The organism is Geobacillus sp. Y412MC52 (genome assembly GCF_000174795.2).
Lineage (GTDB): Bacteria > Bacillota > Bacilli > Bacillales > Anoxybacillaceae > Geobacillus > Geobacillus thermoleovorans.
On record NC_014915.1, the window covers coordinates 733308 to 960021 of the forward strand.

General features: G+C 51.7%; 222 protein-coding genes, 1 tRNA gene, 15 pseudogenes, 5 riboswitches and 1 other annotated feature (2 of these 244 only partly in view). Of the genes and pseudogenes, 151 read left to right on the top strand and 87 right to left on the bottom strand.

What is annotated here, in order from left to right:
• Positions 1-74 carry the 3' portion of a molybdenum cofactor guanylyltransferase gene (locus GYMC52_RS03725; RefSeq protein ID WP_013523135.1) on the top strand. The gene continues 508 nt to the left of window position 1, outside the view, so the window shows 74 of its 582 coding nt (coding positions 509-582); the start codon falls outside the window, past its left edge; it ends in the stop codon at positions 72-74.
• 60 nt (positions 75-134) lie between these two features.
• Positions 135-362 carry a hypothetical protein gene (locus GYMC52_RS19175; protein WP_144319731.1) on the top strand — a complete coding sequence of 76 codons (228 nt, stop codon included), beginning with the start codon at positions 135-137 and terminating at the stop codon, positions 360-362.
• Here the strand turns inward: GYMC52_RS19175 and GYMC52_RS03730 are convergent.
• Positions 344-607, bottom strand: a pseudogene (locus GYMC52_RS03730) (transcriptional regulator); the annotation flags it as partial. The gene GYMC52_RS19175 and the pseudogene GYMC52_RS03730 overlap by 19 nt on opposite strands.
• Positions 608-616: 9 nt before the next feature.
• On the bottom strand, positions 617-1219 hold the full coding sequence (locus GYMC52_RS03735; protein WP_013523136.1) for a response regulator transcription factor: 603 nt from the start codon (positions 1217-1219) through the stop codon (positions 617-619).
• Positions 1220-1527: 308 nt separating this feature from the next.
• Here GYMC52_RS03735 and GYMC52_RS03740 point away from each other — a divergent pair, with 308 nt between their 5' ends.
• The 10 genes and pseudogenes from GYMC52_RS03740 to GYMC52_RS03775 all read left to right on the top strand — a co-directional run bounded on the left by GYMC52_RS03740 (position 1528) and on the right by GYMC52_RS03775 (position 8656).
• Entirely contained in the window at positions 1528-1905 is a 378-nt protein-coding gene (locus GYMC52_RS03740) for a hypothetical protein (protein ID WP_013146116.1), read from the top strand.
• 81 nt (positions 1906-1986) lie between these two features.
• Positions 1987-2766 (top strand): ABC transporter permease, encoded by a 780-nt coding sequence (locus tag GYMC52_RS03745; protein WP_013523137.1) that lies wholly within the window; start codon positions 1987-1989, stop codon positions 2764-2766.
• A complete protein-coding gene (locus GYMC52_RS03750; RefSeq protein WP_013523138.1) occupies positions 2759-4252 on the top strand; it encodes a hypothetical protein in 1494 nt (497 codons plus the stop codon). The genes GYMC52_RS03745 and GYMC52_RS03750 overlap by 8 nt, the downstream gene beginning before the upstream one ends.
• A 15-nt stretch (positions 4253-4267) precedes the next feature.
• Positions 4268-4909 (top strand): ABC transporter ATP-binding protein, encoded by a 642-nt coding sequence (locus tag GYMC52_RS03755; RefSeq protein ID WP_013523139.1) that lies wholly within the window; start codon positions 4268-4270, stop codon positions 4907-4909.
• A 43-nt stretch (positions 4910-4952) separates the two neighbouring features.
• Positions 4953-5144 (top strand): annotated as a pseudogene (locus tag GYMC52_RS18405) (lactococcin 972 family bacteriocin); the annotation flags it as partial.
• 98 nt (positions 5145-5242) lie between these two features.
• Positions 5243-6118 carry a hypothetical protein gene (locus tag GYMC52_RS03760; RefSeq protein WP_230982740.1) on the top strand — a complete coding sequence of 292 codons (876 nt, stop codon included), beginning with the start codon at positions 5243-5245 and terminating at the stop codon, positions 6116-6118.
• A gap of 10 nt (positions 6119-6128) precedes the next feature.
• Positions 6129-6383: a hypothetical protein gene (locus GYMC52_RS19925; protein ID WP_230982741.1), complete on the top strand. Its 255-nt coding sequence runs from the start codon at positions 6129-6131 to the stop codon at positions 6381-6383.
• A gap of 25 nt (positions 6384-6408) precedes the next feature.
• Positions 6409-7062, top strand: a complete 654-nt coding sequence (locus GYMC52_RS03765; RefSeq protein WP_041469364.1) for an ABC transporter ATP-binding protein — start codon at positions 6409-6411, stop codon at positions 7060-7062.
• 21 nt (positions 7063-7083) lie between these two features.
• Positions 7084-7452 (top strand): hypothetical protein, encoded by a 369-nt coding sequence (locus tag GYMC52_RS03770; protein WP_013146110.1) that lies wholly within the window; start codon positions 7084-7086, stop codon positions 7450-7452.
• Positions 7453-7537: 85 nt separating this feature from the next.
• Positions 7538-8656, top strand: a complete 1119-nt coding sequence (locus GYMC52_RS03775) for a TIGR04053 family radical SAM/SPASM domain-containing protein (protein WP_013523141.1) — start codon at positions 7538-7540, stop codon at positions 8654-8656.
• Between the two features lie 419 nt (positions 8657-9075).
• Here GYMC52_RS03775 and GYMC52_RS03780 read toward each other — a convergent pair whose 3' ends face one another.
• Together GYMC52_RS03780 and GYMC52_RS03785 are read right to left on the bottom strand one after the other, a co-directional pair.
• The gene (locus tag GYMC52_RS03780) at positions 9076-9825 is read right to left on the bottom strand and encodes an anti-sigma factor (protein ID WP_173346433.1); all 750 of its coding nucleotides are present in this window, start codon (positions 9823-9825) and stop codon (positions 9076-9078) included.
• Positions 9815-10396 carry a sigma-70 family RNA polymerase sigma factor gene (locus GYMC52_RS03785; protein ID WP_013146107.1) on the bottom strand — a complete coding sequence of 194 codons (582 nt, stop codon included), beginning with the start codon at positions 10394-10396 and terminating at the stop codon, positions 9815-9817. Before GYMC52_RS03785 ends, GYMC52_RS03780 begins: the two co-directional genes overlap by 11 nt.
• Before the next feature lie 134 nt (positions 10397-10530).
• On the opposite strand from GYMC52_RS03785, the gene GYMC52_RS03790 reads away from it, so the two are divergent.
• From GYMC52_RS03790 to GYMC52_RS03800, 3 genes are read left to right on the top strand one after another with little or no spacing between them, the layout of a single operon-like run.
• A complete protein-coding gene (locus tag GYMC52_RS03790) occupies positions 10531-11697 on the top strand; it encodes an NEW3 domain-containing protein (RefSeq protein WP_013146106.1) in 1167 nt (388 codons plus the stop codon).
• 2 nt (positions 11698-11699) lie between these two features.
• The gene (locus GYMC52_RS03795; RefSeq protein ID WP_013146105.1) at positions 11700-12656 is read left to right on the top strand and encodes an ABC transporter ATP-binding protein; all 957 of its coding nucleotides are present in this window, start codon (positions 11700-11702) and stop codon (positions 12654-12656) included.
• On the top strand, positions 12643-13722 hold the full coding sequence (locus GYMC52_RS03800; protein ID WP_013523143.1) for an ABC transporter permease: 1080 nt from the start codon (positions 12643-12645) through the stop codon (positions 13720-13722). The genes GYMC52_RS03795 and GYMC52_RS03800 overlap by 14 nt, the downstream gene beginning before the upstream one ends.
• A 271-nt stretch (positions 13723-13993) precedes the next feature.
• On the opposite strand, the pseudogene GYMC52_RS03805 reads toward GYMC52_RS03800, so the two are convergent.
• Positions 13994-14419 (bottom strand): annotated as a pseudogene (locus GYMC52_RS03805) (Crp/Fnr family transcriptional regulator); the annotation flags it as partial.
• Positions 14420-14708: 289 nt separating this feature from the next.
• On the opposite strand from GYMC52_RS03805, the gene modB reads away from it, so the two are divergent.
• Together modB and moaA are read left to right on the top strand one after the other, a co-directional pair.
• The gene (gene modB / locus GYMC52_RS03810; protein ID WP_013523145.1) at positions 14709-15371 is read left to right on the top strand and encodes a molybdate ABC transporter permease subunit; all 663 of its coding nucleotides are present in this window, start codon (positions 14709-14711) and stop codon (positions 15369-15371) included.
• A 53-nt stretch (positions 15372-15424) separates the two neighbouring features.
• Entirely contained in the window at positions 15425-16450 is a 1026-nt protein-coding gene (moaA, locus tag GYMC52_RS03815) for a GTP 3',8-cyclase MoaA (RefSeq protein ID WP_013523146.1), read from the top strand.
• Between the two features lie 101 nt (positions 16451-16551).
• On the opposite strand, the gene ric is transcribed toward moaA, so the two are convergent.
• Positions 16552-17259, bottom strand: a complete 708-nt coding sequence (gene ric, locus GYMC52_RS03820; RefSeq protein ID WP_013523147.1) for an iron-sulfur cluster repair di-iron protein — start codon at positions 17257-17259, stop codon at positions 16552-16554.
• Between the two features lie 284 nt (positions 17260-17543).
• Between ric and GYMC52_RS03825 the strand changes: the two genes are divergently transcribed.
• The 9 genes from GYMC52_RS03825 (at position 17544) to GYMC52_RS03855 (ending at position 23491) form a co-directional block, all read left to right on the top strand.
• Entirely contained in the window at positions 17544-18500 is a 957-nt protein-coding gene (locus GYMC52_RS03825; RefSeq protein ID WP_013523148.1) for a methyl-accepting chemotaxis protein, read from the top strand.
• A gap of 49 nt (positions 18501-18549) precedes the next feature.
• Positions 18550-19809: a gephyrin-like molybdotransferase Glp gene (gene glp / locus GYMC52_RS03830; RefSeq protein ID WP_013523149.1), complete on the top strand. Its 1260-nt coding sequence runs from the start codon at positions 18550-18552 to the stop codon at positions 19807-19809.
• Positions 19806-20306, top strand: coding sequence for a molybdopterin-guanine dinucleotide biosynthesis protein B (gene mobB / locus GYMC52_RS03835; protein ID WP_013523150.1), 501 nt, complete (start codon positions 19806-19808; stop codon positions 20304-20306). Before glp ends, mobB begins: the two co-directional genes overlap by 4 nt.
• Positions 20303-20767: a molybdenum cofactor biosynthesis protein MoaE gene (locus GYMC52_RS03840; protein WP_013523151.1), complete on the top strand. Its 465-nt coding sequence runs from the start codon at positions 20303-20305 to the stop codon at positions 20765-20767. Before mobB ends, GYMC52_RS03840 begins: the two co-directional genes overlap by 4 nt.
• Positions 20767-20997, top strand: a complete 231-nt coding sequence (moaD, locus tag GYMC52_RS03845) for a molybdopterin converting factor subunit 1 (RefSeq protein ID WP_041469367.1) — start codon at positions 20767-20769, stop codon at positions 20995-20997. The genes GYMC52_RS03840 and moaD overlap by 1 nt, the downstream gene beginning before the upstream one ends.
• A 5-nt stretch (positions 20998-21002) precedes the next feature.
• Positions 21003-21731 carry a YwiC-like family protein gene (locus GYMC52_RS03850; RefSeq protein ID WP_013523153.1) on the top strand — a complete coding sequence of 243 codons (729 nt, stop codon included), beginning with the start codon at positions 21003-21005 and terminating at the stop codon, positions 21729-21731.
• Between the two features lie 656 nt (positions 21732-22387).
• Positions 22388-22621 carry a hypothetical protein gene (locus GYMC52_RS19930; RefSeq protein ID WP_013523154.1) on the top strand — a complete coding sequence of 78 codons (234 nt, stop codon included), beginning with the start codon at positions 22388-22390 and terminating at the stop codon, positions 22619-22621.
• A 103-nt stretch (positions 22622-22724) separates the two neighbouring features.
• Positions 22725-23123: a DUF6426 family protein gene (locus GYMC52_RS19935; RefSeq protein WP_230982742.1), complete on the top strand. Its 399-nt coding sequence runs from the start codon at positions 22725-22727 to the stop codon at positions 23121-23123.
• A 113-nt stretch (positions 23124-23236) separates the two neighbouring features.
• Positions 23237-23491 (top strand): hypothetical protein, encoded by a 255-nt coding sequence (locus GYMC52_RS03855; protein ID WP_013146091.1) that lies wholly within the window; start codon positions 23237-23239, stop codon positions 23489-23491.
• Positions 23492-23836: 345 nt separating this feature from the next.
• Here the strand turns inward: GYMC52_RS03855 and GYMC52_RS03860 are convergent, their stop codons facing one another.
• Positions 23837-24523 carry a Crp/Fnr family transcriptional regulator gene (locus GYMC52_RS03860; protein WP_013523155.1) on the bottom strand — a complete coding sequence of 229 codons (687 nt, stop codon included), beginning with the start codon at positions 24521-24523 and terminating at the stop codon, positions 23837-23839.
• A 323-nt stretch (positions 24524-24846) separates the two neighbouring features.
• On the opposite strand from GYMC52_RS03860, the gene argC reads away from it, so the two are divergent.
• From argC to clpB, 9 genes are all read left to right on the top strand, one after another.
• A complete protein-coding gene (gene argC, locus GYMC52_RS03865) occupies positions 24847-25881 on the top strand; it encodes an N-acetyl-gamma-glutamyl-phosphate reductase (RefSeq protein ID WP_013523156.1) in 1035 nt (344 codons plus the stop codon).
• 17 nt (positions 25882-25898) lie between these two features.
• On the top strand, positions 25899-27131 hold the full coding sequence (argJ, locus tag GYMC52_RS03870; protein WP_013146088.1) for a bifunctional ornithine acetyltransferase/N-acetylglutamate synthase: 1233 nt from the start codon (positions 25899-25901) through the stop codon (positions 27129-27131).
• A 12-nt stretch (positions 27132-27143) separates the two neighbouring features.
• A complete protein-coding gene (argB, locus tag GYMC52_RS03875; RefSeq protein WP_013523157.1) occupies positions 27144-27920 on the top strand; it encodes an acetylglutamate kinase in 777 nt (258 codons plus the stop codon).
• On the top strand, positions 27917-29077 hold the full coding sequence (locus GYMC52_RS03880) for an acetylornithine transaminase (protein WP_013523158.1): 1161 nt from the start codon (positions 27917-27919) through the stop codon (positions 29075-29077). The genes argB and GYMC52_RS03880 overlap by 4 nt, the downstream gene beginning before the upstream one ends.
• 88 nt (positions 29078-29165) lie before the next feature.
• Complete coding sequence (locus GYMC52_RS03885) at positions 29166-30230, top strand: carbamoyl phosphate synthase small subunit (RefSeq protein WP_013523159.1); 1065 nt, start codon at positions 29166-29168, stop codon at positions 30228-30230.
• Positions 30223-33351: a carbamoyl phosphate synthase large subunit gene (locus GYMC52_RS03890; RefSeq protein ID WP_013523160.1), complete on the top strand. Its 3129-nt coding sequence runs from the start codon at positions 30223-30225 to the stop codon at positions 33349-33351. The genes GYMC52_RS03885 and GYMC52_RS03890 overlap by 8 nt, the downstream gene beginning before the upstream one ends.
• On the top strand, positions 33348-34286 hold the full coding sequence (argF, locus tag GYMC52_RS03895; protein ID WP_013146083.1) for an ornithine carbamoyltransferase: 939 nt from the start codon (positions 33348-33350) through the stop codon (positions 34284-34286). Before GYMC52_RS03890 ends, argF begins: the two co-directional genes overlap by 4 nt.
• 193 nt (positions 34287-34479) lie before the next feature.
• On the top strand, positions 34480-34659 hold the full coding sequence (locus tag GYMC52_RS03900) for a YjzC family protein (protein WP_011230299.1): 180 nt from the start codon (positions 34480-34482) through the stop codon (positions 34657-34659).
• A 107-nt stretch (positions 34660-34766) separates the two neighbouring features.
• Positions 34767-37361, top strand: a complete 2595-nt coding sequence (gene clpB / locus GYMC52_RS03905) for an ATP-dependent chaperone ClpB (protein WP_013523161.1) — start codon at positions 34767-34769, stop codon at positions 37359-37361.
• A gap of 459 nt (positions 37362-37820) precedes the next feature.
• Here clpB and GYMC52_RS03910 read toward each other — a convergent pair whose 3' ends face one another.
• Positions 37821-38009 carry a YjzD family protein gene (locus tag GYMC52_RS03910; RefSeq protein WP_011230302.1) on the bottom strand — a complete coding sequence of 63 codons (189 nt, stop codon included), beginning with the start codon at positions 38007-38009 and terminating at the stop codon, positions 37821-37823.
• Between the two features lie 133 nt (positions 38010-38142).
• Here GYMC52_RS03910 and GYMC52_RS03915 point away from each other — a divergent pair, with 133 nt between their 5' ends.
• Positions 38143-38883 carry an alpha/beta hydrolase gene (locus GYMC52_RS03915; protein WP_013523162.1) on the top strand — a complete coding sequence of 247 codons (741 nt, stop codon included), beginning with the start codon at positions 38143-38145 and terminating at the stop codon, positions 38881-38883.
• A gap of 167 nt (positions 38884-39050) precedes the next feature.
• Here GYMC52_RS03915 and GYMC52_RS03920 read toward each other — a convergent pair whose 3' ends face one another.
• Complete coding sequence (locus tag GYMC52_RS03920; RefSeq protein ID WP_013523163.1) at positions 39051-39302, bottom strand: hypothetical protein; 252 nt, start codon at positions 39300-39302, stop codon at positions 39051-39053.
• 258 nt (positions 39303-39560) lie between these two features.
• On the opposite strand from GYMC52_RS03920, the gene GYMC52_RS03925 reads away from it, so the two are divergent.
• The 5 genes from GYMC52_RS03925 (at position 39561) to GYMC52_RS03945 (ending at position 43889) form a co-directional block, all read left to right on the top strand.
• Entirely contained in the window at positions 39561-40493 is a 933-nt protein-coding gene (locus tag GYMC52_RS03925) for a beta-ketoacyl-ACP synthase III (RefSeq protein ID WP_013523164.1), read from the top strand.
• A gap of 40 nt (positions 40494-40533) precedes the next feature.
• Positions 40534-41772, top strand: coding sequence for a beta-ketoacyl-ACP synthase II (fabF, locus tag GYMC52_RS03930; protein ID WP_013146078.1), 1239 nt, complete (start codon positions 40534-40536; stop codon positions 41770-41772).
• Between the two features lie 144 nt (positions 41773-41916).
• Entirely contained in the window at positions 41917-42720 is an 804-nt protein-coding gene (locus GYMC52_RS03935) for a DUF2268 domain-containing protein (RefSeq protein WP_013523165.1), read from the top strand.
• 136 nt (positions 42721-42856) lie between these two features.
• The gene (locus GYMC52_RS03940; RefSeq protein ID WP_013523166.1) at positions 42857-43063 is read left to right on the top strand and encodes a hypothetical protein; all 207 of its coding nucleotides are present in this window, start codon (positions 42857-42859) and stop codon (positions 43061-43063) included.
• A gap of 85 nt (positions 43064-43148) precedes the next feature.
• Positions 43149-43889: a YjbA family protein gene (locus tag GYMC52_RS03945; RefSeq protein WP_011230309.1), complete on the top strand. Its 741-nt coding sequence runs from the start codon at positions 43149-43151 to the stop codon at positions 43887-43889.
• A gap of 61 nt (positions 43890-43950) precedes the next feature.
• On the opposite strand, the gene trpS is transcribed toward GYMC52_RS03945, so the two are convergent.
• The gene (trpS, locus tag GYMC52_RS03950) at positions 43951-44937 is read right to left on the bottom strand and encodes a tryptophan--tRNA ligase (protein WP_013146076.1); all 987 of its coding nucleotides are present in this window, start codon (positions 44935-44937) and stop codon (positions 43951-43953) included.
• A gap of 49 nt (positions 44938-44986) precedes the next feature.
• Positions 44987-45221: a binding site (T-box leader), on the bottom strand.
• Between the two features lie 50 nt (positions 45222-45271).
• Positions 45272-45646, bottom strand: a complete 375-nt coding sequence (locus GYMC52_RS03955) for a DUF3899 domain-containing protein (protein WP_013523167.1) — start codon at positions 45644-45646, stop codon at positions 45272-45274.
• A gap of 425 nt (positions 45647-46071) precedes the next feature.
• On the opposite strand from GYMC52_RS03955, the gene GYMC52_RS03960 reads away from it, so the two are divergent.
• The 5 genes from GYMC52_RS03960 (at position 46072) to GYMC52_RS03980 (ending at position 51802) form a co-directional block, all read left to right on the top strand.
• Complete coding sequence (locus tag GYMC52_RS03960) at positions 46072-47721, top strand: peptide ABC transporter substrate-binding protein (RefSeq protein ID WP_013523168.1); 1650 nt, start codon at positions 46072-46074, stop codon at positions 47719-47721.
• A 121-nt stretch (positions 47722-47842) separates the two neighbouring features.
• Positions 47843-48772, top strand: a complete 930-nt coding sequence (gene opp3b / locus GYMC52_RS03965; RefSeq protein ID WP_011230313.1) for an oligopeptide ABC transporter permease — start codon at positions 47843-47845, stop codon at positions 48770-48772.
• Complete coding sequence (opp3C, locus tag GYMC52_RS03970; RefSeq protein ID WP_013146073.1) at positions 48769-49791, top strand: oligopeptide ABC transporter permease; 1023 nt, start codon at positions 48769-48771, stop codon at positions 49789-49791. Before opp3b ends, opp3C begins: the two co-directional genes overlap by 4 nt.
• 21 nt (positions 49792-49812) lie before the next feature.
• Entirely contained in the window at positions 49813-50874 is a 1062-nt protein-coding gene (locus GYMC52_RS03975) for an ABC transporter ATP-binding protein (protein ID WP_013146072.1), read from the top strand.
• Complete coding sequence (locus GYMC52_RS03980) at positions 50867-51802, top strand: ABC transporter ATP-binding protein (RefSeq protein ID WP_013523169.1); 936 nt, start codon at positions 50867-50869, stop codon at positions 51800-51802. Before GYMC52_RS03975 ends, GYMC52_RS03980 begins: the two co-directional genes overlap by 8 nt.
• Before the next feature lie 88 nt (positions 51803-51890).
• On the opposite strand, the gene GYMC52_RS03985 is transcribed toward GYMC52_RS03980, so the two are convergent.
• Entirely contained in the window at positions 51891-52073 is a 183-nt protein-coding gene (locus GYMC52_RS03985; protein WP_011230317.1) for a hypothetical protein, read from the bottom strand.
• Positions 52074-52375: 302 nt separating this feature from the next.
• Between GYMC52_RS03985 and spxA the strand changes: the two genes are divergently transcribed.
• On the top strand, positions 52376-52774 hold the full coding sequence (spxA, locus tag GYMC52_RS03990) for a transcriptional regulator SpxA (protein ID WP_011230318.1): 399 nt from the start codon (positions 52376-52378) through the stop codon (positions 52772-52774).
• 50 nt (positions 52775-52824) lie between these two features.
• Here spxA and GYMC52_RS03995 read toward each other — a convergent pair whose 3' ends face one another.
• On the bottom strand, positions 52825-53484 hold the full coding sequence (locus tag GYMC52_RS03995) for a TerC family protein (protein WP_013523170.1): 660 nt from the start codon (positions 53482-53484) through the stop codon (positions 52825-52827).
• A 210-nt stretch (positions 53485-53694) separates the two neighbouring features.
• Here GYMC52_RS03995 and mecA point away from each other — a divergent pair, with 210 nt between their 5' ends.
• From mecA to pepF, 4 genes are all read left to right on the top strand, one after another.
• Entirely contained in the window at positions 53695-54375 is a 681-nt protein-coding gene (mecA, locus tag GYMC52_RS04000; RefSeq protein WP_013523171.1) for an adaptor protein MecA, read from the top strand.
• Between the two features lie 96 nt (positions 54376-54471).
• Complete coding sequence (gene cls, locus GYMC52_RS04005; protein ID WP_013523172.1) at positions 54472-55980, top strand: cardiolipin synthase; 1509 nt, start codon at positions 54472-54474, stop codon at positions 55978-55980.
• 187 nt (positions 55981-56167) lie between these two features.
• The gene (locus GYMC52_RS04010; RefSeq protein WP_013523173.1) at positions 56168-57496 is read left to right on the top strand and encodes a competence protein CoiA; all 1329 of its coding nucleotides are present in this window, start codon (positions 56168-56170) and stop codon (positions 57494-57496) included.
• A complete protein-coding gene (gene pepF / locus GYMC52_RS04015) occupies positions 57496-59319 on the top strand; it encodes an oligoendopeptidase F (RefSeq protein ID WP_013523174.1) in 1824 nt (607 codons plus the stop codon). Before GYMC52_RS04010 ends, pepF begins: the two co-directional genes overlap by 1 nt.
• A 13-nt stretch (positions 59320-59332) precedes the next feature.
• Here pepF and GYMC52_RS04020 read toward each other — a convergent pair whose 3' ends face one another.
• From GYMC52_RS04020 to GYMC52_RS04040, 5 genes are all read right to left on the bottom strand, one after another.
• On the bottom strand, positions 59333-59530 hold the full coding sequence (locus GYMC52_RS04020; RefSeq protein WP_013523175.1) for a hypothetical protein: 198 nt from the start codon (positions 59528-59530) through the stop codon (positions 59333-59335).
• Positions 59531-59955: 425 nt separating this feature from the next.
• Positions 59956-60849, bottom strand: a complete 894-nt coding sequence (spxH, locus tag GYMC52_RS04025; RefSeq protein WP_011230325.1) for a ClpXP adapter protein SpxH — start codon at positions 60847-60849, stop codon at positions 59956-59958.
• Positions 60842-61255, bottom strand: a complete 414-nt coding sequence (locus GYMC52_RS04030) for a hypothetical protein (protein WP_011230326.1) — start codon at positions 61253-61255, stop codon at positions 60842-60844. The genes spxH and GYMC52_RS04030 overlap by 8 nt, the downstream gene beginning before the upstream one ends.
• 102 nt (positions 61256-61357) lie before the next feature.
• A complete protein-coding gene (locus tag GYMC52_RS04035) occupies positions 61358-61981 on the bottom strand; it encodes a lytic transglycosylase domain-containing protein (RefSeq protein ID WP_011230327.1) in 624 nt (207 codons plus the stop codon).
• Positions 61978-62571 (bottom strand): CYTH domain-containing protein, encoded by a 594-nt coding sequence (locus tag GYMC52_RS04040; protein WP_011230328.1) that lies wholly within the window; start codon positions 62569-62571, stop codon positions 61978-61980. Before GYMC52_RS04040 ends, GYMC52_RS04035 begins: the two co-directional genes overlap by 4 nt.
• 135 nt (positions 62572-62706) lie before the next feature.
• Here GYMC52_RS04040 and GYMC52_RS04045 point away from each other — a divergent pair, with 135 nt between their 5' ends.
• The 4 genes from GYMC52_RS04045 (at position 62707) to GYMC52_RS04060 (ending at position 65733) form a co-directional block, all read left to right on the top strand.
• Positions 62707-63084 (top strand): hypothetical protein, encoded by a 378-nt coding sequence (locus tag GYMC52_RS04045; RefSeq protein ID WP_013523176.1) that lies wholly within the window; start codon positions 62707-62709, stop codon positions 63082-63084.
• 127 nt (positions 63085-63211) lie between these two features.
• Positions 63212-63850, top strand: coding sequence for a GTP pyrophosphokinase (locus tag GYMC52_RS04050; RefSeq protein ID WP_011230330.1), 639 nt, complete (start codon positions 63212-63214; stop codon positions 63848-63850).
• The gene (locus tag GYMC52_RS04055; RefSeq protein WP_011230331.1) at positions 63847-64662 is read left to right on the top strand and encodes an NAD kinase; all 816 of its coding nucleotides are present in this window, start codon (positions 63847-63849) and stop codon (positions 64660-64662) included. Before GYMC52_RS04050 ends, GYMC52_RS04055 begins: the two co-directional genes overlap by 4 nt.
• 156 nt (positions 64663-64818) lie before the next feature.
• Positions 64819-65733 carry an RluA family pseudouridine synthase gene (locus tag GYMC52_RS04060; RefSeq protein WP_013523177.1) on the top strand — a complete coding sequence of 305 codons (915 nt, stop codon included), beginning with the start codon at positions 64819-64821 and terminating at the stop codon, positions 65731-65733.
• On the opposite strand, the gene prpE is transcribed toward GYMC52_RS04060, so the two are convergent.
• Together prpE and GYMC52_RS04070 are read right to left on the bottom strand one after the other, a co-directional pair.
• Positions 65730-66467, bottom strand: coding sequence for a bis(5'-nucleosyl)-tetraphosphatase PrpE (gene prpE / locus GYMC52_RS04065; protein WP_013523178.1), 738 nt, complete (start codon positions 66465-66467; stop codon positions 65730-65732). The genes GYMC52_RS04060 and prpE overlap by 4 nt on opposite strands.
• 214 nt (positions 66468-66681) lie before the next feature.
• Positions 66682-67857 carry an FtsW/RodA/SpoVE family cell cycle protein gene (locus GYMC52_RS04070; RefSeq protein WP_013146061.1) on the bottom strand — a complete coding sequence of 392 codons (1176 nt, stop codon included), beginning with the start codon at positions 67855-67857 and terminating at the stop codon, positions 66682-66684.
• A gap of 242 nt (positions 67858-68099) precedes the next feature.
• Between GYMC52_RS04070 and GYMC52_RS04075 the strand changes: the two genes are divergently transcribed.
• The 3 genes from GYMC52_RS04075 to GYMC52_RS04085 all read left to right on the top strand — a co-directional run bounded on the left by GYMC52_RS04075 (position 68100) and on the right by GYMC52_RS04085 (position 70698).
• Positions 68100-69155 carry an RNA-guided endonuclease TnpB family protein gene (locus tag GYMC52_RS04075; RefSeq protein ID WP_013523179.1) on the top strand — a complete coding sequence of 352 codons (1056 nt, stop codon included), beginning with the start codon at positions 68100-68102 and terminating at the stop codon, positions 69153-69155.
• A 237-nt stretch (positions 69156-69392) separates the two neighbouring features.
• Positions 69393-70169, top strand: a complete 777-nt coding sequence (gene fabI / locus GYMC52_RS04080) for an enoyl-ACP reductase FabI (RefSeq protein WP_011230335.1) — start codon at positions 69393-69395, stop codon at positions 70167-70169.
• 118 nt (positions 70170-70287) lie between these two features.
• Positions 70288-70698, top strand: a complete 411-nt coding sequence (locus tag GYMC52_RS04085) for a CotO family spore coat protein (protein WP_013146059.1) — start codon at positions 70288-70290, stop codon at positions 70696-70698.
• Positions 70699-70857: 159 nt separating this feature from the next.
• Here GYMC52_RS04085 and GYMC52_RS04090 read toward each other — a convergent pair whose 3' ends face one another.
• The 8 genes from GYMC52_RS04090 to GYMC52_RS04125 form a co-directional block, all read right to left on the bottom strand.
• Positions 70858-72429, bottom strand: a complete 1572-nt coding sequence (locus GYMC52_RS04090; protein ID WP_041469371.1) for a glycosyltransferase family 4 protein — start codon at positions 72427-72429, stop codon at positions 70858-70860.
• A 2-nt stretch (positions 72430-72431) separates the two neighbouring features.
• On the bottom strand, positions 72432-73526 hold the full coding sequence (locus GYMC52_RS04095; RefSeq protein WP_013523181.1) for a CotS family spore coat protein: 1095 nt from the start codon (positions 73524-73526) through the stop codon (positions 72432-72434).
• A gap of 256 nt (positions 73527-73782) precedes the next feature.
• Complete coding sequence (locus tag GYMC52_RS04100; RefSeq protein WP_013523182.1) at positions 73783-74937, bottom strand: glycosyltransferase family 4 protein; 1155 nt, start codon at positions 74935-74937, stop codon at positions 73783-73785.
• Positions 74934-75890: an NAD-dependent epimerase/dehydratase family protein gene (locus GYMC52_RS04105; protein WP_013523183.1), complete on the bottom strand. Its 957-nt coding sequence runs from the start codon at positions 75888-75890 to the stop codon at positions 74934-74936. The genes GYMC52_RS04100 and GYMC52_RS04105 overlap by 4 nt, the downstream gene beginning before the upstream one ends.
• Entirely contained in the window at positions 75887-77170 is a 1284-nt protein-coding gene (locus GYMC52_RS04110) for a UDP-glucose dehydrogenase family protein (protein ID WP_013523184.1), read from the bottom strand. The genes GYMC52_RS04105 and GYMC52_RS04110 overlap by 4 nt, the downstream gene beginning before the upstream one ends.
• Positions 77171-77446: 276 nt before the next feature.
• On the bottom strand, positions 77447-78526 hold the full coding sequence (locus GYMC52_RS04115) for a glycosyltransferase (RefSeq protein WP_013146053.1): 1080 nt from the start codon (positions 78524-78526) through the stop codon (positions 77447-77449).
• A 6-nt stretch (positions 78527-78532) separates the two neighbouring features.
• A complete protein-coding gene (locus GYMC52_RS04120) occupies positions 78533-79528 on the bottom strand; it encodes an aminoglycoside phosphotransferase family protein (protein ID WP_013523185.1) in 996 nt (331 codons plus the stop codon).
• Positions 79529-79689: 161 nt separating this feature from the next.
• Positions 79690-79992, bottom strand: coding sequence for a hypothetical protein (locus GYMC52_RS04125; protein WP_013146051.1), 303 nt, complete (start codon positions 79990-79992; stop codon positions 79690-79692).
• A gap of 178 nt (positions 79993-80170) precedes the next feature.
• Between GYMC52_RS04125 and GYMC52_RS04130 the strand changes: the two genes are divergently transcribed.
• Positions 80171-80521 (top strand): DUF1360 domain-containing protein, encoded by a 351-nt coding sequence (locus GYMC52_RS04130; RefSeq protein WP_013523186.1) that lies wholly within the window; start codon positions 80171-80173, stop codon positions 80519-80521.
• A 321-nt stretch (positions 80522-80842) separates the two neighbouring features.
• Here the strand turns inward: GYMC52_RS04130 and GYMC52_RS04135 are convergent, their stop codons facing one another.
• Positions 80843-81607 carry a hypothetical protein gene (locus GYMC52_RS04135; RefSeq protein ID WP_013146049.1) on the bottom strand — a complete coding sequence of 255 codons (765 nt, stop codon included), beginning with the start codon at positions 81605-81607 and terminating at the stop codon, positions 80843-80845.
• 101 nt (positions 81608-81708) lie between these two features.
• Entirely contained in the window at positions 81709-82428 is a 720-nt protein-coding gene (locus tag GYMC52_RS04140; RefSeq protein WP_013523188.1) for a hypothetical protein, read from the bottom strand.
• A 154-nt stretch (positions 82429-82582) separates the two neighbouring features.
• Here GYMC52_RS04140 and GYMC52_RS04145 point away from each other — a divergent pair, with 154 nt between their 5' ends.
• The 11 genes from GYMC52_RS04145 to GYMC52_RS19705 all read left to right on the top strand — a co-directional run bounded on the left by GYMC52_RS04145 (position 82583) and on the right by GYMC52_RS19705 (position 87822).
• Positions 82583-82918 (top strand): spore coat protein, encoded by a 336-nt coding sequence (locus GYMC52_RS04145; RefSeq protein ID WP_013523189.1) that lies wholly within the window; start codon positions 82583-82585, stop codon positions 82916-82918.
• 357 nt (positions 82919-83275) lie between these two features.
• The gene (locus GYMC52_RS04150) at positions 83276-83506 is read left to right on the top strand and encodes a hypothetical protein (RefSeq protein ID WP_011230350.1); all 231 of its coding nucleotides are present in this window, start codon (positions 83276-83278) and stop codon (positions 83504-83506) included.
• 27 nt (positions 83507-83533) lie between these two features.
• Positions 83534-83737 (top strand): hypothetical protein, encoded by a 204-nt coding sequence (locus GYMC52_RS04155; RefSeq protein ID WP_013523190.1) that lies wholly within the window; start codon positions 83534-83536, stop codon positions 83735-83737.
• A 159-nt stretch (positions 83738-83896) separates the two neighbouring features.
• Positions 83897-84103: a DUF1657 domain-containing protein gene (locus GYMC52_RS04160; RefSeq protein WP_011230352.1), complete on the top strand. Its 207-nt coding sequence runs from the start codon at positions 83897-83899 to the stop codon at positions 84101-84103.
• Between the two features lie 97 nt (positions 84104-84200).
• Positions 84201-84677 carry a YhcN/YlaJ family sporulation lipoprotein gene (locus GYMC52_RS04165; protein WP_011230353.1) on the top strand — a complete coding sequence of 159 codons (477 nt, stop codon included), beginning with the start codon at positions 84201-84203 and terminating at the stop codon, positions 84675-84677.
• Between the two features lie 11 nt (positions 84678-84688).
• Positions 84689-85168: a stage V sporulation protein AC gene (gene spoVAC, locus GYMC52_RS04170; protein WP_013146044.1), complete on the top strand. Its 480-nt coding sequence runs from the start codon at positions 84689-84691 to the stop codon at positions 85166-85168.
• On the top strand, positions 85168-86181 hold the full coding sequence (spoVAD, locus tag GYMC52_RS04175; RefSeq protein WP_013523192.1) for a stage V sporulation protein AD: 1014 nt from the start codon (positions 85168-85170) through the stop codon (positions 86179-86181). Before spoVAC ends, spoVAD begins: the two co-directional genes overlap by 1 nt.
• Position 86182: 1 nt before the next feature.
• On the top strand, positions 86183-86539 hold the full coding sequence (gene spoVAE, locus GYMC52_RS04180) for a stage V sporulation protein AE (protein ID WP_013146042.1): 357 nt from the start codon (positions 86183-86185) through the stop codon (positions 86537-86539).
• A gap of 12 nt (positions 86540-86551) precedes the next feature.
• On the top strand, positions 86552-86758 hold the full coding sequence (locus GYMC52_RS04185) for a DUF1657 domain-containing protein (protein WP_011230357.1): 207 nt from the start codon (positions 86552-86554) through the stop codon (positions 86756-86758).
• 12 nt (positions 86759-86770) lie between these two features.
• Positions 86771-87631: a DUF421 domain-containing protein gene (locus GYMC52_RS04190; protein ID WP_013523193.1), complete on the top strand. Its 861-nt coding sequence runs from the start codon at positions 86771-86773 to the stop codon at positions 87629-87631.
• A 20-nt stretch (positions 87632-87651) separates the two neighbouring features.
• The gene (locus GYMC52_RS19705) at positions 87652-87822 is read left to right on the top strand and encodes a hypothetical protein (protein WP_013146040.1); all 171 of its coding nucleotides are present in this window, start codon (positions 87652-87654) and stop codon (positions 87820-87822) included.
• Between the two features lie 139 nt (positions 87823-87961).
• Here the strand turns inward: GYMC52_RS19705 and GYMC52_RS04195 are convergent.
• Positions 87962-88294 (bottom strand): annotated as a pseudogene (locus GYMC52_RS04195) (thioredoxin family protein); the annotation flags it as partial.
• A 116-nt stretch (positions 88295-88410) separates the two neighbouring features.
• On the opposite strand from GYMC52_RS04195, the gene GYMC52_RS04200 reads away from it, so the two are divergent.
• The 3 genes from GYMC52_RS04200 (at position 88411) to GYMC52_RS04205 (ending at position 89237) form a co-directional block, all read left to right on the top strand.
• On the top strand, positions 88411-88647 hold the full coding sequence (locus GYMC52_RS04200) for a hypothetical protein (RefSeq protein ID WP_011230361.1): 237 nt from the start codon (positions 88411-88413) through the stop codon (positions 88645-88647).
• Positions 88648-88723: 76 nt separating this feature from the next.
• Positions 88724-88852, top strand: a complete 129-nt coding sequence (locus GYMC52_RS18420) for a YjcZ family sporulation protein (protein ID WP_013146038.1) — start codon at positions 88724-88726, stop codon at positions 88850-88852.
• Positions 88853-88979: 127 nt separating this feature from the next.
• A complete protein-coding gene (locus GYMC52_RS04205; protein WP_013523195.1) occupies positions 88980-89237 on the top strand; it encodes a stage VI sporulation protein F in 258 nt (85 codons plus the stop codon).
• A gap of 253 nt (positions 89238-89490) precedes the next feature.
• Here GYMC52_RS04205 and GYMC52_RS04210 read toward each other — a convergent pair whose 3' ends face one another.
• The 3 genes and pseudogenes from GYMC52_RS04210 to GYMC52_RS04220 all read right to left on the bottom strand — a co-directional run bounded on the left by GYMC52_RS04210 (position 89491) and on the right by GYMC52_RS04220 (position 91276).
• Positions 89491-89925: a GNAT family N-acetyltransferase gene (locus tag GYMC52_RS04210; protein WP_013146036.1), complete on the bottom strand. Its 435-nt coding sequence runs from the start codon at positions 89923-89925 to the stop codon at positions 89491-89493.
• A gap of 1 nt (position 89926) precedes the next feature.
• Positions 89927-90449, bottom strand: a pseudogene (locus GYMC52_RS04215) (YjcG family protein).
• Positions 90450-90547: 98 nt separating this feature from the next.
• Positions 90548-91276 (bottom strand): alpha/beta hydrolase, encoded by a 729-nt coding sequence (locus GYMC52_RS04220; RefSeq protein WP_013523196.1) that lies wholly within the window; start codon positions 91274-91276, stop codon positions 90548-90550.
• A 187-nt stretch (positions 91277-91463) separates the two neighbouring features.
• Positions 91464-91574, top strand: a riboswitch (SAM riboswitch).
• Between the two features lie 201 nt (positions 91575-91775).
• Here GYMC52_RS04220 and GYMC52_RS04225 point away from each other — a divergent pair.
• Positions 91776-92879 carry a methionine biosynthesis PLP-dependent protein gene (locus GYMC52_RS04225; RefSeq protein WP_013523197.1) on the top strand — a complete coding sequence of 368 codons (1104 nt, stop codon included), beginning with the start codon at positions 91776-91778 and terminating at the stop codon, positions 92877-92879.
• A 3-nt stretch (positions 92880-92882) separates the two neighbouring features.
• Positions 92883-94061, top strand: a complete 1179-nt coding sequence (gene metC / locus GYMC52_RS04230) for a cystathionine beta-lyase (protein WP_013523198.1) — start codon at positions 92883-92885, stop codon at positions 94059-94061.
• A gap of 38 nt (positions 94062-94099) precedes the next feature.
• Here the strand turns inward: metC and GYMC52_RS04235 are convergent, their stop codons facing one another.
• Positions 94100-95599: an HD-GYP domain-containing protein gene (locus GYMC52_RS04235; protein ID WP_013523199.1), complete on the bottom strand. Its 1500-nt coding sequence runs from the start codon at positions 95597-95599 to the stop codon at positions 94100-94102.
• A gap of 376 nt (positions 95600-95975) precedes the next feature.
• Between GYMC52_RS04235 and GYMC52_RS04240 the strand changes: the two genes are divergently transcribed.
• Positions 95976-96047 (top strand) — tRNA-Val (locus GYMC52_RS04240).
• A gap of 232 nt (positions 96048-96279) precedes the next feature.
• Here GYMC52_RS04240 and GYMC52_RS04245 read toward each other — a convergent pair.
• The gene (locus tag GYMC52_RS04245; protein WP_013523200.1) at positions 96280-97404 is read right to left on the bottom strand and encodes an IS701 family transposase; all 1125 of its coding nucleotides are present in this window, start codon (positions 97402-97404) and stop codon (positions 96280-96282) included.
• Positions 97405-98006: 602 nt separating this feature from the next.
• On the opposite strand from GYMC52_RS04245, the gene GYMC52_RS04250 reads away from it, so the two are divergent.
• From GYMC52_RS04250 to GYMC52_RS04265, 4 genes are all read left to right on the top strand, one after another.
• Positions 98007-98552 carry an AAA family ATPase gene (locus GYMC52_RS04250; protein WP_013523201.1) on the top strand — a complete coding sequence of 182 codons (546 nt, stop codon included), beginning with the start codon at positions 98007-98009 and terminating at the stop codon, positions 98550-98552.
• 184 nt (positions 98553-98736) lie between these two features.
• A complete protein-coding gene (gene hsdR / locus GYMC52_RS04255) occupies positions 98737-101979 on the top strand; it encodes a type I restriction-modification system endonuclease (protein ID WP_013523202.1) in 3243 nt (1080 codons plus the stop codon).
• Between the two features lie 2 nt (positions 101980-101981).
• Positions 101982-103463 carry a type I restriction-modification system subunit M gene (locus GYMC52_RS04260; protein ID WP_013523203.1) on the top strand — a complete coding sequence of 494 codons (1482 nt, stop codon included), beginning with the start codon at positions 101982-101984 and terminating at the stop codon, positions 103461-103463.
• On the top strand, positions 103460-104893 hold the full coding sequence (locus GYMC52_RS04265; protein WP_013523204.1) for a restriction endonuclease subunit S: 1434 nt from the start codon (positions 103460-103462) through the stop codon (positions 104891-104893). Before GYMC52_RS04260 ends, GYMC52_RS04265 begins: the two co-directional genes overlap by 4 nt.
• Positions 104894-105218: 325 nt before the next feature.
• Here the strand turns inward: GYMC52_RS04265 and GYMC52_RS04270 are convergent, their stop codons facing one another.
• The 3 genes from GYMC52_RS04270 to GYMC52_RS04280 form a co-directional block, all read right to left on the bottom strand.
• A complete protein-coding gene (locus tag GYMC52_RS04270) occupies positions 105219-106937 on the bottom strand; it encodes a methyl-accepting chemotaxis protein (protein WP_013523205.1) in 1719 nt (572 codons plus the stop codon).
• 226 nt (positions 106938-107163) lie between these two features.
• Positions 107164-107418 (bottom strand): GlsB/YeaQ/YmgE family stress response membrane protein, encoded by a 255-nt coding sequence (locus GYMC52_RS04275; protein ID WP_013523206.1) that lies wholly within the window; start codon positions 107416-107418, stop codon positions 107164-107166.
• Positions 107419-107740: 322 nt separating this feature from the next.
• On the bottom strand, positions 107741-108154 hold the full coding sequence (locus GYMC52_RS04280; RefSeq protein ID WP_013523207.1) for a hypothetical protein: 414 nt from the start codon (positions 108152-108154) through the stop codon (positions 107741-107743).
• A 341-nt stretch (positions 108155-108495) separates the two neighbouring features.
• Here GYMC52_RS04280 and GYMC52_RS04285 point away from each other — a divergent pair, with 341 nt between their 5' ends.
• The gene (locus tag GYMC52_RS04285) at positions 108496-109518 is read left to right on the top strand and encodes a YeiH family protein (RefSeq protein WP_013523208.1); all 1023 of its coding nucleotides are present in this window, start codon (positions 108496-108498) and stop codon (positions 109516-109518) included.
• Between the two features lie 47 nt (positions 109519-109565).
• Here GYMC52_RS04285 and GYMC52_RS04290 read toward each other — a convergent pair whose 3' ends face one another.
• Complete coding sequence (locus GYMC52_RS04290) at positions 109566-110480, bottom strand: LysR family transcriptional regulator (protein WP_013523209.1); 915 nt, start codon at positions 110478-110480, stop codon at positions 109566-109568.
• 17 nt (positions 110481-110497) lie between these two features.
• On the opposite strand from GYMC52_RS04290, the gene GYMC52_RS20140 reads away from it, so the two are divergent.
• Positions 110498-110629 carry a hypothetical protein gene (locus tag GYMC52_RS20140; RefSeq protein WP_255347947.1) on the top strand — a complete coding sequence of 44 codons (132 nt, stop codon included), beginning with the start codon at positions 110498-110500 and terminating at the stop codon, positions 110627-110629.
• A 134-nt stretch (positions 110630-110763) separates the two neighbouring features.
• On the opposite strand, the gene GYMC52_RS04295 is transcribed toward GYMC52_RS20140, so the two are convergent.
• The 4 genes and pseudogenes from GYMC52_RS04295 to GYMC52_RS04310 all read right to left on the bottom strand — a co-directional run bounded on the left by GYMC52_RS04295 (position 110764) and on the right by GYMC52_RS04310 (position 114658).
• Complete coding sequence (locus GYMC52_RS04295) at positions 110764-111717, bottom strand: multicopper oxidase family protein (RefSeq protein ID WP_013523210.1); 954 nt, start codon at positions 111715-111717, stop codon at positions 110764-110766.
• Between the two features lie 195 nt (positions 111718-111912).
• The gene (locus GYMC52_RS04300; protein WP_013523211.1) at positions 111913-112713 is read right to left on the bottom strand and encodes an ExeA family protein; all 801 of its coding nucleotides are present in this window, start codon (positions 112711-112713) and stop codon (positions 111913-111915) included.
• Positions 112706-113954 (bottom strand): annotated as a pseudogene (locus GYMC52_RS04305) (IS481 family transposase). Before GYMC52_RS04305 ends, GYMC52_RS04300 begins: the two are co-directional and overlap by 8 nt.
• A 141-nt stretch (positions 113955-114095) precedes the next feature.
• Positions 114096-114658 (bottom strand): annotated as a pseudogene (locus GYMC52_RS04310) (DUF6431 domain-containing protein).
• A 527-nt stretch (positions 114659-115185) separates the two neighbouring features.
• On the opposite strand from GYMC52_RS04310, the gene GYMC52_RS04320 reads away from it, so the two are divergent.
• From GYMC52_RS04320 to GYMC52_RS04325, 3 genes are all read left to right on the top strand, one after another.
• Positions 115186-116373, top strand: coding sequence for an IS701 family transposase (locus tag GYMC52_RS04320; RefSeq protein ID WP_012820547.1), 1188 nt, complete (start codon positions 115186-115188; stop codon positions 116371-116373).
• A 304-nt stretch (positions 116374-116677) separates the two neighbouring features.
• Positions 116678-116806, top strand: coding sequence for a hypothetical protein (locus GYMC52_RS20145; RefSeq protein ID WP_011230394.1), 129 nt, complete (start codon positions 116678-116680; stop codon positions 116804-116806).
• A gap of 226 nt (positions 116807-117032) precedes the next feature.
• Positions 117033-117353: a ubiquinol-cytochrome c reductase iron-sulfur subunit gene (locus tag GYMC52_RS04325; protein WP_230982743.1), complete on the top strand. Its 321-nt coding sequence runs from the start codon at positions 117033-117035 to the stop codon at positions 117351-117353.
• Positions 117354-117412: 59 nt separating this feature from the next.
• Here the strand turns inward: GYMC52_RS04325 and GYMC52_RS04330 are convergent, their stop codons facing one another.
• A complete protein-coding gene (locus GYMC52_RS04330; protein ID WP_041469378.1) occupies positions 117413-117667 on the bottom strand; it encodes a YncE family protein in 255 nt (84 codons plus the stop codon).
• A gap of 57 nt (positions 117668-117724) precedes the next feature.
• Between GYMC52_RS04330 and GYMC52_RS04335 the strand changes: the two genes are divergently transcribed.
• The 4 genes from GYMC52_RS04335 to GYMC52_RS04350 all read left to right on the top strand — a co-directional run bounded on the left by GYMC52_RS04335 (position 117725) and on the right by GYMC52_RS04350 (position 121156).
• Positions 117725-118036 carry a metal-sensing transcriptional repressor gene (locus tag GYMC52_RS04335; RefSeq protein ID WP_013523213.1) on the top strand — a complete coding sequence of 104 codons (312 nt, stop codon included), beginning with the start codon at positions 117725-117727 and terminating at the stop codon, positions 118034-118036.
• Positions 118037-118051: 15 nt separating this feature from the next.
• Positions 118052-120448: a heavy metal translocating P-type ATPase gene (locus GYMC52_RS04340; protein WP_013523214.1), complete on the top strand. Its 2397-nt coding sequence runs from the start codon at positions 118052-118054 to the stop codon at positions 120446-120448.
• A gap of 21 nt (positions 120449-120469) precedes the next feature.
• Complete coding sequence (gene copZ, locus GYMC52_RS04345) at positions 120470-120673, top strand: copper chaperone CopZ (protein ID WP_011230404.1); 204 nt, start codon at positions 120470-120472, stop codon at positions 120671-120673.
• Positions 120674-120850: 177 nt separating this feature from the next.
• Entirely contained in the window at positions 120851-121156 is a 306-nt protein-coding gene (locus tag GYMC52_RS04350; RefSeq protein WP_013523215.1) for a nucleotidyltransferase family protein, read from the top strand.
• A gap of 193 nt (positions 121157-121349) precedes the next feature.
• Here GYMC52_RS04350 and GYMC52_RS04355 read toward each other — a convergent pair.
• Positions 121350-121979, bottom strand: a pseudogene (locus GYMC52_RS04355) (multicopper oxidase domain-containing protein); the annotation flags it as partial.
• Positions 121980-122190: 211 nt separating this feature from the next.
• The gene (locus tag GYMC52_RS04360) at positions 122191-123081 is read right to left on the bottom strand and encodes a C39 family peptidase (RefSeq protein WP_013523217.1); all 891 of its coding nucleotides are present in this window, start codon (positions 123079-123081) and stop codon (positions 122191-122193) included.
• 286 nt (positions 123082-123367) lie between these two features.
• Between GYMC52_RS04360 and asnB the strand changes: the two genes are divergently transcribed.
• A complete protein-coding gene (gene asnB, locus GYMC52_RS04365; RefSeq protein WP_013523218.1) occupies positions 123368-125275 on the top strand; it encodes an asparagine synthase (glutamine-hydrolyzing) in 1908 nt (635 codons plus the stop codon).
• Positions 125276-125626: 351 nt separating this feature from the next.
• On the opposite strand, the gene GYMC52_RS04370 is transcribed toward asnB, so the two are convergent.
• The 4 genes from GYMC52_RS04370 to GYMC52_RS04385 form a co-directional block, all read right to left on the bottom strand.
• Complete coding sequence (locus tag GYMC52_RS04370; RefSeq protein WP_013523219.1) at positions 125627-126691, bottom strand: sensor histidine kinase; 1065 nt, start codon at positions 126689-126691, stop codon at positions 125627-125629.
• Positions 126688-127362 carry a response regulator transcription factor gene (locus GYMC52_RS04375; protein ID WP_013523220.1) on the bottom strand — a complete coding sequence of 225 codons (675 nt, stop codon included), beginning with the start codon at positions 127360-127362 and terminating at the stop codon, positions 126688-126690. The genes GYMC52_RS04370 and GYMC52_RS04375 overlap by 4 nt, the downstream gene beginning before the upstream one ends.
• A gap of 180 nt (positions 127363-127542) precedes the next feature.
• Entirely contained in the window at positions 127543-128358 is an 816-nt protein-coding gene (locus tag GYMC52_RS04380) for an ABC transporter permease (protein WP_013523221.1), read from the bottom strand.
• Positions 128355-129371: an ATP-binding cassette domain-containing protein gene (locus GYMC52_RS04385; protein WP_013523222.1), complete on the bottom strand. Its 1017-nt coding sequence runs from the start codon at positions 129369-129371 to the stop codon at positions 128355-128357. Before GYMC52_RS04385 ends, GYMC52_RS04380 begins: the two co-directional genes overlap by 4 nt.
• 202 nt (positions 129372-129573) lie before the next feature.
• Positions 129574-129769: riboswitch (cobalamin riboswitch) on the top strand.
• A gap of 55 nt (positions 129770-129824) precedes the next feature.
• On the opposite strand from GYMC52_RS04385, the gene GYMC52_RS04390 reads away from it, so the two are divergent.
• The 3 genes from GYMC52_RS04390 (at position 129825) to GYMC52_RS18430 (ending at position 134652) form a co-directional block, all read left to right on the top strand.
• The gene (locus GYMC52_RS04390) at positions 129825-132182 is read left to right on the top strand and encodes a ribonucleoside-diphosphate reductase subunit alpha (RefSeq protein WP_013523223.1); all 2358 of its coding nucleotides are present in this window, start codon (positions 129825-129827) and stop codon (positions 132180-132182) included.
• 113 nt (positions 132183-132295) lie between these two features.
• Positions 132296-133336, top strand: coding sequence for a ribonucleotide-diphosphate reductase subunit beta (locus tag GYMC52_RS04395; protein WP_013523224.1), 1041 nt, complete (start codon positions 132296-132298; stop codon positions 133334-133336).
• A gap of 200 nt (positions 133337-133536) precedes the next feature.
• Positions 133537-134652 carry a gamma-glutamylcyclotransferase gene (locus tag GYMC52_RS18430; RefSeq protein ID WP_013523225.1) on the top strand — a complete coding sequence of 372 codons (1116 nt, stop codon included), beginning with the start codon at positions 133537-133539 and terminating at the stop codon, positions 134650-134652.
• A 286-nt stretch (positions 134653-134938) separates the two neighbouring features.
• Here the strand turns inward: GYMC52_RS18430 and GYMC52_RS04405 are convergent, their stop codons facing one another.
• Positions 134939-135475 (bottom strand): HD domain-containing protein, encoded by a 537-nt coding sequence (locus tag GYMC52_RS04405; protein WP_013146000.1) that lies wholly within the window; start codon positions 135473-135475, stop codon positions 134939-134941.
• A gap of 129 nt (positions 135476-135604) precedes the next feature.
• Positions 135605-135958, bottom strand: coding sequence for a 2Fe-2S iron-sulfur cluster-binding protein (locus GYMC52_RS04410; RefSeq protein ID WP_013523226.1), 354 nt, complete (start codon positions 135956-135958; stop codon positions 135605-135607).
• Between the two features lie 136 nt (positions 135959-136094).
• Here GYMC52_RS04410 and GYMC52_RS04415 point away from each other — a divergent pair, with 136 nt between their 5' ends.
• Positions 136095-136559, top strand: coding sequence for a hypothetical protein (locus GYMC52_RS04415; RefSeq protein WP_011230416.1), 465 nt, complete (start codon positions 136095-136097; stop codon positions 136557-136559).
• Positions 136560-136728: 169 nt separating this feature from the next.
• On the opposite strand, the gene GYMC52_RS04420 is transcribed toward GYMC52_RS04415, so the two are convergent.
• Both GYMC52_RS04420 and GYMC52_RS04425 read right to left on the bottom strand, forming a co-directional pair.
• Positions 136729-137583, bottom strand: a complete 855-nt coding sequence (locus GYMC52_RS04420) for a family 1 encapsulin nanocompartment shell protein (protein ID WP_013523227.1) — start codon at positions 137581-137583, stop codon at positions 136729-136731.
• 15 nt (positions 137584-137598) lie between these two features.
• Positions 137599-138198 (bottom strand): IMEF encapsulin system ferritin-like cargo protein, encoded by a 600-nt coding sequence (locus GYMC52_RS04425; RefSeq protein ID WP_013523228.1) that lies wholly within the window; start codon positions 138196-138198, stop codon positions 137599-137601.
• Between the two features lie 324 nt (positions 138199-138522).
• On the opposite strand from GYMC52_RS04425, the gene GYMC52_RS04430 reads away from it, so the two are divergent.
• The 10 genes and pseudogenes from GYMC52_RS04430 to GYMC52_RS18435 all read left to right on the top strand — a co-directional run bounded on the left by GYMC52_RS04430 (position 138523) and on the right by GYMC52_RS18435 (position 148518).
• On the top strand, positions 138523-139815 hold the full coding sequence (locus GYMC52_RS04430; protein ID WP_013523229.1) for an MFS transporter: 1293 nt from the start codon (positions 138523-138525) through the stop codon (positions 139813-139815).
• A 35-nt stretch (positions 139816-139850) separates the two neighbouring features.
• Entirely contained in the window at positions 139851-140834 is a 984-nt protein-coding gene (locus GYMC52_RS04435; protein ID WP_013523230.1) for an ornithine cyclodeaminase family protein, read from the top strand.
• Between the two features lie 249 nt (positions 140835-141083).
• On the top strand, positions 141084-141998 hold the full coding sequence (gene murB, locus GYMC52_RS04440) for a UDP-N-acetylmuramate dehydrogenase (protein WP_013145998.1): 915 nt from the start codon (positions 141084-141086) through the stop codon (positions 141996-141998).
• Between the two features lie 111 nt (positions 141999-142109).
• Positions 142110-143048 carry a diacylglycerol/lipid kinase family protein gene (locus tag GYMC52_RS04445; protein ID WP_013523231.1) on the top strand — a complete coding sequence of 313 codons (939 nt, stop codon included), beginning with the start codon at positions 142110-142112 and terminating at the stop codon, positions 143046-143048.
• Positions 143049-143592: 544 nt separating this feature from the next.
• The gene (locus GYMC52_RS04450) at positions 143593-144336 is read left to right on the top strand and encodes a threonine/serine exporter family protein (RefSeq protein ID WP_013523232.1); all 744 of its coding nucleotides are present in this window, start codon (positions 143593-143595) and stop codon (positions 144334-144336) included.
• Positions 144337-144351: 15 nt separating this feature from the next.
• Complete coding sequence (locus GYMC52_RS04455) at positions 144352-144774, top strand: threonine/serine exporter family protein (protein WP_013145995.1); 423 nt, start codon at positions 144352-144354, stop codon at positions 144772-144774.
• Between the two features lie 115 nt (positions 144775-144889).
• Positions 144890-146059, top strand: a complete 1170-nt coding sequence (locus GYMC52_RS04460; protein WP_013523233.1) for a M20 peptidase aminoacylase family protein — start codon at positions 144890-144892, stop codon at positions 146057-146059.
• Positions 146034-146921 (top strand): GNAT family N-acetyltransferase, encoded by an 888-nt coding sequence (locus tag GYMC52_RS04465; protein WP_013145993.1) that lies wholly within the window; start codon positions 146034-146036, stop codon positions 146919-146921. The genes GYMC52_RS04460 and GYMC52_RS04465 overlap by 26 nt, the downstream gene beginning before the upstream one ends.
• The gene (gene menC / locus GYMC52_RS04470) at positions 146870-147997 is read left to right on the top strand and encodes an o-succinylbenzoate synthase (RefSeq protein WP_013523234.1); all 1128 of its coding nucleotides are present in this window, start codon (positions 146870-146872) and stop codon (positions 147995-147997) included. Before GYMC52_RS04465 ends, menC begins: the two co-directional genes overlap by 52 nt.
• A 26-nt stretch (positions 147998-148023) precedes the next feature.
• Positions 148024-148518, top strand: a pseudogene (locus tag GYMC52_RS18435) (GNAT family N-acetyltransferase).
• Positions 148519-148578: 60 nt separating this feature from the next.
• Here the strand turns inward: GYMC52_RS18435 and GYMC52_RS04490 are convergent.
• Together GYMC52_RS04490 and GYMC52_RS04495 are read right to left on the bottom strand one after the other, a co-directional pair.
• Positions 148579-150114 carry a solute symporter family protein gene (locus GYMC52_RS04490; protein WP_013145990.1) on the bottom strand — a complete coding sequence of 512 codons (1536 nt, stop codon included), beginning with the start codon at positions 150112-150114 and terminating at the stop codon, positions 148579-148581.
• Complete coding sequence (locus GYMC52_RS04495; RefSeq protein WP_013523235.1) at positions 150114-150455, bottom strand: DUF485 domain-containing protein; 342 nt, start codon at positions 150453-150455, stop codon at positions 150114-150116. The genes GYMC52_RS04490 and GYMC52_RS04495 overlap by 1 nt, the downstream gene beginning before the upstream one ends.
• A 320-nt stretch (positions 150456-150775) precedes the next feature.
• Between GYMC52_RS04495 and GYMC52_RS04500 the strand changes: the two genes are divergently transcribed.
• Entirely contained in the window at positions 150776-152191 is a 1416-nt protein-coding gene (locus GYMC52_RS04500; RefSeq protein WP_013523236.1) for an amino acid permease, read from the top strand.
• A 97-nt stretch (positions 152192-152288) separates the two neighbouring features.
• A pseudogene (locus tag GYMC52_RS19940) lies at positions 152289-152546 on the top strand (RNA polymerase subunit sigma); the annotation flags it as partial.
• A gap of 95 nt (positions 152547-152641) precedes the next feature.
• On the opposite strand, the gene tnpB reads toward GYMC52_RS19940, so the two are convergent.
• Positions 152642-153754, bottom strand: a complete 1113-nt coding sequence (gene tnpB / locus GYMC52_RS04505; protein WP_013523237.1) for an IS200/IS605 family element RNA-guided endonuclease TnpB — start codon at positions 153752-153754, stop codon at positions 152642-152644.
• A 172-nt stretch (positions 153755-153926) separates the two neighbouring features.
• Between tnpB and GYMC52_RS20405 the strand changes: the two genes are divergently transcribed.
• On the top strand, positions 153927-154148 hold the full coding sequence (locus GYMC52_RS20405; protein WP_041469386.1) for an anti-sigma factor domain-containing protein: 222 nt from the start codon (positions 153927-153929) through the stop codon (positions 154146-154148).
• Here GYMC52_RS20405 and GYMC52_RS04515 read toward each other — a convergent pair.
• Complete coding sequence (locus GYMC52_RS04515) at positions 154102-154302, bottom strand: alpha/beta-type small acid-soluble spore protein (RefSeq protein ID WP_011230435.1); 201 nt, start codon at positions 154300-154302, stop codon at positions 154102-154104. The two genes, GYMC52_RS20405 and GYMC52_RS04515, sit on opposite strands and share 47 nt — an antisense overlap.
• 178 nt (positions 154303-154480) lie before the next feature.
• Here GYMC52_RS04515 and GYMC52_RS04520 point away from each other — a divergent pair, with 178 nt between their 5' ends.
• From GYMC52_RS04520 to GYMC52_RS19715, 9 genes are all read left to right on the top strand, one after another.
• Positions 154481-155497, top strand: a complete 1017-nt coding sequence (locus GYMC52_RS04520) for a LacI family DNA-binding transcriptional regulator (protein WP_013523239.1) — start codon at positions 154481-154483, stop codon at positions 155495-155497.
• A gap of 194 nt (positions 155498-155691) precedes the next feature.
• Positions 155692-157788, top strand: a complete 2097-nt coding sequence (locus GYMC52_RS04525; RefSeq protein ID WP_013523240.1) for an amylo-alpha-1,6-glucosidase — start codon at positions 155692-155694, stop codon at positions 157786-157788.
• Positions 157789-157849: 61 nt separating this feature from the next.
• Complete coding sequence (locus tag GYMC52_RS04530) at positions 157850-159118, top strand: ABC transporter substrate-binding protein (protein ID WP_013523241.1); 1269 nt, start codon at positions 157850-157852, stop codon at positions 159116-159118.
• A 134-nt stretch (positions 159119-159252) separates the two neighbouring features.
• Positions 159253-160152: a carbohydrate ABC transporter permease gene (locus tag GYMC52_RS04535; protein WP_013523242.1), complete on the top strand. Its 900-nt coding sequence runs from the start codon at positions 159253-159255 to the stop codon at positions 160150-160152.
• 14 nt (positions 160153-160166) lie between these two features.
• Positions 160167-160994 carry a carbohydrate ABC transporter permease gene (locus GYMC52_RS04540; RefSeq protein WP_013523243.1) on the top strand — a complete coding sequence of 276 codons (828 nt, stop codon included), beginning with the start codon at positions 160167-160169 and terminating at the stop codon, positions 160992-160994.
• A gap of 171 nt (positions 160995-161165) precedes the next feature.
• Positions 161166-162413 carry an MFS transporter gene (locus GYMC52_RS04545; RefSeq protein WP_013523244.1) on the top strand — a complete coding sequence of 416 codons (1248 nt, stop codon included), beginning with the start codon at positions 161166-161168 and terminating at the stop codon, positions 162411-162413.
• Positions 162414-162629: 216 nt separating this feature from the next.
• Positions 162630-162785 (top strand): hypothetical protein, encoded by a 156-nt coding sequence (locus GYMC52_RS19710; RefSeq protein ID WP_013523245.1) that lies wholly within the window; start codon positions 162630-162632, stop codon positions 162783-162785.
• Entirely contained in the window at positions 162782-162949 is a 168-nt protein-coding gene (locus GYMC52_RS19575; RefSeq protein ID WP_011230441.1) for a hypothetical protein, read from the top strand. The genes GYMC52_RS19710 and GYMC52_RS19575 overlap by 4 nt, the downstream gene beginning before the upstream one ends.
• Positions 162942-163094 (top strand): hypothetical protein, encoded by a 153-nt coding sequence (locus GYMC52_RS19715; protein WP_013523246.1) that lies wholly within the window; start codon positions 162942-162944, stop codon positions 163092-163094. Before GYMC52_RS19575 ends, GYMC52_RS19715 begins: the two co-directional genes overlap by 8 nt.
• A 79-nt stretch (positions 163095-163173) precedes the next feature.
• Here the strand turns inward: GYMC52_RS19715 and GYMC52_RS04560 are convergent, their stop codons facing one another.
• Positions 163174-164946, bottom strand: a complete 1773-nt coding sequence (locus GYMC52_RS04560; protein WP_013523247.1) for a B12-binding domain-containing radical SAM protein — start codon at positions 164944-164946, stop codon at positions 163174-163176.
• A 264-nt stretch (positions 164947-165210) separates the two neighbouring features.
• Between GYMC52_RS04560 and GYMC52_RS04565 the strand changes: the two genes are divergently transcribed.
• Both GYMC52_RS04565 and GYMC52_RS04570 read left to right on the top strand, forming a co-directional pair.
• Positions 165211-167427 (top strand): PAS domain-containing sensor histidine kinase, encoded by a 2217-nt coding sequence (locus tag GYMC52_RS04565; protein ID WP_011230445.1) that lies wholly within the window; start codon positions 165211-165213, stop codon positions 167425-167427.
• Entirely contained in the window at positions 167417-167911 is a 495-nt protein-coding gene (locus tag GYMC52_RS04570; RefSeq protein ID WP_013523248.1) for a methylated-DNA--[protein]-cysteine S-methyltransferase, read from the top strand. Before GYMC52_RS04565 ends, GYMC52_RS04570 begins: the two co-directional genes overlap by 11 nt.
• A 147-nt stretch (positions 167912-168058) precedes the next feature.
• Here GYMC52_RS04570 and GYMC52_RS04575 read toward each other — a convergent pair whose 3' ends face one another.
• The 6 genes and pseudogenes from GYMC52_RS04575 to GYMC52_RS04600 form a co-directional block, all read right to left on the bottom strand.
• Positions 168059-169072: an ABC transporter permease gene (locus GYMC52_RS04575; RefSeq protein WP_013145975.1), complete on the bottom strand. Its 1014-nt coding sequence runs from the start codon at positions 169070-169072 to the stop codon at positions 168059-168061.
• Positions 169014-170564, bottom strand: coding sequence for a sugar ABC transporter ATP-binding protein (locus tag GYMC52_RS04580; protein WP_013523249.1), 1551 nt, complete (start codon positions 170562-170564; stop codon positions 169014-169016). Before GYMC52_RS04580 ends, GYMC52_RS04575 begins: the two co-directional genes overlap by 59 nt.
• Positions 170561-171722 (bottom strand): annotated as a pseudogene (locus GYMC52_RS04585) (sugar ABC transporter substrate-binding protein). Before GYMC52_RS04585 ends, GYMC52_RS04580 begins: the two are co-directional and overlap by 4 nt.
• Positions 171709-172776 (bottom strand): S-methyl-5-thioribose-1-phosphate isomerase, encoded by a 1068-nt coding sequence (gene mtnA / locus GYMC52_RS04590; protein ID WP_013523251.1) that lies wholly within the window; start codon positions 172774-172776, stop codon positions 171709-171711. The pseudogene GYMC52_RS04585 and the gene mtnA overlap by 14 nt, the downstream one beginning before the upstream one ends.
• A gap of 82 nt (positions 172777-172858) precedes the next feature.
• On the bottom strand, positions 172859-174049 hold the full coding sequence (mtnK, locus tag GYMC52_RS04595; RefSeq protein WP_013145972.1) for an S-methyl-5-thioribose kinase: 1191 nt from the start codon (positions 174047-174049) through the stop codon (positions 172859-172861).
• Between the two features lie 138 nt (positions 174050-174187).
• A riboswitch (SAM riboswitch) is annotated at positions 174188-174356 on the bottom strand.
• A 94-nt stretch (positions 174357-174450) separates the two neighbouring features.
• Entirely contained in the window at positions 174451-175263 is an 813-nt protein-coding gene (locus GYMC52_RS04600; RefSeq protein ID WP_013523252.1) for a carbon-nitrogen family hydrolase, read from the bottom strand.
• A gap of 97 nt (positions 175264-175360) precedes the next feature.
• On the opposite strand from GYMC52_RS04600, the gene GYMC52_RS04605 reads away from it, so the two are divergent.
• From GYMC52_RS04605 to GYMC52_RS04625, 5 genes are all read left to right on the top strand, one after another.
• Complete coding sequence (locus GYMC52_RS04605; RefSeq protein ID WP_013523253.1) at positions 175361-176548, top strand: pyridoxal phosphate-dependent aminotransferase; 1188 nt, start codon at positions 175361-175363, stop codon at positions 176546-176548.
• A gap of 84 nt (positions 176549-176632) precedes the next feature.
• Positions 176633-176741, top strand: a riboswitch (SAM riboswitch).
• 71 nt (positions 176742-176812) lie between these two features.
• Positions 176813-178054: a 2,3-diketo-5-methylthiopentyl-1-phosphate enolase gene (mtnW, locus tag GYMC52_RS04610; protein WP_013523254.1), complete on the top strand. Its 1242-nt coding sequence runs from the start codon at positions 176813-176815 to the stop codon at positions 178052-178054.
• Complete coding sequence (gene mtnX, locus GYMC52_RS04615; protein ID WP_013523255.1) at positions 178051-178713, top strand: 2-hydroxy-3-keto-5-methylthiopentenyl-1-phosphate phosphatase; 663 nt, start codon at positions 178051-178053, stop codon at positions 178711-178713. The genes mtnW and mtnX overlap by 4 nt, the downstream gene beginning before the upstream one ends.
• Positions 178710-179342: a methylthioribulose 1-phosphate dehydratase gene (locus tag GYMC52_RS04620; protein ID WP_013145967.1), complete on the top strand. Its 633-nt coding sequence runs from the start codon at positions 178710-178712 to the stop codon at positions 179340-179342. Before mtnX ends, GYMC52_RS04620 begins: the two co-directional genes overlap by 4 nt.
• A gap of 34 nt (positions 179343-179376) precedes the next feature.
• A complete protein-coding gene (locus GYMC52_RS04625) occupies positions 179377-179919 on the top strand; it encodes a 1,2-dihydroxy-3-keto-5-methylthiopentene dioxygenase (RefSeq protein WP_013145966.1) in 543 nt (180 codons plus the stop codon).
• Positions 179920-179965: 46 nt separating this feature from the next.
• On the opposite strand, the gene GYMC52_RS04630 is transcribed toward GYMC52_RS04625, so the two are convergent.
• Complete coding sequence (locus GYMC52_RS04630; RefSeq protein ID WP_013523256.1) at positions 179966-180700, bottom strand: ZIP family metal transporter; 735 nt, start codon at positions 180698-180700, stop codon at positions 179966-179968.
• Positions 180701-180921: 221 nt separating this feature from the next.
• Here GYMC52_RS04630 and GYMC52_RS04635 point away from each other — a divergent pair, with 221 nt between their 5' ends.
• Complete coding sequence (locus tag GYMC52_RS04635; RefSeq protein ID WP_013145964.1) at positions 180922-181371, top strand: MarR family winged helix-turn-helix transcriptional regulator; 450 nt, start codon at positions 180922-180924, stop codon at positions 181369-181371.
• A gap of 87 nt (positions 181372-181458) precedes the next feature.
• Positions 181459-182025: a phosphate propanoyltransferase gene (locus tag GYMC52_RS04640; protein WP_013523257.1), complete on the top strand. Its 567-nt coding sequence runs from the start codon at positions 181459-181461 to the stop codon at positions 182023-182025.
• A gap of 61 nt (positions 182026-182086) precedes the next feature.
• Here GYMC52_RS04640 and GYMC52_RS04645 read toward each other — a convergent pair whose 3' ends face one another.
• The 3 genes from GYMC52_RS04645 to GYMC52_RS04655 form a co-directional block, all read right to left on the bottom strand.
• Complete coding sequence (locus GYMC52_RS04645) at positions 182087-182635, bottom strand: short-chain dehydrogenase (protein WP_013523258.1); 549 nt, start codon at positions 182633-182635, stop codon at positions 182087-182089.
• A 5-nt stretch (positions 182636-182640) separates the two neighbouring features.
• Entirely contained in the window at positions 182641-184662 is a 2022-nt protein-coding gene (locus GYMC52_RS04650) for a S9 family peptidase (RefSeq protein ID WP_013523259.1), read from the bottom strand.
• 125 nt (positions 184663-184787) lie between these two features.
• A complete protein-coding gene (locus GYMC52_RS04655) occupies positions 184788-186212 on the bottom strand; it encodes an amino acid permease (RefSeq protein ID WP_015731669.1) in 1425 nt (474 codons plus the stop codon).
• Positions 186213-186303: 91 nt separating this feature from the next.
• A riboswitch (Lysine riboswitch) is annotated at positions 186304-186485 on the bottom strand.
• Positions 186486-186789: 304 nt separating this feature from the next.
• Here GYMC52_RS04655 and GYMC52_RS04660 point away from each other — a divergent pair.
• The 5 genes from GYMC52_RS04660 (at position 186790) to GYMC52_RS04680 (ending at position 191777) form a co-directional block, all read left to right on the top strand.
• On the top strand, positions 186790-188484 hold the full coding sequence (locus GYMC52_RS04660) for a M3 family oligoendopeptidase (RefSeq protein WP_013523261.1): 1695 nt from the start codon (positions 186790-186792) through the stop codon (positions 188482-188484).
• Between the two features lie 229 nt (positions 188485-188713).
• Positions 188714-189232: a GNAT family N-acetyltransferase gene (locus GYMC52_RS04665; RefSeq protein ID WP_013523262.1), complete on the top strand. Its 519-nt coding sequence runs from the start codon at positions 188714-188716 to the stop codon at positions 189230-189232.
• Between the two features lie 129 nt (positions 189233-189361).
• Positions 189362-190090, top strand: coding sequence for an ABC transporter ATP-binding protein (locus GYMC52_RS04670; protein ID WP_013523263.1), 729 nt, complete (start codon positions 189362-189364; stop codon positions 190088-190090).
• Positions 190087-191112 (top strand): ABC transporter permease, encoded by a 1026-nt coding sequence (locus tag GYMC52_RS04675; RefSeq protein WP_013523264.1) that lies wholly within the window; start codon positions 190087-190089, stop codon positions 191110-191112. Before GYMC52_RS04670 ends, GYMC52_RS04675 begins: the two co-directional genes overlap by 4 nt.
• Before the next feature lie 11 nt (positions 191113-191123).
• A complete protein-coding gene (locus GYMC52_RS04680; RefSeq protein WP_013523265.1) occupies positions 191124-191777 on the top strand; it encodes a TetR/AcrR family transcriptional regulator in 654 nt (217 codons plus the stop codon).
• Between the two features lie 132 nt (positions 191778-191909).
• Here GYMC52_RS04680 and mntA read toward each other — a convergent pair whose 3' ends face one another.
• The 4 genes from mntA to GYMC52_RS04700 all read right to left on the bottom strand — a co-directional run bounded on the left by mntA (position 191910) and on the right by GYMC52_RS04700 (position 196149).
• Positions 191910-192317, bottom strand: a complete 408-nt coding sequence (gene mntA / locus GYMC52_RS04685; RefSeq protein ID WP_013523266.1) for a type VII toxin-antitoxin system MntA family adenylyltransferase antitoxin — start codon at positions 192315-192317, stop codon at positions 191910-191912.
• A gap of 183 nt (positions 192318-192500) precedes the next feature.
• Positions 192501-193100, bottom strand: a complete 600-nt coding sequence (locus GYMC52_RS04690; protein ID WP_013523267.1) for a hypothetical protein — start codon at positions 193098-193100, stop codon at positions 192501-192503.
• A gap of 184 nt (positions 193101-193284) precedes the next feature.
• Complete coding sequence (locus GYMC52_RS04695; protein ID WP_015731670.1) at positions 193285-193635, bottom strand: hypothetical protein; 351 nt, start codon at positions 193633-193635, stop codon at positions 193285-193287.
• A gap of 375 nt (positions 193636-194010) precedes the next feature.
• Positions 194011-196149, bottom strand: coding sequence for an ATP-dependent Clp protease ATP-binding subunit (locus GYMC52_RS04700; protein WP_013523268.1), 2139 nt, complete (start codon positions 196147-196149; stop codon positions 194011-194013).
• Between the two features lie 267 nt (positions 196150-196416).
• Here GYMC52_RS04700 and GYMC52_RS04705 point away from each other — a divergent pair, with 267 nt between their 5' ends.
• Both GYMC52_RS04705 and GYMC52_RS04710 read left to right on the top strand, forming a co-directional pair.
• The gene (locus GYMC52_RS04705; protein ID WP_013523269.1) at positions 196417-197163 is read left to right on the top strand and encodes a FixH family protein; all 747 of its coding nucleotides are present in this window, start codon (positions 196417-196419) and stop codon (positions 197161-197163) included.
• 107 nt (positions 197164-197270) lie between these two features.
• The gene (locus GYMC52_RS04710) at positions 197271-198311 is read left to right on the top strand and encodes a membrane protein (protein WP_013145950.1); all 1041 of its coding nucleotides are present in this window, start codon (positions 197271-197273) and stop codon (positions 198309-198311) included.
• A 59-nt stretch (positions 198312-198370) separates the two neighbouring features.
• Here GYMC52_RS04710 and GYMC52_RS04715 read toward each other — a convergent pair whose 3' ends face one another.
• On the bottom strand, positions 198371-199981 hold the full coding sequence (locus GYMC52_RS04715; RefSeq protein WP_013523270.1) for a methyl-accepting chemotaxis protein: 1611 nt from the start codon (positions 199979-199981) through the stop codon (positions 198371-198373).
• Between the two features lie 140 nt (positions 199982-200121).
• On the opposite strand from GYMC52_RS04715, the gene GYMC52_RS04720 reads away from it, so the two are divergent.
• The 8 genes from GYMC52_RS04720 to GYMC52_RS04755 all read left to right on the top strand — a co-directional run bounded on the left by GYMC52_RS04720 (position 200122) and on the right by GYMC52_RS04755 (position 207173).
• Complete coding sequence (locus GYMC52_RS04720) at positions 200122-201636, top strand: spore germination protein (RefSeq protein WP_013523271.1); 1515 nt, start codon at positions 200122-200124, stop codon at positions 201634-201636.
• Positions 201637-201647: 11 nt separating this feature from the next.
• Entirely contained in the window at positions 201648-202733 is a 1086-nt protein-coding gene (locus GYMC52_RS04725) for a Ger(x)C family spore germination protein (RefSeq protein WP_013523272.1), read from the top strand.
• A gap of 27 nt (positions 202734-202760) precedes the next feature.
• Positions 202761-203873 (top strand): GerAB/ArcD/ProY family transporter, encoded by a 1113-nt coding sequence (locus GYMC52_RS04730; protein ID WP_013523273.1) that lies wholly within the window; start codon positions 202761-202763, stop codon positions 203871-203873.
• A 179-nt stretch (positions 203874-204052) separates the two neighbouring features.
• Positions 204053-204718 carry a 7-cyano-7-deazaguanine synthase QueC gene (queC, locus tag GYMC52_RS04735; protein WP_173346446.1) on the top strand — a complete coding sequence of 222 codons (666 nt, stop codon included), beginning with the start codon at positions 204053-204055 and terminating at the stop codon, positions 204716-204718.
• Entirely contained in the window at positions 204715-205152 is a 438-nt protein-coding gene (queD, locus tag GYMC52_RS04740) for a 6-carboxytetrahydropterin synthase QueD (protein WP_011230477.1), read from the top strand. Before queC ends, queD begins: the two co-directional genes overlap by 4 nt.
• Positions 205152-205886 carry a 7-carboxy-7-deazaguanine synthase QueE gene (gene queE / locus GYMC52_RS04745; RefSeq protein ID WP_013523275.1) on the top strand — a complete coding sequence of 245 codons (735 nt, stop codon included), beginning with the start codon at positions 205152-205154 and terminating at the stop codon, positions 205884-205886. Before queD ends, queE begins: the two co-directional genes overlap by 1 nt.
• Positions 205887-205938: 52 nt before the next feature.
• Positions 205939-206436 (top strand): preQ(1) synthase, encoded by a 498-nt coding sequence (gene queF, locus GYMC52_RS04750; protein ID WP_013523276.1) that lies wholly within the window; start codon positions 205939-205941, stop codon positions 206434-206436.
• A gap of 53 nt (positions 206437-206489) precedes the next feature.
• Positions 206490-207173 carry an NAD(P)H-binding protein gene (locus GYMC52_RS04755; RefSeq protein WP_013523277.1) on the top strand — a complete coding sequence of 228 codons (684 nt, stop codon included), beginning with the start codon at positions 206490-206492 and terminating at the stop codon, positions 207171-207173.
• 31 nt (positions 207174-207204) lie between these two features.
• Here the strand turns inward: GYMC52_RS04755 and GYMC52_RS04760 are convergent, their stop codons facing one another.
• The 3 genes from GYMC52_RS04760 to GYMC52_RS04770 all read right to left on the bottom strand — a co-directional run bounded on the left by GYMC52_RS04760 (position 207205) and on the right by GYMC52_RS04770 (position 208665).
• Positions 207205-207384, bottom strand: coding sequence for a YkvS family protein (locus GYMC52_RS04760; RefSeq protein WP_013523278.1), 180 nt, complete (start codon positions 207382-207384; stop codon positions 207205-207207).
• Between the two features lie 301 nt (positions 207385-207685).
• Positions 207686-208270: a cell wall hydrolase gene (locus GYMC52_RS04765; protein ID WP_013145941.1), complete on the bottom strand. Its 585-nt coding sequence runs from the start codon at positions 208268-208270 to the stop codon at positions 207686-207688.
• A 200-nt stretch (positions 208271-208470) separates the two neighbouring features.
• A complete protein-coding gene (locus tag GYMC52_RS04770; RefSeq protein ID WP_011230483.1) occupies positions 208471-208665 on the bottom strand; it encodes a hypothetical protein in 195 nt (64 codons plus the stop codon).
• Between the two features lie 171 nt (positions 208666-208836).
• On the opposite strand from GYMC52_RS04770, the gene GYMC52_RS04775 reads away from it, so the two are divergent.
• From GYMC52_RS04775 to GYMC52_RS04795, 5 genes are all read left to right on the top strand, one after another.
• On the top strand, positions 208837-209505 hold the full coding sequence (locus GYMC52_RS04775; RefSeq protein ID WP_013523279.1) for a hypothetical protein: 669 nt from the start codon (positions 208837-208839) through the stop codon (positions 209503-209505).
• Positions 209506-209774: 269 nt separating this feature from the next.
• Positions 209775-210524, top strand: coding sequence for an SDR family NAD(P)-dependent oxidoreductase (locus tag GYMC52_RS04780; RefSeq protein WP_013523280.1), 750 nt, complete (start codon positions 209775-209777; stop codon positions 210522-210524).
• A 65-nt stretch (positions 210525-210589) separates the two neighbouring features.
• Positions 210590-210835, top strand: a complete 246-nt coding sequence (locus tag GYMC52_RS04785; protein ID WP_011230486.1) for a YueH family protein — start codon at positions 210590-210592, stop codon at positions 210833-210835.
• A gap of 56 nt (positions 210836-210891) precedes the next feature.
• Positions 210892-212184 carry an ATP-binding protein gene (locus GYMC52_RS04790; protein WP_013523281.1) on the top strand — a complete coding sequence of 431 codons (1293 nt, stop codon included), beginning with the start codon at positions 210892-210894 and terminating at the stop codon, positions 212182-212184.
• A gap of 301 nt (positions 212185-212485) precedes the next feature.
• Positions 212486-213655: a cation:proton antiporter gene (locus GYMC52_RS04795; RefSeq protein WP_013523282.1), complete on the top strand. Its 1170-nt coding sequence runs from the start codon at positions 212486-212488 to the stop codon at positions 213653-213655.
• Between the two features lie 90 nt (positions 213656-213745).
• Here GYMC52_RS04795 and GYMC52_RS20150 read toward each other — a convergent pair whose 3' ends face one another.
• Positions 213746-213874, bottom strand: coding sequence for a hypothetical protein (locus GYMC52_RS20150; RefSeq protein WP_013145936.1), 129 nt, complete (start codon positions 213872-213874; stop codon positions 213746-213748).
• A gap of 201 nt (positions 213875-214075) precedes the next feature.
• Here GYMC52_RS20150 and glcT point away from each other — a divergent pair, with 201 nt between their 5' ends.
• From glcT to ptsP, 4 genes are all read left to right on the top strand, one after another.
• Positions 214076-214933 carry a glucose PTS transporter transcription antiterminator GlcT gene (glcT, locus tag GYMC52_RS04800; RefSeq protein WP_011230491.1) on the top strand — a complete coding sequence of 286 codons (858 nt, stop codon included), beginning with the start codon at positions 214076-214078 and terminating at the stop codon, positions 214931-214933.
• A 232-nt stretch (positions 214934-215165) separates the two neighbouring features.
• Positions 215166-217184: a glucose-specific PTS transporter subunit IIBC gene (gene ptsG, locus GYMC52_RS04805; RefSeq protein ID WP_013523283.1), complete on the top strand. Its 2019-nt coding sequence runs from the start codon at positions 215166-215168 to the stop codon at positions 217182-217184.
• A gap of 106 nt (positions 217185-217290) precedes the next feature.
• Entirely contained in the window at positions 217291-217557 is a 267-nt protein-coding gene (locus GYMC52_RS04810) for a phosphocarrier protein HPr (protein ID WP_011230496.1), read from the top strand.
• A complete protein-coding gene (gene ptsP, locus GYMC52_RS04815; RefSeq protein ID WP_013145933.1) occupies positions 217557-219278 on the top strand; it encodes a phosphoenolpyruvate--protein phosphotransferase in 1722 nt (573 codons plus the stop codon). The genes GYMC52_RS04810 and ptsP overlap by 1 nt, the downstream gene beginning before the upstream one ends.
• Positions 219279-219362: 84 nt before the next feature.
• Here the strand turns inward: ptsP and GYMC52_RS18450 are convergent.
• The 8 genes and pseudogenes from GYMC52_RS18450 to GYMC52_RS04845 form a co-directional block, all read right to left on the bottom strand.
• Positions 219363-219506, bottom strand: a pseudogene (locus tag GYMC52_RS18450) (spore protease YyaC); the annotation flags it as partial.
• A gap of 83 nt (positions 219507-219589) precedes the next feature.
• Positions 219590-220765: pseudogene (locus tag GYMC52_RS04820) on the bottom strand (ISL3 family transposase).
• A gap of 330 nt (positions 220766-221095) precedes the next feature.
• Positions 221096-221653: a DUF4367 domain-containing protein gene (locus GYMC52_RS04825; RefSeq protein ID WP_013145932.1), complete on the bottom strand. Its 558-nt coding sequence runs from the start codon at positions 221651-221653 to the stop codon at positions 221096-221098.
• Between the two features lie 11 nt (positions 221654-221664).
• Positions 221665-222171: a peptidoglycan-binding domain-containing protein gene (locus GYMC52_RS04830; RefSeq protein ID WP_013145931.1), complete on the bottom strand. Its 507-nt coding sequence runs from the start codon at positions 222169-222171 to the stop codon at positions 221665-221667.
• 218 nt (positions 222172-222389) lie between these two features.
• Positions 222390-222578 (bottom strand): annotated as a pseudogene (locus tag GYMC52_RS19190) (ISLre2 family transposase); the annotation flags it as partial.
• 251 nt (positions 222579-222829) lie between these two features.
• A pseudogene (locus GYMC52_RS04835) lies at positions 222830-222988 on the bottom strand (AAA family ATPase); the annotation flags it as partial.
• 329 nt (positions 222989-223317) lie between these two features.
• Positions 223318-223998 carry a GNAT family N-acetyltransferase gene (locus tag GYMC52_RS04840; RefSeq protein WP_013523285.1) on the bottom strand — a complete coding sequence of 227 codons (681 nt, stop codon included), beginning with the start codon at positions 223996-223998 and terminating at the stop codon, positions 223318-223320.
• A gap of 72 nt (positions 223999-224070) precedes the next feature.
• Positions 224071-224271, bottom strand: coding sequence for a YbxH family protein (locus GYMC52_RS04845; protein WP_041469393.1), 201 nt, complete (start codon positions 224269-224271; stop codon positions 224071-224073).
• 150 nt (positions 224272-224421) lie between these two features.
• On the opposite strand from GYMC52_RS04845, the gene GYMC52_RS04850 reads away from it, so the two are divergent.
• Together GYMC52_RS04850 and GYMC52_RS04855 are read left to right on the top strand one after the other, a co-directional pair.
• The gene (locus GYMC52_RS04850) at positions 224422-226398 is read left to right on the top strand and encodes a methyl-accepting chemotaxis protein (protein ID WP_013523287.1); all 1977 of its coding nucleotides are present in this window, start codon (positions 224422-224424) and stop codon (positions 226396-226398) included.
• Positions 226399-226656: 258 nt separating this feature from the next.
• Positions 226657-226714: the 5' end (the start) of a 2-oxoglutarate dehydrogenase E1 component gene (locus tag GYMC52_RS04855; RefSeq protein WP_013523288.1), read on the top strand. 2795 nt of this gene lie beyond the right edge of the window; the window shows 58 of its 2853 coding nt (coding positions 1-58); it begins with the start codon at positions 226657-226659; the stop codon falls past the right edge of the window.

Below are 226714 nucleotides of genomic sequence, written 5' to 3' on the forward strand. Positions count from 1 at the left end.
GGGTGGATGCCGAGCAGCTTGCCGCGGATGGAGACGTATGGCGCAATGTCAATACGGAGGAAGAGTACCGGTGAAGGGGGGATTGTGGCCGAAGCAGACACAGCATACACTTTTTTCAATCAGAAGAGCCATCCTTGACCACGAAATGGTTCTTTTTCCCGGCTTTTCACCACAAAATGCACTTGATGCAGGAAGACGCTCATGATACGCAAGTGAAAAATGATTTCGCCTGTACAATAACTGTCAATAAAAGGTCAAGTGCACCTTTTGATGATGACCTTGAATTTTATGAAACGGCAACAGTGCGAAGAAAAAAGAACCGCACGGCCTCGGCTCTTTTGCGTTATTGGACTGGAGGTTGATTTTGGTCCATTTCCTTCGCCAGGTCCGCTACTTCGGCGACGGTCAGCCCCGTTCGTTTCGCGACTTCGTGAATAGGCAGAACGTCAAGCAAGTTTTTCGCGATTTCGATGGCTTTTTGTTTTTCGGCTTGTTTGACCGCCTTCTCTTTTTCCTGTTCTAGATCTTCTACGAGCAAACGAAAGACTTTATTCGTTTTCATCCACTCCTTTACTTTTTGGGCGTATGGCGGGTCAATAAACTTGTCCAAACGTGGTTACTCAAGCAATCCGAGCCTAAACGCTTTTCCGACTGCTCCCGCCCGCGATTTGACGTGAAGTTTTCGCAAAATGGAAGACACGTGGTGTTCCACCGTTCGTTTGCTGATGTTCAGTTGTTCGCCGATTTCGCGATTTGTTTTGTCTCTAGCAATGAGATCGAGAACGGCCAACTCCATTTCGGTCAGAGGCGAGCCATCATGGAAAGCAAGATCAGTCGGGAACGATTTCACTCCGCGATAGCTTTCCCGAATGGCGTGAATCAGTGTTTCGGCAGAATCGCATTTGGATACAAAAGCATAGGCGCCTGCCTCATGGACGGCCTGTACATATTCTGCGCTGGCATCCCCCGATAACATGACCACTTTGCTTGCAGGGAATCGTGATGAGATGTTCTTTGTCCAAATGAGGTAGTTTTCTCTTTGGCTCGGAGCATCGATGACAATGATATCAGGCTGGAAGTGAGCGATCTCCTTCTCTAGTTCGGCTGGAGAGAAGACGGCTCCCACTACTTCCAAGTCGGGCTCGCGTTCCAAAAGCTGACGGATGCCATCCATGACAAGGCCATGATCCCCTATGATCAAAATGTTGATTTTCACCATTGTCTCTCCCCCTCCCCCCGTAAAACGCAGCGAGTAGCAACGCATTTGGTTGGAACACACGTTGCGGTGAAACATGGAGTTTTACAGGGGATGAGTGATGTGCTGTTTTGATCCATGAGGCCATTTCTCTCAACTTCATTCGTTAAAATTTTACAATATCGATCAATCTCTGTAAACGAAATTTCAAAAAATAGGTATTTTCCGCAATGAAATTTGCGGAAAATACGGATGTTTTTTCAATGTTATTTTGGTACAGTAAGGGTGAAGCCGGCCGGTGATCTCTGAAATAATGAGGAGGATGATGCTCAATGAAGAAGAAATTTGCCGTGCTTGCTTTAGCAACGGGGCTTCTTGCTGTAGGAGGCGTAGCTCAGGCAGGAACGACGTATGATGATTATGACGTGATTGTCCCAGGTTTCAATGATAATGCGTTTACTCCTCAACAAACGAAGTCGACTACCGGCGCGTCAGCAGATTTGAAAGTATCGATACTGGGAAAAGCACTGGATGCAAGAGTGTATTCTTATAGCGGAGGAACTGGACCTTGGGTCCGTATCGCAACGGTTGGGGGCCCATTCAAACTGCCTAATTCGATCAAAGCAGGCAAGGATGCGAGAGTTGAGTTTAGTTCGGATCTTACTCAATTGGTAGATGTAAGAGTAAAAGGGGAGTGGAGAAGCAATTGATTTATAATGAGCATGAACCAAATCGTTTGGATGGTCCATGCTCTTCAAACGTGAAAACAAGCTTGGAAAAGGTGGGGGAACATGTTGAAGCATCAAGTGAAAGTGGAATTTATGAGAGTCTTTACGTGGCGTCAATGCATCGTTTGGGCTGCATTGGTGTTGGTTCTGCCTGTCATCCAATTTGTGTTAATCAAGGATGGCTACGTTTACTATAGGCAATTGGATCTTTTTCTCCGCTTGAATTCGAATTTTGTGCCGCTGCTGTTTCCCATCATCATGGTTCTTGTGTATTCTATTTCTTTTCCAAGTGAACAAAAAAACCATTTTATTCCATATGTGCGTATCCGCATCCCTTTGACGACTTACTTCTTTAGCAAATTGATCGTCAATGCGATCCTGTCTTTTTTGATCGCCTTTTTGATCGTATTCGTCCCTTTTGTATTTTCTATGTATATTGAACCTTATTTAGGAATTGTTCGTTTCTATCCAATCAATGGGAATTCTATCCCTTATACAACGTTTGAGCAGTTGCTTGCCCTTGGCACGCTGCCATATGGAGTTCTTTACTCACTATGGGTAGGGCTGAATGGAATGATGTATGCGACAATGGGATTGTTGCTCGTCATGATTTTAGAGAAGCCTTTTATAGCGCTTTCCATTCCATTTGTTTATTACTTGTTGGGAAACTTTATTACCCAAGTTTTGGGGTATGACCAATTTTCCCCTACTTATACGATTTTTCCTTTTAGTATATCGCAGCAACCTTTATGGACAGTATTCGTGCCGTTCCTCTTCTTATGTTTTGTGGTGATGGTATTGATGTTCTATTTAAAGGAAAGGTTGCATAAGCACCATGACTAGGGTAGTAAACAAATGGAAGGATTTTGTGGATGAACTATTGACATTCAAATGGATTCTCTTTGGAGTGGTTATTTACATATATGGATTAAGGGCTAAAGAGCACATGTATGTTGCTTCGTTGCAAACAAAATTATTGTTGAATAAATGGGATTTGTTGCATAAGTTTTTTGGTGATATTTACCTTATTTTGTATTTTATCTTGCCGGTCTTTCTATACCGTTCTATTTCAATTATGATGTCTGATTTTGATTATACGGTTTTGATACGATTTGGTTCTTATCGAAGTTGGGTGTATGCGACACTAGTTCGATTTATTCAAAGTGCCAGCATATCCATAATCGTTTGGGGAGCAGTGAGCCTAGTTTTGTCAATCGGTGCTCCTTCTTTTGTTGGCTGGAGTCCGTTTAGTAGGCTGAATGCTTCTCTAAGCGAAACGCAAATATTGCAAAAATTCATAAACAGTCCCATTTTAGCATTGTTGTTGCATTTGGCTTTGCTTGTTTTCAGTGTCAGCTGTATTCACCTTGTTTTGGCCATCCTTTATGTAAAGTGGAAAAACAAGGGCATTGTCGTGTTTGTCGCGGTGTTCATATGGGTGTATGGCGTAGTGTCATTTAAACTTCTTTCCCCCCATTCCTTGTTTAATTTGTGCCATTACTTGATTTTGCATTCGGGGGCTGCTCAGTTCAGCAATATATGGGGATCTTTTGCGATGGTTATAGGATGGATGATCCTGCTCATATTGATTGTCAATCGACTGGATCTGAATGTGAAAGGATACAGTTGGAAATATGCCGCTTTTATTGTCTTGGTTGTCCTAGCATTATGGTCCGGAATGCGAGAAAACGTGGGACAAACTGTTTGGGACCAGTTTCTTTTCATGTTTATAGGCGGTTCCAGACAAGCGCTTTATTTCAAGTCGTTTTTATGTTATTGGGTTCTTTATTTTGGGGTCATCTATTTGGTCCAATTGCATTTGCAGAAGGAATTGTCAGAAATGGGGTATTACAAGCTAGTGCGTTATCAGTCTATCAGTCGATGGTTTTGGGCATGGTATCATAAGATCATGCTATACATTGGATTATATTTATTCGCTTTAGCATTGCTCGCTTTATTCATTTCTTCGTTGAAACGTTTTTCCTTTGATTTCCATGTTTCTATTGATCGTTCAGTTACATTGCTTGATGTGTTTTATCATTTTTTGGTCAACGGCTACCTTCAAGTTTCGTTTTATGTACTATTTGTGTTTCTTATCTCTTGGCTGAGCAAAGAAACGTTTTATAGTTTCGTAGGGCTCGCTATACTTTCATTCTTTATGTTTCCGGGTCTTAATAACTGGGGAATTATTCCATCTGGATTGAATAGCATGGCGTATTTATTTACAAATGATTCGATTTACCGCATCAGCATCGTTCTATTCTTATGGAATGTTTTCGCCATTGTTTTCTTGCTGTATGTCTTTTCCAAACAAGATCTCGATTTCTAAAAAGGAGTGAGTAAGTTGCCGCATATCCTGTTAGATCAAGTCAGTAAATCATTTAAAGGAGCAACGATTTTTGAAAACGTGAATTTTGCAGTGGAAAAGGGGAAAATTTATGGAATTATTGGTCCTAACGGTTCAGGAAAGTCTGTCTTATTCAAACTAATATGTGGATTTCTATTCCCTGATCACGGTAGGGTGATCGTGGACGGGGAAGAGTTGGGGGTCAATAAACGATTTCCCAGTGATTTTGGAATTATCATTGATCGGCCTGGATATATAGCGGGAAAGACAGGGTTTGATAATCTAAAAGCATTGGCTCTCATTCGAAACAAAATCAGTGATGACAAAATAAAGCAAACGATGAGGTTGGTCGGTTTAAATCCAGAATCGACGCAAAAGGTCAAACATTACTCACTTGGAATGAAACAAAAGCTTGCTATTGCTCAAGCCATTATGGAAGATCAACAAACGCTTATTTTAGATGAACCATTCAATGCTTTAGATGCTGACAGCGTTGAAAATATCCGAAACTTGCTTCGGAAATTCAAGGAAGAAGGGAGGACGATTTTGCTCACTAGCCATAATCAAGAGGATATTGATGTTCTTTGCGATGAAGTGTACAGAATCAACCGTTTCAAACTTGAAAGAGTAAAAAAATAGAAGGCGATGTTATAAGCTAATATCCAAGTGAGGGGGATGGACATATGGCTTCTGGAATGCTATGGTTCGCTCCTATTACGATCATCCAACTTCGTGCCACGGTTCAACAGTTGTATACAATGGTGAGATGTTAAGAAGTGTCGATACCCCTGCAGGATTGACCTCTGCTGCTGAGAAAGGGGCTCTAAATTTCCCATGGTCTGATGACGCCTATTACTATAGAATTTGCAAATAATGAATCTGTTTGACTGGAAGCTTTTCTTTCACCCCTTCCCGAGCGGGATGGGGTCTTTCTCTTCCGGGGGATGATGGATTAGGGAAGGAATGAGGCTCATGCATAAAAAAATCGTGGTCGCTGTTTCCGCTGTGCAGTTTCTTCTCTTAGCTTTCGTAGCGATTGTTGTTTCGGATGTCCATGACCGCTTTTTTCCGGAACAGCTGGATGTGAAAGCGAAAGTGACATTGGATTTTAGCCATTCTGATTTGCGTCAGGAAGATGTGTTTCAACAGTTGGGGGAAATGAGCGATCGATGGGAATTAGGATTGATGAAAATCGCGCCAGATTTACGGGGGGATCAGTCGGGACAGATCTTTGTTCAAGTGGGGGAGAAAGGGGATTTTCCAAAGAGAATTCAGCGTTTTGGCCATGAGCCAGATGCGGAGATCCGCGATCGCCGCGCGTTGGCCCATTCGTTTGCCAATGGCGATTATTTGGTGACAGGGAAAACCGATCATATAGACGAGTTGAAACATTGGCTGGCGTCGCATCGGGTCGATCAGAAGTGGAACGAAGAGACTCTGTTGACCATTCTCCAATTTTTGATCGTGCAAAGCGATTTTGGTGTGGCGCTGTTGGCTGTTTCGGCGCTGATGGTGTCATTAGCTTTATACTGGCTGGCGGTCAAAGCGAAAGGGCGCGCGTTGCGTGTGTTGGCGGGAGTTCCGACGTCGCGCATCCAATGCGAGGATTTCAGCCACTTTTTGCTGGCTATGGTTTTGGCCGCCGCTATATTGGACGTCTTGGCCGCTCTTTATGTCGGCTTTGTCTATGGATTGGGATTCGTGCCTTACTATAGTAAAGTGTTGCTTTTGGCTGAGGCGATGGTGATCTCTTTGACAATGGCTTGCGCGTTGATTTTTTCTGTTGCCTCATGGAATTGGATCGATTGTTGGTCTTTTAGCGGCCTTGGCTATTGCCTCCGCCATTAGTGCGTTTATTATGGCTGTGTTAAAAGCAAAACGCGATTTTCCTCTTCGGCTTGCTGGGGCATCTTGGTGGGCGGTGTCGCGCGGGCGAATCGTGAAAGAGTGGGTGTTAGGGGGAATCGTGGTCATGCTGATTATGCTGTTGCAAGGAATAAACGGCTGGTTGCCGGTTTGTCTAACGGGGGCGCTTGTGCTGCTTGCTTTGCCGCTCGTACATATTGGTGCGGCAGCTTGGGTGTTTGCGAAAAACTCCCTGCGTCAGTTGTAGAAAGAAGGAGGAAGGCTTGACTGCCATGAGAATTGAGGCCGATCAAGTGACGATGATTATCAATGAGCGAACGATTATGGAGAACGAAAGTGTCGTATGCTCCCCTGGAGCCTTGACGGCGCTTGTTGGTCCAAGCGGAGCGGGCAAAACGACGCTTCTCCATGTGCTTGGATTGCTTTTGCGGCCGACAAACGGTCGTGTATTGATTGATGGTGTCGATACAACGAGTTGGGGAGCGAAGCAGCGGCGGCTGTTTTGGAAACACCATGCGGCATTCATTCTCCAAGATTACGGAATTATGGAGGAAGAATCAGTTGCGTTTAATATCACGATGACTTCGAGTTTGTTTCGTTCGAAAGTTGTCGGCGACAAGGAGCGGGTGCGCAAAGTGTTATCGGAAACAGGGTTGGATGGAAGAGAACGAGAACTGGCCGCCCGTCTAAGTGGAGGCGAAAAGCGACGCTTGGCGATCGCACGCGCTCTCTATAAAGACGCACAAGTCATTTTGGCGGATGAGCCGACGGCTTCTCTTGATGAGGCCAATGGCGATCGCGTCATTGAGCTGCTTCAATTATTGGCGAAGCAAGGGAGAACGGTTATTGTCGCGACCCACGATGAGAAAATGATGCGAGCCGCCCATGCTGAGCATGCGCTAAAGGGAATGCGGCATGGCAGATGAGAAGAAAGGGGGCGAATCAAGATGACGAAAAAACGATGGTGGGGCATTGGCGTTGCCATTGTGTTGGTCGGCGGACTTTTAGTAGCGGGAGGGGGGATTGGTTTGTCGCTTATCCCGTTCCCAGGCAAACAGGACGTTGCTCGTCCTGAATGCGGAAAACTGCCGAGCCGATCGGAAGTGAGAGAGGCGTTGAGTCAGCATCGGGATCTCGCAGCTCGCTTGGAGCGCGTAGGAAAGGGAGTAAGCGTGAAGGTGGAGGCGCCGTGCGGAGATCAAGCGGATGAAGCGCTCATCCGCATTGTTTATCATACAAAGGAGGAACGGGATGCAGTTTCCTCCATTTTGGCTGACCACAGTTTCGGAGTTCCAGTTGAGCTAATCGAAAGATAAGATGAGCGCTGAGGTCTAAATGTGATCCATATCACATAACGCGCCTGAATGTTGCGGTACAATGGAGGCCAAGGAGGGGGCCGCAATGCGCGATTTTAATGAAAATCCGTTTATTGTGATTTGGGAATTGACGAGAGCTTGTCAACTCAAGTGCCTTCATTGCCGCGCCGAAGCGCAATACCATCGCGATCCGCGCGAGTTGACGTTTGAGGAAGGGAAAAAACTGATCGATGAGATTTACGAGATGGATCAGCCGATGCTCGTCTTTACGGGCGGCGATCCGCTCATGCGCCCGGATGTGTACGATTTAGCGAAATATGCGATCGATAAAGGATTGCGCGTGTCAATGACGCCAAGCGCGACGCCGAACGTGACGAAAGAAGCGATCCGCAAAGCAAAAGAGGTCGGCTTGTCGCGCTGGGCGTTTAGCCTTGACGGGCCGAACGCCGAGATTCACGACCATTTCCGCGGCGTGAGCGGCTCGTTTGATTTGACGATCCGTGCGATTCAATACTTGCATGAGCTCGACATTCCCGTGCAAATCAACACCGTCATTTCGCGATACAACGTTCATGTGCTTAACGAGATGGCGGCGTTGGTGGAGAAGCTGAAATGCGTCCTTTGGAGCGTCTTTTTCCTTGTGCCGACAGGCAGGGGGAAGGAGGAGGATATGATTTCCCCCATCGAGCATGAGCGGGTGTTCCGCTGGTTGTATGAAACGAGCAAGCGCGTTCCGTTTGATATCAAAACGACGGCGGGCCAGCATTACCGCCGCGTCGTGCTGCAGGCGAAAATGCGCGAAGGAAAAACGGCAAAAGGCGGCATCCGTTACGAAGACGTGTTGAACAAAGGCTTAACCGGACAAGTCGACGGGCTCGGCCGCGCGCCGAAAGGGGTGAATGACGGCAACGACTTTGTTTTTATCTCCCATATCGGCGATGTCTACCCAAGCGGGCTGCTGCCGGTCAAAGCAGGGAACGTCCGGGAAACGCCGCTGGCGGACATTTACCGACACTCGCCGATTTTCCAAGACTTGCGCAATCCGGACAAATATAAAGGAAAATGCGGCGTCTGCGAGTTCCGATATGTGTGCGGCGGCTCACGCTCGCGGGCGTACGCGGTGACGGGAGACTATTTGGAAAGCGAGCCGTATTGTGTTTACATTCCAAAGGCGCTGCGGACAAAAGAGCGAAGCCAACGGTAAGAGGGCGGTGAAAAACGGCCGCTTAAAATGACGGCGCTACGGCGTTCGTGAGACGGTTGCCCGGGCGCATGCGGCGGATGTTGGATGTGTGTTCAAAACATACGGGGAAGGAGCAGGCGCCCTTCCCCGTTTTTATCATCCTGAACCGAGCTGGCGGCACTTGCTGTTGCGGAACCGCCTGAACCTTCCCCGTTTTCATCATCCTGAACCGAGTCCCCCACTTCCACGCGTGAGCGTAAGTGGGGGATGAATCGGGATTTGCCGTCATTCTTCCTCTTGCTTCCACAGAACAGAAGGTGTAAAGAACCGTGGGACGCACGGGGATGGCTTGGTGGACAGCCTGCTGTGGGGCGGGTGTTCCCAAGAATCTCCCACCTCAAAGCTCAAGCGTAGGTGGGAGAGCGTTCAATGTTGAAAGATCATTCGTGGTCCAACTCGACTATAAAGGTCTCCGGCCCGGTCGGCGCCGCGCTTCCTCCCTTTGGTTCGAGGCTCGCTTTAATTTGCTTGAACTGTTTGACATCCTCGCCGGTGATCAAGATGCGCGCCGCTCCGTGGCGGATCGTCAACAGTTCCCCTTTGACCTCGTTGTTGGTGTAAATGATCCACAATTGATAATCGCGAGTCGCAAACGGCGGCAACCCTTCAATTTCCATCAGCATTTCCTTCGTATCGTCATTGATCCAAATCGTGCCGTCCATCTGTTGAAAGAGCGCCGATGGTTCAATCGGAATTTGTTTCGTTTTGGGATTATGGATGATTCGCTCGATTGGAATGTCGGTATGTTGTTCGACAATCTGGTATCGATATGGCTCATCCGATCCGTCATGGGAAGCGGTCGGCCCGTCGTTCGAAGCGGAAAGGCGCAAGGCGAAAAGGAAGACGGCCAAAGCGGCGCCGATCCATCCCGAAGCGATGCGGACCTTTCGCTGCGCGCGCGCTGTTTGTCTTTGCGCTTCCGCTTGGGCCCAAATTCGCTCTTTGTGAGAAAGGGGCGGTGCTTCATATTGGGCTGCCTCTTTAAGCCCAATGTCTTTCCACGCTTCAAGCAGGCGTTGGCATTCAAGGCAGTGCTTAAGATGGTTGGACACGTCTTCTTTTTCTTGCTCTGGCAGCATGCCTAACAGCCAGTCCACGATTTTTGCTTCCGAAATATGGCTATGCTTCATGCTGTTCTTCACCTCTGCCAGCCTCCATCCAGTGGAACAGCTCTTTTTGTTTCCGCAAATTGCGCAAGCCGTAGCGGATGAGCGACTTGACGGAGCCTAACGGTTTGTTCATCGCGGCGGCGATTTCCCGCTGGGTTTCCCCGTGAAAGTAAAAGTGAATGATCGCTTGCCGCTGCTCCTCGGGGAGATGGGTTAACGCATCGAGGATGACTTGTTGTTCCAGTTGGCGGAGAAAGTAGAATTCCGCCCCCTTTTCTTTTAAAGCCGCTTCCTCAAGGCGGCTCACTAGCAAATCCCGTTTCTTGCGCAGGCGGTCGAGCGACCGGCTTTTCGTTTTCACGGCAAGAAAGGCTTGAACGCTTCCCCGCTTTGGATCAAATTGGTGCGGTTTTTGCAAGATTTCGAGAAACACATCGTGGCTGACATCTTCCGCCTCCACCTCGTTGCCGACGATTCGAAGAGCGATATGATAGACCATCGGAGCGTATTTTTCGTAAAAACGGTCAAAGGCGGCGCGCGAGCCTTCGGCGATCTTCTCGAGCAGTTCCATGTCTTCCCGTCGATCTTCCATCTTGCCCACCTCCCGACACATGCTTGATGGAATTGTTGCCCCTGCTGCATCTATTCTACAATTTCATTTTTCTCCTGCAAAACAAATCCATTGATCCATTTCTGGCGTATACGAAGTGAAAACAGAAGGAGGGAGTGAACGTCGTGCGAAGCAGGGTCATCATGATGTTCGCCATGATCTTGACACTCTTTTCGCTTCTTCTTCCGATCCGCCCGGCATCGGCGGCAAGCGGTGTTGTTCTTTTCACGCCATACACCGGGCTTTCCGTGACGCCGGGGGAAACAATCGACTATACGGTCAATGTCATCAACAACGGTTCCAACATTGAAAACGTCACCTTCTCGTTTGACCACCTGCCGAAAGGATGGGCGACTTCGATTACCGCTGAGGGGAGAACGATTGAGCAGCTGTCCGTCCGAGGCGGAAAAGAAGAAGAGGTCACGTTGGAAGTGACCGTGCCGCTGGATGCCGACAAAGGGGATTACCGCTTTTGGCTCGTCGCGAAAGGGGAGAGTGGTTCATCGAAATTGCCGCTGCTTGTCCGCGTGACGGAACAAGGATCGTTTAAAACGGAACTGACGTCGGAACAAACGAACCTCGAGGGGCACGCGGATTCGAGCTTCACGTATGATGTCACGCTGAAAAACCGAACCGCCAAGACGCAAAATTACGCGTTAAGTTCGGCGGCGGAAAAAGGTTGGCAAGTCACGTTCAAATCGGAAGGCAATTCCGTTACGTCGGTGAAACTCGAGCCGAATGAATCAAGAGACATTACCGTAGAGGTCAAACCGCCGGAAAATGTGAAAGCGGGCACGTACAAAATCCCGATCAAAGCGCAAACGAGCGATACGTCGGCTGAGCTGACGTTAGAAGCGGTCATTACGGGCACGTATGCGCTCAAACTGACGACGCCGTCAGGAAACTTAAGCACCGATGTGACGGCGGGGCATGAACGGGTGATCGATCTTGTCGTCAAAAACACCGGAAGCGCTCCGCTTTTGAACATCAATATGACGGCTGACGCTCCGCCTGATTGGGAAGTGGAATTCGATCAAAGCACGATCGCCCAGCTGAACCCGGGCGATTCCAAAACAGTCAAGGCGAAAGTGAAAGCGTCGGATGAAGCGATCGCTGGGGATTATGTCGTCAACTTCCAGGCGCAAACGGCGGAAACGTCGGCGGAGGCGGCGTTTCGCATCTCGGTCAAAACGTCGACCGTTTGGGGCGTGGTGGCGGTGTTGATCATTCTTGGGGTGGCCGGAGGGCTGTACTATTTGATCAAAACATACGGGAGGAGGTAAGCATGGCAGCACCCGCCGTCATCGAGCTTGACAACTTGTGCAAAACGTATGGGGACCATCGGGCGGTTGACCATTTGTCGCTTTCGATTCAAAAAGGGGAAATTTTTGGCCTCCTTGGCCCGAACGGGGCGGGAAAGACGACGACGATTTTGATGATGCTCGGGTTCACCGAACCGACGTCCGGTTCGGTGAGGGTATGCGGGATCGATCCGGTGCGAAACCCGATTGAGGTGAAACGGAAAGTCGGGTACTTGCCGGATGATGTCGGCTTTTACCATCACATGACAGGCTTGGAGAACTTGTTGTATACGGCAGCGTTAAACGGCATTCCCCGCGCCGAGGCGGAAAAGAGGGCGTGGGAGCTGCTCGAGAAGGTGAATTTGACTGATGCGGCCCATAAAAAAGCGGGGAAATACTCGCGGGGAATGAGGCAGCGGCTCGGCTTGGCTGATGTGTTGATGAAGCGCCCGGAAGTGATCATTTTGGATGAGCCGACGTTGGGCATCGACCCTGAGGGAGTGCGCGAGCTGCTTCGCCTGATCCGCAATTTGAGCCGCCATGAAGGCATCACCGTTCTATTGTCCTCGCACCAATTGCACCATGTGCAGCAAATTTGCGACCGAGTCGGCTTGTTCGTGGGCGGCCGGTTGTTGGCCGAAGGGAATATCGAGCGCCTGGCGCAACAGCTGTTTTTGCAGGATGCCTATGTCATCCATGTGGTCGCTTCACCGCTTGACGCTTCCTTACGGTCCAAAATCGAGGCGATTCCGGGCGTCAACAAAGTGGAGCAAACGGAAAATGGATGGGATGTGTATTGCCAAACGGATGTGAGCGCCGCCATCAGCCAGACGATCATCGAATCAGGATCTTCGCTGTTCCATCTCAGCCGGCGAGATTTTGGACTTGATGAGATTTATCACCGCTATTTTGAAGGGAGGGATGTACGTGAAGGCCAGTAAGGAAGAGCGATGGGCAAACGATGTCTTTTCATATGTGAAAAGATGGAGCGAACGGCTGAAGGCGGGTGCGCTTGATGAGAAGAAACGGGCAAGAGGGGCAAACAGCGCCTTTTCGGCCATTGTCAAAAAAGAACTGGCCGATTATTTGACGAGTTGGCGCATGATCATTTTAATCGCCCTCATCTTGCTCACTTGCTTCGGCTCGCTATATACGGCGATGACGACGATCCGGGACGCGTTGGATTCCTCGGAAGAGGCCAAGGAAATCGCGAAAGGCGCCTACTTGTTTCTAAAATTATTCACCGTCTCGGACGGAACGTTGCCTTCGTTTCTGACGTTTGTCAGCTTTCTCGGGCCGCTGCTCGGCATCGCTCTTGGATTTGACGCCATCAATTCGGAGCGGAATCGGGGGACGTTAAGCCGGCTCATGGCCCAGCCGATTCCGCGCGATTATGTGATCAATGGCAAGTTTGTCGCTGCGCTGTTGTTGAATGCTGTTTTGTTTCTTTCGCTCGGCCTGCTCGTGATGGCGTTGGGCATTTTGGTCTTGGGGATTCCGCCTACTTTCGAAGAGTTTGCCCGCATGGTCTGCTTTTTGTTGTTATGTCTTGTGTATATCGCCTTTTGGCTGAATCTCGGCATTTTGTTTTCTGTTGTCTTCCGCCAGGCTGCGACATCCGCGTTGTCGTCGATGGCCGTTTGGTTGTTTTTCAATCTTTTCTACTCGATGATCGTGGAAGTATTTGCGAAATCGTTTTTGCAGTCTGACGCCATTACGTCCGTCGAGCAGGCGGTCGGCCGTCAAGAGTTGGTGCTTGGTCTCATGAGATTGTCGCCGAGCTACTTGTTCAATGAATCAACAACCGCCTTGCTTTCGCCGGACGTCCGAACGCTAGGGATCGTCACGGTGGAGCAAACGGCCGGCGCTGTTGCGGCCCCCTTGCCATTCTCGCAAAGTTTGCTGCTCATTTGGCCGCAGGCGACCGCGCTCATTGCCGCCACTCTCATCTGCTTTGCGATCGCGTATTGGTTGTTTATGAGGCAGGAGATACGGGCGAGTGGGTGAGAAAACAAGTTGTTTGCCGCAGACGGGGCGGAAGAGATGTGTGCGCCCAACAGCGTTTCTTATCGTTCGTATGTGAAAAACGTTCTGCCAAATCGTGTCCGTTCCTTTTGGGGACGGGCTTTTTCTTTTTTTGGATGTGACAAAACCGTGACAACGCTTGTGGCAAAATGGTGACAACAGGAAAGGATGTGATCAGCTTCACAAATCTGTTTCCTTCTCTGGCGTATGATGGAAGTACAAACAAAGCCACATATTTTGAAAGTCAGGGAGGGATTATCAAGTTGCGAAACTTCGTCTGCGTCCGCCGGGTATGCTTGCTCATCCAGCGCATATATTCGAGGGTAAGGGTCGGATTGATCAGCAGCTGTTCCTCCAGTTCGGTTTTATTTACCACTGCTGCTTCACCGGGTTCGATCACTTTGGCCGTCAATAAATAACGCGGATCGTTCGTAAATAGTGTCAGCTCGCCGACGATTTCTCCGCTTCCGCAAATGCGAAAGCACATTTCTTTTCCGTCCGGGCAAATTTTGCTTACTTGCACCTTGCCGGAAAGGATTAAATATAGCTCATTAGCCGGCATGCCTTCTTGAAACAAAAACGAGTGCTTGCGAAGCGGAATCACTTTTTTCGACGACTGCAGCAACGAACGCAAGTGGGAGAAATCACGATTCATGGCAGTGCGGCTCTCACCGTTCATCGTCTTTGGCGAGGAGACCCCCACTTCAACGACCAAAGGGAGTAAGTGGGGGAGGAATCGCTTTTTTTGTCGACATCTCCATTTGTTCGACTACTTCTATTGTAAAAAACATCACAGCGGGAGAGAGTGAAAAAAATCACCGGTTGCCCCCCTTTTGTGCGGGTTGTCACAAATTTTTCTAAATCGGATTTCTGTGCATATATGATACAATCAATGTGAGCAGTATCACAGCATATGGCTGCTCATTTTCGTATAGTGAGATGGAGATGTAGCAGAGAAGGGTTGATTCATGGCGGAATTTTGGTCACCCGTTTGGTTATCGATAAACGTATCGCTTCTTGCCGGCGTGATTGTCGCGATCCTCGGGACAGCGGCGGCGAGACGGATGGCGCGCCGCCGGTTTCGCGGCAAGACAGTGGTGGAGACGGTGTTTATGCTGCCGCTTGTATTGCCGCCGTCGGTCGTCGGGTTTTTGCTTGTTGTTTTGTTTGGGCGTCATAGCCTAATCGGACAGCTGGTGGAAAGGTGGTTTCACACAACGATATTGTTTACGCCCGGCGCGGCGGTGATGGCGGCGGTTGTTGTGTCGTTTCCGCTCATGTACCAGGCGGCGAAAGCAGGGCTGGAAGCCGTCGACCCCGCCATTGAAGGAGCGGCGCGCATCGATGGGGCGAACGAGCGCCAAGTGTTTTGGCATATTTCACTGCCGTTGGCTAGAAACGCTTTGTTGTCCGGAGCGGTGCTGTCGTTTGCCAGAAGCCTTGGGGAGTTTGGCGCGACGCTCATGTTTGCCGGCAACATCCCAGGCAAAACGCAAACGATCCCGACCGCCGTCTATATGGCGATGGAGTCGGGGCGGATGGAGTTGGCGTGGGCATGGGTGGCGGTCACGATTGGATTGTCGTTTAGTTTATTGTCTTGTGCGGCGAAACTAGGCCGTTGGCAGCGATAAGGAGCAGGCCGTTGGAACATCACGCGGCCATGATATGGAAAGGAGGGAGCGCCATGGAAGAGCGCGACCGGGTGACGATCGCCGACCGCCTGTCCCGCCCGTTGCGCGATTTGCGGCTGTCGGTCATCGACCAATGCAATTTTCGCTGCGTCTACTGCATGCCGGCGGAGGTGTTCGGGCCGAATTTTCGCTTTCTGGCGGAAGACCAGCTGTTAACCGTTGACGAAATGGCGCTGTTGGCGGAATGCTTTGTCGAGCTTGGGGTGGAAAAAATCCGCCTGACCGGCGGCGAGCCGCTGCTTCGGCGCGATTTGGATGTGCTTATTGAGCGGTTGTCCATGATTCCCGGCTTGCGAGACGTTGCCCTTACGACAAACGGCATCCATTTGGTGAAATGGGCGAAACGGCTGAAAGCGGCTGGGTTGCAGCGCGTCAACGTCAGTTTGGATGCGTTGGACGATGACATTTTCCGCAACATGAACGGCATCGGCGTCGGCGCCGCTCCGGTGTTGAAAGGCATTGAAGCGGCGCGCGAGGCGGGGCTTGGCGTCAAAGTGAACATGGTCGTCAAAAAAGGATGGAACGACTCGCAAATCGTGCCGATGGCGGCTTACTTTAAAGACTTGGGCATTCCGCTCCGCTTTATTGAATTTATGGATGTCGGCACGACGAACGGCTGGGATTACTCCCATGTCGTGACGAAAAAAGAGATGTACGAGCAAATCAACGCCATGCACCCGCTCGAGCCGATCGAACACGAGTACTTCGGCGAGGTGGCGAGCCGCTACCGGTACGCGGGCACGAACGTCGAAGTCGGCTTTATCGCTTCAGTGACGGAAACGTTTTGCCAAAGCTGCACACGGGCGCGCATTTCCGCCGACGGCAAGCTGTATACGTGCCTCTTTGCCTCGAAAGGTGTGTCTTTGAAAGAAAAACTGCGCGCCGGGGCAGGGAAAGAGGAGCTGAAGGCGCTCATTACAGCCGTCTGGAACCGGCGGACGGATCGCTATTCGGAAGAACGGACAGCCGAAACGGCGAAACAACGGCCGAAAATTGAAATGTCGTATATTGGGGGATAACAAAGAAACGGGGCTGCTCTTTCCGTCGAAGAAGCAGCCCTGCTTTTTATCGCTCGATGCGCCTGCCTTTACCTTAGAAATGGGGGAATGGCTTCGCCTGCTTATGCCTTCACCGCCGCCAACACGCGCGGGAAGAGGATATTGTTTTCCAAATGGATGTGCGTAAATAAGTCGTCTTCAAGCGCCGCGAGCCGGCTGTAGACGAGCCGATACGTGCCGCACGCATCTTCCGGCGGGGTGAAGTCGTTGGTGATGTCGCGAATTTCTTTCATCAAATCGCCGGCTGCGTCATGTTCATTGACCAGTTCGCGGACGGCTCGCTCGACCGCTTCCCGGTTTTCCGGCGATGGGTTGTCGGCAAATTGCAAAATGAGCGGGAATGCGCCCGTTTCCTCTTTAATCAAGTGTTGCTCAAGCTCCGTTTTTAACTCATGGAACCGTTTATGCACTTGGGACAGATGCGGATGGTGCATGCCGTGCACGCGCAACACTTTCGTGACATATGGGCTGAGCTGCGGCAGTTCCTCGTTCAAATAGCGGTGATGCGTTCTTACAATATGATCGACGAGTTCGTCGAGCGGCGCTTCGTTCCAGTTTCCCGTCGGCTTGTTTTGCGCCTCCGCGTAAAGGGTGTTCAGCTCGCGAAGGAGCGCTTCGCCATCCAGTCCACGCTCTTCGATGGCCTCTTTTAACGGGCGCTGTCCGCCGCAGCAAAAATCGATACGCCGCGCTTTAAATAAGTCGGCTGCTTTCGGAAATTGCGTAACAACATCACCAATCAACGATTGTTCGGTAAAACGCTGTTCCATTTCGGATCCCTCCATCGTCAAATCGTTGCAGCTTCAGCATACCGTGTTTTTCGCGAAGGTGTTGTGACGGATCTCACATACGTAAAAAAAAGTAGACATCGATGCATGTGATAAACGTCACAACAGTACTTTTCCTCTTTATCGTACAATAAAAAAGCAGACTTCTGCTGACTCTTTGCGGAGGCGGTGTCTGCTTTCATGACTGAGAACGTACATGTTCAGCGGATAACATACAACGTGTTGACAACAGAAGCAAATCCAGAGAAGGAAAAGGGGAGACGGATATGTGGGCGTTGGTGAAGGGAAGGCAGTGGGAGGAGGAAAAAACAGAACTGGAGCGGCAACTCGCTGAGATGAAAGAAAAGCTTACGAGACAAAAGGAAGCGGTTCATGAGACGGTGGCCGGTTTGCTTGGGGAGTTGCAGGACATCGTTCACCAGCATGAAGTGGTCAACGGGCAACACCATGTATTAGGCCAACTCGTTGATCGAACGAAAGAAAAAGTCGATAATGTCAGTACGCTCAGCAAGTCATCATACGCGATCTCCGACCGTTTGTGCGAACAAGGGAACGCGTTGGTGGAGACGGCGGGTCAGATGGTCGCAGCAGCAAAAGAAGGCATCCGCATGTCGGGAGAAATGGAGCAGGCGATGGGGCGGCTTGGCAGTGAGATGGAAACGACATCGGCCGCGATGCATCGGTTGCGCGGCCGCTCGCAAGAAATTGAACAAATTGTGAAAGTGATTAAAGAAATTGCTGGACAGACGAATTTGATTGCGTTAAACTCCTCGATCGAAGCCGCCCGTGCCGGAGAGCATGGCAAAGGGTTTTCCGTCGTCGCCGCTGAAGTGAGGAAATTGGCTGAGCATACGGCGGACAGCACGGAAACGATTCATCAGTTAACCGATGCTGTGCAGCAGGAAATCGAGCGGTCGCTTGAGCAGACGGAGGCCATTTCGTCTTTGATCGAAACGGTTGTCCAAATGAGCATTCATACAGCGCGGAAATGGTCGGCGATGATGGAACTGATCGATCGAGTCGAAAATCGGGCCCAAGACGTGCTAAACTATATTCAGGAACAATACCGCTATGCGGATGAAGTGAGGCAAGAGCTCGAACAGTCCACCGCTTTGTTTGGCGAAACGCGGGAGATGATTTTGCAACACATCGCCGATGCGAGTGTCGTTGATGAAAAGTTGGCGGAAGGCATAAAACGGCTGCAACAATGGCAACAACGTTAAAAGGACGATATCGTTGCCGCCAGCCGTATGATCGAAAGGAGAGAGAGAGATGGTCGAAAGACGAACCCCCATTCCCGTAGCGGAAGCCATCACCCGGGTGATGCGTTACGCTGGGAGAGGAGAAGAGGAGATCGTGCCGCTAAGGCAGTCGTACGGCCGCTATTTGGCCGAAGATTTGCGTGCCGACCATGATGTGCCGCCGTTTGACCGCTCGCCGTATGACGGATTTGCCATTCGCGCCGCCGACTCGGAAGGAGCGGGACTTGACCATCCGGTCGAGTTTGAAGTCATTGAAACGATCGGCGCCGGGCAAGTGGCGAAGCAGCCCGTCGGCCCGTTTCAAGCGGTGCGCTTGATGACCGGGGCGCAAATTCCGGAGGGGTGCGATGCGGTCGTCATGCTCGAGCTCGCTAAACAGTACGAGCGGGATGGAAAAACGTATATGGCCATTAAACGCCCGTTCCGCCCTGGCGACAACATTTCGTTTCAAGGGGAAGATGCGAAAAAAGGGCAGCCGCTTGTCGAAAAAGGAACGCGCATCAATCCCGGGGTGGCGGCGCTCTTGGCGACGTTCGGCTACGCCGAAGTGAAGGTGGCGAAAAAGCCGCGGATTGGCATTTTTGCGACCGGCAGCGAACTGCTCGACGTCTCTGAACCGCTTGTGCCGGGAAAAATCCGCAACAGCAACGCCTACATGATCGAGGCGCAGGTGTTCAAAAGCGGCGCCGAGCCGATTTATTTGGGCCAGCTCGCCGACGACCTCGATGCTTGTTTTCACGCTGTGCGCCAGGCGCTCGATCAAGTGGACATGCTCATTACGACCGGCGGCGTCTCGGTCGGGGATTTCGATTATTTGCCCGCCATTTACAAGCGGCTCGGAGCGAACGTGTTGTTTAACAAAATCGCCATGCGCCCGGGGAGCGTGACGACCGTCGCCGAGATTGATGGCAAGCTGCTGTTCGGTCTATCCGGAAACCCGTCGGCGTGCTACGTCGGGTATGAGCTGTTCGTCCGCCCGGTCGTGCGCACGCGGCTGTTTTCGGCCAAGCCGTATTTGAAAAAAGCGAAAGCCACCCTTGGCGCCGATTTTCCGAAGCCGAACCCGTTCACCCGCTTCGTGCGCAGCCGGGTCGAGGCGGTTGACGGTCGGCTTGTCGTGAAGCCGGTCGGCATGGACAAGTCGAACATCGTCACCTCGCTTGCCTTTGCGAACGCCTTGATGGTGCTGCCGGGCGGAACGAGAGGGTTTGCGGTTGGCGATGAGGTCGAAGTGTGGCTTCTTGATGACGATGAGGGGTCAAGCGAATGAACGTCTGGCAAGTCGTCGGCTATAAACATAGCGGCAAAACGACGCTTATGGAAAAATGGGTGGCGGCCGCGGTCCGGGAAGGATGGCGCGTCGGGACGGTGAAGCACCACGGCCATGGCGGCGAGCCCGCGCGGCCGGAAGGCGTCGATTCCGTCCGCCATGAGCGGGCCGGGGCGGTGGCAACGGCGGTGGAAGGGGACGGGCTTTTGCAGCTTCATCTCCGCCGCCCGTTGTGGCGGTTGGATGATGTGTTGGCGCTTTATGCGCCGCTTCGGCTCGATCTCGTGTTGGTCGAAGGCTACAAACAAGAGCGGCACCCGAAAGTCGTGCTCGTCCGCACTTGGGAAGATTGGGCGTCGCTTCAGCACCTCGCCAACATCCGCGCCGTCATCGCCTGGGAGCCGCTCGAAGGGCCGCTAGCGCACCCGGTGTTTTCGCTGGCCGATGATGACGAATATATTCCATGGCTCATGAACGAGGTGAGAACACGAGCATGACAGAACCGTTGTTTGCCATTACCGATCGGCCGATTTCGGTCGAGGATGTGATGAAAAAAGTGATGCGTCCGGAAGCGGGGGCGGTCGCCGTCTTTGCCGGCACGGTGCGCGAATGGACGAACGGCAAGCGGACGCTCTTTTTGCAATATGAGGCGTACGTGTCGATGGCCGAGAAAATGCTCGCGCAAATCGGGGCGGAAATTGCGGAGAAATGGCCAGGGGCGAAAACCGCCATCACCCACCGGATCGGGCGGCTTAAGATCGGCGACATCGCCGTCGTCATCGCTGTTTCCTCGCCGCACCGCGCCGAAGCGTATGAGGCGAACCGCTATGCCATTGAGCGGATCAAGCAAATCGTGCCGATTTGGAAAAAAGAACAATGGGAAGATGGAAGTGAATGGATTGGAAACCAATTAGAAACGGAAGCATATCCGTTCGGAAAGCCGGAGGTGAATGAATGATGATCCGTCTTTTGTTTTTTGCCCATTTGGGCGAGCAAGTCGGCGAGCGGGAAGTGATGTGGCCGAATGTTCCGGAAACGGTGAAAAAACTGAAAGCCGAAGTGGAAGAGCGCTACGGCATCTCGCTCGGGCGCGTCATGACAGCGGTCAACGAGGAGTATGTCCGCGACGAAGCGCCGCTTCACGCCGGCGACACGGTCGCCTTTATTCCACCGGTAAGCGGAGGATGAGACGGATGGCGAACAAAAGCAAATGGGTGATGCCAAAACAACACGGCGCCTGGGCGATGCTCATCATCCCGTTTTGGCTCGGGGCGTACGCCGGTGGGCTTTCGTGGATTCACGCGCCGCTCTTTGTCGCCTGGCTTGCGCTCTATTTGGCGACGTATCCGCTCTTGATGGCGGTGAAAACGAAGCGGAAAGAGCCGTACGTGTCCGCTGCCGCCCGCTATGGCGCCATCGCCGCCGCGGCGCTTGCCGTCTCTCTTTGGCAACAGCCGGCGCTTTTCTACTTCGGGCTCGCCATGGTGCCGTTTTTCTTGGTGAACACGTACTACAGCAAGAAAAAGAATGAGCGCGCCTTTTGGAATGATGCAGCGGCCATCGCGGCGTTTTGCATCGGCGGCCTCGCCGCCTTTTACGCCGGACGCGGGGCGTTGACGATCGAAGCGTTTGAACTCGCCCTGTTTTCCTTCCTCTTTTTCATCGGCAGCACGTTTTACGTCAAAACGATGATTCGGGAAAAGAAAAACGAACGGTACAAATGGCTGTCATGGGGCTACCACGTCCTGTTGATCGTCGGCCTCATCGCCATTGACGAGCCGTTCGCCGTTTTGGCCTACGCCCCGAGCGTCACCCGCGCCGTCTATTTATACGGCAAGTCGCTGCCGATCATGAAACTCGGCATGCTGGAAATCGCCAACGCGGCGTACTTTTTCATCGCGATGATCGTGCTCTACTCTTGAGCGAACCCCAAACGGGAGGCATCCATGACCGTTTGGGGTTTTTTCTTTTGGTTAGGCGGTATTGCTTTTTCATTGCACAAGCATGATGTGAAATGGGCATGAATTCCTTGTAACGGTTTTGCAAAGGGTCGTTTCAAAAGCCTACCTCTTCTTCTATGCTCGTTCTCAAATAAATAAAAATTAGAACATGTCGATCCACTTCAAGTAGACATTCGCCAAGTGTTCGACTTCCCAGTGGTTCGCATGGAAGTCACTCAACATGAGTGGGAAATCAATCGTTTTCAATTCTAGCAATCCTAGTGGTATCGAAAGCCCTTACGAGACTTCCTTAATGTTGATTTCACCGCTAACATTATGGCCAGGATCTCGTCAGTACTTTCTCTTTTTTGTCACTAAATCACAAAATTTGGTGATGAGCCAAAAAACAACTCGATAAAGCTTAAAAATCTTACTTTATGTGACAAAAAAACAAACAATTCAAATTTTTTATTGACAATTTTAGTAAAGGCGAAATATAATCTAATTGTAAAATAAAGGTTAAAAAAAGGGGTGCGAATAGTTGCCGTCAAAATGTTTCGCGCTTAGAGATAGTGGGCAGATCGCGTTGCTTGGCTGCTTTTGGAGGACATAATTTTTGTAATTGGAGAGAGGTTATAATGATAAAAGATCTTCTCAAATCAATCCTTTCTTTTTCGTTAGTTTTCGGTCTGTTGCTGGGTGGCAGTATCATCGCTTCTGCCGAAGAAGGGACTTCAAATGCAGGATGTTCACTCAGTAGCAAGACGAATGTGACAGTAAATGGGTTTTTAGATAGAGCGAAAGAATCGAGTGTGGTCGTATCTCAAAGCGGGAACAAGGTGGTTGAAATAACAGACCTAGAATTTTCTTAAAAGATTAGAAACTTCTGTTCCTGGACCAAAAGGGAAAAAACTAGCTGGGGTTTCAATCGCATACACTCAAGCACAAGAGTCATCCCTTCCAGGGGATCGTCCTGTGGTGACTCCACAATTAGGAACGGGTTATTATCTAAAAAACATTACTACTAGTGAAGCATGTGGAACAGAAATAATAAGACAATCTACTTTTAAAGGACCATCAACAGCTACCATGTCTATAAAACAAGGGGTTTCTGCCACATGGTCATCGAACACAAATATAAGCGCTGAAACAGTTTCGGCAGCGTTGGGATTTAACGTAACAAAATCTTATGAAGTTACAGACACTTATCAAATTCAAGTTCCAGCAGGAAAAACCTATACCATAATAGCTAGACCGTATTACAAAGTTTATAACTTTGAAGTTTGGTACGACCCACTTATTGGATCGGATTCTAAAGTAGGGTATGGATATGCTGCTAAGCCTGTAGGGGTATGTTTTTATTACTATGAGTAATGTTCTGTGTTCCGTTATTTATAGAAATATTGAAGCAAGTTTCCTGATGGAACTTGCTTCTGTTTTTTGTGTTTCGTTTAAGCATAACGGATAGTTAAAAAGGGGGATGCAAAATGAATATTTTAAAAAGTCCAAACAAAATGAAGTTTGTTTCACTCGTTCTTTCTCTCATCGGATTGTGGTTGATGTTAAATAGTCCTGAATTAGGGAGTCGTTTTGCTTCATCCTGGGTTCGATCCATGGGGGGATCTGTGGATTCTCAAGAATATTTGCAAATGTTAAAAGAATATATAAGCACTTATAAAACGCTAGGGGGGATTTTTTTGTTTGTGGGCTTGTTTTCTTTTCTTAACGATCATCATCAGTAAACATCGTATTTGCCTACAGGGCAGCGAGAGGTGTGTATTTGCGCATTTTTTGTTATCTTTTTTAATGGAGACGATGGCCTTTAATGGAGACGATGGCCGTCTGAGTTGGATGGATCGCGATATAGTGAAGTAAGGTGCGGTGTGAATGATTGCTCCGAAAAGAGCAAAAGGGGCTGACTCAAAAGCCCCCTTTTTGGTGAAATTTAACCGAAGTATGTGAAAGAGACCACCTCTGAAACCCTTGGTTTTACCGGGTTTTTCGTGGTGGCCTGTTTTTCCATGTCGCCCTAAATAGGAACATTACCGCTCTTTTGGGTCAGCTCCTTTTTTTGCCGCACCCGCCCGTCAGTCAATGCGGCACAGCTCGGGCGGGCAGCCTTCGCAGGCGATTTCGTCACGCAAATATTGCAAGTTGTGGACGCAAATTTTTCCTTTTTGCACGGAGATGACGCCTTTTTTCCGCAAATCGCCGAGCATGCGGTTGACGACTTCGCGGGCGGTGCCGCAAAAGTTGGCGAGCTCTTGGTTCGTCAGCGGCACGTCGATCAAAATGCCGTCTTCTTTCATCACGCCGTAGCTGTTGCACAGACGGATGAGCGTTGAATAGAGCGCTCCTTTTTTGCCGTGTAAAATCAAGTCGCGGAATTTCGTCTGCGTTTTGCGGAAATGGACGCTCATCCATTTCATGAGCTCGATCGCCAGCGTCGGATGATTGGCGAGCTCTTGTTCGAGCCTTTCGCGCGGAATGGCGGAAACGACGCCGTCTTCAAGCGCTTTCGCCGTCAGCATGTAGCGGGCCCCAGGGCAAAACAGCGTCAGCTCGCCGATCAAATCGCCCTCGCTGCAAATGCGCAGCGCGAGCTCCCGTCCGTCCATGTCCATTTTGCTGATTTGGATTTTCCCCGATTGGATATAGTAAATATCGTCTGCTTTTTCCCCTTCTTGAAACAAGTACGTTCCCTTCTCAAGGCGAAGATCGCGCCCAAGCGGTGTAAGCCACTTCTGCCATTCACGAGATTCAATCTCGTTCATCCGATCACAACCTTACGTAAAATGTATCGCTATATAAAAGTGTACAGGAAAAAAGAGGGAAGTCAATATAAGGATAGTGGAAAGATTGAAAACTTGTTGAACATCGATGGAATCGTTTGTGAAAGTCTTTGCATCCCGAGAACATGAGGGCGATGGAGTCAAGGATGCACCTTGGCTGCCGGGACAAATCGGTATTCGTTTCCCATAGACGGAGGGAGGGGCAAGAAAAAAATCCTCGAAAATTATTAAATATACATTTGATTTTATTTTTATACAGTATTATAATGAGAACTACATGAGGCATACGGGTGAGGGGGAACATGATGAACGTAGCCATTATCGGGGCGACGGGGTACAGCGGCGCGGAGTTGTTCCGCTTGTTGCACGGGCATCCGCATGTGAGCCGTTGCGACGTTTTCTCGTCGTCGCAGGACGGGGTTCATGTATCGGAAAGTTTCCCGCACGTCGGTTCGGTCGATGGTGCGGTGTTGCATAAACTTGAAATCGAGGCGCTTTCCCGTTACGATGCGGTCTTTTTCGCCACGCCGCCCGGGGTGTCCGGGGAGTGGGCGCCGGCGCTCGTGGATCGGGGAGTGAAAGTGATCGATTTATCCGGGGATTTCCGTTTGAAAGACGGAGCGGTGTACGAACAATGGTACGGGCGGCAGACGGCGCCGGCGGAATATTTGCAAAAGGCGGTGTACGGGCTGACCGAGTGGAATCGGGAGGCGGTGCGCGAGGCCGTGCTCCTATCCAACCCGGGCTGTTATCCGACGGCGACGCTGCTTGGCTTGGCGCCGCTTGTCAAAGAAGGATTGATTAAGGAAGACTCGATCATCGTTGACGCCAAGTCCGGCGTATCGGGCGCGGGGCGGAAAGCAGGGCTTGGGACGCATTTTTCCGAAGTGAACGAAAACGTGAAAATTTATAAAGTGAACGTCCATCAGCACATTCCGGAAATTGAGCAAACGCTGCAAACGTGGAATGAAGCGATGGAGCCGATTACGTTCAGCACCCATTTGATTCCGATGACACGGGGCATTATGGCGACGATCTATGCGAAGGCGAAACAATCGATTTCGCCAAACGACTTGGTAGATTTATATAAAACAAGTTATGAAGGTTCACCGTTTGTCCGCATCCGTCAACTTGGACAGTTTCCAGCGACAAAAGAAGTGTACGGCTCAAATTATTGCGACATCGGCCTCGCCTATGATGAACGGACGGGACGGGTGACGGTCGTGTCGGTGATCGATAACTTGATGAAAGGCGCTGCCGGGCAGGCGGTGCAAAACTTCAATTTGATGATGGGCTGGGATGAGGCCGAGGGCCTCCAATCCTTGCCGATCTATCCGTGAGGGAAGGGGAACGAACAATGACAGCAACGAAACAAACGGCGCAAGTAACGGCGGTCGCCGATGGAACGGTCGTCACGCCGAAGGGATTTCAAGCGGCTGGGGTGCACGCCGGGCTGCGCTATTCGAAAAAAGATTTAGGGGTTATTCTATGCGACGTGCCGGCTTCGGCGGCGGCGGTGTATACGCAAAGCCATTTCCAGGCGGCGCCGCTCAAAGTGACGCAGGCGAGCCTCGCTGTAGAACAAAAATTGCAGGCGGTCATCGTCAACAGCGCATGCGCGAACGCCTGCACCGGCGAGCAGGGGCTCAAGGACGCCTATGAAATGCGCGAGCTGTGCGCGAAACAGTTTGGCCTGGCGCTGCACCATGTGGCTGTCGCTTCAACGGGCGTGATCGGGGAATATTTGCCGATGGAAAAAATTCGCGCGGGCATCGAAAAGCTTGTTCCAGGGGCGACGATGGCGGATGCTGAGGCGTTTCAAACGGCGATTTTAACGACGGATACGGTGATGAAGCGCGCCTGTTACCAAACGACCGTCGATGGGAAAACGGTCACCGTCGGCGGGGCGGCGAAAGGATCGGGGATGATCCATCCGAACATGGCGACGATGCTCGCGTTCATTACGACCGATGCCAACATCTCTTCGGCGGTGCTGCATGATGCGCTCCGGTCGATTACCGATGTATCGTTCAATCAAATTACGGTCGATGGCGATACGTCGACGAATGACATGGTTGTGGTGATGGCAAGCGGTCTTGCCGGAAATGACGAGCTGACGCCGAATCATCCGGATTGGGAACACTTTTACGAGGCGCTGCGGAAAACGTGCGAAGACTTGGCGAAGCAAATCGCCAGAGACGGCGAGGGGGCGACGAAGCTCATTGAAGTGCGCGTGCGCGGCGCGAAAACGGACGATGAGGCGAAAAAAGTCGCGAAGCAAATCGTTGGCTCCAACTTAGTGAAAACGGCCGTTTACGGCGCGGATGCCAACTGGGGGCGGATCATCGGCGCGATCGGCTATGCGGACGCTGACGTTGATCCGGACAATGTTGATGTCGCGATCGGGCCGATTGTGATGCTGAAAGGAAGCGAGCCGCAGCCGTTCTCGGAAGAAGAAGCGACGGCGTATTTGCAACAAGAGACGGTCGTCATTGAGGTGGATTTGCACTTGGGCGATGGCTTCGGCGTCGCGTGGGGCTGCGACTTGACGTACGATTATGTGAAAATCAACGCCAGCTATCGGACGTAAGGAGAGAGAACGATGGGGAAAACGGTCGTCATCAAATGCGGCGGCAGCGTGCTCGATGAGCTGTCTCCCGCCTTTTTTGCCAGCGTGAACATGATGCGGGAACAAGGGATGGATGTCGTCATCGTCCACGGCGGCGGGCCGGAAATCGGGCAAATGTTGAAAAAACTGGCGGTGCCGAGCGAGTTTGTCAACGGCTTGCGGAAAACGACGAAAGAGGTGCTGGCCGTTGTGGAAATGGTGCTCTCCGGCAAAGTGAACAAACAGCTTGTGGCGATGCTCAGGCAGAACGGCTTGCCGGCGGTCGGCGTTTCCGGCGTGGACGGGGGGCTGCTCGAAGCTGAACCGATTGACTTTGCTAAACTTGGCTATGTCGGCCGTGTGAAAACGGTTCGCTCCCGTCTTTTGCGCACGCTGCTTGAGGCGGGCTACATTCCGGTCGTTTCGCCGCTTGGCATCGACCAAAACGGGCAAACATACAACATTAACGCCGACACGGCGGCTGGGGCGGTCGCGGCCGCCATTGGCGCCAGCCAGCTCGCGTTTGTGACGAACGTGCCCGGCATTTTGAGAGACGGCGCGCTCGTGGCCGAGGCGACGGCGGAAACGATTGAACGACTGATCGAAGACCGCGTCATCACGGGCGGGATGATTCCGAAAGTGAAAGCGGCGCTGTCCGCCCTGTCCGATGCGCTGCCCGAGGTGATGATCGTCAGCGGCAAAACGACGTTTTACCAGAACGGAACATGGCACGGCACAACGATTCGCAAAGAAGTGGGGGTATATTTATGAGCGCGCTGTTTCCGACATACAACCGTTGGAAGATCGCCGTCCAAGCCGCGGAAGGGACGGTTGTGACCGATGTAAACGGAAAACAATATCTCGACTTTGTCTCCGGCATTGCCGTCTGCAATCTCGGCCATCGCCATCCGCACGTCCAAAAGGCGATTGAAAAGCAGCTGAATCAATATTGGCACGTATCGAACTTGTTTACGATTCCCATTCAAGAAGAGGTCGCGTCCTTGCTTGTCGCCCACAGCGCCGGCGACTGCGTCTTTTTCTGCAATAGCGGAGCCGAGGCGAACGAAGCGGCGCTGAAGCTGGCGCGCAAACATACCGGACGACACAAAGTGATCACGTTTTCCCAATCGTTTCACGGCCGGACGTTCGCGACGATGGCGGCGACCGGGCAGGAGAAAGTGCATAGCGGTTTTGGTCCGCTGCTTCCGGAATTCATTCACTTGCCGCTGAATGATGTCGACGCTCTCAAGCAGGCAATGAACGAAGAAGTGGCCGCGGTGATGCTTGAGGTCGTCCAAGGGGAAGGGGGCGTCCGCCCGGTTGACCCGGCGTTTTTGCAAATAGCGTCGGAGCTGTGTCAACAGCACGGGGCGCTTCTGATCATCGACGAAGTGCAAACCGGCATCGGCCGGACCGGAAAGCCGTTTGCTTACCAGCATTTCGGCGTGGAGCCCGACATCATCACCCTGGCGAAAGGACTTGGAAGCGGCATTCCGGTTGGTGCGATGATCGGCAAAGCGTTTTTGAAAGAGTCGTTTGGGCCTGGCGTGCACGGGTCGACGTTTGGCGGCAACCCGATCGCGATGGCCGCTGCCAAGGCGACGTTAGAAGTTGTGTTCGATCCGGTATTTTTGCAAGAAGTGCAGGAGAAAGGCAGCTATTTGCTTGAGCGCCTCCATGACGCGCTCGCCCCGCTTGACATCGTCAAGGACGTGCGCGGGCTCGGGCTGCTTGTCGGGGTCGAGTGCCAAACGGACGTCGCACCGCTGTTGCCATTGATTCATGAAAACGGCTTGCTTGTCCTCTCGGCGGGGCCGAAGGTGATCCGCCTGCTGCCGCCGCTTGTCGTGACGAAAGCGGAAATCGATGAAGCGGTGGACATTTTAACAAACGTGTTGAACAACGCCAACGCCTCAGCCGTCTTGTAAACGGACGGCCGACGGCTTAATTTTTATTCCTGTTCATGCATAAAAATTCTTGAACGGTTATAAAAACTCAAACGATGAGGTGGCGCCAATGAAAGCGTACTTGCATGTGGCGAGCGGAAAAACGTTCAGCGGCGAGCTCGCCGCTCCGCTTGAAGAAAAGGTGAGCGGGGAGATCGTTTTTTTCACCGGCATGACCGGTTATCAAGAAGTGTTGACCGACCCGTCGTATAAAAACCAAATCATCGTTTTTACGTACCCGCTGATCGGCAATTATGGCATTAATGAAGACGATTTTGAAAGCAAGCGGCCGCACGTCGAAGCGGTCGTCGTCTACGAAGCGAGCGGCACAGGATTTCATTACGGGGCGAAATACAGCTTGGCAGAATACTTGCAGCATTGGAACATTCCGCTTCTCACGCACGTGGACACGCGCGCCCTTGTGAAAGAAATCCGCACCGCTGGGACGATGATGGCGGAATTAAGTTTGTCGCCGATTCCAGCAGTTGCTGATGAGGAAGCGGCGTTTCCAGTGCGCGCGGTGTCAACGAAAACGATCGAAACATACGGCGAAGCCGGGCCGCATTTGGTGCTCATCGATTTCGGCTATAAAAAGTCGATTTTGCAGTCGCTCCTTGCACGCGGCTGCCGGGTGACGGTCGTGCCGCATGATACGGCGCCGGAAGCGATTGACGCGCTGAAACCGGACGGGCTTGTCCTCTCGAACGGCCCAGGCGATCCGAAACAGTTAAGCCATCAGCTTCCCGCTATCCGTCAGCTTATCGACCGGTATCCGACGCTTGCGATTTGCCTTGGCCATCAGCTTGTCGCCTTAGCGTACGGGGCGGATACGGAAAAACTCCGCTTCGGGCACCGCGGCGCCAATCAGCCGGTGTGGGACGCCGGGAAGCAAAAAGTAATGATGACATCGCAAAATCATAGTTACGTCGTCAAAGAGGAAAGCTTGGCGGGCAAGCCGTTTGACATCCGCTTCATCAACGTCAACGACGGCTCGATCGAAGGCATCGCCCATCGCCATAAACCGATTTTGTCGGTGCAATACCATCCGGAGGCGCATCCGGGGCCGCAAGATACCGGCTATATTTTCGACGAATTTTTGCAAACCGTGTTCAAGGGAGAGAACGTGTATGCCTAAAGATTCTTCGCTTCAGTCGATTCTCCTGATCGGGTCGGGGCCGATTGTCATCGGCCAGGCCGCCGAGTTTGATTATTCCGGCACACAAGCGTGCATCGCCTTAAAGGAAGAAGGATATCGCGTCATTTTAGTGAACAACAATCCGGCGACGATCATGACCGATGAAGTTCATGCCGATGCCGTGTATTTTGAACCGCTCACCGTCGATGTGCTCGAAGCGATTATTGCCAAAGAACGCCCGGACGGGCTGCTCGCCACGTTCGGCGGCCAGACAGGGCTCAACTTGGCGTTTCAGCTGCATGAAGCCGGCGTGCTTGAAAAGTATGGGGTGAGACTGCTCGGAACACCGATTGAAGCGATCAAGCGCGGGGAAGACCGCGAAGCGTTCCGCGCGTTAATGCATGAGCTTGGCGAACCGGTGCCGGAGAGCGAAATTGTCACAAGCGTCGAGGAAGCGGTCGCGTTTGCCGAACAAATCGGTTTTCCGATCATTATTCGTCCCGCGTATACGCTCGGCGGGACGGGCGGCGGCATTGCCGAAAACATGGAGCAGTTTCTCGCGCTCGTGGAAAAAGGGCTGGCCGAAAGCCCGATCCGCCAATGTTTGATCGAACGGAGCGTCGCTGGGTTTAAAGAAATTGAATACGAAGTGATGCGCGACCAGTCGAATACGTGCATCACGGTTTGCAATATGGAAAACGTCGATCCAGTCGGCATCCATACGGGCGATTCGATCGTCGTCGCACCGTCGCAGACGTTGACCGATGAGGAGTACCAAATGCTCCGTTCGTCGGCGGTGAAGATCATTTCCGCATTAGGGATCATCGGCGGCTGCAACATTCAGTTCGCCCTTGACCCGAACAGCAAACAATATTACTTAATCGAAGTCAACCCGCGCGTCAGCCGCTCGTCAGCGCTCGCCTCGAAAGCGACCGGCTACCCAATCGCCCGCATTGCGGCGAAGCTGGCGGTTGGCTATACGCTCGCGGAACTCGTCAATCCGGTGACGAAAACGACGTACGCCAGCTTCGAGCCGGCCTTGGACTACGTCGTCGTCAAGTTTCCGCGCTTGCCGTTTGACAAGTTCCCGCACGCGGATCGGAAGCTCGGTACGCAAATGAAAGCGACCGGGGAAGTGATGGCGATCGATCGCAATATGGAGCGGGCGTTCCAAAAAGCGGTGCAGTCGCTCGAAGGAAAAAACAACGGACTGTTTTTGCCGGAGCTTTCGGCGAAAACGGATGACGAGCTGAAACAACTGCTTGTTGACAAAGACGACCGCCGCTTTTTCGCCATTTTGGAACTGCTCCGCCGCGGGGTGGCGGTCGAAGCCATTCACGAATGGACGAAAATCGACCGCTTTTTCCTTGCTTCGTTCGAACGGCTCGTGGCGCTCGAAAAACAGGCGGCAGCCACCACGATCGATACGATCGATGAGCCGACGTTGCGCTTCTTGAAAGAAAAAGGGGCAAGCGACGCCTTTTTGGCCGAAACGTGGGGCGTGACGGAGCTTGATGTGCGCAACAAGCGGAAGGAACTTGGCATCGTGCCGTCATACAAAATGGTCGACACGTGCGCGGCCGAATTTCATTCGGAAACGGATTATTACTACTCGACCTATTTCGGCGAAGACGAGCGGAAGAAAGCGAGCGGCAAGGAGAAAGTGCTGATCATTGGAGCCGGACCTATTCGCATCGGCCAAGGCATTGAGTTTGACTACAGCTCCGTTCATAGCGTGTTCGCCTTGCAAAAAGAAGGCTATGAAACGGTGATGATCAACAACAATCCGGAAACAGTGAGCACCGACTTTGCCGTCGCCGACCGTCTGTACTTTGAACCGCTGACGCTTGAGAGCGTCCTCGATGTTATCGAAGCGGAACAAATCAAGCATGTCATCGTTCAATTTGGCGGACAGACGGCGATCAATTTGGTCAAAGGGCTTGAAGAAGCCGGCGTGTCGCTGTTGGGCGTCACGTACGATATGATTGACCAGCTCGAGGACCGCGATCGTTTTTACCAGTTGCTTGAGGAGCTTGACATCCCGCACGTACCGGGCTTGATGGCGAACAACGCCGAGGAGCTCGCCGCCAAAGCGGCTGAGATCGGCTGCCCGGTGCTGCTTCGTCCGTCGTATGTCATCGGGGGCCGCGGCATGTTTATCGTCCATAGCGAGGCGCAGCTCGCTGCTTTGATCGAGCAAGGCGAGTTGACCTATCCGATTTTGATTGATGCGTATTTGGACGGGAAAGAGGCAGAAGCGGACATCGTGACGGATGGAACAGACATCGTGCTGCCGGTCATCATTGAACACGTCGAAAAAGCCGGCGTCCACTCCGGTGACAGCTATGCTTGGCTGCCGGCGCAGACGCTCACAGACGAAGAAAAAGCGAAAATCATCGACTATGCGAGCCGGATTGCGAAAAAACTCGGCTTTAAAGGAATTATGAACATTCAATATGTCATTGCGGACGGCAATGTATATGTCCTGGAAGTGAACCCGCGCGCGAGCCGGACGGTGCCGATCGTCAGCAAAACGACCGGCGTGCCATTGGCGCAAATTGCGACAAAGTTATTGCTTGGGAAATCACTCGTCGACATCGTTGACGAAAAAGCTCGCGGATTGGAGGTCATGCCGTACGCCGTGTTAAAGTATCCGGTCTTTTCGACCCATAAGCTGCCGGGGGTTGACCCGATGGTTGGACCGGAGATGAAATCGACCGGTGAAGGCATCAGCATCGCCGCGACGAAGGAAGAAGCGGCGTACAAAGCGTTTTACGCGTACTTGCGAAAGAAAGCAAACGCCAATGAAATGTATGTGATTGGCGGCATCGATGAGACGATGGCCGCGGAAATCGAAGCGAAACAGCTTGTGATCGTGTCAGATGTCCCGTTTGCCGATTGGGTGAAGCGCGACACGGCGCTCGCGGTGATCAACTTGGGCAAAGAGGAAGACGAGGCAAACAAACGAATGACTGCGTTGTCCCGACAATTGCTCGTCTTCACGGAACGTGAGACATTGAAGCTCTTCTTGCAGGCGCTCGATGTGGATCATCTTGATGTGCAGCCGATCCACGGCTGGTTGGAAAAGAAAAAACAGGCAGAACAGGCGGTGATCGCATGAATGCAGTGATGTCATTAAAAGGGAGAGATTTTTTAACGCTGCTCGATTTTTCAACAGACGAAATTATGGACTTGTTGGCGCTAGCAGCCGATTTAAAAGCGAAACAAAAAGCCGGCGTGCCGTATGCGCCGCTTTCCGGCAAAACAATGGCGATGATTTTTGAAAAGCCCTCAACGCGCACGCGCGTGTCGTTTGAAGTCGGCATGATCCAGCTTGGCGGCCAGGCGATGTATTTAAACGGCAACGATTTGCAGCTTGGCCGCGGTGAAACGATTGCGGATACGGCGCGCGTCTTGTCGCAATACGTCGATGTCATGATGATTCGGACGTTTGCCCATCAAAAAGTCGAGGAATTGGCCGAGTATGCGTCCGTTCCGGTCATCAACGGCTTGACGGACGACGATCATCCGTGCCAGGCGCTGGCGGATTTGCTGACGATTTACGAAGCGAAGAAAACGTTCCAAGGCGTCAAACTCGCCTATGTCGGCGACGGCAACAACGTCGCCAACGCCTTGCTTGCGGCCGCAGCCAAAGTGGGAATGGATATTTTCATTGCCTGTCCGCCAGGCTATGAGCCGAAGGAGGAATACGTCGAGGCAGCGCGCCAGATCGGCGAGAAAACCGGAGCAACAGTTGTTGTGACGCACGACCCGCTTGAGGCAGTGGCCGGAGCGGATGCGATTTATACGGACGTATGGACGAGCATGGGCCAAGAAAGCGAAAGCGCCGAGCGGCTTCAAGTGTTTCAGCCGTACCAAGTGAATGAAGAGCTCGCCAAAGCGGCGAAGCCGGATTACCTCTTTTTGCATTGCCTGCCGGCCCATCGCGGCGAAGAAGTGACGGCCGGCGTCATGGACGGCCCGAACTCGGTCGTATTTGAGCAGGCCGGCAACCGGCTTCATGCCCAAAAAGCGATTTTAGTGTCGATCCTATAGGAAAAAGGAATTCCCGTTTCGGGAGTTCCTTTTTTCTTTTTTTGCAAGGAAAAGAATTTCCATGAGGAAGAAACGTTTTTATTGTGAACGGCTTGACGCTCCGTGTGCGGCGGCCCCATCATTTCCCTTCTTATGAACAGCGGCAAAACCGGGAATGCTAACAAATGCAATCGAAGCAAGGGGGATGAAACAAATGGGCCAACCGCGCCATTTCAAACCAGGGGATAAAGCGCCGAACAACGGCGTGTACATTGAAATCGGCGAAACGGGCGACAATGTAAAACACCCGAAAAAGCTGAAACTAAAAGCCGGCGATACGTTCCCGGAAACGTCGAACCATAATCGACATTGGACGTATTTGCGCAAACCGTGAAGTACAACAAAAGCCATTCCAAGTATGGAGTGGCTTTTGATTTGCCGTGTGCTTCGCGATCGGCTATAATGATTTATGGTCAAAGAAGGTCAAATGGAGGGAACGGCATGGACGCAAGCCGTTTGACGGAAAAACTGCAAGAGGCGCTGATGGCGGCGCAGTCGCTCGCCAAAGAACGACATCATCAACAGCTTGATGTCGAGCATCTCCTGATTGCGCTGCTCGAACAAGAAGGCGGCCTGGCGCCGCGGCTCGTGGAGCTTTCCGGCGCCGACAAGGAAAAGGTTGCGGACTGGCTTCGCAGCCAGCTTCGCCAAAAGCCTGAAGTGCATGGGGCGGACGAGCAGCTGTATGTTGCGCCCGCCTTAGCGCGGCTGCTTGAGGAGGCGGAAAACGAAGCGAAGCGAATGCAAGACGAGTACATATCGGTCGAACATGTGCTGCTCGCGTTGCCTCATGGCGCCGAGCCGGTCGCTCGGCAGCTGGCGTCGTTTGGACTGACGAAGGAAGCACTATTAGCGGCAGTGAGAAAAGTAAGGGGGAATCAACGCGTGACGAGTCCACATCCGGAAGCAACCTATGAAGCGTTGGCAAAATACGGGCGCGACCTTGTCGCGGAAGCGAAAGCGGGAAAAATCGACCCGGTCATCGGCCGCGACAGTGAAATTCGCCGCATCATCCGCATTTTGTCGCGGAAGACGAAAAACAACCCGGTGTTGATCGGCGAGCCGGGCGTCGGGAAGACCGCTATTGTCGAAGGGCTCGCTCAACGCATCGTGCGCAAAGACGTCCCGGAAGGGCTGAAAGACAAAACGATTTTCGCTCTTGATATGAGCGCGCTCGTCGCCGGAGCAAAGTTTCGCGGTGAATTTGAAGAACGGCTGAAAGCGGTGCTCAATGAAATCAAAAAAAGCGACGGCCGCATCATTTTATTTATTGACGAACTGCATACAATCGTCGGCGCCGGCAGAGCGGAAGGGGCGATTGACGCCGGCAATATGCTCAAGCCGATGCTTGCCCGCGGCGAGTTGCGCTGCATCGGGGCGACGACGCTTGATGAGTACCGGCAATACATCGAAAAAGACCCGGCGCTCGAGCGCCGCTTCCAACAAGTGCTTGTCCAAGAGCCGAGTGTCGAGGACACGATTTCGATTTTGCGCGGATTGAAAGAACGGTATGAAGTGCACCATGGAGTGAAAATCCACGATCGCGCGCTCGTCGCGGCCGCCGTTTTGTCCGACCGTTACATCTCTGACCGCTTTTTGCCTGACAAAGCGATCGATTTGGTCGATGAAGCGTGCGCGACGATCCGGACGGAAATGGAATCGATGCCGTCGGAGCTGGACGAAGTGATGCGCCGCGTCATGCAGCTTGAAATTGAAGAGGCGGCCTTAAGCAAAGAAACGGATGAAGCGAGCCGCGAGCGGCTTGTGGCATTGCAAAAAGAACTTGCCGATTTGCGTGAAAAGGCGAACGCCATGAAAGCGCAATGGCAAAAAGAAAAAGAGGCGCTTGACCGCGTCCGCCGTTTGCGCGAGGCGCTCGAGCGGGCAAAACGCGAACTGGAAGAGGCGGAAAACGAGTATGATTTAAACAAGGCGGCGGAGCTTCGCCATGGCCGCATTCCGCAGTTGGAAAAGCAACTCAAACAGCTCGAGCAAGAAATCAGTGAGCAAAGTGAAGGGAAATTGCTGCGCGAGGAAGTGACGGAAGAAGAGATTGCCGAAATCGTGTCACGCTGGACGGGCATTCCGCTCACCCGCCTCGTCGAGGGAGAGAGAGAAAAGCTGCTTCGCCTTCATGAATTGCTGCATAGACGGGTCATCGGTCAAGACGAAGCGGTCGAGCTTGTCGCTGACGCCGTCTTGCGGGCGCGGGCCGGCATGAAAGACCCGAACCGCCCGATCGGATCGTTTTTGTTCCTCGGACCGACCGGCGTCGGCAAAACGGAACTGGCCAAAGCGCTCGCCGAGGCGCTGTTTGACAGTGAGGAGCAGCTCATCCGTCTTGACATGTCCGAGTATATGGAAAAACACGCCGTCTCCCGCTTGATCGGAGCGCCGCCCGGCTATGTCGGCTATGAGGAAGGCGGCCAGCTGACCGAGGCGGTGCGGCGCAAGCCGTATTCCGTTCTGTTGTTCGATGAAATCGAAAAAGCTCATCCGGAAGTGTTCAACATCCTGCTGCAGCTGCTGGATGACGGACGGCTCACCGATTCGCAAGGGCGGACGGTCGACTTTAAAAACACGGTCGTCATTATGACATCGAACATCGGATCGCCGCTGTTGTTGGAAAACAAACAGGGCGACATCGATGAAGAAACGCACAAACAAGTGTTTGACCAACTGCGCGCCCATTTCCGCCCAGAATTTTTAAACCGGATCGACGATATCGTCTTGTTTAAGCCATTGTCGATGAATGAAGTGAAAGGCATCGTCGAAAAGTTCGCCCGCGAGCTGTCGGCCCGTTTGGCCGATCGGCATATCGAACTCGTGCTGACCGAAGCGGCGAAGCAATACATCGCCGAAGCGGGCTTCGACCCAGTATACGGCGCCCGCCCGCTCAAACGGTTTATGCAAAAGCAAATCGAAACGCCGCTTGCGAAAGAGCTGATCGCTGGGCGGGTGAAAGATTACAGCACCGTCACGGTCGATGTTGACAACGGGCAGATCGTCATTCGTCCGTCGGCGCAAACGAGCTGAAGGGGGCGCCGCCGACGCGGAGAGACGTGCTTCCTGTCTGCCGGGGTTGGTCGCATTGTTTGAGCATGGACGGAAAACACAAGTCTATATCAATAGGGATGGAATGCTCCTCCACTTACACCTATATAGATGCAACGAAAAAGTTTAACATATCCTTGATGGAAAAGTCGCTTGTCCATTTTTCGACTGTCGAAGGCAAGCCACAGGCTTGCCTCCGTCACGCCAAGGCGTGACGGAAGACCCGAACAACCACCCGCTTCACAGACCCATACATGGGTCTGAAAGCGGCGTTGTTCGGTCGCCCGACAGTCGATCAAATGCTCGGTAAAAGCTACAAATGTTAAAGCTTCAAATCGCATCTATATATAGGTGTTGAAGTGGGAGGATTCTCGGTTAAAGATGACAAAAAACAACGCCTTGGGACTTTCACCCCAAGGCGTTGTCTTATGAAGCGAATGATCAATGATGGTGATCCCCGGCCGGCTCGTCCGGAATCAGGGCTGCAATCACGAAGACTAAGATCGTCACGATGACGCCAAGCAAAGCACCGGTCGCGAAGTTATAGCCGATCCCTTGCATCGAGCCCATGACGTACGTTGCCATTTGCACGAGCAAAAACGTCCAAAAAAACGTCCAAAACAAGCGCATCTTTGTTCCTCCCATCTTCTCGTCATTCCTTTTCTTATCTTATCACAATTTGTCGCGTAGGCATATACCCGGACGTTTTTTTTGGCCGCGCATATCGTATACTGTACCATTATGCATTGCCAAACAAGGGTGAATGGAAACGATGGCAGGACAACGGCGGTTTTTTCAACTCGATGAGCAATGGTGCATCGTTCACGTGCCGGAGCGCCCAAATGGGTTTGCCCTTTTTTTAATGGGCGACGGCGACCATTTTGTGAACGAACAGACGAGTTTTTGGCTCGAGCATCCGGGGCGGCGCCAATGGCTGGAAGATTGGTTGGAACGTGGGTATACGGTCTTTTCGTCCCATTTGTACGGCCGGCATTGGGGAAGTCCGAAAGCGGTCCGGCTGGCGCGCCAACTCATTTACTCGGTGTTGAAAAGCGAAATTGTGAACCAGCGCATCTATATCGTTGCCGAAGGAATGGGCGCGCTCGTTGCCTTGCAACTGCTTGGCGCCATGCCAAGTCAAATCCGCGCCGTCGCCATGATCAACCCTTGCCTTGACGTACGCGCCCAGCTTGACTATGAACAGGAACATCCATTCGTGTACCGGCGGATGGTGAGGGAAATCGCGACTGCCTATGGCTTGAAAGAAGAGGAGGTGCCCGAGGCTGTTCCGTCCCTCTTTCTCAGTCCTCATGACGTTCCGGTGACGATTTGGCAGCTGGCCGGAGTGAGCCCGTATCCATCCGCCTTGCATAGCCGTAAATATGAACAATGGATGAAAACGACAAACAACCAGGTGCGCGTCGTTTACGAGCTGCCGGAGAAACGGCGCCAACTGGCTCGGCAAATCGGGCAATTTTTCTGCCAATACAATGAACTCCCGTAAACGACAAGGGCAGGAGCTGACTCAAAAGCTCCTTTTTGATGAAATTTAATCGAAGTATGTGAAAGAGACCACCTCTGAAACCCTTGGTTTTACCGGATTTTCGAGGTGGTCTATTTTTCCGTGTTGCCTCAGATAGGGGCATTGCCGCTCTTTTGGACCAGCCCCTGCTATTTTTTCAATAAGTCGACGAGCGAGTTGATCTTTTTCACGAGCGGTTTTAATTGTTGCAATGAGTCGGCTAGCGTATTGACGTTTTCAAACAGCTTCATGAAATCGATGTTCGGCAGTAAAGGCGGCTCTGCCCCGCTCCCTTGATCTTCGCGCTCACCGGTTGCGCGAGAAGGAAAAGATCCGAACATTAGGCGGGAAAAACGGTCTTGTCGTTCGCGATGTTGTTCTCGTGCTTCGCCGTTGGCCATGGGCGATCCTCCCTTTCATGCGATGGTTGCTCGTATTTGTATTGTATGGCAGAAAGGAAAAAGCGGTTTGGACAAATGCCTTAGGGGCACGGAAAGCGCTGGTTCAACTTTCGTTTTCTATTGCGCATCCACGCTCTTTCGGCTAAAATTAGTACCAAGTAATAATAATTGGTGATGTAGACTGATTGTACATTCAAGTTTGGTTGTCAGCGTGAGCGTTTTTTTGCCATTTTGGGAAAGAAAGAGGAGATGGATGATATGGGAGCAGGAATTATCGGGGTCGGCCGCTATGTGCCGGAAAAAGTGTTGACCAACTTTGATTTGGAAAAAATGATGGATACATCGGATGAATGGATCCGGACGCGCACAGGGATTGAGGAGCGCCGCATCGCTCCGGATGACATCGATACGTCCGATATGGCGTATTTTGCCGCAGAAAAGGCGCTTCAAGACGCTGGCATGGAGGCGAAGGACATTGATCTCATTTTAGTTGCCACCGTCACTCCGGACCGTCCGTTTCCGTCGGTCGCTTGCATGCTTCAAGAGCGGCTTGGCGCCGTCAACGCCGCTGCGCTTGATATTAGCGCTGCCTGCGCGGGGTTTATGTACGGGATGGTCACGGCCGCCCAATTTATTGACACAGGCGCCTACAAGTATATATTAGTAGTGGGGGCAGACAAACTATCGAAAATCACCGATTGGACCGACCGCAACACGGCGGTGCTGTTCGGCGACGGCGCCGGAGCGGTCGTCATGGGTCCGGTGTCGCCCGGGCGCGGGATTTTATCTTTCGAGTTGGGAGCTGACGGAACAGGAGGAAAACATTTATACAAAGACGAATATATCGTCATGAACGGCCGTGAAGTATTCAAGTTCGCCGTCCGGCAAATGGGAGAATCAAGCGTGCGTGTGCTTGAAAAAGCCGGGCTCACGAAAGACGATGTCGACTTTCTCATTCCGCATCAAGCGAACATTCGCATCGTCGAAGCGGCCAGACAGCGGCTCGAGCTGCCGGAAGAGAAAATATCGACAACCATCCGTCGATATGGCAACACGTCGGCCGCATCCATTCCGATTTCGCTTGTCGAAGAGTTGGAAGCGGGCAAAATCCATGACGATGATCTCATCATTATGGTCGGATTCGGCGGCGGGCTGACGTGGGGCGCGATCGCTTTGCGCTGGGGCCGTTAACGGCACGTATATTATCGAAATAAAAGGAGAGACGGAAACGATGGAAAAAAGACGAGTCGTCGTGACAGGCATAGGCGCCGTCACCCCGCTTGGGAATGACGCAGAAACGACGTGGAAAAACATTATCGCCGGCCAGTCCGGCATCGACATTGTCACCCGCGTCAATCCGGACGACTTTCCGGCGAAAGTGGCGGCGGAAGTGAAAGACTTCGATCCATCGCTGTTTATCGACCGCCGCGAGGCGCGGAAGATGGACCGATTTACCCAATTCGCCGTCGCTGCGGCGCTCATGGCGGTCAAAGATGCCAATCTCGACATTAATGAAAGCAACGCTGAACGGGTCGGTGTTTGGATTGGTTCTGGCATCGGCGGCATGGAGACGTTTGAACAGCAGTTTGAGATTTTCCAGCAGCGCGGTTATCGCCGAGTGAGCCCGTTTTTCGTGCCAATGATGATCCCGGATATGGCCGCTGGGCAAGTATCGATCATCCTCGGAGCGAAAGGGATCAATTCGTGCACGGTGACCGCTTGCGCGACCGGGGCGAACTCGATCGGTGATGCGTTTAAAGTCATTCAGCGCGGCGACGCCGATGTCATGATCACTGGCGGGACGGAAGCGCCGATTACGAAAATGTCGTTCGCCGGTTTTTGCGCCAATACGGCTCTTTCAACCAATCCAGATCCAAAAACGGCGAGCCGCCCATTTGACAAAAACCGCGACGGTTTCGTCATGGGTGAGGGAGCAGGCATCGTTGTTCTTGAGGAATTGGAGCACGCGTTGCGCCGCGGCGCGAAGATTTACGCAGAAATTGTCGGTTACGGTGCGACCGCCGATGCGTACCATATCACCGCGCCGGCGCCGGGCGGCGAAGGCGGCGTGCGGGCGATGCGCCAAGCGCTTCATGACGCTGGCCTGAAGCCGGAGGAGATCGATTACATCAACGCCCACGGCACGAGCACCGAGTACAATGATAAGTATGAGACGGCGGCGATCAAAGAAGTATTCGGCGATCATGCATATAAGCTCGCCGTCAGCTCGACGAAGTCGATGACCGGGCATTTGCTCGGGGCGACCGGCGCGGTGGAAGCGATTTTCTCCGTGCTGGCGATCCGCGACGGCATCATTCCGCCGACGATCAACTACGAAACACCGGATCCGGAATGCGACCTCGACTATGTGCCGAATGAAGCGCGCAAGCAAGACGTGCGTGCGGTCTTAAGCAACTCATTTGGATTTGGCGGCCATAATGCGACATTGATTTTTAAAAAATATGTGTAATGGATGAAAAGGAGAGCCTTGGTTGAGCAGAGCTGAAAACGCGTGACTAACGGCGGGTTCGGTTCAGCGTCAGGCTCTCTTTTTTGTTTTGTTTCACCGTCTTTTCCCTGCCGACATAACGTAAGAGAAAAGGAGGGAAAAGCGATGGGATTGCTTCCGACCGATCGATGGCTTGAAGAGGATGAAGGCGATCCGCTCCGGTTGTGCGCACGGTTGGCGCCGCTTTTTGGCAAGATGCCGGCGCGTGAGATTTACAGCTATTTACGGCTGTATGGCATGTACCGAAGCACTCGGCAGGCCGAGCGGCTTTTGCCGGAGATGAAAGAGCGCCGTCTTTGGGAACGTCTTGGCCGTTTGTATGAACGGCAACGGGGGATATGGAAGGGACCGGACGTTCCGGTATTTTTGCTGCCGGCCGATGACGAAAACCGGAAGCTTGTGCGCGAATTCCAAGGAAAAGGCGGGGTGGCGTTTGCTGATAAATTGTTTTTCTTCTTGCTGCCTGATCATTGCGACGAGGAGATCGCCGCGTTGGTGGCGCATGAATACAACCATGTATGCCGTCTCAAGCAGTTGCCGAACGAAGGTGAAGATGCGACGTTGCTGGATGCAGTCGTTATGGAAGGATTGGCGGAGCATGCCGTCGCCGAGACAGTCGGCGCCGAACAGTGTGCGGGATGGACGAAGTATTACACCGATCGGGAGATGGAACGGTTTTGGCGGCGCTATATAGTCCCGAATAAACATTTGCCCGTTTCGCATCCGCATACTTCCCGCATTTTGTACGGACTTGGATGGCATCCGAAAATGGGGGGCTATGCCGTTGGGTATGCCATCGTCCGTCGCTGCCTGGAAAGAGGATATTCGCTCACCCAATTGATGACGATGGAAACGAAAGACATCGCGGAGTTGGCGGGCTTTTCAGGCAAACAGCAAGGAGCGTCTTAGCTCGAAACCGCATGGCGACCGCCGCTGTCCGGTTATCACAAGAATCTTAGGGACATCGGGCGCAAACAGGCATGTTGTCCATGGCGCCGACATATATGTAGAACAAGGACGTGGACAAGAAGGAAGGGAAAGCCCGGTGATCCGCCTGTTTTTTTATTTGGTCGGTTTCGGTTTTTCGGTCGTCGGCGGCATGATGGTGATCACCTATTTGAACATCATCACTCCAGAGCGCGGTTTTAGCGAATACTTATCTTATATTTCGACAAGGTTGGAATGTTATTTATTCCCTATTGGCCTTCTTTTGATGTGGGGGAGCTTGACGTTTCCAAGCCGCAGCCCCTAGAGGGGAAAAGAGGACGAAATGGAATAAAATTCTGTCCCTCTGCCTATACTGATGGACAAACACGTCTGGAAGTGAGGGGTCTCGCATGCTTTATCTGCACGACATTTGGGTCAACTGGTTTGAAGGAGAAGAGAACGGATACAACGTCTGCCATTTCCATGAATGGCGCAAGGACGATCAAATCGAGCTGCTCGACCAAGTGCCGCTGTTAAAAGTATCCCCGGCCCTGTTTCATTACATTGAAAACAGCTTGTCCGATCTTCCAAAACCGCTGCTAGACGATGTGCATCAGAAGGCGTATGTCCGCAAAAACCATGAACGCATTCAGCTGGACTATTGTTTCGTTGTCACGGACGGCGCCGGCGTTTTGGCTGTCGATACAATCGGTTATCAAATCCCGATTCGCAAAAGCCGTCTCATTCCGCGTCAGGAACAACTCGTCTACGAAATGGCGGCCGAAGCGGAGGAACGGGACTATCCGCTGCCGAGGTATGAAAAAGAATACCATATTTTATCGCCGGCTCCGGAACTGATGTGCGGACTCACGCGCAAAGAGCGGCAGTTGAAACAGCTGTTGTTTATGGCGCTTGACCAGCTTTATTCGACAAAAAATACTGCCCAGATGCGCTATTGGTATACGGAATGGGCGCCGGAAAAATACGCCGCTATTCAAAAAATGTCTTTTGATGAAGCGTGGGAACAATTGTATAACGAGACGAAATACGGGTGGTCCGAACGGCATGAGCAGCTGTGCGAAAACTTGATCAAAGGGCAGCCATTTTTCGAAAAACTGTGGGAAATGGAGCAAGAACCAAAAGTCAATTAAAAAACGGGCCAAGGCGATAGGCGCCTGCCCGTTTTTGTATGGCTTCGCTCGATGCGGCTATTTACCGCCGCCGCCCGAGCCCCATGGCTTGCTCCATTTTGCGCACCATTTCCGATGCAACCCGATTTGCTTTTTCCGCCCCTTCATCCAACACGCGGTCAAGCTCCTCGCTTTCCATCCAATGGTGATACCGCTCTTGAATCGGTCGAAGCGTTTCAATGACGACTTGAGCGAGGTCGGCTTTGAAGACGCCGTATCCTTTTCCTTCGTATTGCCGCTCCAACTCCTCGATCGATTGACCGGATAGCGTCGAATAAATATTGAGCAAGTTCGAAATGCCTGGCTTCGCTTCTTTGTCGTAGCGAATCGTTCCTTCCGAGTCAGTGACCGCGCTTTTGATCTTCTTCTCGATCGTTTTCGCATCGTCAAGCAGTGTGATGTACGCTTTCGGGTTGGGGTCGGATTTGCTCATTTTTTTCGTCGGGTCGACAAGCGACATGATGCGGGCGCCGACTTTCGGAATGCGCGCCTCAGGGATCGTGAACAGCTCGCCATACCGTTTGTTGAAGCGCTCGGCCAGATCCCGCGTCAATTCGATATGCTGCTTTTGATCATCGCCGACCGGGACGATGTCGGTGTTATAAAGCAAAATGTCAGCGGCCATCAGCGGCGGGTACGTGAGCAGTCCGGCGCTGACCGCCTCTTTGCCGGCCGATTTTTCTTTAAATTGCGTCATCCGCTCAAGTTCGCCGATATAAACGATGCACTGCAGCATCCAAGCGGCTTGAGCGTGCGCCGGCACTTCTGACTGGATGAACAACGTCGCTTGCGTCGGGTCGATGCCGACTGCTAAATACAAAGCGGCGAGGCGGCGGATGTTTTGCCGCAGTTCGTGTGGGTCTTGCCAAACGGTAATGGCGTGTTGGTCAACGATGCAAAAATAGCAGTTGTATTCATGCTGCAGCTCGACAAACTGCCGCAGCGCCCCGATGTAGTTGCCAAGGGTGATGACGCCGCTTGGCTGAATGCCGGAAAAAATGGTTTTCATCGATCTTCACTCCCTCAAGCAAAAATAAAAAAGGCCCTGCCAGCCCTCTGATAGGGACGGTAGGACCGCGGTGCCACCCTACTTATTGCGCCGACAAGCGCAATCGCTCAGCCCATGCTTAGCGCATGGCCCCCTGTAACGCGGGGAAACGTCCTCGCCTACTGCGTCGCCGGTTCGGCGGGAAGCTCGAAAGCCCATTCCATATGGCTAGCCGCTTGTTCGCACCGTCCACAAGCTCTCTGAAGGCATCGCCAATATGTACTCTTCTTTCTCATCGCTCGGTTGATCCTAGATTTGCCTTATATTATACGGAAAACATTCAGCTGTTGCAACCTTATTGCATGGCATATCCGGCGGCAATCATCGCCAGAAACAGAAGCAGACCAGAAAAGAGAAGCGGATACGTGATGGCGAAACGCCGCGGACCGAGCAGCTCATCCGATTCATGTTCTGCTGCCGCTTCCTCAAGATACCGCTCCACCCTCGCGCTGCTTCTGCGCAATCGGCGAAACCCGTATGCGAATCCGCTGAAAAACCCGCGTTCATAAACAAACAAAAGCCCGCCGAGCGACAGAGGCAAAAGGGAGAGCAAAAACGAAACGTTAATAAAAGCCACTATACTCCATGCACCTTGTCCCACGACAATGAGTGAGCTTGCCGCCAGCATCGCAACGAAGAGCCATCCAGTCCGCACAGCCGTTTGTTTCATATCGTCTGTTCCCGCCTTTCCCTTCTCACTGCTTATTTTATCATAAATCGTGTGGGCGGGAAGATTGTCAAAATTATTAACAAAATTATATTAAAAAATATAGAAGAAATATGGAATTTAAGGAGGGATTTGCTTTGGAGCCAAGGGGAAGGGCAAAAAAATTATATTGTAAGCGTTTCCTTTTTTCTGTAGCAGAAATTTTTTGTTTACAATTGAGGAAAAAGTCATTACAATGCAAATGTAAATGAATCCGATCCCTATCTTGTTTTTAATTAGTTTGAAATTTTTTTATTTAAGGAAATAAAAAAATCCTTTTCAAATATACTAACACAGGATATAATAAGCGATGTAAGTGCAATCTTCTGAAATCAAATGGTTCAGAAGATTTGTAATACGCTACATAAATTTTTAAGGGGGGTTTTTTAGTGAAGAAGCGATTTTCTTTCTTCCTCGTCCTGCTTCTCGCGCTGTCAACGTTCCTCGCGGCTTGCGGCGGGGGCAAGGACAACAACGCTCAAGGCGGCCAGGGAGGCGAAAAGCCGGCGGAGAAAAAGGAGCAGGTGCTGAACTTGCTTGATTCTTCGGAAATCCCGTCGCTTGACTCGGCGCTCGCCACCGACCAAGTATCGTTTATCGTGTTGAACAACGTTATGGAAGGGCTGTACCGTTTAGGGAAAGACAACAAACCGGTGCCGGGGATCGCGGAAAGCTATGAAGTGAGCCAAGACGGCAAAACGTACACGTTCAAGCTTCGCAAAGACGCCAAATGGTCGAACGGCGACCCGGTGACGGCGCACGACTTCGTGTTTGCTTGGAAACGGGTGCTTGACCCGAAAACGAAAGCGGAGTATGCGTACATTATGTACGACATCAAAAACGCGGAAGAAGTCAACACCGGCAAACTGCCAGTTGACCAGCTGGGCGTCAAAGCGCTTGACGACTACACGCTCCAAGTCGAGCTGAAAAACCCGATTCCGTATTTCATCAGCCTGACGGTATTCGGCACGTTCATGCCGCAAAACGAGAAATTCGTGAAAGCGCAAGGCGACAAATACGGTCTCGAAGCTAATACGACGCTTTACAACGGCCCGTTCGTCTTAAGCGAATGGAAGCATGAACAAGGCTGGACATATGAGAAAAACCCGAATTACTGGGACAAAGATACAGTTAAGCTTGAAAAAATCAACGTCAAAGTTGTGAAAGACACGGCGACAGCGGTCAACTTGTATGAAACGAAACAGGCCGACCGCGTCGGTTTGACGGCCGAATTTGTTGATAAGTATAAAAATGATAAAAACTTCAAAACGGAATTGGATCCATCCCTCTACTGGCTGCGCATGAACACGAAAAAAGAACCGTTGAACAACGTCAACGCCCGCAAAGCGATTGCGATGGCAATCGACACGCAAGCGATGGTCGATACGCTCTTGAACAACGGTTCGATTCCGGCGAAGTTCACCGTTCCGAAAGACTTCGTCACCGGTCCGGATGGCAAAGACTTCCGCGATGTGAATGGCGATTTGGTCAATTACAATCCGGATGAAGCGAAAAAACTGTGGGAGCAAGCGAAAAAAGAGCTGGGCAAAGACAAATTTACGCTTGAACTGCTGAACTATGACAGCGACAGCGCGAAGAAAATCGGCGAGTATGTGAAAGCGCAGCTTGAACAAAACTTGCCGGGCTTGACGGTCAACATTAAACAACAACCGTTCGCACAAAAGCTCGAGCTTGAAAGCAAAATGCAATACGACCTGTCGTTCTCCGGCTGGGGTCCGGACTATCAAGACCCGATGACGTTCCTTGACTTGTGGACGACAACTAACCCGCACAACCAAACGGGTTGGTCGAACGCTGAATACGACAAATTGATTAAAGACGCGAAAACAACGTTGCTTGGCGATTTGCAAGCCCGTTGGGATGCGATGCTGAAAGCAGAAAAGATCGTCTTTGAAGAAATGCCGATTGCCCCGCTCTATCAGCGCGGTGTCGCCTACTTGCAACGCGAGTATGTCAAAGATATCGTTTCGCACCCGTTTGGCGGCGATTACAGCTACAAATGGGCATATATTGAGTAATCTGTTTTCTACAGCATGCCGAGGAGAGTATATGCGAGGGCATATACTCTCCTTTTGCCTGCCAAGGCGAAAAATGTCGAAAAACAACGAAGATTATAAGAAAAGCAGAGGAGGTGCGGTCATGGCGCGGTATACGCTTCAGCGGTTCGTTTATATGATCATCACGTTGTTTATCATTGCGACGTTGACGTTCTTTTTAATGAAGCTGTTGCCTGGTTCGCCGCTTCAGAACCAAGAGAAATTAACGCCGGAACAGAAGGCGCTTATTTTAAAAGAGTACGGATTGGATAAGCCCGTGCCGGTTCAATACATTCAATATTTAGGGAATTTGCTGAAAGGAGACTTGGGGGTATCGTTCCAATATGACAACCGCCCCGTGACAGAGCTCATCAGCGATCGAATCGGCCCGTCGGCCCAGCTCGGGTTTCAGGCGATTGTTTTTGGGACGATCGTTGGGTTGATTCTCGGAATTGTCGCGGCGATTCGACATAATCATTGGGAAGATTACACAGCTACGGTCATTGCGGTGTTGGGCGCCTCGATCCCGTCGTTTGTGTTAGGGGGGTTTTTGCAATATTTTATCGCTGTGAAACTGCAATGGCTTCCGGTCGCCTTTTGGGAAGGCTTCAAATATACGATTCTCCCGACATTGGCGCTGTCTGTCGGAGTCATCGCCAGCATCGCCCGCTTTATGCGCACGGAAATGCTTGAAGTGTTAAGCTCTGACTACATTTTGACGGCTCGGGCGAAAGGGATCAGCCAGGCGGGGGTTATCATCAAGCACGCCATCCGCAACTCGCTTATCCCCGTCATTACCATTTTAGGACCGATGACCGTCAATTTAATGACGGGAACGCTTGTCATTGAGAAACTGTTTGCTGTCCCTGGTCTTGGAGAGCAGTTTGTCCGTTCGATTGAACTGAACGATTACCCGGTTATTATGGGAACGACGTTGTTTTATTCCGCCTTGTTGATTTTGGCCGTCTTTATCGTTGATGTGTTGTACGGGGTTGTCGACCCACGCATCCGGTTAGCGGGAGGGAAAAAATGATGGCGAAACAACAATACGAACAACTTTCACCGGAATGGTTTCAGCCCGCCCCGCCGAACGTCGGTGAGCAGGAAAAAATCAATCGTCCGAGCTTGACGTTTTGGCAGGATGCTTGGCTTCGCCTTCGGGAAAACAAGGCAGCGATCGTGGGGCTCGTGATGATTATCATTTTGACGCTCATGGCGATCATCGCCCCGATGGCGAGCGACCGGACGTATAAAGATCAAAACTTGCGGCATGCGAAACTTCCGCCGAAAATCCCGGTGCTCGAGCATGTTCATTGGCTTCCGTTTGACGGCCGGGATGCGAACGGCGTTGATGTGTATAAACAGCGCGGCGTGAAAGAGTACTATTGGTTTGGCACGGATGACTTAGGACGCGACTTGTGGGTGAGAACGTGGTATGGCACGCGCATCTCACTTTACATTGGTTTGCTGGCGGCGTTGATCGACTTATTGATCGGGATTGCGTACGGCGGCATTTCCGGCTACTATGGCGGCCGCGTCGACAATGTGATGCAGCGGATCATCGAAATTTTAAACGGCATCCCGTATTTAATTATGGTCATTTTGTTCATTTTGATTTTTGAGCCTGGAATCATTTCCATCACGTTGGCGATGGTCATTACCGGTTGGACGACGATGGCGCGGATCGTGCGCGGACAAGTGTTGAAATTAAAGAACATGGAATACGTGTTGGCGGCAAGGACGCTCGGAGCGCCGACATCACGGCTCATTTTCAAACATTTGATCCCGAACGTCATCGGCCCGATCATTATTACGACGATGTTCACGATTCCATCGGCCATCTTCACTGAGGCGTTTTTGAGCTTTATCGGCCTTGGCATCCGTCCGCCGGAAGCGTCGCTTGGCTCGCTTGTCAATGATGGATACAAATCGATCCAAACATATCCGCATTTGATGATTATTCCGGCCGTTGTCATCAGCTTGCTCATTTTAAGCTTCAACTTGGTGGCAGACGGAATCCGCGATGCGCTTGACCCGAAAATGCGCAAATAACCGACGGAAGGGGTGAAACCGATGGAGAAAATTTTGCAGGTGAACGATTTGCACATTTCCTTTGACATCCACGCCGGTGAAGTGCAGGCGGTTCGCGGCGTCACGTTCGACTTGTATAAGGGAGAAACGCTGGCGATCGTCGGCGAGTCAGGGTCTGGGAAATCAGTGACTTCAAAAGCGTTGATGCGCCTGTTGCCGACACCGCCGAGCCGGATTAAGCAAGGGGAAATTTTATTTGAAGGAAAAGACTTGACCAAGCTGTCGGAGAAAGAAATGCAATCGATCCGCGGTGCGAAAATTTCAATGATTTTCCAAGATCCGATGACGTCGCTCAATCCGACGATGACGATTGGAAAACAAATTATGGAAGCGATTTTAAAGCATCAAAAGCTGTCGAAAGATGAAGCGCGCAAACGGGCGATTGAACTATTGCAGCTGGTCGGCATTAAAAACGCCGAGCTGCGCATGAAGCAATACCCGCACCAATTTTCCGGCGGGATGCGCCAGCGTGTTGTCATCGCCATCGCCTTGGCGTGCAATCCGAAAATTTTGATCGCCGATGAACCGACGACAGCGCTTGATGTGACGATTCAGGCGCAAATTTTGGAGTTGATGAAAGACATTCAGAAAAAGCTCGGCATGTCGATTATTTTCATCACCCATGATTTAGGGGTTGTCGCCAACATGGCCGACCGAGTGGCCGTGATGTATGCCGGGAAAATCGTGGAGATCGGCACGGTGGATGAAATTTTTTACAATCCGAAACATCCGTACACGTGGGGATTGCTGGCCTCGATGCCGAGCCTTGATCATAAAGATACGGAGCTGTATTCGATCCCGGGTTCGCCGCCGGATTTGTTAAATCCGCCAAAAGGCGATGCGTTTGCGCCGCGCAATCCGTATGCGCTCAAAATTGACTACGAGCTCGAGCCGCCGATGTTCCAAGTGTCTGATACGCACTATGCGGCGACATGGCTGTTGCATGAGATGGCGCCGAAAGTGGAACCGCCGGCTATCGTGCGCGAGCGGATGAAACGGTTTGCTGACATCGTCGCCCGGAAAGGAGGAAAACCGCGTGGCTAGACAAAAGCTGCTCGAGGTGAAAAACTTAAAACAATACTTCCCAGCCGGCCGCGGTGAGGTGGTGAAAGCGGTCGACGGCGTCACCTTTGACATTTATAAAGGTGAAACGTTCGGCCTTGTCGGCGAGTCGGGCTGCGGCAAGTCGACAACGGGGCGGACGATCATTCGGCTCTATGAGGCGACAGACGGGGAAGTGCTGTTTAACGGGGTCAATGTGCACGGCAAAAAATCAAAAAAAGAGCTGAAAGAGTTAAATCGGAAAATGCAGATGATTTTCCAAGATCCGTATGCGTCGTTGAATCCGCGGATGACGGTCGCGGATATTATCGCTGAGGGCATCGACATCCATGGGCTGGCGAAAACGAAAGAAGAACGGATGCAACGCGTGTATGAATTGCTTGAGACGGTTGGCTTGAACCGCGAGCATGCCAGCCGCTACCCGCATGAGTTTTCCGGCGGTCAGCGCCAGCGGATCGGCATCGCCCGGGCGCTTGCCGTCGAGCCGGAATTCATCATCGCCGATGAGCCGATTTCGGCGCTTGACGTTTCCATTCAGGCGCAAGTCGTCAACTTGCTGAAGCGCCTGCAGCGTGAAAAAGGGTTGACGTACTTGTTTATTGCCCATGACTTGTCGATGGTCAAATACATCAGCGACCGGATTGGCGTCATGTATTTCGGGAAAATGGTCGAGCTCGCTGAATCGGAAGAGCTGTACCGCAATCCGATCCACCCATACACGAAGGCGCTCTTGTCGGCCATTCCGCTTCCTGATCCGGAAACGGAGCGGACGCGCAAGCGGATCGTTTACGATCCGGCGCAACATGGCTACAAAGATGGAGAGGAACTTGAATTCCGTGAAATTACGCCTGGCCATTTTGTGCTTTGTTCGGAGGAAGAGTATAAGCGGTATCGGGCGATGTATGCCTAGCAGAATAGAAAAGGGCGCCGCTCCTTCATCGCCGCATGATGCGAACGGTGAAAGAGGCGGCGCCCACCTATGCGCCTGTCTTGGCGCGTTATTTTTTTCCCCCGACAACTTTCCATCCTTGTTGGATGCGGCGAGAGGCCTCGACATGCTTTCCACTTTTGTTTCGGCCGAACATCCGCTCTCCGATCGTGTTGCTGATGTTCCCCATCAATGCGGTGAGGACGACGATCAATGCCGAAGCAATGGCAAAGTCGATGAAATAGCCGGCCATCGGTTCTTCCTCCCTTTTCCTTTTCTACTTTGATTGTAGAGGATTTGCCTTCACTTTGGAAGAGGAAAGAAAGAAAATTGCATTTATCATCGAAAAACTATATCTTTCTTGGCCGATGTATTGTATAATATATCATGTTAAAGTCATTTCAATTTGCAAACGATTGGCAAAGCGGCTGATCGCCAGACTGGCGTCCAAGCCGTGTCGCTATGCTGTCAGACGTCAAACCGGCATAGCGGTGCACGTCTGTCGTCTGACGGACGAGGGAAGCAAGGGATTCCTTGTCAAAAGGAGTGATCGAAGTGGTCAAGCTATACACATCACCGAGCTGCACGTCATGCCGGAAGGCGAAGGCGTGGCTCGAGAAGCACAATATTCCTTATGTCGAGCGCAATATTTTCTCCGAGCCGCTCACGGTCGAGGAGATTAAAGAGATTTTGCGGATGACGGAAACGGGGACGGATGAGATCATTTCCACCCGTTCGAAAGTATTCCAGAAGCTGAACATTAACTTGGAAGCTCTGCCGCTGCAAGATTTGTACGAACTCATTCAAAAAAACCCAGGCATTTTGCGCCGGCCGATCATCATTGATGAAAAGCGGCTTCAAGTCGGCTACAACGAAGATGAAATCCGTCGCTTTCTGCCGCGCAAAGTGCGGGCGTATCAGCTTCGTGAAGCGCAGCGGCTGGTGAACGGGTAATAAAAAAACTTCTACATGGTCTGCCATGTAGAAGTTTTTTATCATTTGCTTTATGCGGCGCGCGACCGGCGGTGGGCCGCCAAGCCGAGCAAAACAGCAAGAACGGCCGCCGCCATTGGAAACAGCGCCTCCCCATTCGGGGGGTAAAACGGGCGCAACCGCTCTTCGGCAGCGATCATCTTTCCAGCGGTGTACGCCAAGAGGGCGCCGCCGGCATAAATGAGAATCGGGAACCGTTCCATGGCATAAAGGATGATTTTGCTGCCTAAAATGATGATAGGAACGGAACAGAGAAAACCGAACACAACAAGTCCGATATGGCCTTGAGCCGCTCCAGCGATGGCGATGACGTTGTCAAGACCCATGGCGACATCGGCGGCGACGATCGTCTGGATGGCTTTCCAAAGCGACGGTTCGGCTTTGATCATAGTCGGTTTTTCGTCTTTTTGCCCGATCAGTTTCAAGGCGATCCAAAAGAGGACGACGCCTCCAGCGAGCTGCAAGAACGGAATCGTCAACAGCCAAACGACGGCCACCGTCAAGACAATGCGAACAGCGATCGCCAGCGCGGTGCCGACAATGATGGCCATATTCCGCTTTTGTTCCGGCAAGTTGCGGCTTGCTAGCGCAATGACAACCGCATTGTCCCCGCCAAGAATGACATCAATGCCGATAATCAGCAAGATGGAAACGATGTATTCATCCACCATAGGCGTCCCTCATTCCGTCCGTGTTCATCATCATTATAGTAGGGCATGGCCGGTTTCATAACCAATTTTTAAAAATGCGTTTTTTTATTTCCCTTCTTTCGCTTTTTATCATAAAATAAAAGTACAAGATCATAAGTTTTGATTTAAATAGTTTCAGGGGCACAATCCCTTCCTTTTTTATTTCTCTGTTTTAGAAGGGAGAGTTGAGAAATGGAAATCGAACGCATCAATGAACATACGGTGAAGTTCTACATTTCCTATGTTGATATAGAGGAGCGCGGCTTTGACCGCGAGGAAATTTGGTACAATCGGGAACGAAGCGAAGAATTATTTTGGGAAATGATGGATGAAGTTCATGGGGAAAGCGATTTTTCGCTCGATGGCCCGCTTTGGATCCAAGTGCAGGCGCTCGAAAAAGGGCTTGAAGTCGTCGTGACGAAAGCGCAGTTGTCCAAAGACGGAAGCAAGCTCGAGCTGCCGCTTCCAGAAGAGAAATGGCGCGAGTTTTCGCTGTCAGCTGATGAAAAGGTGGAATCGCTGTTCGGCCACCATTTCCACTTTGGTCAAAACGGGGACGCCGAGGAGAGAGAAGAGCAAGATGTCCTTCAATTCATCCTTTCGTTCAAGGATATCGAGGATGTCATTTCCTTGGCCCATCGCGCTGACTTCTCTCGGTTGTCGAACCGCCTGTTCCAATTTGAAGGCCGCTATTACTTGTTCGTGGAGTTTGACGAGCGCTACACCGAGCAGGAAGTGGACAATATGCTCAGCCTTCTGTTGGAATACGGAAGCGATTCCCAGCTGACGATTTATCGACTTGAAGAATACGGGACTGAAATTATGGGCGACAATGCACTCGAAACGATCAAAACGTATTTTCCAGCCTCATAATGTTTCCATTCCGCCGATTTCGCCGCCAGAAATCGGCGTTTTCTACGTTAGCGGAAGAAAAACGGCCATCATGAAGAGCCGGGTGGAGGGGTTTTGTTGCGAAACACATCGAGAGTGGCGATTCTCGTCGTCATTGTCGGCGCGTTGCTGGCATTGACGAACGGGTTTTGGGAAGGGAAGCTGCTTGGTCTTTTCAGCGTATTGATGTCTTGTTCCGTCATCTTTATTGCGCTGGTCATTTCTCTTGAGAATCGAAAGCCGGCGCAGACGATCGCTTGGCTGGCGGTGCTGGGGAGCTTTCCGATTGTCGGCTTTTTGTTTTATTTATTGTTCGGACGCAACTATTGGCAACAACGGCGCTATAAAAAGAAAGCCGATTTTGATGAGGCGGTGCTGCTCAAGTTTCAAGAGCCGTCGCCGATTGCCGTCGAGCGGCTGCCGATGGCGCCCCATCAGCGTCCGCTTTTGCGCCTTGCTTATCGCATCGGCCAGCATCCGGTTTCACTCGCCTCGCAGACGGCAGTGTTGACGAACGGAGAGGAGACATTTTCTTCTATTTTTGCTGAACTGGAAAAAGCGGAACACCATATTCATTTAGAATATTATATCGTCCGTCATGATGAAATCGGCCAACAGTTGAAGCGCGTCTTGATGGAAAAGGCGCGCCAAGGGGTGCGCGTCCGTTTTTTGTACGACGCCGTTGGAAGTTGGAAGTTGTCAAACGCCTATATCGAGGAGCTGCGCGCGGCTGGAGTCGAGATGATCCCGTTTTCACCAGTGCGCCTCCCGTTTTTAAGCAACCAAATCAATTTCCGCAATCACCGAAAGATCATTGTCATCGATGGAGGCGTCGGCTTTGTCGGCGGGCTGAACATCGGAGATGAGTATTTAGGAAAAAACAAATATTTCGGATTTTGGCGCGATACGCACTTATTGATCCGCGGTGAAGCCGTCCGGACGCTCCAGCTCATTTTTTTGCAAGATTGGTATTACATGACGGGAGAACGCTTGTTGACGCCGGACTATTTGTCGCCGCCGCTCATCGTCGAGGAAGGGCAAGGCGGGGTGCAGCTCATTGCCGGCGGTCCGGACCAAAAGTGGGAAGTGATCAAACAGCTGTATTTTGCCATGATTACGTCGGCGAAACAATCGATTTGGGTTGCCTCGCCGTACTTTGTGCCGGATGAAGACATTTTGACGGCGCTCAAAGTGGCGGCGTTAAGCGGCATCGATGTTCGCCTGCTGGCGCCAAAGCGTCCGGATAAAAAAATTGTCTTTTACGCTTCGCGCTCGTATTTTCCCGAGCTGCTCGAGGCTGGGGTGAAAATTTACGAGTATGAGAAAGGGTTTTTGCACAGCAAAGTCATCGTCGTCGATGGCGAGCTCGCCTCGATCGGCACGGCGAACATGGATATGCGCAGTTTCCATTTAAACTTTGAAGTGAACGCCTTTTTGTATTATACCGACAGCATTCATAAACTCGTCCGCGACTTTTTGGAAGATTTTCGCCACGCTTCCATGATCGACTACGAACAGTTTCAACAGCGCCCGTTCCGGGTGCGTATCGCTGAATCGGTCTCCCGGCTGTTGTCGCCTCTGTTGTAACCAACCGCTTGTAAACGCCAGTCCGCCGAATCGGCGGACTTTTTTCGGCGCAGTTTGGCTTTGGGCAGGAAAACCGGCGATGGTCAACGAATAAAAGGGAAGAACCGGACGGTGAAGGGGGCAGCAGAGAACAATTCCAGCTGTTCCCGCTCACAGACAACTATTTTTTACTGGAAAGGAAGTGATCATGTTGTTTGTCGCTCTCTCAGCTGATGGCAGGACGGTTTCGCTTGCCGGGGCGGAAAGATGGGAACGAGAGGGGCTGATGCGCCTGAAACGACAGGAACCGTTTTTTTGTCCCGCGTGCCGTCAAGAAGTGGTGCTCCGGTCGGGCCGCTACCGTTTGCCGCATTTCGCCCATCGAAAAGGGGCGGCCTGCCCGGTCGAGCACGAACCGGAGTCGGAGCGTCACTTAACTGGGAAGCGAGACTTGTTCGCGTGGCTCATTCGCCAAGGCATGGAGGCGAAGCTCGAGCCGTATTTGCCCGCCATCAAGCAGCGTCCTGACATATTGTTCCGCCATGGCCCACACCTTTATGCCCTCGAATACCAATGTTCCACGATCGATGAATCGCTGTTTCGCGAACGCAATGACGGCTACCGTCTCCTTGGCATCCGCCCGTTGTGGGTGTTAGGAGCCCATCATTTGCGGCGTTCGCCAAAATATTCGGGGGAAGTGCAGCTCTCCCGGTTTCAATGGTTGTTTGCCCATCGCGCTCCACATTCAGTCGTTCCACATATATGGTACTACAGTCCAGAGACGAAACGCTTCATCCGCCTTTTTCGCCCGTTGCCGCTATCGGTGCAGCGAACATTGGCCGCGGTCGATTCGATTCCGCTTTCGTCGTTTTCGTTCCCCGATTGGATGGCCTCCTGCCCGCTGCCGCTTCCATCCGAGTTTTGGGAACGATGGCTCGAACGAAAAAAACAATGGCGGCGGACGTTTCCGCTTTATCCGAACCAAACCGTGCGCCGCATTTGTGCTGATTTTTACCAGGCGGGCATCGTTCCGTCACTGTTTCCGACCGAAGCAGGCTGGCCAGTGCCGCGCGGGTATTTATGGGAGACGGCGCCGTTCATTTGGCAAACGTATGTCCTTTTGTTTCTTCTTGGAAAGACTGGACGGCCGGCAACGGCAGTATCTTTATTTCAGTGGCTCGACGACAAAATCCGCACCGGCCGCCTCGTTCCGCGCCGGCTGCCGCTTGTCGGCCGGGATACGTATCGTGAGGCCGTCGGCGAGTATTTGCATTGGTTGAGCCTGCTCGGCTATCTCCGCCGCGAAGAGGGCGACCAGCTTCATTTGGTGAAGCCGCTGTCGTTTCCGTCGACCGTCGATCAGATGATTCATCAAGATGCTGCGCTTCTTGAGCAAATTCATCAAACGCCAGCACTTAGCCGCTATTGGGAGGCGCTTGAATTTCAAAACGCGGAGAAAATGAACAGAAAACAGGAAAAGATGAACGGAATGGTGAATAATAATTCGTGTATCGATTATTTGTATAAGGAGGAATGATGACGGTGGAGGAAAAGAAAGCGAAAAAGTCGCTGCCGCTGCGAAGCGAGATTCCGGTGGAAGAAACGTGGCGGCTTGAGGACATTTTTCCCACCGATGACGCCTGGGAAGAAGAGTTCAAACAAGTGAAGGCAATGATTCCAAAGCTTGGCGAATACAAAGGGCGGCTTGGCGAATCGCCGGAAGTGCTGTATGAAGCATTGCAATGCCAAGATGACGTATCGATGCGCCTCGGCAAGCTGTATACATACGCCCATATGCGCTATGATCAAGATACGACCAACTCGTTTTACCAAGGGCTTGACGCCCGGGCGAAAAGCTTGTACAGCGAAGCATCGAGCGCGATGGCGTTTATCGTGCCGGAAATTTTGGCGATCGATGAAGCGGTGCTGCGCTCGTTTTTGGAACAATACGAGCCGCTTCGCTTGTATGCGCACGCGTTAGACGAAATTACGCGCCAGCGCCCGCACGTGCTGTCGGCGGAAGAGGAGGCGATCTTGGCGCAGGCAGCCGAGGTGATGCAGGCGACATCCGACACGTTCAGCGCGTTGAACAACGCTGATTTGACGTTTCCGACGATCATCGATGAAAACGGCGAGGAAGTCGAAGTCACGCACGGCCGGTTCATCCGCTTTTTAGAAAGCACGGACCGCCGCGTCCGCCGCGATGCGTTTTACGCCGTATACCATACGTATGAGAAGTTTCAAAATACGTTCGCCAATACGCTTGCCGGCACGGTGAAAAAAGACAACTTTTTCGCCCGCATCCGCCGCTACCGTTCGGCGCGGGAAGCGGCGTTGGATGCGAACAACATTCCGGAGAGCGTCTATGACAACCTAATTGCTACGATTCATGAACATTTGCCATTGCTGCACCGGTATGTGCGGCTGCGCAAACGAGTGCTTGGGCTTGATGAGCTGCATATGTACGATTTGTACACGCCGCTTGTGCAAGAAGTGAAAATGGAAGTGACGTACGAGGAAGCGAAGCAATATATGCTTGAAGGGCTCGCGCCGCTTGGCGAGGAATATGTGGCGATCGTGAAAGAAGGTCTTGACAACCGTTGGGTCGATGTGCGCGAAAACAAAGGAAAGCGAAGCGGCGCCTATTCGTCGGGAGCGTACGGCACCCATCCGTACATTTTGCTCAACTGGCAGGACAATGTGAACAATTTGTTTACACTTGTGCATGAGTTTGGCCATTCGGTGCACAGCTACTATACGCGCAAAACGCAGCCGTATCCGTATGCGCATTATTCAATTTTCGTCGCCGAAGTGGCGTCGACGTGCAATGAGGCGCTGTTGAACGACTATTTGCTGAGAACGATCGATGATGAGAAAAAGCGGCTCTATTTGCTCAACCATTATCTTGAGGGGTTCCGCGGCACGGTTTTTCGCCAGACGATGTTCGCGGAGTTTGAGCATTTGATCCATTTGAAGGCGCAACAAGGCGAGGCATTGACGGCCGAGACGTTGACGTCCCTTTATTACGACTTAAATAAAACGTATTTTGGCGATGATATTGTCGTGGACAAAGAAATCGGCCTCGAGTGGGCGCGCATTCCGCATTTTTATTACAACTACTATGTGTACCAATACGCAACCGGCTTCAGCGCGGCGACTGCACTTAGTAAACAAATTTTGGAAGAAGGCGAACCGGCGGTGAGACGGTACATCGACTTTTTAAAAGCCGGCAGTTCTGATTACCCGATTGAAGTATTGAAAAAAGCCGGCGTCGACATGACGAGCGCCGAGCCGATCCGCCAAGCGTGCCAAGTGTTTGCGGAGAAGCTTGATGAGATGGAGCGGCTGCTTGAGAAATGAAACGAATGCGGCGCTACAGCCGCATTCGTTTGGAAGGAAATCCACGAAACTGATGGCGGCGGTTCCATGTCGCTGCCAATCCAAGCAAGGAGAGAAACAAAAGCGGCATGGTCGCCCAAAGCGGAAGGAGCTGCATGAGGCCCAACAAGTTCAGAATAAAGGCGGCAGCGGATGCCGCCGCCCAAAGGGATAAGACGATGCGCTGCTTCATGGCGATGGCCACCTCTTCCCATTTGCTTTAGTTGATGGCTCTTCACCACAACATGTACTTGACAAGCAATACGGTTTCCTGCACAAAGATGTGCAAAAATCACTGATTTGTTGATTTTCCCTCACAAGCGTAAATAGGGTATGTTCAGAAAAAATCAAGTACAACTTTTGGTGAAGAGCCTAGTTGATTATATGCTGTTTGTCTGCCTGATCATGACGCAGGGCGAATTATGACAATAATGTGAACAAACGAGCAAACGGGTTGCCAATTTGGTTGGACGTTTGGTAAGATAAAAACGTGAACGGAAGACAAAACCTGATACCCCTTTGTTTGACCGTGAACAATTTCTCCCATCCCCTTTGTTGTCTTGGCAACAAGAAAAAGCCCGGCGTAAGCCGGGCTTTTTCTTGCGCCCATCCCTGCTGCTAGGGACGGGAATCATCGATATAGCGCCAAAATGTTCCGTGTTTGACGGGCACCCGCTCCACTTTTTGCTTTAGCTGCAGCTTTTTCATTTCCGTTTCCGCTTCCTGGATCGTCCAGTTGTACACAACGGCAACTTCCTTTGTGGCGACGAATTTAAAATGGCTTAAAAATGATTCCAGCGGAGGAGGAGAGGACGGTTCAGGATGGAAGCCGAGCATTTCAGCGATCAATTCGACGTAGATGTCGTACGGATAGCATCCGGAAATTTTAATGCCTTCGTCTTCAATGTTTTCATTAAACAACACAAGCGTCGGAATTTCGTCGACGTCCATTTCCGAGGTGATTTTTAAATCGCATTGGAACGCTTTCGCCGCTCCCGGCGAGTGCATGTCGCGCAAAAATTCATCGACATCCAAGCCCGCTTTGACGGCGCATTCGGCGAGCACCGACAAATCGGCGACATTTTGTTTTTCGAGAAAGAGCTGTTCTTGCAGCTTGCGCAAAAAGCGAAGGCCAGCCCGCTTTCCTTGCATTTCCGCCGCTTTAATGGCGAGCGATGGGGCGAACGGGCTCGAAATCGGGTTTTCGAGCCAAACGCTGCCGTCGCATGACATGCCGGTGCGGTTCGCCGCCCACTCCCACGCTTTGGCCATTGCCTCCGGCTTCGTTCCTTTGCGCGCGCTCCATGTCGCCCATGTTCCGCTCAATATGTGCCTTAAGGTAAAAAAACGGCCGTATTCGATCGTCAGTTTTTTGATGACTGGTTCAAGCCCCCAGCATTCCGGGCATAAAGGATCGATAAACAAATACAGCTCGAGCGGTTTGTTCGTGTTGCCTAGCGGCTGGGAAGGGTAGCAAGTTGATGTCGTCTTCCCAGCAAACTTCTCACTCAAGGGTATGCTCCTTTCTGTCCAGATGATCTGGGGTATTGACCATATGATGGGCGGTGAGTACGAGCCGGTGATAAAACTGTTCGCGCGCCGGCCCGGACAAGCCGATTTCGTCCATGGCTGCCCGCATGCAGGCAAGCCACGCTTCCGCCCGCTTCGGCGTGATTTCAAAGCGGAGATGGCGCGCCCTCAGCATGGGGTGTCCATGCTCTGCCGTGTAAAGAGGGGGGCCGCCTAAATATTGTGTTAAAAACTGTTTTTGCTTGCGGGCGGTTTCCGTCAAATCGTCAGGGAAAATGGGCCGCAAGTCCGGATGCGCGGCCACGCGACGGTAAAATGCTTCGACAAGTTTCGCAACCGTCTCCTCTCCGCCGATCGCCTCATAAAGAGTTTGCCATTGTTCACCCATCGCGGATGCTCCTTTTGTTTGAAAATCATTCGTTGTCGTTTGATTGCTATTTTATCAACAGCACGCATGGATCTCAAACAAAGTGACTCGAGCACCGCTCGTTTATGTGCGGTAGCTTTTCAACACGCGTTCGACATACGCCCGCGTTTCGGCAAATGGGGGCACGCCCCCATAGCGGTCGACGTGCCCGGGCCCGGCGTTGTAGGCGGCTAAGGCGAGAGTGATATTGCCGCTGTACCGGTCAAGGAGCTGGCGCAAATATTTTACGCCGCCGTCGATGTTTTGCGCCGGATCAAGCGGGTTGTTGACGCCGAGCATTTTTGCCGTGCTTGGCATGAGCTGCATGAGTCCAAGCGCTCCAGCCGGGCTTTTCGCATCGGGACGGAAATTTGACTCATGGCGAATGACGGCGCGGATGAGCTGCGGGTCAACATCGTATTTTTCCGCTGCCGCCGCGATTAAAGCATCGATGGAAGAAGATGAGTTGGTTGCAGCACCCGCTTCATGTTCGAGCGGGGCGCTGCGATGGCCGGCGGGCGCCGGGGGCTGACCGCTTAGGGCAGCTTGAGGCGCCTCGGCAGAAGATTCCTCACCGCGGCTGAGAGATTCGGCAAGCAAGCTTGAAAACAAGGATGGCACCGGCGATGGCAACAGGCTGGAGCGTCCGGGTGAGAACGCATTGAGCGCCTGCCATTCGATGAGCAGCTTTAATGGCGAAACGGTCATCGTCTTTCCTCCATTTCTTTCATGCGGGCGTAAAAGCGGGCGATTTTGTTTGGCGCCGGGCGGCGCGGGATGCCGAGCGCCTCAAGCAGGCGCAAAAACCGCTTTTCACCCGCTTCCACGTGATCCACTTCATATTCAAGTTCGTAATCTTCGCTTTGCAAGTAACAGTTATGGTCAAGGCATAGCGTGCCGCCTTCATGCGGCCATTCGGCTCGGTCGGTGACAAGGGAGCCAAAGCAGCGCACCTCGTGTGGGTTGATGCCCAGTTCTGCAAGCAAATCGGCGATCGCCCCGCGCGGCGCCGCTATACCAGCAAGCAACGCTTCCGCTTCAGACAGCGAAAGCGGCTCATGGATTTCCAAAATGGTCCCGTCCGCCCGCGTTTGTTTCAGCGTCAAGGTCAGGCGTCCCTCTTTCGCCCGGATGCGCAGCGCTGCCGCTCGTTCTTTCAGGGCGAATGACGGGGTGTCAAAGTAATGGTTTTCCTGGCGGAAGAAAGCGCCATCATCAAGGCGGAAGGCGGCGCGGACGGCAGCAAACTCCGCTGCTGTTAACAAGTTTTTTAATTCGATTTCGATTTCTTGATGCATCGTGAATCCCCTTCAGACAGGATAGTCGTCTCCCTCTATTATCAGCTGTTTCCCGGCGAATATCAATTATTTCGCCTGTATAGGGTGAATATGGTAAAATAAAGGGCGGATGGTTGATGCGGAAGGAGAGAAAACATGAACGAAAAATGGATCGTCGAGCGGGCGGAGCGGGAAGGCGGCCGGCTTTGGCTGTATGTCAATGATGCTCCGGTTCCGCTTGCCCGCGTGACGCCGAAACGCCATATGCTTGTTGACTCGGATGCGTTGGCGTTTGCGTACATTTTGGAAACCGATGACCGCTTTCTATATGTCATGGTTCCGAAGCCGTGGTGGCTTGAGCTAAAGGCGGCGCTTGACGCCGAGGAGCCGGTCTGGCTTCGATGTGGAGAGAGGACGCTTGAGCTTGAACAGTTTCACGATGAACTGTCTTATTTGCTTGAAAATATTCGCGGCAACGCCAACTATGGCGAGGCGCTTGAACAGGCGGTGCAAGACGTGTTTTTTGAGCAATAAGCCGGGGGGTTCCCTTTCCGGCGCGTTAGGATAGGGAGCGGCCCGGTGAATTCGACAGATGAGCGGTCCATCGAGCAGCAAGAGACGTAAGCCGTGGGAGATCGAAAACATGTAGGCAGGTGGTACGATGGTCAACCATTGGGATTTGTTTTTAGCCCCGTATAAGCAGGCGGTTGAGGAGCTGAAAGTGAAGCTAAGGGGCATTCGCGCCCAATTCGAGATGATTGAAGCGCACTCGCCGATTGAGTTTGTCACCGGACGGGTGAAGCCAGTTGCCAGCATTTTGGATAAGGCGCAAAAGAAAAACATCCCGCTCGACCGTCTCGAGGAAGAGATGCAAGATATTGCGGGGCTGCGCATCATGTGCCAGTTTGTCGATGACATTAAGACCGTCGTCGAGCTATTGCGCCAGCGCAACGATTTTACGATTGTCGAAGAACGCGATTACATCACGCAAAAAAAAGAGAGCGGCTACCGCTCGTACCATGTCGTCATCCGCTATCCAGTGCAGACGATCCGCGGTGAAAAAAACATCTTGGCGGAGATTCAAATTCGAACGTTGGCGATGAACTTTTGGGCGACGATTGAGCATTCGTTGAACTATAAGTACAGCGGGCGTTTCCCCGAAGATATCAAAGTTCGGCTGCAGCGCGCCGCGGAGGCGGCCTATCGCCTCGATGAGGAGATGTCGAAAATCCGCTTTGAAATTCAAGAAGCGCAGGCTGCTTTTTCTCGAAAACAAGAAGCAAAAGGAGAAGGGCAATGAAACGGACGGACGCGCCGCTCGTGTTCGCCATCACGTCCAAAGGCGACGACATATCAAACGCTCTGGCGCAAAAAATGAAAACGTATTTGCTTGACTTTGACTTGCGTTACGATGAAGAGGAACCTGATCTCGTCATTTCGGTTGGCGGTGATGGAACGCTGTTGTATGCGTTCCATCGCTATTGCCATCGGTTGGACAAGACGGCGTTTGTCGGAGTCCATACTGGCCATCTCGGCTTTTACGCGGACTGGGTGCCGGAGGAACTCGAAAAGCTCGTCATCGCCATCGCCAAGACGCCGTACCAAGTGGTCGAATACCCGCTCCTTGAGGTGACGATCCGCTATCTCAACGGCGGAAGCGAGGCAAAGTATTTAGCGCTCAATGAATGCACAGTCAAGTGCGTCAGCGGGACGCTTGTGATGGATGTCGAGATTCGCGGCGACTTGTTTGAGCGGTTCCGCGGCGACGGGTTGTGCATTTCGACGCCGACCGGCAGCACGGCTTACAATAAAGCGCTCGGTGGCGCGATTTTGCATCCTTCGCTTGAGGCGATTCAAGTGACCGAGATGGCGTCGATCAACAACCGCGTGTTTCGGACAATCGGTTCGCCGCTCGTGTTGCCGGCGCACCATACGTGTTTACTCAAGCCGGTCAACCACGTCGATTTTCAAATTACGATCGACCATTTGTCACTGTTGCATAAAGAAGTGAAGTCGATTCAATGCCGGGTGGCCGATGAAAAGGTGCGTTTCGCCCGCTTTCGGCCGTTTCCGTTTTGGCGGCGGGTGCGCGACTCGTTTATCGCCGACTGAGGGAAAGCCCGCCTCCTTGGTTAGGCAACGCTTCCTGTTTGCGGCGAGGTGATGGTCTTTTGGCGCGGATGCCGATTCCGTTTTAGCGGCGCCAAAGAAAAGTGGATGGAACACGATGAGCAAGACGGAGATTTTTGATCAGAAAGGTGACGAACATTGCCGCCGTTTACCATGACCTTTTCCATCGATGAACAGCACGACGGAAAGCTGCTGCGCCAGTTTTTGCAAGAGAACGGCATTTCGCGGACGGCGCTTACCGATATTAAATTCCATGGCGGGGCGCTGTTGGTTGACGGTCGGCCCGTCACCGTCCGCCATGTGCTGCGCGCCGGCGAGACGCTGTCGGTTGTCTTTCCGCCGGAGCGGACAAGCGATTGGATGGACGCAGAAGCGATGCCGCTTGACATTCTGTATGAAGACGATTACGTCCTTGTTGTCAACAAACCAGCGGGATTGGCGACGATTCCGTCGCGCCACCATCCGGGCGGGACGCTCGCCAATGGCTTGCTTCACCATTATCGAAAGCAGCAGCTCGACTCGACCGTCCATATCGTCACCCGGCTTGACCGCGACACGTCCGGGCTCGTGCTCGTCGCCAAGCACCGCCACGTTCATCATTTGTTGTCGGCATTGCAGCAAAAAGGGCACGTTGTGCGCACGTATGAGGCCATTTGCCATGGCGTCATCGTCGAGGATGAAGGGACGATTGACGCCCCCATCGGCCGCCAAAGCGACAGCATCATTGCCCGCGAAGTGCGGGAAGACGGGAAGCCGGCTGTCACTCATTTTCGTGTACTTGAGCGGCTTTATGGCTATACATACGTTTCGCTCCGGCTGGAGACGGGGCGCACGCACCAAATCCGTGTCCATTTGGCTTATCTCGGCCACCCGCTCGCCGGCGATGAACTGTACGGCGGGAGCCGGGAGATGATCGGCCGCCAGGCGCTTCATAGCCGGCAGCTGTCGTTTTTTCACCCGTTTGCCGGGCGCTGGTATACATGTTCCGCCCCGCTTCCTGACGATATGGAGCTCCTCATCGAGGCAGCGCGCAGACGGTGCGCTGATGATTAGGAGAACGTGCGGAATTTTTCCGGAACGAACGGCATCGAGGAAGGAACGGAGACTGTTTCCATTTCCGGATAGCGCAAGGCGGTCAGCGCGCCGCCGAATACGCAGCCGGTGTCGATGTTGACCGTCCGCCCGACAAACCGCGGTTTTTCGACCGGCGTGTGGCCATATACAACCCATGCGCTGCCGTGATACCGTTTCGCCCAGTCGCGGCGCACCGGCGTCCCGTCCGGGTTCGTTTCGCCGGTGATGTCCCCATACAGGACGAACGTCTTGACTTTTTTGTCCGTCCGCCCGATATAGTCGTGACGGATGCCGGCGTGGGCGATGACAAGGCGCCCCTCATCGAGCACCGCATACAGCGGCGCCTGTTCATACAGGCGGATGAACTTGCGGCGGATCATCTCCTGTTCGCTTGGAGGCAAGGAGCGGTACTCGGCGACGGTCGTCTCAAGCCCGTGGGCGATTTGCACGTTTCGTCCTAAAAAAAAGCGGTACAGTTTATTGCAATGGTTGCCTGGCACGTAGTAAGCCAAATTTCGCTCAACAAGGGCGCAGACGATCTCGATCATGTTCAGCGATTCAGGACCGCGGTCGGTCAAATCGCCGACGAAGCCGAGCTTTCGTCCGTCGGGATGAATCGGCACCCCTTCGTCCCAATGGTAGCCGAGTGTTTCCGTCAATGCGGCGAATTCGCGGAAGCAGCCATGAATGTCGCCGATGATGTCCACCTGCATAGGATGAGCTCCTTTCTAGCCCGAATCGTTATACTACCAGTATGTCCGTTCGACAAAGAAAAGAAAAGATGAGGCAGCCTGCTCTATCCATCGAAGGCGTGCGAGCGGAGGCGCTGTCCAAGGAGCAGAGGCCACGGCGGAGAGTGGAACAAAGAAGGGGCCTTGGCCCGGGTGACGGCCAAAATAAAGCCGCCTGCGGACACAGCAAGCGGCTTTATTCATCGCTCGAGAACATAAACTTCCGCGTTCGCGAATGAACGTTTAAGACGAGGCCGATCGCCAGCATATAAGTAGCCAGCGAGCTTCCTCCATAGCTGATGAACGGAAGCGGCAACCCCGTGATCGGCAAAAGTCCAATCGTCATGCCAATGTTTTGGAACACTTGGAACGTAATCATGCCCGCGACGCCGGCGCATAAATAGCTGCCGTATAAATCGTTGCTCTCCAAGGCAATATGGATCATGCGATAAATGAGCAAGAAAAAGAGAGACACGACGATGCTTGAGCCGACAAATCCGAACTGTTCTGAGATGACGCCAAACACAAAGTCTGTGTGCGCCTCCGGCAAATAGACTTGTAAGTTGCCCAATCCTTTCCCATACAGTTCCCCTGACCCAATGGCCATGAGCGAACGGATGAGCTGGAAGCCTTGTTCGTTGGAATATTCATATGGAGCCAGCCAGCCGTAAAACCGGTTCAACTGATAATCTTCTTTAATAATGTATTTATGGAAGAAATCAGGAAAATAAAAGAAAATGAACACAACGACTGCCACCATTGTTACACCGGAAAAGACAATGCCGAAAATGATGCGCCAGCGGATGCCGGAAACGAGCACCAAGGTGGCGGTGATGGCCATAAACACCATCGACATGCCCATGTCCGGCTGCTTGGCGAGCAAAATGAGCGGCGGCAAGACGGTCAAAGCGATTTTGCCAAGCAATTTAAAATCATCGCTGATCGTCGGTTCGGGATATTTTTCCCGATGGTTGACGATGATGCGACTTAGGACGATGATCATAAAAATTTTCATCAGCTCGGATGGCTGAAAGTTGCCTCCAGGTAGATGGTACCAGCTCGTCGCCCCCTTAATGGTTACGGATCCTGGGACATTCAATTCCAGCCCAAGCAACAGCAACATCCCGAATCCATACAAATACCAAGCGATTTGAAACAGCCGATCATAGTCAATGATCATCGTCAAGGCGATCACGACAGCGCCGATGGCGTACCATTGCAGCTGTTTCGAAGCGAAGTTGACGTTTTGCAGTTTCTCCGGCAGCATCGGTTCTGCGCTATGGATGGCGATGGCGCTGATGACGGCCATCAAGAATAAAAGGAACAGCATATGGTAATCAAGCTTCGATTTGGAAAAACGATCATGATCCATGGAACGATCCTCTCCATTCAAATGTGCCATATACCATATTAGCGAATCGCGCCGGTTTTGCAAAGTGGGAAAAACCGCCGCCAGCATGAAGGAATCGGAAGGCAAAAGGGAAGCGTGCATTTACAGACCCGCGAGCGAGAAAGCCCACTCCTTTAGGGGTGGGATGAAAGCGAGTCGCTTTCTTCATATTGAATGATCCTGAAAAAAATGGTATCCTGTAATCGCCACAAGGAGGTGAATCCATGCCCACGATCACACTAAGGCTGGAGCTGCACAACCCAACGAAAATCAAACAAGACATGTACGAACGGATGACAGAAGTGAATACCGCGTTTGCGAATTGGCTGTTGAATCATCCCAAGCTGAATCAAGCAACGAGCAAAATTTTTAAGGAGTTTTCGCCGCAGCGGTTTCCTTCCGCCGTCGTGAATCAAACGATTCGAGAAGTGAAGTCCCAAAAGAAAAACCAGAAAACAAAGAAGTTTCGAACATTATGGTGTTGCTTTAACAATCAAAACGTGAAGGTGGAAAAGAAAGGATCGTTCTACACGGTTTCCTTCCCCACACTGGAGAAGCGAATTGGCGTGCCGGTCGTCACGCACCCCTATCAAGAAGCGTGGCTGAATCGGCTGCTCGATGGAACCGTCAAACAAGGGGCGGCCAAGCTCTACAAAAAGAGAACGAAATGGTACTTGGCGATCGCGATCACCTTTGAAGTCAAGCCGCGGCACGAAACAAAGGTGATGGGGGTTGACCTTGGGCTTCGCTATATCGCCGTGGCCAGCGTGGGAACGAAATCGTTGTTTTTCAAAGGGAGCCAATGCGCCTTCATTCGCCGACGATATGCGGCTTTGCGAAGGAGATTAGGAAAAGCCAAGAAGCTCCAGATGATTCGCAAAATCGGCCGCAAAGAGTCCCGCTGGATGAAGGACCAAAATCACAAAATCAGCCGTCAAATCGTGAATGTTGCTCTCGCCAACGGTGTTGGCGTGATTCGGATGGAAGCGTTGACAGGGATTCGCAAGCGGGCAACATCGGCCAAAGAAGCGGGGCGAAGCCTTCATTCCTGGTCGTTTCATCAATTGCAAACGATGATTGCCTATAAAGCCGAAATGGCAGGCATTCGAGTGGAGTGGGTGAAGCCGACCTACACAAGTCAAACATGCCGATGCGGGCATCGAGAGAAAGCGAACCGAAACGGCATCCGCTTCCGATGCCAAAGGTGTGGATACACTCTCCACGCCGACTTGAATGGCGCGATCAACATCGCCAAAGCGATTTCAGGCTTTGCCTCCTAACCTAGCGCACTGGTCACAGGTGCGCCGCCCATTGGGGTACATCGTAACCCGATGGGACGGGGTGATGACACACCCCTGAAGCTTTTGCGTTGTCTGAACCAGAAATGGATGAGGACGCGAACGACCCAAGAATCCCACGCCCTTTAGGCGTGTGGAGTGTCAAATCGCCCGCCGCATCGCCTATAATAGAATTAACACCTGATGCTAAGAATAAATGATAATTGGGAGGATGAACGAATGGTCTTATCGTTGGAAGGACGTACATATGTCGTGATGGGGGTGGCGAACAAACGAAGCATCGCCTGGGGCATTGCTCGTTCGCTTCACGCTGCCGGCGCTCGGTTGGTGTTTACGTATGCCGGAGAGCGGTTTGAAAAAGAGGTGCGGGCGCTTGTGGATACGCTTGGGGACGAACGTTCGCTTCTGCTGCCATGCGATGTGGCAAAAGACGAAGACATCGTTCAATGTTTCGCGCAAATCAAAGAACAAGTCGGTGTCATCCATGGCGTCGCTCATTGCATCGCCTATGCCAATAAAGAAGACTTGAGCGGTGAGTATATGAACGTAAGCCGCGAAGGCTTTTTGCTCGCCCACAATATCAGCGCATATTCGCTCACCGCGGTTGCGCGCGAGGCGAAAGAGCTGATGACGGAAGGCGGCAGCATCGTCACCCTCACGTACTTAGGCGGCGAGCGCGTCGTGCAAAACTACAACATTATGGGTGTGGCGAAAGCGTCGCTTGATGCGAGCGTGAAATATTTGGCGAACGATTTAGGCAAATACGGCATCCGCGTCAATGCCATTTCCGCTGGACCGATTCGCACACTGTCGGCCAAAGGGGTGAGCGATTTCAACTCGATTTTAAAGCAAATCGAAGAACGCGCTCCGCTCCGCCGGACGACGACCCAAGAAGAAGTCGGCGATGCGGCGCTGTTTTTGTTCAGCGACTTGTCGCGCGGCATCACCGGGGAAATTATTCACGTCGACTCGGGATACCACATTTTAGGATATTAAAAACGTGCGAGCAGCCGTTCCTGTTGATGGAGCGGCTGTTTTTTGCTTGACTTGGGCAATTATTGAGATCACGGGCATACATATATAAGGTAAGGCAAGCATGGAAAGGGGGATCGACGTGCGGAAACAAAACGTTGTGGAGACGGAGCCGTTGCTTTACATTGTGCAGCCAAAAGCGATGCGGGCGGCGGCGCATATGCAAGAAACGTTTATGTGGACTAGCCGAATGCAACAGGAAGAGGAAGGAAGTTCCAGCGATGAACGAGGCGGCGAGGAGGAACCGACTGAATTTTTTGCCAAAAAAGAATTCCAAGCGATGGCGCTCGACGAGCGGCTGGCCTTTTTGGCGGAGCTGCCCGGCCATTTGCCGCCGCTGAAATGCCAATTTGTCATGAAGGATAAGAGCTATGAAGGCATATTAAAGAAGTGCACGGCGACCGAGTTGACGATCGCCGATGAACAGGGAAACGAAACGGTCATCGGGCGCGCGCAGCTTCTCGCGGTGACGATGATCGGGTTTATGCAGTAATGCCTTCCCTTTCCTGTGAGGAAGCACATCTTTATCCGAATGCGTTGCGGCGCCAGGAAAGGATGATGAGGGTTTGTTTCCTTCATTTGCTGTGGGAGTGTATTCTCATTTTTATTTTGGATGTCCGTCATTTTCTTCGTTGGCGATTTTCGATTCGTGTTAGTGTGAGCTTGCAATCGTAAAATGTTTGGTGTCATGTTTCGCTTGAGCCAATTTGCGGTTCAAATGCGTTTTAGGCGGCGCGTCCAGCGTTTGTTGGTTGCCGCTTGCAATGGTAAAAGGTTTTATGTGGCGGCCGGTTTGGGGCTGTTTAGGAGCTGGGGCGCTTTTCGCGAGTTCAGTTCGCTCTGCCGCAGCTTCTTTTTGTTTGGCTGTTTGTTGATGGTCTTCCATTGATATGGCACGCTCTTTTTTGGCTTTTCCCTTTTTCGTTTTGTTGGATGACGCTGCCGCGTTCTTTTTCGAGTGGACTTTTTCTTTTGCATCCGCTTTAGGGGTTGGCCGGTTCAGTTGTTCTGTTGCATCTTCTTTCAGCGGTTCTATTGTCATGCCGGCTGCTTGTTCTTCACTCACTACAGCTTGTTCTGTTTTCTCCGCCTGCTCCCAAACTTCCAATAACTCGGAAGCGACTCGCTCCCAATGATAGATCGAAATCGCAAGCTGCCGGCCTTTTTCTCCCATTCTTCTCATCAATGATTGATCCGATAATATTTGGGCAATCTTGTTGGCAAAATCACTCGGGTCCTCCGGATTTTCTACGATAAGGCCGTTTTCATTGGCGAAAATGACTTCCGGATTGCCGCCTCTCGCGGTCGTTACGATCGGAAGGCCTGCTGCCATGGCCTCGTAGTGGACGCGCGCCAACGGTTCCTGCCATTGCGAGGTGCATACAAACAAATCAGCCGCCGCAAACCAATTTTGGATTTCATTCGGTGGGACAAAGCCTGTCGTGACAACGGGGACAGGCATTCGTTTCGCCAGTGCTCTTACATATGCGACATAATCAGTAATGTCATTTTCGCTAAACCAGTTGCTCCCGACAATCACCAGGGCTAAGTTTTTAAATTTTTTTGCCAGCTCCGGCAATGCTAGAATGAGTTTATCGACCCCTTTATTGCGCGACAGCCTTCCGGCGAACAAAATGACCGTTTTGTTTTCCAACCCATGTGCCCGCCGAATGTCGTTGCGTATTTTCTGCATTTTTGGATGATTTCCCGGCAAAAATCGTTCGCTGTCTACTCCAGAATAAATCGTGCGCAATTTTGGCGATGCCTGCGGATATAGACTGCGGATGACATTGCCAATATAATCGCTCACTGTTACGATGTAGGCCACTTCTGCGATGGCCGCCGTTGCTTCTTCTGGATCGATTTTTTCCGGTTGAAACATATCATTGTGCATACTTAACGTCATTTTGGCGTCGGGCGCTGCCTGCCGGATGGGCAGAACAAGGCGGGGGCGGTTAAAGATATGGATGAGATCGAACTTGTTCGCTTCCACATAACGAACAACGTTTTCCCGGTATATTTCAAATATTTTTCCCGGTACGCGCACGTAGTGAACGCCTTGGATGGTTTCTTGCTCGGGAAGCGACGAATCGCTGATGCCTAAAACGGTAATATCATGGAATTGGCTTACATGTGGAAGAATGCCGGAAATATACGTTTGAATGGCTCCGCCGAGTACAGGGGGAACGGGGAGTTTTTCTGTACAAACCATCAAAATCCTCATATTTATCCCATTCCTTTCCAGTCATTTTCGATTTCTGCCAATACAGGCCACTTTGACTGGTCAGTTTCGACAATCGTTTGAATGAGCTGTGCGGTTTGTTCATTGAGAAAGATTTCCGGTTCATAGACGACTTCTTTCATATTTTTATAAAATTCGTTTGGCATGGCCAAGTCAATCATCAAAAGCTCGTATAATTCAGGTGTGATTGGATTTGCTTCATGGTACGCTAGAATCATTTCCCGCACCCATGTTGCATCCCATTTGTATAAATCCGCCATTGTGCCGCTAATGAGTTTTCGTAAATCACGAATCGGAAGGTCAAAGGCAACTCCGTCGAGATCAATAATCCACATTCCGTCCGCGCCCATTTGGCCGTTGGACCAACCGTAGTCTTGGTGAACCAACCCCCAATGAGCCGTTCCTTGCTTGACGAATTCAACATAGCTGGATTGCAGGAATCGTTCCATGCCTTTTCGCGCCTGTTCTTCAAATCGGTCAACTACCTCTAATAACGGTGGGCTTGCCGGCATTTCAGGGTAGTATTTGGCAATGTTCCGAAACCAGCTCATTTTCGTAATCATTTTTTCATAGTTTTTTGGCCATTTGTGCAACCGCGAAGCCATTTCCGCCTGTTTTGGGGGGACATACCCTTTGCTTAGCCGATGGAATTCACCAAGGGCATAACAAAGCTTTCTTGCTCCTTCCAAATCCTTTGTAACTGGCGTCAACGGTTCAATCCATTCCGCCACAAACCATAGTTTTCCTCCTGCCTCGACATAACTTTTTCCATCCTTTGTTTTTACAATTGGCGGCACTCTTGCCTTGCGCACTTCCACTAAATATTCTTGTGCTCCTAGGCTGAATAGGCTCCTTGTCGGCCTCCGGTGCAGCAGCTTCAAACTTTTCGGGCCTGATTTCGTTTCGAGCTTCCAAATCGCTCCTCCCTTGTCCGGTTTTGTCGTAACGATTTGCATGTTTTGAACGGATAAATCGTAGTTTTTCAGCACTTCCTCTGCCAGCTGGATCATATACTCAGGGATAAAAAATTCATGGGTCGTTTCATCGACGAGCCATGGTTCAATAACGATGTCTTTCATGCTATCCCTCCTGTCAGGTATTTGGGAATGGATGAAGCGAAATATGTGTGATTGCTACTAGGATATGTATGGAGAACGAAATTGGACTGGGTAAGCTCATTAAATAGAGGATATTTCCCGAAGCCTCTGCAGTTTGACGAACTGGGGGGCGGCGAAAGTGTGACGAGTTGGGGATCGATGCACAAGGAGCGGCATGGTTGATTTCATCGGAGAAAGAGAAAAAGGCTGTCCCGAAAACATTTCTCTTAGACAGCCCTTATTGGTTTGGGGAAAGGGAGGAACATGCTTCGATATAAACCGTTTCAAACCGCTTGGCCACATGGTGGAATTGAAATTGCTGTTCAACGAGCCTTCTTGCCTTTTTCGCCATGGTTTCCGCTTCATGTTTGTTCACAAGCATGTAATCAATCGCTTTAAAAAAAGCGTGCGGGTTTTGGTAGTCATCGATGACAAAGCCGGTTTCGCCGTGGCGGACGATTTCGGCATTGCCGCCGCGGTTGGTTGTCACGACCGGAATGCCGGCGGCCATCGCTTCGTAATGAACGCGGGCGAGCGGCTCGTGCCATTGCGAGCTGCATACAAACACATCGGCCATTAAGAGCAGTTTGGGGATATGACTGTGCGGAACGTAATTCGTAAACAGAACGCGATCGGCCATCGGCGCCGCGAGTTCATGAAGCCAGTCGATGTATTCGCTTCGTCCGGTGTCGCCGAACCATTTTCCGCCGACGATGACAAGCGCTGCCTCGGGATGGCGGACCAAAAGGGATGGCAAGCATTGAATCAGCAAATGCGGTCCTTTTGCTTTGCTGAGTCGGCCTAGAAAGAGAACGACTTTTTTATCAGTGAGTCCGTACGCTTCGCGTTCTGCCTGGCGTATGCGCTTGCCCTCTTCTGTCCAGACGGGGATGTACTGGGCAAGGTCGACTCCGGAATAAATGACTTTGATTTTTTGCGGGTTCACCAAGTACCGTTCAGTCACCGTCCGTTTGATGTATTCACTGACGGCGGTCAGCAAGGTGCAGGCGTCTAGCGCCCGCTTCGCCTGTTCTGCTGTAATTTTCAGCGGGGAAAACATGTCGTTATGAAGACTTAGCACAAAGACGCTTTGCGGAGCCGCCGCTTGGTAATCGATGAGCGGAACAGGACGGTTGAAAACGTGGACGACATCAAATTTGTGCGCAGCCAGCGCACGTGCCACATCCGTTTCATACGTGGCTTTTGGAAAACGGATGTAGCGGATGTCTCCGTCTGTCTCTTCAGGCGGCAAAAGCGGATCAGCGATTGAAAAAATCGTCAGTTCGTGGCGACGGGCGATCAAGGGAGCAATCCCATCGATCATCATTTGAATGGCCCCGCCCCGCACTGCCGGGGCGGGCAGTTTTTCCGTGCAGACATAGGCGATTTTCATGAATGCTCACCCTCATACAGCGAACGGATGTATTCGATCTCTTTTTGTAGGCCGCCCTCAAGCGTTACAACCGGCTTGTACTCGAGCAGCCGCTCCGCTTTTGTCAAGTCGGCCCACGTTTGTTTCGGCTCTCCGCGGGCGGCGGGGGTATACTGAATGATCGCTTGTTTTCCCGTCAGCGTTTCCAGCAGACGGATCACCTCATTGACCGATGCTCGTTCTTTTCCGCCGATATTGATCGTTTCTCCAATGACGCCATCCCGCTCGAGCGCGGCGATCGTTCCATCAACGCAGTCAGAAATATAGGTGAAATCGCGCGATTGTGTTCCGTCGCCGAACACGGTGAGCGGTTGTCCAGCGAGCAGCTGGCGGATGAAGCGGTGAAACGACATGTCCGGGCGCTGGCGCGGGCCATAGACGGTGAAATAGCGCAAAATGACGATCGGTACGGCGAACTCGCGAAAATAAACGCGGCATAAATGTTCGCCGGTGAGCTTCGTAATGCCATATGGGGAGAGCGGGGCCGGTTCAAGCGTTTCCGACAACGGGCCGCTCCGCTCGCCGTAGACGGATGAGGTCGAAGCGTAGATGAACCGTTTGAGCGGCCGGCCTTTGCATGCCTCAAGCAACCGCTGGGTAGCGGAAATGTTGTGTGCAGCATAGGCGGCAAACTCTGTCCCCCAGCTCGTTCGCACACCGGGCATGCCGGCTAAGTGGTAGACCGCTTCGACGTTTTGCAGCAAGGACGGCAAATCGGCTGTCAACAAATCCAGTTCAAGAAAGGTAAACCGTGGATGAGACTGCAAATGGGCAATGTTCTTCGCTTTTAGCGGCGCCGGCGTCGGTCCGAGAAAGCCGTCGACGCCAATCACATGACGCTCATCGTTTTCGAGCAGTTTTTCGCATAAATGGGAGCCGATAAATCCGGCCGCCCCGGTGACGAGAATGTTCACGGGCGCCCCACCCCCATGTAGCGCAAACCGCTTTGTTCGACTGCATGGCGATCCAAACAGTTTCGACCGTCAAACACGAGCGTCCCATTCATCGCCGCTTTCACTTGCCCCCAGTCAAGCGTGCGGAATTCGTCCCAATCGGTGGCGATGACCAAGCCATCCGCCCCTTGGATCGCTTCGTGCACCGACTGGACTTGTGTGACACGGGCGAGCGGCTCCGAGAGCGTTGCCTTCGGGTCGTAGGCGGCAACCGTACAGCCGTTTTCACTCAATCGGCGGATGAGCGCTTCAGCGGGGGAAAAACGCGTATCGTCTGTATTCGGCTTGAAGGAGATGCCAAGCACGGCGATCTTTTTGTCCGTCAATGGGGCAAGTTGCTCATTGAGTTTTTGGAAGCAAACGTCAAGCTGGGTGGCGTTGACGGTCTGCACTGCCTTCAGCAAATGCGGCTCCACTTGGCGCGAGCGCGCCGCATGTTCGAGCGCTTTGACGTCCTTTGGAAAACAGGAGCCACCATAGCCGAGGCCGGCCCGCAAAAAGTGTGGGCCGATGCGCGGGTCGAGGCCGATCCCGCGGGCGATGTCATTGACATCGACGGCAAACGCGTCACAGATGCGCGCCATTTCGTTAATAAAGGAAATTTTGGTCGCCAAAAACGCGTTGGCGGCGTATTTGATCAGTTCCGCGCCGGTCAGGCTCGTTGTGAGGTAAGGGGCATTGATGCCGGCATACACCGCCTGCATGACGGCAAGCGATTGGTCATCATCCGGTTCGAGTCCGACGACGATTTTGTCTGGGTGAAACATATCGTAGACAGCCGACCCTTCCCGCAAAAACTCTGGGTTGGATACGATGCGGAACAACTGCGGTTTCACTCCTTTGCGGATGAGCTCGGCACGCATCCATTCATTCGTCCCCGGAGGGACGGTGCTTTTCGTGACGATCGTTTTGTACGATTTGATCGTCGTTGCCAAGCGGTCGAGCACCGCTTCAATATAGCGCAAATCGGTGCCGCCGTCGGGCCGCGGCGGGGTGCCGACACAAATGACAACGACGGCCGCCCGTTTGATATCATCCCAGCGGCCGCTGAACGTCAAATAATGATCATTTTTGGCAATCAATTCTTCGAGCCCTGGCTCATAAAACGGAACTTCCCCGTTATTGAGCAGGCGGATTTTCCGTTCATCATGATCAATGCAATGCACTTCATGCCCAAGTTCAGCAAGGACGGCAGCGGTGGTTAGTCCGACGTAGCCAGCGCCAATGATGCAGATGTTCATGCTAATAGGCCTCCTTCGTGAAATCTCCGGCTTTTATAGCGTATTAACAGACAAGCGTGGTTTGCTACATGGCAAGCGCCTAAAACGCTGGAAATGGTGCGGCCTATTTTCGTCGGACAACCTTTCTACTGTTTGGAAAGGAAAGGGGAAGAATTAAGCAACAAAGGGGGTGTCCCAAAAGGATCGGGACACCCTCTTTCGTCTCTATATATACATACTGACCGCTTCTTTCGCACTATATTTTGTGTCTATCCTGAAGGCAGACAGCCTTTTGGGTCAGCCCCTTTTGATGAACTCATCATACAACCGCTCCTGCACCTTGATTTGTTTCGTGATATCAAACCGCTGTTCAATCACTTTGCGCGCTTTTTTCGTGAAGGATGGAATTCGTTCCGGATGTTCCAGAAAAAAGCGAATGCCGTTCGCTAGCTCAAGATCGTCTCTTTCTGGTGCGAGATAGCCGGTGCGTTTGTGTTCGATCAATTCGGGGATGCCGGCGTGATTCGTTGAGACGACCGGGAGCCCGCTTGCCATCGCCTCTTTCAACACGTTGGGGATGCCTTCGATGTCTCCATCAGAAGCGGTCTCGCTCGCCAGGCAAAATAGATGGGCGCGTTCCATTTCGCGGGCGATTGAAGCGGCATCCATGGCACCCAGCAGGTCGACAAACGGATCGAGCTTCAGCTCGCTGACAAGCCGGCGGATGTTTTCTTCCTCTTTGCCGCTGCCGATGATGCGGAGGCGGCAGCGCGGATGAACCGCATGCACGCGCCAAAAGGCGCGCACGAGCGTTAAAAAGCCTTTTTTCTCGACGAGCCGGCCGATTGAGAGAATGATGATGTCTCCGTTCTCAGGAATCGTCCGCTCTCGGTACGGAAATAAATCGAGCTCGATGCCGCCGTAGAGAACTTGGATTTTTTCCGGCGGAAAGCCTAGTGTGGTCAGTTCATTGGCAAGGTAGCGGCAGACAGGAAGAAAGAGCGCCCCGTGCTGTTTGAGCAAATTGTACCGTTTTTGATTGCGCCGCAAGCTTTGATATTTCGCCGATCCATCGCGGCCGCGGATGCTGACGACAAGCGGAATGCGATGGGCGATGCAAAGCGGAAGAATTTCGACGGCATGCTTTCCATGGTGAGCGTGAATGGCGACAATATTTTGTTCTTTGGCGAAGCGGCCGAAATCGTCGATGTCGTTGAGGTGATAATAGTTGATGAGAGGAAACGGATGGCTGCCGTCATCGGCGAATGACCCGATCATGATCGGGCGGTATTTTTTTAAATGAACCATTTGATTGTAAATAAAACGTTGATTGATTTTCATTTTTTCATGAAGAAAGTGGGCGATCGTTTGTTTCATTTTTCTCTATCCCTCGCTTTTGAAAAAATCGGACAAGAATGCGAATTTTTTTGTTTCCTGTTCGGCGAGGCGGGTGAGCAAGTTCAAGGACGCTGGGCTGTTTACCGCCCGCTTTTGCTTTTCTTGGCCGACCGTTTCGCTGTAAAACACGTGCGGAAACATGGCATCAGCCAAATAGACACTTTTGTATGGAGCATACAGGGAACAAACGGAGAAATAAAGGTCAAATAGCAGCTCCGTTCGTTTTACCGCATCGTTTTTCGGGTTTTTCGTCAAAGAAATAAGCAAAAAGCGAAAATCATCAAGCGGAAGACCATAGTAGGCGAGGTCAAAGTCGATCATGATGACTTCGTGGTTTTCCGCCAATAAAAGGTTGTTGCTGTTGTAATCCCCGTGGCAAATGGCCTTTCGTTCTTTCGCTGTGCGGCAAAAATCAGCTAGATTGCTTTTTTCAAGCCATGCATAACTTTGATTAGCGATCCGGGCCATCTGTTCCATTATATGAGAAAGAGTGTCACCATGATCGATGGCCTTTGCCTGCTCCTCTAACTGTGCTGCTTTTTGCCGATGTGCGCTCAGCACGTCTTTCGGCTCCGGAAACGATGAAGGGCAGGGGCCGATCCAATCGGCAAACAGACTGTGAGCATGAAAGCGGGCGAGCCCTTCGATCCGTTGTTGGAAAGAGGGCTTCGTTCCGCTTGGGACGATGTAGTCCATCAAATAGTAGTAATGGCCTTTTCGGTGGATGTAATATTGGTCTGTTTTCGTTTGGAAGATTTTTGGGACATGAAATCCTTCTTGGTACAGCTTTGAATGAAGCAAAATCGGAAAATTCGTTTTGTCTTCGCTCAGCCGTTTCAGCACGTACCGTTCCCTCGTTTTTTTGTTTCGCACAAGCCATACTTTTTCTTTTTTCAGTTCCTTCATGATATCGACTTCAGTTCCAGTCAGGTCGTAACGGCTTAAAATGTCAAACAACAAGCGAGATCGTTTCGAAGCCAAGATCAGTTCCTCCTAGCATCCATTGTCGATTAGTAAAAGTGTATGTAATACGAGAAGAGAATGTATGGACAAGCGCACTAGTCAATGAGAAAACGGCGCCGCCAAAAAAATAAGCGCCGACCGCGCTGGTTGGCGTCAGCCGGCTGTGCTTTCTTTCTTGGTTATTCTTCCTCGTCATCCGAATCAGCGGATGAAGCCGGCCGCATGGAAACAGGGAGATCGATTGCGGTGATTGTGGTTGCATCGATCGCAAGGGAGCGCCCCCCGTCTTTATAAAAGCGGTCAACCAACAGTGAGACGTTGTTCGTCCGCGGCTCGAAGCCGAGAAAAAGCGCATTGTAATGCGTCTCGTTGGTGGTGTGCACGTTAACCTCAGTGTTGAGTGGAAGCGCGGCCAGCTGTTCGTAAAGAGCACGGGGAAGGCGGGGTCGGGTTGGGCGTCGGTTGAAAAAGACATGGTACATCGCGTCGCCTCCTTTCTTGTCCCTTGTGTTAAAAACCTATACTCCATCATATGATTGGCTTAGGAGAGCGTTTGGGCAAACGTCCGCGTCAAAGAGAATTCACTGGCTGCCAAGTTGGAACGACGGAGAGGTAATCGGTTTTTTAGCAGTCATGACCGACGGAAAGGGGGAGGGGAGCATGGACGATCCATTTTCATTTGTCCTTCTTTGTTTAGCCAGCTTTCGCCTGACACGGCTGATTGTATATGATGCGATCACCGCCTGGATTCGCCGTCCATTTCACGAATGGACGGAGCAGGAACTTCCAGACGGAAGCAAACAAGTATTTCTTTCTTTCAAGGGAGGCGGGCTGCGTCGCTGGTTTGGCGAACTGCTGAGCTGCTACTGGTGCACGGGGATCTGGTGTGCGGCGTTTTGTTATACTGGCCTAATGCTTTGGCCGAATGTTTTTGAGCCGCTCATTATGCTTCTAGCGATTGCCGGCGGGGCGGCGATCATGGAGACGATCGTCAGTAAATGGCTGTCGTAAGGAGAAAGGCGGCTATTGAGATCATGACACAGCCAATGAGGGATGCCGGCGGGCGTCGTTTTGGTCAAAAAATGGACAGCGAACCGCTGATGCTGGTTGGGCAACGTTCGCTGAAGGAATGGCCGGCGGTGTGGATGGAAGTCGTCAAGCCGTCGTCAGCCGGTGATGCAAAAACAGCCGCGCAGCTTGTCGGGATGACGTTGATGGAAGGAAACGTCCAACTCCTATTGTTTGAAATAGGAAATAGCGGAGCCGGCCCAAAACGGCCGGCCCAAACAGCAGGTGCGCCGCTGGTCGGCATGAAGGCGGAAAACGAGCGGGTCACCATTGAATGGCAATATGGTTGGCGGCAGGAACGCCCTTTGGCAGTTCTGCGCAATACACGAATCCATCAACCGTCAATGAGCGGGCATTGCTGGACGGGGGAACAGTGATTTCAAACTGGGAAAAGCGCCGCTCCTCGCCTGGTTCAAGCGGGGCGTCATAAAGCGGGGCAAGCCAGTATTCCCCGCTTTGCCGCACTTTTTCCCGCCAGTTTTCTTGGGTGAACGTCCAGCTTTCCGCGCTATTGGAGATCAGCGCTTCCTGCTCGGCCCGTCCGCTGTTTGGCAAAACAATTTTCCCGCTGAGCACCGCCGTTTTTGGAGGCGAAAGGCGGAGACAGACAATCAAATGGTGAAGCGGCGCTGTTCCGTGATTGCGAATGATGAAATCGCCGATGATGGTCAGCTCCTCCTCATCAAGATGCGTCGGAACGACGACAGAATAGTGAAACAACGCTGACACGGCAGCAGCTCGTTCAAACGCTGGTGTCTGTGTCTCTTTTGAGGTGTTATATCGCGTTTCTTCCAGTGCAATTTCACACAACAGAAGCTGGCGTTCCAAGGCGGCGATTTTTTTCTTGTACGTTTCAACGTTGGTTGTTTCTGCTTCACGCAGCTTCTCTTTCAAATAGGCGCTGCGCATTTTTTCCTTGGCCAACTCGGCCTCCAGCTGCTGCACTTGTTGCCGGCATGAGGCTGCTTCTGACCGGTAGTGGATGATTTGCTGCTGCAGACGGAGATGTTGGTCGTTTTTGTTTTTCATACGGTTTCCACCCCTTCCATTCTCATCTTATGTATCCATTGCGGGTGCATGCCATATAAAAAAGGCTGTTGTTGGAACAACAGCCTGAACGGTGCAGGACGCTACATGGCCGGGAATACGTCCGGGCATTGCGGCGGGAATTTGGTTGTCGGGCAAAGCACGGCTTCGGCCAATTCTTCGCGCGGTTGGCAGAAACGAGCTTCGACTTCGATTTTGACATCAGCTTCCACTTGGACTTCAAGGCATAAGGTGATGGAAACATCAAGTTGTGCAAAGTTGTCTGTGCAGACTAGGCTCGTGTCGCATTCGAAGAACGAAATATGGCAGTTGAGCTGCGTGCCTTCCGGGGCGCACAAGATGAACGTTTGTGCTGTAGCGAACGGAATTGGCTTCGATTGGCAAATGACCGTGCCGGCTGGGCTGACAATTTGCACGACGACATGCCCTTTGATGAGCGCTTTGACTTTTTGCAACGTCACCGTTTCCCCAGAAGGAAGGGTGACGTTTACGGACTGCCGGCCGTTTGGTTGCGTAATTTCCTGGCAAATCAATGCGTCCTGGTCAACGACCGAGTCGATCGGGTTTCCGTCGGCGTCTGTCAGGAAGCAGCGGATCGTCAAGTGTTGCGGGTTTGTATGTTGCGCTCCCAAAAAATCGCAAATCGTTCCTTCCCGATGGCAGTGATTCATCGGGAAAATTGCTTCCAAATCCTCGCCGCTGAAGCTTCGCAATGGCACATCGACTTGGCGCGTCACCCAGTCGTAAATTTTGCGCGTTCTGATGCATACTCTTTCTGTATCGCGACGGTGATGATGACCCATTTTCTTCGTTCCTCCTATCGTTCATTTGTTCCCCAACGCCTGGTGGTTTGGGACTACTGTATACTATGGAACGGCTTAGGTAAATGTGTTGGGACAGATGCGGATTTTTTGCTGGTGGGTGCAGACAACGATGAATCAAAGGGGGAGATGTCGAATGATGAAAGACAAACACGGGGCGATGAACGCAGAGAGAAGGGGGATGGGTGAACAGCGGCTCGCTGAGCGAATGGCTGAACTGGAGCGCCGGCTGAAAGAGGTGGAAGCCGAAAACATTGTGTTAAAGGAACTGGCTTACCAAAGCGCCAAGCGCTACGAGCAGCTCAAACAGCTGGCGAAGGAAAATGACGAGCTTCGCCGCCAGCTGCTGCAATCGCCATGGAGCGAAAAAACGGACAAGATGGATGAGGACGAACGGCCGGACAGCTGGTTTTTCCGCACACTGAGGCAAGAAAATGCCATCATGCCACACCCGGAGCGAAACGAAAAATGAGAGGCACCCTTGGCTCGCCAAGCCATACAATAGCAGTAGCCGCTCGCTTTTCCTCTCGCCGTTGAACTTTGTTTTATATTGCTCTGACTGGAGAAGAGTTTGCAAATAGTTGATCGGCGAGGGCTACACTTTTTCGGGATGGAGGGATGAGGAATGAAGAAGCCTACTCCGTCGAAACCGGTGACAAGGGTGCTTTCTTCGACAACGCAGCCTGTGCGGCGTCCGAGCGGATGCGGATGCGGTCGGCCAGCCGTCATCAAGAAGAAATAACGGAAATCTGTGAGAGATGCCTATACTTCGCTTCGCCTCCTTGCATAGTCTAACAGTGCAACTAGGCGAAAGGAAGGGGGGAAGGGCATGTCGGATCGGAAAAAAGCGAAAGTGATTCATGTCGATAAATTGATCATTCATGCCGATGACATCGTCATTATGCCGCGCGGCCGCATCCGCGATCCATGGTTGTTCCCGCACCGCGATGATACGGAAATGGAAGCCGTTGAAGATGTGCGGGACCGGGATAAGGAAGAACATGGTGAAGGAGGCCATGATCGAAACGAAGGAGAACGGAGACCGTTCTCGTGGATCTAGCCATAAAGCAAATGGGGGACGCAAACGGTGGAGCGTTTTAAAAATTACGGGCTTTGGCTGGCAATCGGATCGTTTGCCGTGATTGCGCTTGAGACATTCGGCGTCGACATTGATCTTGGCAAATATGAACAACTGTACCATGCCTTCTTAAGCATTTTGGTGATGGCCGGTATTTTAAACAACCCGTCGCTCGGCCGCGGTTATTCTGATAAAGTTGATAACAAGTCGTAAACCGTATGGGCGCCTGCAGAAGGCGCCCTTTTCGTGCCCGGAAAGGCTGGAAAGGCGGGAGAACGTTTTGCAGAAAATGACAATTATAATTTGGCGGCGAAAAACCACTCTAAACATTGTCACTACCAATTCTTACACCATATAAGGAGGACATGAATCATGACGGTTGCAACACAAGTGAAACAAACATTGGCGGGGTTAAAATCGGCTCAAGCGAGCTTCGAAACGTTTGCTTTGCAAACCGAAAACCAAGCCGCGAAACAGCTTTACCAACAAGCTGCCCAACAAACGCAGGCGGTCATTGATTTGGTGAACTCGCGCATGCAAGAAATTCAAAACGAAGAGCCACAATATAAACAACAATAACCTTCGCAGAAGCGAATGGGATGGTTCAGGCGGAAAGGTTGGCACAGCACGCCAACCTTTCCCGACTTGGCGGAAATACATAAAAACGAATGGGTTGATGAAGATGAAAAAATGGTGGTTGGCGGCCGTCGTTGCGATGATCGCGGTCGGCGGCTGCGCCAAAGAAGAAACGGAACAAAAACAATCGCTGCAAGGTGCAAACCTGCTGAGAACCCAAACGTCCGGGACGGCGAAACATGCGGAGCTGAACCAAGGTCCGGCCGAGCGGGCGGCCAGTTATTTGCGCGGGCGCGACGATGTTCGGGACGTGGTGGCGGTCAACAGCGGGGATCGGTTGCTCATTGCTTATCAAATTCCCCATATGAAGCGGTGGAGTCGAAAACAAATTGAGAAAGACATTGACCAAAAACTGCGCGACCTGTTTCCTGGCTATGACGTTGTTTCCTCGAGCGATTTGAAAATTTTTTGGAAGACGAAGGAATTAAAAGCCAACATGGACAATCGACGCTGGGATGAACGAAAAGTCAATCGGGAAATCAGGCGCATTGAAAAACTAAGCAAAGAGCAAACATAAGAGGTGTCATTATGGCGAATGAAAAACGGAAAAAGCTGACCCCGGTTCAGCAGGAATATCATTTATTCGAAAAAGAGCGGGAAACGAAGCGCCCTATCGTTCGCAACTGTGTTTGCGCGTTTCTCGTTGGCGGAATCATTTGCACGATCGGGCAGGCGGTCTCTTATTTCTATATGTACTTCTTTGATTTCACCGAGCAAACGGCAGGCAATCCGACGGTGGCGACGATGGTCTTTTTGTCGATGATTTTAACTGGGCTTGGCGTTTATGACCGGATCGCCCAATTCGCTGGGGCGGGAAGCGCCGTGCCGGTGACAGGGTTTGGCAACGCCGTCATCTCGGCGGCGATTGAGCACCGGACGGAAGGATTTGTGTTAGGCGTCGGCTCGAACATGTTCAAGCTCGCCGGATCGGTCATCTTGTTCGGTACGTTTGCCGCCTTTGTTATCGCCCTTGTCAAAACGATTGCGACCCAGTGGGGGGGATTGTAATGCTGAAAGGGCAGCGCACATGGGTGTTTGCGAACAAGCCGGCAATCATCGCAACAGCGGCGGTCGGCGGGCCGTTTGAGGCGAACGGCCGCCTCGCGGAAGACTTTGATCTTCTTCACGAAGATTTATGGCTCGGAGAGGAGTCGTACGAGAAGGCGCACCGCGTGCTCATGGAAGAAGCAGCGTTTCAGGCGATGGAAAAAGCCGGCCTGGAGAAAGAAAAAGTGCAATTTCTCATCGCCGGCGACTTGATCAACCAAATGACCCCGACAAGCTTTGCTGCCCGAACGCTCGGCATGCCGTATCTCGGTGTTTTTGGCGCCTGTTCCACTTCGATGGAAGGGCTGGCGCTAAGCGCTTTTATTACCAACTACGGCGGGGCAGATTATATATTAACCGGAGCCTCAAGCCACAATGCTGCCGTCGAAAAACAGTTTCGTTACCCGACGGAATACGGAGGGCAAAAGCCGCCGACGGCGCAGTGGACAGTAACGGGAGCTGGCGTGGCGATCGTCAGCCCGAAAGGGGACGGGCCGCGCGTGACCGCGGCGACGATCGGCCGCGTTGTGGATATGGGGCTTGCCGACCCATTCAACATGGGTGGAGCGATGGCGCCGGCGGCGGTCGATACGATTGAGGCGCATTTGCGCGACATGCAAATCGATGCATCGTATTACGATTTGATCGTCACCGGCGATCTAGGGCGAATCGGACGCCAAGTCTCCCTTGACTTGCTGCGTCAGCACGGCATTGACATCGATGAAGAGTGCTACCAAGATTGCGGGCTGCTCATTTACCGCGATGGGCAGCCGGTTTTGTCCGGCGCAAGTGGGGCGGCTTGTTCCGCCGTTGTCGTTTACGGGCATCTCATCAAACGGATGCGGCGCGGCGAGCTGAAGCGCATTTTGGCAGTCGCGACAGGAGCGCTATTGTCGCCGCTATCGTTCCAGCAAAACGAGACGATTCCATGCATCGCTCACGCGGTGGCGATCGAGTATGGAGGTGAGGCGTAGCGTGTTGGCTATGTTTTTTTGGGCGTTTGTCGTCGGCGGGCTGATTTGCGTGATCGGGCAAATTTTGATGGATGTGTTTAAACTGACACCTGCGCATACGTTGACGATTCTCGTCGTCGTCGGGGCGATTTTGGATGGATTCGGTTTGTATGAGCCACTCATTGATTTTGCCGGCGCCGGGGCGACGATTCCGATTACGAGCTTTGGAAACGCGCTCGTTCACGGCGCGATGCAAGAGGCGGAAAAACACGGCATTATCGGCGTATTGACCGGCATGTTTGAAGTGACGAGCGCCGGCATCTCCGCGGCGATCGTCTTTGGGTTTATCGGGGCGCTCTTGTTCCGCCCGAAAGGATAGGAGGGATCTTCCATGACCGTTGCTTCGCAGGTGAAACAAACGTTGGCGAGCTTAAAAGGCATTCACGCTGGGCTGCAACAGCTGGCGCTCACTTCCCAGGATGAAACGGCGCAGCGGACGTTTCATGAAGCGATGCTTGCGACAGAGGAGATCATCGCGGACATCAAAGACCGGATCGGCCGGCTCGAGTTCGAAGAGCCGCAATACCACGGAAAGTAAGGAGCATGATCAATGCCTATATGGTTAGAAACCGCCATTCGTTCGATTTGCATTTTAATCGGGTTGTTTGTGATCACCCGCATTCTCGGCAAAAAGCAATTATCAAAATTGTCGTTTTTTGAATACATCGTCGGCATTACCGTCGGCGATATCGCTGGAACGATGTCGGTCGATTTAGGAATTTCGTTGCAAGAAGGCATCACCAGCATTTTGATTTGGTCGCTGTTTCCAGTGGCTGTCGCTCGTCTCTCGCTGCGCAACAAGAAATTTCGCGATTTTGTCGAGGGCAATTCCACGGTTTTTATTAAAAACGGCAAAATTTTAGAGGAAAACTTGAAACGGGAGAAATATACGGTTGACGAGCTGCTCGAACAGCTGCGCAAAAAAGATGTGTTCCGCGTCGCCGACGTCGAGTTTGCGGTGCTTGAGCCAAACGGCGACTTGAACGTGTTGCTGAAGCGGGAAAAGCAGCCGCTCACCGTCGGAGATGTGTTCCCAAACCCGCCGCGGGAAAAAGAGCCGCAAACGGTCATTATGGACGGCATGATTTTGGATGAGCCGCTCGCTACGATGGGGCTTGGCCGCGGCTGGCTGAAGGAACAGCTTGACAAACAAGGAGTGGCGATTGAAAATGTGTTTCTCGCCCAAGTCGATTCATACGGACAGCTGACGATCGATTTGTACGATGATAAGATCCAAATTGCCGAGCCACAGGAGAAAAAGCTGCTCTTGGCCGCGATGAAAAAAGTGCAGGCTGATCTGGAGCTGTATGCGTTGCAGACGAATTCCGAAGAGGCGAAGGCGCTGTATGAACGAAACGCCGCAAAAATGGCAGAGCTTGTGCAAAAAGTCGAACCGCTCTTGCGAAACTGATGACACAGGAGGAAAAGACGATGGAAGACAAACGGACAAAAACGACGGATGAGGAAATTCAAATCCAATTGAAAACGAACGACCGCTCCGAGCGGATGCGGACGACCGATGAGGAGATTTCGATTGAATTGATGTTTGACAGCCCGCAGCTGACGCGCCAGCCGAAAGACTACGACGAAATCGAATATTGACGGCTTCCGTTTCCACAATCGGCGATCCATAAGGAACTGTCTGTTCATTCGCATAGCTGTCCGGGAAGGAAAACTTCCTTCTCGGACAGCCTCTTTTTGTTGCCCTTCTTCTCTGGCGACGCAAGGGCGCCGCCCCGCCTTACTCCGGCAGAGACTGCAAAAAGGCGCGCACCTCTTCCGGCGTTTTGGCGTCAGCGCTGTGCAGATGAGCAATTTTTTTTCCGTTGCGGAAGACAAGCAGGCTCGGGATGCCAAGTACCTGGTATTTCTCGCCAAGTTCCGGAAACTGGTCACGGTCGATTTCAAACCAATCATATTGTCCATAGTCGCGAACGATGTCATCGATGAACATATTGAGGCGCACGCAGTCTGGACACCAAGTCGCATAAAATTTGACGATGGCCGGTTTGCCGCCGGAAATGGCAGTTTGGAATTGTTCAGTCGTTTCAATGTTTTTCACGTTCGTTCCCTCCCTTTCATGTTGCCGTTCATCTTTACTTTATCATATAGCGAGGCAAAAAAAGAACGGGGATGTCTTCACCTCGGGCAGTCGTTTTTGCATACAACAGTAAGAAAGGGGGGGAAAGTGTGAGCAAAGAACTGGAAAAGGCGCTCGAAGGTTGGGTTGCGTCGCGCAAAGAAGGGCATGAAACGTTCATCCGCCTGTTTGAACAATGGGGAAAGGACTTTAACAAACAGCTGCAAGAAATCGAAAAATTGAACAATGGATTTTTAAAAAGTGTGCAAGGCAACTTAGACTACATCGAGCAATGGTTTGCGAAGAAGGAGCGGGAATTTGCCGAGCTGTTCCGCCGATTTGGATGACAAAATGGCCTTTGCGCCCATACGCCCCGCTAAGCCGGTGAATACGATACAGTAAACGGAGAAGGAGGTGCACATTATGATGGGCTTCTGCGGTTATGGTTATCCTTACGGCTACGGCTATGGCGGTGGCTATGGCGGTGGCTTTGTGCTGATTGTCGTGTTGTTCATTTTGTTGATTATTGTCGGCGCGGCATTTGTCGCCTAACGGAAAAAGCGAATGGGATACGGGCCGTTTCGGCGCCACGGAGCGGCTCGTATTTTTCTTTCCCTAGATTTGATGCACGCCGAGGCGGGAGCATCATACGATATAGCAGGGAGAAGGAGGCGGAACGATGGATCAGCAATTTTTTAAAAACATCGAAAAGAAAACAGGTGTCAATATGAAAGACGTTTTTGAGCTCGCCAACTCGCTGCAAAACGCCAATTTCAGCGATGAAAAAACGGTGCGCCAAGTGGTGAAGCGGGTGGCGCAAATTGCCAACCGGAAAGTGCCAAAAGAACTTGAGGATCAAATCGTCAAGGCGATCGTCCATAACGGCAAACAAATTGATTTCAATACGATCGCCAATATGCTGAACAGCAAAAAGTAAGCAAAAGGGAGCTTGCGTGCGCACAGCTCCCTTTTTTTATCCTCTTTGCTCATGCAAAAAAAAGGTGTCTAGGAGGCCGGTGATTTAAGGGGAAATACTGCTCTCCAACAGTGTTTCTCAAATTGAAAAACCTTGCAAGGTCATCACTTCATTCCTTGCGATTTCTCACAAATCGAGCGAATCTGTTGTTTTTCAACGGCCTTCTAGAAATCCCCAGCACTTGATGCAATGTAGGCGAGGAACGCTCAGCTGGTTATTCGAGCGATTTCACCATTGTCACATGTGGGATGCCGGCGTCCATAAAGACGCCGGAGACGGTCGTGTAGCCGAGCTTTTTGTAAAACGGTTCCGCGTGCGTCTGGGCGTTCAGTTTCGCCGTTTTCGCCCCTTTTGTTTTCGCCAGCTGTTCGATCGCTTCCATCACCATCCGTCCGGCGCCGCGGCCGCGGTAGGACGGCAGGACGCAAATGCGCTCGATTTTGCCGACGCCTTCGTCAATGAAACGGAGTCGCCCAGCACCGACCGGTGTTTGGCCATCATACAGGACGAGGTGGAACGAGTCGTCCTCGAATGCGTCGATTTCCTCGTCTTCCGGCACGTTTTGCTCCTCAATGAATACGAGCCGGCGGACGCGCAAGGCGTCTTCGTACAAAGCGCGATCTTGCGTTGTGCCAATCGCAATGTTCATCTCAGACCGTTTCCTTTCCTCCGACGATAAACGTTTCATAGACGGTCCACGAGCCGTTTTCCAGCTGATAGAGAAGATGGAAGCGGTCGACGGTCTCCTCGAAGTGCACATCTTGCAGCTTCAGCTGGCTGTAGACGTCCGCATATTCTGCGCCCGGCAAATCACGGCCGATCGTAATGTGAGGCACGAACACAAACTCCGGCTTTCCGGCGAACAAGCCGCTGTGCAGTTGTTCATGAAGGCGCTCGAGCACGTCGTTTGGTTCCACCTTCAAATAAATGATGTTGCTTGTCGGGTAAAACGAGCTGAATTTCGTCACTTTGATCGGAATGGGAGGTGTTTCCGCCGCAATGCGGCGCAACTCTTTCGCCATTTTTTTTTATTTGCTCCTCATCCGCTTCAAATGGGTATTTCAGCGTAATATGCGGCGGGATGAGGGCGTAATGGCTGTCGTACCGTTTCCGGTACGAGTTGGCGAAGTCTTGAATCCGTTTTGGCGGAAAGATCACAATGCCGTACTTCATTTTGTTTTCCCTCCTTGAACCAGTTCTTTTTCCACGCGCAGGAAACGCACGGAATGGATGCGGCGGCTTCGACATCTTTGAAGTTGCTCCGTTTTGTCCTATAACGATAAAACAGCGGCTACGGCCCGGGGTACATCCGGCTGCCAATACGTCCACGCATGACCGCCTTCGAACTCATGGTACGTATAAGCAAACCGTTTTTCCATAAACAAGTCCCGCGCCATTCGATTCGGGGTGATAAAATCGCGCACATGGCCATCCGTCGTTTTCACCGCTGTTTCCTCTGTGCCAACAGAATGGTAAAGCGAAAGGAGCGATGGATCGCGGAATGAGCGGATGCGCGCCAATACCGAGTCATCGATATAGGGGGACTGCATGGCGATTTTCCCAAATGTATGCGGATACAACAACCCGGCTAGAAGCGACACCGTTCCGCCGAGCGAATCGCCGATCAGCGCCCGGCCTTTGCCCATTTGGTATGTCGGCAGTTCGCGGTCCAAAAACGGGACGAGTTCATGGGCTAAAAAACGAAGGTATGCTTCGTGCTTTCGGCCTTCCGGGTGGTATTTCTCGTAGCGGTCGTTGACGTTCCGATACGGGATGCCGACGACGATCGTCCGGTCGATTGTTCCTTCTTCCATCAGCGTTTCGATGACGGTTTTCATTTTTCCATACATAAAATAATCTTTGCCGTCTTGCGCGATTAATAAAGAATATTTGTAAAGCGGCGAAAAATTGCTTGGCAAGTAGACGAGCAGTTCGATTTCTTCTTGCAGCTCTCCGCTGTACAGCTTGCAGTCGCGCATCGTTCCTGTTGCTGTCGCCATGACCATCCTCCATGAAAGCGTAAGTTCATCTGTTATTGTAACATATTTGCGCCAAAAGATGTTAACGAAGGGCTCGAATTTTTTGCGAATTTGCCGAATCGTGCCATTCACAAAAAAATGGCTTGCAAAAACGGGGGGAATGCGCTACATTTTTTATTAAAATTAGAAAAATTGAATACGCGTCTCATTCTTATCAAGAGAAGCGGAGGGAACTGGCCCAATGAAGCTTCAGCAACCAGCCGCCCGGCGGCCAGGTGCTAAATCCAGCGAATTGAGCGTTCAATTCGGCAGATAAGAAGAAGCATGACCATGTGCGTATGGAAAAGTCTTCTTCTTAGAAGACTTTTTTTATTTACTCAAGAGGCCGCTCCCATCAACCGCGAGGCGGTCTAGGACCAAGGCGCTCGGCCGCTGCCCGACAGACAGCGGCGCTTCGTTGGGCGTCAAGTGGTCGGCCGTTGATCCATGATGGAATTTTCAGCAGAAGGAGAGAGATGAGATGGAGAAACTGGAGACGTTGTTAGCGCAAATTGGCAACCGGAGCGAAACAGTGACGGGGACGGTCAACCCGCCGGTTTATTTTTCCACCGCCTACCGCCATGCCGGCATCGGAGAGTCGACCGGGTTTGACTACATCCGCACCGGCAACCCGACGCGCAAAATCGTCGAAGAAGCGATCGCGAGACTGGAAGGCGGCGACCAAGGCTATGCGTTCAGCTCCGGCATGGCCGCCATTCAGACGGTGCTCGCCTTGTTTGAGAGCGGAGACGAGTTTCTCGTATCGGCCGACCTTTACGGCGGCACGTACCGCCTGTTTGAGCGCGGCTGGCGCAAGTACGGTCTTGGATTCCATTACGTCGATTTTACTGATCTCGCTGCGGTGGAAGCGTGTATCACCGAAAAAACGAAAGCGATTTTCCTGGAAACACCGACGAACCCGCTTATGCATGAGACCGATATCCGCGCCGTCTCCGAGTTCGCCAAGCGGCATGGGCTTTTGTTGATCGTTGACAACACGTTTTATACACCGGTGCTTCAACGCCCGATCGAACAAGGCGCCGATATTGTCATCCACAGCGCCACGAAATATTTAGGCGGCCATAACGACGTGTTGGCTGGCCTTGTCGTCGCCAAGGGCGAGGAGCTCTGTCAGCGCCTGGCCGAGTATCAGAACGCCATCGGCGCGGTGTTGTCGCCGTTTGATTCGTGGCTGTTGATTCGCGGGATGAAAACGCTGGCGCTGCGGATGCGCCAGCATGAAGAAAACGCCAGGCGCATCAGCGGCTTTTTGCGCGAACATGAAGATGTCACCGATGTGTTGTATCCGGGGAGAGGCGGGATGCTGTCGTTCCGGATTGCCGATGAAAAGTGGGTGAACGGGTTTTTAAAAAGCTTGCGCCTCATTACGTTCGCGGAAAGCCTGGGCGGAGTCGAAAGCTTTATTACGTACCCGGCGACGCAGACGCATGCGGACATTCCTGAGGAAATCCGCATCCAAAACGGTGTTTGCAACCGGCTGATCCGTTTCTCGGTCGGCATTGAGCACGCTGACGATTTGATCGCCGATTTGGCGCAGGCATTGAAAAACATGAAAGAGGTGTAAGCGATGGAACAGGAATGGGCGTTTTCGACGAAACTGCTCCATAACGAATGGAAAGTCGACCGCGAAACGGGGGCGGTGAGCGTGCCGATCCAGCACGCCTCCACGTTCCATCAGTTCGATTTCGATTCATTCGGCAAATACGACTACAGCCGCTCCAGCAACCCGACGCGCGAGGCGCTTGAGGAAACGATCGCGGCGTTAGAAGGCGGAACGCGCGGGTTTGCGTTCGCCTCTGGTATGGCGGCTATTTCAACGGCGTTTTTGCTTCTCTCAAAAGGCGACCACGTGCTTGTGACCGAAGACGTCTATGGCGGCACGTACCGGATGGTTACGGAGGTGCTCGGCCGCTTTGGCATTGAATATACGTTTGTCGATATGACCGATTTAAACGCAGTGGCGGAAAACATCCGGGCGAACACGAAAGTCATTTATATGGAAACGCCGTCCAATCCATTGTTAAAAGTGACCGATATTCAAGGCGTCGTCAAGTTGGCGAAGGCGCATGGCTGTTTGACATTCTTGGATAATACGTTCATGACGCCGGCGCTGCAGCGGCCGCTTGATCTTGGAGTCGATGTCGTCCTTCACAGCGCCACGAAATTTTTAGCCGGCCATAGCGACGTCGTCGCAGGATTGGCGGTGGTGAAAGATGAAGAATTGGGAAAAGAATTGTACAAACTGCAAAACGCGTTTGGCGCTGTCCTTGGCGTCCAAGATGCGTGGCTTGTGCTGCGGGGATTAAAAACGCTCCACGTTCGGCTGAAGCAGTCGTCTGAATCAGCGGCCGCCATCGCCAAGTATTTGGCTTGTCATCCAAAGGTCGAAAAAGTGTATTATCCGGGGCTTTCGCACCACCCAGGCCATGACATCCAGCGCCATCAGGCGGCCGGGTTTGGCGCTGTGCTGTCGTTCCGCTTAGCCGATGAAGAAGCGGCTCGGACGTTCGTCCGAAACGTCCGCCTGCCGGTGTTTGCTGTCAGCCTTGGGGCGGTCGAGTCAATTTTATCGCATCCAGCGAAAATGTCGCATGCGGCGATGCCAAAAGAAGAGCGGCTCCGGCGCGGCATTACCGACGGCTTGCTGCGGCTGAGCGTCGGGCTTGAGGATGTGAACGATTTGATCCGCGATTTCGAGCAGGCGTTGTCGTTTGTGAAAGAGCGGCCGTCGGTTTCAACGACATAGCCATCAGCCCGCCAAGCCTTCCAAGCTCGGCGGGCGGTTCAAGATGCCGCTGAGGTTGACAACAGCTTCTCCTCTTGTAAGTGTTTCAAAAAAAGGTCGACGAGTTCGCTGTCCCACTGCGTTCCCTTTCCTTTTCTCAAGATGTCTGCCGCTTGATGAATATCCATCCCTTTACGGTACGGGCGGTCCGAAGTCATGGCGTCAAATGCATCGGCCACGGCGATGATTTTGCCAAACAACGGAATGTCGTCGCCTGCTAAGCCATCCGGATATCCCTTGCCATCGATGCGTTCGTGATGGGAGCGAATGCCGGGCAAAAGCGGTTCGATCGGTTCGATCGGCCTGACTTCTCGCAAAATGGCCTCCCCAAGGGCAGGGTGCTTTTTGATCCAGGCAAATTCGTCATCGCTTAATTTTCCGTCTTTCAGCAAAATGGCGTCTGGAATGCCGATCTTTCCAATGTCATGCAGCAGAGCGGAGCGATACAAGGCATCCAGCTGTTCATCCGGAAGGGAAAGCTTTTCCCCAATCGCGAGCGCGTAACGGGCCACGCGCAGCGAGTGTCCCGCTGTATAAGGATCGCGAGCGTCAAGCGCCGCTGTCAAGACGGTGATGAAACTGTTGAGCAGTTCTTTGTTCGTTCGATCACGCCGATGCACAGCATCGATCATATGATTGAATCCGCGAAGCAAATACGCAAATTCGTCCGTATAGACATTGTGAGCGATCAGCTCATACATTTCGTTTTCCGCCCGTTTCATATGAGTTAACAGCACGCTGACCGGCTCGTTGATTTCGTCAACCAACAGGCGAGTCAAGAAAACGGAAAATGCGATCGAAAACAGCAAAATCACGGCTGCCCACGGCCAGTATGACCAGTGGGATGCACTCGGTCCGGCGAGCGACCATTTGATTTCCGTCGCTAAGCTGAACAATAAAACAGGAAACATGCTGCTGAACAAGACCGTCAGCTGCAATTTTGTTTTGAGTGGCACCGGAAGCGGCGGATGCCTTTCATCGATCTTGCCAGCCTTCGTAAACAAATACGCCATCAGCGGCCGGCACGCCTTCGTTGTCAAGAAAAATTCAATCAGCGCATGGAGCGACGCGATCAAAATGGCGCCGATAAAGGCGTACAAGATGTATCGATACGGAAGGGATAGCACATGGTGTTGGATGCATAAAGCCGTCAGCCCCATGCCGGGGATTGACAATCCAAACAGATGCGGGCCTAAAATGCGGCGCACCGCCAATAACGGCAAGCGGCGCGTTTGTTCCAGGGCCTTTGCGGCCAACCTCTCGTCCGGCTGTTTGACGGCAAAAAAACGGCGAATCGGCGCCAAGTCACGGCGAAAAACGATCCACTCGGCCGCTCCCATGACCATGGCTGAGAACAACAAAATGCCAATCAGCCATTTCGCTTCTTCCCATGAGATGGCGAGCGTCGTCAACATTAACGTCGAGCCGACGCCCATCACCGCAATCGCTGAGCCGGTAACATAATGACGCAACAACTGGTGCACGAATGAACGATACATGGTTTTCCGCCTTTCTTTTAAGGCTATGGGCTTATTTCTAATATACTAATTCTCGCTTGATAGAACAATCAGAATGTAGAAAAAATGCGATGACTAAGTTGTTAGGTGTTTTCTTCCGTATTGGCTACTCGTCTGCCTAGGCGTCAATTGCTATATTCGACTTCGTTGCCAGACAGCCGTTTGAAACGAGCTTGCGCGAAACAAAAGCCCTAGACGAAGATTCCCCGTCCCCGTGTTCCACTCTTGCTTCAATCGTTCGAATGCATGATATTTGAAGAAGGATTCTCTTTTTTCATCATGAACAACGATTTTTAAAAAAGTTGTTGACAACCTGTATGCTCGTCTATATAATGAAAGATGTGTTCGATAGCGATACGACCTGTTAGCTCAGTGGGAGAGCACTTCCTTGACAGGGAAGGGGTCGGGGGTTCAAATCCCTCACAGGTCATTATCAAGCACCTCGAACTCATTTGAGTTCGAGGTGCTATTGTATGATATAAACGATGATGGAATGTAAAGGATTGAATAAGTGAATTAGTATAGAAACTATATGGGATAGGAAAGGCGCGCGATGAAGTGCGTCTTTTTATTTTTTTCTGAATTTTTGTTTACTTATTACTGTAGATGAGCATTTTTCATTACAATAATTTCCATGGTTAGCGAGATAAACAGGGTCCCCCTTACGCGATACGGAGCTGTTTTTTGATCACATCAATGGGAATTCCTTGCTTCGCGGCGTCATAAATGAACTCCACGACGCTGTGGTCTTTCCGCGACCGGAGAAGCTCCAGCCCGGCGGAGAGGGTTTGTCGGGATTCGGCGATGCTGTACACAGAGGCCAAGAGCACCACCGCCCAATACCGTTTCACCGCCCGAACGTGGCGGACCCGGTATCCATCCAGCTTCAGTTGATCTTTCTCCTGCCGGAAAAAGCATTCGATCGTCCAGCACTGGGCGTAGTAACGCAAGATGTCTTCGTCCCCGAGCCTCCGGTCAGTGCTCAAGACACAATGGAGATGTTCCGGCGCCATCGGCTGATCCGCCTTCCAAGCCAGCAGCACCACCGTGACGAGGCGGGTGTCTTTTGGCTCGATATAGCGGGCGAACTGCTTGGCTTGGATGGCGATGCCTTTCGGGTAGAGAATCCGGTTCGTCTTGAGCATGGCGATGACATGGAATCCCTGTTTCAAGCAGGCTTCAATGAGCTTTTTGGACGGATGCCAAGAGTCCATCAACACATACACCGGCTGAGCCCGCTTCACTTTGAGCGAAGAAAGCATCTCGATCGCCAGGTCGATTTTGCTTCTTCCGGCCTTCTTGTCATACAAGCGGAACGCAAACGGAAACGCTTGTGTCAAGGTGTGCACCATCAGCCAAACGAGCGAATGCCCCCAGACCGATTGATGATCTTTGTGAGAGAAATGCCAATCACACCCTTGAATGGCGTGCGTTGCCCGTGACGAAGGCTTCGTTTTTTGGCAAATCGTATCATCAATCGAGACAAAAAGAGGCTGATTCTTTCGCTCGACCAGGCGCTCGATTCGGCGGAGGATCCACTCTTGAAGCTTCCCAAGCAGCCTTTCCTCATCCCAAGGGCTTTTCGTGAAAAAGTGACTGAGCGTCGTTCGATGATTCGGATGAAAGCTCCAGTGATGAATATCGGTCAATGTTCCCGAGAATTCCTTGGTGGTCAAGGCATCGACGATATGAATGAGATGCTTGATGACCGGTTTGGAAAGCTGCAGCGTCAACCCCAAAGTGAAGAAAAACTTGTGGATTCCTTGGTGATGTGCTAATCTATTCATGAGACATGAACCTCCTTGTGTGAATGGGTTTTGAGCACATCTATTTTACCCAAGGAGTCCGGTTCATGTCTCCTTTTTTGTTTGATTGTCAATTTATGTTAGTGAATTTGCTCATCTACAGTCTCATTACTGATTTCAGGTCATCACTCATCGGTACGAACATGCCTCAATGAGCCTCACCTGCTTTGGGGAATGGGAAAAATCGTGGGAGACTTGGTTCTTGCGACGGCAATGTTAGATTGATTGCTGCATCATTTTATTATTTTCAACCTAAAGGAGGAAAATCATTGATTTTGAAAAAAGTTCCAATAAGAAATCAGAATGATCAATGAGGGCCTTCCGGGGAATTTTAAACTGGCGATTTTGGGGAAAAGTAATCGGCCTTGACACAAGACGCATTTTAATGCGATTTAACTCATTTTATGCATTTAACTCACTTGTTTTTCCCCTTTCTATTTTGACAGAGTGGAGGTCGCTGGTTCGAGCCCAGTCGGAATCATCGAGCGAAATCCCTTGAGCTGGAAGGCTCCAAGGGATTTTTTGTTTATGTTGTCGTTTTTATTGCCACGGGTAATAAAACTATATTGAGCAGGTAAAAAGGGATGCGTATGAAAAATCATCAAACAAGCGCAGTCTATGTCATATCAGGCCCCGCTGGGGTTGGCAAATCAACAATCTCAACAGCATTGGCGAACAAGTTGGAGCGTAGTGCGTATATTTCCGGCGATGACATCAGCCATATGCATATCAATGGACGGAAAAAACCGTGGGAAAGCAAAGAAGAGCTTTCATTAATTTGGGATAATATTCTAAGTCTTGTAAGAAATTTTGTAAAATACGGCAATGATGTGGTAGTGGATTATATTGCCTTTCCCCAAGAAGCGATATGGTTGTATGAAAATGTAAAGGATTTAAACGTAACGGTTATGTATGTTGTTTTGTGGGCAGATGGGAAAACGTTAAGTCAAAGGGATGAGATGAGGCCTCCCGAGCAACAAATGGGGGAACGCTGCCTCATTTTGCTGAATGAGTTCCATGCATCAGGATTCGATCGAAAGCATCTTTTGGATACTAGTGGGAAACGTAAGGATGACATAGATGAGATGATTGATGAAATCATGAGCAATCAAAGATTTCGAATTTGTTAAAAGATGTTTCATTGGCGCTGCTCTTTCCTTGCCATCGCAAGTTGATTCTCACATCAGCAATGACACTGCGAATTTTATTGCTCTGCCGGTGAACACAAACAGCCCGTTTTCAGCGGGCTTTTTTTCATGATATGATAATGGCAAAAGAAGAAAGTTGCAAAAGAGACGAAGATGAGGGATGGACGTGGCGCATAACTTTCAATTTCTAGAAGGAAAATGGGATGTGCTTGCCCGGGTAGGGGAGACGGCCGAGCGGCATGTGCATCAAAACCCAAACGTGGCGATCAGCGAGCTGCGCAAGTTGGCCGAGACGATGACGAAATACATATTGGCGTTCGAAGGCATTCGCGAAGAGCGCGGCACCGATCAGCAAGACCGCCTCAAGGTGCTGCTGTATGAACAAATCATCCCAAAAGAGATATATGACATCTTCACGATGATCCGCTTAAAAGGCAATCAAGCGGTGCATGATCCCAATTATGGGGACGTGCATGAGGCAAAGACGCTATTGCACATGGCGTTTCGCCTAGCTGTATGGTTTATGGAAGTGTACGGCGACTGGTCGTTCGAAGCTCCCCAGTATCGAGAGCCGCTGCCGTCATCGTCTGAATCGACGGATGAACTGAATCGGCTCATCGAATCGTATAAACAGCGGCTTGCCGACTTGGAAGCGGAGCTTTCGCACATCCGCGAGGCGGGGCTGTATACGAGTGCCGAGGAAAAACAAAAGCGGCGTGACTATTCGCGGCGGGCGGTGGCGAATTTCGAACTGACTGAGGCAGAGACGCGCCTCTTCATCGATGAACAGCTGCGGGCGGCTGGCTGGGAGGCTGATTCGGAAAAACTGCGCTTTGCCAAAGGCGCGCGGCCAGAGAAGGGGCGGAATTTGGCGATTGCCGAATGGCCGCTTCGGCACGGGGTTGCCGATTATGCTCTTTTTATCGGCTTGGAGCTGGTCGGCCTCATTGAAGCGAAACGCGCAAGCAAAGACATCCCCGCCGATATCGAACAGGCAAAACAATACGCCCGTCTCGTTGTGCGCCATGGGCAAGAAGTGATTCACGAGCCGTGGGGGGAGTATTTCGTTCCATTTTTGTTCGCCACCAACGGCCGTCCGTACGTGAAACAGCTTGAACAAAAGTCCGGCATTTGGTTTTTGGACGCCCGGAAATCGACGAACCATCCGCGCCCGCTGCAAGGCTGGTATACGCCGGACGGGTTGAAACAGCTGCTGGAACAAGACATTGAACGATCCGAACAGCGGCTGCGCGATGAGACGTTCGATTATTTGAAACTGCGGCCGTACCAAGTGCGGGCGATTCAGGCTGTTGAGCGGGCGCTTGAAGACAAGCGCCGGAGCGTGCTTGTCGCCATGGCGACGGGAACGGGAAAAACGCGCATGGCGATCGGCTTGATTTACCGCTTGCTCAAAGCGAAACGGTTTCGGCGCATTTTGTTTCTCGTTGACCGAAAAGCGCTCGCCGAACAAGCGGAAGCGGCGTTTAAAGAAAGCCGAATGGAGCACTTTCAGACGTTTGCCGAGATTTACGGTTTGCAGTCGCTGTACGACCAAAAGCCCGATCCGGAGACGAAAGTGCATATCGCCACCGTTCAAGGAATGTTGAAGCGCATTTTTTACAACGACCGTCCCGAAGACGTTCCGCCGATTGACCAGTATGACTGCATCATCGTCGACGAAGCCCACCGCGGCTATACGTTGGATAAAGAAATGAACGAAATCGAGCTGGAGTTTAAAGACCATCGCGATTATGTAAGCAAGTATCGGCAAGTGCTCGATTACTTCGATGCCGTCCGCATCGGTTTGACCGCGACGCCCGCCTTGCATACGACGGACATTTTCGGCCCGCCCGTGTTTACGTATTCGTATCGCGAGGCGGTCATCGACGGGTATTTGGTCGACCATGAGCCGCCGTATCAGTTTGATACGGTGCTGAAACGGGAAGGGATTACGTGGGCGAAAGGAGAGACGGTTGATGTCTACGACGCCGTATCCCATACGGTGTCGCAAGAGTATTTGGAGGATGAACTGAACATTGATGTTTCGCACTTTAACACGAAAGTCGTAACGGAAAGCTTTAACCGCGTCATCATTCGCGAGCTCGTCAACTATATCGCTCCGGATGATGAAGGGAAGACGCTCATTTTTGCCGCGACGGACGATCACGCTGATCTCGTCGTCCGACTGCTGAAAGAAGAATTTGCGCGCGTATACGGAGAGTTCGATGACAATGCGGTCATGAAAATCACCGGATCGATCAAAGACCCGTCAGGAGCGATCCGCAGGTTTAAAAACGAAAAATACCCGACAATCGCGGTGACGGTCGATTTGTTAACGACAGGGGTCGATGTGCCGGCGATTACGAACCTCGTCTTTTTGCGCCGCGTTCGCTCGCGCATTTTGTATGAACAAATGCTCGGCCGGGCGACAAGGCGGTGCGATGAGATTGGGAAAGACCATTTCAACATCTTTGACGCCGTCGGCATTTACGAAACGTTAAAGCCGTATACAAGCATGAAACCGGTCGTCGCCCGCCCGCAGGCGACGCTGACGGAGCTGTTCGATGAACTCGAACAGCTTGAACAGACCGCCCATCTGGAATACCAAAAAGAACAAATCATTGCGAAGATGCAACGGAAAAAGCGGACGTGGTCCGACAGGCAACACGAAGATTTCCGCGTGCTTTCCGGCGGAAAAACGGTCGATGAATTCATCGACTGGCTGAAATCGCTGCCGTCTGATGAACTGAAAGACGGGCTGAAAGAATATAAATCGATGTTCCGCTATTTGGACGAAAACCGGTACCGCGAGCGCAAGCAATACATTTCCCACCATGAAGACAAGCTGCTTGGCGTCAAACGAGGCTACGGCAATGCGGAAAAACCGGACGACTATTTAGAGGCGTTCGGTGAATTTATCCGCACGAACATGAATAAAATCCCGGCGCTGATGATTGTCTGCCAGCGGCCGTCCGAACTGACGAGGGAAGAGTTGAAACAACTGCGATTGGAACTTGACCGAAGAGGCTTTTCCGAGAAAAAACTGCAGGCGGCATGGCGGGAGGCGAAAAATGACGACATCGCCGCCGACATTATCGCCTTCATCCGCCAACAGGCGCTCGGCGACCCGCTCATCAGTCATGAAGAACGAATTCGCCGCGCCATGAACGCCATTTACCGGATGAAACCATGGCCGCCGCTGCAAAAGAAATGGCTTGAGCGGATCGAAAAACAGCTGCTGCAAGAATATGTCCTCCATCCCGACCCGGAAAAAGCGTTTGACTACGAACCGTTTAAAAGCCACGGCGGCTTTAAGCAGCTGAACAATATTTTCGGCGGTCAATTGCCGCAAATCGTGCGCGAAATTAATGAAAACTTGTACAACTACGCCAAGAAGGAGCAAGCCTAGAGATGAACAACCGAGAAATTGTCCAAAAGCTGTGGAACTTGTGCAACGTCTTGCGCGACGACGGCATCACGTACCACCAATATGTCACCGAGCTGACGTATTTGCTGTTTTTGAAAATGATGAAAGAAACCGGGCAAGAATACATCATCCCCGAGCCATACCGTTGGGACGTGCTCGCCAAAAAGGATGGAATCGAGCTGAAAACGTATTACCAACAGCTGCTCATGGCGCTTGGGCAGGAAGAGAACGAACTGTTAAGGCAAATTTACACCGACGCGACGTCCAACATCCGTGAGCCGAAAAACTTGGAAAAAATCATCCGCACCATCGACGCCCTTGACTGGTACAACGCGAAAGAAGAAGGGCTCGGCGCCTTGTACGAAGGGCTGCTCGAGAAAAACGCGAGCGAATTGAAATCAGGCGCGGGGCAATATTTCACCCCCCGCGTGCTGATTGACGTCATCGTCGAACTCGTTGACCCGAAGCCCGGCGAGCGCTGCCACGACCCGGCGGCGGGGATGTTCGGCTTTATGATCGCCGCCAGCCGCCACGTCCGGGCGAAAACGGACGACTATTTTGATTTATCGGAAGAAGAAATTCGGTTCCAGAAATATAAAGCGTTCTCCGGGGTCGAGCTCGTCCGCGACACGCACCGCCTCGCGGTCATGAACGCCCTCTTGCATGATGTGCACGGCGACATTTTGCTTGGCGACACGCTCTCTCCCCTTGGCGAACAGCTGAAAGGGTATGACGTCATTTTGACAAACCCGCCGTTTGGCACAAAAAAAGGCGGGGAACGGGCGACACGGACCGACTTTACGTTTATGACGTCAAACAAGCAGCTGAACTTCCTCCAGCACATTTATCGGGCGCTCAGACCAAACGGCAAGGCGCGCGCCGCGGTCGTTGTGCCCGACAACGTGCTGTTTGAAGGCGGCGTCGGCGCCGACATCCGCCGCGACTTGATGGACAAATGCAACGTCCATACGATCTTGCGCTTGCCGACCGGCATTTTCTACGCCCAAGGGGTGAAAACGAACGTCTTGTTCTTCACCCGCGGGGAAACAGACACGGGCAACACGAAAGAAGTATGGGTGTACGATCTTCGCACGAACATGCCGTCGTTTGGCAAGCGCAATCCGCTGACGAAAGACCATTTCGCCGGATTTATGAAAGCCTACACCGCCGAAGACCGCCATCAAGTCGACGATGAACGGTGGAACGTCTTCACCCGCGACGACATCGCCAAAAAAGGCGACAGCCTCGACATCGGTCTCATCGCCGACGAATCGCTGTCCGTGTACGACAACTTGCCCGACCCGATTGATTCAGCTGAGGAAGCGGTGGAGAAATTAGAGCTCGCCATCTCGCTGCTCAATGAAGTCATTGCCGAACTGAAAGCGGCCGAACACCCGCCCCGCTACGAACCGGCCAAAACCGAAATGCTCCACGTCGCTGAACGACTCGAGGTGTCAGAACGATGAGCAAGGCCAAACCAAAATCGATGGAACAGCTGCTCGAAGAAGCGCTCGTGCCCAAAGACGAGCAGCCGTACGAAGTGCCGGGGAATTGGGTGTGGGTTCGATCAGGCCATGTAGCAAAGTGGGGGTCAGGGGGGACCCCTTCAAGAAAGAGATTAGAATATTACGGTGGGGATATTCCTTGGATTAAAACGGGCGAATTAAATGATGGAATAATCACCGGCTCTGAAGAAACTATTACAGAAGAGGGACTCCAGAAGTCCAGTGCAAAAATATTTCCAAAAGGATCTATAGTCATTGCAATGTATGGTGCAACAATTGGAAGACTTGGCATACTTGGTATAGATGCTGCTACAAATCAGGCCTGTGCAGTCGGTCAACCGTATGAGTTTTTAGATTCAAAATATATGTTTTACTATTTTTTTGCACGAAGAAGTGATTTAGTAGCGTTAGGTAAAGGTGGAGCCCAACCGAATATCTCTCAAACGATAATCAAAGATTTTCCTTTTGCCTTGCCTCCCCTAAACGAACAAAAACGCATCGCCGATAAAATTGAGCGGCTGTTTGCGAAAATCGACGAAGCAAAGAGGCTGATTGAAGAAGTGAAGGAGTCGATCGAACAGCGGCGGGCGGTCATGTTGGAGAAGGCGTTTAAAGGGCAATTAGGGACAAATGACCCGAGCGAGAAAAGTATATTGGAAACATCCGATGATCTAAGTGAAAAAGACGTCATTCCGAAAGAACAATGGCCTTATGAGGTGCCGGGGAATTGGACTTGGATAAAGCTGAAATCATGTCTAAAAAGATTGCAATATGGATACACGGCAACATCATCGACTTTAACAGAAGGACCGAAGTATCTGCGTATCACAGATATACAAAATGACAATGTTGACTGGGAAACGGTTCCGTACTGTAAAATAGATGATAAATTATTAGAAAAATACAAATTGAATAAGGGAGATATCGTTATTGCAAGAACAGGGGCTACTACTGGTAAAAGCTTTTTGATTGATGATATGCCATTTTGTTCTGTTTTTGCTTCTTATTTAATTCGCTTAACGATGAATGAAAATTTGAATCCATACTACCTATGGAATTATTTAAAAAGCTCGATGTATTGGAAGCAAATCACTATTGTAAAAAAGGGCATTGCTCAACCGGGAGCCAATGCTCGGATTATTGGGGAACTCATTGTTCCATTGCCGCCTGTTCCAGAACAAAAACGCATCGCCGAGAAACTCGACAACTTATTAGAAAAATTAGAGAACGAAAAACAACTCGTTTTGGCAGTGGAGGAAAAGCTCGATTTATTAAAACAATCCGTTCTCCAGAAAGCCTTCCGCGGCGAGTTGGGGACGAATGACCCGAACGATGGACACGCGATGGAGTTGGTCAAAGAAGCGTTGCTCTCGTCAAGCGGACAGCGGTGACGCTGTTCGCTTGATCGAATCATGATTTTGCATTGTGGGGGATGACGATGAAAGCTGCAAAGGATTGTGGAAGCACGCAGAACGATTTCAGTTGCTCATGAACCAAACTGACGGTCAAATAAGCGCAGTGCTTTACAGATTTGGGGCTGAAACTTTCTTTCAACATAGCCATCTGAATCATCACGAGGCAGGCTGAAATGCCTCCCAACCTTTCTGTCTCAAAGGATGAGAGGCATTTTGTCTGCCCGGCTACTGTCGAACCCGGTTGAATCAGAATGATCAAATGATTAACAAGGTGGAATGTAAAACATATACATGTTTTGTTTTACCCGTTTGAATCAAGGGAGTGTTTTGGTGCAATCGTAAACTTTTGCACCATTTCTTGCAACGTTTCGGATACATTCGCCAATGAAGCGGCTCCTGACGCAATCTCTTCCATGGAAGCGAGTTGCTCTTCGGCGGAATGGGCCATTGTTTTGGACGTCTCCATTGTCTTTTCGGCTGCAGCGGCGAGTTCCGAAATGGCTGAATCCAGTTCTTGTATGCCGGCTGACAGCTGCTGTACGGATGCTGATACGTCTTCCAATTGGGCTGAGATGGTTTTCGAGTTTGCGAAAATCGTGTTGAATTTCGCTGCTGTTTCTTGGGAAGCATCGATGCCGTCTTGAACCTTTTGCATCACATCTTCCATGCTCGTTGATGTGTTCTCTACATCTTGATGGATGCTGGACAACAAATGGGTGATTTGTTTTGTCGCTGCTTGCGTTTGTTCGGCCAATTTTCTCACTTCATCGGCCACGACGGCAAATCCCGCCCCATGTTCTCCTGCTCTCGCCGCTTCTATGGCGGCGTTTAAGGAAAGGAGATTCGTCTGCTCCGCGATTTGATGAATCGTGTGGACGACCGCTTCGATTTCTTTTGACCGCTCCTGCAACGTGTGAATCAGTTGTTCTGACCGGAGCACGGCTTGATGAATGTCCTGCATCTGCTCGGCATTTTTTTCGACCGATGTTTTCCCGTCTTCGGCTAAGTTTGTCATATGGACGGACAAGTGGGCGATGGCTGTCGTGCGCTCCGCGATTTGAGAGACGCCCTGCGTCATTTGCTCCATGGCGGCGGCGATTTCATCAGTTTGGCTGCTTTGGCTGTCCGCTCTGCTGGCGACTTCTTGGATGCCGACAGAAACTTGTTCCGTTGACAAGGCTGTTTGCTCCGCGCTCGCTGTCAGTTCCTCTGCAGCCGCGGCGACTTGCTCTGATGCATCCGCGACTCGGGTCAGCATTTGAGAAAGATCGTCTTTCATTTTGTTATAGCTTTCGACAATTTGTCCAATTTCATCACGAGTTCTGTCGTTGATGGCAACAGTAAAGTCTCCATTCCCTGCTCGCTGGAGGGCGCTAGAGACGGCGGCCAATCGAGCATGGATGCGACGCGAGAACCATATTGCGGCTGCTGATGCAATCACGAATATGATGACTGCAGAAAGGACCAATGTTTTCAAAAGGGAAGACACGGCTGTGTCCACATATGTTTGGGGAATCCCAACATAAAACATCCCGATCATTTCTCCGCGATCGTTTTTGATCGGCATATATGCAGCTTGATACCATTGATGTAAAATATTCACTTCACGGAAGAAGGTGTTCCCTTTCTTTAACACTTGTTCCACGACTTCTGGCGGCGCGGTTGTGCCAACAGCCCGTCGATTGTTCACAATAATGTTGGTGGCAACCCGTGTTTCATTTTGAAAGATCGTTGCCGTTCCGCCCGTTAGGTTTCCGATTTCGTCAACGAGTTGATTGTTGCCATTGATTTTCTTGTTTCCTTTATAAAGCGCTCCGTCTTTGACAGCCCAACTCCCTTCATATTTTTCGTCAAGATAGCGATAGGCCAAGGAAAGACTGGATTTGACTCTTTCAAGCGTTTCTTTTTGGATTCCCTTTTTGATTTGGATGATGGCAGCAGCCGTCAAAACAGCGGTTAGTAGAACGATGATGCAAAAAAACAAAATATTGATCTTTGTTCCTAGCTTCAAGGTTTTCAATGAGTGCTCCTCCTCTCCATTCTTTGTCAAACATATCCATCATTATAGTAACAAAAGAGGAATTGATAAATAGTGTATTGTTCCTAATTGGGGTTCTATAGTGTATCCTAAATGTTTAAAAGCCGGGCCACTTCCGCCCGGCTTTTAGGTAGTAATGGTGAGAAACGAAACCTTTCACCTTTATCATATTCGAACGAAAAACGATCTGGTGGTTGATGCAGGAAAATCACTTGGCTTTATGCAACATACGAATGACAAAACTTGCAAGCAAAATGAGGATAACGGAACCGATCAGCGCGGGGATGATGTCAAATCCGCCGATGGTCGGCCCCCAGTTGCCAAAGAGCGCCGTTCCAAGCCAGGCTCCGATAAATCCGGCGATCACGTTGCCAATGATCCCTCCTGGAATATCGCGGCCCGTCAGAAGACCGGCCAGCCAACCGATGACGCCCCCGACAATCAAGCTCCACAAAAATGACATGGATGATTCCTCCCTCAAATCATGAAAAGGATTCTTTCGTATTTATATTGTGCGTCAAAAGGAGCAGCAATTATGCACGCAAAAGCCCCATCATACTTTATCGGCGCGCGTTCTCTGTTTTTGGCGTTTTGTCCGGGGACAGAGTTTTGGCTGCGTATTGGAAACCATTGTGTTTATGATGACGGATAAATCGTCAGCTTCTCTTCCGCCTTCGTGCGCGGCCGGGCAGGGGGGATTTGATCGGAGATCGAAGAAGTCGAGATGCAAAAAATCAAAGCCGCGCTTGACTCGCAGTCAAACGCGGCTTTCGGATGAAGGAAAACTAGCGAATGGATTCAAGCTGCTTGGCAAGATGGTGGAGTTTCTTCTCATGCTGGATGGTTTTGGACGCGAGGAAATGGACGGTTTCTTGCGTTTCGGTCAGCTCCACGCGCAAGCCAGCGAATTTTTGTTCGAGTCGGTCGAACCGCTCGTTCACCTCGGCGCGAAATTGCTGCATTTCCGCTCTCAGCTGGTTGGCCGTTTCTTGCATTTCCGCTCTCAGCTGGTTGGCCGTTTCTTGCATTTCCGCTCTCAACTGATTAGCGGTGTCTTGGATTTCTGCTCTTAGCTGATTAGCAGTGTCTTGGATTTCCGCCCTCAGCTGGCTTCCCATTTCGTCAATTTGGGTGCGGATGTCGCGGGAGAATATTTTCAGCGCCTCGACCACTTCTTTCACAACCGTGTCGCGTTCCATGCTTGTTCACCTCCTCTTTTTTGATTATACAACGTGGAGTGGGGAAAGAAAACTACGTTTTGAACAAGCTTTTTCTCCGTTTTCATTTGATTGATTGCAGCCTCGTGGGCGAAGTTGGAAAGTTCATGTCAATGATCATGGCGGCGTTTTGAGGGAACGGGAGGATCTGCCTCTTCGTTAATCAAAATATTAGTTTCTCGTTTATCACTTTTAGGGATTTATAATAAGTGATTTCTTATTATAAAAATAATAAACTATTATTTTACTTATTGATAGAAGGGACATATGATAAAAACAGTTATGTGATACCAATAGGGGGGATTAGAGTGGAGAAGCGAAAGATGGCTGTTTGGCCATATTCGACTGCCCATGAAAAAAGTAAACGTTTTTGGTTAGGAGGAGTAGCCTTTACGTTTTCGGTGGCCGCCACTGGAATGGCATTGGCCTCCATACCTGGACTGGATCATTTAGGTTCGCTCGCTTGCGCCATTTTGCTTGCTGTGATGTATCGGCAGCTGTTTGGTTATCCAGAAGCGATTCAACCGGGCATCCAATTTGTTTCAAAATATTTGTTGCGATTGGCCATTATGTTATTTGGTCTAAAGTTGAATATGGATGTTTTGATTCATCAAGGATGGGGGCTTGTCATTCGTGATGCAGCGGTCATTATATTGGCTATTTTCATGATGATTTGGCTTGGCAACATGTTGAAAGCAAGCCCTTCTTTATCTTTATTGTTGGGCATCGGGACGGGGGTATGCGGGGCGGCTGCGATTGCCGCTGTTTCTCCCATTTTGCAGTCGGACGACGACGAAACCGCCATCTCCATCGGAATGATTGCGCTTGTCGGAACGGTGTTTTCGATCGCGTATACACTGCTTCGACCTGTTTTGCCCATTTCGTCTTTACATTACGGGATTTGGAGCGGGATGAGTTTGCATGAAATTGCCCACGTCGCGTTAGCGAGCGCTCCAGCTGGGCAGGATGCATTGGCTATGGCGTTGCTGGCAAAGTTAGGAAGAGTGCTTTGGCTTGTGCCGCTCAGTTTTGCCCTCATTTATTGGAGAAGAAAAAAAGACGGTGGCCAAGAGAGAGGAGAAACGAAAGTAGAATTTCCTTGGTTTTTGCTTGGATTTATCATGATGAGTTTACTTGGTAGTTATGTGCTTGGAAACGCCATTCTTGTTTCTCAAAACGTCTTGAGCTATATCTCTTCCTTCACCTCATTTCTTTTGACGGCGGCGATGGTCGGCCTTGGATTGAATGTTGATTTACGAAAATTGCGGACAAACGGATTGCGTCCTCTTCTTGCCATGTGTATTGTGTCTCTTTTATTGTCTTTTTTATCTTTTTTTATCGCTTAACGTTCAAGGAAAAAGACGGCCCGCAAACGCTGCCGGTCGTCTTTTTATTAGGGAGATGGTGGTCGTGGTGAATGGCTGATTGAAGGTTGGTGAGTACGTACTATGGTTAAAAACAGTTCCATGGCTTTTGTATAAAACGGAGTTTTCGGTGTAACGAGAGAAAAGTGGCGAAAAAATGGTTCATCATTGATCGGGATGATTTTTAACGTACCAAATGAAAGTTCTTTTTTTATCGTCCAGAGAGAGAGAAAGGTCAGCCCCAAACCAGCTTCTACCGCTTCTTTAATGAGCTGTGTACTGCCGAATTCCATGATGGAAGACGGAAAGAAGTTGTGTTTGAGAAAAAATTCGTCCGTTGCTTTTCTTGTTCCAGATCCTGTTTCACGAACAATCCATGTGGCGTTGCGGAGGTCTTCCATCTGCACCGTCTCTTTTTGGGCATACGGATGATGAGCAGAAGCAACGACAACCATTTGATCTTGGGCAAATGGTTCAATATATACATTTTTCGGTTCGATATCCATTTCGATAATCCCCACATCCAGCTGATGGCCGCGCACCATTTCAACAATTTCATTCGAGTTCCCGATCGTGATGGTTGGTTTGATGAGTGGATAGTGTTGATGCAATTTTGCGATCATCTGTGGAAGAACATACTCGCCATACGTGTAGCTGGCCCCAATTGACAGCTCTCCGCTGGCTCGATTCATTAAATCATCAAGCAGTTGATTCATGCGTGTATACAGTCCGAGTATTTCTTTCGCATAGTGATAAACAATTTCGCCGGCTTTATTCAATTTGACGTACTTGTTTGTCCTGTACAGAAGTTTCGTATCGAATAATCGCTCTAGCGTTTGGATGTGCTGGCTGACAGCAGGCTGTGTCATATGCAGCTCCTCAGCTGCTTTCGTGAAGTTTCCTTTTTCCACTACTTTTACGAACACGTATAGCAACTGATCCAAGGTTGTCCCTCCAAACTTTGTTTGAATATACGCTTAGTTTATCATGCGTTTCGGTTAACGCCAATCGATTAGATACGGCAACCATCGACTTGTTGGATCAAGTGATCGAACAGTTTGTGCAATGGATTCATACGCATCGCGAACGGTGAGCGCGCCGTTCACTTTTTCTTTCGGGTGGCGGTGAGTCCGAGTAAGTTAAATAATTTGCTTGACTATCAAGCAGGTGCAAGAGAATCGAGAGAAGAAAAAACGGCAGCGATGCCGTTTTTTCTTGAATGCTCATCTATTTCGCATAGCGAACCATCGTAACTATGTCGCCCATGTCTTTCATCGAATGCATGTTGGTTGTATGGTGAGGTTTATGACAGTGAAAGACCCAATTTCCCGGGTTGTTGGCCAAAAATTCGATGTTCCATGTTTCTCCTGGCGCTACATTAATCGTGTTTCGTTTTAATCTTGCCATCATAGGAATCGGATTTCCGTCAACCGCGGTGACACTAAACTCATGCCCGTGAAAATGCATCGGATGAGAATCCATACTTAAATTGCCAAGGCGAATACGGACGCGCTCGCCATATCGGACAAATAAAGGAGCGGTATCAGGATAGGCTTTGCCGTTAATTGTGAAAAAATTAAACATCATTGACATTGGATCGATGTCATATATATTTGATGCCGATTGTTTGGAAGGGTGATCATTCATTGGATGGCTGCTAGTTTGCTGATGCATCTCCATCTGCACAGCCCACTCTTGAAGCAACAGAACATAATCGCGGTCCACGGGTTCTTCGTATATGCCGCGCGAAATAAGCATGCCTGCTAATCCCATTAACTCTTGTTTTGTATCATGGACATGGCTGTGGTACATAAACGTTCCTGACTGTTGGATGCGAAATTCATACGTAAAACTTTCTCCCGGTTGGATAATCGGGCTGCCCCCAGGGCCGGGTACGCCGTCCATTCGGTTGGAAACAATTAATCCGTGCCAATGGACGGATGTCGCTTCTGGCAAACGGTTTTCGACTGTAATTTGAACATAGTCCCCTTGATTGACAAGAATTGTCGGCCCGGGAATACTTCCGTTGTATCCATACCCGCGGATTTTAATTCCGTTTACCAACTCATGCACGACCGGTTCCGCCCGCAAGTGAAATTGTTTTACCCCGTTTTTGAGAACCCGAAATGGCGCATCTTTTACATTGGGCGTGATAATAGGCGTTTGAGTGTAAATTAGCACATTATTTCAGAATCCCTTTTTCAAATTATTTCAGATGGATTCTGAAATAATGTGCAAAATTTTTGCGGATTATTGCGGATTTTGCACATTCTTTCGGAACATTTGCACGCTCTTTCAGATGAAGAATTTCCAGCGCGCCTGATGGACCGATGAAAAAGAAAAAGCACAAAAGAGGCCGATTTGGCCCCTTTCGTGCTAATACCCCATTTCCTCTGCAGCCATGCGCACCACTTCTTCGTCAATGACGTCCTTTTTCAGCTGATGCCCGTACAGCAGGCAAGTCGTGGCCAACGTGTTGATGACACGGGGCCAACCACGTGATTGCAGGGCCATCGCCTCTAACGCCGATGGGGTGAAGATCGGATGCTTCGCCCCGGCCTGTTTCATTCGATGCTCGATGTAGCCCGCCACCTCTTCCTTCTCCATCGGCCCCATCCGGTATCGCATGATGATCCGCTGGTCGAGAGGGCGGTGCTGATTGAGCCGCAGCTTCCCCTGTAAATGAGGCAACCCGGCCAAAATCAAGACAAATGGGTTGGTTGAATCCATCTCAAAGTTGAACAAGATGGCGATGTCCTGTAAAAATGCATCCTTTGCTAAATGCATCTCGTCCAAAATGAACACCGATGTGATCCGTCGTTCATGATGCAATCGCTCGATCGCCTGCTGGATTTGGCGGAAGAGGTCCACCTTGCGGTATTTCGGTTCTTCCCCCAACCCAAGGGCCAGACCGCGGTAAAAATCCATCACGCCTCCGGTGGATAACGGAAAGTAGACGACATGATACAATGATGGATTCAATGACTCTTTCAGCGCCCGAAGGGCGAACGTCTTGCCCGCCCCCGGCTCTCCGATCAACAGCCCGATTCCCCGCGTTCGCTTCACGTACTCCAGCGCCCGCAGCGCTTCTTGAAACGCCGCCCCTTGATACGACTCGGACGGATCTGTTTCTTTCGCAAACGGCTCCCGCGAGAGGGAATAAAACGTTTTATACATCCTGTTCGCCCTCCTTCGCCGAAACCGCCGCAAACGGCGACCGGTGGCGCTTCACATAGGCATTGTCCTCCAAACGCACCCGAATGGCTTCCGCCACCCGTTTGCCCTCTTCGTACACATAGACGCCTCGTTCGTCATAGCGGAGCTCAATCGATTGCCCAATGAACCGAGGCGGCACTTCGTATAGCTGCTTATTCAGGGTGATCGTGCCATCGGCTTTCACCTTGCGGTGTTCCCGTTTCAGAAAAATCGCATCCAGCCAATCGATGTCTTCGATCCACACCACTCGTTCCACTTGGGACTGAAACACCTCATGCGGCGTTTTCCCATCCAGCGAGGCGTGAGGCTTTCGATGATACTCTTCTTCAAGCCACTTCCAAAAACGCTCGTTCAACTCGTCAAGCGATTTCGGCGGATTCAGCTCCAACAGTGGATAAAACCGTGTCTGTACGGTGCGGAAGAACCGTTCGATTTTTCCCTTGCTTTGCGGGTCATACGGCTGAGTGTGGATGAGTGTAATCCCCATCTCGGCGCACGCATACTGCAGCACCTCGGACCGATAAATTTTCTCGTTGTCCGAGTCAATGCGTTTTGGCTTCCCGCAACGAAGCACCGCTTCCTTTGTGACGATCCGCAGCCCGTCAAACTTCTCCGAAGGGAAACTATACATACGGCACCAACCGCGAGCAGTCATCGATATAAGCGATCAAAAACGTTTTCTGGGGTTTCCCATGGACGCGAATCGTGGGTCCATGGGATAAGTCCCCTTGCCATAGCTCATTGATCTGGTCATACGCAAAGCGTTTTCGCTCCGGCATCGGCAAGATTTCTTTTCCCACCAGGTTGTGTTTTTTCAACAGTCGGTATATAGTAAAGTATGAGAGGGTGGTGGGAATGTCCCCCTGCTTGGTGAGTTGTTCGTAGAATAGGGTCACGGGCATGGTGGGATGTTCCTTCCTCAATGCTAGAATATGATCCTCATCATCGGGGGACAGACGTCTGGAGCGGCCGCGGTCCGAACGGCGCTTCGGCTTCAAGACGTCGAAGCCCCCTTTTTTGTATCGGGCGCACCAATCCAGAATCGTCTTCGCCGCAATGGGCTTGTCCCCTTGATGAGGAATCGAATGCACTCGCCCGCCCACCTCATTCAAATACGCCTTGGGCTCCACCTGGCCATTCACCAACGGAGCGATCAGCCCGTACCGAAACAGCGCGATGTCGTGTCTCATCGATTCATCCATCCGGATCTCCTCCCTGTCTCCCTGTGATGTTGGACCGTTCCGGTCCCTCTGCCTCCTATCTTACGAAACGGCTCGAGATTCGTCGAGAGGAAGGGTTTGTGGGAACATCAACCATCTCCGTTTTTGGTGTTAAGTAGAAAATCAGGAAGCAATTTGATCCGCAAACGGATGCCACCTCTCGTTTGTCCACAGGTCTTGGATGATCGAGCCCACCCCCCGTCCCTCCAAGGTCTGCATCCACCAAACCGCCCGTTCTGTTCTTGCGTTCCCCACAGGGCCGATGATCCCCCACCTTCTCGCCGCCGCGTGATGCAAGCGGGAGAGATTCCGTAAAAATCGTCGGACATAAAATAAGATGACCTCCTTGGTGGGAAAACCAACCTGTTTGGTCTTCGCTCCTCGCCTTGGCGTTTCCAGCCACGTTTTGACCGCTTGCCAAATAACCGATCGTGTATATTGAACATACGGGAGGAGGAAAGAAGGCAACACACTCACGGTTTTACGGCACTCTCGCGAGCGTATCGTGCGATCCAAAGGCGATACTCCCCCTCTGCCGTCAACGCATAGCGTTGGTAGTATCCGTGACGATGCAAGGGGCGGCGGGATGGACAGTGGGGGCATTGGTTCACGTCGGGAAAATCGTTCCCTTTCCCACGATCCGTATACGTTTGAATGTCAATGCCAAAGTCGTGAAACTGGATCACACTTCCTCCCCCCTCTCCTTGAAACGAATGGAAATCTTTGTCCGAAACAATTCACAAAAAATTTAGCACATTCCTTCAGAAAAGGGGAGAGGGCTTTCTGAAAGAATGTGCAAAAAAATGGGCGTTTTGTGCTGAAATAAAATGATAATTTACAGTTCATGTTCATTCCTTGCCGGGGAAAACAGCCGAGGTGACGTTCATACCAATCGAACGCGGTGTGTTTCGATTTATTGTACGGTTCCAGGGCATAAAGAATCTGGTATGGTTGGATTTGCGAAAGTTTCATAAGATGATTGGCTGCCGAGATCTTCTCGGCATTTGTTTTGACCAATAGAAGGCGTGGCGACTAAAAGGGAAATGAACTTTTGTGAAAGCCTTGACAAATATTTGTAGGTTTTTATCAATACTGTAGATGAGCAAATTCACTAACATAAATTGACAACCAAACAAAAAAGGAGACATGAACCGGACTCCTTGGGTAAAATAGATGTGCTCAAAACCCATTCACACAAGGAGGTTCATGTCTCATGAATAGATTAGCACATCACCAAGGAATCCACAAGTTTTTCTTCACTTTGGGGTTGACGCTGCAGCTTTCCAAACCGGTCATCAAGCATCTCATTCATATCGTCGATGCCTTGACCACCAAGGGATTCTCGGGAACATTGACCGATATTCATCACTGGAGCTTTCATCCGAATCATCGAACGACGCTCAGTCACTTTTTCACGAAAAGCCCTTGGGATGAGGAAAGGCTGCTTGGGAAGCTTCAAGAGTGGATCCTCCGCCGAATCGAGCGCCTGGTCGAGCGAAAGAATCAGCCTCTTTTTGTCTCGATTGATGATACGATTTGCCAAAAAACGAAGCCTTCGTCACGGGCAACGCACGCCATTCAAGGGTGCGACTGGCACTACTCGCATAAAGATCATCAATCGGTTTGGGGGCATTCGCTCGTTTGGCTGATGGTGCACACCTTGACACAAGCGTTTCCGTTTGCGTTCCGCCTGTATGACAAGAAAGCGGGAAAAAGCAAGATCGACCTGGCCATCGAGATGCTTTCTTCGCTCAAAGTGAAGCGGGCTCAGCCGGTGTATGTGCTCATGGATTCGTGGTATCCGTCCAAAAAGCTCATTGAAGCCTGCTTGAAACAGGGATTCCATGTCATCGCCATGCTCAAGACGAACCGGATTCTCTACCCGAAAGGCATCGCCATCCAAGCCAAGCAGTTCGCCCGCTATGTCGAGTCCGAAGACACCCGCCTCGTCACGGTGGGGAAGGAGCGTTACCGCGTGTATCGCTATGAGGGGGCGATCCATGGCCTCGATGACGCGGTGGTGCTGCTGGCTTGGAAGGCGGATCAGCCGATGGCGCCGGAACATCTCCATGTCGTCTTGAGCACCGATCGGGAGCTGAGCGACGAAGACATCTTGCGTTACTATGCTCAGCGTTGGACGATCGAGTGCTTTTTCCGGCAGGCGAAAGATCAACTGAAGCTTGATGGATACCGCGTTCGCCACATTCGGGCGGTGAAACGGTATTGGGCGGTGGTGCTGTTGGCCTGCGTGTATAGCATCGCCGAATCCCGACAAAACCTCTCCGCCGGGCTGGAGCTTCTTCGGTCGCGGAAAGACCACAGCGTCGTCGAGTTCATTTATGACGCTGCGAAGCAAGATATTCCCATTGATGTGATCAAAAAACAGCTCCGTATCGCGTAAGGGGTACCCTGTTTGTCTCTCTAATCATGGAAATTATTGTAATGAAAAATGCTCATCTACAGTCAATATTTTCTCCACACTTTTTCTCTATTCTGAAAGTAAAGCAAAAGGGGAGAGGATGAAAACGTTGTGGATCAATTTTTGGCTGCATCAAGTGTGAATGGGAGTATTGACAAATGCTAAAGATGCGGAAAAGGGTGCTTGGAGTTCCAATTAGATTTTTCATTCAAGTCAGGCGAAATTATGACATAAATGGTTAGCGATAGGTGAGAATGATTTTTAGATCATGGAGGAGGTGATGAGGATGATGAGCGGGATGATGAGTGGCTGGGGGATGATGGGGTTTGGCATTCTCGGCTGGTTTCTTAATTTGCTTGCCATTGGATTGGTCGTGTATTTTGCAGTAAAACTCGCATTGCGCGATAAACGCTGATCGATTCGCCTCTTATTTCACGCACCTCCCTACTATTAGAGGAGGCAAGGAGGGGAAATCTTATGTTGAATCGACGAGAGTTTCTTAGCAGGTCGTTAAAGGGGGCGGCTGGACTGCTGGCTGTTTCGGTATTGCCTGCAGCAACGATAAGAAAACAGTCAATACAAGTTCAATGGCCAATCTCGGTCCTCTAAGCGAATTAGAAAAGGGAGAATTCCCTAAAAAGGTGCCGTATAAAGTCACCATAAAAGATGCATGGACCAAACAGGAAAGGGAAGGGTTTGTCTACATTAACAAAAATGAAGATGGTTCTTTACTCATTATGTCCCCGATTTGCACCCATCTAGGGTGTACCGTTGGAGATGCTGAGGAGAACATGCAGAAAACAGGCATCCGCTTTTTATGTCCGTGCCACGCAGGGCAATATGACGAATACGGTATCAATGTAGGGGGGCCACCGCCAAGACCGTTAGATACATTTGACGCTTATATTCAAGATGGCAATGTGTATATTGCCGTACTGAGCCCGAGGAAAAGGGAAAAATGAAAATCCGTTATTCCGCAGAAAAGCAGCAGGCTGGAACGTCCAACCTGCTGCTTTTTCCTTTACGGCATGATGCTGATCCCGTTGGGCATTTCGCCTACTTGAACCGTTTGGATTGCTTTATTTTGTTCTTGGTCAATGACGCTCACGGTGTTGTCGAACATACTTGTAACGAAAACATACTTGTCATCCGGGCTTGTGACGATCTCATGTGCTCCGTTTCCTGTTTCAATTGTGGCCACGCCTTGTTTTGTTTTTAAGTTTATCTTGCTTACAGAATGAGATGGTGCCTCTTTCGTCCCTTGAGTACAGGACATCCTTGTTGCACATTATACCCATTACCCGTATAATGTAATTAAAAGAGGTGATGTTTGATGAACCATTATGAAGATCATCATGTGGATAAAAAAATGGTTCCACGAACAGAACAGGAAATCGAACGCATTATCAAGCGCTTGAAGCGCATCGAAGGACAAGTGCGCGGTGTGCAAAAAATGGTGGAGGACAATCGGTATTGCATCGATATTTTAGTGCAAATTTCAGCGATCAGAGCGGCGTTGAACCAAGTCGGGCTGCAGCTGCTTGAACGCCACGTGAGCCATTGCGTGGCCAAAGCGATCCGTGAAGGGAGCGGAGACGAATCGATTCGCGAATTGATGGATGTGATGAAACAATTTTCGAAGTAAGGGAGGGAAAGGGAAATGGGAGAGCCGAAAACCGTGACGCTGAAGGTGACCGGCATGACATGCGCCGCGTGCGCCAATCGGATTGAGAAAGTATTGAATAAGATGGATGGCGTCAAAGCCCATGTCAATTTGGCCATGGAAAAAGCAACGATTCAATACGATCCATCGAAGCAAACGATCGCCGATATCGAAACGAAAATTGAGAATTTGGGGTATGGCGTTGCGACGGAAAAAGTGACGCTTGATATTGAAGGAATGACATGTGCGGCCTGTGCGACGCGGATTGAAAAAGGGTTGAATCGGATGGAAGGTGTGACAAGCGCTGCTGTCAACTTGGCGACAAACAGCGCGCTGGTTGAATACAAGGAGGGTGTTGCATCTGTCGAAGACATTTTAGAGAAAATCAAAAAGCTTGGGTACAGGGGGCAAATTCGAAACGAAGAACAAGACGATGCTGGCCGAAAAGAAGAGCGGCTGAAACAAAAACAACGGCAACTTGCCATTTCTATCATCTTATCGTTGCCGCTGCTTTATACGATGCTGGCTCATATGCCGTTTGCTATTGGCTTGCCGATGCCGCAGCTCTTGATGAATCCGTGGTTTCAGCTTCTTTTAGCTACACCTGTTCAGTTCTACATCGGCGGTCCTTTCTATGTCGGGGCGTACCGGGCGTTGCGAAACAAGAGCGCGAACATGGACGTCCTAGTGGCGCTTGGAACATCGGCCGCGTACGTTTACAGCTTGTACGAAGCTTTTCGGACACTTGGGAATCCTGACTATATGCCGAGACTGTATTTTGAAACAAGCGCCGTCTTGATTACGCTTGTGCTTGTCGGCAAATACTTTGAGGCTCTTGCGAAAGGGCGAACAACCGAAGCGATCTCGAAGCTAGTCAGCCTGCAGGCGAAGGAAGCGACCGTCATTCGGAATGGAGAAGAAATGAAAGTTCCGCTCGAGGAAGTGGTAATCGGCGATACGATCCTTGTCAAGCCAGGAGAAAAAATCCCGGTGGACGGTACAGTCATCTCCGGCGCCTCTTCCGTAGACGAATCGATGATTACCGGTGAATCGATTCCGGTTGATAAGAAGGAAGGCGACTATGTGATCGGAGCGACCATTAATACAAATGGGGTGCTGACCATTCGAGCAGAAAAAGTAGGAAAAGATACAGCACTTGCCAATATCATTAAAATCGTCGAAGAGGCGCAAAGTTCGAAAGCTCCGATTCAGCGGATGGCGGATGTCATTTCGGGTATTTTCGTACCGATTGTTGTCGGAATTGCGGTTGTTGCATTTATGATCTGGCACTTCTTTGCTGCGCCGGGTGATTTGGCGAAAGCGCTTGAGGCGGCCATCGCCGTTCTTGTCATCGCGTGCCCTTGTGCGCTCGGTTTGGCCACACCGACATCGATTATGGTCGGCACCGGCAAAGGGGCAGAACAGGGAATTCTCTTTAAAGGAGGTGAGTACCTAGAGAGAACGCATCAAATCAATGCCGTATTACTCGATAAAACAGGAACCGTGACAAAAGGAAAACCGGAAGTCACCGATGTGCTGGCCTTCCGCGAGGACATGCTCGATTATGCGGTTTCCGCCGAGAGCGCTTCGGAGCATCCGCTGGCTCATGCGATTGTTGAATACGGGAAGAAACAAGCGATTTCGATGAAGCCATTGGAGCACTTCTCCGCCATTACCGGCCACGGAATTGAAGCTGTCATTGACGGAAAAAGCATCCTTATTGGGACGCGAAAATTGATGAAGGAACGCTCTGTAGCGATTTCTGTGCATGAAGATAAAATGGTAGAGCTTGAAAAACAAGGGAAAACAGTGATGCTCGTTGCCATCGATGGACAGCTTGCCGGCATCATTGCTGTCGCGGATACGGTAAAAGAAAGCTCCAAAGAAGCAATTCAAACATTAAAACAAATGGGCATCGATGTCTATATGGCAACAGGGGACAATCAACGGACAGCGGAAGCGATCGCCAATGAAGTCGGCATTGAGCATGTGTACGCCGAGGTGCTCCCGGAAGACAAAGCGAACATCATCCAGGAATTGCAAAAGCAAGGAAAACGTGTGGCGATGGTCGGTGATGGAATTAATGACGCTCCAGCTCTGGCCAAAGCGGATATTGGGATGGCGATTGGCACGGGAGCTGATGTCGCCATCGAGACCGCGGACGTGACCTTGGTCGGCGGCGATTTACGCCATATCCCGAAAGCCATTGAGTTGAGCCGCCAAACGATGAAAAACATTCGGCAAAATCTGTTCTGGGCGTTGTTTTATAATACGATTGGCATTCCGGTCGCCGCTTTCGGATTATTGGAACCATGGATCGCGGGGGCAGCGATGGCATTTAGCTCTGTATCCGTTGTGACCAACGCGCTTCGTTTGAAACGCGTGAAAATATAAACATTTAAGGAGGAATGGATGATGACGATTACATTACAAGTACAAGGAATGACATGCGGACATTGCAAAGCGGCGGTGACCAATGCCCTTCAAGCGTTGGATGGCGTCAGCCGTGTAGAAGTGCATTTGCAAGAAGGAACTGTCGATGTGGAGTATGATGAAACAAAGGTCAGCGTAGAAAAACTGAAAGAAGCGATTGAAGAGCAAGGATATGATGTGAAATAACATACGGAAGGTGCCCCGAAGTGATGACGGGGCACTTTTTTATCCAGAGCGTAACGGGACATTGTCATCGCCTAAACGAGTTCTCGGCTGGGGAAAGTTTTTTCTCTTCTTGAAGAATATCGAGAAAGCGAGATGTTATAATGAAAATAACAGGCGCGGAAAAAGGGGGGGATTTATTTGCTATCACAACAAGACATCCTTAATGAAATGTCGAAATGTTTAGATTTGTGGAAGAAAAAGTATGGTGTGAAGCGAATCGGGTTATTTGGCTCGTACAGTCGGGGGGAACAAAGGGAATCAAGTGACATTGATGTGTTGGTAGAATTTATGGATAATGCGGTGACGTTTGATCATTATATGGAGTTGAAACTGAGTTTGGAAGATCATTTTCAAAAACCAGTGGATTTAGTGATTGTAGATGATATCAAACCAGGATTAAAGCCAACTATTTTAAGGAGTGTTAAGTATGCAGAGGGATCCTAGCGTCTTTTTGCAAGATATTTTGGCTGCTTCAGACAAATGGAAAAACGACTAGGATCAGCCAGCATTTTTCACTAAATCGTCAGCCCTCTAAGCGAAGCGTAGGTGGCGGGTGGTTCACACCTATACATGGTAATAAGGAAAGAGGAGCTGACCCAAAACGCATTTGTGTTTTGGGTCAGCCCCTTGAGCTTTTTTATTCACCTTTATTGGTTGTGTCATTCGGATCTGGAGTATAGTCCGATTTGTAGTCGGTATATTTGACTTCTGTCACCATTCCCGCTGAAGCATGGTGCAAGTCATGGCAATGGAACATCCAATTTCCCGGATTATCCGCTTTAAACGCGACGACATATTCTTCACCAGGGTTTACATTTAAGGAATCCTTTATCAATGGAGAGCCTGTGACCGGCTTGCCGTTTTTGCTTAACACTTGGAAGAAATGGCCGTGTAAATGCATCGGATGTACATCCATCGGCGAGTTGTTCACGATTTTTACTTTTACGAAATCTCCTGTCTTCACATGAATAGGCGCTGTGTCAGGATACGTTTTCCCATTAATCGTGAAAATCATGCCATTTTTGCCCATGGCCGTTCCTAAATCCATTGTATACTCTACATCATATTTTTGGTCTAACGTAAATGGACCTGTTTCATATTTTCCATATGTTGTCATATCCACGACAGGGAGGTTTTCTTTTGCATTTGCTTTGTCCGTATTGTTTGCTTGTCCTTCGTATTGAATTTTCACTTTCATGCCATCGGTGCCTTTCATATTGCCGTGGCATTCCAGCAGCCATTCACCCGGGTTATTGGCGATAAACTCCTTGCATGGAAGATGGATTTGAGCAAGCTGCGCCAATCGCTGCTACTCCTGCGAAAATGGCGCCAAGCAGCCATTTTTTCATGTCGTTTTCCCTCCTTAAGCTTGTAGTGGGAGATGCAATGATATGATAAAAAATAGATGTGCAAAATGTATGGAGAAAATCGTTCAACTGAAATGTAAAAAAAGGCAAGCGATTCGGATTCACCGATGTCTAACGGTGGTAGGTAATCGCCTGCCGTCCCATTTGAACCCAAGCGTCGATAAAGTCTTGTTTCGGCGCTTTTTGGTTTTTGACAGCGGTCAATGGATCATTGAAATAAATGTACTGCTCATCGTATCCCGTAATGAGCACCGCGTGTTCCCGGTACGTGATTTTGATCGGGCCTTGCGGGGTTTGCCATTCCCGAAAGGCAGAGGGAGGAAGAGGACGAAAGGTGGTGTTGGTGATCACCCAAACCGGTGTGCCTTTGGCCAAGTATGTATAGATGTTCTCAAACGATTGCCCTGTTAAGTCGATGATTTGGTTAGGCAAGTACCGCTCAGCCAACTGCTTGATCGGCTTATGGTACACGCCGTATCCAGGCTTCGATAACGTATACATATCGCCGACAAACCCTTCATTTGGGTGGCCGTAAAACACTTGGCCATTTCGCACTTGATACGGAGTAGGATTTTTCTTGATTTGTTTCGCCAACGTCATCTTATCGACGCGAATGCCGGCATGATTCAAGAGCATGGCCAAGCTGGTTACTTCGCATCCCCTCGGCAGTTCCGGAAGCTGAGACAAAAGGGGGGCGTCAATCAGGACGGATGTCCTTAGCGCTTGTTTCTTTGAAGAGGCAACTGATCGATTCGCCTCCTTTGCTTGATTGCTGGGGGACGGATTGGTTTCTCTGCTGTTTCTGTTCTGTATGAAGGCTTTGATGGCATCGCCTGTCTGGGCCGAACTTGCATAATAGGATAATGAGGCGGACAATAGCAAGAAACAGGAAATATACAATCCGAGCGACAGTTGATCCATCCTCCCGTTTAGAGGTCTTCTCAAGAGAACAAAACAAAGGGAAACGATGAGAAAAGTCAAAAAAAGGATAAACGCTAACAAGCCATTCTCAACTCCTTTATAACACGTGTGTGTTTTTATAGTAACAGATCGATGTGCAAAAATGGTGAAATTCACACTTTCTCCATACTTTATCGTTAATATTATGAGGAACTGAAAATCTTGCAAGCAGTTTTCCTGAAAAAATGGAAACAGATTGTTTTTGAAACTTGATGTTGTGTACGATAGAATGAAAGTGTCTTTGTATAAATCATTTTAGTTTTAAACAAAAAGGTTTTTGGTGTTGTTTTTGGATTCTTCTTAGCAAAGTGGGGGGACAATCATCGCCATGTGCGGTTTTATTGGCTGTATTCATGATCGCCCAAGAGCGATTGAGCAAACATGGAAAACAACGTTGGTAGAGATGAACCGCCTGATTACGCATCGCGGCCCCGACGATGAGGGGTATTTTTTTGATGACTACGTGAGTTTTGGTTTTCGGCGTTTGAGCATCATCGATCTGGAGGCGGGACATCAGCCGCTGTCTTATGAAAACGATCGATATTGGATCATTTTTAACGGGGAAATTTACAACTATATTGAATTGCGGGAAGAGCTGGCGGCGAAAGGATATTCGTTTGCGACGCATTCGGATACCGAGGTGATTGTTGCCCTTTACAGCGCGGAAAAAGAAAAAGCGGTCGAAAAGCTGCGCGGGATGTTTGCGTTTGTCATTTGGGACAAGCAAGAGAAAACGGTGTTTGCGGCGCGCGATCCGTTCGGCATTAAGCCGTTTTTTTATGCGGAGCAAGGAGACTGCACGTTTTTCGCTTCGGAAAAGAAAAGCATCTTGCTGGCCCTCAGACAGGAATCGCCAAACGGTGATTCCCTGCAGCATTATTTAACGTTCCAATATGTCCCTGAGCCGCTGACGATGTCGGCCGGCATTTACAAGCTGGAACCGGGGCATTATCTCAAGAAAAAAGTCGGGGAGCCGCTTATGATTCATCGTTATTGGAAGGCATCCTTCGAGCCCATTCGCCAATCGGAAGAGGAGCTTGTAAAGAAAATCCGCGATGCGCTGTTTGATTCGGTCAACGTCCATATGCGCAGCGATGTGCCGGTCGGTGCGTTTTTGTCGGGAGGCATTGATTCATCGTTCATCGTCGCCATCGCGAAACAATTCCATCCGAACCTGAAGACATTTTCCGTCGGGTTTGAGCGGGAAGGGTTCAGCGAAATCGATGTCGCAAAAGAAACCGCAGAGAAGCTTGGGGTAGACAACATTAGCTATGTCATCTCACCGCAGGAGTATATGGAAGAGCTGCCGAAAATTATGTGGCATATGGACGATCCGCTTGCCGATCCTGCGGCTGTGCCGCTGTATTTTGTCGCTCGTGAGGCGAGAAAGCATGTCACGGTTGTGCTTTCCGGCGAGGGGGCGGACGAGCTGTTTGGCGGCTACAACATTTACCGCGAACCAGAGTCGTTGCGGCTGTTTGCGCGCATGCCAAACATCGTAAAAGCGGTGTTGCGGGTGATCGCGAAGATGCTTCCGGACGGAATGAAAGGAAAAAGCTTTTTGGAGCGCGGAACGACGCCGCTTGAAGAACGGTATGTCGGCAATGCGAAAATCTATAGCGAAAAGGAAAAAGCGGCGTTGCTCAAAACGTACCAAGAGGGGCGCGAATATACGGCGGTGACGGCTCCTTTTTACCGCGAAACGCTTCATTACCCACCCGTCAACCGGATGCAGTATATTGATATTCATACATGGCTAAGGGGCGATATTTTAGTCAAAGCGGACAAAATGACGATGGCCCATTCGCTTGAGCTGCGCGTTCCCTTTTTAGACAAAAAGGTATTTGAGGTTGCTAGGCAAATCGCCCCTGACATGAAAACAGCCAACGGCACGACGAAATATATTTTGCGCAAAGCGGCTGAGGGCATCGTACCGGATCATGTGTTAAACCGGAAAAAATTAGGGTTTCCCGTGCCGATTCGCCACTGGCTGAAAAACGAAATGTATGACTGGGCGAGACAGCTCATCAACGAAAGCGAAACCGATCATCTGTTCCATAAGGACGTGCTCTATCGGCTGCTGGATGAACATGCCCGCCACAAGGCGGACCATAGCCGCAAGCTGTGGACGGTCTTGGCGTTTATGGTTTGGCATCAAGTCTATGTGGAAAAGAAGTACGATTTTGCTCCATCCGCACAAAGCGAGAAGCGGCCAGCGTCTGTTTTGGAGGCGTAGCAGGGAAACGAGCGATGAAGCGTCCCGGGACTCAGCCGGGACGCTTGCTATTCTCTTGATGGAAAAAGGATGATTTCCAAATGAAGGAATTCAGCCCGTTTTGATGTTCGAAACAGGAACCCACTGTTTTAGGGGGGTGAAAAACAATGATTCCCTTGGGCATTGTCTGTTTTTCTGTTCAGACAAAAAACGATTACATAAGGTTTCTTAATTTTAGAAATCCCCCTGCCCAACCAAGTTTTCTATTCCATCACCAGCTTTCTAGATGACGAGAGCGATGACGCGAAATTTGTGTTTCACCGAACGGAGAACATACTGCTCATTTGTTTTGGCCATAGGGAATGGAGAAGGCTAAGAAGATGGACCTTGAATGGGGAGTTCCACTATAAAGGTCGCTCCTTCTCCCGGCTGGCTCTGAACGGAGATGGTTCCATGATGGATATCGACAATCTTTTTGGCGATCGACAAGCCGAGCCCGCTGCCGCCTGCGGCGCGATGGCGGGATTTGTCGGCTTTATAAAACCGTTCAAAAATGCGGGGCTGGTCGTGTTCGCTAATTCCCGGTCCTGTGTCGGAGAAGGTGATGATGGCTTGTTCGCCGCGGCGCTGCAGCTGGATGGTGATCGTTCCTCCTTTCGGTGTAAATTTGATCGCATTATGGATCAAGTTCAGCCACACTTGACTGAGCAAATCCTCATAGGCCGTAATGACGACTTTTTCAAGCATGACACACATGTCCAATTCTTTTTCCGCCCACTGCGGCTCGCAGTGAAGAATGAGCGTTTGCAGCTGCGTGTCCAAGCGATAGGATGTGGGATGAAACGGGTGGCGATCGGAGTCTAACATCGCCAACCGCAACAAATTCTCGCTTAACTTCGACATCCGGACGCACTCCGTTTCAATAATGTCGAGATAATGCATCCGCTGCTCACGGCTTAGGTTCTCGTTTTTCAGCGCCCGGGCAAACCCGCGGATCGATGTGAGCGGAGAGCCGATTTCATGAGAAACGTTGGAAATAAATTCTTGCCGCATCTCTTCCATAGCTTGCAAATTTGCGGCCATGTCGTTAATGCGTGTCACGAGTTCGCCAAACCAATGATTTCGTTCCCCCCAGTCAACGCGGAGATTGACGCGAAAATCGCCTTTGGCGATTCGATTGAGGGCGTCCATCAAGTGCTGCCATAACATTTTTTCACGCTTTCGCAGAAAAGGACTGATCGCGCTCATGCTGATCCCAAATAAGAAGAAGCCGAAAATCGATGTAATGATTTGCCGGACGAGCGGCTGCGGCCGCCAAGCGAATCGGGTGTAGATCGCTTCCGTGATGAAATACGCCGCAGTCCAAAAAAGGCTGATGATGGTCATGACAGCGATGACTGTCAAGACGGATTTGAGCACAAATCGCAATCGTTTCATTGACATGCCTCCAGCCGATAGCCGAGTCCACGAATTGTGCGGATGGAAAATGGGGAATCCGGTTGGGCAAACCGTTCGCGCAGCCGTTTGATATGCACGTCCACCGTTCGTTCATCTCCTTCATAATCGTAGCCCCAGATCTGTTCAATCAACTCGTCGCGCGTAAACGTTTTGCCCGGATAGCTGGCCAACTTAAAAAGCAGTTCGAATTCTTTCGGCGGTAAGGTGATCTCTTGGTCTCCCAAACGGCATTCGTACGTCTTGCGGTTTAACGATAAATGGCCGATTTGCACGATTTGCGAGGTGGTGATTCGATACCGTTTGAGCAATGCTTTGACCCGGGCGACGAGTTCAAGCGGGTCGAACGGTTTGACGAGATAATCGTCCGCCCCAAGCTCGAATCCCTTCACTTTTTGTTTCGTTTCCCCTTTGGCCGTCAACATCAAAATCGGCACATCGTCATAGTCGCGCAGTTCGCGGCATAGCTCCCATCCGTCCATTTCCGGCATCATAATATCCATAATGACCAAATCCACTTTCACCGTTTCCAGCACATCAAGCGCCTCTTTTCCGTTAGCCGCCTCGTGGATTGTAAATCCTTCCAAGCTTAAAAAGTGGCTGACGAGTTCGCGAATATGAGCATCATCATCGACGACTAAAATTCGTGCCATTTCCATCCCCTTTCTTTTCCATTTGTTCTATTTTCATTGTGCCGCTTTCGCTCGGCCTCCGTCAATGCGGAAGCAAATCTGTTTATGATTTCGTCTTGACTGTGGATCGTGAACGAATCTATTTTGTTGGTTCTTGATGTTCATTAGAAGAACGGGGATGCCCATCGGACATCCTGAGTGTTATGCACGGCGCATATAGACACGAACCGTGATTGGCGCAAAGATCGCGACAATCGCTGCCGCGCCGAGCAAGGAGACGACGAAATCGGTGCCAATTGTTCCGTGATTCGTCAACTCGCGGACGGCCGCGATCATATGGGAAATGGGATTGACTTTGGCAACCCATTGCAACCAATCGGGCATCGTCTTGATCGGCACGAACGCATTCGAGACAAACATAAGCGGAAACAGCGCCATCATGGAGATCCCCTGTACGGCGGCCGCATGACGCGCAATGACGCCGCAGAAGGCAAAGATCCAGCTGACGGCCCACGCGCACCCGATGGCGAAAACGCCCGCAAACGCCATACTGGCGATGCCTCCTTCCGGGCGGTAGCCGATGAGAAATCCCATGGCGAACGTCAGCACGGTGGCGATGGCGTACCGGACTGTATCGGCCACCAACCCCCCTGCCAACGGAGCGATGCGGGCGATCGGCAGCGATTTAAAACGGTCGAATACGCCCTTGTCCATATCATCGCGAAGTTGAACCCCCGAGGCGACGGAAGCCCCGATCAACGTCTGGATCAGAATGCCGGGAACGATCATCGGCAAGTAGTCATGCACATTTCCCGCGATGGCTCCGCCAAAGATGTAGGTAAACATCAGAGTGAATAGGATCGGCTGGAAGGTGACGTCAAATAATTGTTCTGGCGTGCGCCGCACCTTCAGCAAACTGCGATAGGCCATCGTCAAGGAGTTGCTTACGGCTTGGGAAACGCTTGCCCGGTTTTTCAGTTGGCGATGGGCGGCTGATTGTGGAGACATGTGTTTCATCCCATCGTTCCCTCCCTTACAATGTTGGATTCCTCTGCGTTTTTTTCCACTCCATGGCCGGTAATGGTCAGAAAGACTTCATCAAGGGTCGGTTTTTGCACACTTAACTCGGCTAAGCGGATGCCCTCTTGACGCAAAGCGACAAGCAAGTCCGTCACATGGTCTGCATCGGCCATCGGCGCCGTGATGTTCCCGGTTTCCAAGGACACCGTCGACCGGACACGGAGAACGCGTTCAATGATGCGCCTTGCCGTTTCGATCTCCTCAGGATGCTGCAGCTTGACTTGCAATGACGACTGACCGACAGACGCCTTGAGTTCATCGGGTGTCCCTTCGGCGACGACCCGGCCATGATCAATCACAGCGATTCGGTCTGCCAATTCGTCCGCTTCTTGCAAATATTGGGTCGTCAACAGCACGGTTGTCCCCATGTTCACCAAGCGCCGGATCGTTTCCCACATTTGATTGCGCGTGCGCGGATCGAGCCCAGTGGTTGGTTCGTCAAGAAAAATGAGCGGCGGCTGGGCAATGAGGCTGGCGGCGAGATCCAGACGCCGGCGCATACCGCCGGAGAAATGTTTCAATGGGCGTTTAGCCGCTTCCGTCAAACCAAATTCCTCCAATAATTCGCTTGTTTTCCGCCGTGCTTCTGCCCGGCTCAGACCGAGAAGCCTAGAAAAGATCATTAGATTCTCTGTCGCGCTTAGCGTTTCGTCGACGGATGCGTATTGGCCGGTGACACCGATCAATTGCCGGACGATTTGCGGTTGTTTGACGACATCATACCCAAAAATTTTGGCGGAACCAGCGTCCGGGCGCAATAACGTTGCTAACATTCGGATCGTCGTTGTCTTGCCGGCTCCATTGGGGCCAAGCACGCCATAGATGGCGCCTGCGCGCACGTATAAATCGAGGCCGTCCACGGCCCGATGGTTACCGAATGTTTTTACCAATCCATGCGCTTCCACTGCCCACTCTTGATGGGCGGTTGAGATTGGGCGTTTGAATCCCATTTTGCGTCCCCTCCTTCATATGATTCGTACATGGTGAATCGTAGCAAGTTTTTATGAACGAAATATGAACAAGGAACGATTTTTAGTGGAAGAGAAAATTTGATTCGCTCACTCTTGCAATTTTCCCGGTTTTGGTATATGCTTGTTCCATCAGGATGCTAAATACTATATATTGGTTTTGAAGTCTTGTTGTACAACTACATATCGTTCTGCCAAGCAATGGTGTCCATCAGGACTTAATAGGGAATCCGGTGTGAATCCGGAACTGCCCCCGCAACTGTATGTGCGGACGAAATGGGATGGCCACTGGCGGCAAGAGCCATTCGGCGCGCCGCTGGGAAGGCCCCAAAGTAGGACGATGCACGAGTCAGGAGACCTGCCTTGCTTGGAACGTTTCATGTTCTTCGGGGTGTGAGAAGATGAAACGATAGGGGAAAAGAAAAAGGGTTTCGTATGCCTTTTTTCCGTCTGTCGTTTCATCCGCTCGCCTGCCCGAGCGGATTTTTTATTGAAGGAGTGGGGAAACGAATGACCGCATTGACGAAAATGATCATCATCGATGACCAAGGGAAGCCGGTTTCTTTTTCACGTGAAGAGTTTGCGTCGCTGATTGGGCAAGCCGCCGCTGGATTCGGCCGTCTGTCGCTTGATGAATACGTCGAGCGTGTTTGGCAGCTTCTCAGTCGAAAGGAGTCCGTCACGGTAGAACAGCTGCACCAAACGGCTATTTTGGAAGGACTTTCTTACATTGATGAAGATGAGCCGGACTGGACATTTGTGTGCGCCCGGCTGTATTTGCGGCAATTGTACCGTGAAGCGGCGCGGCAGCGTGGGTATGACGAGCGCGAGCGGTATGGCGATTTCTACTCGCTGCTTGTTGCGCTGACAGAACAAGGGGTGTACAGTCCGCTGCTGCTTGAACGTTATACGAAAGAAGAAATTGATGCCATCGGTGCGTTTCTTGATCCGGAGAAGGACAAGCTGTTTACGTACATCGGGCTGCGCACGCTCGCTGACCGGTATTTGGCCCGCGATTATGAGCGGCGGCTGTATGAATTGCCGCAGGAGAGGTTTTTGGTCATCGCCATGACGCTAATGGTGAATGAACCACCCAAGCGGCGCCTTGAGCTCGTGAAGGAAGCGTATTGGGCGTTAAGCAACTTATACATGACCGTGGCGACGCCGACGCTTGCCAATGCCGGGAAGTCATACGGCCAGCTGTCGAGCTGCTTTGTCGACACGGTCGATGACAGCTTGCAAGGGATTTATGACAGCAACACCGACATCGCCAATTTGTCGAAATCGGGCGGCGGCATCGGCGTCTATTTAGGCAAAATCCGTTCGCGCGGCAGCGACATCAAAGGGTTTAAAGGGGTCTCCTCCGGCGTCATCCCGTGGATGAAGCAGTTGAACAATACAGCGGTGAGCGTCGATCAGTTGGGACAGCGAAAAGGGGCCATTTCCGTCTATTTGGATGTATGGCATAAAGACATTTTTGCGTTTCTCGATGCGCGGCTCAACAACGGTGACGAACGGCTGCGGACGCATGATTTGTTCACCGGCGTTTGCATCCCTGATTTGTTCATGGAGCAAGTCGAACAGCGCGGCGACTGGTATTTGTTTGATCCGCATGAAGTGCGGAAGGTGATGGGGTTTAGCTTGGAAGATTTTTATGATGAGGAAAAAGGGTGCGGGAGTTTCCGCGAGAAATACTGGCAATGCGTCAACGAATCAAGGCTGTCGAAAGAAAAAGTGCCGGCGATCGAAGTGATGAAAAGCATCATGCGCAGCCAGCTCGAGTCGGGGACGCCGTTTATGTTTTACCGCGATGAAGTGAACCGGCAAAATCCGAATCGCCATCTCGGGATGATCTACTGCAGCAACCTTTGCACGGAAATCGCGCAAAACCAAAGCCCAACCGTGATGAAGCGGCAATATGTAAAAGACGGGATGATCATCATTGAAAAAATACCAGGCGATTTTGTCGTCTGCAATTTATCGTCGATCAACTTGGCGCGGGCGGTGACCGATGGGGTTTTGGCGCGGCTCATCCCGATTCAAATGCGGATGCTCGATAATGTCATTGATTTAAACAATATTCCGGTGCTGCAGGCCGGCCTGACGAACGAAAAATACCGCGCTGTCGGGCTTGGCACCTTTGGCTGGCATCATCTTTTGGCGTTAAAAGGCATTCGCTGGGAGTCGGAGGAAGCGGTCCGCTATGCCGACGAGCTGTATGAAACGATCGCGTATTTGGCGATTCAAGCGAGCATGGAGCTCGCCAAAGAGAAAGGGAGCTACCCGGCGTTTCCGGGATCGGACTGGCAGACGGGCGCTTATTTTGAGCGGCGCGGCTACGAAAGCCACGGTGAACTCGATTGGGATCGGCTGAAGCAAGATGTGGCCCGCTACGGGATGCGCAACGGCTATATCATGGCCATCGCCCCGAACGCATCGACGTCGATCATCGCTGGCAGCACGGCGAGCATTGATCCCATTTTCTTAAAAGTATACGCCGAGGAAAAGAAAGATTATAAGATTCCCGTTACGGTGCCGGATTTAAACGAACAGACGACATGGTATTACAAATCGGCGTACCATATCGACCAACGTTGGAGCATCAAGCAAAACGCCGCCCGCCAGCGCCATATCGACCAAGCCATCTCCTTTAACTTCTACGTCATGAACACGATTAAGGCAAAAGAGCTGCTCGATTTGCATTTGACGGCGTGGAAGTCGGGGTTGAAAACGACGTATTACGTGCGTTCGACATCGGGGACGATCGACGAGTGCGATTCTTGCGCGAGCTGACCATGGGGCGCAACAAACGCCTTTGGTCGGGCTTTCCCTTCCTTGTGCGGGAGGGGCGTCCGCGGTTGGTCGCGCATCACGATACTTGAAAGAGAAAGGAAGGAATCGACACAATGACGATCAGCTTAGTCAAACGGCCGATTATGGATCCAGAGGCGCCGAACCGTTCGACGGGCATCATCAACGGCCGTTGCTCGAATGTGTTGAACTGGGACGATATCGCCTACCCATGGGCGTATGCGAAATATAAGCGAATGCTCGCCAACTTTTGGACGCCGTTTGAAATCAATATGTCGCAAGATGTGAAGCAGTTTCCGCAGCTGACCGACCGCGAGCAGGATGCGTTTTTGAAAATCATCGGACTCTTGGCGCTGCTTGACAGCATCCAAACCGACTACGCTGGGCGCGTCGCTGATTACATTACGGACCCGAGCATCAATGCGCTCATGATCATGCTCGCCCAGCAGGAAGTCATTCACAACCATTCCTATTCGTACGTGCTCTCGAGCCTTGTGCCGAAAGCGAAGCAAGATGAAGTATTCGACTTTTGGCGGAACGAACCGACGCTGCGCAAGCGGAACGATTTTGTGACGAACGGCTACAAGGCGTTTGCCGAAGAGCCGAACGTGGAACATTTGCTGCGGTCGATCGTCTTTGACGTCATTTTAGAAGGATTGTTTTTCTACTCGGGGTTCGCCTTTTTCTACAACCTCGCGCGCCAGCAAAAAATGGTGGCGACGAGCACGATGATCAATTACATCAACCGCGACGAGCACATTCATGTTGATTTGTTTGCGAAAATTTTCAAAGAAGTGTTGAACGAATACCCGGAGTATCGGACGCCGGAGCTTTCCGATTTTGTCCGTGAAACGTTTACGAAAGCGGCTGAGCTGGAAATCGAATGGGCCGGGGAAATCATCGGGAATGACATCGATGGCATCGACTTGGCTGATTTGGAAGCGTACATTAAGTTTTACGCCAACGTCCGCGCTCATCAGCTCGGTTTTGACCGCCCGTTTGACGGCTATCGGACGAACCCGCTCCGCTGGATTAAAGCGTATGAAGAAGTCGACCTCGGCAAATCAGACTTCTTCGAGCAAAAACCGCGCCAATATACGAAAGTGCAAGTGGATAATGGGTTTGATGAGCTGTAAGGAAAACCGCGTTGGGGCATCGTCCAACGCGGTTTTTTACCGGAAAACATGATTAACGGAGGGATTCTCGCTGCATTATACAATGGGGAAGAGAAAAGGAAAAGAGATGTTGCGGCTTGTTGTCGGACGGTAGGCTTGGGCGCCTTACCTTGGTATAATGAGAAAAAACTTGCTTTTGAATGCGAAAGGGGACGGGAGAAGTGGGGAAAAAACAGGAAATCGAACGGCTGCGCGAGCAATTGAATCAGTGGCTCGTGGAAGAGGAGCACGACAATGACGAGGTATGGCTGAAGAGGGGGGAAGCGATTTTTCAACGTTTCGCTCAGCTGGAGCCGGAAAATACGAAGTTGAAGATATGGTTTGCGCAACTGTTGCGCGATTACGGCCGCGATATCAAGTTAAGGAAAGAAAATTATCGAAAGGCCCGGAAATTGTTTGAACAAGCTCTCCGGTTTGACCCGGGCGATCCGGTTTGCCGCTACCATTGGGGGCATCTCGAGCTGTATGACGGGCGTTGGAAGGAGGCGATTCGTCAATTCCAGATCGTTTTGCAGTCAACAAGCAAACACCTTGAACCGTACCATTATATTCGCGCGCTCTGTTCAAGCGCCATCGCCTACAACCAGCTCGGCGACCCGGAAACGGAGCTTGCCATACTTGACCAGCTTGAAGGGTATCACGGCCCGGGACAGCCTAACCATTATGAACGGATCACCGTGACCGCCATAGATGCTGATGGCGAGAAGTACACGTGTTACACGTACGTGTACCCATCAGAACGAAAAGAGTGGCTTGAGCAACACGCCGAACAAGTTTTTGGAGGTGATTGGATGGTGTTTCTCCATTCCAAAGATGAAGTGATGTACTTTGCCTATGGCTCTTGCATGAGCGAACGCGATTTTCGCCGCACTGTCCCGCATTTTGAGGTGATGGGCCGAGCGGTGCTTGACGATCACCGGTTGGCGTTCACCCGGTATTCCCGCGGTCGGCAAGGAGGGGTCGCAGATATCGTCCCTTCTCCGGGCGACCGGGTCGAAGGCGTGCTATACAAAATTCCGGCGCGCTATGTGACGGAACTTGATTGGCGCGAGGGCGTCCCAGCCGGCGTGTACCGTCGTGAATACGTCGATGTGCAGTGTAACGGACAGCTTGTTTCCGCCCTCACGTACATTGTCGTCGAGAAACAGTTGGATGAAATCGCGCCAAGCGAATCGTACGCTTCGATTATTCTTGATGAAGGGGCATCTCTTTTAAGCACGCATTACACCGAGCGGGTGCGGCGTCATATTGAACATTTACGGAGAAGAGAGCGGTAAGTGCAGGAAAACGGTGCGTTGCGGCGGTGCTCCAAGGCTTGCCGTTTTTTTTTTTTGGGAAGAACGGCAGCGGGCGTTTTGGCGGGACAGATGGTGCCAAGCAGTCTTAAAGCGTGAGTGGACGATGAGGATATAAGAGGGCATTCGATGGTGTGTATCGTTCTGTGTCGCTGGCGCGCGAGCAGCCCACCTGATGAAAGGGTGAGCTGTTTCCGTTCAGAGCATACATTGTTCGTGGCGATGTTTCGCGTCTGTTCAAGGGGAATGGCGACATCAAGGCAAGCGGTCAAACAATATCCCCGAGCCGCTCTTTTCCGTGCTGACGGCTGACGAGTTCGTCGAGCTGGCGGATTTTTTTCCACGCTAAGTCGTCGCTGATCGTTCGATAATGGTGGCGGCCGCCGGGCTCCTCGTCGGCTTCGTCGGCCCATTTGACGATGGCTTGAAGCGGCGTTCGTTTCCATTCTCCTTCTGGAAGGTAGGAATCGGTATGAAGCAAAATCGCCAGGGCAATTTCCTTAGCGTTTTGCGGATGTTCGCCAAGGCGGATCAGCAGCTTATGGGCGCGCTCGGCCCCTTTGATGGCATGGATGTCGTTTTGCCGGTATTGTTCGTAGTCCCAACGGCCGTTTTTGTACCATGTGTAATGGCCGATATCATGAAGCAGTGCCGCTTTTGTCGCCAAGTCGACGTTCACTCCGTGGCGGAGGGCAAGGTGGTAGGCATGGTACGCCGCGGTGATGGCGTGGGCGAGGCCGGATCGTTTTAAATATTTTTGCGCAATCGGATGGGCAAAGACGTCGGTTAAGGTGACCGTTCTCATAGGCATCCCCTCCGTTTTTTGTATTTCTCACCATCATACCATGGCGTAAAGAGTCAGGCAATGAGAGAAAGTAGGTGGGAGCGGTTGCATGGGAAAAAATAAGCCGATCGTGCTAAAATAGCGCTCAGCTTATTGGATTTGTGCTTGGCAGGCAAGCCGTTTGGCTGGTTGATCCGTTTTTTCGCGCTCGCGCCGCGTTTTCGGAGCGAGAAGGTGAGCGCCGGCCAGAACGGTGACCATGCAACGGCCACACGTTCCTTTTTTGCATTTGTGATCGAGCAGAACACCTTGTCCTAGGGCGGCGTCAAGAAGCGAAACGCCGGGGGCTGGCTGCACGGTGAACGTTTTCCCTTTTTGTTCGATTTGAATGACAGATGGCCGCACGGCGGACGGCCCATCGGGCTTAGGCGGCGCGGCAGAAATGGGGCGCTCCGATGACCGGACGGCATGCTTCAGTGAGCCGACCGTGAATGTTTTACCCATTTTTTTACACATCTCCTTTAAATTACATGGTTAGTTTGAAAATGAATCTCATTTACATCCGAGTGAATGATTGGTATCATAATAGTAAAAGGAATTGCGAAAACGCCATCTTGGCTAGGGACAAGGGGGAGACACCATGGGCATTCCGATGAACGGACTGCGCGATATGAAAGCGATTTTGGCCAACGAGCGAAAAGTCGGCGGCGCGGTGGAAGCGGCGCTTCTCCGCCTCCGTTCCGGCGAAGAATATCGAAACGTCTGCATCGTTCATATCGATCAACTAGGCGCCCAATACTATTCGGTCGGTTTTGTGACCGAACAAGGGGAACGGCTCATCGTCAACGTTCATGACATCAGCGTCATCTCTGCGCCTGAACATAAAAAAATTCGTGAGCTGAACAACGCCGCTTATAAACGGGAAGCCATCAACAACAAGCGGCGCTATTTAAAACGCCTCTTTGAGATTTATGAAGGCAGTTATACCGTTCATTTTTGGCGGGAAGCGAAAATGATTATCGATGACATCGGTGTTGAGGCGCTCAGCCCCGAATTGTCGCTGCTCGTCTCCAACGTTCAAGGACAAACGGCCCGCACCGCTTAATGGGAAAATCAAGAAACCGCCCGGCGATCTCCCCTATCGTCCGGGCGCGTCTTCGCTAAAGGGAATTTGCTGTGCCTCGTTTTCATGGCGCGGATCGCTGGCCATATGCCGTTCTTGCTGTTTGATGGCAAGGGAAGCCCGCGTGCCGCTTCTCCGGATCAGGCGCTGCTCATGCTGACTCGTTCGGATCCTCGAGCGTGCAGATGGCGCTTGGACGTTTGATGCGCGGTACGACGGACTCATAGACGCGGAATAGGTAGTTCATATTTTCTGTGTCTAAAAACGCAGTTTGCATGTCGGCCGCGACAGCGAGGTCGATGTTTTGCCGGCCGGTGTCAATGACGACGCCGCGTTTGCCTTTAATGACCGGAGTTTGGTAAATGCCGGCGGTCATCAGCTCGCGGATGTGCTCAATTTCAAGCACGTGCGTTCCTTCATGGACGCGGTGGATCAACGCATACAATTCCGGCGACAAGACGAGCGCGTATGGGCCGGTATGGCCGAGCTGAAGCAGCTTGTTGCGCGCTTCGACGACGTCAGTAAAGGCGTTGCCCGATTTCATCCAATCGCTGCGAATGTGGGCGATTTTTCCTTTGACGTTCATAATGCCCGGCACATCAAATTCAGTTGAACCATTGAAAATCAAATCGTCCTCGAGCAGCGCGCACTGCTGGGCGGCGTTGGCGGCGGCGGAAAAGTCGATCGGGCTGCCGAGCTGTTTCGCCTGTTCAATGTCACGCCAGTACAAAATAAAGTCTTTATACAAAAGCGGGATCGTTAAATGCACGCGGCGCGCCGGCTCGGAAAGGCTCAGCTCTTTGCCGTGGAAGCTCATGTCCCCCTGTTCCGGGTTCATATAAATATCGTTGGCGACCGACTGGACACCTTCGCCGAGCGGACCGTACAAATCGATAAATCGGCGGCCGACGAGCTGGCGCCGTGCCGTTTCAATGACCAGTTCGTCAAGCTCGCCCCATTGGCTGCTTGTGAGCGGGGCTTCTGGGTACAGTTTCGTTTTATCCATGTTTCCTCCCCTTTCTTATATGTTTATGTTTTTTAAGCTGCCGACCGTCAGTTGCCGCCGCGCTTCGGACGATGGGCTGAAGGATGACGACGCGGTGGGCAGGGCGGCATACTGAGCTAGTTTTAGGTGATCTTTTTGGTTCTCTTTTTCGTCTGTCGGCACCGCGGCCGCGAAGGAAAGCGGTGCGTCCAGCGCGCGATTGAGCGTTTCGAGAGCAGCTTTCATCCGCTGGTAGTCCGCAGCGGTCATGTCGCGCAGTGCCGTAATGGGTGGTTCATGTTCCGTCCCTTTATAGTGGAAGAGGGACAAATCGAGATGCTCCAAAAAGTTGTGCAAGCCGAATTTTTCAAGGCTGATGTCTTGCAACAGGCGCAAAAAGTCGCCGTTTTCCCGCGATAAGAATGCTTCGTCCGCCAATGCCTCCTCCAACTTTGGAAGCAAGGCGGTCAAACGGTCAAACCGGTGTTCCTCTTCTTCGTAAATATGATGCCAATACAGCCGTTCATGGTCGTCCGCGGCCTTTTCAATCGTCGGCTCTAAAATCGCTTGAAACTGGCTGAGCGCCTCTTTCGACCGGCCGAGAATGGCGCTGACTTCCGCTAACGTGTCGTACAATGGACTCCCTCCCATGAAATCGTTGTTACCATTCTTTCCATATGAATAGGATTGTAAACATCTTTGCTCTCATCCGCATTACATGTAGACAGCGTGTGGCCGACAGCACTTGCCGGCGGTCGGTACGTTGTCATGAGAAAAAGATCGTCCTGTTCTTGAAGAGCTATTTAAAGGGTGTGCAATGAGAAGGACGCTTCCCATAGGTGTTGAAAGTAAAGGAGCTAGAGGGATATATTAATTTGTTTAATATTTCTGTATTTACTGTCAATTATTATTTTGATATATTCAAAGTGATGAAAGATATCGCAACCTAGGGGGGAGACAATGGAAAAAGGGGTATCGAAGCGGGTTTTAGTCGCCAGCCTTGTCGGCAGTTCGATTGAGTGGTTTGACTACTTTCTGTATGGAACGGTCGCAGCGCTTGTGTTCAACCAACTGTTTTTTCCAAGCGAAGACCCGACTGTTGGCTTGCTCTTATCATACGCATCATTTGCCCTTTCGTTTTTCATTCGTCCGTTAGGCGGCATTGTTTTCAGCCATATTGGCGATAAAATCGGGCGGAAGAAGACGCTCGTAATGACATTAAGCCTCATGGGGATCGCGACAGCTGGAATGGGACTGTTGCCGACCTACGAAACCATCGGGATTTGGGCGCCTATCTTGCTCATTTTGCTTCGCCTTGTTCAAGGAATTGGCCTTGGGGGCGAATGGGGCGGGGCGTTGCTGTTGGCAGTGGAATACGCACCGAAAGAAAAGCGCGGGCTGTTCGGCAGCATCCCGCAAATGGGAGTGACAATCGGCCTGCTTCTTGGAACGTTTGTTATGTCGCTTATGACACTCATGCCGGACGAGACATTTATGTCATGGGGATGGCGCATTCCTTTTCTGTTAAGTGCGCTGCTTGTCGTTTTCGGGTTATGGGTGCGTCACGGCATTGATGAAACGCCCTCGTTTAAGAAGGTGCAAGCAACCGGGCGAGTGGCGAACGTACCGCTTGTTGAGACGTTGCGGACCCAATGGAAGGAAGTATTGATTGCAGTCGGCGGAAAAGTGGTTGAAACCGCGCCGTTTTACATTTTTGGAACGTTTATCGTTTCATACGCGACAACGAACTTAGGTTTCTCGAAAACAGCGGCATTGAATGCGGTCACCGTGGCGACAATCGTAACAACGATTCTGATTCCGTTGATGGGCAAGTGGTCGGATCGTTACGGCCGCAAACCACTTTATATAGCAGGAACGATCGGGATGATCATTTATGCCTTCCCATATTTTTGGCTTTTGCAGCAAAAATCAGTCGCCTTGTTGATAATAGCGACCGTCATTGGTCTCGGCATTATTTGGGCGCCGATTACGGCCGTGCTCGGCACGATGTTCTCGGAAATTTTCCCGTCCAATGTTCGATACACAGGGATTTCGCTCGGCTACCAAATTGGCGCTGCATTAGCGGGCGGAACAGCGCCTTTAATCGCTACAGCTTTGCTTGCGGCGTATGGGAACTCTTATGTCCCGGTTGCCTTGTACATTATATTCGTATCGTTGGTTTCGCTGATCGCGGTTTGGTCAGTGCGTGATCGCAAACAACAGGAACTTGATAAGGAAGACGGGATTGCGTAACGCGGTTTCGTTCCGTTCTAGTGGGGGGAGGAAGGATGCTCATTTTGTCGGAGCAAGAGATTCAGCGCCTGTATACGATGGAGGAAGCCATATCCGATGTAAAGGAAATCTTGCGCCAAAAACAGGCGGGGAATGTGAATACCCCAGAGCGCACAGTGCTTTCTTTTCCGCACTATGACGCTTCGATCTTGTATATGCCTTCCGTCAAGACGGGAGCGGCGGCGGTGAAAGTGGTGAGCATTTTTCCGCACAATCCACCGTTGGGAAAGCCGACAACCCAAGGGGTCATCATATTAACTGATACGAAAACAGGGGAGCATCGGATGCTTTGCAATGCCACTTATTTGACGCGGCTGCGAACAGGAGCGCTATCCGCGATTGCGGCTGATTATTTAGCGAAACGAGAGGCGTCGCGATTGGCTGTGATCGGAACAGGGGCGATGGCGAGGGAACAAGTGGCTGGCATGCTCGAGGTTAGGGAGATCGAACATATTTTCTTGTATAATCGGACGAGAAGCAAAGCGGAACGTTTTGCATTAGACATTCAGCGAATGAATCCTTTCTGGAAAGGAAAGGTGCACATTTTCGATAAGGCAGATGAGGCGGTCCGCCAGGCGGACATCGTTGTATGCAGCACGCGCTCGGAACAACCGGTATTCTCAAGCCGAGCGCTGCAGCCGGGCACGCACGTTAGCGCCATCGGTTCGTATATGCCGCATATGTGTGAATTGGATGTGGAAACAGTCGTCATGGCTGATCGCATTGTTGTTGACACAGTGGAAGGCGCCAAGCATGAGGCAGGGGAACTCATTCAGGCGGCCGAAAGTGGAAGATGGTCTTTTTCTCAAATTGATGCCGAAATCGGGGAACTCGTCACCGGAGAGAAAGCTGGGCGGCAACACGATCAGGAAATCACCTTATTTAAATCGGTCGGAGCGGCTTTCTATGATTTGGCTGTGGCGATTGGCGTCTATCAAAAAGCGAAGGAGCTCGGAGTAGGACAAGAAATAGAATTATAGGGGATGGGAATGAGGATATGCTGCTTTGTTTCTGCCATTTTGGCGAGAAACAGGAATCCATTTTCCGGACGGCTGCCCGTCCGGTTTTTTGTTCTTTTCCATCCGACGTCACCTTTTGGCCCAGTCCGGAATAAAACAGAATAAGGAACATTGCCCACTTGATATGCGACGCGATTCCAGCGATAATGGAAACGATGTGGAATGAATGCCGCCAAGCGGCACGGAAGAAGTAAAGAAGGTGACAGAACGATGGAACATGCGGAACAGATTTATCAAAGACTCGTAGAGATTTGTGGAGAACGAAATGTCCTTCGCGATGAGCCGATGAAAAACCATACATTGGTGCGGATCGGCGGCAAGGCCGATTTTCTCGTCTGGCCGGAGACGTACGAGCAGGTCATTGAGGTGTTGCGGTTGAAAGAAGAGTACGGCCTGCCGTTTACGCTTCTTGGCAACGGTTCGAACGTCATCATCCGCGATGGCGGGCTGCGCGGCATTGTCATGCAGCTTAGGCATTTAAACCGCATTTGGCGTGAAGGAAACAACGTGATCGCCCAAAGTGGGGCGGATATTAAAGCGGTGTCGCGGTTTGCGTTGGAACAGCACCTCACCGGGTTGGAGTTTGCCTGCGGCATTCCGGGATCGGTCGGCGGGGCGATTATGATGAACGCCGGAGCGTACGGCGGTGAAGTGAAAGATGTGCTTGACCATGTCAAAGTGGCGACGCTCTCCGGTGAGTTGAAAACGCTGAAAAACGAGGAGCTGGAGCTTGGATATCGAACAAGCATTATCAGCCGGACGCATGATATTGTGCTTGAAGTCGTCTTTGCGCTCCGGCCGGGCGACTATGCACAAATCAAGGCGAAAATGGATGATTTAACATTTCAGCGCGAATCGAAACAGCCGCTTGAGTATCCGTCGGTCGGAAGCGTGTTTAAGCGTCCGCCGGGCTATTTTGCCGGCAAGCTCATCCAAGACAGCGGCCTTCAGGGAAAAGGATTCGGCGGTGCGGAAGTGTCGACGAAGCATGCAGGATTCATTATTAACAAAAACAATGCGACCGCTGCCGATTACATTGCGACGATCGAAATGGTGCGCAAAACAGTGAAAGAAAAATTCGGGGTCGATCTGGAATTAGAAGTCAAAATTATTGGCGAGGAATGACGGAGGGATCCGAATCCGGTTTGCGGGTTCGGATTTTTCTCATTTCGACGAGAGGAAAAATGAAACAAACCGCAAATAGGTAAGAAAAGGGGTTATGAATGGGGGAAGAGGATGAACCTTTATTTCATTATCAATCCAGCCGCCAAAAACGGCCGGTCCGTGTCCATTTGGAAGCAGCTGCAACCGCTGCTGGATCGGGAAGGAATCGCCTATCAGGCGTATTGGACGAGCCGAAAGGGAGAAGGAAAGGAAATCGCCCGACGAATCGGCGAGGAAAGCGTCGAGCCGACGGTGATTGCGGCGGTCGGGGGCGATGGGACCGTGCATGAAGTGGTGAACGGAGCGGGTTCGTTTCCGCACGTTGCGATTGGCTGCATCCCCGCCGGAACGGGAAACGACTTTGTCCGCGGTTTCCGTCTTGCCCGAAAACCGAAACAGGCGCTCCAACGGCTGTTGAGTGACGTTCGATCCGGCAAGGATTTGGCTTTCGATCTCGGCCGTTTTGCCAGCAGCGCCGCGCCCGACGGCGTGTTTGCCAACAGCATCGGCTGCGGTTTTGACGCCCATATCGCCCGCATGGCCAACCGTTCAAAATGGAAAGGGAGGCTGAATCGTTTTGGACTCGGTTCGTTCATTTATGTGTTTTATTTAGTAAGAGAATTGTTTCGCTATCAACCGGTTGACCTTGATATTTGTGTGGATGGACAGAATTATTCGTTTTTGAAGGCCTGGCTGGCAACGGTTTCGAATCACCCATACTACGGTGGGGGAATGCGCATCGCTCCGTCCGTCCGGGCCGATGACGGCTTGCTTCATGTGACGGTCGTCGGGCCGATGCCGCGTTGGAAAATTCTTGCGCTGTTTTTAACCGTATTTTGGGGCGGGCATGTACGAATGAAAGAAGTTTGCGTGTTCACTGGTCGAAACGTGCGCATCCGCCCTGCCGCTCCTGTCCCGATCCACGCGGATGGCGAGGATGCAGGAGAAGGGGAAGTATTCGCTTGGATTGAGCCGTGGCGTTTGCGGGTCATTGGCGTGAAAACGAGGTGAGTGATTCACTCGTATACTGCTGCAGAGGCATTTTGGAAGAGGGAAAAAAGGAACGGACGCGCTGCATAGTCAAAAGAAGAGGCTGTTTCCAGCGTGTTTCGGAAACAGCCATTGCTTAAGCTTATTTTCCATTCTTTTCTTCCTTGTCTTGTTTTCTATGGGTCGGCGAATGGTCGTTTTTCACCTGCGGTTTGGCTGTTTGTTTCCAAGGTTGTGAAACAGAGACAGAGGCGCGGAACGCTGCTTCGCTATAACGATTTCGCCGTTGGCGCGCCTTTTTTCGACTGTAGAGGCGCGAAAAATCAGGCGAAAGAAGCAGAAAAATAGGAAAGAAAGGGAAACGGTGAGATTCCCTTCACGGTTTGGCAGTTAGCCGCCTGTTTGGTATAATGGAAATAAGTTTGGTAAAGACGATATCCAAGGCGACTCCTGCCAATCCGTTTGGTGGGAGTTTGTTTTTGCGATGAGCGCCTAGTGGGGCTAACGGGATAAGGGTGCACCGGCCAATGCCATGCCGGGCGAAAACGAAAGGAGCAAACCGGTCATGACGGAGCGGGTGGATGACATTGTTGATGTTTGTTTATTAGCGGGAAAATTGATGCTTGAAAGCGGTGGGGAGACGTACCGGGTGGAAGATACGATGGGGCGCATCGCCGCTTCGTTCGGTATTTCCCGCTCTCACAGCTATGTGACCCCAACCGGCATTATGTTTTCCGTTGAGGGAACGAATGTAACAAGGTTTATTCGCATTTCCGAGCGTTCGACCGATTTATCCAAGGTGGCGCTTGTCAATCACATTTCCCGCCGCATCAGCAGCGGCGAACTGTCGCTCGACGGAGCGCGCAAAGAACTGGAACGCGTTCAGCAGCAGCCACTCGGTTATCCGCTTTGGCAGCAAACTGCTGCCGCAGCGGCGGCGAGCGCTTGTTTTGCCTCGCTGTTAGGCGGCATGAATCATTTTCTCCCTTCCCTTCTTTCTGGTGGAATGGCGTTTTGGTGTTTTGAAATGATGCATCGGTTCGTGAAAATCCGGTTCTTCGCTGAATTTTTTGCCGCTTTTGTCGCCGGTGGGATCGTGCTGTTGATGGAAAGGGCCGGATTTGTCGGAGACGTAGGAAACATGATGATTGGCTCGGTGATGCCGCTCGTGCCGGGGCTGGCGATTACCAATGCGGTGCGCGATTTAATGGCCGGCCATTTGATCGCCGGTTTGTCGCGCGGTGCTGAGGCGTTTTTAACCGCGTTTGCGATCGGCACCGGCATTGCCTTTATTTTATCGATTCGTTAGCAGGGAGTACCGATAATGATTGTGCAGCTGTTGCTTAGCTTTGTGGCGTCATCGCTGTTTGGCGTCATTTTCAATATTCCGAAACGATTGCTGCCGCACAGCGGATTTGTCGGCATGAGCGGCTGGGCGATGTATATGGCCGCCGCCCGGTCGGGGATGGACGGTGTCGCCGCCACGTTTGCAGCGGCGTTTTTCGTCGCTTTTTTAAGCAACGGGTTCGCCCGCCGCTATCGAACGCCGGCGACGATTTTTATCGTCTCTGGCATTATTCCCCTTGTGCCGGGCGGAACAGCGTTTGAGGCAATGCGCCATGTTGTCATGAACGATTACAATGCGGCGATTTCACTAGCGGCAAAAGCGTTCATGATTTCTGGGGCGATTGCGATGGGGCTCATTTTTTCTGAGGTCGTCAACCAACTGGTAAAGCGCCGCCCTTAACTGCGTGTAGTTGTTTTTTCCAATCATTTGCCTATCGTTGTATTTGTTTGCTTGAATATTATAATGGATATAACGATGTTTTTTCTATCGACTTCAACCAGCGGGGGAGAGCGGGATGAAAGAAATTGTTCAGCAGATGAAAGCGGAGCTATGGGAGATTTTCGATCACCTTCATCACCATCCAGAAATCAGTTGGGAAGAGTGGCAAACGACTGAATTTCTCCGCCGAGAGTTGGAGCGCGAAGGGTATCGGGTGCGGACGTTTGCCGATTGCCCGGGTGTGGTGGCGGAAATCGGCGCCGGGCCGTTTACGGTTGGGGTGCGCAGCGATATGGACGCCCTTTGGCAAGAAGTGAACGGCGTTTGGCAGCCGAACCATGCGTGCGGGCATGATGCCCACATGACGATCGTGCTCGGGGTGGCGAAACTGCTTCGCCGCATCGGCTATGAGCCGCCGGGGACGCTGCGGTTTTTGTTCCAGCCGGCTGAGGAAAAAGGCACGGGGGCGCTGAAGATGATCGAAAAAGGAGCGGCTGATGGCCTAACGTTTTTGTACGGCGTTCATTTGCGCCCAATTCAAGAGGTAAAAGGCGGTTATGCGTCTCCGGCGATCATTCACGGAGCGGCGCAATGCATCGAGGGGCGGATTCGCGGCGTGGCGGCGCATGCCGCGCGGCCGCATTTAGGCGTCAACGTCATTGAAGTCGGCAGCGCCATCGTGCAGGAGCTCGGCAAAATTCATATCGATCCACAAGTGCCAGCGTCGATCAAAATGACGAAGTTTCACGCCGGTGAAAAAGATGCGAACACGATCCCGGACTACGCGGAATTTGCCCTTGATTTGCGGGCGCAAACGAACGAGGCGATGGAGCGGCTCGTCGAGGGGCTACGCCATGTGATCAACGGGGTCGCTGCGATTTACGGAGCTGATATTGAGCTTGTTGAGCGGACGCGCATCGTCGCCGCTGATCCTGATCCAGATGCTGTGCGGCTGATGGAGGAGGCGATTATCACGACTTTGGGGACGGAAAAATGCGTTCCGCCGGTCGTGACGTCGGGAGGAGAGGATTTCCATTTTTATTCCTTTAAAAAACCGGAGCTGAAAACAACGATGCTCGGATTGGGCTGCGACTTGCGTCCAGGGCTCCATCACCCGAACATGACGTTCCGGCGCGATGATTTGCTTTCCGGCGTGGAAATTTTGGCGCGGGTTGTGATGAACACGTTTGCGACGTTTGCGCCGCAGGGGGAGAACGAACGTGCCTCTGTCGCTGCAAATCATTGAGACGATCGAACAGTTGAAAGAGATGGCCAGGCTTGAGGAGGAGATTTGGAAAACGGCGCCGGTTCCGCTCCATCAAACGCTGACGGCGGCGAAAAACGGGGGCATTATCATCGGGGCGTATGCGGACGGGAAGCTTGTCGGCTTTGTCTACAGCTTTCCTGGGTTTCGAAATGGGGAAGTGTATCTTTGTTCCCATATGATGGGGATTGCTGAATCGTTTCGTGATCGTGGCCTCGGCTATCGCTTGAAAATGAAACAGGCGGAAGAAGCGCGGCGGCGCGGTTATCGAGTCATCCGCTGGACGTATGACCCGTTGCAAAGCCGCAACGGCTATTTGAACTTGGCGAAGCTTGGGGCCCTTGGCGTCGAGTATGTGGAAAACTGCTACGGCGAAATGAATGACGCGTTGAACGGTCAACTTCCGTCCGACCGCTTCATTGTCGAATGGCGGCTTGATGAGCGTCCGACCGGGGAGCGGAGCTTGGCTAAAGCTGATCTTCTCAAGGCCAGAAGTCTGACGGTGCTCGAGGCAAGTCAAAGGGCTGACGGCCTGTTGCGCCCGGTGCCGAGAGACATCGATGAAACAGCGGCGCCGTTGCTGTTGACTGCTGTTCCACTTGACTTTCCGCAGCTGAAAGAGCGGGATTTCGCGCTGGCGCTTGAGTGGCGGCTGGCGACACGCGCGCTGTTTCAGCGGCTGCTTGCGGAAGGATGGATTGTCTTCGATGCTTGGCGCCGCCTGGAGGAAGGGGTGCTTTATTACATATGGAAGCGGCGGAGTGAACGATGGCAGCAGAAAGGGGAAGAGGAATGGCGATCAACATCGAGTACGTCATATTGCGCCATTTGCAAATGGAGTTGAAGGCGCCGTTTACAACGAGCTTCGGCACGTTTCAAACGAAAGAGTTTATTTTAGTGGAAGCCGTGGATTGCGACGGCGTTTCCGGCTGGGGCGAATCGGTCGCGTTTTCCGCCCCGTGGTACAGCGAGGAAACGGTGAAAACGAACTGGCATATGCTTGAAGAGTTTCTCGTGCCGCTCTTGTTTTCGAAGCCGCTTAGGCATCCAGCGGAATTGCCAGAGCGCTTTGCCGCCATCCGCCAAAACAACATGGCGAAAGCGGCGCTTGAGGGAGCGGTATGGGATTTGTATGCCAAGCGGATCGGCGTCCCGCTTTGTCAAGCTCTCGGGGGAACGAAAAAGGACATTGAAGTCGGCGTCAGCATCGGCATCCAGCCGACGGTTGCCGATCTGCTTCAGGTGATTGAGCGGTATGTGGCGCAAGGGTACCGGCGGATCAAAGTGAAGATCAAACCGGGATGGGATGTTGATGTCATTCGCGACGTGCGGCGCGCGTTTCCCGACGTGCCGCTCATGGCCGATGCCAATTCGGCGTATACGTTCGCTGACGCCAAGCGGCTTCAGGCGCTCGATGAATTCGGATTGATGATGATCGAACAGCCGCTCGCCGCTGACGATCTTGTCGATCACGCCCGGCTACAGCCGCTTCTTCAGACGCCGATTTGCCTTGATGAAAGCATTCGTTCCTATGACGATGCGCGCAAGGCGCTTGACCTTGGCAGCTGCCGCATCATCAACATCAAAATCGGGCGCGTCGGCGGGCTTTGGGAGGCGAAGCGCATCCACGATCTTTGCGCTGAGCGCGGCGTTCCGGTCTGGTGCGGGGGGATGCTGGAAGCAGGGGTCGGGCGCGCCCACAACATCGCGATCACGACGTTGGAAAACTTCGCGCTTCCCGGCGACACCGCCGCGTCGTCCCATTATTGGGAGCGGGATATTATCACACCGGAAGTCGAGGTGCAAGGCGGCTTGATCCGCGTGCCGAACGCCCCGGGCATCGGCTATGAAGTCGACCGCCGCCAAGTGGAGCGGTATACGCAGTTTGCGAAGGTGTTTCATCGTACGGCGACGGCATAAAGGATGATAAAAGGGAGAAAGAAAAAATGATGATAAGACCGATTGAAGTTCGCGATGCGGAAAATTTCTTGGAGTTGTGCAAAAAAATTGATGAATCTGGTTTTATGTTATTTGAGCCTGGCGAACGGCAAACAACGGTTGAACAACAAAGTAAATCGATTGAAAGAATGTTGTTTGAACCGAATAAAATGATCTTTGTTGCTGAAACTGAAAACAAGCTTGTCGGGTTCCTTGCTGTCATAGGAGGCGATGTAAAACGAAATTGACATTCTGCCAATGTTGTTTTGGGAGTTCTTGAAGACTATCAAGGACAGGGCATTGCCACTAAACTATTCAACAAAGCGTTTGAGTGGGCAAAGGAAGTTGGAATTTTGAGATTAGGACTTATGGTCATGAAAGGGAACGATAAGGCGTTCAACTTATATAGGAAGATGGGATTCGTATTAGAAGGCGAGAGGGTTCAATCGTTAAGAGTGGGCGGAGAATTTGTCAATGAATATTACCTATACAAACTGTTGTAACGCCAATTTGGGGCTGGCCCAAACGCAAGCACGTTTTGGGCCAGCCCCTTCTTCGTTGCGTTACACGCGTCCGATCCCAGTATTTGCCTTGACGACAATTTCCGTATACTTCTTTTCATCCGCTTTTTTCGACGAGACGAGCGTGCCGACGATGGCGCCGACAAAGCCGAGCGGAATCGAGATGATGCCCGGGTTGGCGAGCTTAAAGAGCGGTTCGCCGACGAAAATGGCGGCACCTGGCTGCGGCGACCAGACGTTCGGGCTGAAGAAGACGAGCACTAAGGCGCTGATCAGACCGACAAGCATCCCCGTAATCGCTCCAGTCGTGTTAAAGCGGCGCCAGAAAATGGTGAATACGATCGTCGGCAAGTTGGCGCTTGCGGCGACCGCAAATGCCAGTGATACAAGGAACGCGACGTTCATTTTTTGCGCGAACAGCGCCAACAAAATCGATAATACGGAAACGCCGACCGACGCCCAGCGGGCGGCGAGCATTTGTTCTTTTTCCGTCGCTTGGCCGCGCCGCAAAATATGGCTGTAAAAGTCATGGGCAAACGCCGAAGCGGCTGACAGAACAAGCCCGGCGACAACGGCCAAAATGGTCGCAAACGCTACGGCAGAGACGAAAGCGAACAAGAAATCTCCGCCAAGGGCTTCTGCCAACAGCGGGGCAGCCATATTGCCGGCCGGGTTGGCGGCGACGATTTTGTCATAGCCGACGAACGCGGCGGCGCCAAACCCTAAAAAGATCGTCATGACGTAGAAAAGCCCAATGATCCATGTTGCATAAACGACCGATTTGCGCGCAGTCGGGGCGTCTTTGACCGTAAAGAAGCGGATTAAAATGTGCGGCAGCCCGGCCGTCCCCAAAACGAGCGCCAAGTTTAAGGAAATCGTATCGAGCGGGTCTTTAAACTTGTTGCCCGGGTTTAAAAACGCTTCGCCAAGCGGTGTCGCGGTTTTGACTTCATGGAACATTTTGGCGATGCTGAAATCGAATTTAGCAAAGACGATGATGGAAATGATAAACGTACCGACCATCAATAAGACGGCTTTGACGATTTGCACCCAGCTCGTTGCCGTCATGCCGCCGAAGACGACGTACACCGTCATCAAAACGCCGACGATCAAGACAGAATAAACGTAGTCTAGACCCAACAGAAGCTTGATGAGGCCGCCGGCGCCGACGAGCTGGGCGATCATATAGAAGATCGAGATGGCGATCGTATTTAACGCCGCGACGCCGCGCACTTTCTTATCATCAAAACGGGCGGCGATCATATCGGCCATCGTGTATTTGCCGAGGTTGCGAAGCGGCTCGGCAACGATGTACAAGACGACAAGATAAGCGACAAGGAAGCCGATGCTGTAAAAGAAACCGTCAAATCCCGTCAGCGCGATCATGCCGGCAATGCCGAGAAAAGAGGCGGCGGACATATAGTCGCCGGCGATGGCGAGCCCGTTTTGCCAGCCGGTAAGGCTGCTGTCAGCGGTGTAAAATTCGCTCGTTGTTTTCGTACGCTTGGAGGCGTAGTACGTAATGACGAGCGTCAAGGCAACGATGATGAGAAAGAGGAAAAAGGCCAACCCGTGCATTAGGCGTTTCCTCCTTCCTTCGCTTCTTGCTTCACTTGCTCGACGATGGCATCAAATTGTGCTGCGCGTTTCGAATAAAGGATGCATAAGGCCCATGTCATGATAAATTGCGCAAAGGCAAACAGCCAAGCCCAGCTGACCGGCCCGACCGCCGGCGCATTCAACGCTTTCGAGTAGGACGTCAACACCGGAAGAGCGAAGTAAAAGACGGAGAAAAAGATGGTTGCCGGGATGATAAACCGCTTCTTCGCCTGAATGAGTTCGCGAAACGAAGCGGATTGGGCGATGGTTTCATAGTTGATGCCTCCCTGTCCGGCCAACGATTCCTTTTTCACTGCCATCGTGATCCCTCCTTGTTTGTATTAAAGCGTTTTCAAAAAGAGTAATGGAATGTTCTTCCGCAAGCGGCGGATGTGAATCCCCCTTTCTTGACACAAATTTGTCACACATTCATTATACGTTTATCTGAAAAGTTTGTAAATTGATCTTTTTCGTTATTTTTAAAAACTATTTTTTGCTTTGCCGCACAAAACGGAAAAAATTTTTTGCTGTTTTTCTTATTTTCGCACTTTACAAAAAAACAAGGATCATGTAGAATGACAACTGTATTCGACAATAAAATTCAACAATTTTCTACAAAAAACGACAAGGGGAGACATCTATGAATTTGTTTCGTAAAAAACCGATTCAGTTGCTCATGAAAGAATCGGGGGCAAAAGGAGCCTCGCTGCGAAAAGAGTTAGGCGCATTTGATTTAACGATGCTCGGCATCGGCGCCATTATCGGGACAGGCATTTTCGTCTTGACCGGGGTGGCGGCGGCAGAACATGCTGGTCCGGCTCTCGTTCTTTCGTTCGTTTTGTCTGGGTTGGCGTGTGTGTTTGCGGCGCTTTGCTACACAGAATTTGCCTCAACTGTGCCAGTGTCGGGGAGCGCTTACACTTACAGCTATGCCACGTTTGGTGAGCTCATCGCTTGGATTTTGGGATGGGATTTGATTTTGGAATACGGGGTTGCTTCGTCGGCGGTCGCTGTCGGTTGGTCCGGCTATTTCCAGGGGTTGCTTTCCGGTTTTGGCATCGAACTGCCAAAGGCGCTGACGAGTGCGTATGATCCGGCGAAAGGAACGTTCATCGATTTGCCAGCGATTATCATCGTCCTGTTCATTACGTTTTTGTTGAATTTAGGGGCGAAAAAATCGGCTCGTTTTAATGCGGTGATCGTTGCCATTAAAGTGGCGGTCGTGCTGCTCTTTTTGGCGGTCGGTGTTTGGTACGTCAAACCGGAGAACTGGACGCCGTTTATGCCGTATGGCTTCTCTGGCGTAGCGACCGGCGCGGCGACGGTGTTTTTCGCTTACATCGGCTTTGATGCGGTGTCGACGGCGGCGGAGGAAGTGCGCAATCCGCAGCGCGATATGCCAATTGGCATCATCGTCTCGTTGCTTGTGTGCACATTGTTGTATATTGCGGTTTCGCTCGTATTGACAGGCATCGTTCCGTACGAGCAGCTCAACGTGAAAAACCCAGTGGCGTTTGCGTTAAACTATATCCACCAAGACTGGGTGGCGGGCTTTATTTCGCTCGGGGCGATCGCCGGCATTACGACCGTGCTCCTTGTGATGATGTATGGGCAGACGCGTCTCTTCTACGCCATCAGCCGCGACGGTTTGCTGCCGAAAGTGTTTGCTCGCATCAGCCCGACGCGCCAAGTGCCGTATGTCAATACGTGGCTGACGGGAGCGGCTGTAGCGGTATTCGCCGGCATCATTCCGCTCAACAAATTGGCGGAACTGACGAACATCGGCACGCTCTTTGCCTTTATCACCGTCTCGATCGGCGTGTTGGTGTTGCGTAAAACGCAGCCGGACTTAAAGCGGGCATTCCGCGTTCCGTTTGTCCCAGTCATCCCGATTTTGGCTGTCTTATTCTGCGGCTACCTCGTTCTTCAGCTTCCGGCGACGACATGGATCGGTTTTGTCTCGTGGCTGCTGATCGGTTTAGTGATTTACTTTATCTACGGCCGCAAGCATAGTGAGCTGAATGAAATGGCACGGACGGAAGAAAAGGCCGGATGAGCGGCCAAACAATGAAAAAGGGGCTGTCCCAATGGGGAAACAGCCCCTTTTTCCATTTCGTCAAACTTTTCGGCAACACCGCGTTTCACCACTTTTTCATTTTCACGATTTAGTCGAACAATTGCCAAAACATAAAGACGCCCGCCTCAATGCCATTCGCGTCGCCGAGTTGCTTGTGGCGAACGAGGAATGGCTCGTCCTGTTGTTTCGAAAAAAGCAGTTGCCAATCAAACAGCTGGAAACGATGGCGTCGGTCAGCCGCAAGACGATTGAGAGAAATAGAAAATACATTATTGCGGTCGCGGTTATTTTGGCAGGCGATTACATTTACCTAAAGGACTATTTGAACGCTCTCCCGCCCGTATTTCGAGATGGGAGATTCTTGGGAACACCCGCCCCACGGCAGGCTGTCCACCAAGCCATCCCCGTGCGTCCCACGGTTGTGCTGTCTTACAACGACAGCAAACGAAGCCCTTCATTCAGGATATTCCGGGCGGCGTTGTGGTCCCGGTCATGTTCGGCCCCGCAGCTCGGGCACACCCACTCGCGGATGCCGAGCGACTTCACCTCAACCTGACGATGCCCGCAGCACGAGCACAATTGACTCGAGGGAAACGTGCACGCAACACGAACCACCGTCCGCCCGTACCATGTCGCTTTATACTCAAGCATGTTGAGAAAACGCCCCCACGCGGAATCAGAAATGGATTTGGCCAGCTTGCGGTTCTTTTGCATGTTCCTAACACGCAAGTCCTCCACGCACACCACTTGGTTTTCGCGGATGAGGCGGGTGGACAGTTTGTGCAGGAAATCGTTCCGGCAGTTGGCGATTTTTTCATGAAGCTTGGCCACTTTCAAACGGGCTTTCTCCCAGTTCGAACCGCCCGGCTTCCGACGAGCCATCACCCGCTGCCAGTAGGCGAGCTTTTCTTCATACCGGCGCCAATACCGGGGGTGTTCGATCGTTTCGCCTGTGGAAAGCACCACGATCTGTTTCAACCCCAAATCGACGCCCACTTTCTTGTCGGTTTGGGGCAATGGGGGAATATCCGTTTCCACGAGAATGGAGACGAAATACTTCCCTGTTCGATTGCGACGAATGGTGGCCGAGAGGATGCGGCCTTGAACCTCACGGCTTTTGGCGAACTTCACCCATCCGAGCTTGGGAAGTTTCAATCGATGGCCGTCCACTTCGATCGTAGGGCGTCCGTTCTTGGGGTAGTTGCACTGAGCGGTGTACGATTGGTTCGGGTGTTTTTTGCTTTTGAAGCGGGGAGCGTTCGCCGTTCCCTCGAAGAACCGGTCAAACGCCTCGGACAGCTGTTGCAACGCGTTTTGCAAGGCGGTCGAATCGGGAGTCTTCAGCCACGGGATCGTTTGTTTCAATGCCGTCAGCCTTTTGGAACATTCGTTGTAGCCGAGCCCTCTTCCGGTGGTTTCATACGCCTCATTCCACTCGGCCAAAAAGTGGTTGTACACAAATCGGCAGCACCCGATCGTTTGGTTGATGAGCTTCGCTTGTGTTGAGGTGGGATACAACCGAAAGCGGTAGGCTCTATGCATGATCTTCCCTCCTACATACAGGAACGTGTGTTCTATCACTATCCATTTTACACCTTCTGTTCTGTGGAAGCAAGAGGAAGAGCGACGGCAAATCTCGATTCATCCCCCACTTACGCTCACGCATGGAAGTGGGGACTTCTCGGTTCATGGTGATAAAAGGGGTGCTTTCATTGTGAAAAAGGGAATTGTGCTGGAGTTAGGTGAAGAGTTCGTCACGGTATTGACGCCGGAAGGGGAATTTCTTCGATTGAAAAAAGAAAAAGAAAGATCGCCGCCAAGCCGACGTCCACCGCCATTTGAAAGCGATGGATGCCAAAACGAAAAAAGCCGAGTGATTCCGCTCGGCTTTATTCCGTTTTTCGGCCTGCCAATTCGCTTTGTGCTTGAGCAATGAGCCGTTTCGTAATTTCTCCGCCGACGGAGCCGTTGGCGCGCGAAACCGTGCCAGCCCCGAGCTGTACGCCAAACTCTTGGGCGATTTCGTACTTAATTTGTTCCAACGCTTGTTCGATGCCTGGAACAAGCAGTTTGTTGCTTGAACGAGCCATATGAAATTCCTCCTTGATGGTTTTTTTGATGAGGTATGATTAGTATGGACGATCTAACAAAGAGATATGGTTGGGAATTAAAGGAGGAATTTTTCATTAAAAAAAGATTGCAAACGTTTTCGGTTATTGTTTATAATGTAAACGAGCAGATGACCGAAAACGTTTTGGAGGAATGGCAGTGACAACCATTAAAGATATTGCCAAGGCAGCGGGAGTTTCGATTACGACGGTTTCACGCGCGCTGAACGGCTATTCCGATGTGAATGAAAAAACGAGACAAAAAATCATGGATATCGCGAAGCAGTTGAACTACAGCCCCAATACACTGGCGCGCGGGCTTGTCATGAATAAATCGAAGACGATCGGGCTGCTCGTTTCTGGATTAACAAGGGAAAGTGCCAAGGATAATTTTACCTTTGAGGTGCTGGCCGGCGTCAATGAGTATGTCAGTGAAGTCGATTATGATATGGTGCTGTTCAGCACGACATCGACCAAGCAAAGAGAAAAAACGTATACACAGCTTTGTCGGGAGCGGCGCGTCGATGGGGCGATTTTGCAAGGGATTCGTACGGATGACCCGTATTTGCATGAGGTCGTGGAAAGCGAAATTCCATGTGTCCTGATTGATATTCCCATCGAGTCCAAAACCGTTGGCTATGTGACAACGGACAATGTGCTGGGTGCGAAAAAAGCGGTGCGTCATTTAATTGAGCTCGGGCATAAACGGATCGCTATGATCAATGGATATGAATACGCATTTGTGAGCGAACAGCGGGTGAAAGGATTCAAGGAGGCGTTGATTGAAGCAGGTTTGCCCGTACGCGAATATTGGATTGCCAATGGAGCGTTCCGCGAAGAAATCGCGGAGCGGGAGGCATTGAGGCTGCTTCAGCAATATCCAGAAATTACGGCTTTCTTTTGTGCAAGCGATTTAATGGCGCTAGGTGTCATCAAGGCAGTAAAACAGATTGGAAAGCGGGTTCCGGACGATGTGGCCGTGATTGGCTACGATGACATTATTTTAGCGTCCTATTCATCGCCTGCACTCTCCACCATCGCCCAAGACAAATTTGCTATGGGATATGAGGCCGCCAAGCTGTTGATTGATATGTTGGAAGGCAACGCTCAGTCCCATGTCAAGATTCTGGAAACAGAACTGAAAATACGGGGGTCGACGGTGAAAAAAGATGGATGAGGGCTTTTTTCACCGCCCTGAGCCAGTTTCAGTTATGATCCAAAACGTTTCGGATTGTTGTGGTGTCATGAAGACAGATTTTTTTGAATCAGGAATGAAAACGTTTTGGAATTCGCTTGTAAAGCATAATTGACGCAGAAAAGACATCGTGCTGTTGAGCCGATGATGACAACCTAGAATCAGGGGGAAGCAACATGGATTATCGAGTGATTAAAGAAAACGATGTGTTTTTATTGACGGATCAAGACGGGAATATCCCTGAACATCATCCGTACGGATTAGGGCTGTATACAAAAGACACCCGTTTTTTGAGCAAATGGAGTTTGCGCATCAATGGGGAAGAACCCGTGCTGCTGGCGTCTGATGCGGCACAAAATTATGTCGCTACCATTTTATTGACAAACCCTCATATTGAACGGGACGGAGAGCTGATTTTGTGGCGCGAATCCGTCGAAATTGAGCGCAAACGATTTATTTATGCGGGTGTGCTCTATGAAACCATTAAGCTGAAAAATTATCATCCCAAGCCGGTGCAATTGGAAATCAGCGTGCACATGGATGCCGATTTTGCCGATATGTTTATCGTTCGCGGCTTTCAGACAGGAGAGGTGGGAAAGCGGACAGGCCAGACCATTGGAAAACGTTCGCTCACGTTCCATTACGAGGGAGCCGACGGAGTGGAACGGGCAACGAAGGTCAGCTGGGATCGAGAGGAGAAAACCGTTAAGGAACATGGAGAAATTGTTTTTGACTTTGCGCTCGACCGGGCGGAAGAGCAGACGGTTACGTTGATGGTCGAACCGATCACCGGCAAAACAGGCAGAGTGGAGGTCATTCCGCCTGAACAGGCGCTTCAACGATTGCAAGAATCCTATCAGCGTTGGGAAGGGGAAACAGCGAACGTCATCACGGACGAACGACAGTTTGAGCGTTTAGTCCGCCGGGGCATTGGGGATTTGCGGGTGCTGCTTACGGATCTTGGCTGTGGGCCATTTCCGGTGGCCGGACTTCCGTGGTTTGGCGTTCCCTTCGGCCGGGACAGTTTGATTGCGGCCTTGCAGCTGCTCCCGTTCAACCATGAAATAGCCAAAGGCACGTTGTTGACAATGGCCCGCTATCAGGGAACGAAAGTAGACCCGTGGCGCGATGAACAGCCTGGAAAAATCATGCATGAAATCCGATTCGGTGAGTTGGCCAATACGAATCAAATTCCGTTTACCCCTTATTACGGAACGATCGATGCGACGCCGCTCTTTTTAGTTCTGTTGGTGGAGTATGTCAAATGGACCGGCAACTTCGATCTCGTCCGGCAGCTTCGATCCAACATTGATGCGGCGCTCCATTGGATTGACCGGTATGGCGACCGCGACGGCGATTTATTTGTCGAGTATTTCCAGGAATCGAGCAAGGGGATTGCCAATCAGGGATGGAAAGATTCAGGCGATTCGATTGTGCACGAAAACGGCGAGTATGCCCGCGCGCCGATCGCCCTTGTTGAAGTCCAAGGCTACGTTTATCACGCCAAAATGGGGCTTGCCGACATTTTCGAACAGCTTCAGGAAGTGGAAAAAGCAGAAGCGCTTCGAACGCAGGCGGAAGCTTTGAAAAAGCGCTTTGAAGAACAGTTTTGGATGGAAGATCGGAAATTTTATGCTCTTGCGTTAGATGAAAACAAAGCCCCTGTCAGAACGATTACATCGAACCCAGGTCATGTGCTGTTTTCAGGAATGCTCGAAGGAAGGCGGGCGGATGCCGTCATTGACACCCTTCTTTCGGAAAAAATGTTTTCGGGTTACGGCATCCGGACGATGGGCGAAGGAGAAGCGGGATATAACCCGATGAGCTATCATAATGGAAGCATTTGGCCGCATGACAACAGCCTCATTTTGCTTGGCTTAAGCAAACTGGGGCGGCGGCGCGAGGCAAAGACGGTCATTGAAGGACTCATGGAAGCATCGATGCATTTTGAGTATGATCGCTTGCCGGAGTTGTTTTGCGGCTACAGCCGGTCAGAGGGAAAACCGGTCCGCTATCCTGTCGCCTGCTCGCCGCAAGCATGGGCGGCTGGGACGCCGCTTGTGTTTGTTCAGGCGTTATTAGGATTGTTTCCTAATGCGTTGGAAAAGAATATTTATTTGTCGCCGACGTTGCTTGATTCGATGAATATGTTGCGTGTGGAAAACATCCTAATCGGCGGCGGACGGTTGTCATTGACGGTTACCCGTGAACAGGATAACTTCCATGTCCAAATCGATGAGAATACGACGGGTTGGGATATTGTCCTTCGTTAACAGCAGGGGAAGCATTCCTTTCCCTGTGTATATAAACCAATTTTTAGGGGAGGTTGTTTACATGGGCAAAACAAAGTGGATGGCAGCGCTAGGCATCACAACGATGCTGTTTGGCAGCCTTTTGGCCGGTTGCGGCGGTGGTGAGAAAAGTGAGAAGGCAAACGGGGGGAGTAAGCAAGGCGAGAAAGTAGAAGTCACGTTAGCTGGCTGGGGCGGCAACCCAACGGAGCAAAAGTTGTTGAAACAAACGCTTGACGATTTTGAGAAAAAACACCCTAATATTAAGGTCAAGTATGAAGTCATTGCCGACCAGTATATGGATGTCATCAAAACCCGTTTAGCGGGTGGGCAAGGGCCGGATGTGTTTTACCTTGATGCATTTGAAGCCCCAGCTCTGATTGAAACAGGGGCGCTTGAGCCGCTTGACAAATATGTAACGGACGATTTTGACATTAACGATTTTGAAAAGCCGATGCTTGATGCGTTTAAAGGGAAAGACGGGAAAATTTACGGATTCCCGAAAGACTATTCGACGCTAGCACTGTTTTACAATAAAAAGATGTTCGAAGAAGCAGGCGTTGAAGTCCCAAAAACTTGGGATGAACTGCGGGAAGTGGCGAAAAAGCTGACAAAAGGGAAGCAAGTATACGGATTTGGCGTTGCACCGGAACTGGCTCGCTTATACTACATTGCTGAATCCAAAGGCGGCAAAGTTGTGACGGATAATAAAGCGAGCTTTGCCGATCCGAAAGTCGTCGAGGCGCTCCAGCCGATCGTTGATATGCACTTAAAAGATAAGTCGGCGGCCCAACCGAATGAAGTTGGGGCGACATGGGGCGGCGAGATGTTCGGGCAAGGCAAAGCTGCTATGGTGATTGAAGGGAACTGGGCGATTCCATTTTTACAAGACACGTTCCCGAATTTAGAATTCGGTACAGCGGAAGTTCCAATGATCAATGGCAAAAAGGCGACGATGGCGTACACAGTGGCTTATGTCATGAACAAAGACTCGAAAAAGAAAGAAGCGGCTTGGGAGCTCATCTCGTATTTGACTGGCAAAGAAGGCATGAAAACATGGACGAGCAAGGGGTATGCTTTGCCGACGCGGAAATCGGTCGCTGCTGAATTGGGATTTGACAAAGATCCGTTGCGGGCGCCATTAGTCGCTGGAGCATCGTATGCAACTGTATGGCAAAACGGAACGAACTTGCCGATTATTATGAACAACTTCAATAACCAATTTGTCAGCGCTTTCCTCGGTGAACGTCCGCTTGCTGAGGCATTGAAAGAAGCGCAAAAAACGGCGAATAGCGAAATCGAGAGCAAATAAGGCGAATCACCCCCTGGCAGATGGGGCATGCTCTGCCAGGGAGCTGTTCCTTTCTTTCTAACCGCAGCTGTTTTCGGCTGCGTTAGAAAGAGAGGAATAGCGATTTTCGATTCTCGGCAAGGAGAGGGAATAAGATGAAAAGAATGTCAACGAAGCGAATGTGGCGCGAAGCGGGGGCAAGCTACCTGTTTTTGTCTCCTACTTTATTTGTGCTGCTTCTTTTTATTATCGGCCCGATTTTGTTTGCGATTTTTCTGGCCTTTCACAAAGTGCAATTGTTGGGTACGACTTCGTTTGAGTTCGTCGGGTTGGACAATTTCAAGCGCATGGCCGATGATACTCGGGCCAAAATCGCGTTATGGAACACGCTGAAATATGTCGTCATTGTCGTTCCCTGCCAGACCATTTTAGCGCTTGTATTAGCGGCGACATTAAATGCAGGGCTCAAGGGACAAAAGTTTTTCCGCATTGTGTACTTTTTGCCGACGTTGACGTCCTCGGCCGTGCTGACGCTCATTTTCATGTGGATGTACAACCAAAATGGACTTATCAATCACGTATTGAAAGCGGTTGGTTTGCCGACATATAACTGGATCGGCGATCCCGATGTAGCATTGAATGCCATTATGATCATGAACATTTGGGCGACAGCGCCGTATTTTATGGTCATTTATCTCGCCGCGCTGCAAGATGTCCCTGATTCATTATATGAAGCAGCGGAGCTGGACGGAGCCAGCGCCTGGCAAAAGTTTTGGCATATAACCGTTCCCTATTTGCGGCCGGTGACCTCATTTGTCGTGATCATGGGGCTGATTGGGACATTCCAGCTGTTTGACCAATCGTATATTTTCTCGGGCGGTTCCGGCGGTCCGAACAACTCGACGTTGACGGTTGTGCTTTTGATTTACCAATATGCATTTAAAACATTAGAGACAATGGGATATGCCGCTGCGCTTGCATTTGCGTTAGCGATTTTGATTTTCATCGCGACATTGTTGCAACGGAAGTTGTCAAAAGAAGAGTCTCTTTATTAAGGGGATGAACATGGATGAAAAAGAAAATGGGCATTGGAAAGTTTCTGCTGTATGCGATCTTGATCGCATATGCGGTGATTACGATGATTCCGTTTTTATGGGCGCTGTCCTCGTCGTTTAAGACGCTTGAAGAAATTGTGAGCGGAACCATGTCTTTTATTCCGAAAAAGTTTACGCTTGATAATTATAAGCAGATTTTTGTCGAACAGGAGCTATTTCCGCGCTGGCTGCTAAACAGTGTCGTGGTTGCGGGAACTGTGACAGTGCTGAATTTATTGTTCAACTCTATGGCTGGCTATGCGTTGGCCCGACTGCAATTTCCCGGCAGAAAACCGCTGTTTTTGATCATTTTGGCTGTCTTGATGATTCCAGCGCAAGTGACGATGATTCCAAATTATTTGATTTTGAAACAGCTCGGCTGGCTGAACTCGTATCAAGGGATGATCGTGCCGACGATGGTGAACGCTACGTTTATTTTCATGATGCGGCAGTTTTTTATCAACTTCCCGAAAGAATTGGAAGAGGCCGCGGAGCTTGACGGCCTCGGGCGGTTCGGGATCTTTTTCCGAATCGTATTGCCGCTTGCCCGTCCGGCTTTGGCGGCTCAAGCCATTTTCGTCTTCATGGGTTCGTGGAACGATTTCATGCGCCCGCTCATTACTTTGTCCGATCCGCAGCTGTTTACGCTGCCGCTTGGCCTCAACAGCTTCAAAGGACAGTACATCAGCTATTGGAACTACATTATGGCGGCATCCATGGTGTTTACGCTGCCGGTGTTGGTCATTTACGCCTTTTTCAACCGCTACTTTATCAAAGGAATTTCGTTCACAGGCGGGAAATAATAGGTGTTTTGCACCAATGGTTTCCTGATTAATGCAAGAAGAATGGGCTGTTCGCCAAACGGGGGGTTGTCCTCCTTTGGCGGCAGCCCTTTTTCATTCGGCATATCCATAAAAAAAACGTACATCATATAGGTGGAAATATAGACTCCATTAGGAAAGGAATCTAAAGCGATGGAATGGACGATGCGGCTGCCAAAACCGGCAGGGAGGCAGGCCGGTCGGGGGTGGGCGGTCGCTGCGCTTGCCTCGATTCCGCTTGTCATGACGCTGGGCAATTCGATGCTCATCCCGGTGCTGCCGGCGATGGAACGGCATCTCGGCATCACGCCGCTGCAGTCGAGCCTGCTGATCACGATGTATTCCGTTGTCGCCATTTTGTTGATTCCGCTGGCCGGATATATAAGCGACCGCATCGGGAGAAAAATGGTCATCATTCCAAGCCTGTTGCTGGCGGCCGCGGGAGGGGGGCTGGCGGGATGGGCTGCTTGGCGGGTGAGCGACCCGTACGGCTGGATGATCGCCGGGCGCATGCTGCAAGGGCTCGGGGCGGCAGGGGCGTTTCCGATCGTTTTGCCGCTTGTTGGTGATTTGTTTCCGGATGATGATGAGGCGAGCCGCTGGTTGGGAGTGGTTGAAACGGCGAATACGTTTGGCAAAGTGTTGAGCCCGATTCTCGGGGCGATGCTGGCCGGGATTGTTTGGTTTTTGCCGTTTTTTTCGTTTCCCGTCTTTTGTCTGCTGTCAGCGGCACTGATGATTTGGTCCGTCCAAGCGTCAGTGCGGCGGGAGCAGCCGCAGCCGTTTCGGGATTTTGCCGCAGCGGTGGCGGCAATTTTCCGCCGCGAAGGGCGCTGGCTTGTTGGTGTTTTTATGATCGGTGGTTTATTGATGCTCGTGTTATTTGCCTTTTTGTTTTTTCTTTCCAACCGTCTTGAAGACGTTTATCGCATTGACGGAATCAAGAAAGGATGGATGCTCGCCATCCCGCTCGGAGCGCTCTGCCTCGCCTCATTTGCCGCTGGGAAAGCGATTGGCGGCCGGAAAAAACGGATGAAATGGGGAGCGGTCGCCGGTTGCCTCTTGTCAGCTGCATCGTTGGCCATCATTTCGTTTCATCCGTCTCTCTCTGTTTGGATGGCGTTGTTTTCGGCTGCCGGCATCGGCATTGGCGCCGCGCTTCCATGCTTGGATGCGCTGATTACGGAAGGAATTGAGAGAAGCGAGCGTGGGACGGTGACGTCATTTTACAGTTCACTTCGATTTATCGGGGTGGCTGCCGGACCGCCGCTGGCGGCATGGCTGATGAAAAATGGTGCAAGTTGGCTTCTTTTGGTGCTCAGCGCACTAGCACTGATCGCCGGTAGCATGGCTGTTTGGCTCATTCATCCTGAACATGCTCAAAGAGAAAAGCTGTCATGAAGGGAAATATGGGACAGTGGGGCGTTTTCAATTTCCCTCTTTCTTGCCGAATGAAAGCCTCTGGATCAGATGATGACAGACGGGAGATGTACCGGCTATGGAGACGCGTGAACTACTCCCGCTTCGCTTTGCTTGAAGTGGGAGTCTTCTTTCGGAACTATGATAAAACGCACCTGAACGAGGCATGATAAGAAAAAATGCGAAAGGAGGATGGGTGTGGCCAACGTCGCATTTCCAGTCGCTCGTCTTCATGACGGGACGCTTCGCCAGCTCCAGCAACTCGAACAGCGGCTGCGTGAAGAAACAGGAGAAGAAATTGTGCTTGTCGCTTATGAGCGGAAAACGGTTGATGAGGAGGAGACGAAACGATGATGAAGCGAAAAGTGAAATTTGATGCAGCGAAAAACAACAATAAAACGCCAACGGAAAGTTTGCCGGATACCGAATTTGCGGCACAATATGCCGGCGAGGAGGACATGATCCGCGGTGCGAACCGCAATTCGAAAAAAGGGAGACAAGGAGGCGGCGATGGGTAAAGAGCATAAGGAGCGGTCCGCTCGAACGAATGAAGAAATGGCGTTTGAATGGGGCGATTTCGCTCGTGATCAGCCGTTTTGGCTGATCGAGGAGCAAAAGCAAGCAAAGGAGAAGGAGACAAAACAAAAAGAGCCGCCGCGGTGAGGCCGCCGTTTTGATGGGATTGGATCGGTGGGTGGACAAAGAAGAGCGCTGGAAACAGCGCTCTTTTTCGCTTGGGCGTTCAAGCCGATGCGGATGACGCAAACAGGGTGGAAAGCGGTGCAGAAAAGACCGTAGCTCCTGTGCCAGACGGGTCGAAATAGGCGACGATGGCCGTTGGCGCAAACGAGAGCTGCTTCGCGGCGATATAGCGGCCGACATCGACCGGCACGATTTCAACGACCGTATGTTTAAACAATTCCTTTTCCCCGAGCCCGAGGGCGGCAAAGTCCTCCCCAAGCGCCTCGGGGCGCTCAAGCAGCGCGCGGTAGACGGTCGTGCGTGTCGTTTTCTCCGTTTTTTCTTCCCACCACGGCTTGCGCGGCTTATGCTTTTGTCCACGCAAGTAGTCGTATTTCATGAGCGATTCGGCGACAGGCAGGGCCTCTGGCGCACACGTACGTAAAAACTCATGCAGGCGGCGGAATAAATCCTCAAGCTGATGGCCAATGCGCGCCCAGCCGCGCTCATCCCAATACGTGCCAAACTGCTGGAAAAAGTCAAACGGCGATGGGAACACATCGGTCACCAAGTACTCGATCGTTTCGTCCATTCGATGGGCGTTCCAATACTTTTCGAGCACGTCTTCCACTTGCTTGATGCGGATGACGTCATCAAACGACAAGACGTTGTTGGCGAGCACTTCGTATGGCGCATGGTCCATATACACATAGCCGTACTCCTCGGCGCGCAGGCGCAGCCCAGTGCCGCGCAGCAGTTTCAAAAAGCCAAGCTGCAGTTCTTCCGGGCGAAGGGCGAACACGTCGTTAAACGTCTTTCGGAACGAGTTGTAGTCTTCTTCGGGCAGACCGGCGATCAAATCCAAATGCTGGGCGATTTTCCCGCCTTCTTTAATCATCGTCACCGTTCGCGAAAGTTTTGCGAAGTTTTGCTTGCGCATAATGAGACGGTTCACTTCGTCGTTTGTCGACTGGACGCCGATTTCAAAGCGGAACAGCCCGGGCGGCGCCTCCTTGTTTAAAAACTCGATGACCTCCGGGCGCATAATGTCGGCGGTAATTTCAAACTGAAATACCGTTCCCGGTACATGTTCGTCAATTAAAAAGCGAAACATGTCCATTGCATAGCTGCGGCTGATGTTGAACGTCCGGTCGACGAACTTGATCGTCCGCGCTCCGTGCTTCATTAAATAGCGCAAATCATCCTTGATTTTTTCACGGTCAAAATAGCGGACACCTACTTCAATCGAGGACAGGCAAAATTGGCAGCTGAACGGGCAGCCGCGGCTTGTCTCCACGTAGATGATCCGGTTCGGAAGATGTGGGATGTCTTCCGGAAAGCGAAACGGCGACGGCATATCAGCAAGGCGGAGCTTGTTCCGTTGTGGATTCATGACGATGCGGTCTCCATCGCGAAACGCCAGCCCTGCGACATCTGCCACTTCTTTGCGGCCTTCTAAGGCAAAGAGCAGCTGTTTAAACGTTTCTTCCCCTTCACCGATGACGATAAAATCCAATTCCGGCACCCGCTCCATCCATTCACGCACATCGTACGACACTTCCGGTCCGCCGGCGACGATGACAATATTCGGCGCTGCTTTTTTCAACAGCTTGACGACTTTGATCGTTTCTTCAATGTTCCAAATGTAGCAGCTGAAGCCGATGACATCCGGACGGCGTTGGTACAAATCTGTCACAATGTTCAGCACCGGGTCTTTGATCGTATACTCAACAAGCTTGACGTCAAATTCGGGCTGAGCGTATGCTTTTAAATAGCGGATGGCTAAATTCATATGAATGTATTTGGCGTTCAATGTCGCACAGACGATGTTCATCGCAACAAAACCCCTTTGTCTATAATATAGCAGCAAAACTCCTTTGTCTATAATTTATAGATGCAATTGGAAGCTTTCATTTGGCTTTAAGCGAGGGGGGAGAGTTGACTATCATGCAGTTTAGCCAAATGAAAAAGCAGAAAAACTTGTCGAACATTGTGGAAAAGAATTTTAAAAAATCTTCGTAAATCAAGGGAGGAGTAAATTTTTCCACATCGAATATATATTTCGTTGAATGGTTTGAATAGACAAGGAGAGATGGATATGGCCCAAAGCCTTTCTCCTCGGGAAGAACAAAATGCATCGCCGGATGTGCGGTCGCTTGAAGAGGAAAATCGGCGGTTAAAAGAGCGGTTGAACAGTTATTCGATCATTTTTGAGCGGTCGCTCGATGCGATCGTGATTTTAAATAAAAACGGTGAATTTGTCGATGTGAACGAAGCGGCGTGCAAGCTGTTTGAGATGGATAAGTTTTCGTTGATCGGCCATTCGTTTTCTTCGTTCCTCGAACTTGTGCCGCCCGATATTTTGCTGTTTCAGCGCTCGATGCTGCAAAAGTTTGGTTCGTTCAGCGATGAACTGCTCATCAAACTGCCGGACGGCAAAGTGAAGCATGTGGAATTTTCGATGAAAAAGGATGTGTTCGACGAATTTGACCTTGTCATGATGCGCGACATCTCAGCCCATAAGGCGCTTGAGCGCGAACGCATCATTCATGAGTTTTTGTTTCGCGACGTATTCAACCGCGCCGTTGACGGCATCGTCATTTTCGATGAATTTGGGCGGTTTATCGATGTCAATCCGGCGTTTTCGATGAGCTTGAACTTGGAAAAAGGAAAACTGCTCAATTTGTCGTTTCAGCAGTTCGTCGCCCGCGAATGCGCCAATGAGTTCGCTCGGCTGCTCGCGGAAGTGAAAGAAAAGGGAACGGCCAAAGGCGAGTTGTCGCTTGTCCGCCCGGACGGAACGGTGAAAATGTTTGAGCTGACGGCGACTTCCAACGTCTATAGCGGGTTTTACATGGCCATTATGCGCGATGTGACAGAAAGAAAAAATATGGAAATCAAGTTGCAAAAAAGTGAAGAACGGTTCCGGGCTATTTTCGAACAAGCGCATGAGGCGATCCTCATTTGGGACGATTTTGGCTACATATTGAACGCCAATCCGGCGGCGAGCCGGACGTTTGAGCTGCCCTTGAATTTGCTTGTGCGCCGCAATTTGTTTGATTTTGTCGACTATGGGGACGAAAAGGTGAAACGCATTTTCAGCGAGTTCCGGCGCAAAGGGGAAATCCGTGACGAGCTGACGTTTCATATGCCGAACGGTGAGGATAAGCAGCTCGAGTTCACAATGAAAAAAGGAGCGATCGACGGGTACCACTTGACGATTTTCCGCAATGTGAGCGAGCGGCGGAAAATCGAGCGCGAGCTGCGCGAAAGCGAGCAAAAGTTCCGGAGCATTTTCGATCATGCGATGGATGGTATTTTGCTTTGGGATGCCAAGCATCGGATCATCGACGCCAATCCGGTTGTCTGCGGCATTTTTTCCGTCGAAAAGGAGGCGCTGCTTGGCCGAATGGTGGTCGAGCTCGTTCCGGAGCGGGCGCGCCGCCAGCTCAATAAGCTGCTTCAACAATGCCAACGCACCGGCGAAGCGAGCGGCGAGGTCGAATTTTTCGACGAGGGAAAAGGGAGAATTATTGAGTTTTCACTGAAAAAGGAAGTGATTCCCGGCGTCGGGATGATGATGCTGCGCGATGTGACCGAGCGCAAGGAGATGGAGCTGCAGCTGCGCAAGTCGGATACGCTCAACGTCGTCGGGGAATTGGCCGCCGGCATCGCCCATGAAATCCGCAATCCGATGACGGCGCTAAAGGGTTTCATTCAGCTGTTGCAAGGAAGCATTGACGGCGACTATTCGATGTATTTTAATGTCATTATGTCGGAATTGAAACGGATTGAGTCGATCATCACCGAGTTTCTGGTCCTGGCGAAGCCCCAGGCGGTGCAGTACAAACAAAATGATATCTGCAAAATTATGCAAGACACGATCGATTTGATCAGCGCCCAAGCGATGATGCACAACGTGCAAATCATCGCCGACTTCGAGCGCGGGCTGCCGCCGGTGTATTGCGAGCCGAATCAGTTGAAGCAAGTGTTCATCAATATTTTGAAAAACGCCATCGAAGTGATGCCAAAAGGCGGGGACATTACGGTGCGCATCACCCGCGCCGGGTGCTATGTGCGCATCTCCATCACCGACCAAGGATGCGGCATTCCAAAAGATAAAATCAAAAAGCTTGGCGAGCCGTTTTATACGACGAAAGAACGCGGCACCGGCCTCGGCTTGATGGTCAGCTATAAAATCATAGAAGAGCACCAAGGGAAAATTGAAGTGGAAAGCGAAGTCGGCGTCGGCACGACGTTCCATATCACGTTGCCGATCGAACGAATGGAAAGAGAGGACGACGATGACGATTGAATATGCAGTATACCGCTCAGAGCTGCTCGGCGACATTTACGTCGCCTCCGACGGCGACGCGATTGTCAAAGTCGAGCTGTTTCCAGAAGAATGGCGCGCGTTCGCCGGCGAACATCCGGCTGTCAAAAGCTGGTCGCCGCTTCTTGAACGCGCGCTTAGGCAGCTGGATGAGTATTTCCACGGTCGACGCCAAGCATTTGACTTGCCGCTGAAGTGGAAGGGAACAGCCTTCCAAGAAGAGGTGTGGGCGGCGCTTTGCCGCATCCCATACGGCGAGACGGCGACATACGCTGACATCGCCGCGCAAATCGGCCGCCCGAAAGCGGTGCGCGCCGTCGGCCAGGCAAACCGGGCGAATGAACTGTCGATTCTCGTTCCGTGCCACCGTGTTGTCGGCAAAAACGGCGCTCTCATTGGCTATGCCGGAAGCCGCACCGATGTGAAGGCGAAGCTGTTGGAGCTTGAGCGCCGCTTACGTAGATGACGCTCTTGCGTTCGTGGAACAGGCAAAGAGTTTGGAAGGCGTTGTATGCGGATGCTGCAATGAAGCAGGCGGAAAAAGAGGCTGACGGCTTGCCTAGAAAAACGCGTCTGCCCCAGTGGCGACATCCACGGGGGCAGAGATCGGGCGTTATTTTTTTTGCCAATGCGACAAGGCGAGGGCGCCGACTAAAATGGCGCCTTTTATAATGTCTTGGGCGTAATACGGAACGTTCATCATCGTCAAGCCGTTCAGCAACACGCCCATTAAAATCGAGCCGAACAATGTGCCGATGACGTTCGGCTTGCCGGCGCCAAAGACGGAAAAGCCGATGTAAGCGGCGGCGACGCTGTCCATTAAAAGAGAGGCGCCGGCCGACACTTGCCCGGTGCCGATGCGCGAGGCAAGGACGATGCCGCCTAAGGCCGCAAAAAACCCGCTGATGACGTATGCATATGTCCGATAGCGGTTGACCGGGATGCCTGAGAGCCTTGCCGCCTCGCGGTTTTCCCCGGTCAAATAAAAGAGGCGGCCGGGTTTCGTGTACGTTAAAAACAGATGAGCGGCAATGACGACAAACAGCATAAGCAAGACAGAAAACGGTACGCCGAACAGCTCTCCCTGGCCGATAAACAAAAAGGAAGGAATGAATTTGCCCGGCGCCGTGCCGCCATCGGGCAGCGGCATGTCGTTGTAGATCGAAAACCCTTTCGTATAGGTGAGCTGCACGCCGTTAATGGCGTACATCGTCGCCAACGTCGCGAGCAAATCGGGCAATTTGAATTTGACGATCAACAACGAGTTCAAGAGCCCGACAGCAATGCCGAGCAACAGCGGCACGAGCAGGGTGATGAAAATTTCTTGGCGGTACAGGACGAGCGCCGCTGCGCTCGCGATCGTCGCTAGGCTCACCGTCGAGCCGACAGACAAATCGAAGCCATCGACGATGAGCGAAAACGTAATGCCGATTGCCACGAGCGTCACGATCGAAATGGACCGCAAAATGTCACTGAAGTTTTCATACGTAAAAAATCGGTCTTGCGTGATGCCGAAGTAGGCGATAACGGCAAGAATGGCCAGCAAGGTGCCGTGTTTATACAACCATTCAAGAATGGACGGCGCCGTTTTTTTCGACGGCGCTGTGGAAACAGCCGGCTGGTTCATGGATCTCACCTCCGCTGCAATAGTAAACAAGCTGTTCATACGTCAGTTCAGCGGCCGGCAGGCGGGCGAGCAGCCGGCCGTCGACCATCACGTAGATGGTGTCGCAAATGTCAAGCAGCTCTTGAAATTCGCTGGAAAAGTACAGCACCGTTTTTCCTTCATCGGCAAGGGAGCGGATGATGGCAAACACGTCCTGCTTCGCATGGACGTCGATCCCTTTGGTCGGTTCGTCAAACAAAAAGACGCGTGCGTTTGTGTTGAGCCATTTGCCGATGACGACTTTTTGCTGGTTGCCGCCACTTAAGTGGCGGACGGCCGTGGCGCTTGACGGCGGATGAACACCTAGCGAGCGGACGAGCCCGTCGGCTTCAGCCGCTTCTTTCGCCCGGCTGATCCATTGCCAGCGCGACAGGCGGGAAAGAAGGCGGACGGTCAAGTTCGTTTTCACTGACTCGGGCAAAAACAACCCTTGTTTGCGCCGTTCTTCCGGGATGAGGCAAAGGCCGGCGTCGATGGCTTCATAAGGCGATGAGAACACATAGCGTCTGCCATCAATTTCCCACTCGCCGGATGTGTTCCGGTGGGCGATGAGGCTTTCGGCAAGCTCCGTCTTGCCGGCGCCGACGAGGCCAGCGATGCCGACGATTTCGCCGCGGTTGGCGTATAGGTCGACTGTTGTCCCGGTTTTGTCGATCAACATTCCGCGGGCGGCAAACGCGATGTCGCTTCTGTATGTGCGTGCTTGTTTCGCGGCGGCGGTCCGCTTCGTTCCAGTCATATGAAGGATGATGTCCTCAAGCGGCAGGCTGCGGGCGCCTCCGTGATAGACGACGCGGCCGTCGCGCAAAATCGTCAGCCGGTCGGCGATCTCCTGAACTTCTTTCAGCTTATGAGAGATGTAAATAAAGCCGACGCCTTGCTGCTTCAGTTCATCGATGATGGCAAACAGACGCCTTGTTTCCGCCTCGCTTAAGGCGGCCGTCGGTTCGTCTAGGATGATATAGCGCGCGTTGGATGACAGCACTTTGGCGAGCACAATCAGCTGCTTTTCATGGAGCGAGCAGTCGCGAGCCAATTTCGTCGGCGGCAACGACAGGCCGACGCGGCGAAGCAGGACGGCGGCCCGCTCTTTTTCTTGACGCAGCGAGCGAATCGGCCGTTGCTTCACATGGACGAACTCGTCCGCCGCTACATTTTCGTAAATCGGCAAGCCGGGAAAGAGCGCTGTGTCAACTTCTTGAACGACGAGGCCGATGCCGGCTTGTTTTGCTTCGCGCGGCGATGAAAACGTGTATATCGTACCGTCGATCGTGATCGTACCAGCGTCAGGCGGAATGGCGCCGGCCAAAATGTTCATGAGCGTGCTTTTGCCGGCGCCGTTCATGCCTAAAAGGGCGTGGACTTCGCCAGGACGAACGTCGAAGTCCACGCCGTCAAGCACGCGCACGGCGCCAAACGATTTTTCAATGCCCCGCATTGACAACCCGTTCATTTTTTGTTCACCTGGGCTTCCAACGTTTTCATCCACGGCGAGATGGCGACATTGGATTGCCCCCAGCCCGGAATGTATTGCGAAAGCTCATTCATCGACACTTGTTTGTCCGGAAGATCGGACCGTTTCACTAAATGCGGCTCAAGCGAGTAAATGTTCGGCGTTTTTTCTCCGGCGATTTTTTGATACGCGAACCGCACTTGGACGCGGCCGACTTCGGCTGGGTCGGTCGCCGTTGTCGCCACCCATGGGCTGTTTGGTTTTTGGATCATTTGCAAGTCTTCATCGCTCAAATCGATGCCATACACTTTAATTTCCGTGCGCCCGGCTTGCTCGATGGCGCGCGTCGCCCCTTTGGCGAACTCGTCCCAAGTTGCGAAGACAGCGTCAATGTCGCCTTTGTTCGGGTATTTTTTCAAAATCGCTTCCATTTGCGTTTGTGTGTCCAAAGCTGTGTTGGCGCTCGCCGTGCCGAACTTGGCGATTTCTTTAATGTTCGGATAGCGTTTTTTGAACGCGTCATAAATGACATGGCGGCGTTCCATCGGGGTAAAGCCGCCGACCCAAATCGTGACGATGTTGCCTTCCCCGTTTAAGTCTTCTGCGAGCGTTTTTAATGTTTTCCAGGCGAGGCTGTAGTCGTCTTGGTCGATGACGGTGACGCCGGGAATGTTCAAATCGTTGTCAAACGCCACAACTGGAATGCCTTTGGCGACGGCTTTTTTCACCGGGCCTTCGAGCGCATCGGCGCGGCCGTGATCAAGCAAAATGGCGTCCACATTTTGTGTAATGGCCGTCTCAACGTACGATGCCATTTTGGTTAAATCGTTGTCGGCGTTGTAAATTTGCACCTCGCCGCCGAATTTTTGCACTTGTTCTTTGACGCCGGCGATGTATTGCGATGAGAACGTGCCGATGGACAGTTGCATAATGGCGGCGATTTTCACCGGCTTTTTCAACTTTTCGGGAATGGCCGCTTGCTCGTCGCTTGTTGCCGTCGAGTGGCTGGATGTCGTTTCTATTTTGTTGTTCGTGGTCTTGGCTTCGTTGGTTGGCTTGGAGCTCACGGCATCTTGCTCGTGTGTGCAGCCAGGCCAAGATGGAGAACACGGCAAAGAAAAGAAGAAAAAGGGAAGATAAGGCCTTAAATCGTTTCATGTTGCTCCTCCTTTGTGAATAATGATGGCAGCGTTGCGTTGTAATTGCCGCGAATGATGCCTTTTTCGGTAATGATCGCGGTAATGAGTTCGTTTGGCGTTACGTCAAACGCCGGATTGTATACGTTGACGCCTTCCGGGGCGATGCGCACGCCGGCGATGTGGGTCACTTCATCCGGATGGCGCTCTTCGATCGGGATGTCCGCACCTGTTTTCGTCGTCAAATCGATCGTGGACAACGGCGCAGCGACGTAAAACGGAATGTCAAACGACTTCGCGAGCAAGGCCAGGCCGAACGTGCCGATTTTGTTCGCCGTATCGCCGTTTTGCGCGATCCGATCGGCGCCGACGATGATGGCGCTGATCTGTTTCGCTTTGATCGTTTGCGCCGCCATGTTGTCGGTGATGAGCGTCACATCAACGCCCGCTTGCATCAGTTCCCAAGCGGTCAGGCGCGCCCCTTGCAAAACGGGACGTGTCTCAAGGGCGTAAACGGATAGCTCGATTCCTTTTTCTTTCGCCAAATAAAACGGGGCGAGCGCCGTCCCGTAGCGGGTGGTGGCGATCGAGCCGGCGTTGCAGATCGTCATCACACGATCGCCCGGACGAAAGAGCGACAACGCGTATTCGCCGATGCGGCGGCACACATCCTCATCTTCCACTTGAATGCGGATCGCCTCATGGATGAGCGCCGTTTTTGCCTCGTTGACGGAAAGGGCGTCGGCCGCAGCGGTGACGAGCCGATCGAGCGCCCAAAACAAGTTGACGGCGGTCGGCCGGGCACTGGCTAGGTAGTCACGATCTCGTTTCAAGCGGCGGCGGAATTCATCGAGCGATTTGGTGTCATAGCCCAGTGCGGCAAGCGCCAGGCCATAGGCGGCGGTGATGCCGATCGCCGGCGCGCCGCGCACTTTCAGCGTGGCAATCGCCTCATAGACGTCTTCCAGAGTGTGCAAGTCGATATATTCGATGATGGATGGAAGCTTTTGCTGGTTTAAAATCGTCACATGCGTCTCGCGCCATTCAACGGAGCGTGGGATGGCAAAGGTGCTCATCGCCATCTTCCTTTCTCTTTTTTTTCGTTTGTCCGGGTCAGCGCCGCGCAGCTTGCGTCGAGACCCGGACGATTGTATGGCATTATTGTTCCGTTTCGGCAAACAGGCGGCGGAAGTCTTCCGTTCCGGTGAACACGCGGCGCTCAATGATCAAGCGGCGGCCGAGACGGAGGGCATGCCGTTTGGCAACAAGCCGTTCATCTTTGTGCTCGATGCCGTCAAGGTCCGCCACATGGGCGAGGCCGATCGTCCGGCGGATGACTTCGCAGCCGGCAAAGCCGACGGCGTCGATGAACGCGTGCCGGAGCACGTCCTCGAGCAAGCCCGGCGTCGCGGCGTACGTTTCCACGCTCTCGGTGCGCCAAAGGTTTGAGAACACGGACGCAAAGACGTCCCATGTCCGGTCGATGTGGTCAAAGAGCGGTTGGCGCTCTAATTCAGAGCGGGACAACGCATTTAACAGCAAATTGGCGAAAAATTGGCCAAGGTCAAACCCGATCGGACCGTAAAAGGCGAATTCCGGGTCGATCACTTTCGTTTCGTCGGCGCTTACGAAAATGCTGCCGGTATGCAAATCGCCATGCAAGAGCACATCGGCTTCGGTTAAAAACTTGCGCTTCAGCTTTGCTGCTTCTAGGTGCAAGCGGTCATCGCGCCAAAGCGCTTCAACGTCTGGGCGCAATTCGTTTTCAAAGTTGTTCGTTTCGTGGTCAAAAAACGGGTCGGTGAAGACGAGGTCTTCGGTAATTTTGCACAGTTCGGGATTGACGAAACTTTGCGCCAATTTCTTTTTCTCTTGCTGGTTCATGCCGAAGTCAGACGTATAAAATGCCGTTTTGGCGACAAACTCGCCGATATGCTGGGACAAAAGCGGATACGTTTTCCCTTCGATCAGCCCTTTGCGGGCGATTTGCAAACGGGATAAGTCTTCCATCACCGTAATGGCGAGCGATTCGTCAGAATAGTAGACTTTCGGCACGTATTGCGGCACGTAGCTCGCAAACGTGCGCAGCGCGTTGCTTTCAATGACAGCGCGCTTTAACGTGAGCGGCCAGCTTTCGCCGACCACTTTGGCGTACGGCAACGCTTGTTTGATGATGACGCCTTGTTTCGTTTCTTGATCGACGATATGAAAAACAAGGTTCAAGTTCCCGTCGCCGATCTCGCGGCATGCAAGAGGCGCCCCGTCGCGGAATAAGCCGAGGCGGACAGCGAGAGATACCGCCTTCGGTTCGGTCAGCGGTTCGTAAACCGATGTTTGAACAGTGGTCATTGCCTTGTTCCCCCTTTTTTCATTTCGCTCGTTTTCAAATGCCGGTTCTGATGCGCGCTAAAACTCGGCGTTTCCGGCAAATGAAAAAGCCTCTTTCGCATACGGAAAGAGGCTTGAAGATTCATTCGTTCTTCGCGCCTCTTATCTTTCAGAAAGACATCGGTCTTTCTGTTGGACTTAGCACCGTGCCCTGCGGAAGCATGACGCTTCCGGCGCCGCCCTTGGCGTGCGCCCTATCTCACGATAGCATTACGGTCGGTTGCTGGGCTTCATTGGGCCAATTCCCTCAGCCAACTCTTGATAAGAGTACTGACTTCGTGTATTCAGTTTTTGCAATTTTCACGATGTTATCAATTGTTTGGTTGTTTGATTCGAATGATACATGGTCGGCCAATCGATTGTCAATACGTTTTGAAAAAATTTTTTGCCGTTTCATAGTCGTGCGGCCGGCGGTCGGCAAACACCGGGATGCGCGCGCGGACGTCCGCAACGAGCGCGGGATCGATGTCGGCCGAGAGAATGCCCGGCTTCTCGTCCGCCTCGGCGATCACTTCGCCCCATGGGTCGATGACGAGCGAATGGCCGGCAAAGACGTTGTTCGGGTCGCGGCCAGCCCGGTTGCAGGCGACGACGTAGCATTGGTTTTCAATCGCCCGCGCCATCAAGAGCGTCCGCCAATGGTGCAGGCGGGGAAGCGGCCATTCGGCGACGACAAACAGCACTTCCGCCCCAGCCAAAGCATGGGCGCGAATCCACTCCGGAAAGCGGATGTCATAGCAAATGACCCCGGCGCATGAAAGCCCGTCGAGCGAAAACAAGCCTAAGCTGCTTCCCGGCTGCAAATACAAATGTTCATTCATCAATTGGAACAGATGGAGTTTGCTATATTCGCCGACGATTTGACCGTTCCGGTCGGCCACGATTATCGTGTTCGTCACGCCGGTTGTTGTTTTTTTAGCGACCGAGCCGGCGACGAGATGGATGCTGTGTGCTTGCGTTAGGCGGGAGGCGAACGCTTTCGCCCGTTCGGCGCCTTCGTCGGCAATCTCATCTAGGCGCGTCAAATCGTAGCCGGTCGTCCATAATTCCGGCAGCACGATGATATTCGCGCCGTCCTTGACGGCCGATTCAATGGCGCTTTCCGCGCGCCGTTCGTTTTCGTTCGGGTCGCCAAACGCAATATCAAGCTGGAGGCAGGCGATGCGGATCGTCATGAGTTTTCACCTCGAAAAAATTTTGCTTTACATTTTGCTTTTTACGATATATGATGTTGCACTAGAATTTCAAGAATTTTTTAAGAAGGTGTGGGCGATGACGATGGAAATTCCTTTTTCCGAGTTGCTTGAGCAGCTGCCAAAGCAATTTTTCGCCTCGCTTGTCGCAAAAGTCGGGGAGAAAATCAAGGCCGGATGCGACGTGATCAATTTAGGGCAAGGCAACCCGGATCAGCCGACGCCAAAGCATATCGTTGAGGCGATGCAGCGGGCGGCGGCCAATCCGAAATACCATAAATATTCGCCGTTTCAAGGCTACTTCTTTTTGAAAGAAGCCATCGCCGCGTTTTACGCGCGTGAATACGGGGTGAACATCGATCCAGACCGCGAAGTCGCCATTTTGTTCGGCGGCAAGGCCGGGCTTGTCGAACTGCCGCTTTGCCTCGTCAACCCGGGCGATGTGGTGCTTGTCCCGGACCCGGGCTATCCGGACTATTGGTCGGGGATCGCGCTTGCCCGCGCGCGGATGGAAATGATGCCGCTTGTTGCGGAAAACGGTTTTTTGCCGGACTATGAAGCCATTCCGGCGGCAGTGGCCGACCAAGCGAAGCTCATGTTTTTAAACTATCCGAACAATCCGACCGGCGCGACGGCGACAAAGGAATTTTTCGCGGAGACAGTGGCGTTTGCCGCCAAGCACGGCATTGCCGTCGTGCACGATTTCGCTTATGGGGCGATCGGCTTTGACGGCCGGAAACCGGTCAGCTTCCTGGAAGTCGATGGGGCGAAAGACGTCGGCGTCGAAATTTATACGTTTTCGAAAACATACAATATGGCCGGCTGGCGTGTGGCGTTTGCCGTCGGCAACGAGCGGATCATTCGGGCGCTTGAGCTTTTGCAGGATCATTTGTATGTCAGCTTGTTCGGCGCCATCCAGGAAGCGGCCGCCGCGGCGCTCCTTGGTCCGCAAGATTGTGTCACGGAGCTGGTCGCATTGTATGAGGCGCGCCGCAATGCGTTCATCGCTGCGCTCTGCGAGGCCGGCTGGGAGGTGCAGGCGCCATCCGGGTCGTTTTTCGCCTGGCTTCCGCTGCCAAAAGGCATATCATCCGCTGAGTTTGCCGACATGTTGCTTGAGCGGGCGCATGTCGCCGTCGCCCCAGGCATCGGGTTCGGCGAGCACGGCGAAGGGTATGTGCGCGTCGGCCTCTTGACCGATGAAGCGCGGCTTCGCGAAGCAGCGGAGCGGATCGGCCGCCTTGGATTGTTCGAAAAAAATTTTTGAAAAATGATTGACAACGCCAATCGGTGATGTCATAATTCAAAGTAAATTTGCCAATTGTTTGACAAGTGCATAAACGAGCAGGCTTTCTTATCAAGAGCAGGCGGAGGGACGAGCCCAATGAAGCCCGGCAACCGGCTTGGCGCGCGCCAAGCACGGTGCTAATTCTTGCAGCGGAAACGCTGAGAGATAAGAAGAGCGCCATGGATGAGTGACGCCTCTTCTTATGAAGAGGCGTTTTTATTTCGAGATTGAGAGGGATGAACGATGAGTGCAGTGATTGCAACGTATTTGCTTCATGATGAAACAGACATTCGGAAAAAGGCGGAAGGGATCGCGCTCGGCTTGACGGTTGGCACATGGACGGACTTGCCGGCATTAGAGCAAGAGCAGCTCCGCAAACATAAAGGGGAAGTCGTTGCGATCGAAGAGCTTGGCGAAAGCGAGCGGGTAAACGCGTATTTCGGCAAGCGGCTGAAGCGGGCGATCGTCAAAATCGCCTACCCGACAGTCAACTTCAGCGCCGATTTGCCGGCATTGTTGGTCACGACGTTCGGCAAGCTGTCGCTCGACGGTGAAGTGCGGCTGCTTGATTTAGAGTTTCCGGATGAATGGAAGCGGCAGTTTCCCGGGCCGCGCTTTGGCATCGCCGGCATTCGCGAGAAAGTCGGAGTCCATAACCGCCCATTGTTGATGAGCATTTTTAAAGGCATGATCGGCCGCGATTTGGCGTATTTGACGTCGGAATTGAAAAAACAGGCGCTCGGCGGCGTTGACTTGGTGAAAGATGACGAAATTTTGTTTGACAGCGAACTTCTTCCGTTTGAAAAGCGGATCACCGAGGGCAAGACGGCGCTTCAGGAAGTGTACGAACAAACGGGCAAGCGGACGTTGTATGCCGTCAACTTGACCGGCAAAACGTTTGCGTTAAAGGACAAAGCGAAACGAGCCGCCGAGCTTGGCGCTGATGTGCTGTTGTTTAACGTCTTCGCTTATGGGCTTGATGTGCTGCAAGCGTTGCGTGAAGACGAGGAGATTGCGCTGCCGATTATGGCTCACCCGGCGTTCAGCGGCGCCGTTACGCCGTCGGAGTTTTATGGGGTGGCTCCTTCGCTTTGGCTTGGAAAGCTTTTGCGGCTCGCCGGCGCCGACTTTGTCCTGTTCCCGTCGCCGTATGGCAGCGTCGCCTTGGAGCGTGAGCAGGCGCTTGGCATCGCAAGGGCGCTCACCGACGACCAAGAGCCGTTCGCTCGGGCATTTCCGGTTCCGTCGGCCGGCATTCACCCGGGATTGGTGCCGCTCCTTGTCCGCGATTTCGGCCTTGACAGCATCGTCAACGCCGGCGGCGGCATCCACGGCCATCCGGACGGGGCGATCGGTGGCGGACGGGCGTTTCGCGCGGCGATCGACGCGGTGCTGGCCGGCCGTCCGCTGCGTGCGGCGGCAGCAGAAAACGAAGCGCTGCAAAAAGCGATCGACCGCTGGGGCGTCGTTGAGGTGGAAGCATGACGAAACAGCTCGTTCTCTTTTGTGATTTTGACGGCACCATTACGGAAAACGACAACATCATCGCGATTATGAAACAGTTCGCCCCGCCGGAGTGGGAGGCGTTAAAAGACGACATTCTCGCTGAGCGCATTTCTGTTCAGGAAGGAGTCGGGAAGATGTTTTCCCTCCTTCCGTCCACGTTGAAGGATGAAATTGTGGATTTCCTGCGGCGCACCGCTCGGTTGCGCGCGGGATTCCGAGAGTTTGTCGCGTTTACGAAAGAGCGGGGAATCCCGCTTTATATCGTCAGCGGCGGCATCGACTTTTTCGTCTATCCGCTGCTTGAAGGGCTCATTGAACCGGAGCGCATTTTTTGCAACGGCTCTGATTTCAGCGGCGAGACCATTCGCATTACATGGCCGCATGCGTGCGACGTTGAATGCCAAAACGGCTGCGGCTGCTGCAAGCCATCGCTCCTTCGCAAGCTTGCCCGCCCGGACGGATACCATGTCGTCATTGGCGATTCGATTACGGATTTAGCGGTGGCGAAGCAAGCGGATTACGTGCTGGCGCGCGATTTTCTGCTCCAAAAATGCCAAGAGCTCGGCTTGCCGCATGCGCCGTTTGCGACGTTTTTTGACGTGATTGATGCGTTGCAGCGAATGGAGGTGATCGTATGAGCATCGTCGTGAAAAAGTGGAACGAGCTCGCGGAAGTGAAAGCCGAGCTCGCCGCCCGCGACTGGTTTTTCGCGACAAGCGGCAATTTGTCGATCAAGGTGACGGACGACCCATTGACGTTTTTGGTGACAGCGAGCGGCAAGGATAAGCGGAAGCAAACAGACGAGGATTTTCTGCTCGTTGACGCCGCCGGAAAACCGGCGGAGGAAACAAACTTGAAGCCCTCGGCCGAGACGCTCTTGCACGCGGAAATTTACGGACGGACGAATGCCGGCTGCGTCTTGCACGTTCATACTGTCGACAACAACTTGATTTCTGAACTGTATGCGCAAAACGGGGAAGCGGTCTTTTCCGGCCAGGAAATCATCAAGGCGTTCGGCATTTGGGAGGAAAATGCCGCAGTGCGCATCCCGATCATTGACAATTACGCCGACATTCCGACGCTCGCTCGGGAGTTTGCGAACTATATCCATGGCGACGCCGGCGCGGTGTTGATCCAAAACCACGGCATCACGGTCTGGGGGCGTACAGCGTTTGAAGCGAAAAAACATTTGGAGGCATGGGAGTTTTTGTTCCGCTGGCAGGTGAAGCGGCTGCTTTTGCAGCGGGCCGGCCTGCCGGTTGGCTAATCCATATACATTTTTCCAAAGGAGGATGTGAACAATGGCCGTCATCAAAGTGAGAAAAACGGGTCAAGTGATTGAAGGAGAAGACAATGTGCGCGCGTTTTTGAACAGTCAAGGGGTGTTGTATGAACATTGGGACATCACGAAACTGCCGGAGCATTTGCGTGACAAATACGTACTCACGGATGAAGAAAAAAATGAAATTTTAGCGGCGTTCAAAGATGAAATTGAAGATTTGGCGGCGCGCCGCGGCTACAAAACGTGGGATATCGTCGCTCTGTCCGACGCGACGCCGAACTTGGATGAACTGCTGAAAAAATTTGAACAAGTGCACATCCATACGGAAGATGAAGTGCGCGCCATTACGGCCGGCCATGGCATTTTCATCATCAAAGGCGACAAAGAAACCGGCTATTTTGATGTAGAGCTTGAAGCCGGCGACGTCATTTCCGTGCCGGAAGGGAATCCGCATTACTTTACGCTCATGGATGACCGTCGGGTCGTTGCGGTGCGCTTGTTTATCGACCCGTCCGGCTGGGTCGCTCATCCATATGAAGAAAAAGAGGAAGCCGTCCAATAACAACGGACACCCCGCTGCTTATATACAGGCGGCGGGGTTGTTTCCGTTAAAACGATTGTGTTAGAAAAATCATAAACAAAATGCCGACAATAAACGCATACGTCGATGTCCGTTCATTTCCATCGCCATGGCTTTCGGGAATGAGCTCTTTGTAAATGATAAACAGCATCGCCCCCGCGGCGAACGCCAGCCCGTACGGAACGAGCTCACGAAAAAGGGAGGTTAAGTAAAAACCAAGCAGCGATGTGACGATTTCCACCGCACCGGTCAACGTGGCGATCAGAAACGCCTTCAAGCGCCCGATTTGCTGGTTGATTAAAAACAAAGCGACCAAAAACCCTTCCGGTGCATTTTGCAAGCCAATCGCCAGGGCGATTAAATTGCCGATTTGCGAAGAGCTGTCCGAGGCGTAGCTCACCCCGACCGACAGTCCTTCAGGCAAATTGTGCAAGGCGATGGCGGCAATAATGAGCATCGCTTTTTCATCAAATTGCAAGCCGCTTTTTGTATGTTCCAAGTCAATATGAGGGACGGTCCTTTCAAGCAACGTCAATACGAAAACCCCCGCTGCCAGCCCAATCACAAGCGCCCAAAAGCCGCCGGACCGCAATGCTTCTGGGATGAGGCTCATCATCGAAGCCGCCATCATAATGCCGGCGGAAAAGGCCAGCAGTACGTCACGCCACCGGTGGGTGAGCGATTTGGCCATAAACAAAATCGGCACGGCGCCAAGCCCGGTGGACAAGGCGGAAAGCACGCTTCCAACCAACACTTGGTTCATCCACTTCCCTCCCTGACATCTTTTCTCCTTCTTCACATATGCATCATTCAGCGGAATGTGACAGTCGCCCAAGCGCCGACATTATAATAAATTTATCATAGCCGAAGGAAAAGCCGTGAACCAGGAAAATGCATCATCGCAAACAAAAAACGGTTGCCCGGGAATTCGCTGTTCCAGTATAATGAAAGTAAGAAAATGTCAACTTTAAAGGGTTGGATGCTATGGAACAAAAGGAACAGGCGTTGCAGCAGTCATTAAAATTATTCATCGTGTTATCGCGGGCATATCGATCGGTCAGCGACCAAGTAAACAAGTCGATTCAATCGTTCGGCGTGAATCCGACCGAATTTGCGGTGCTCGAACTGCTTTACCATAAAGGCGATCAGCCGCTCCAGCAAATCGGGGAAAAAATTTTGCTCGCCAGCGGCAGCATCACGTATGTCATCGACAAGCTTGAAAATAAAGGCTTGATCATCCGCCGCGCCTGTGAGCGGGATCGCCGCGTGACGTATGCGTCGATCACCGACAGCGGCCGGCAGTTCATCCAGCGCGTGTTTCCCGAACATGCCGAGACCATCCATGAAACGGTGGCGGCCCTGACGCCGGAAGAAAAGGAACAGGCCATCGTGTTGCTGAAAAAATTAGGCTACGGCGCAAAAAGCAGAGACTGACCTCGCGTCAGTCTCTTTAATTTTTCCGAAAATGGATACGTTATATAAAGAACATAACACTGCAAGAAAAAGGAGAGATCACCATTGATGATTCCTGTTGGGGTGTCCAACCGCCACATTCATTTATCGAAAGAGCATATGGCGGCGCTGTTTGGCGAAGGCGCCGAGCTGACGGTGCTCAAGCCGTTGTCGCAGCCCGGACAGTTCGCCGCCAAGGAAACGGTGACGGTCGAAGGGCCGAAAGGGAAAATTGAAAACGTCCGCGTCCTCGGACCGGTCCGTTCGCTGACGCAGCTTGAAATTTCGAAAACCGACAGCTTCAAGCTTGGCGTCGCGCCCCCGGTCCGCTTATCCGGCGATATTGACGGAACGCCAGGCATTACGATTCACGGGCCGAAGGGGACGGTGACCGTCGACAAAGGGGTGATCATTGCCAAGCGGCACATTCATATGACGCCGAAAGATGCGGAAACGTTTGGCGTCCGCGACAAACAAGTCGTGAAAGTGAAAACGCAAGGGGAACGGGCGCTCATTTTCGATGAAGTCATCGTCCGCGTCAGCGAAGATTTTGCTTTAGATATGCACATTGACACGGATGAAGCGAACGCGGCTGGCTTGAAAACCGGCGATTATGTCGAACTGCTTCCGTCGTGAAGTCATCCGCAGCAATGGGAGACAATGCGCCCTCTCGTTCGTCCCGAGAGGGCGCTTTCCGTTAACGCGGGCGTTTCTTGGATGGCTCTAGTGTGCCGACAAGATGAAACGGCGCATCACGCCGGATGGCGTCCATGACGCCGCCGCTGATTTCTTGATGGGTGAGCCAGCGCGAACTACGTTCTTCCACAACAAAGCCGAGCTGAACTTGCCGGTACAGGCAAGCGGCAGGCAAACAGAGTTCCTGTTTCATCTCGGTTGGATCGGCGCGGCTGCCAAGCACGTGAAACAGCCGCCAAGAGCCGGGATGTCCGCTATTTTTTTCAATGACAGTGGGCAACGCCCGCTTTCCATCCGTATGCACCCACGCGATGATCAGATCAAATGTTCCATTTTTTCTGATCGTTTGGCAAATCAAAGAACATAGCGTTTTTTGATCGCGATAATCGACAAGAAGCGGGGTGATGGATGCCCTCTGTCCAGTGCGGTCGATGAGCTGCTTCATCCGTGCGCGGCGGCGGGCGATGACGGACACATGATATCCTTTCCGCACAAGCCAAAGCGACACATCAGCCAACATGCCTGTCCCACCGATGACGAGTGCGTGCATGGCAATTAACCAAGTGGTCCTTTCAAATAATGATCAAACCAACCGACAATATGGCGGAGCCGCTCAAGCCGGAGCACCGGGTTGCCGGTGCGGGACAAATCGTGGTTGGCGTCCGGGAAGCGGACAAGTTTCGTTTCCCGCCCGAGTTGTTTCAATGCGATAAACAGCTGTTCCGCCTGCTCGATCGGGCAGCGGTAATCGCGCTCGCTGTGCAAAATCAACAGCGGCGTGCGCACATGTTTGACGTATTTGAGCGGTGAATGATGCCAAAGCCGCTCCGCGTCTTCCCAGATGTCGCAGCCGACCTCCCATTTTGTGAAAAAGTAGCCGATGTCACTCACTCCGGAGAAACTGAGCCAGTTGGAAATGGAACGCTGGGTGACAGCCGCTTTGAACCGGTCGGTATGCCCGACGATCCAATTGGTCATAAACCCGCCGTAGCTGCCGCCGGTGACGCCAAGCCGTGTCTCGTCAATGAAGTCGAACTTGCTGATCGCGGCGTCGACGCCAGCCATAATGTCTTCATAATCCATGCCGCCATAGTCGCCGCGCACGGCATTGACGAATGCCTGTCCATATCCGTGGCTGCCGCGCGGGTTCGTAAACAGCACGGCATAACCGGATGAAGCGAGCAGCTGCAATTCATGGAAAAACGTAAATCCATACATCGCATGCGGCCCGCCGTGAATTTCGACGACAAGCGGCGCCTTTTTCCCTTCGCAGAGTCCGGGCGGTTTCATGATCCAGCCTTGAATCTCCCAACCATCCGCCGATCGATACGTAAACGGTTCGGCATCGGCGAACACCACTTCGTTTTCGAGCGCTTCATTGGCACGCGTAAGCCGTGTTTTCGTTCCATCCGCAAGTGAGACCGCATATAAATCGCCAACGGACGTAGGCGAGCTGATGGCGGCGACAGCTTGCCGTCCATTCGGATGGACGGTGAATCCGTATAGATGAAAATCGCCTTCGATCACCGGAACGATCGGGCCGTCGATCGGAACGAAATACAAGTTGACGCGTCCGCGCTCCGAGGCGGTGACATACAGGCCGCTTCCGTCGCTCGCCCAAATCGGTCCCGGCCCTTTCGCATCAGCGTGTGTGTCGCCGACCATGGCATCGCCGAGATGGACGTCCCAATCGGCGGTCAACACCCGCTTCGTTCCACGTTCCGGCTCAAAGACGTAAAGCCGGTGAAGCGTAGCCCCGAGATAAGCAAGATCATGGCCGATGGCGGCGAGCTTCGTTCCGTCCGGCGACCAGGCGAGCGAAGCGAATGTGCCGCATCCGTTCGTCAAGTTCGTTTCCGCTTTCGACTCGAGATCAAGCAACACAATGTCGCGGGTAAAGGTGGTGTCCGGATCCTCGTTTCGGTTGGCGACAAAGGCGAGCGTCCGTCCATCGGGCGAAATCGCAAACGAACCGATTTCCTCCTCGCGGCCCGTCAACGCTTCGATTTTTCCCGACAGCGCATCGATGCGCGCGAGCACCGCCCGTTTGCCGTCAAGAAAGCCGGAGGCGTCCGACTTGTAATACAGCCGCTCGACAACGCGCGGTTTCGAATCGGCCGGTTTTTGTTCCGCCGTTTTCTGCTCTTCTCGGTCTTCGATCGTTTCTTCGTCGCCAAGCGTCGTTAGGGCGATGAGAAACGTCCCGTCCGGCGACCAAACGTAATCGCGCACACCGTTTTTGAAAAACGTCAGCTGGCGCGCTTCGCCCCCATTGGCAGGCAACAGCCAAAGCTGCGTGCGCCCCGAGCGGTCGGACAAAAAGGCGATCGTTTGGCCGTCTGGGGAAAAGCGCGGCTTCGTGTCGCGCCAGCGTCCGAACGTCCATGGACGGACGGAGCCGTCTGCCGCCCATAGCCATAAATGGGAGCGGTATTGTTTTTCCTCATCAATCGATTTTTCCACAAACACGACGCGCGTTCCGTCCGGGGCGTAGTGCGGGTCGCGCACCGAGCGGAGGCGAAGCAAATCTTCCGTCGTCATGCCGCGGCGTTTCGTCGGGTGTTCGTTGTTGTTCATCAGTGGGCCCCCTCTTTCTTTTAAGTAAAATGGAACTACATTGTATATTTCGTCTTACGAAAGAAAAGATCCTGCCCCAAAACAGAAAAAAACGAACGCCCAAACGATAGGCGTCCGTTTTTTGGCTATGCCGACAGTTTTTGTTTTTCATTTGCCTGTTGCGCTGACTTTTTCACCTGCGGGTAGAAGATCACGCCGCTTGCCAGCAAGGCAACGCCCAGCAGGAACGTTTTCATATCCGCCGTCCCGGCAATGACGACCCAGACGGAATAGATGGTCGCCAGCGCCGCAACGATGCCGTCAGCGAGCCGCTCCCGTCCTGCCGCATACGTTTCCCCAGTGAGCGTGAGCTTCAGCTGGAAGACGGAAGCAATCAAATATGGAACGAGATAAGCGAGCGTGGCGATGTAAATGACGAAGTCAAACGCCGTTGCTATCGAGTTGGAAATGGTCGAGAAAATGAACAATTGCGCCAGGGCGTTTGACAATGTGAGCGAGAAGCTCGGCGCCCCTTTTTTGTTTTCCTTCAAAAAAACCGGCAAAAACATCCCTTGTTTGGCTGCCTGGTACGGCACTTCGGCGCTCAACAAAATCCAGCCGAGCGTCGAACCGAGCAAGCTGATCAGCCCAAGGCCAGCCAACACGTAGCCGCCCGCCGGTCCGACGATGGCATTGATGGCGTCCACGAGCGGTTTTTCCGATTGAATCAGTTCGCGTTGCGGCAAGACGCCCATCACCAAAAAGCTGATGCCGATGTAAATGGCTAAGGCGATGAGCAGGCCGGCGATCGTCGCCCGTTTTACGTCCGCTTGTTTGCGCGCGCGGGAAGCGAACACCACCGCCGATTCGACGCCGACAAACGCCCAGAGCGTCGATAAAGCGGCGTTGTTGATTTGCGCAAGCAAACCGATCAACTGTCCGTTCCTGTCATAGCGAGGGGCATCAAGCGGACCGATGACCGCTTTGTCAAAGGCAAACAAGGCGATGACGATAAATAGGAAAAAGCCAAGCACTTTGGCCGCGGTGGCAACAAAATTCAGCTTGCCAGCGCCTTCTACACCGCGCAAAATGATGATATGCATCCCCCAAAGGAGCGCCGTGCAGACAAGAAACGTCAACAAGTTCCCAAGCTTCAAGGTGAACGACCCGGCGGAGAACACCGTTTGGCCGCTCGTCAGCACCGGGAAAAACGTCGACAAGTAGCTTGCAAATGTTGTAATGATCGCGACGTTGCCGGCAAAGTTGCCGACCCAGTAGCCCCATGATGACATAAAGCCGGATAAAATCGACAAGTTCGAACCTTTCGGAAACAGCTCCTTCGCGTAAATTTGCGGACCGCCGCCTAAGTCGGGCTTGCGGATTGCCAAGTTGCCAAACACAAGCGCCGTCATGAGGACGCCGGCTCCGGTCAGCAGCCAGGCGAGCATCACGCCGATGGGGCTCGCCGCCTCCGCCAACGAGCGCGGCAGCATAAAAATGCCGGAACCAACCATATTGCCAACGACGAGCGCCGTTAATACCCAAATTCCAAGTTTTCGCTGATTGTCCAAGATGAAAACGCTCCTTCCTTGAAAATAAGCAAAAATAAAAGAAAGCACCCGCGCCTCTTCAGCGGGTGCATGATCGGTTCGCATCCAACTGAATGGCGATAGCGCTCCACCGCCTGACAGGCGATGGCAGTCCTGCACCTGTTCGGCCGCAGGCCCAGCTTGCGCCGCCGGAGCGCGCCGCAAACTTCGGCGGTGAACCCTTTCCCGCTGCGTCATGGACCGCTCCGAGCCTCGGCAGCGCTACTTTTGTTCACCGCAACCTCTATCCCATTAAAGTGGAGAGAGGGTATATGGTTGCCGACATTATATTACTCAATTCGACAAAAACCGTCAATATCTTTTGGTTGGAAGAGTGAGTCAAGACATTGGATTTTCATGGACACTCTCCTCTACATACCAGACATGATCATTGCTTTGTATTGTTTTTGTGGGGTAAAATGGAAGTGTATTTAAGGAGTTGGAAAAGGAGGATATTTTTGAAGTTCGACGAATATACAATTGGTTGGTGAAACATGGAAAAGGTTCATTTCACTGGGGATGGATCTTTTCCCATCATCATATAAAGAAGGGGATGAGCATGAAGTTTTCTGAGTTTCGTTATGAGCGGCCGGACATCGCTCAATTGCAGGCATCGTTTCAAGAAGCGCTTGATTCGTTCCGCCGTGCGGGGAGCGCCGCCTTGCAACACGAGGCGATGAAGCGGATCAATGAGCTGCGCCGCCGCTACAGTACGATGGCGAACCTTTGCCATATTCGCCATACGATCGATACGAACGATGAATTTTATAAAAAAGAGCAAGACTTTTTCGACGAAACGGAGCCAGTCGTCAAGGGGCTTGTCAACGATTATTACCGCGCGCTTGTTTCCTCGCCGTTCCGCGCTGAATTGGAACAAGTGTGGGGGAAACAGCTGTTTGCGTTGGCCGAAACACAGCTGAAAACATACGCACCGGCGATTGTAGAGGACTTGCAAAAAGAAAACAAGCTGGCAAGCGAATATACGAAGCTCATCGCATCGGCGAAAATCATGTTTGAAGGGGAAGAGCGGACGCTCGCGCAGCTGCAGCCGTTTGTTGAGTCGCCGGACCGCGCGATGCGCCAACGGGCGAGTGAGGCACGATTTTCGTTTTTCACGGACTATGAAAAAGAACTCGATGAATTGTATGATGAGCTTGTCCACGTCCGCACGGCGATTGCTCGCAAGCTCGGTTTCCAAAACTTTGTGGAACTCGGCTATGCCCGTTTAGGCCGAACGGATTACAATGCCGACATGGTCGCAGGCTACCGCCGACAAGTGAAAACGCACATCGTCCCACTCGCAGCAAAGCTGCGCGAGCGCCAGCGGCAACGGATTCAGGTGGAGAAGCTTTACTATTATGACGAGCCGTTTATGTTCCCGACCGGCAATCCGACGCCAAAAGGGGATGCCGATTGGATCGTCCAAAACGGCCGGCAAATGTATGAAGAGCTGTCGCCGGAAACAGGCGAGTTTTTCCGCTATATGGTCGAACATGAATTGATGGACCTCGTCGCCAAAAAAGGAAAGGCGGGCGGCGGCTATTGCACCTATATCGATGACTATAAGGCGCCGTTTATTTTCTCGAACTTTACCGGGACGTCCGGCGACATTGATGTGCTCACCCATGAAGCTGGGCATGCGTTCCAGGTGTATGAGAGCCGCCATTACGACATTCCGGAATACAACTGGCCGACGCTTGAGGCGTGTGAAATCCACTCGATGAGCATGGAGTTTTTCACATGGCCGTGGATGGAGCTCTTTTTCGGCGAAGACGCCGACAAATACCGGTTCGCCCATTTGAGCGACGCGCTTTTGTTTTTGCCGTACGGCGTTGCGGTCGATGAATTTCAGCACGCTGTCTACGAGAACCCGGATATGACGCCGGCTGAGCGGAAGAGTGTCTGGCGCAGCATCGAAAAAGCGTATTTGCCGACAAGAGACTACGCCGGCCATGACTATCTTGAGCGCGGCGGATTTTGGCAGCGGCAAGGGCACATTTACACCGACCCGTTTTATTACATCGACTACACCCTCGCGCAAGTGTGCGCGTTCCAGTTTTGGAAGCGGGCGCAAGACGACCGGGCTTCGGCGTGGCGCGACTATGTGGCGCTTTGTCGATTGGGCGGCAGCCGGCCGTTTACCGAGCTCGTCAAAAGCGCCAACCTACAGTCGCCGTTTGCTGACGGGGCGGTCGCTTCGGTCGTCGGCCATATCGAGCGGTGGTTGGACAGCGTCGATGACAAAGCCTTGTAAAAAGAAGCAAAGAAGGCGGGCGGGAACGGCACCGCCCTGCTTTTCTTTATCATCTTTCGCCGAGAAGACCCCCACTTCCACGCGTGAGCGGAAGTGGGCGGGGATGGCTTGGTTGACAGCCTGCTGTGGGGCGGGTGTTCCCAAGAATCTCCCACCTCAAAGCTCAAGCGTAGGTGGGAGAGCGTTCAATTTGAAAACTTCTATCAAACTGGGGAAAAGGGGGAAAACGATGATCCGTAAAGCCACATGGGCCGACGCACCGGCCATCGCTTCGGTCCACGTCGAAAGTTGGAAGACGACATACAGCGGCATTGTGCCGGACGCGTACTTGGAGACGTTGTCAGTGGGAGAAAAACAACCCTTATGGGAGAAGGTGCTCAGCCAATCGGGTCATTCTGTGTTTGTCGCCGAGGAAAACGGGCGCGTCGTTGGATTTGTCTCCGGCGGACCAAATCGGGCAGCCGACGGTCCGATAGCGAAGTATGACGGGGAGCTCTATGCCATTTATTTGCTTAAAGAGGTGCAAGGAAAAGGGCTCGGCCGGCAGCTCGTTCAGGCGTTGACCCGCGATTTGGCGAAAAAGGGTATTCAGTCCATGGCTGTTTGGGTGCTTGCCGACAATCCGTCACGCGGTTTTTACGAACGGCTTGGCGGTGAAAAGGCAGCCGAGGAAAGGGTGGAAATCGGAGGGAAAGCGTTATGGGAGTGGTGCTACGGCTGGCGAGACGTCCAATTGATGGAACAGTAGGTGGGCTGCCGAACCGTCGGCAGCTTAAAAAATTCATTTTGTGAGTGATTACTCACTTTACAAAAGAGTTTATCTTCATTATACTATAAATGAGTGATTGCTCACTACTATGTAAAGGGGAGAAAAACAATGACCGCCAATCCATGTATTCAAGTCGAGCGTGTCTCCAAGCGGTTTGGAAAAAAAGTGGTCATCGACGATGTGTCGTTGGATGTCCGCGCGGGAGAAATTTTCGGCCTGCTCGGCCCGTCGGGGGCGGGCAAGACGATGTTGGTGCGCATGATCGCCGGCATTGATCAAGCGAGTGAAGGGACGATTCGCGTGCTGGGCGTGAATATGCCCAATCTTGGCGTCATGAAGCGGATCGGCTTTATGGCCCAGTCGGATGCCCTGTACGGAGAATTGACCGCGCTGGAGAACATGCAATTTTTTGCTTCCATCTACGGGTTGCGAGGGAAAAAACAAAAAGAGCGGATCGATGACATGCTGGCGCTTGTCAACTTAACGAATGATCGAAAAAAGCCGGTGCACCAATATTCAGGAGGGATGAAGCGCCGGCTGTCGCTGGCGATCGCCTTGCTTCATGAACCGGACGTGCTCATTTTGGATGAGCCGACGGTCGGCATCGATCCGGTGCTGCGCCAATCGATTTGGGCGGAGCTCGAGCGGATTCGCCAGCGCGGCACAACCATTGTCGTCACGACCCATGTGATGGATGAAGCGGAAAAGTGCGGGCGGCTTGGCATGATTCGCGAAGGCCGTTTGATCGCCGTCGGCCGCCCGGATGAGCTGAAACAGGAAGCAGGGGCGGAAACGATTGAGCAAGCGTTTTTGACGTTTGGAGGTGTCCGTCGATGAGAGTGTTGGCCATTGTCGTCCGCATCATCCGCCAGTTTTTCCGCGACAAGCGCACGCTGGCGCTCATGATTGTCGCGCCGATGTTCGTCTTGTTGTTAATGGATTTGGTGTTTAATGGAGAAGAATACAAACCAGCCATTGCCGTCAGCGAACACGTGCCTGAGGCGGTTGTGGACAAGTTGAAAGAAGCAGGGGCGAAAGTGAAAGAGCTGTCGGTTAAACAAGCGCGAAAGCAGCTGGACGATCAAGACATTGACGCATGGCTTGACATGAACGGAAGCGCTCTGCACGTCACGCTGGAAGGAAGCGACCCGACTGCCAACCAGGCGGTGATGGCCGCGGTGCAAAAGGCGTTTCAGTCCATGGCGCCAAAGCCCCCGTTTCAGCTGAAAACCACGTATTGGCACGGGTCAAGCGACATGGCGTCATTCGATTATTTCGGCCCCGTGTTGATCGGCTTTTTCGTCTTCTTTTTCGTCTTTTTGATTGCCGGAGTGTCATTTTTGCGCGAGCGGACGAACGGGACGATCGAACGGCTGATGGCGACGCCGCTCAGGCGCTGGGAAATGGTCGCCGGCTACATGATCGGGTTCGGGTTGTTTACGACGATTCAGGCAAGCTTAATTTCATGGTTTGCCATTGATGTCCTGGACATGATGATGGAAGGTTCGTTTTGGTATGTGCTGCTCATTACGTTTTTGCTGGCGATGACGGCGCTTGCGCTTGGGATGCTGCTGTCGGCGTTCGCCAACAACGAGCTGCAAATGGTGCAGTTTATCCCGCTTGTCGTCGTGCCGCAAGTGTTTTTCTCCGGCTTGTTCAATCTTGACACGATGGAAGAATGGCTTCGCTCGCTGAGCGTCATCATGCCGCTCACCTACGGGGCGGACGCGCTGCGCGATATTATGGTGCGCGGAGAGGGCTTTGGCGCCATCGCCGTGGATGTGTACGTGCTGCTTGGCTTTACGTTGCTGTTTATGCTATTAAATGTAGTAGCGCTGAAAAAATACCGCAAGCTGTAAGGAGTATAGCCATGAGTGAGCATCCATGGATTCAAGAGCTGCTGCAAATAGGCGGCAGGAAAGAGCAGTTCAGTGAAAAGCAGCTGAAAATTTTGGAAGCCGCCATTGAAATGTTTGCCGAAAAAGGCTATGCGGCGACCTCGACGAGCGAAATCGCCAAAAAGGCCGGGGTGGCGGAAGGGACGATCTTCCGCCATTATAAGACGAAAAAAGACTTGCTGTTGGCCATCGTCACGCCGACATTGTTTCAGTCCGTCGCCCCATTTTTGGCGAAAGAATTCGTCCGCGAAGTGTTTGACAACGAATATGAGACGTACGAACAGTTTTTGCGCGCGGTGCTCGCCAACCGCTATGCGTTTGTGAAAAAATATTTGCCGGCGATTCGTGTGCTTTGGCAGGAGCTCGCCTTTCATTCCGAGATTAAACAATGTTTTCAACGCGTGTTTACAGAGCACGTGTATCCAAAATTTGCCCGCATTGTCCGCCATTTTCAAGAGAAAGGGGAGTTGGCCGAGCTGCCGGTCGATTCGGTCATCCGCCTGACGATCACATCGCTCGCCGGCTTTTTGGCCGCCCGTTTTCTCCTTTTGCCTGACCACAATTGGGACGATGAGGCGGAAATGGAGCGGACGATCCGCGTGCTGATGAACGGTTTGCGGCGCTAGACGGCCGGCTTCCGCGTGGGAGCCGGCCTAGCTGTTTTTCTTGGCTTGACACTCCACACGGCTAAAGCCGTGGGATTCTTGGATCGTTGGCGTCCTCATCCATTTCTGGTTCAGACCACGCCCAAGTTCACATCATTTTTCATACACCGACCCACTTTCCGCAATTCGTTTTAACACCGGCTCCCTCTCTTCATTCAGCTTTGCATACATTTTCAACGTTTTCATTTCAAACTCCATTCGTTTCCGTTCGTCGCCACAATCGATCACCTTTGCGCTTGAGACGACTTGCGCTTGAAACACGGTGCTGGCTTGGCGCAAATCGACAAGATCGACATCGCGCCCTAACTTGTCAGCCAACTCCCCGGCGAGCCGAAACAGCTCATACGGATCATGCGGTTCGCCGTCGCTGACAAAGGCGATATCGACATCACTGTCCGAGCGCATCGCCCCACGGGCGGCTGAACCGAACAGGTAGATGACGAACGGGTGAAGAGCCGGGCGGAGCGTCTGAATGATGATCGTCTCCATTTCGTTTGGCAATCGCGATGCCCCCTTGCGTTTTTCTTCATTATAGCAAAATCTTTTCGCTCTGGAGAAAAGGCGGAAAAGAAAAAGGGGCGATGGCGGCCGCCCTTTTTACAGCGAAAATCTTTTATTCGTGCGAAAGAGTTTGACCTCAAGAATCAGACATGCGGTCGTCGAAAAAGTTTGACCGAACGGCCGTCATTTTCTTGCACCATCGTCTTCTGAAATGACGTTGGATCCTTTGGTTGGATCGAACGATTGGTACCATTGAACATCGTTGAAAATATGCACGGGGAACCGTTCCTTGTCCAAAATAAGAAGATTATACCGCAAGTCTCCATGATTGATTCGATCTACCAGGCCCTCGGGGATATCGGTTGCCCAGGTGGAAGTAATCGTGATGGCATACGACAGTCGCCCGTTTGTCGGCAAAGGGCCTTTAAGCGCGTTGGAATGATCAACATGGGTCAGGCGAGAGAGTTCCTCTGGATATTGAATGACGAAATAGTAATCTTGATACTGTTCAAGCAAACGGTACAGCTGTTCCGAGATGGTGTAATGAATCGTCAGCTCGATTGATCGACTTGTCGCCTTTGCAATAAATTGATTGACTAGAAAATGAGGGGGGAGAAATTTCTGTTCCAACGATAGCGGCTTCTGTTCCGTCTCCGCTTGTTTATGTTCCTGCTTCGCTTTCTCCACCGGATGCGGCGCGACAGGGGCGGGATCGTGTTCGCGTTCGCACGCCGCCAGCAAGAGAAAGAAGATGAAAAGGGAATGGAAAAATTTTTTGCTCATAAAATCACCATGTCATGAATGTTTAGTTTTGTTTAATGCTGTCAGAATATCCCTCATATGTCCATTGTCCGCTGACGGTTTTTGAGCTGATGAGGGTTCCTCTGCTGTAGTAATTTTCTTTACCGGTCGCTTTCACCCAACGGCTTCCATATCGAAGGGTATAGGTGGAATAAGGAGGGATCGTTCAAGTAACAGTTGTTGTTTTCTCCACCCGCGCTCCTAAACTGACTTCCGTACTAATTCCTACTTCCAGGACCATCTCGTTAAATGTGGACGACGAAGAAACAGTAGCGGTTGCATACGCTTCTCTCTTGACTGTGTGGGAAACTGTGTCAGTAGTCGATTTGTTGTTTACATGGGTATGGGTCCAATAAATGGTCAGCCCTCTTGTATCTGTGCTGTGAACGTATTCATATCCATCATAAGGGATATAGGTCGGATTGATTTCAGCTTCTGTCTTATGAAATGGAGTAAGAGAAAGCGATGCGGCCAAAAGAAGCGGACTAATGGTTTGGATCATCTTTCTTTTGAACATCACAATCCCTCCTAATATTTAGAATTTATAACTTATTTTGGCTCTTCACCAAAAGTTGTACTTGATTTTTTCTGAACATACCCCATTTACGCTTGTGAGGGAAAATCAACAAGTCCGTGATTTTGGCACATCTTTGTGCAGGAAACCGTATTGCTTGTCAAGTACATGTTGTGGTGAAGAGCCCTTATTTTTAGCAAAAAAAAAAGTAAGTGTCAATAATATTTCCAAAAGAAATATTTTATAAAATATTTCCCTTTCACTGAAAGTACGCTTGACTTGACTTAATCGAGGTGAAAAATCGATTTGATAAACGGTCTATCGGAAAAAAGATCCGCCGAAACCAAAATTCATGTTCGGCGGATCCTCTGTTGTAAGTTATGATTCGATTTTCGCCACAATGGCGTCCCCTTCAACGTCGATGCGGATTGCGCGCACCGATTGATCCGCGTCAAGCAGGCAGTCAGCGATGTTGTCTTCGACATGCTCTTGGATGACGCGGCGGAGCGGGCGGGCGCCGAAGGCCGGATGGTAGCCGAGTTCGGCCAGTTTTTCTTTCGCCGTTTCGGTCACTTCGAGTTCAATGCCTTGTTCGCGCATCGCTGCTTTGACGTCAGCGAGCATCAGGTCGACGATCTCAAGCAAGTGCGCTTTTTCGAGCGGCTTGAACTCGATGATGGCGTCGAAGCGGTTCAAAAATTCCGGCTTGAAGTAGGCGCTGAGCGAGTCAAGGACGCTTGTTTGCCCGTTGCCCTCTTTTTCAAAGCCGACGGTGATTTTTTTATCGGTTGCGCCGGCGTTGCTTGTCGCAATGATGACCGTGTCTTTGAAGCTGACGGTGCGGCCTTGGCTGTCGGTTAAGCGGCCGTCTTCCAAAATTTGTAGGAAGATGTGCTGCACATCCGGGTGCGCTTTTTCAATCTCGTCAAGCAAGATGATGCTGTATGGGTTGCGGCGCACTTTTTCCGTCAGCTGGCCGGCTTCTTCAAAGCCGACATAGCCCGGCGGCGAACCGATCAGCTTCGAGACGGAATGTTTCTCCATGTATTCGCTCATATCGAGGCGAATCATGGCGTCTTTTGTGCCAAACAGCTCCTCGGCGAGCGTTTTGGCGAGCTCCGTTTTCCCGACGCCGGTCGGGCCGACGAACAAGAACGAACCGATCGGGCGGTGTTTCGCTTTCAAGCCGGCGCGGCTGCGGCGAATGGCTTTCGCGACTTTTTTCACCGCCTCCGCTTGGCCGATCACTTTTTTCGCCAAGTTTTCTTCGAGATGTTTCATTTTTTCTTTTTCATCGGCTTGCAGTTTGCCGACCGGGATGCCGGTTTTCTCGGCAATGATTTGCTCGATGTCCGCCACATCGACTGTTGGGCGTTCTTGGGTGACGCCTTGCTCGAGTTGTTTCTCAAGCTTCAGCTCTTCAGCGCGCAGTTTCGCCGCCAGTTCATAGTTTTCCTCTTTCGCAGCTTGTTCTTTTTCTTTCGCGATTTGGATCAACCGCTCTTGCAGTTGTTTTTCATCGGTCGGGCCGAGGCGCAAGTTCGCTTTCGAGCCGGCCTCGTCAAGCAAGTCGATCGCCTTGTCCGGGAGGAAGCGGTCTTGAATGTAGCGGTGCGACAATTTCACGCACGCTTCGATCGCTTCGTCCGTATAGCGGACATGATGGAATTGTTCATATTTTGGCTGAATGCCTTTTAAGATGGCGATCGCTTCCTCAACGGTCGGCTCCTGGACGATGACCGGTTGGAAGCGGCGCTCAAGAGCCGCGTCTTTTTCAATTTGCCGGTATTCTTTGAGTGTCGTCGCCCCAACGACTTGCAGCTCGCCGCGGGCAAGCGCCGGTTTTAAAATGTTGCCCGCGTCCATCGAGCCTTCAGCGGCTCCAGCACCGACGAGCAGATGGATTTCGTCAATGAACAAGATGATGTTTTTCCGCTCTTGCAGTTCGGCGATGAGCCGTTTCATCCGCTCTTCAAATTGGCCGCGGATGCCGGTGTTGGCAACAAGCGAAGCGACGTCAAGCAAGTACACTTCTTTGTTCAACAGTTTTTCTGGCACTTGCCCTTCGGCAATTTTCAGCGCCAGCCCTTCAACGATGGCCGTTTTCCCGACGCCCGGCTCCCCAATCAACACCGGGTTGTTTTTGTTGCGGCGGTTTAAAATTTCCATGACGCGTGCGATTTCTTTGTCGCGGCCGATGACCGGATCGATCAAGCCCGCTTTGGCCATTTGCGTCAAGTTGCGGCCAAACTGATCCAAAAATCCGCCGCTATGGCTTTGCGGGCGTTTCGCCATCGTTTCTGGCGAGCTCATCCCCGCGTTGGCGGCTGTGAACGGGCTAGTAAAGAAGTCATCAAAGGAAAACGGCGAAAAGCCGAAGTTCATCATCGGAATCGACAATTGTTGTTTTTGTTTTTCATAGCATTCATGGCACAGGTGAAGTTGTTGTTTTTCACCGTTCCATTGCAAGTTGACAAACACCGTTGCTTCACGTTGTTGGCATGCTTGGCAGCGCATGAGGCATACCCCCTTTTCCATTATTCAGGTTTTGACTTTGACTTTCTTTGACCTTACGACTTTATTATACTTTGACCTTTTTTGACTTTCAAGTGTTTTGTACAAAAAAATTGTGATAACGATGAAATGTTTTTGAAAAAATGGTGAATACTAATGTAGGTGCGGCAAAGCTATGATAAAGTGAAAAACAGAAAAAGAGGCGGAAAAGACTCTGTCTTTGGTGCTGACGATGATCATGAATTTGAAGGAAAAAGGAGAAAGGTGAAGATGAGAAGACATGTTGGTTTCGCGTTTGCTGTTGTACTTTTGGGGATGATGATCATGGCTGCTTGTACAAATCACAACAAGCAAGCCGAGACGCCGGCCGTGCTTGACGTGAAAATCGATGCGCCGGATCACATCGATTTGAACAAACCGACCAAGCTCGCCTGTGTCGTGACGTACGGCGGTGAAAAAGTGGACGATGCGAACGAAGTCAAGTTTGAAGTATGGAAGCATGGAAGCGACGAGCGGGAAATGCTTGAAGCGAAGCATGACGGCAATGGCCGTTACTCGGTGGAAAAAACGTTTACCCAAGCGGGAACATATTCGGTCGTCGCCCATGTGACGGCGCGCGATATGCATAACATGCCGAAAAAAGATATTGTCGCCGGCACCCCGGAACAGGCGGCGACGGCCGACGGTGCGCGCGAAAATTCCCAAGGCAGTGCTGAAGAACACCATCATGGCGCCGTCGCCATTTCGCTGTCGTCCCGTTCGTTCGAAGCCGGAAAACCGGCGGCATTGACCGTTCACCTCACCAAAGATGGGAAGCCGTTTACGAACGCCACCGTTCGCTTTGAGATTTGGCAGGCGGACAACAAGCATGAATTTGTTGATGCAGATAAAAAAGGAAACGGCGAATACGAAGCAATGGCCACGTTTGCCAACAAAGGAACGTATTCGGTGAAAGTGCACGTCGAAGGAAGCGGCGGGCTGCACGAACATCAAGTCGAACAAGTGACGGTTCAGTAACGAAGGATGCCGAGGGAGGCATCCTTTTTTTCTACTCGTCTTTCTTGTCCGCTGCGGACATATATATAGAAGTAAAGCAACGGACAAGGAGAAGGAGAGGGCAGTCAGTGAAGAAGAAAGCGGAATGGTCGGAAGCATGGCAAATCGCCGCTGTTTACGTCGGCACGGTGATTGGAGCGGGATTTGCGACTGGCAGGGAAATTATTGAATTTTTTACCCGCTACGGAATGGCTGGGACGATCGGGGTGGCGGTCAGCGGCGTTTTGTTCACATGGGGCGGCGCGCGCCTGATGGTGATGGCGCGCCGCATTGGAGCCGCGTCATATGATGAATTGAATCGCTATTTGTTCGGAAGAATGTTGAGTCCGTTTGTGACGCTTGTGATGACGGCGATGATCGCGGGGGTGACGGCGGTGATGATCGCCGGGGCGGGTGCCGTGTTTGAAGAGCAGATCGGCTGGCCGAGGCAGGCGGGCGTCACGCTGACGCTCGGTTTGGCGCTTCTTGTCATGTTGTTTGACCGCAAAGGGCTGTTTGGCGTCAACGTGTTTGTCGCGCCGATGATGGTGCTGTTCAGCGCCATCGCCTTTGTGAAAACAATCGTGGCTGGCGATTTGTGCCGTCCGGACATGGCTGCGGTGGACTATTCCCTCAAGGCGATGTTGTCCCCGTTTTCCTATGCGGCCTTTAACTTGGCGATGGCCCAAGCGGTGCTTGTCCCCATCGCCCGCGAAGCGACCGATGAGCGAGCGGTGAGGCGCGGAGCGATGTTAGGCGGAATGGTGTTGACGGTTTTGCTGCTGTTGAACCATATGGTGCTGCTGTCGTTTCCACACAAGGACGATTATGATATTCCAATGGCCGAAGTCGTTCATACGTTTTTTACTGTGTTGTATTGGCTTTATGTCGTCGTCATTTACGGAGAAATTTTTACATCGGTCATCGGCGGCATGTTTGGACTTGCACGCCAAGTGCGCGTTTGGGCGCCGCTTGGCGGGAAATGGCTGGGCGTGCTGCTCGTTTTGCTGTTTGCGGCGGTCAGCCCGTTTCATTATGGGGAGCTGCTGTCATTCATCTATCCGCTGTTTGGTTATATGAGTCTTGTGCTTTTGTGGCTTCTTTGGCGCCGGCAGCTGCCGCGCCGGTAAATGAGCCCTTTCGTTCCCCAAAGTTTTTTGGTGAAGGGGGACGAAAGGGCTTCGTTTCGTTATGAGTGGAAGCGGGCGATCATTTTTTCTAAATCGCGCGCTGCCGCAGCCAACGTGTCGGCTTCCCGAGCCAGCTGGTGAAGGGCGAGCGTTTGTTGCTCAAGCCCAGCCGCCGTTTCTTGCACCATGTTTGAAAAATCGGCGGCGACGGTGCGTACGTCTTCCATCAGTCCGCCGAGCTGCTCGCTGTCGGCGGTGATGGCGTTAACATACGCTTCGTTTTGCTGAAGCAAGTCGTTCAGTTGGGCGAACATGCCTTGAAACGATGTGAACGTTTCCCCTGTTTTCCAAAGAGAGTCTTTCGTTGTTTCAACGCGGAGGCCGCTTCCTTGTACAGCTTGCACCGTTTCTTTGAGCGCGTTCGTCATGGCGTCGAGCGAAGCAAAAATTTCAGCGGCGAACGCGTTTGTATCTTCAGCGAGCTTTCGGACTTCTTCGGCGACGATCGAAAAACCGCGGCCCGCTTCACCGGCCCGCGCTGCTTCGATCGAGGCGTTTAGGGCGAGCAAGTTCGTTTGTTTGGCGATCGTGCGAATGGCGGCGATCATCTCATGAACGCGCGCTGCTTCATTGGCTGCTTTGTCGATGAGGGCAGTCATTTCGCCGATGCCGCGCTGCATCGCGTCCATGTTTGTTTTCGTTTCCTCAATGAGGCGGATGCCTTCTGCTGCTGACGACCAAGCGTCGCCCGCTTGCCTTACGACGCGTTCAACGGCGGCCCGCATGAGTTGCACGCGTTCCACCATCTGCCCGATGACGTCACCCGCTTGCTCGACGGCGGTCGTTTGTTGTTTCGCCCCTTCGCGGAACGTTTCGACGGCGGCGGCGATTTCGTCAAACGATTCAGAGAGGCGGCGCATTTCCATTTGTTGCTCATGGCTGACATCATGCACCGTTTTGGCCGCTTTGCCAAGCTCATTGATGATCGTGCGGATGCCGAGAATCATTTTGTTGATTTCGTAGGCGATTTGATGAAATTCATCCCGTTTTCCCGTCGTTTTCACTTCTGTCTGCAATTGACCCGAGGAGACAGTGCGGGCAACGCCGTACCAATGGCGAAGCTGGGCGGCAATGGCCTGATGCCAGGCGGCGCCAAGCCCAAGCCCAACGAGAGCGGCGCACAGCGCGGCAAAAACGGGCGGCGCCCCTGCGATGGAAGCGGCCAGCCCAACGGCTGCGGGCGCGATGGCGATGCTTGCTAACACCCATTGCAAATACGGACGGTGCATAAGCCGCCCCATCCGCAAATTGAACCGCCTTCCGCCCGGCTCCGTCCAAAGCGGGCAGCTGGCGTCAATCAACACTTCGCCTGTATCGCGTTCGTACACTTGCAAGAGCGGCTCGTTCGTGCGGGCGGCGGCCAGCCCGACCGGGTCGGCAAACACCCTTCCCTCGCGAAGGCGGTTCGTATGGACAATTCCGTATCCGCTTTCATCGACAAGAACAAAATATTCATCATGGCCAAGCTGTTCATCCAACAAGGCGCGGATGCGGTCGAGCTGCTCTTCAAGCGGGCGCGTTCCGTCGATTGACCGCCGCAGTGCTTCCGCCGTTGCTGTTACTTTTTTTAACGCCTGTTTTGCCCGGCGCCGTTTCGTCAATTTGTTCATAGACGATTCTCCTTTTTTTATTTGTCTATTTTCAATAATATATAGAAGATTTCGTCGAATCAATAGGATGAGAGAGGTATGCATAAAAATGTTGATCAATTGGAAGACTATGCCGTAAACGGAAAGGCGAGGGGATCATCGTGGGTTGGTTCTCGTTTTTGAAGAAAAAGAAAAAGCGCCCCGCACAGAGGAATCTTTCGCAACTTTGGGAAAAGCTTCGGCAATCAAGCGATTTTGTTGAATTGTCGTTCATCGTTGGGGGCAAGGAGCTGTCGATTTACTATTTCGATTCGCTCGTCGATCCGCAAGTGCTGCAAGAGCGGATTCTTTGCCATTTGCAAAACGACATTCCAAAGCATCCGACTGTCCGATTGGAAGACTTGCAGCAAATCGTGCCGATTCAGCGCATTGAAGTGAGCGAAGACACGGCGCTGATTGAAGAGAAGGTGCTGAAAGGGTTTGTCGCTGTCACATTCCGCGAGCAACCGAACAAAGCGGCGCTCATGAGCGCCGCCGCCGAAAATTTAGGGCTTCGGGAAAACAATGATTCGGAAAACGAATTCAGCGTCGTTGGGCCCAAAGTCGGATTTGTGGAAAATGTCGGCGTCAACTTGCATCTCATCCGCCGGCAAGTGGTGACGCCAAATCTTGTGTTTCGGGAAATGTCGATTGGCTCGGTATCGAAAACGAAAGTGGTCATCGCCTACATCGACGGCGTGGCCAATCCGGACATCATCCAGACGGTGACGCAGCGGCTTGAGTCCATTCATTTTGACGTCGTGTTTGACAACGCTATTTTGGATCAGCTGCTCGCGGACAATTCGCGGACGCCGTTTCCTCTTTTTATCTCGACTGAGCGGATCGATCGGGCCATCTATGCACTTGTGTCGGGGCAGGTGGCCATTTTTTGCGACGGCTCCCCGTATGCCGTGATCGGTCCTGCCGCTCTTTTCGATTTTTTTACGTCGCCGGAAGACTATTATTTGCCATGGGTGCTCGGTACGTTTTTCCGGCTCATTCGGTTTTTCGGCGTTGCGTTTTCGGTGTTGGCGTCGCCGATTTATGTGGCGGTGCTGACGTATCATTATGAAATGATTCCCGAAGACTTGCTTGGACCGATCATTTATTCACGCTCGAACGTGCCATTTCCGCCGATGCTCGAGGTGCTGTTTTTGGAAATTACGATTGAGCTGTTGCGCGAGGCCGGAGCGCGGCTGCCGACGAAAGTCGCGCAAACGCTCGGGATTGTCGGCGGGATTGTCATCGGGCAAGCAACCGTTGATGCCGGGCTGACGAGTACGATTTTGTTGATTGTCGTCGCGTTGGCGGCGCTCGCTTCGTTTACAACGCCGATTTTCAAAATGTCCAACACGATCCGGTTCATCCGGTTTCCATTTATTTTGTTTGCCGCTTTCTGGGGCGGGATCGGCATTATCTTTGCCGTCTGCGGGCTGCTCATTCATTTAGGGAGGCTGCAGTCGTTTGGTTATCCGTATTTGCTGCCGTTTTATCCATTTCGTGTTCGCAGCTTCCGCGATACATTCATTCGTTCGCCATACAGTGAAACGGCGGAGCGGCCGATGTTTCTTCGTCCGCGGTCGCGGTTTCGTTACGATCCGAATGCGGCGAAGCAAAAACGCGATATTGATGAGTAAGGGGGATCATGATGAGGCGTGGGCTCGCATGGGTCGGTGCGCTGCTGTTGCTTGGCGGCTGCGTCAGTTCGCGGCCGATTGACGAAATTCAAATTATTCAACAGATGGGGTATGATTTCGAGAACGGCCGCTACACTGGCACTGCGGTGTACCCGACGTTCAAGCAAGGGCCGATGACAAAGCCGAATATGCTGACGACGACGTCGCCGACGATCTACGACTTGATTCCGCGCCTGTCATCGAAATCAGCGCTGCCGATTGAGGAAGGGCAGCTGCGGCTTATTTTGTTCGGCAAGGAGTTTGCTCGGCGTGGGGTGACGCAAATTACGCACAGCCTCGCGCGCAACAACAAAGTCGGCAGCCATTTGCTGCTTGGCGTAGCGGAAGAAAGCGCTAAGGAGCTGCTGAAAATCACGGCGAAAACGACGCTGAGCGATACGTTGTATTTGCCGAATCTTGTGGAGCAGAACGAGCAGTCGATGAACTTGCCGAAAACGAATTTGCACTTGTTTTTGTATCGCTATTTTTCCCCGGGGAGCGACCCATTTTTGCCGTATTTTGAGAAAAAAGGAGATTTCGTCAAGCTTGAAGGGGTCGCGTTGTTTCGCGACGACCAATATGTCGGGCATGTAAGTTTGCGCGATTCGTTTTTGATGAAAATTTTGCTCGGGGAAACGAAAAACGGCGTCTACCAGCTGAATGTTGGGAATCGCGGAAAACAGGGCGAGGATCGGGTGATGCTGCAAAACTTATGGGCGAAGCCGAAATATGAATGGAAGCGTGATGGAAGCCGCCATGTGCTTGACGTGTTCGTCCATATCCATGCGTCGGTGAAGGATTACCCGTCATGGCTCGATCAGCCGGATCAGGATTTGTTTGCTGATGTGAAGAAAAAGATGCAAAACGAATTGGAGCATAATATGCGCCGGTTATTCCACTATTTTCAGAAAAAACGGATTGACCCGCTCGGCATTGGAGATTTTGTTCGCAGCGTGACAAGACATTGGGATTCCGACTCGTTTTACCGCGAATACCCGAATCTGGACATCCGCCCGCACGTCACGGTGGATATCGTCCATACAGGCATTGGCGAATAAGACGGGGAACATTGAGGAGGGATTAGGATGAAGCAGGCCATTCAGGAACGGTTTCTCATCTCCCCGTTTCTTGTGTTCTTTGTCATTCACGCTACGCAAGTTGGGGTCGGGGCACTCAATTTTCAGCGTCCTCTGATGAAAGAGGCGGGACAGGATGCCTGGATGGCTGTCTTGCTGGCCGGGCTGGCGGCGCACGTGTTGATTTGGCTGATGTATCGGCTGCTGTCGCATTCTCCATTAGGCGGAGACCTCGTGTCGCTTCATGAACAGTACTTCGGGCGGTGGCTCGGCGGGGTGCTGAGCCTTGGACTTCTTTTTTACTACGCGTTGGCGGCGTTTATGGTGCTTCAATCATACATTGAAATCATTAAAGTATGGGTGTTCCCGTTGATTGGGGCGTGGCAGTTCAGCCTCGTGTTTTTGCTGCTGACGTATTACGCCGTCTCCGGCGGGTTTCGCGTCGTTGTCGGCTTATGCGTTTGGGGGGTGGTGATTCCGCTGTTGACGATTTTTCCGATGGTTTTCTTTCCGCTTGAGTATGCTCAATACCGGAACTTATTGCCGGTGTTCGACCATTCGTTTGGGCAATTGGCAAAAGCATCGAAAGAGATGGTGCTGCAATATTTAGGGTTTGAAATGCTGCTTATGTATTACCCGTTTTTAAAAAACGCTCCGTCCTCGCAAAAGTGGGCGCATGCGGCCAACGCGTTTACGATGTTCATTTATTTTGTTTTGATCCTCATTTCCGTCGTGTTTTATAACAAAGAGCAAATCCAGCATATTACATGGCCGACGCTGACGCTTGCCAAAATTCCAGAAGTGCCGTTTATCGAGCGGATGGAGTATATTGTCATCTCGATTTACGTACTCGTTGTGTTCCCGATCATCGCGGTCTCTATTTGGGCGGCGACGCGCGTGGTCAAACAGCTGTTTGCCGTTCAGCAGCGCCGTTCGCTTCCAGTGTTGCTCGCTTGCTTGTTTGTCGGGACGCTGTTTTTCCAAGAGAAGACAGATATTGAGCGGTTGACGGAATGGACAGCGAAGGCAGGGTTTTATCTTGTCGCGGTGTATGTTCCGCTCCTGTATGTGTACGTATGGACGGCGGAAAAAGTGAAAAAGGCGCTACAACAAAAGCCATGAGTATGGTATAGTAAAATAGAGAAAACAGAAGAATCACAATTCCGTACGCTTGTACGGGAGAGGTTTCTAGCAAAACCCTCTATAAAAAACTAGGGACGGCTGTATCCTAGGGGTATGGCCTTTTTTGTTTTGGAAACCTCTTCTTCTGCTGATTCAGAAGGAGGTTGATCATGATGAAGATGAATGAAGAAAAGGCGGTCGTCGTCTTTAGCGGCGGCCAAGACAGCACGACGTGTTTGTTTTGGGCGAAAGAGCAGTTTGGTGAAGTGGAAGCGGTGACGTTTGACTACGGCCAGCGCCACCGCCGGGAAATTGACGTCGCTCAAGCGATCGCTGACGAGCTTGGCGTCCGCCATACAGTGCTTGATTTGTCGCTTCTCGGGCAGTTGGCGCCGAACGCCTTGACGCGGCGCGACATTGCCATTGAACAAAAGGAAGGCGAGCTGCCGACGACGTTTGTGGACGGACGCAATTTATTGTTTTTATCATTCGCTGCCGTGTTCGCCAAACAGCGGGGCGCGCGCCATATTGTGACTGGAGTGTGCGAAACAGATTTCAGCGGCTATCCGGACTGCCGCGATGTGTTTATCAAATCATTGAACGTCACGCTGAATTTAGCGATGGATTACGAATTTGTCATTCATACGCCGCTCATGTGGCTGACGAAAGCGGAGACGTGGAAGCTCGCTGATGAGCTCGGGGCGCTCGAGTTCATTCGCACGAAGACGCTGACGTGCTATAACGGCATCATCGCCGACGGCTGCGGCGAATGCCCAGCGTGCGTGCTGCGCAAGCGCGGGTTGGATGAATATTTGCGGGAAAAAGCGGGGGTGGAGTCGCGATGATGCATCAGCTCTATCCGCAGGTGGCGCATCATTACCGCTATGAGTTGAACAAAGATATGCACATCGCCGCCGCCCATTTCATCCCGCACGAAGCGGCCGGGAGCTGCGCAAACGTGCACGGCCACACGTACATCGTCAATGTGACGGTCGCCGGCGATGAGCTCGATGAGAGCGGTTTTTTAGTCAACTTTCAAACGTTAAAACAGCTCGTTCATCGCAAGCTGGACCATACGCTGCTCAACGACCATAGCGATTGGTTTGACGGTCATGACCCGAATCGGTTTCCGACGTCGGAAGTGGTGGCGCGCACGATTTATGAAACGATTCAGCGCTATTTGGATACGCTGCCGCACAAGCCGAAATGTTTGCAAGTGTTTGTCCGCGAAACGCCGACAAGTTATGTCGTCTACCGGCCGAAAGCGGGGGAGCGGTAATGGCGCGCACGATTCCGGTGTTGGAGATTTTTGGTCCGACCATCCAAGGAGAGGGAATGGTGATCGGCCAAAAGACGATGTTCGTCCGCACAGCCGGCTGCGACTACCGCTGCCGCTGGTGCGATTCGGCGTTTACGTGGGACGGATCAGCGAAAGACGAGATCGAGCAGCTGACGGCAGACGAAATTTGGCGGCGGCTTGAAGCCATTGGCGGCCGCCGCTTCCGCCACGTGACGATTTCAGGCGGCAACCCGCTTCTGATTGCGGCTCTTGGGGAGCTCATCGCGCTTCTTCATGAAAAAGGGATGCGGGTTGCGGTTGAAACGCAAGGGAGCCGTTGGCAGGATTGGCTGCTTGACATTGACGACGTCACCCTTTCCCCGAAGCCGCCAAGCTCGGGGATGGACACCGACTGGTCGGCGCTCGATCAAATCATTGAACGGCTGCAGGCTGACCAAAGCCGGGTGCGGCGCATCAGCTTGAAAGTCGTCGTCTTTGATGACGCCGATTTGGCGTATGCGAAAGAGGTGCACTGCCGCTACCCAGGTGTTCCGTTTTATTTGCAGACAGGAAACGCCGATGTGGCCGATTCGGATGTGGATGCACTCCGCGCGAAGCTTCTCAGTCGGTTGGAATGGCTGGTGGAACAAGCCGCCGATTCGGAGGAGCTGGCAGACGTCCACATCCTGCCGCAGCTGCACACGCTTCTTTGGGGAAACAAGCGCGGCGTGTAAAGCGGGGTGCGGCGATTCGCCCGGCAATGAATAATGAGGGAGGAATGAAGGAATGGCAGGAAGAAAAGAGGAAGAATTGAAAGACTTGACGCTGCTTGGCAATCAAGGGACAACGTATTCGTTTACGTACAATCCCAATCTTCTTGAAGTGTTTGACAACAAACATCCTGACCGGGATTATTTCGTGAAGTTCAATTGTCCGGAGTTTACGACGTTGTGTCCAAAAACCGGACAACCGGACTTCGCGACGATTTACATCACCTACATCCCGGACAAAAAATGCGTCGAAAGCAAATCGTTGAAGCTGTATTTGTTCAGCTTCCGCAATCATGGCGACTTTCACGAAGACTGCGTCAACATCATTATGAACGATTTGATTAAAGTCATGGAACCGCGCTATATCGAAGTGTGGGGCAAATTCACCCCGCGCGGCGGCATTTCCATCGATCCGTACTGCAACTGGGGGCGCCCGGGGACGAAATACGAAAAAATGGCGGAATACCGGCTGCTCAATCATGACTTGTATCCAGAAAAAGTCGACAACCGCTAGAGATGAAAAAAGAGGTAGTTTTTTCGCTCCAACTCCTATATAATGGACAATGAATGTTTGCCTTGGAGGTTTTGGCGTTGGAGCGAAGAACAGCTCTTTTGCTTGGGGCGAGCGGTTTGGTCGGCGGAGAGTTGCTGAAGCTGTTGCTGCAGTCGGATTTGTACCGCTGTGTGACGATTTTCGTCCGCACTCCGCTGCCGGTGGAACATGAAAAGCTGCAGCAAGTCGTCGTCGATTTTGCGCGGCTTGAATCGTACGAACGATATTTTTATGTGGACGATGTGTTTTGCTGCCTTGGGACGACGCGCAAAAAGGCGAAAACAAAGCAGCAGTTCATTCAAGTCGATTATGAATATACGCTGCGCGCCGCGGCGCTGGCGGAAAAGTGCCGCGTGAAAAGCTTTTTGACCGTCTCTTCGGTTGGCGCCAACCCTTGTTCGCCGTTTTTCTACCAGCGAGTCAAAGGAGAGACGGAAGAGGCGTTGCAGCGGCTTTCCATTCCGTCGCTCCATATTTTTCGCCCGTCGCTGCTTGTCGGCAAGCGCCGGGAGTTCCGCCTTGGCGAAGCGTTAGGCGGGTGGTTGTTATGCCGTCTTCCGTTTTTGTTCGTCGGCAAATGGAAAAAGTATAAGCCGGTTGACGCCCATCAGCTTGCTTTGGCGATGTTTTACCGGGCGGCGTCAGCAACGAGCGGCGTCCATATCTATGAATGTGATGAACTCGCCCGCATTTCGTAAACAAAAAAGAGGCTCTTGGCAGCCTCTTTTTTTATTCGACGATTTTATAGTTTTTATGATTAACGACTGTCCGTTCTTGCAAATCGAGTTCACGGTAGTTTTCCATATACGTTAAATCCACGATGACGGAGTTTTCATTCACCTTCTCCACAATGCCGCGTAGCCCATTTTTAAATTCGATAATATCTCCGACTTTCGCTTTTTTGATCATCATCATTCTCCTTTAATCAAAATGATGGATGGACCGCTCAAGCGAACGGCCGCGGGAATCGAGGCTTGCCTGATTCCGTCGCCGCTCCCCGGTCGGCGGGGATTAGGCGCTTTTTTACTAGTGTGCCTTATTTTTATGCGCAAGTAAAGAGATTTATTTCCTAAATATTTAAAAAAGGTGCCCTGAAAAAGAGTTTGGGCACCTTCCTTATGGGTGCATATATGCATCCAATATGCTCAAAAGACCATATATGGCGCCTCGCTTAGGAGAAAACGGTCTTTTGAGGCAGCCTATCCTTCTTTTACTTGGCGAAGACGTGGTTGCCGATGACGACGGTCACTGGACGCGAGCGCAGCCATTTGCTTTTCGCCGTTTTCGGATTATAGAAATAGAGCGAGCCGTTTCCTAAACCGCGAAAAGCAAGTGCTTCTTCAACGGCGCGGTATGATTCACGGTCGGCCGGTTCGTTGATCGATCCGTTTGCGACCGGCGTGAATGCATAATGGCCGCCAGAGCGCTCATAAATGACGGCGCGGATCGTATCCGGAAAATCCGGATGGTCGACGCGGTTGAGCACGACCGTTGCCACGGCCACTTTCCCGGCGTACGGTTCCCCTTTCGCCTCGGCATGGACGAGGCGAGCGAGCAAATCTTTCTCTGCCGCCGTGATGCCGGCATCAGGGATGACGAGTTTTTCACCAGGATATAGCCAATCGCCTTTGCGATTTGTCTGCTGCAGTTGTTTCAGCGGCACACCGTATTGTTTCGCGATTTTCCAAAGCGTGTCGCCGCGCTTGACGGTGTGGATCGTCGCCGCATCGGCATGGCCGGCAAAGAAAAATATGCCGCACAACATAGCCGTCACCCATGCTTTTGCTTGTTTCATCCACATCCCTCCTTTTGTCTTGCAAACTCGCTACTAGAGTAACAAGGATCACGCGATGAGTCATTATCGAAATGATGGAAAAAACGCGTCAGGCATTGAAATGACTAGTTTCATAGAGAGGGATGGAAAATTCTCCGCGAGCAAAAACACCCGGCTTCCAGGACGGAAAGCCGGGTGTGAAGCCATGGGAAGAGGGGCTTTTAGCTGCGCGGAGCATCCATATAGTGGTAAATGACATGACCGCCGCGCTGGGCGATGCCGCGAAATCGTTTGAAGTCGGGCTGTTTGACGAGCACGGCACGAAAAACAGGGAAGTCCTCTTTTTTCACCAACAGTTCGGAGATGATTCCGTTGCGCAATTCATCGATTTGCTTGGCCGCCAGTGCTTCATCCATCGCATGTCCCCCCAAGCGTTGATTCGGCATCGTCACCGTTATTTATCGTATCACAGACGCCTGTTGGGTTAAATACCTATATTTTGGCCGGGCAAACACCCTTTGCTTGTTCCGACATACAATATGGGTGGGTACGCGCCCCGAGAATATAAGCAAGAAAGGGAGAGAACAATGAATCATTGGGATCCGTATATGAATGGTCCGTTTTCAACTTCTTCCGGCCATGACAATGAAGCCGGGTGGATGGAGAATAACGTGCCGCCGATGGCTCCGCTATCGGCAACGACGCCAAATGAAGCGACGCCGACTCAAGTGATGCCGATGGCGTATTATCCGCCCGCAGCGCCTTATGGCTATTGGTGTCCACCGGTTGCGCCGCCAGCGCCGCTTGTCAGTCCGGTCCATCTTGACAGTCCAGACAGTCCGGACAGCTCCGATATGATGCTGCCGGCGCCGCCGCTCGGTTTAGGAGCCGGGCCGAATATGGCCCATGCTTCCGTTTTGCCGATGGGTGGGAAAGAAAACACGCCGCCGATGACGCCTGATGACGCCGCTATTCCGTATGGCATGACGGCCCCGTATGCAGAAAACGCCCCCCCGGCTGGCAGCACGGCTCCCGTGGCCGTTCCTGGCACGCTGTCTGGAATGGCTGCTGGTGCAACACCAGGTTTCGTTCCTGGCGCATATCCGTATGCGCCGCTGTACTATCCACCGATGGCGCCGCAGCCGTATGCCCCGGTGATGCCGTATGGCTATCCTGCTTCTCCGCTGCCTCCATATTATGGCGGAGGAACCCCGTATGCGCCTGGCTTTCCAGTCTCGTATGGCCCCTATCGGTAAGATGCCAAAAAAGACCGCCGAATGGCGGTCTTTTTCACATCTCGGGCTGAGAAAATCCTCACTTCCATGCGTGAGCGCAAGTGGGGGATGAATCGGTATCTTTCCTCATCCACCTTTCTCTTGCATCAAAAGAACGAAAGGTATAAAATGGTCATGAATAGAACAAACGTTCCTTATCGTAGGAGGGAAGGTCATGCATAAAGCCTACCTCTTTCGGTTGGATCCCACCCGAAAGCAAACGGACCAAAGGAAGGGAGAAGAGATTGCACATGAGCATGGAACAGAAAACAGCCATTGTCACCGGTGGAGCGAATGGGATCGGCAAGGCGATCGCTAGAGCATTCGCAAAACAGGGAGCGAACGTCGTGATCATCGACCGCGATATTCAAAACGGTGAAGCGTTCGCCGCGCAATTGCAGTCGGACGGGTTCAAGGCGATCTTTGTGGCAGCGGATGTGCGGAAGGTGGACGATATTGAACGGTTTGTACAAGAAGCTGCCGGCCGCTTCGGCCGCATTGACTATTTGATCAACAATGCTGGCGTCTCACGCTGGAAGTCGCCGTATGAGCTGACGGTTGAGGAGTGGGATGACGTGCTGTCAACGAATTTGCGCAGCGCTTTTTTTGCTTCTCGAGAAGCAGCGAAATATATGCGCCGCAATGCAAAAGGCGGAGCAATCGTCAACATTGCCTCGACAAGGGCGCTCATGTCCGAGCCGAATTCCGAGGCGTACGCTGCATCGAAAGGCGGCCTTGTCGCTTTGACCCATGCGCTGGCGGTGTCGTTTGCGGATGATCGCATTCGCGTCAATTGCATCAGCCCCGGTTGGATTGAAACGGGCGATTATGGGCAATTGCGAGACATTGACCACCGGCAGCACCCGGCCGGCCGCGTCGGCAAACCGGACGATATCGCCCGCGCTTGTCTGTATTTATGCGATGAGGAAAACGATTTTATCACCGGGGTCAATTTAGTCATCGACGGGGGAATGACAAGGAAAATGATTTATATTGAGTAGGGAGCGGGCGTTTGTTAAAATAAACAAAATGGGGACGGTTTCAAAGGAAAAGGTGGGACGGAAAAATGAAAATCCGCAAAACGCCGGTGATGGACGGACAAGCTCCGGCTAATGTCTACATTTACGAAAATCGAAAAGAAGAATATATCGTGATTGCCATTCCGGCGCTTGAGTGGTCATTTTCGTTCGCCTATGAGGAAGAGGCGGAGGCGGTGGCCGAGCGGCTTGAGGCATCGCTAAAAAAGCGGCTTGACCATGAGCGCGCCGCCCTCTTGGCCGTGCGGTTGCTCGGCTGGGCGCGGGAAATGTAGCCTAGAGGGCGACCGTGGCCGCCAGCGACTTTGCATGTTAGGGGTTCGATGACAACGTGGTCAACAAAACAAAAGTAATCGCAGTATATATCATAGGAAGCATTTTATGGATTGCCGCCACCGACACCCTGCTCAATATGCTGTCGATCAGCTGCGATGTATATATGGCGCTTGGCGCCGCCAAAGGGGCCGTGTTTATTTTGCTCTCGGCCATTTTTTTGTACCAGCTGTTAAAAAAGCGCGAGCAGCTGGAAAAGACCGAGGAAAATGAACAGCAGCTGCTTACGCTCATCAATTCGATGCCCGATTTCGTTTGCTTTAAAGACAGCGAGGGGCGATGGCTGCGCGTCAACGATTTCGGCCGGCGGCTGTACCGCCTCGAACAGATCGATTATATCGGGAAGACGGACCGCGAGCTTGGCGAGCTTGTGCCGTTTTTTAAAGAAGCGTTTGCGCAGTGCATTGCATCAGACCGCGAGGCGTGGGAGAGCGGAAAGGTGACGCGCTGCGAGGAGTCGTTTGCGACGCCGGATGGGGAAGTGAAGACGTTTGACGTCATTAAAGTGCCGCTCTTTGACGAAAACGGAGCGCGCAAAGGGTTGTTGACGATCGGCCGCGACATTACCCAGCAAAAGCTTGCCGAGGAGTTGCTCTTGAAAAAAGAAAAGCTGTCCGTCCTTGGCGAGCTGGCTGCCGGCATTGCCCATGAAATCCGCAATCCGCTCACCTCCATGAAAGGATTTATTCAGATGATGCAAGAAACGCGCGAAGTGAATGATCATTACATGCGCATTATGTTAAGTGAACTCGGCCGCATCAACCAAATTGTCAGCGAGCTGCTGGTGCTCGCCAAGCCGCAAAGCCACGATTATCGGCCGTTTTTGCTAGACGAGGCCATTTCGTATGTCATCAGCTTGATTGGCCATGAGGCGACGTTGAACAGTGTTTCCATTTCCGTTCATAACACCGCTCCGAAAGCTTGTGTGTACGGCGATCAAAACCAAATTGTTCAAGTGTTGTTGAACGTTATGAAAAATGCCATCGAAGCGATGCCTGATGGCGGAATTTTATACGTCCACGTTGCGGAAGCGGACGGGAAGATCTATGTCGATGTTGCCGACACCGGCGTCGGCATTTCGAAAGAGCGGTTGCAGAAAATCGGTGAACCGTTTTTCACTTTGAAAGAAAAAGGAATGGGGCTCGGGCTGACGACAAGCATGAAAATCGTTCAAGAACATAAAGGAACGATGCGGATCGAAAGCGAGGTTGGGAAGGGAACGACTGTTCATTTGACGTTTCCGTCTGGCGGCGTCAAAGCCGCAAACGGCCGGCCAAATGCGCTGTCATAACAACAGGCGTCCACGCAGAGCGAGGATGTCTGTTTTTTTTGGCTAACGGCTCAATCGATGGCTGATAGGCAGCCGAGTTGCATGGCAGGCAGAGGCCGATGCTTTGCGGATCATCATAGGCCCTGTCGGTGCACAGCGCGTTTTGGTTCGTAAAATTTCTCTTTCAGTTGTTTAGGGTCGAAACTGCCGATCGTGCAGGGAACAATTCCTACTTAGCTTTGCTTGAAGTGGGAGACTTCTTTCGGAAATCCGTTAAAAATGAAACCTATTGCACATGATAAACGTAGTTTGGGGAGGAATAATGGGAAAAGGATGTGATGGTGTGTTCATCGCCCAACTGGCAGTCATTTTGTTCGCCGCCAAACTTGCCGGTGATGCGGCCGTGCGCCTTGGCCAGCCCGCCGTGCTCGGCAAGCTGCTCATCGGTATTGTGCTTGGTCCGAGCGTACTGGGTGTGATCGAGGATACCGATCTTTTGCAGGAGTTAAGTCAAATCGGCGTCATTTTGCTTATGTTTATAGCCGGCCTTGAGACGGATATGGATCAGTTTCGGCGCACTGGAAAAGCTGCTGTGGCAGTCGGAGTGCTCGGCATTCTCGTTCCGCTGCTCGCCGGGTATGCGGCCGGCGCAGCGTTCGGCATGGAAACCGGCACGGCTCTATTTCTTGGCCTCTTGCTATCGGCGACAAGCGTCAGCATTTCTGTGCAGGCGCTTAAAGAGATGGGACAGCTGCAATCGAAGGAAGGATCAGCGATTCTTGGCGCGGCGGTCATCGACGACGTGCTGGTCGTCATTGCCTTGGCGTTTTTATTAAGCCTAACTGGCGGCGACGTCGAGCTTGGTGCGGTCGTGCTGAAAAAAGCTGTTTTTTTTGCCGTCGCTATTTTGCTCGCTTGGAAAGCCATCCCGCTCGTATTAAAGTGGTTTGCCCCGCTGCGTGTGACAGAGGCGGTCGTCTCGGCCGGACTGGTCATCTGTTTTGCCTTTGCCTATTTTGCTGAGGCGATGGGGGTGGCGGCGATCATCGGCGCCTATATGGCCGGGCTTGGCGCGAGTTTTACGGACTATCGGGAAGAAGTATTTGAGAAAGTGGAAACGATCGCCTATTCTTTGTTTGTCCCTGTCTTTTTTACCTCCATCGGGGTTGCGGCCGACTTTTCCGGCATCATCGAGCATTGGCCGCTGATTGTCGGTTGGAGTGCGCTCGCGATTTTGACAAAGCTTGTCGGCGCCGCGCTGGGGGCAAAATGGGCCGGATTTTCGTGGGGAAGCTCGCTGGCGGTCGGCGCTGGCATGGTGTCGCGCGGTGAGGTGGCGCTCATCATCGCCGGCATCGGCTTGGAAGCCGGCCTGCTTGATGGAGACATGTTTGCGGTCATGATCATCGTCGTATTAGTGACGACCATCGTGACTCCGCCGCTGCTGAAGATGATTTTCAGCCGTCTTCATCCGGTGCGCCGGACGGCCTAGTCGCCGTCGAAGTGGGCGGCCGGGCCGATGGCCGGCGCTATAGCGGCAAAACAGCGGGGCTGTCCCCAAAAAAGGGCAGCCTCGCTGTCGCTACGAGCGGTTCTTTTTCGCTTGTTTCGCCGTATCCACGCTGTCTTTGGCCATTTCTGCCTCCGCCTTGGAGACGGTCGGGTTGGCTACTTCTTGGCTCACCTTGTTTTGTCTCCCTTTGTTCGACATGCGATCCCCTCCTTTCGGCCAGTTTCGCTCCGCTTGCCGTATGCCCGCAAAATCTTTCCTCCCTCCCAGCCCTCTTATTAGTATGTCGAGAAGAGCGGCGTCCCATCCAAAAAACGTCATTGAGAGCGATGGCCCGTCCGGTTTATAATGTAGTCTGCATAGACTAGCGGCAGACGATGGGTGCGGAAAGGAGGGAGCCTGATGGAACAGCCGTTTCGCGTCGAAAAAACGCTCAACAATAACGTGTTAATCGCTTCCCATCCGGCATATGGCGAAGTCGTTTTGCTCGGCAAAGGAATCGGCTTCGGCAAAAAACGGGGGGACGAGATTGCCAAGAGCGCTGTTGAAAAATGTTTCGTTCTGAAAAACGAACGCGAACAAGAGCAATACAAAAAGCTGCTTCCGGAATTGAGCGAAGAATTCATCGCCCTCATGAGCGAGGTGGTTCAACATATTCAGCAACGCGTGGGCGCGCCGCTCGACGAGCACATCCATGTGGCGCTGACGGACCATATCGCTTTTACATTAAAGCGGCTTGAACAAGGATTGGATGTCAAAAACCCGTTTTTGGCTGAGACGAAAAGCTTGTATCCGTTGGAATATGAAATTGCCAATGAAGTGGCCCGCATGATTGAACAAAAGCTCGGGATTGTGCTGCCTGAAGGAGAGGCAGGCTTTATTGCCCTTCATATTCATAGCGCGATTTCCAAACAAAGCGTGTCGGAAGCGAATCGATATTCCCAGCTCATTGCTGATCTTGTCAAGATCGTCGAGCAACAGCTTGGCGTTGACATCGACCGCGAGAGCGTTCATTATTTGCGGTTTGTCCGTCACTTGCGCTATGCGATTGAGCGGATGAAAAAAGGCGAAAAAGTCGAAGAACCAAAAAATTTGTCGAAAATCTTGAAGGAAGCGTATCCATTATGCTATAATCTAGCATGGAAGTTGGTCAAAGTCATGCAGCAAACGCTTCATCTGCCGGCGGACGATGCCGAGGCGGTCTATTTGACGTTGCATTTGCAACGGCTGGCGGAGAAAAAGAACAATACAACTGCATAGGTTGTCTCGCTTTACGTGTTACTGACTCGATCAGGCATGAGTAAAGAGGGCAAACAAGGCGGCAACAGTTGCAAATTCATCTTTGCGCTGTTGTAAGCGTTCTTTTTGTCTCTCTTTAGTCATGCCTTTTTTATTGCGCCGGCTCCCTCGGAAACGCCCGCTCCATTTTCGGTGCATGAATCGGTTGTTTGCTGTAAAACTTAAGAAAAGGAAACTAAAGGAGGTTATGAAGATGAAACGAGCGTTTGGCACGTTGCAAAAGGTCGGGAAAGCGCTCATGCTGCCGGTGGCGATCTTGCCGGCGGCCGGGATTTTGTTGGCGCTTGGCAACGCCTTGAAAAACCCGGCGCTCACTGACAAAATTCCGGCGCTCAAAGCCGACTGGGTCGTGCTCATCTCCAACGTTATGGAGCAAGCAGGCGGCATCGTCTTCTCCAACTTGTCGCTCTTGTTTGCGGTTGGTGTGGCGATCGGCCTTGCCGGCGGGGACGGGGTCGCGGGCTTGGCGGCGATCATCGGCTACTTGATTATGAATGTGACGATGAGCGTCATCTTGGGCGTGACTTCCGATATGATCGGCGCCGACCCGTCGTACGCCAACATTCTCGGCATCCCGACGCTGCAAACCGGCGTCTTTGGGGGGATTATCGTCGGGATTTTGGCAGCGTACATGTACAACAAATACTTCAATATCGAACTGCCGCAATATCTCGGCTTTTTCGCCGGCAAGCGGTTCGTGCCGATCGTGACGGCGGCGTCCGCAGTCGTGCTTGGCATTATCATGACATTCGTTTGGCCGCCGATTCAGCACGGGCTCAATGCGTTTTCGCACAATATGATCGATGCGAACAAAACGTTGGCCGCGTTCATTTTCGGCGTCATCGAACGGGCGCTCATTCCGTTTGGTTTGCATCATATTTTCTATGCACCGTTTTGGTTTGAATTTGGCGAGTACGTCAATAAAGCCGGGCAAGTGGTCCATGGCGATCAAAAAATCTTTTTCGAGCAACTGAAAGACGGGGTCAAATTGACGGCCGGCACGTTCATGACCGGGAAGTTCCCGTTTATGATGTTCGGTCTCCCGGCAGCGGCGCTCGCGATCTACCATGAAGCGCGACCGGAAAACAAAAAAGTCGTTGCCGGCATCATGGGGTCGGCCGCGTTGACATCGTTTTTGACCGGGATTACCGAACCGATCGAATTTTCGTTCTTGTTTGTCGCCCCGGCGCTGTTTGCCATTCACTGCGTCTTTGCCGGCTTGTCGTTTATGATCATGCACTTGTTGAACGTCAAAATCGGGATGACCTTCTCCGGCGGGGTCATTGACTTCTTGCTGTTTGGCGTTCTGCCAAACCGGACGGCATGGTGGCTCGTCATTCCGGTCGGCTTGGTGTTTGCCGTGATTTATTATTTCGGATTCCGCTTTGCGATCCGCAAATGGGATTTGGCGACGCCGGGCCGGGAAAAAACGGTCGAGGAAGCACCGAAAGCCGAGGCAGCCGCCGCTGGCGACCTGCCGTATGAAGTGCTCGCTGCCCTTGGCGGAAAGGAAAACATCGAACATTTGGACGCATGCATTACACGTTTGCGCGTTTCGGTCCATGATATCGGCCGGGTCGATAAAGACCGGTTGAAAGCGCTCGGCGCCGCCGGGGTGCTTGAAGTCAGCAACAACGTGCAAGCGATTTTCGGTCCGAAATCGGATATGTTAAAAGGGCAAATTCAAGACATCATGCAAGGAAAAGCGCCGGCTCGTGCGGAAGAAGAACCGAAAACAGCGGCTTCAGAAACCGCGAAGTCCGAAACGATTGCTTCGCCGATGTCAGGAGAGGTCGTTCCGCTCGCTGAAGTGCCGGACCAAGTGTTTTCGCAAAAAATGATGGGCGACGGCTTCGCGGTCATGCCGACGGACGGCACGGTCGTCTCTCCGGTTGATGGCAAAATCATCAACGTATTTCCGACGAAGCACGCCATTGGCATTCAGTCGGCCGGCGGGCATGAAATTTTAATCCACGTCGGCATCGACACGGTGAAGCTGAACGGCCAAGGGTTTGAAGCGCTTGTGAAGGAAGGCGACGAAGTGAAAAAAGGGCAGCCGATTTTGCGCGTCGACCTTGATTATGTAAAACAGAACGCGCCATCGATCGTCACGCCGGTGATTTTCACGAATCTCAAAGCCGGCGAAACGGTTCACGTCAACAAGCAAGGCCCGGTTGCTCGAGGAGAAGACGCTGTTGTGACGATCAGCTAAACTGCTTATTCGCAGCGGGGCGGGACCAAGCATTTTCCGTTGCCTCCCCGCCCCTGCATTTGATATGATGGCAAAGAAAAAATTGAAGAAAAGGGGAATGATGAACATGGCAGAAAAAACGTTTAAAGTCGTTTCTGATTCCGGCATCCACGCTCGTCCGGCGACGATTTTGGTGCAAACGGCGAGCAAATTCAACAGCGAAATCCAGCTTGAGTACAACGGCAAAACGGTGAACTTGAAATCGATCATGGGCGTTATGTCGTTAGGAATTCCGAAAGGGGCAACGATCAAAATCACGGCAGAAGGGGCCGATGCGGCAGAAGCAATGGCGGCGTTAACCGATACGTTGGCAAAGGAAGGCCTTGCGGAATAATGGAAAAGACGATTCATGGCATCGCCGCTTCAAGCGGCATCGCCATCGCCAAGGCCTACCGCTTAGAGACGCCTCATTTGACGGCCGAAAAACGAACGGTCACCGATGTCGAGGCGGAAATTGCGCGGCTTGAGGCGGCGGTCGCGAAAGCGAAAGAAGAGCTGGAAGCCATCAAACAGCATGCCTTGGAAAAGCTTGGTGAAGACAAAGCCGCCATTTTTGCCGCCCACTTGCTTGTGCTTGACGACCCAGAACTGCTGAACCCAATTAAGGAAAAAATCAAAACAGAACAAGTGAATGCGGAATATGCGCTCCATGAAACGGCATCGTTTTTCATTTCCATGTTTGAAGGCATGGACAATGAGTATATGAAAGAGCGGGCCGCCGATATCCGCGATGTGACAAAGCGCGTCCTCGCCCATCTGCTTGGCGTCACGATCTCGAACCCGAGCCTCATTTCTGAGGAAGTCGTGATCATCGCTGAAGACTTGACGCCATCCGATACGGCGCAGCTGAACCGCCAATATGTGAAAGGATTTGCCACCGACATCGGCGGGCGAACGTCGCACTCGGCCATTATGGCCCGCTCGCTCGAAATTCCGGCTGTCGTCGGCACGAAGGCGGTAACGGCGGAAGTAAAAAACGGCGACATGGTCATCGTCGATGGGCTCGACGGTCAAGTCGTCGTCAATCCGTCCCCGGAGCTGCTTGCGCGTTATGAAGAGAAGCGGGCTCGCTATGAGGAGCAAAAAGCGGAATGGGCGAAGCTTGTCGATCAACCGACGGTCACCGCTGATGGCGTGCACGTTGAGCTGGCGGCCAATATCGGCACGCCGGACGATGTGAAAGGAGCGTTGGCCAACGGGGCAGAAGGGATCGGATTGTATCGCACGGAATTTTTATACATGGGACGATCGGAGCTGCCTACGGAAGACGAACAGTTTGCGGCTTACAAAACGGTGCTTGAACAAATGGGCGGCAAGCCGGTCGTTGTGCGTACGCTTGACATTGGCGGCGACAAAGAGCTCCCGTATTTACACTTGCCAAAAGAGATGAACCCGTTTTTAGGGTTTCGAGCCATTCGGCTTTGTTTGGAAATGCAAGACATGTTCCGCACCCAGCTGCGCGCCTTGCTGCGGGCGAGCGTGCACGGCAATTTGAAAATCATGTTCCCGATGATTGCGACGCTCGATGAATTCCGCCAAGCGAAAGCGATTTTGCTCGAAGAAAAAGAAGCGCTCCTCCGCCAAGGCGTCCCGGTCGCCGATGACATTGAAGTCGGCATGATGGTGGAGATCCCGGCTGCCGCCGTCATGGCCGATCAGTTTGCCAGGGAAGTCGATTTCTTCAGCATCGGAACGAACGACCTGATCCAATATACGATGGCGGCCGACCGGATGAATGAGAGGGTGGCGTATCTATATCAACCGTACAACCCGGCTATTTTGCGGCTCATCAGCTATGTCATTGACGCCGCTCACCGCGAAGGGAAATGGGTTGGGATGTGCGGGGAAATGGCCGGCGACCCGATCGCCATTCCGATTTTGCTTGCTCTTGGCCTTGATGAGTTCAGCATGAGCGCCACCTCGATTTTGCCGGCGCGCGCCCAGCTGAAGCGGCTGTCAAAAGAGGATGCGGTCCGCGTGAAAGAGACAGTGCTGTCGCTTGGTACGGCTGAGGAAGTAGTGTCGTTTGTCAAACGAACGTTCCATATGGCTTGATCATAGCGAAAGGTGCAGCGGCATGAATCGGCCGCTGCGCCTTTTTTTGCCTTTAAAGGCAAGACATATGTTTCCGCGCTCTGTTCAAGCCAACAGCGGTGTCGATGATTCATAGCCATACCGCTGCCGGATCGTAAGTGAAAGGCCTAAAGCGATGACTTTCGCCATTTGGTAAACAATGTGCAAATTCGTGTACGGAAGTGCGCTCATATCGGCGGTATCTTCCATTCGGTCGTTCTCCTTTTCTTAGTTCGCGGCCGATGCTGGTGATTCCTTTTTTGGTTCATCACCAAAAGTTGTACTTGCACCTGTCATGAAAGTATGTTAGCTGTTTCTAGCCGAACCCGCAATACAAAACGCTGGATATTTCTGTATCCGTATCCCCGACGTTTCATCAGCTTGATCTTGTTATTTGTTCCCTCCATTTTCCCATTTGAATAAGGGGATAAAATGCACGATATGATTTCGTCTGTTCGTTTGACGAGTGATTTTGCGATGGCGCGAACAGCAGAACAAGGACAAAACAAATACCGATGAACCCAGGCGTTCAAACGACGTTTCGCTTGTCGCTCGTTTTGGCTTTTGGATACATAACGAAAATGTTGAAGGGATTGATAGACAGCCTGCAAGGAATCGCTCTCTTTCTGCCACTCTCGCACCGTTTGGCGCTCCTCCTCGGTGAGTTTCTCGGGGCACTGGGTCAATAAGCGGCAAACATACCGAACATGCCCATGTTTCTTGTTCCCTTTTCCGAAGGATTTGCGGCATCGATCCAACGCTTCCGTAAACAATTGAATCACATGAAAATAATCGACCACATGCTTCGCTTCCGGACACACCCCTTGAATGGCTTTTTTCATCGCTGGAGCCAAATCGCTCACGACATACTGAACAGAATCAGACACAGGAGCCAACACACGTCCAATGGCTTCCTCGTTCTTTCCTGCTTCAACGGCATACACTTCTCCCGTTTCGGCATCCATGACTGCCACTCCGTAATCATGCCCTTTTCGAAACGCAAACTCGTCGACACAAACTGCCTTTGGTTGGATGTCATTCGATAGGAAGGAAGGGGCATGGGTATAAAACCAACGTTCCACGTTCGTGTAAGGAAGCTTGAGCATACGAGCCACCGCCTGAATGGATGTTCCGATGCAAGATTGCGCCACTCATTGCTGAAACGCATCCGCCGCTACACTTCGAGGGAAAATTCCGGGATAAGACGTGCTGAATGTCATGCCGCATGTACCACAACGTCTACGCTCCACAGGGAGTTCCACCCAAAAGATGCCGATCCGTTGAGCATACCCATGCATCCATTGCTTCTTTTTGCCTGTCATTTTGATCGTGCGTTTCAAGCCAACAGGACATAACGGGCATTGTTCGGGTAGAGAAAGTTCGAAAATCCAACGTTCTTCTTCTTTTCGCACCTTTTGAATCAAAACATCTGATAAATCGATAAGTTCTTTGATAAACTGAGCGTACATGCGAGTTTTCCTCCAATGGTTTGGTTTTGTCACCTTTACCATACAGGAAAATTCGCATTTTTTGTATCCTCTATTTTCCCCTATGCATACCTATCTTAAAATCTCAAGTACAACTTGTGGTGAAGAGCCCCTTTTTTGTTTGGTTGTCAATTTATGTTAGTGAATTTGCTCATCTACAGTTCAATATTGAATTTCGCCCACAAATATTTTACTCACACTCATCTCCCGCTTATCGTTGGGCTATGCCCTTTCACGCGCTTGAAGCGGGAGACTTCTTTCGGGACTATGTTAAAAAGATAAAAAAACCCCGGCAGATAGCCGAGATTTTGATTATTGCAGGGATTCTGCAATCTTGATTAATTTGTCGGCTTTAATGTTCATACCTCGGACATTAAAGTAACGACCATCTTTCCAAAATATCAATTGAATAGGATCATGTTCGCCACGCTTAATCAACCATGCATCTACGCCAGCTACTTGAATTTTTTCTCCTTTTGAGAGAACATTCATCGGCTTAACTGTTCCATCATCATCGGATTGAATGATTAACAATTCTTTTCGTTGATACTTTAACTTCTTATCAGCGTCTTTATCCACCCACGCCTGTTTGACAACCGTTAGTTTTTTGGCTCCTTGAGTAACTACCTCTGTTTTAGGTTCAAGTTCTTTCACATCTTCCGGAAGCACAGTCGGTTTTTTGGCTTTAAACGACAGTTTGTCTTGGGCAATTCCATTAAAACGTTCGACCTTTATTTTTGTATCTTCTGTCACTTTCGTGTTTTGATAGGAATTTGCTGATGTTGCTTTTTCTTGTGAAACAAAACCGGAAATAACAACAGCAAGTGCTGCTCCTACAATACCGCCAATTATGAGATTTTTCTTCTTCATGATAACTCCCCTTATAAGCACATGTACGTTAATCTTTCAAAATCATGGTCAACATGCCAATAGTCCTCGGAATTGTTAGTTGTTACATCAATATACCATCCATAACATGCATCACGCAAATAGGTAGCCGGATAGCTATCGGTTAAGTTATAGTTCCATTCATAATATTGAGTAGAACCTAAATAACCAACATAGACCCGATAATCCTCAAACTCTTCCCATGTAACAGGTCCAACAATACCATCGGCCGCTATACCTTCGTTTCTTTGAAAATTAACCACTCCATTATAGGTTTTAGAACCCCAATATCCGTCGACTGCACTATAACCCCAAGGTGTATCTTTTAGCATTCGTTGAATGGCTAGAACATACCCACCGTCTGTCTCGTATCCATAGCCGATCGTGTCGTTATTGGCCCAATTGTCTTCCATATCATGGGCGGAAGCATCTTTAGGCGAAATAAATAATCCTAGTCCGAGTAGAAAGGCTCCTAAACATAATGATAGACGTTTCACCACTTTTAACTCCCCCCTATCATTATATTTTCTGAATATTCCTTATTTAAACTTAACAACTTTGGCGGAGTCAGTCAAGACTTTGTGGGAACTTTTTTTGGTTCACTACGGACGTTGTAAATGGATGGTTAGTGAACCATTTTCAGGAATTAATATCGCAAACGCTTTCGGACTCTCATCCCTCATCTTGAGGCGGTGATATTGTATTCCATTTTTTACACCTAACCAACATCCTGAAGTGCCGACGGCGCTTGATACATCGGCGTCCCTGATGACCGCTGAAGATACGGGATGTTTTGACGCATCACATCCGCCAACAACCGCCCTGTCTTCCGTTTGTCCTGTTCGATCCGAGCTGGCTTGGCCGAGGCTGCGGTCCGGGTCTCTTCCTCCTCCAATCGCCCATTTCTCCACGAAATTCATAGTAGTCGTTCCATCGAAAGGTCACTTCGCTGTAAATTAGCACATTATTTCAGAATCCCTTTTTCAAATTATTTTCAGGTGGATTCCGAAATAATGTGCAAAATGTTTGCGGATTGTTCCGGATTTTGCACATTCTTTCGGAACGTTTGCACGCTCTTTCAGATGAAGATTTCCAGCGCGCCTGATGGACCGATGAAAAAGAGGAAGCACAAAAGAGGCCGATTTGGCCCCTTTCGTGCTAATACCCCATTTCCTCTGCAGCCATGCGCACCACTTCTTCGTCAATGACGTCCTTTTTCAGCTGATGCCCGTACAGCAGGCAAGTCGTGGCCAACGTGTTGATGACACGGGGCCATCCCCGCGACTGCAGGGCAATCGCCTCTAACGCCGATGGAGAATGGAACCCGTCAAGGAAAGCATTTGACTGTTTCCATTCTACCAACTTCGTGGTCTGTATGCGGAAGAAGGGTCCTGACTGATGAACCGATTTCATCCAGCTAACATGTTTCTAGGATTGAGTAGAAATCACAGAAAATGGATCTTCACCAAAAGTTGTACTTGACTGTTTCAGATCATGTCTTACTTACATGCATAAGGAAAATCAGTAAATCAACGATTTTCCTACATGGTGACACGAGAAAAAGCCTCGCTTGTCAAGTACACGTTGTGGTGAGGAACCTTATTTTTTTGCGTTCGTTGCCGACAATTCCTGTCATTTGGTGTCTGTTAATTTTTTCTTGTCATCTGCCTAAATGGATTGCGCCATTCCATCAGGACGGCATAGTTGCGCGATTCCTCATCTTCCAAATAATTGTGAACGACCGCCAGCGGAGTGCGCCCGCAGCGGAGCAAAAACGTAATGACCGGATCGTTCAGCTCGCCAGCAACCACTTTGTCGATGTAGGCTTCGGGTGATAATTCATTAGCGTAACGATGGTAGCCAGGCATCCGCCCGCCGCCGAGCAGCCGGTCGAGGCTGAGATGGACGACGACTTCATACATCGACTGCATGAGCCACTTGCCGAGGCCGAGCTTCCGGTATGGCGGCGAGACGCAAATGTCGACGACATAAAGCGTGTTGCCATCCGGGCGGTGGTTGCGGATGTAGCCGCCGTCGGTGATCTCTTCCCATGTATGATCGGTATGGGCTGGATCAAAGTCAACGATCAAGCCGGTCATCGATCCGACGATGCGCCCGCCGACTTCGACGCAAAGCGCTCCTTCGGGAAACAAGGTGACATGGTTGTGAAGCTGTTGTTCGTTCCACCATAACTCCGATGGAAACGGGGGCGGAAAACTTTCTTGCTGCACGCGGATGAGATCAGCAAAGTCGTCTTTCGTATAGTTGCGGATGACCGCTTCGCGCGGGGTGTTGCCGTCAAAGACGTATAAACGTTTATCGTACATGCCGATCCCCCTTGCTTTTTACCTTCATCATAACGGAAAACTCGAAAAAATGGCAAGAAAAGCCTCCGACAACTAACAGCGGCCGGAGGTTTTTTGCTCGACATACTCGCTCACAAGCGCTTCAATTTGCTGTTCATCGGGCTTTTCGCCGCGAAAGGGAAACACAATTTCATCGATGAATTTGCCGTTGCGGTAAACATGCAGCGCCCCTTTTTGCAACAGGACGCTGTATTCGATCTCAAATCGATATCCTTCGTGTTCGATGGCACCCATTGTCATTCACCTTCCTCTAGTTTATTGTCCCATGTGCGTCGATTCGTTATGTATGAATTAAGAAGGTCCTCCTATAGACGGGGGACGATCGTCCTTTGTATAATGAAAATTAGTGCGACAAAAAGAGGAAACAGAGGGGAGAAATAGAGAGTGTTCCGGACATTGCGCAGCAAATTGATCGTCTTGATGGCTTTATTGTTAGTGATTTCCTTGGCAGCGACGCAGCTCGTTGGGGTTGTGCAAATGCGGAAGATGGTGGATGCTGACGTGAAGCAACGGGCGCAGACGGCGCTTGACGGACTGCTCGGCGATATTCGCGACAGTTTTCAAAGTGAAGAGAACAGCTTAGTGCAATTCAGTGAATCGCCGTTGGCTTTGCAAATGGTTCGGGACGAAAGCGCCTGGCCCGGGCTGGAAAAGCAGTTCCGTACGTTTTTGCGCCTGCATGAGAATGTGCAATTCATCTATATTGGCACTGAGCAGAAGAAAATGTACATCACGCCGATGACAGAGCTCCCGGACGGATACGATCCGACGAGCCGCCCGTGGTATAAAGAAGCGATGAAGCGGCCGGATGAAGTCGTGTGGACCGAACCTTATGTCGATGCCATTACCGGCAAGCACGTTGTGACGTTGGCCAAAGCAGTGAGTGAAAACGGCCGCATTGCTGCGGTCATTGGCATCGATATGACGCTCGATGCGGTGACGAGAATCGTCAATGCGAGCGACGTCGGCTATCACGGCTATCCGGTGCTGTTTGACGCGAAAGGGACGGCGGTCGTCCACCCGCAATATAAGGGGAAAAACATGGCGAAAAACGCGACGGTCCGCTATATGCTCGAGCATGAAAAAGGAATGCACGAATATGAGCAAGATGGCGAGCGAAAGGTGATGTACTTCACTACCATTCCAGAGCTCGGCTGGAAAGTCGGCGTCGTCTATAAAGAAAAGGACTTATCGGCGATGAGCCGCTCGCTTGGAGCAAACATGCTTGTCATTACCATTATTGCGCTCATTGTGGCGCTTGTTGCCGTTTATTTCTTAGCGCGCTCGATCACAAGGCCGATTGTGGCGCTGCAAGAGCAAGTCGAAAAGGCGGCGGGCGGTGACTTGACGGTGCACGCGCGTGTCACTGCCAAAGATGAGATTGGCCGCCTCGCCCGCCACTTCAATGACATGATCGACCATATGCGGATGCTGATCAGCGAGGTGAACCGATCGGTCAATGAATTGGCCGTTTCGGCCGACCATTTGAGCGCTGTCTCGGAAGAAACGATGGCCACAAGCGAACAAGTGGCGAAAGCGATCGGCGAAATCGCGAAAGGAACGACTGATCAAGCGGGAAGCCTTGATACGATCAATGAGCGGACGACGACGCTGTCGCAGCAAATCGAAGCGGTTACGAATGCGACGGCTGGCATGGAGTCGCTGTCCGATGAAACGAAAACCGCGAGCTACGATGGCTTGGAGCATTTAAACATTTTGCAGAAAAAATCGGAGGAAGCGAAAAATGAACTCGAGTCTGTAGAAAATGTCATTAGCGACCTTGTGAAAAAGATGGATGAAATTGACGGCGTTATTCAAACGATCACGGCCATTTCTGGACAGACGAATTTGCTGGCGTTAAACGCCAGCATCGAGGCGGCGCGGGCTGGCGAGCATGGGAAAGGGTTTGCCGTTGTCGCTGATGAAGTGCGCAAGCTGGCCGAACAATCCGCGAAAGCGACGGAGATGATCCGCGCGACGATCGCCGCCATCCAGCAGCAAGCCGGGCTGGTGATCGAGGCGGTCGGCCGCTCGAAGCAGGCGTATGACGAACAGCGGGAAGCGGTGCACACGACCGGCGATTCGTTTGTCAAAATCACTGGCATGATGGAGCAAGTGGCAACAGCGCTCGCTGGGATTATGGAGGAAGCAAAGCGGATGAACGCGAGCAAAGACGATGTCGTTGGGGCGATGCAAAACATCGCTGCCATCGCCCAACAAGCAGCGGCAGCGGCGGAAGAAGTGGCTGCTTCGGCTGATGATCAGTTGCAGGCGCTTTCGACGGTGACTGAATCGGCGGAGGCGTTAAGCGAAATGAGCCGGCAGTTGAAACAACTGGTGGAGAAGTTCAAAATTTCATAAAAAGCAGAGGACGCCCTGATGGCAGCGGGGCGTTCTTTTTATCGCCTCCAGCCGAGTGTATTCATACAGTGATAATAAGTGAAATTTTTTCAGCTTCTTCGTCGATTTTAGTGAGCGATAGTGCTAAAATAAACAGTGAAAACGTTTATACCGTTATTTTGCTGTACGTTTGGGGATGCTGGCAGCGAAATGAGGACTTTCATGCATAGCTGTTGCCCAGCCCGAACGATGCGAAAACAAGGTGGAGGTTTTTTCACGATGGCAAAACAGACGAACTACGCTCAACCGTGGAGCCAGTTTTACGGGCCGAACCTCG

Excerpts from the sequence above, each read along its gene's own strand:
- GYMC52_RS03985 (WP_011230317.1), bottom strand. The coding sequence starts at position 52,073 with ATGGCCGGCTATTTCATCGACTTTGCCATTGCTTCGGCATTGATCGTC.
- GYMC52_RS03920 (WP_013523163.1), bottom strand. The coding sequence starts at position 39,302 with ATGGCCAACGGCGAAGCACGAGAACAACATCGCGAACGACAAGACCGT.
- GYMC52_RS04530 (WP_013523241.1), top strand. The coding sequence starts at position 157,850 with ATGGGCAAAACAAAGTGGATGGCAGCGCTAGGCATCACAACGATGCTG.
- GYMC52_RS04535 (WP_013523242.1), top strand. The coding sequence starts at position 159,253 with ATGAAAAGAATGTCAACGAAGCGAATGTGGCGCGAAGCGGGGGCAAGC.
- GYMC52_RS04665 (WP_013523262.1), top strand. The coding sequence starts at position 188,714 with ATGATCCGTAAAGCCACATGGGCCGACGCACCGGCCATCGCTTCGGTC.
- GYMC52_RS04515 (WP_011230435.1), bottom strand. The coding sequence starts at position 154,302 with ATGGCTCGTTCAAGCAACAAACTGCTTGTTCCAGGCATCGAACAAGCG.
- GYMC52_RS04455 (WP_013145995.1), top strand. The coding sequence starts at position 144,352 with ATGATTGTGCAGCTGTTGCTTAGCTTTGTGGCGTCATCGCTGTTTGGC.
- queD (WP_011230477.1), top strand. The coding sequence starts at position 204,715 with ATGATGCATCAGCTCTATCCGCAGGTGGCGCATCATTACCGCTATGAG.
- GYMC52_RS04075 (WP_013523179.1), top strand. The coding sequence starts at position 68,100 with ATGCCCACGATCACACTAAGGCTGGAGCTGCACAACCCAACGAAAATC.
- GYMC52_RS04335 (WP_013523213.1), top strand. The coding sequence starts at position 117,725 with ATGAACCATTATGAAGATCATCATGTGGATAAAAAAATGGTTCCACGA.
- GYMC52_RS04560 (WP_013523247.1), bottom strand. The coding sequence starts at position 164,946 with ATGAACATCGTCTGTGCGACATTGAACGCCAAATACATTCATATGAAT.
- GYMC52_RS04145 (WP_013523189.1), top strand. The coding sequence starts at position 82,583 with ATGATGAAAGACAAACACGGGGCGATGAACGCAGAGAGAAGGGGGATG.
- GYMC52_RS04050 (WP_011230330.1), top strand. The coding sequence starts at position 63,212 with ATGGTCAACCATTGGGATTTGTTTTTAGCCCCGTATAAGCAGGCGGTT.
- GYMC52_RS04220 (WP_013523196.1), bottom strand. The coding sequence starts at position 91,276 with ATGGCGACAGCAACAGGAACGATGCGCGACTGCAAGCTGTACAGCGGA.
- GYMC52_RS03890 (WP_013523160.1), top strand. The coding sequence starts at position 30,223 with ATGCCTAAAGATTCTTCGCTTCAGTCGATTCTCCTGATCGGGTCGGGG.
- GYMC52_RS03840 (WP_013523151.1), top strand. The coding sequence starts at position 20,303 with ATGACAGAACCGTTGTTTGCCATTACCGATCGGCCGATTTCGGTCGAG.
- fabI (WP_011230335.1), top strand. The coding sequence starts at position 69,393 with ATGGTCTTATCGTTGGAAGGACGTACATATGTCGTGATGGGGGTGGCG.
- GYMC52_RS19575 (WP_011230441.1), top strand. The coding sequence starts at position 162,782 with ATGATGAAGCGAAAAGTGAAATTTGATGCAGCGAAAAACAACAATAAA.
- fabF (WP_013146078.1), top strand. The coding sequence starts at position 40,534 with ATGGAAAAAAGACGAGTCGTCGTGACAGGCATAGGCGCCGTCACCCCG.
- GYMC52_RS04450 (WP_013523232.1), top strand. The coding sequence starts at position 143,593 with ATGACGGAGCGGGTGGATGACATTGTTGATGTTTGTTTATTAGCGGGA.
- mtnW (WP_013523254.1), top strand. The coding sequence starts at position 176,813 with ATGAGTGCAGTGATTGCAACGTATTTGCTTCATGATGAAACAGACATT.
- GYMC52_RS04630 (WP_013523256.1), bottom strand. The coding sequence starts at position 180,700 with ATGAACCAAGTGTTGGTTGGAAGCGTGCTTTCCGCCTTGTCCACCGGG.
- GYMC52_RS04810 (WP_011230496.1), top strand. The coding sequence starts at position 217,291 with ATGGCAGAAAAAACGTTTAAAGTCGTTTCTGATTCCGGCATCCACGCT.
- GYMC52_RS03745 (WP_013523137.1), top strand. The coding sequence starts at position 1,987 with ATGTTGAAGCATCAAGTGAAAGTGGAATTTATGAGAGTCTTTACGTGG.
- GYMC52_RS04285 (WP_013523208.1), top strand. The coding sequence starts at position 108,496 with ATGGCTGTTTGGCCATATTCGACTGCCCATGAAAAAAGTAAACGTTTT.
- GYMC52_RS04620 (WP_013145967.1), top strand. The coding sequence starts at position 178,710 with ATGAGCATCGTCGTGAAAAAGTGGAACGAGCTCGCGGAAGTGAAAGCC.
- trpS (WP_013146076.1), bottom strand. The coding sequence starts at position 44,937 with ATGAAAACCATTTTTTCCGGCATTCAGCCAAGCGGCGTCATCACCCTT.
- asnB (WP_013523218.1), top strand. The coding sequence starts at position 123,368 with ATGTGCGGTTTTATTGGCTGTATTCATGATCGCCCAAGAGCGATTGAG.
- GYMC52_RS03855 (WP_013146091.1), top strand. The coding sequence starts at position 23,237 with ATGAATATTTTAAAAAGTCCAAACAAAATGAAGTTTGTTTCACTCGTT.
- GYMC52_RS03925 (WP_013523164.1), top strand. The coding sequence starts at position 39,561 with ATGGGAGCAGGAATTATCGGGGTCGGCCGCTATGTGCCGGAAAAAGTG.
- GYMC52_RS04765 (WP_013145941.1), bottom strand. The coding sequence starts at position 208,270 with ATGAAACAAGCAAAAGCATGGGTGACGGCTATGTTGTGCGGCATATTT.
- GYMC52_RS04330 (WP_041469378.1), bottom strand. The coding sequence starts at position 117,667 with ATGTCCTGTACTCAAGGGACGAAAGAGGCACCATCTCATTCTGTAAGC.
- mecA (WP_013523171.1), top strand. The coding sequence starts at position 53,695 with ATGGAAATCGAACGCATCAATGAACATACGGTGAAGTTCTACATTTCC.
- GYMC52_RS04150 (WP_011230350.1), top strand. The coding sequence starts at position 83,276 with ATGTCGGATCGGAAAAAAGCGAAAGTGATTCATGTCGATAAATTGATC.
- spoVAD (WP_013523192.1), top strand. The coding sequence starts at position 85,168 with ATGCTGAAAGGGCAGCGCACATGGGTGTTTGCGAACAAGCCGGCAATC.
- modB (WP_013523145.1), top strand. The coding sequence starts at position 14,709 with ATGGCGGAATTTTGGTCACCCGTTTGGTTATCGATAAACGTATCGCTT.
- GYMC52_RS04100 (WP_013523182.1), bottom strand. The coding sequence starts at position 74,937 with ATGAAAATCGCCTATGTCTGCACGGAAAAACTGCCCGCCCCGGCAGTG.
- GYMC52_RS04320 (WP_012820547.1), top strand. The coding sequence starts at position 115,186 with ATGAATAGATTAGCACATCACCAAGGAATCCACAAGTTTTTCTTCACT.
- GYMC52_RS04070 (WP_013146061.1), bottom strand. The coding sequence starts at position 67,857 with ATGGATCATGATCGTTTTTCCAAATCGAAGCTTGATTACCATATGCTG.
- GYMC52_RS04245 (WP_013523200.1), bottom strand. The coding sequence starts at position 97,404 with ATGAATAGATTAGCACATCACCAAGGAATCCACAAGTTTTTCTTCACT.
- GYMC52_RS04030 (WP_011230326.1), bottom strand. The coding sequence starts at position 61,255 with ATGGGTGAACAATGGCAAACTCTTTATGAGGCGATCGGCGGAGAGGAG.
- argC (WP_013523156.1), top strand. The coding sequence starts at position 24,847 with ATGAACGTAGCCATTATCGGGGCGACGGGGTACAGCGGCGCGGAGTTG.
- GYMC52_RS04600 (WP_013523252.1), bottom strand. The coding sequence starts at position 175,263 with ATGACGATCCGCATCGCCTGCCTCCAGCTTGATATTGCGTTTGGCGAC.
- GYMC52_RS03880 (WP_013523158.1), top strand. The coding sequence starts at position 27,917 with ATGAGCGCGCTGTTTCCGACATACAACCGTTGGAAGATCGCCGTCCAA.
- GYMC52_RS04225 (WP_013523197.1), top strand. The coding sequence starts at position 91,776 with ATGGAGAAACTGGAGACGTTGTTAGCGCAAATTGGCAACCGGAGCGAA.
- GYMC52_RS19715 (WP_013523246.1), top strand. The coding sequence starts at position 162,942 with ATGGGTAAAGAGCATAAGGAGCGGTCCGCTCGAACGAATGAAGAAATG.
- ptsP (WP_013145933.1), top strand. The coding sequence starts at position 217,557 with ATGGAAAAGACGATTCATGGCATCGCCGCTTCAAGCGGCATCGCCATC.
- GYMC52_RS04690 (WP_013523267.1), bottom strand. The coding sequence starts at position 193,100 with ATGAGCAAAAAATTTTTCCATTCCCTTTTCATCTTCTTTCTCTTGCTG.
- GYMC52_RS03735 (WP_013523136.1), bottom strand. The coding sequence starts at position 1,219 with ATGGTGAAAATCAACATTTTGATCATAGGGGATCATGGCCTTGTCATG.
- prpE (WP_013523178.1), bottom strand. The coding sequence starts at position 66,467 with ATGCAGGTGGACATCATCGGCGACATTCATGGCTGCTTCCGCGAATTC.
- GYMC52_RS04125 (WP_013146051.1), bottom strand. The coding sequence starts at position 79,992 with ATGTACCATGTCTTTTTCAACCGACGCCCAACCCGACCCCGCCTTCCC.
- GYMC52_RS04115 (WP_013146053.1), bottom strand. The coding sequence starts at position 78,526 with ATGAAACAAACGATCGCCCACTTTCTTCATGAAAAAATGAAAATCAAT.
- GYMC52_RS04700 (WP_013523268.1), bottom strand. The coding sequence starts at position 196,149 with ATGCGCTGCCAAGCATGCCAACAACGTGAAGCAACGGTGTTTGTCAAC.
- GYMC52_RS04670 (WP_013523263.1), top strand. The coding sequence starts at position 189,362 with ATGACCGCCAATCCATGTATTCAAGTCGAGCGTGTCTCCAAGCGGTTT.
- glp (WP_013523149.1), top strand. The coding sequence starts at position 18,550 with ATGGTCGAAAGACGAACCCCCATTCCCGTAGCGGAAGCCATCACCCGG.
- pepF (WP_013523174.1), top strand. The coding sequence starts at position 57,496 with ATGACGGTGGAGGAAAAGAAAGCGAAAAAGTCGCTGCCGCTGCGAAGC.
- GYMC52_RS04780 (WP_013523280.1), top strand. The coding sequence starts at position 209,775 with ATGAGCATGGAACAGAAAACAGCCATTGTCACCGGTGGAGCGAATGGG.
- GYMC52_RS04645 (WP_013523258.1), bottom strand. The coding sequence starts at position 182,635 with ATGCACGCACTCGTCATCGGTGGGACAGGCATGTTGGCTGATGTGTCG.
- GYMC52_RS04430 (WP_013523229.1), top strand. The coding sequence starts at position 138,523 with ATGGAAAAAGGGGTATCGAAGCGGGTTTTAGTCGCCAGCCTTGTCGGC.
- GYMC52_RS04755 (WP_013523277.1), top strand. The coding sequence starts at position 206,490 with ATGTTTGCCTTGGAGGTTTTGGCGTTGGAGCGAAGAACAGCTCTTTTG.
- GYMC52_RS03850 (WP_013523153.1), top strand. The coding sequence starts at position 21,003 with ATGGCGAACAAAAGCAAATGGGTGATGCCAAAACAACACGGCGCCTGG.
- GYMC52_RS04660 (WP_013523261.1), top strand. The coding sequence starts at position 186,790 with ATGAAGTTTTCTGAGTTTCGTTATGAGCGGCCGGACATCGCTCAATTG.
- GYMC52_RS04385 (WP_013523222.1), bottom strand. The coding sequence starts at position 129,371 with ATGGGATTCAAACGCCCAATCTCAACCGCCCATCAAGAGTGGGCAGTG.
- GYMC52_RS03750 (WP_013523138.1), top strand. The coding sequence starts at position 2,759 with ATGACTAGGGTAGTAAACAAATGGAAGGATTTTGTGGATGAACTATTG.
- GYMC52_RS04210 (WP_013146036.1), bottom strand. The coding sequence starts at position 89,925 with ATGAACATTGCGATTGGCACAACGCAAGATCGCGCTTTGTACGAAGAC.
- mtnA (WP_013523251.1), bottom strand. The coding sequence starts at position 172,776 with ATGAGCACCTTTGCCATCCCACGCTCCGTTGAATGGCGCGAGACGCAT.
- GYMC52_RS04020 (WP_013523175.1), bottom strand. The coding sequence starts at position 59,530 with ATGAAGCAGCGCATCGTCTTATCCCTTTGGGCGGCGGCATCCGCTGCC.
- GYMC52_RS19705 (WP_013146040.1), top strand. The coding sequence starts at position 87,652 with ATGGAAGACAAACGGACAAAAACGACGGATGAGGAAATTCAAATCCAA.
- queF (WP_013523276.1), top strand. The coding sequence starts at position 205,939 with ATGGCAGGAAGAAAAGAGGAAGAATTGAAAGACTTGACGCTGCTTGGC.
- GYMC52_RS04495 (WP_013523235.1), bottom strand. The coding sequence starts at position 150,455 with ATGGCAGTGAAAAAGGAATCGTTGGCCGGACAGGGAGGCATCAACTAT.
- GYMC52_RS04575 (WP_013145975.1), bottom strand. The coding sequence starts at position 169,072 with ATGAACCAGCCGGCTGTTTCCACAGCGCCGTCGAAAAAAACGGCGCCG.
- GYMC52_RS03885 (WP_013523159.1), top strand. The coding sequence starts at position 29,166 with ATGAAAGCGTACTTGCATGTGGCGAGCGGAAAAACGTTCAGCGGCGAG.
- GYMC52_RS04625 (WP_013145966.1), top strand. The coding sequence starts at position 179,377 with ATGGCCGTCATCAAAGTGAGAAAAACGGGTCAAGTGATTGAAGGAGAA.
- GYMC52_RS03825 (WP_013523148.1), top strand. The coding sequence starts at position 17,544 with ATGTGGGCGTTGGTGAAGGGAAGGCAGTGGGAGGAGGAAAAAACAGAA.
- GYMC52_RS04260 (WP_013523203.1), top strand. The coding sequence starts at position 101,982 with ATGAACAACCGAGAAATTGTCCAAAAGCTGTGGAACTTGTGCAACGTC.
- GYMC52_RS04415 (WP_011230416.1), top strand. The coding sequence starts at position 136,095 with ATGGGCATTCCGATGAACGGACTGCGCGATATGAAAGCGATTTTGGCC.
- GYMC52_RS04375 (WP_013523220.1), bottom strand. The coding sequence starts at position 127,362 with ATGGCACGAATTTTAGTCGTCGATGATGATGCTCATATTCGCGAACTC.
- GYMC52_RS04565 (WP_011230445.1), top strand. The coding sequence starts at position 165,211 with ATGGCCCAAAGCCTTTCTCCTCGGGAAGAACAAAATGCATCGCCGGAT.
- GYMC52_RS04725 (WP_013523272.1), top strand. The coding sequence starts at position 201,648 with ATGAGGCGTGGGCTCGCATGGGTCGGTGCGCTGCTGTTGCTTGGCGGC.
- GYMC52_RS04185 (WP_011230357.1), top strand. The coding sequence starts at position 86,552 with ATGACCGTTGCTTCGCAGGTGAAACAAACGTTGGCGAGCTTAAAAGGC.
- GYMC52_RS04715 (WP_013523270.1), bottom strand. The coding sequence starts at position 199,981 with ATGAACAAATTGACGAAACGGCGCCGGGCAAAACAGGCGTTAAAAAAA.
- argB (WP_013523157.1), top strand. The coding sequence starts at position 27,144 with ATGGGGAAAACGGTCGTCATCAAATGCGGCGGCAGCGTGCTCGATGAG.
- GYMC52_RS04605 (WP_013523253.1), top strand. The coding sequence starts at position 175,361 with ATGACGATGGAAATTCCTTTTTCCGAGTTGCTTGAGCAGCTGCCAAAG.
- GYMC52_RS04160 (WP_011230352.1), top strand. The coding sequence starts at position 83,897 with ATGACGGTTGCAACACAAGTGAAACAAACATTGGCGGGGTTAAAATCG.
- GYMC52_RS03780 (WP_173346433.1), bottom strand. The coding sequence starts at position 9,825 with ATGAAGCATAGCCATATTTCGGAAGCAAAAATCGTGGACTGGCTGTTA.
- clpB (WP_013523161.1), top strand. The coding sequence starts at position 34,767 with ATGGACGCAAGCCGTTTGACGGAAAAACTGCAAGAGGCGCTGATGGCG.
- GYMC52_RS04795 (WP_013523282.1), top strand. The coding sequence starts at position 212,486 with ATGGGAAAAGGATGTGATGGTGTGTTCATCGCCCAACTGGCAGTCATT.
- metC (WP_013523198.1), top strand. The coding sequence starts at position 92,883 with ATGGAACAGGAATGGGCGTTTTCGACGAAACTGCTCCATAACGAATGG.
- GYMC52_RS04370 (WP_013523219.1), bottom strand. The coding sequence starts at position 126,691 with ATGAAACGATTGCGATTTGTGCTCAAATCCGTCTTGACAGTCATCGCT.
- GYMC52_RS03775 (WP_013523141.1), top strand. The coding sequence starts at position 7,538 with ATGCGCGATTTTAATGAAAATCCGTTTATTGTGATTTGGGAATTGACG.
- GYMC52_RS04770 (WP_011230483.1), bottom strand. The coding sequence starts at position 208,665 with ATGGATGAAGCACTGGCGGCCAAGCAAATCGATGAATTGCGCAACGGA.
- GYMC52_RS04845 (WP_041469393.1), bottom strand. The coding sequence starts at position 224,271 with ATGGGTGCCATCGAACACGAAGGATATCGATTTGAGATCGAATACAGC.
- GYMC52_RS03995 (WP_013523170.1), bottom strand. The coding sequence starts at position 53,484 with ATGGTGGATGAATACATCGTTTCCATCTTGCTGATTATCGGCATTGAT.
- GYMC52_RS04205 (WP_013523195.1), top strand. The coding sequence starts at position 88,980 with ATGGATCAGCAATTTTTTAAAAACATCGAAAAGAAAACAGGTGTCAAT.
- GYMC52_RS04390 (WP_013523223.1), top strand. The coding sequence starts at position 129,825 with ATGCCTTTTTTCCGTCTGTCGTTTCATCCGCTCGCCTGCCCGAGCGGA.
- GYMC52_RS04410 (WP_013523226.1), bottom strand. The coding sequence starts at position 135,958 with ATGGGTAAAACATTCACGGTCGGCTCACTGAAGCATGCCGTCCGGTCA.
- GYMC52_RS04545 (WP_013523244.1), top strand. The coding sequence starts at position 161,166 with ATGGAATGGACGATGCGGCTGCCAAAACCGGCAGGGAGGCAGGCCGGT.
- glcT (WP_011230491.1), top strand. The coding sequence starts at position 214,076 with ATGGAACAGCCGTTTCGCGTCGAAAAAACGCTCAACAATAACGTGTTA.
- tnpB (WP_013523237.1), bottom strand. The coding sequence starts at position 153,754 with ATGCATAGAGCCTACCGCTTTCGGTTGTATCCCACCTCAACACAAGCG.
- GYMC52_RS04640 (WP_013523257.1), top strand. The coding sequence starts at position 181,459 with ATGATTCCTGTTGGGGTGTCCAACCGCCACATTCATTTATCGAAAGAG.
- GYMC52_RS03785 (WP_013146107.1), bottom strand. The coding sequence starts at position 10,396 with ATGGAAGATCGACGGGAAGACATGGAACTGCTCGAGAAGATCGCCGAA.
- argJ (WP_013146088.1), top strand. The coding sequence starts at position 25,899 with ATGACAGCAACGAAACAAACGGCGCAAGTAACGGCGGTCGCCGATGGA.
- spoVAC (WP_013146044.1), top strand. The coding sequence starts at position 84,689 with ATGGCGAATGAAAAACGGAAAAAGCTGACCCCGGTTCAGCAGGAATAT.
- GYMC52_RS03795 (WP_013146105.1), top strand. The coding sequence starts at position 11,700 with ATGGCAGCACCCGCCGTCATCGAGCTTGACAACTTGTGCAAAACGTAT.
- GYMC52_RS19930 (WP_013523154.1), top strand. The coding sequence starts at position 22,388 with ATGATAAAAGATCTTCTCAAATCAATCCTTTCTTTTTCGTTAGTTTTC.
- GYMC52_RS19925 (WP_230982741.1), top strand. The coding sequence starts at position 6,129 with ATGGCTGTGTTAAAAGCAAAACGCGATTTTCCTCTTCGGCTTGCTGGG.
- GYMC52_RS04055 (WP_011230331.1), top strand. The coding sequence starts at position 63,847 with ATGAAACGGACGGACGCGCCGCTCGTGTTCGCCATCACGTCCAAAGGC.
- GYMC52_RS04460 (WP_013523233.1), top strand. The coding sequence starts at position 144,890 with ATGAAAGAAATTGTTCAGCAGATGAAAGCGGAGCTATGGGAGATTTTC.
- GYMC52_RS04420 (WP_013523227.1), bottom strand. The coding sequence starts at position 137,583 with ATGGATAAAACGAAACTGTACCCAGAAGCCCCGCTCACAAGCAGCCAA.
- GYMC52_RS04435 (WP_013523230.1), top strand. The coding sequence starts at position 139,851 with ATGCTCATTTTGTCGGAGCAAGAGATTCAGCGCCTGTATACGATGGAG.
- GYMC52_RS04680 (WP_013523265.1), top strand. The coding sequence starts at position 191,124 with ATGAGTGAGCATCCATGGATTCAAGAGCTGCTGCAAATAGGCGGCAGG.
- GYMC52_RS03945 (WP_011230309.1), top strand. The coding sequence starts at position 43,149 with ATGCTTTATCTGCACGACATTTGGGTCAACTGGTTTGAAGGAGAAGAG.
- GYMC52_RS04190 (WP_013523193.1), top strand. The coding sequence starts at position 86,771 with ATGCCTATATGGTTAGAAACCGCCATTCGTTCGATTTGCATTTTAATC.
- GYMC52_RS04695 (WP_015731670.1), bottom strand. The coding sequence starts at position 193,635 with ATGTTCAAAAGAAAGATGATCCAAACCATTAGTCCGCTTCTTTTGGCC.
- mobB (WP_013523150.1), top strand. The coding sequence starts at position 19,806 with ATGAACGTCTGGCAAGTCGTCGGCTATAAACATAGCGGCAAAACGACG.
- GYMC52_RS04275 (WP_013523206.1), bottom strand. The coding sequence starts at position 107,418 with ATGTCATTTTTGTGGAGCTTGATTGTCGGGGGCGTCATCGGTTGGCTG.
- GYMC52_RS04785 (WP_011230486.1), top strand. The coding sequence starts at position 210,590 with ATGAAAATCCGCAAAACGCCGGTGATGGACGGACAAGCTCCGGCTAAT.
- GYMC52_RS04525 (WP_013523240.1), top strand. The coding sequence starts at position 155,692 with ATGGATTATCGAGTGATTAAAGAAAACGATGTGTTTTTATTGACGGAT.
- menC (WP_013523234.1), top strand. The coding sequence starts at position 146,870 with ATGGCGATCAACATCGAGTACGTCATATTGCGCCATTTGCAAATGGAG.
- GYMC52_RS04340 (WP_013523214.1), top strand. The coding sequence starts at position 118,052 with ATGGGAGAGCCGAAAACCGTGACGCTGAAGGTGACCGGCATGACATGC.
- GYMC52_RS04300 (WP_013523211.1), bottom strand. The coding sequence starts at position 112,713 with ATGTATAAAACGTTTTATTCCCTCTCGCGGGAGCCGTTTGCGAAAGAA.
- GYMC52_RS04775 (WP_013523279.1), top strand. The coding sequence starts at position 208,837 with ATGAATCATTGGGATCCGTATATGAATGGTCCGTTTTCAACTTCTTCC.
- GYMC52_RS04675 (WP_013523264.1), top strand. The coding sequence starts at position 190,087 with ATGAGAGTGTTGGCCATTGTCGTCCGCATCATCCGCCAGTTTTTCCGC.
- GYMC52_RS04650 (WP_013523259.1), bottom strand. The coding sequence starts at position 184,662 with ATGAACAACAACGAACACCCGACGAAACGCCGCGGCATGACGACGGAA.
- GYMC52_RS04840 (WP_013523285.1), bottom strand. The coding sequence starts at position 223,998 with ATGTACGATAAACGTTTATACGTCTTTGACGGCAACACCCCGCGCGAA.
- GYMC52_RS04095 (WP_013523181.1), bottom strand. The coding sequence starts at position 73,526 with ATGAAAGACATCGTTATTGAACCATGGCTCGTCGATGAAACGACCCAT.
- mtnX (WP_013523255.1), top strand. The coding sequence starts at position 178,051 with ATGACGAAACAGCTCGTTCTCTTTTGTGATTTTGACGGCACCATTACG.
- GYMC52_RS04090 (WP_041469371.1), bottom strand. The coding sequence starts at position 72,429 with ATGAGGATTTTGATGGTTTGTACAGAAAAACTCCCCGTTCCCCCTGTA.
- GYMC52_RS04395 (WP_013523224.1), top strand. The coding sequence starts at position 132,296 with ATGACGATCAGCTTAGTCAAACGGCCGATTATGGATCCAGAGGCGCCG.
- argF (WP_013146083.1), top strand. The coding sequence starts at position 33,348 with ATGAATGCAGTGATGTCATTAAAAGGGAGAGATTTTTTAACGCTGCTC.
- GYMC52_RS04040 (WP_011230328.1), bottom strand. The coding sequence starts at position 62,571 with ATGCATCAAGAAATCGAAATCGAATTAAAAAACTTGTTAACAGCAGCG.
- GYMC52_RS03740 (WP_013146116.1), top strand. The coding sequence starts at position 1,528 with ATGAAGAAGAAATTTGCCGTGCTTGCTTTAGCAACGGGGCTTCTTGCT.
- GYMC52_RS04140 (WP_013523188.1), bottom strand. The coding sequence starts at position 82,428 with ATGGGTCATCATCACCGTCGCGATACAGAAAGAGTATGCATCAGAACG.
- GYMC52_RS04110 (WP_013523184.1), bottom strand. The coding sequence starts at position 77,170 with ATGAACATCTGCATCATTGGCGCTGGCTACGTCGGACTAACCACCGCT.
- GYMC52_RS04760 (WP_013523278.1), bottom strand. The coding sequence starts at position 207,384 with ATGATCAAAAAAGCGAAAGTCGGAGATATTATCGAATTTAAAAATGGG.
- GYMC52_RS04405 (WP_013146000.1), bottom strand. The coding sequence starts at position 135,475 with ATGAGAACGGTCACCTTAACCGACGTCTTTGCCCATCCGATTGCGCAA.
- GYMC52_RS04165 (WP_011230353.1), top strand. The coding sequence starts at position 84,201 with ATGAAGATGAAAAAATGGTGGTTGGCGGCCGTCGTTGCGATGATCGCG.
- GYMC52_RS03955 (WP_013523167.1), bottom strand. The coding sequence starts at position 45,646 with ATGAAACAAACGGCTGTGCGGACTGGATGGCTCTTCGTTGCGATGCTG.
- GYMC52_RS20145 (WP_011230394.1), top strand. The coding sequence starts at position 116,678 with ATGATGAGCGGGATGATGAGTGGCTGGGGGATGATGGGGTTTGGCATT.
- copZ (WP_011230404.1), top strand. The coding sequence starts at position 120,470 with ATGACGATTACATTACAAGTACAAGGAATGACATGCGGACATTGCAAA.
- GYMC52_RS03770 (WP_013146110.1), top strand. The coding sequence starts at position 7,084 with ATGACGAAAAAACGATGGTGGGGCATTGGCGTTGCCATTGTGTTGGTC.
- GYMC52_RS04730 (WP_013523273.1), top strand. The coding sequence starts at position 202,761 with ATGAAGCAGGCCATTCAGGAACGGTTTCTCATCTCCCCGTTTCTTGTG.
- queC (WP_173346446.1), top strand. The coding sequence starts at position 204,053 with ATGAATGAAGAAAAGGCGGTCGTCGTCTTTAGCGGCGGCCAAGACAGC.
- GYMC52_RS04500 (WP_013523236.1), top strand. The coding sequence starts at position 150,776 with ATGAATTTGTTTCGTAAAAAACCGATTCAGTTGCTCATGAAAGAATCG.
- GYMC52_RS04250 (WP_013523201.1), top strand. The coding sequence starts at position 98,007 with ATGCGTATGAAAAATCATCAAACAAGCGCAGTCTATGTCATATCAGGC.
- moaA (WP_013523146.1), top strand. The coding sequence starts at position 15,425 with ATGGAAGAGCGCGACCGGGTGACGATCGCCGACCGCCTGTCCCGCCCG.
- GYMC52_RS04580 (WP_013523249.1), bottom strand. The coding sequence starts at position 170,564 with ATGAACGGGTTGTCAATGCGGGGCATTGAAAAATCGTTTGGCGCCGTG.
- GYMC52_RS04130 (WP_013523186.1), top strand. The coding sequence starts at position 80,171 with ATGGACGATCCATTTTCATTTGTCCTTCTTTGTTTAGCCAGCTTTCGC.
- GYMC52_RS04035 (WP_011230327.1), bottom strand. The coding sequence starts at position 61,981 with ATGACCGTTTCGCCATTAAAGCTGCTCATCGAATGGCAGGCGCTCAAT.
- moaD (WP_041469367.1), top strand. The coding sequence starts at position 20,767 with ATGATCCGTCTTTTGTTTTTTGCCCATTTGGGCGAGCAAGTCGGCGAG.
- mtnK (WP_013145972.1), bottom strand. The coding sequence starts at position 174,049 with ATGACCACTGTTCAAACATCGGTTTACGAACCGCTGACCGAACCGAAG.
- GYMC52_RS04135 (WP_013146049.1), bottom strand. The coding sequence starts at position 81,607 with ATGAAAAACAAAAACGACCAACATCTCCGTCTGCAGCAGCAAATCATC.
- GYMC52_RS04705 (WP_013523269.1), top strand. The coding sequence starts at position 196,417 with ATGAGAAGACATGTTGGTTTCGCGTTTGCTGTTGTACTTTTGGGGATG.
- queE (WP_013523275.1), top strand. The coding sequence starts at position 205,152 with ATGGCGCGCACGATTCCGGTGTTGGAGATTTTTGGTCCGACCATCCAA.
- opp3b (WP_011230313.1), top strand. The coding sequence starts at position 47,843 with ATGGCGCGGTATACGCTTCAGCGGTTCGTTTATATGATCATCACGTTG.
- GYMC52_RS04265 (WP_013523204.1), top strand. The coding sequence starts at position 103,460 with ATGAGCAAGGCCAAACCAAAATCGATGGAACAGCTGCTCGAAGAAGCG.
- GYMC52_RS03915 (WP_013523162.1), top strand. The coding sequence starts at position 38,143 with ATGGAAACGATGGCAGGACAACGGCGGTTTTTTCAACTCGATGAGCAA.
- GYMC52_RS04570 (WP_013523248.1), top strand. The coding sequence starts at position 167,417 with ATGACGATTGAATATGCAGTATACCGCTCAGAGCTGCTCGGCGACATT.
- GYMC52_RS04045 (WP_013523176.1), top strand. The coding sequence starts at position 62,707 with ATGAACGAAAAATGGATCGTCGAGCGGGCGGAGCGGGAAGGCGGCCGG.
- GYMC52_RS03760 (WP_230982740.1), top strand. The coding sequence starts at position 5,243 with ATGCATAAAAAAATCGTGGTCGCTGTTTCCGCTGTGCAGTTTCTTCTC.
- GYMC52_RS03935 (WP_013523165.1), top strand. The coding sequence starts at position 41,917 with ATGGGATTGCTTCCGACCGATCGATGGCTTGAAGAGGATGAAGGCGAT.
- murB (WP_013145998.1), top strand. The coding sequence starts at position 141,084 with ATGGAACATGCGGAACAGATTTATCAAAGACTCGTAGAGATTTGTGGA.
- GYMC52_RS04490 (WP_013145990.1), bottom strand. The coding sequence starts at position 150,114 with ATGCACGGGTTGGCCTTTTTCCTCTTTCTCATCATCGTTGCCTTGACG.
- GYMC52_RS04235 (WP_013523199.1), bottom strand. The coding sequence starts at position 95,599 with ATGTATCGTTCATTCGTGCACCAGTTGTTGCGTCATTATGTTACCGGC.
- GYMC52_RS03765 (WP_041469364.1), top strand. The coding sequence starts at position 6,409 with ATGAGAATTGAGGCCGATCAAGTGACGATGATTATCAATGAGCGAACG.
- GYMC52_RS04380 (WP_013523221.1), bottom strand. The coding sequence starts at position 128,358 with ATGAAACACATGTCTCCACAATCAGCCGCCCATCGCCAACTGAAAAAC.
- GYMC52_RS04445 (WP_013523231.1), top strand. The coding sequence starts at position 142,110 with ATGAACCTTTATTTCATTATCAATCCAGCCGCCAAAAACGGCCGGTCC.
- GYMC52_RS03910 (WP_011230302.1), bottom strand. The coding sequence starts at position 38,009 with ATGCGCTTGTTTTGGACGTTTTTTTGGACGTTTTTGCTCGTGCAAATG.
- ric (WP_013523147.1), bottom strand. The coding sequence starts at position 17,259 with ATGGAACAGCGTTTTACCGAACAATCGTTGATTGGTGATGTTGTTACG.
- GYMC52_RS04010 (WP_013523173.1), top strand. The coding sequence starts at position 56,168 with ATGTTGTTTGTCGCTCTCTCAGCTGATGGCAGGACGGTTTCGCTTGCC.
- GYMC52_RS03975 (WP_013146072.1), top strand. The coding sequence starts at position 49,813 with ATGGAGAAAATTTTGCAGGTGAACGATTTGCACATTTCCTTTGACATC.
- GYMC52_RS04825 (WP_013145932.1), bottom strand. The coding sequence starts at position 221,653 with ATGAAGAAGAAAAATCTCATAATTGGCGGTATTGTAGGAGCAGCACTT.
- GYMC52_RS20150 (WP_013145936.1), bottom strand. The coding sequence starts at position 213,874 with ATGTCGAACAAAGGGAGACAAAACAAGGTGAGCCAAGAAGTAGCCAAC.
- ptsG (WP_013523283.1), top strand. The coding sequence starts at position 215,166 with ATGAAACGAGCGTTTGGCACGTTGCAAAAGGTCGGGAAAGCGCTCATG.
- GYMC52_RS18420 (WP_013146038.1), top strand. The coding sequence starts at position 88,724 with ATGATGGGCTTCTGCGGTTATGGTTATCCTTACGGCTACGGCTATGGC.
- GYMC52_RS04280 (WP_013523207.1), bottom strand. The coding sequence starts at position 108,154 with ATGGAACGCGACACGGTTGTGAAAGAAGTGGTCGAGGCGCTGAAAATA.
- GYMC52_RS03900 (WP_011230299.1), top strand. The coding sequence starts at position 34,480 with ATGGGCCAACCGCGCCATTTCAAACCAGGGGATAAAGCGCCGAACAAC.
- opp3C (WP_013146073.1), top strand. The coding sequence starts at position 48,769 with ATGATGGCGAAACAACAATACGAACAACTTTCACCGGAATGGTTTCAG.
- GYMC52_RS04635 (WP_013145964.1), top strand. The coding sequence starts at position 180,922 with ATGGAACAAAAGGAACAGGCGTTGCAGCAGTCATTAAAATTATTCATC.
- GYMC52_RS04540 (WP_013523243.1), top strand. The coding sequence starts at position 160,167 with ATGAAAAAGAAAATGGGCATTGGAAAGTTTCTGCTGTATGCGATCTTG.
- GYMC52_RS03860 (WP_013523155.1), bottom strand. The coding sequence starts at position 24,523 with ATGAACGAGATTGAATCTCGTGAATGGCAGAAGTGGCTTACACCGCTT.